The organism is Spirosoma foliorum, assembly GCF_014117325.1.
In the GTDB taxonomy this organism is placed as follows: Bacteria; Bacteroidota; Bacteroidia; order Cytophagales; family Spirosomataceae; genus Spirosoma; species Spirosoma foliorum.
This window is the reverse complement of sequence record NZ_CP059732.1, coordinates 8,406,544-8,637,229: the sequence shown is the minus strand read 5'-3', so window position 1 is coordinate 8,637,229 and position 230,686 is coordinate 8,406,544. Positions and strand designations below refer to the sequence as shown.

At 47.6% G+C, this 230,686-nt stretch carries 161 protein-coding genes, 4 pseudogenes and 1 riboswitch (2 of these 166 running past the window's edge); of the genes and pseudogenes, 99 read left to right on the top strand and 66 right to left on the bottom strand.

Annotation, left to right across the window (positions count from 1 at the left end; genetic code table 11):
• The 9 genes from H3H32_RS36205 to metE form a co-directional block, all read right to left on the bottom strand.
• On the bottom strand, nucleotides 1–422 hold the 5' portion of the coding sequence (locus H3H32_RS36205; protein ID WP_182460537.1) for an exo-alpha-sialidase. The gene continues 793 nt to the left of window position 1, outside the view; the window shows 422 of its 1,215 coding nt (coding positions 1–422); it begins with the start codon at nucleotides 420–422; its stop codon lies beyond the left edge, outside the window.
• Between the two features lie 110 nt (nucleotides 423–532).
• On the bottom strand, nucleotides 533–2,833 hold the full coding sequence (locus H3H32_RS36200; RefSeq protein WP_182464591.1) for a TonB-dependent receptor: 2,301 nt from the start codon (nucleotides 2,831–2,833) through the stop codon (nucleotides 533–535).
• A 145-nt stretch (nucleotides 2,834–2,978) separates the two neighbouring features.
• On the bottom strand, nucleotides 2,979–3,356 hold the full coding sequence (locus H3H32_RS36195; protein ID WP_182460536.1) for a hypothetical protein: 378 nt from the start codon (nucleotides 3,354–3,356) through the stop codon (nucleotides 2,979–2,981).
• A 366-nt stretch (nucleotides 3,357–3,722) separates the two neighbouring features.
• On the bottom strand, nucleotides 3,723–4,100 hold the full coding sequence (locus tag H3H32_RS36190) for a hypothetical protein (RefSeq protein WP_182460535.1): 378 nt from the start codon (nucleotides 4,098–4,100) through the stop codon (nucleotides 3,723–3,725).
• Between the two features lie 183 nt (nucleotides 4,101–4,283).
• Nucleotides 4,284–4,601: a hypothetical protein gene (locus H3H32_RS36185; protein WP_182460534.1), complete on the bottom strand. Its 318-nt coding sequence runs from the start codon at nucleotides 4,599–4,601 to the stop codon at nucleotides 4,284–4,286.
• 106 nt (nucleotides 4,602–4,707) lie between these two features.
• Nucleotides 4,708–5,109, bottom strand: a complete 402-nt coding sequence (locus H3H32_RS36180; RefSeq protein ID WP_240543596.1) for an acyl-CoA thioesterase — start codon at nucleotides 5,107–5,109, stop codon at nucleotides 4,708–4,710.
• Nucleotides 5,099–5,347 carry a cysteine-rich CWC family protein gene (locus H3H32_RS38375; protein ID WP_182460533.1) on the bottom strand — a complete coding sequence of 83 codons (249 nt, stop codon included), beginning with the start codon at nucleotides 5,345–5,347 and terminating at the stop codon, nucleotides 5,099–5,101. The genes H3H32_RS36180 and H3H32_RS38375 overlap by 11 nt, the downstream gene beginning before the upstream one ends.
• The gene (locus tag H3H32_RS36170; RefSeq protein ID WP_182460532.1) at nucleotides 5,325–5,861 is read right to left on the bottom strand and encodes a PAS domain-containing protein; all 537 of its coding nucleotides are present in this window, start codon (nucleotides 5,859–5,861) and stop codon (nucleotides 5,325–5,327) included. The genes H3H32_RS38375 and H3H32_RS36170 overlap by 23 nt, the downstream gene beginning before the upstream one ends.
• Nucleotides 5,862–5,915: 54 nt before the next feature.
• Nucleotides 5,916–8,258 (bottom strand): 5-methyltetrahydropteroyltriglutamate--homocysteine S-methyltransferase, encoded by a 2,343-nt coding sequence (gene metE / locus H3H32_RS36165; protein ID WP_182460531.1) that lies wholly within the window; start codon nucleotides 8,256–8,258, stop codon nucleotides 5,916–5,918.
• Between the two features lie 159 nt (nucleotides 8,259–8,417).
• A riboswitch (cobalamin riboswitch) is annotated at nucleotides 8,418–8,637 on the bottom strand.
• 105 nt (nucleotides 8,638–8,742) lie between these two features.
• On the opposite strand from metE, the gene H3H32_RS36160 reads away from it, so the two are divergent.
• The 3 genes from H3H32_RS36160 to H3H32_RS36150 all read left to right on the top strand — a co-directional run bounded on the left by H3H32_RS36160 (nucleotide 8,743) and on the right by H3H32_RS36150 (nucleotide 12,390).
• Nucleotides 8,743–9,072 (top strand): DUF6660 family protein, encoded by a 330-nt coding sequence (locus tag H3H32_RS36160; protein ID WP_182460530.1) that lies wholly within the window; start codon nucleotides 8,743–8,745, stop codon nucleotides 9,070–9,072.
• 70 nt (nucleotides 9,073–9,142) lie between these two features.
• Nucleotides 9,143–11,383 carry a TonB-dependent receptor gene (locus tag H3H32_RS36155; RefSeq protein WP_182460529.1) on the top strand — a complete coding sequence of 747 codons (2,241 nt, stop codon included), beginning with the start codon at nucleotides 9,143–9,145 and terminating at the stop codon, nucleotides 11,381–11,383.
• A gap of 83 nt (nucleotides 11,384–11,466) precedes the next feature.
• On the top strand, nucleotides 11,467–12,390 hold the full coding sequence (locus H3H32_RS36150) for a cation diffusion facilitator family transporter (RefSeq protein ID WP_182460528.1): 924 nt from the start codon (nucleotides 11,467–11,469) through the stop codon (nucleotides 12,388–12,390).
• A 70-nt stretch (nucleotides 12,391–12,460) separates the two neighbouring features.
• Here H3H32_RS36150 and H3H32_RS36145 read toward each other — a convergent pair whose 3' ends face one another.
• On the bottom strand, nucleotides 12,461–17,854 hold the full coding sequence (locus H3H32_RS36145; protein ID WP_182460527.1) for a fibronectin type III domain-containing protein: 5,394 nt from the start codon (nucleotides 17,852–17,854) through the stop codon (nucleotides 12,461–12,463).
• 241 nt (nucleotides 17,855–18,095) lie between these two features.
• The gene (locus H3H32_RS36140) at nucleotides 18,096–18,551 is read right to left on the bottom strand and encodes a hypothetical protein (protein WP_182460526.1); all 456 of its coding nucleotides are present in this window, start codon (nucleotides 18,549–18,551) and stop codon (nucleotides 18,096–18,098) included.
• 116 nt (nucleotides 18,552–18,667) lie between these two features.
• Here H3H32_RS36140 and H3H32_RS36135 point away from each other — a divergent pair, with 116 nt between their 5' ends.
• A complete protein-coding gene (locus H3H32_RS36135; RefSeq protein ID WP_182460525.1) occupies nucleotides 18,668–19,177 on the top strand; it encodes a GNAT family N-acetyltransferase in 510 nt (169 codons plus the stop codon).
• A 122-nt stretch (nucleotides 19,178–19,299) separates the two neighbouring features.
• Here the strand turns inward: H3H32_RS36135 and H3H32_RS37710 are convergent, their stop codons facing one another.
• Nucleotides 19,300–19,620, bottom strand: a complete 321-nt coding sequence (locus H3H32_RS37710; RefSeq protein ID WP_240543595.1) for a transposase — start codon at nucleotides 19,618–19,620, stop codon at nucleotides 19,300–19,302.
• A gap of 380 nt (nucleotides 19,621–20,000) precedes the next feature.
• Between H3H32_RS37710 and H3H32_RS36125 the strand changes: the two genes are divergently transcribed.
• Nucleotides 20,001–20,528, top strand: coding sequence for a hypothetical protein (locus H3H32_RS36125; RefSeq protein WP_182460524.1), 528 nt, complete (start codon nucleotides 20,001–20,003; stop codon nucleotides 20,526–20,528).
• Between the two features lie 8 nt (nucleotides 20,529–20,536).
• Here H3H32_RS36125 and H3H32_RS38095 read toward each other — a convergent pair whose 3' ends face one another.
• Together H3H32_RS38095 and H3H32_RS38090 are read right to left on the bottom strand one after the other, a co-directional pair.
• On the bottom strand, nucleotides 20,537–21,940 hold the full coding sequence (locus H3H32_RS38095; protein ID WP_309547129.1) for a carboxypeptidase-like regulatory domain-containing protein: 1,404 nt from the start codon (nucleotides 21,938–21,940) through the stop codon (nucleotides 20,537–20,539).
• Nucleotides 21,927–24,095 (bottom strand): carboxypeptidase-like regulatory domain-containing protein, encoded by a 2,169-nt coding sequence (locus H3H32_RS38090; protein WP_309547128.1) that lies wholly within the window; start codon nucleotides 24,093–24,095, stop codon nucleotides 21,927–21,929. Before H3H32_RS38090 ends, H3H32_RS38095 begins: the two co-directional genes overlap by 14 nt.
• A 212-nt stretch (nucleotides 24,096–24,307) precedes the next feature.
• On the opposite strand from H3H32_RS38090, the gene H3H32_RS36115 reads away from it, so the two are divergent.
• Together H3H32_RS36115 and H3H32_RS36110 are read left to right on the top strand one after the other, a co-directional pair.
• Nucleotides 24,308–24,586 (top strand): hypothetical protein, encoded by a 279-nt coding sequence (locus H3H32_RS36115; protein WP_182460523.1) that lies wholly within the window; start codon nucleotides 24,308–24,310, stop codon nucleotides 24,584–24,586.
• Nucleotides 24,587–24,728: 142 nt separating this feature from the next.
• Nucleotides 24,729–25,064, top strand: a complete 336-nt coding sequence (locus tag H3H32_RS36110; protein ID WP_182460522.1) for a PIN domain-containing protein — start codon at nucleotides 24,729–24,731, stop codon at nucleotides 25,062–25,064.
• Here the strand turns inward: H3H32_RS36110 and H3H32_RS36105 are convergent.
• Entirely contained in the window at nucleotides 25,061–25,354 is a 294-nt protein-coding gene (locus H3H32_RS36105; protein ID WP_182460521.1) for a putative quinol monooxygenase, read from the bottom strand. The genes H3H32_RS36110 and H3H32_RS36105 overlap by 4 nt on opposite strands.
• Nucleotides 25,355–25,693: 339 nt before the next feature.
• On the opposite strand from H3H32_RS36105, the gene H3H32_RS36100 reads away from it, so the two are divergent.
• The 4 genes from H3H32_RS36100 to H3H32_RS36085 all read left to right on the top strand — a co-directional run bounded on the left by H3H32_RS36100 (nucleotide 25,694) and on the right by H3H32_RS36085 (nucleotide 30,971).
• Nucleotides 25,694–26,665, top strand: a complete 972-nt coding sequence (locus H3H32_RS36100; protein ID WP_182460520.1) for an aldo/keto reductase — start codon at nucleotides 25,694–25,696, stop codon at nucleotides 26,663–26,665.
• An 86-nt stretch (nucleotides 26,666–26,751) separates the two neighbouring features.
• Entirely contained in the window at nucleotides 26,752–27,435 is a 684-nt protein-coding gene (locus H3H32_RS36095; protein ID WP_182460519.1) for a response regulator transcription factor, read from the top strand.
• Complete coding sequence (locus H3H32_RS36090; protein WP_182460518.1) at nucleotides 27,432–28,709, top strand: sensor histidine kinase; 1,278 nt, start codon at nucleotides 27,432–27,434, stop codon at nucleotides 28,707–28,709. Before H3H32_RS36095 ends, H3H32_RS36090 begins: the two co-directional genes overlap by 4 nt.
• Nucleotides 28,710–28,775: 66 nt before the next feature.
• A complete protein-coding gene (locus H3H32_RS36085) occupies nucleotides 28,776–30,971 on the top strand; it encodes a TonB-dependent receptor (RefSeq protein WP_182460517.1) in 2,196 nt (731 codons plus the stop codon).
• A gap of 74 nt (nucleotides 30,972–31,045) precedes the next feature.
• On the opposite strand, the gene H3H32_RS36080 is transcribed toward H3H32_RS36085, so the two are convergent.
• Together H3H32_RS36080 and H3H32_RS36075 are read right to left on the bottom strand one after the other, a co-directional pair.
• Nucleotides 31,046–33,070 (bottom strand): alpha-amylase family protein, encoded by a 2,025-nt coding sequence (locus H3H32_RS36080; RefSeq protein ID WP_182460516.1) that lies wholly within the window; start codon nucleotides 33,068–33,070, stop codon nucleotides 31,046–31,048.
• 165 nt (nucleotides 33,071–33,235) lie between these two features.
• On the bottom strand, nucleotides 33,236–33,958 hold the full coding sequence (locus H3H32_RS36075) for an SDR family oxidoreductase (protein WP_182460515.1): 723 nt from the start codon (nucleotides 33,956–33,958) through the stop codon (nucleotides 33,236–33,238).
• Between the two features lie 264 nt (nucleotides 33,959–34,222).
• On the opposite strand from H3H32_RS36075, the gene H3H32_RS36070 reads away from it, so the two are divergent.
• Both H3H32_RS36070 and H3H32_RS36065 read left to right on the top strand, forming a co-directional pair.
• Nucleotides 34,223–34,591 (top strand): DUF8478 family putative metalloprotein, encoded by a 369-nt coding sequence (locus tag H3H32_RS36070; protein ID WP_182460514.1) that lies wholly within the window; start codon nucleotides 34,223–34,225, stop codon nucleotides 34,589–34,591.
• Between the two features lie 139 nt (nucleotides 34,592–34,730).
• The gene (locus H3H32_RS36065; protein WP_182460513.1) at nucleotides 34,731–37,214 is read left to right on the top strand and encodes a TonB-dependent receptor; all 2,484 of its coding nucleotides are present in this window, start codon (nucleotides 34,731–34,733) and stop codon (nucleotides 37,212–37,214) included.
• 117 nt (nucleotides 37,215–37,331) lie between these two features.
• Here the strand turns inward: H3H32_RS36065 and H3H32_RS36060 are convergent, their stop codons facing one another.
• The gene (locus H3H32_RS36060) at nucleotides 37,332–37,859 is read right to left on the bottom strand and encodes a YdeI/OmpD-associated family protein (protein ID WP_182460512.1); all 528 of its coding nucleotides are present in this window, start codon (nucleotides 37,857–37,859) and stop codon (nucleotides 37,332–37,334) included.
• Between the two features lie 187 nt (nucleotides 37,860–38,046).
• Complete coding sequence (locus H3H32_RS36055; protein ID WP_182460511.1) at nucleotides 38,047–39,117, bottom strand: helix-turn-helix transcriptional regulator; 1,071 nt, start codon at nucleotides 39,115–39,117, stop codon at nucleotides 38,047–38,049.
• Between the two features lie 160 nt (nucleotides 39,118–39,277).
• Between H3H32_RS36055 and H3H32_RS36050 the strand changes: the two genes are divergently transcribed.
• The 6 genes from H3H32_RS36050 (at nucleotide 39,278) to H3H32_RS36025 (ending at nucleotide 45,066) form a co-directional block, all read left to right on the top strand.
• A complete protein-coding gene (locus tag H3H32_RS36050) occupies nucleotides 39,278–39,673 on the top strand; it encodes a pPIWI_RE_Z domain-containing protein (protein ID WP_182460510.1) in 396 nt (131 codons plus the stop codon).
• Nucleotides 39,674–39,817: 144 nt separating this feature from the next.
• On the top strand, nucleotides 39,818–41,176 hold the full coding sequence (locus tag H3H32_RS36045; protein ID WP_182460509.1) for an ADP-ribose polymerase: 1,359 nt from the start codon (nucleotides 39,818–39,820) through the stop codon (nucleotides 41,174–41,176).
• Between the two features lies 1 nt (nucleotide 41,177).
• Complete coding sequence (locus tag H3H32_RS36040) at nucleotides 41,178–41,435, top strand: hypothetical protein (RefSeq protein ID WP_182460508.1); 258 nt, start codon at nucleotides 41,178–41,180, stop codon at nucleotides 41,433–41,435.
• Nucleotides 41,436–41,879: 444 nt separating this feature from the next.
• Nucleotides 41,880–42,332 carry a pPIWI_RE_Z domain-containing protein gene (locus H3H32_RS36035; RefSeq protein WP_182460507.1) on the top strand — a complete coding sequence of 151 codons (453 nt, stop codon included), beginning with the start codon at nucleotides 41,880–41,882 and terminating at the stop codon, nucleotides 42,330–42,332.
• A gap of 466 nt (nucleotides 42,333–42,798) precedes the next feature.
• Nucleotides 42,799–44,580 carry an SWIM zinc finger family protein gene (locus H3H32_RS36030; protein ID WP_182460506.1) on the top strand — a complete coding sequence of 594 codons (1,782 nt, stop codon included), beginning with the start codon at nucleotides 42,799–42,801 and terminating at the stop codon, nucleotides 44,578–44,580.
• A 30-nt stretch (nucleotides 44,581–44,610) separates the two neighbouring features.
• A complete protein-coding gene (locus H3H32_RS36025; RefSeq protein ID WP_182460505.1) occupies nucleotides 44,611–45,066 on the top strand; it encodes a hypothetical protein in 456 nt (151 codons plus the stop codon).
• A gap of 206 nt (nucleotides 45,067–45,272) precedes the next feature.
• Here the strand turns inward: H3H32_RS36025 and H3H32_RS36020 are convergent, their stop codons facing one another.
• Nucleotides 45,273–45,653, bottom strand: coding sequence for a hypothetical protein (locus tag H3H32_RS36020; RefSeq protein ID WP_182460504.1), 381 nt, complete (start codon nucleotides 45,651–45,653; stop codon nucleotides 45,273–45,275).
• Between the two features lie 10 nt (nucleotides 45,654–45,663).
• A complete protein-coding gene (locus H3H32_RS36015) occupies nucleotides 45,664–46,077 on the bottom strand; it encodes a hypothetical protein (RefSeq protein WP_182460503.1) in 414 nt (137 codons plus the stop codon).
• A 275-nt stretch (nucleotides 46,078–46,352) separates the two neighbouring features.
• Between H3H32_RS36015 and H3H32_RS36010 the strand changes: the two genes are divergently transcribed.
• On the top strand, nucleotides 46,353–47,381 hold the full coding sequence (locus H3H32_RS36010; RefSeq protein WP_182460502.1) for an AAA family ATPase: 1,029 nt from the start codon (nucleotides 46,353–46,355) through the stop codon (nucleotides 47,379–47,381).
• On the opposite strand, the gene H3H32_RS36005 is transcribed toward H3H32_RS36010, so the two are convergent.
• On the bottom strand, nucleotides 47,382–49,826 hold the full coding sequence (locus H3H32_RS36005; RefSeq protein WP_182460501.1) for a S8 family peptidase: 2,445 nt from the start codon (nucleotides 49,824–49,826) through the stop codon (nucleotides 47,382–47,384).
• A 141-nt stretch (nucleotides 49,827–49,967) separates the two neighbouring features.
• On the opposite strand from H3H32_RS36005, the gene H3H32_RS36000 reads away from it, so the two are divergent.
• Nucleotides 49,968–50,822, top strand: a complete 855-nt coding sequence (locus H3H32_RS36000; protein WP_182460500.1) for a DUF3037 domain-containing protein — start codon at nucleotides 49,968–49,970, stop codon at nucleotides 50,820–50,822.
• A 17-nt stretch (nucleotides 50,823–50,839) separates the two neighbouring features.
• On the opposite strand, the gene H3H32_RS35995 is transcribed toward H3H32_RS36000, so the two are convergent.
• Nucleotides 50,840–52,213 carry a neutral/alkaline non-lysosomal ceramidase N-terminal domain-containing protein gene (locus H3H32_RS35995; RefSeq protein ID WP_182460499.1) on the bottom strand — a complete coding sequence of 458 codons (1,374 nt, stop codon included), beginning with the start codon at nucleotides 52,211–52,213 and terminating at the stop codon, nucleotides 50,840–50,842.
• A gap of 84 nt (nucleotides 52,214–52,297) precedes the next feature.
• Here H3H32_RS35995 and H3H32_RS35990 point away from each other — a divergent pair, with 84 nt between their 5' ends.
• The 6 genes from H3H32_RS35990 (at nucleotide 52,298) to H3H32_RS35965 (ending at nucleotide 61,138) form a co-directional block, all read left to right on the top strand.
• On the top strand, nucleotides 52,298–54,181 hold the full coding sequence (locus H3H32_RS35990) for a tetratricopeptide repeat protein (protein ID WP_182460498.1): 1,884 nt from the start codon (nucleotides 52,298–52,300) through the stop codon (nucleotides 54,179–54,181).
• Nucleotides 54,182–54,248: 67 nt separating this feature from the next.
• Nucleotides 54,249–54,689, top strand: coding sequence for a hypothetical protein (locus tag H3H32_RS35985; RefSeq protein ID WP_182460497.1), 441 nt, complete (start codon nucleotides 54,249–54,251; stop codon nucleotides 54,687–54,689).
• Between the two features lie 300 nt (nucleotides 54,690–54,989).
• Nucleotides 54,990–56,342, top strand: coding sequence for a hypothetical protein (locus H3H32_RS35980; RefSeq protein ID WP_182460496.1), 1,353 nt, complete (start codon nucleotides 54,990–54,992; stop codon nucleotides 56,340–56,342).
• Nucleotides 56,267–56,905 (top strand): condensin complex protein MksE, encoded by a 639-nt coding sequence (locus tag H3H32_RS35975; protein ID WP_182460495.1) that lies wholly within the window; start codon nucleotides 56,267–56,269, stop codon nucleotides 56,903–56,905. Before H3H32_RS35980 ends, H3H32_RS35975 begins: the two co-directional genes overlap by 76 nt.
• Nucleotides 56,902–60,183, top strand: coding sequence for a hypothetical protein (locus H3H32_RS35970; RefSeq protein WP_182460494.1), 3,282 nt, complete (start codon nucleotides 56,902–56,904; stop codon nucleotides 60,181–60,183). Before H3H32_RS35975 ends, H3H32_RS35970 begins: the two co-directional genes overlap by 4 nt.
• Nucleotides 60,170–61,138 (top strand): hypothetical protein, encoded by a 969-nt coding sequence (locus H3H32_RS35965; protein WP_182460493.1) that lies wholly within the window; start codon nucleotides 60,170–60,172, stop codon nucleotides 61,136–61,138. The genes H3H32_RS35970 and H3H32_RS35965 overlap by 14 nt, the downstream gene beginning before the upstream one ends.
• Nucleotides 61,139–61,157: 19 nt before the next feature.
• Here the strand turns inward: H3H32_RS35965 and H3H32_RS35960 are convergent, their stop codons facing one another.
• From H3H32_RS35960 to H3H32_RS35930, 7 genes are all read right to left on the bottom strand, one after another.
• Entirely contained in the window at nucleotides 61,158–61,853 is a 696-nt protein-coding gene (locus H3H32_RS35960) for a DUF2220 domain-containing protein (RefSeq protein WP_182460492.1), read from the bottom strand.
• Nucleotides 61,789–62,268 (bottom strand): DUF3375 family protein, encoded by a 480-nt coding sequence (locus H3H32_RS35955; protein WP_182460491.1) that lies wholly within the window; start codon nucleotides 62,266–62,268, stop codon nucleotides 61,789–61,791. The genes H3H32_RS35960 and H3H32_RS35955 overlap by 65 nt, the downstream gene beginning before the upstream one ends.
• 374 nt (nucleotides 62,269–62,642) lie before the next feature.
• On the bottom strand, nucleotides 62,643–62,966 hold the full coding sequence (locus tag H3H32_RS35950) for a nucleotidyltransferase family protein (RefSeq protein ID WP_182460490.1): 324 nt from the start codon (nucleotides 62,964–62,966) through the stop codon (nucleotides 62,643–62,645).
• 1 nt (nucleotide 62,967) lies between these two features.
• Nucleotides 62,968–65,643, bottom strand: coding sequence for a DUF4132 domain-containing protein (locus H3H32_RS35945; protein WP_182460489.1), 2,676 nt, complete (start codon nucleotides 65,641–65,643; stop codon nucleotides 62,968–62,970).
• Nucleotides 65,644–66,098: 455 nt separating this feature from the next.
• Nucleotides 66,099–66,491: a hypothetical protein gene (locus tag H3H32_RS35940; protein ID WP_182460488.1), complete on the bottom strand. Its 393-nt coding sequence runs from the start codon at nucleotides 66,489–66,491 to the stop codon at nucleotides 66,099–66,101.
• Nucleotides 66,492–66,807: 316 nt separating this feature from the next.
• Complete coding sequence (locus H3H32_RS35935; RefSeq protein ID WP_182460487.1) at nucleotides 66,808–68,169, bottom strand: sensor histidine kinase; 1,362 nt, start codon at nucleotides 68,167–68,169, stop codon at nucleotides 66,808–66,810.
• Between the two features lies 1 nt (nucleotide 68,170).
• Nucleotides 68,171–69,148 carry an acyl-ACP desaturase gene (locus tag H3H32_RS35930; protein ID WP_182460486.1) on the bottom strand — a complete coding sequence of 326 codons (978 nt, stop codon included), beginning with the start codon at nucleotides 69,146–69,148 and terminating at the stop codon, nucleotides 68,171–68,173.
• Nucleotides 69,149–69,308: 160 nt separating this feature from the next.
• On the opposite strand from H3H32_RS35930, the gene H3H32_RS35925 reads away from it, so the two are divergent.
• Together H3H32_RS35925 and H3H32_RS35920 are read left to right on the top strand one after the other, a co-directional pair.
• Nucleotides 69,309–70,052 (top strand): lysophospholipid acyltransferase family protein, encoded by a 744-nt coding sequence (locus tag H3H32_RS35925; protein ID WP_182460485.1) that lies wholly within the window; start codon nucleotides 69,309–69,311, stop codon nucleotides 70,050–70,052.
• Nucleotides 70,053–70,123: 71 nt separating this feature from the next.
• On the top strand, nucleotides 70,124–70,687 hold the full coding sequence (locus H3H32_RS35920) for a tol-pal system YbgF family protein (RefSeq protein WP_182460484.1): 564 nt from the start codon (nucleotides 70,124–70,126) through the stop codon (nucleotides 70,685–70,687).
• Nucleotides 70,688–70,711: 24 nt separating this feature from the next.
• On the opposite strand, the gene H3H32_RS35915 is transcribed toward H3H32_RS35920, so the two are convergent.
• The gene (locus tag H3H32_RS35915; protein WP_182460483.1) at nucleotides 70,712–72,100 is read right to left on the bottom strand and encodes a sigma-54-dependent transcriptional regulator; all 1,389 of its coding nucleotides are present in this window, start codon (nucleotides 72,098–72,100) and stop codon (nucleotides 70,712–70,714) included.
• A gap of 189 nt (nucleotides 72,101–72,289) precedes the next feature.
• Between H3H32_RS35915 and H3H32_RS35910 the strand changes: the two genes are divergently transcribed.
• Complete coding sequence (locus H3H32_RS35910; protein ID WP_182460482.1) at nucleotides 72,290–74,071, top strand: ArnT family glycosyltransferase; 1,782 nt, start codon at nucleotides 72,290–72,292, stop codon at nucleotides 74,069–74,071.
• Nucleotides 74,072–74,294: 223 nt separating this feature from the next.
• Nucleotides 74,295–75,542 (top strand): efflux RND transporter periplasmic adaptor subunit, encoded by a 1,248-nt coding sequence (locus H3H32_RS35905; RefSeq protein WP_182460481.1) that lies wholly within the window; start codon nucleotides 74,295–74,297, stop codon nucleotides 75,540–75,542.
• 108 nt (nucleotides 75,543–75,650) lie between these two features.
• Here H3H32_RS35905 and H3H32_RS35900 read toward each other — a convergent pair whose 3' ends face one another.
• Nucleotides 75,651–76,013 (bottom strand): four helix bundle protein, encoded by a 363-nt coding sequence (locus H3H32_RS35900; RefSeq protein WP_182460480.1) that lies wholly within the window; start codon nucleotides 76,011–76,013, stop codon nucleotides 75,651–75,653.
• A gap of 94 nt (nucleotides 76,014–76,107) precedes the next feature.
• On the opposite strand from H3H32_RS35900, the gene H3H32_RS35895 reads away from it, so the two are divergent.
• From H3H32_RS35895 to H3H32_RS35885, 3 genes are all read left to right on the top strand, one after another.
• A complete protein-coding gene (locus tag H3H32_RS35895) occupies nucleotides 76,108–76,785 on the top strand; it encodes an ABC transporter ATP-binding protein (protein WP_182460479.1) in 678 nt (225 codons plus the stop codon).
• A gap of 121 nt (nucleotides 76,786–76,906) precedes the next feature.
• The gene (locus H3H32_RS35890; RefSeq protein WP_182460478.1) at nucleotides 76,907–79,291 is read left to right on the top strand and encodes an ABC transporter permease; all 2,385 of its coding nucleotides are present in this window, start codon (nucleotides 76,907–76,909) and stop codon (nucleotides 79,289–79,291) included.
• A gap of 102 nt (nucleotides 79,292–79,393) precedes the next feature.
• Nucleotides 79,394–81,769, top strand: coding sequence for an ABC transporter permease (locus H3H32_RS35885; protein ID WP_182460477.1), 2,376 nt, complete (start codon nucleotides 79,394–79,396; stop codon nucleotides 81,767–81,769).
• Between the two features lie 103 nt (nucleotides 81,770–81,872).
• Here H3H32_RS35885 and H3H32_RS35880 read toward each other — a convergent pair whose 3' ends face one another.
• Nucleotides 81,873–82,319, bottom strand: coding sequence for a hypothetical protein (locus tag H3H32_RS35880; protein ID WP_182460476.1), 447 nt, complete (start codon nucleotides 82,317–82,319; stop codon nucleotides 81,873–81,875).
• A gap of 36 nt (nucleotides 82,320–82,355) precedes the next feature.
• Here H3H32_RS35880 and H3H32_RS35875 point away from each other — a divergent pair, with 36 nt between their 5' ends.
• From H3H32_RS35875 to H3H32_RS35860, 4 genes are all read left to right on the top strand, one after another.
• Nucleotides 82,356–84,773 (top strand): ABC transporter permease, encoded by a 2,418-nt coding sequence (locus tag H3H32_RS35875; RefSeq protein WP_182460475.1) that lies wholly within the window; start codon nucleotides 82,356–82,358, stop codon nucleotides 84,771–84,773.
• A gap of 131 nt (nucleotides 84,774–84,904) precedes the next feature.
• The gene (locus tag H3H32_RS35870; RefSeq protein WP_182460474.1) at nucleotides 84,905–87,343 is read left to right on the top strand and encodes an ABC transporter permease; all 2,439 of its coding nucleotides are present in this window, start codon (nucleotides 84,905–84,907) and stop codon (nucleotides 87,341–87,343) included.
• Nucleotides 87,344–87,421: 78 nt separating this feature from the next.
• Nucleotides 87,422–89,827: an ABC transporter permease gene (locus H3H32_RS35865; protein ID WP_182460473.1), complete on the top strand. Its 2,406-nt coding sequence runs from the start codon at nucleotides 87,422–87,424 to the stop codon at nucleotides 89,825–89,827.
• Nucleotides 89,828–89,844: 17 nt separating this feature from the next.
• Nucleotides 89,845–92,214 carry an ABC transporter permease gene (locus tag H3H32_RS35860; protein ID WP_182460472.1) on the top strand — a complete coding sequence of 790 codons (2,370 nt, stop codon included), beginning with the start codon at nucleotides 89,845–89,847 and terminating at the stop codon, nucleotides 92,212–92,214.
• A gap of 172 nt (nucleotides 92,215–92,386) precedes the next feature.
• Here the strand turns inward: H3H32_RS35860 and H3H32_RS35855 are convergent, their stop codons facing one another.
• On the bottom strand, nucleotides 92,387–93,409 hold the full coding sequence (locus tag H3H32_RS35855; protein WP_220472582.1) for a glycoside hydrolase family 43 protein: 1,023 nt from the start codon (nucleotides 93,407–93,409) through the stop codon (nucleotides 92,387–92,389).
• Nucleotides 93,410–93,819: 410 nt separating this feature from the next.
• Here H3H32_RS35855 and H3H32_RS35850 point away from each other — a divergent pair, with 410 nt between their 5' ends.
• The 9 genes from H3H32_RS35850 (at nucleotide 93,820) to H3H32_RS35810 (ending at nucleotide 109,353) form a co-directional block, all read left to right on the top strand.
• On the top strand, nucleotides 93,820–94,698 hold the full coding sequence (locus H3H32_RS35850) for a helix-turn-helix domain-containing protein (protein ID WP_182460470.1): 879 nt from the start codon (nucleotides 93,820–93,822) through the stop codon (nucleotides 94,696–94,698).
• Between the two features lie 72 nt (nucleotides 94,699–94,770).
• Complete coding sequence (locus H3H32_RS35845) at nucleotides 94,771–95,508, top strand: SDR family oxidoreductase (RefSeq protein WP_182460469.1); 738 nt, start codon at nucleotides 94,771–94,773, stop codon at nucleotides 95,506–95,508.
• Between the two features lie 386 nt (nucleotides 95,509–95,894).
• On the top strand, nucleotides 95,895–98,321 hold the full coding sequence (locus H3H32_RS35840; protein WP_182460468.1) for an ABC transporter permease: 2,427 nt from the start codon (nucleotides 95,895–95,897) through the stop codon (nucleotides 98,319–98,321).
• A gap of 133 nt (nucleotides 98,322–98,454) precedes the next feature.
• The gene (locus H3H32_RS35835) at nucleotides 98,455–100,887 is read left to right on the top strand and encodes an ABC transporter permease (RefSeq protein ID WP_182460467.1); all 2,433 of its coding nucleotides are present in this window, start codon (nucleotides 98,455–98,457) and stop codon (nucleotides 100,885–100,887) included.
• 94 nt (nucleotides 100,888–100,981) lie between these two features.
• Nucleotides 100,982–103,405, top strand: coding sequence for an ABC transporter permease (locus H3H32_RS35830; RefSeq protein ID WP_182460466.1), 2,424 nt, complete (start codon nucleotides 100,982–100,984; stop codon nucleotides 103,403–103,405).
• A gap of 122 nt (nucleotides 103,406–103,527) precedes the next feature.
• Complete coding sequence (locus H3H32_RS35825; RefSeq protein ID WP_182460465.1) at nucleotides 103,528–105,321, top strand: purple acid phosphatase family protein; 1,794 nt, start codon at nucleotides 103,528–103,530, stop codon at nucleotides 105,319–105,321.
• Nucleotides 105,322–105,585: 264 nt separating this feature from the next.
• On the top strand, nucleotides 105,586–107,940 hold the full coding sequence (locus H3H32_RS35820; protein WP_182460464.1) for an ABC transporter permease: 2,355 nt from the start codon (nucleotides 105,586–105,588) through the stop codon (nucleotides 107,938–107,940).
• 71 nt (nucleotides 107,941–108,011) lie between these two features.
• Nucleotides 108,012–108,722, top strand: coding sequence for a DoxX family protein (locus tag H3H32_RS35815; RefSeq protein ID WP_182460463.1), 711 nt, complete (start codon nucleotides 108,012–108,014; stop codon nucleotides 108,720–108,722).
• Nucleotides 108,723–109,017: 295 nt separating this feature from the next.
• Complete coding sequence (locus H3H32_RS35810) at nucleotides 109,018–109,353, top strand: DUF3800 domain-containing protein (protein ID WP_182460462.1); 336 nt, start codon at nucleotides 109,018–109,020, stop codon at nucleotides 109,351–109,353.
• On the opposite strand, the pseudogene H3H32_RS35805 reads toward H3H32_RS35810, so the two are convergent.
• Nucleotides 109,354–109,998 (bottom strand): annotated as a pseudogene (locus H3H32_RS35805) (IS630 family transposase); the annotation flags it as partial. It lies immediately after the preceding gene.
• Nucleotides 109,953–110,411: a helix-turn-helix domain-containing protein gene (locus H3H32_RS35800; RefSeq protein WP_182458126.1), complete on the bottom strand. Its 459-nt coding sequence runs from the start codon at nucleotides 110,409–110,411 to the stop codon at nucleotides 109,953–109,955. The pseudogene H3H32_RS35805 and the gene H3H32_RS35800, both read right to left, overlap by 46 nt.
• 64 nt (nucleotides 110,412–110,475) lie before the next feature.
• Here H3H32_RS35800 and H3H32_RS35795 point away from each other — a divergent pair, with 64 nt between their 5' ends.
• On the top strand, nucleotides 110,476–111,177 hold the full coding sequence (locus tag H3H32_RS35795; RefSeq protein ID WP_182460461.1) for a DUF3800 domain-containing protein: 702 nt from the start codon (nucleotides 110,476–110,478) through the stop codon (nucleotides 111,175–111,177).
• 320 nt (nucleotides 111,178–111,497) lie between these two features.
• Nucleotides 111,498–111,956: an SRPBCC family protein gene (locus tag H3H32_RS35790; protein ID WP_182460460.1), complete on the top strand. Its 459-nt coding sequence runs from the start codon at nucleotides 111,498–111,500 to the stop codon at nucleotides 111,954–111,956.
• 452 nt (nucleotides 111,957–112,408) lie between these two features.
• Here H3H32_RS35790 and H3H32_RS35785 read toward each other — a convergent pair whose 3' ends face one another.
• Complete coding sequence (locus H3H32_RS35785) at nucleotides 112,409–114,439, bottom strand: PAS domain-containing sensor histidine kinase (RefSeq protein WP_182460459.1); 2,031 nt, start codon at nucleotides 114,437–114,439, stop codon at nucleotides 112,409–112,411.
• 343 nt (nucleotides 114,440–114,782) lie between these two features.
• Here H3H32_RS35785 and H3H32_RS35780 point away from each other — a divergent pair, with 343 nt between their 5' ends.
• Nucleotides 114,783–115,049: a hypothetical protein gene (locus H3H32_RS35780; RefSeq protein WP_182460458.1), complete on the top strand. Its 267-nt coding sequence runs from the start codon at nucleotides 114,783–114,785 to the stop codon at nucleotides 115,047–115,049.
• Nucleotides 115,050–115,238: 189 nt separating this feature from the next.
• Here H3H32_RS35780 and H3H32_RS35775 read toward each other — a convergent pair whose 3' ends face one another.
• Nucleotides 115,239–115,799: a DoxX family protein gene (locus tag H3H32_RS35775; RefSeq protein WP_182460457.1), complete on the bottom strand. Its 561-nt coding sequence runs from the start codon at nucleotides 115,797–115,799 to the stop codon at nucleotides 115,239–115,241.
• A 174-nt stretch (nucleotides 115,800–115,973) separates the two neighbouring features.
• Here H3H32_RS35775 and H3H32_RS35770 point away from each other — a divergent pair, with 174 nt between their 5' ends.
• Nucleotides 115,974–116,528: an RNA polymerase sigma factor gene (locus tag H3H32_RS35770; RefSeq protein WP_182460456.1), complete on the top strand. Its 555-nt coding sequence runs from the start codon at nucleotides 115,974–115,976 to the stop codon at nucleotides 116,526–116,528.
• A gap of 611 nt (nucleotides 116,529–117,139) precedes the next feature.
• On the top strand, nucleotides 117,140–117,592 hold the full coding sequence (locus H3H32_RS35765; RefSeq protein ID WP_182460455.1) for a response regulator: 453 nt from the start codon (nucleotides 117,140–117,142) through the stop codon (nucleotides 117,590–117,592).
• Here H3H32_RS35765 and H3H32_RS35760 read toward each other — a convergent pair.
• Nucleotides 117,558–117,962, bottom strand: coding sequence for a hypothetical protein (locus H3H32_RS35760; RefSeq protein WP_182460454.1), 405 nt, complete (start codon nucleotides 117,960–117,962; stop codon nucleotides 117,558–117,560). The genes H3H32_RS35765 and H3H32_RS35760 overlap by 35 nt on opposite strands.
• 366 nt (nucleotides 117,963–118,328) lie before the next feature.
• Between H3H32_RS35760 and H3H32_RS35755 the strand changes: the two genes are divergently transcribed.
• Together H3H32_RS35755 and H3H32_RS35750 are read left to right on the top strand one after the other, a co-directional pair.
• Nucleotides 118,329–118,922, top strand: coding sequence for a hypothetical protein (locus tag H3H32_RS35755; RefSeq protein WP_182460453.1), 594 nt, complete (start codon nucleotides 118,329–118,331; stop codon nucleotides 118,920–118,922).
• A 557-nt stretch (nucleotides 118,923–119,479) separates the two neighbouring features.
• On the top strand, nucleotides 119,480–119,797 hold the full coding sequence (locus H3H32_RS35750; RefSeq protein ID WP_182460452.1) for a hypothetical protein: 318 nt from the start codon (nucleotides 119,480–119,482) through the stop codon (nucleotides 119,795–119,797).
• Nucleotides 119,798–119,923: 126 nt separating this feature from the next.
• Here the strand turns inward: H3H32_RS35750 and H3H32_RS35745 are convergent, their stop codons facing one another.
• The 23 genes and pseudogenes from H3H32_RS35745 to H3H32_RS35635 form a co-directional block, all read right to left on the bottom strand.
• A complete protein-coding gene (locus H3H32_RS35745; protein WP_182460451.1) occupies nucleotides 119,924–121,855 on the bottom strand; it encodes a CHASE3 domain-containing sensor histidine kinase in 1,932 nt (643 codons plus the stop codon).
• A 330-nt stretch (nucleotides 121,856–122,185) separates the two neighbouring features.
• On the bottom strand, nucleotides 122,186–122,278 hold the full coding sequence (locus tag H3H32_RS38370; RefSeq protein WP_182460450.1) for a DUF2933 domain-containing protein: 93 nt from the start codon (nucleotides 122,276–122,278) through the stop codon (nucleotides 122,186–122,188).
• A 460-nt stretch (nucleotides 122,279–122,738) separates the two neighbouring features.
• Nucleotides 122,739–123,800: an endo-1,4-beta-xylanase gene (locus H3H32_RS35735; protein ID WP_374191802.1), complete on the bottom strand. Its 1,062-nt coding sequence runs from the start codon at nucleotides 123,798–123,800 to the stop codon at nucleotides 122,739–122,741.
• A gap of 217 nt (nucleotides 123,801–124,017) precedes the next feature.
• Nucleotides 124,018–125,055 carry a glycoside hydrolase family 43 protein gene (locus H3H32_RS35730; protein WP_182460449.1) on the bottom strand — a complete coding sequence of 346 codons (1,038 nt, stop codon included), beginning with the start codon at nucleotides 125,053–125,055 and terminating at the stop codon, nucleotides 124,018–124,020.
• Between the two features lie 84 nt (nucleotides 125,056–125,139).
• Nucleotides 125,140–126,258: an endo-1,4-beta-xylanase gene (locus H3H32_RS35725; protein ID WP_182460448.1), complete on the bottom strand. Its 1,119-nt coding sequence runs from the start codon at nucleotides 126,256–126,258 to the stop codon at nucleotides 125,140–125,142.
• Nucleotides 126,259–126,302: 44 nt separating this feature from the next.
• Nucleotides 126,303–128,229: pseudogene (locus H3H32_RS35720) on the bottom strand (alpha/beta hydrolase-fold protein).
• A gap of 128 nt (nucleotides 128,230–128,357) precedes the next feature.
• A complete protein-coding gene (locus H3H32_RS35715; protein ID WP_182460447.1) occupies nucleotides 128,358–129,479 on the bottom strand; it encodes an alpha/beta hydrolase-fold protein in 1,122 nt (373 codons plus the stop codon).
• A 36-nt stretch (nucleotides 129,480–129,515) separates the two neighbouring features.
• Nucleotides 129,516–130,595 (bottom strand): esterase, encoded by a 1,080-nt coding sequence (locus H3H32_RS35710; protein WP_182460446.1) that lies wholly within the window; start codon nucleotides 130,593–130,595, stop codon nucleotides 129,516–129,518.
• 207 nt (nucleotides 130,596–130,802) lie between these two features.
• Nucleotides 130,803–131,963 carry an esterase gene (locus tag H3H32_RS35705; RefSeq protein ID WP_182460445.1) on the bottom strand — a complete coding sequence of 387 codons (1,161 nt, stop codon included), beginning with the start codon at nucleotides 131,961–131,963 and terminating at the stop codon, nucleotides 130,803–130,805.
• A gap of 130 nt (nucleotides 131,964–132,093) precedes the next feature.
• Nucleotides 132,094–134,184, bottom strand: coding sequence for a discoidin domain-containing protein (locus H3H32_RS35700; protein ID WP_240543594.1), 2,091 nt, complete (start codon nucleotides 134,182–134,184; stop codon nucleotides 132,094–132,096).
• An 80-nt stretch (nucleotides 134,185–134,264) separates the two neighbouring features.
• Nucleotides 134,265–135,185 carry an alpha/beta hydrolase gene (locus H3H32_RS35695; protein ID WP_182460444.1) on the bottom strand — a complete coding sequence of 307 codons (921 nt, stop codon included), beginning with the start codon at nucleotides 135,183–135,185 and terminating at the stop codon, nucleotides 134,265–134,267.
• A 60-nt stretch (nucleotides 135,186–135,245) separates the two neighbouring features.
• A complete protein-coding gene (locus H3H32_RS35690; RefSeq protein ID WP_182460443.1) occupies nucleotides 135,246–136,100 on the bottom strand; it encodes a sialate O-acetylesterase in 855 nt (284 codons plus the stop codon).
• 244 nt (nucleotides 136,101–136,344) lie between these two features.
• A pseudogene (locus tag H3H32_RS35685) lies at nucleotides 136,345–137,920 on the bottom strand (glycoside hydrolase family 43 protein).
• 78 nt (nucleotides 137,921–137,998) lie between these two features.
• Nucleotides 137,999–138,520: a VOC family protein gene (locus H3H32_RS35680; RefSeq protein ID WP_240543593.1), complete on the bottom strand. Its 522-nt coding sequence runs from the start codon at nucleotides 138,518–138,520 to the stop codon at nucleotides 137,999–138,001.
• Between the two features lie 86 nt (nucleotides 138,521–138,606).
• A complete protein-coding gene (locus tag H3H32_RS35675; RefSeq protein WP_182464586.1) occupies nucleotides 138,607–140,829 on the bottom strand; it encodes a glycoside hydrolase family 127 protein in 2,223 nt (740 codons plus the stop codon).
• A 241-nt stretch (nucleotides 140,830–141,070) separates the two neighbouring features.
• Nucleotides 141,071–141,373 (bottom strand): annotated as a pseudogene (locus H3H32_RS35670) (GIY-YIG nuclease family protein).
• Nucleotides 141,374–141,586: 213 nt separating this feature from the next.
• Nucleotides 141,587–143,269, bottom strand: coding sequence for a glycoside hydrolase family 43 protein (locus H3H32_RS35665; protein ID WP_374191801.1), 1,683 nt, complete (start codon nucleotides 143,267–143,269; stop codon nucleotides 141,587–141,589).
• A 191-nt stretch (nucleotides 143,270–143,460) separates the two neighbouring features.
• The gene (locus H3H32_RS35660; protein ID WP_182460442.1) at nucleotides 143,461–145,917 is read right to left on the bottom strand and encodes a glycoside hydrolase family 95 protein; all 2,457 of its coding nucleotides are present in this window, start codon (nucleotides 145,915–145,917) and stop codon (nucleotides 143,461–143,463) included.
• 97 nt (nucleotides 145,918–146,014) lie between these two features.
• Nucleotides 146,015–147,829, bottom strand: coding sequence for a RagB/SusD family nutrient uptake outer membrane protein (locus H3H32_RS35655; protein ID WP_182460441.1), 1,815 nt, complete (start codon nucleotides 147,827–147,829; stop codon nucleotides 146,015–146,017).
• 12 nt (nucleotides 147,830–147,841) lie between these two features.
• Complete coding sequence (locus H3H32_RS35650; protein ID WP_182460440.1) at nucleotides 147,842–151,342, bottom strand: TonB-dependent receptor; 3,501 nt, start codon at nucleotides 151,340–151,342, stop codon at nucleotides 147,842–147,844.
• 193 nt (nucleotides 151,343–151,535) lie between these two features.
• Nucleotides 151,536–152,609, bottom strand: a complete 1,074-nt coding sequence (locus tag H3H32_RS35645; protein WP_182460439.1) for a FecR family protein — start codon at nucleotides 152,607–152,609, stop codon at nucleotides 151,536–151,538.
• A 58-nt stretch (nucleotides 152,610–152,667) separates the two neighbouring features.
• Nucleotides 152,668–153,258 carry an RNA polymerase sigma factor gene (locus H3H32_RS35640; RefSeq protein WP_182460438.1) on the bottom strand — a complete coding sequence of 197 codons (591 nt, stop codon included), beginning with the start codon at nucleotides 153,256–153,258 and terminating at the stop codon, nucleotides 152,668–152,670.
• A 50-nt stretch (nucleotides 153,259–153,308) separates the two neighbouring features.
• Complete coding sequence (locus tag H3H32_RS35635; protein ID WP_240543592.1) at nucleotides 153,309–157,292, bottom strand: two-component regulator propeller domain-containing protein; 3,984 nt, start codon at nucleotides 157,290–157,292, stop codon at nucleotides 153,309–153,311.
• Between the two features lie 573 nt (nucleotides 157,293–157,865).
• Here H3H32_RS35635 and H3H32_RS35630 point away from each other — a divergent pair.
• The 16 genes from H3H32_RS35630 (at nucleotide 157,866) to ppsA (ending at nucleotide 177,088) form a co-directional block, all read left to right on the top strand.
• On the top strand, nucleotides 157,866–159,125 hold the full coding sequence (locus tag H3H32_RS35630) for an arsenic transporter (RefSeq protein WP_182460436.1): 1,260 nt from the start codon (nucleotides 157,866–157,868) through the stop codon (nucleotides 159,123–159,125).
• 273 nt (nucleotides 159,126–159,398) lie between these two features.
• Nucleotides 159,399–159,587, top strand: a complete 189-nt coding sequence (locus tag H3H32_RS35625; RefSeq protein ID WP_182460435.1) for a helix-turn-helix transcriptional regulator — start codon at nucleotides 159,399–159,401, stop codon at nucleotides 159,585–159,587.
• On the top strand, nucleotides 159,584–162,586 hold the full coding sequence (locus H3H32_RS35620) for a type I restriction endonuclease subunit R (protein WP_182460434.1): 3,003 nt from the start codon (nucleotides 159,584–159,586) through the stop codon (nucleotides 162,584–162,586). The genes H3H32_RS35625 and H3H32_RS35620 overlap by 4 nt, the downstream gene beginning before the upstream one ends.
• Before the next feature lie 10 nt (nucleotides 162,587–162,596).
• A complete protein-coding gene (locus tag H3H32_RS35615; protein ID WP_240543591.1) occupies nucleotides 162,597–163,679 on the top strand; it encodes a PDDEXK nuclease domain-containing protein in 1,083 nt (360 codons plus the stop codon).
• 126 nt (nucleotides 163,680–163,805) lie between these two features.
• The gene (locus tag H3H32_RS35610; RefSeq protein ID WP_182460433.1) at nucleotides 163,806–165,062 is read left to right on the top strand and encodes a restriction endonuclease subunit S; all 1,257 of its coding nucleotides are present in this window, start codon (nucleotides 163,806–163,808) and stop codon (nucleotides 165,060–165,062) included.
• 3 nt (nucleotides 165,063–165,065) lie between these two features.
• Complete coding sequence (locus H3H32_RS35605; protein WP_182460432.1) at nucleotides 165,066–166,208, top strand: AAA family ATPase; 1,143 nt, start codon at nucleotides 165,066–165,068, stop codon at nucleotides 166,206–166,208.
• Nucleotides 166,205–167,830, top strand: coding sequence for a type I restriction-modification system subunit M (locus H3H32_RS35600; RefSeq protein ID WP_182460431.1), 1,626 nt, complete (start codon nucleotides 166,205–166,207; stop codon nucleotides 167,828–167,830). The genes H3H32_RS35605 and H3H32_RS35600 overlap by 4 nt, the downstream gene beginning before the upstream one ends.
• Before the next feature lie 570 nt (nucleotides 167,831–168,400).
• On the top strand, nucleotides 168,401–169,642 hold the full coding sequence (locus H3H32_RS35595; protein ID WP_182460430.1) for an MFS transporter: 1,242 nt from the start codon (nucleotides 168,401–168,403) through the stop codon (nucleotides 169,640–169,642).
• Between the two features lie 48 nt (nucleotides 169,643–169,690).
• Nucleotides 169,691–170,689 carry a hypothetical protein gene (locus H3H32_RS35590; protein ID WP_182460429.1) on the top strand — a complete coding sequence of 333 codons (999 nt, stop codon included), beginning with the start codon at nucleotides 169,691–169,693 and terminating at the stop codon, nucleotides 170,687–170,689.
• A gap of 167 nt (nucleotides 170,690–170,856) precedes the next feature.
• Nucleotides 170,857–171,666, top strand: a complete 810-nt coding sequence (locus tag H3H32_RS35585; RefSeq protein ID WP_182460428.1) for an SDR family oxidoreductase — start codon at nucleotides 170,857–170,859, stop codon at nucleotides 171,664–171,666.
• Nucleotides 171,663–171,761 (top strand): DUF2147 domain-containing protein, encoded by a 99-nt coding sequence (locus H3H32_RS38365; RefSeq protein ID WP_182460427.1) that lies wholly within the window; start codon nucleotides 171,663–171,665, stop codon nucleotides 171,759–171,761. Before H3H32_RS35585 ends, H3H32_RS38365 begins: the two co-directional genes overlap by 4 nt.
• A gap of 20 nt (nucleotides 171,762–171,781) precedes the next feature.
• On the top strand, nucleotides 171,782–172,126 hold the full coding sequence (locus H3H32_RS35575) for a hypothetical protein (RefSeq protein ID WP_182460426.1): 345 nt from the start codon (nucleotides 171,782–171,784) through the stop codon (nucleotides 172,124–172,126).
• 14 nt (nucleotides 172,127–172,140) lie between these two features.
• Nucleotides 172,141–173,049, top strand: coding sequence for a helix-turn-helix domain-containing protein (locus H3H32_RS35570; RefSeq protein WP_182460425.1), 909 nt, complete (start codon nucleotides 172,141–172,143; stop codon nucleotides 173,047–173,049).
• A gap of 263 nt (nucleotides 173,050–173,312) precedes the next feature.
• Nucleotides 173,313–173,906: a dihydrofolate reductase family protein gene (locus tag H3H32_RS35565; protein ID WP_240543590.1), complete on the top strand. Its 594-nt coding sequence runs from the start codon at nucleotides 173,313–173,315 to the stop codon at nucleotides 173,904–173,906.
• A gap of 93 nt (nucleotides 173,907–173,999) precedes the next feature.
• Nucleotides 174,000–174,446: a MarR family winged helix-turn-helix transcriptional regulator gene (locus tag H3H32_RS35560; protein ID WP_182460424.1), complete on the top strand. Its 447-nt coding sequence runs from the start codon at nucleotides 174,000–174,002 to the stop codon at nucleotides 174,444–174,446.
• 2 nt (nucleotides 174,447–174,448) lie between these two features.
• Nucleotides 174,449–177,088, top strand: a complete 2,640-nt coding sequence (gene ppsA, locus H3H32_RS35555) for a phosphoenolpyruvate synthase (RefSeq protein WP_182460423.1) — start codon at nucleotides 174,449–174,451, stop codon at nucleotides 177,086–177,088.
• Between the two features lie 385 nt (nucleotides 177,089–177,473).
• Here the strand turns inward: ppsA and H3H32_RS35550 are convergent, their stop codons facing one another.
• On the bottom strand, nucleotides 177,474–178,646 hold the full coding sequence (locus H3H32_RS35550) for a hypothetical protein (protein ID WP_182460422.1): 1,173 nt from the start codon (nucleotides 178,644–178,646) through the stop codon (nucleotides 177,474–177,476).
• A 155-nt stretch (nucleotides 178,647–178,801) separates the two neighbouring features.
• Here H3H32_RS35550 and H3H32_RS35545 point away from each other — a divergent pair, with 155 nt between their 5' ends.
• From H3H32_RS35545 to H3H32_RS35500, 10 genes are all read left to right on the top strand, one after another.
• Nucleotides 178,802–179,518 (top strand): DUF5020 family protein, encoded by a 717-nt coding sequence (locus H3H32_RS35545; RefSeq protein WP_182460421.1) that lies wholly within the window; start codon nucleotides 178,802–178,804, stop codon nucleotides 179,516–179,518.
• 200 nt (nucleotides 179,519–179,718) lie between these two features.
• On the top strand, nucleotides 179,719–182,145 hold the full coding sequence (locus tag H3H32_RS35540) for an ABC transporter permease (RefSeq protein ID WP_182460420.1): 2,427 nt from the start codon (nucleotides 179,719–179,721) through the stop codon (nucleotides 182,143–182,145).
• 106 nt (nucleotides 182,146–182,251) lie between these two features.
• The gene (locus H3H32_RS35535) at nucleotides 182,252–184,654 is read left to right on the top strand and encodes an ABC transporter permease (RefSeq protein WP_182460419.1); all 2,403 of its coding nucleotides are present in this window, start codon (nucleotides 182,252–182,254) and stop codon (nucleotides 184,652–184,654) included.
• A gap of 269 nt (nucleotides 184,655–184,923) precedes the next feature.
• The gene (locus H3H32_RS35530; protein ID WP_182460418.1) at nucleotides 184,924–187,329 is read left to right on the top strand and encodes an ABC transporter permease; all 2,406 of its coding nucleotides are present in this window, start codon (nucleotides 184,924–184,926) and stop codon (nucleotides 187,327–187,329) included.
• 104 nt (nucleotides 187,330–187,433) lie between these two features.
• Nucleotides 187,434–189,812 carry an ABC transporter permease gene (locus tag H3H32_RS35525; RefSeq protein ID WP_182460417.1) on the top strand — a complete coding sequence of 793 codons (2,379 nt, stop codon included), beginning with the start codon at nucleotides 187,434–187,436 and terminating at the stop codon, nucleotides 189,810–189,812.
• 270 nt (nucleotides 189,813–190,082) lie between these two features.
• Nucleotides 190,083–192,503, top strand: a complete 2,421-nt coding sequence (locus H3H32_RS35520; protein ID WP_182460416.1) for an ABC transporter permease — start codon at nucleotides 190,083–190,085, stop codon at nucleotides 192,501–192,503.
• 123 nt (nucleotides 192,504–192,626) lie between these two features.
• Nucleotides 192,627–195,053, top strand: coding sequence for an ABC transporter permease (locus tag H3H32_RS35515; protein WP_182460415.1), 2,427 nt, complete (start codon nucleotides 192,627–192,629; stop codon nucleotides 195,051–195,053).
• A gap of 50 nt (nucleotides 195,054–195,103) precedes the next feature.
• Entirely contained in the window at nucleotides 195,104–197,566 is a 2,463-nt protein-coding gene (locus H3H32_RS35510) for an ABC transporter permease (protein ID WP_182460414.1), read from the top strand.
• 90 nt (nucleotides 197,567–197,656) lie between these two features.
• On the top strand, nucleotides 197,657–200,104 hold the full coding sequence (locus tag H3H32_RS35505; protein WP_182460413.1) for an FtsX-like permease family protein: 2,448 nt from the start codon (nucleotides 197,657–197,659) through the stop codon (nucleotides 200,102–200,104).
• 203 nt (nucleotides 200,105–200,307) lie between these two features.
• Nucleotides 200,308–200,913 carry a hypothetical protein gene (locus H3H32_RS35500; RefSeq protein WP_182460412.1) on the top strand — a complete coding sequence of 202 codons (606 nt, stop codon included), beginning with the start codon at nucleotides 200,308–200,310 and terminating at the stop codon, nucleotides 200,911–200,913.
• Between the two features lie 43 nt (nucleotides 200,914–200,956).
• Here the strand turns inward: H3H32_RS35500 and H3H32_RS35495 are convergent, their stop codons facing one another.
• A complete protein-coding gene (locus H3H32_RS35495; RefSeq protein ID WP_182460411.1) occupies nucleotides 200,957–201,406 on the bottom strand; it encodes a hypothetical protein in 450 nt (149 codons plus the stop codon).
• A gap of 357 nt (nucleotides 201,407–201,763) precedes the next feature.
• Here H3H32_RS35495 and H3H32_RS35490 point away from each other — a divergent pair, with 357 nt between their 5' ends.
• From H3H32_RS35490 to H3H32_RS35405, 18 genes are all read left to right on the top strand, one after another.
• Complete coding sequence (locus tag H3H32_RS35490; RefSeq protein WP_182460410.1) at nucleotides 201,764–204,148, top strand: ABC transporter permease; 2,385 nt, start codon at nucleotides 201,764–201,766, stop codon at nucleotides 204,146–204,148.
• Nucleotides 204,149–204,357: 209 nt separating this feature from the next.
• Nucleotides 204,358–205,110 carry a GIN domain-containing protein gene (locus tag H3H32_RS35485; protein WP_182460409.1) on the top strand — a complete coding sequence of 251 codons (753 nt, stop codon included), beginning with the start codon at nucleotides 204,358–204,360 and terminating at the stop codon, nucleotides 205,108–205,110.
• A gap of 14 nt (nucleotides 205,111–205,124) precedes the next feature.
• Nucleotides 205,125–207,494: an ABC transporter permease gene (locus H3H32_RS35480; protein ID WP_182460408.1), complete on the top strand. Its 2,370-nt coding sequence runs from the start codon at nucleotides 205,125–205,127 to the stop codon at nucleotides 207,492–207,494.
• 272 nt (nucleotides 207,495–207,766) lie between these two features.
• Nucleotides 207,767–208,348, top strand: coding sequence for a hypothetical protein (locus H3H32_RS35475; protein ID WP_182460407.1), 582 nt, complete (start codon nucleotides 207,767–207,769; stop codon nucleotides 208,346–208,348).
• A gap of 163 nt (nucleotides 208,349–208,511) precedes the next feature.
• Nucleotides 208,512–210,938: an ABC transporter permease gene (locus H3H32_RS35470; RefSeq protein WP_182460406.1), complete on the top strand. Its 2,427-nt coding sequence runs from the start codon at nucleotides 208,512–208,514 to the stop codon at nucleotides 210,936–210,938.
• Between the two features lie 266 nt (nucleotides 210,939–211,204).
• Nucleotides 211,205–211,750 carry an RNA polymerase sigma factor gene (locus H3H32_RS35465; protein WP_182464582.1) on the top strand — a complete coding sequence of 182 codons (546 nt, stop codon included), beginning with the start codon at nucleotides 211,205–211,207 and terminating at the stop codon, nucleotides 211,748–211,750.
• Nucleotides 211,725–212,561 carry a HEAT repeat domain-containing protein gene (locus tag H3H32_RS35460; protein WP_182460405.1) on the top strand — a complete coding sequence of 279 codons (837 nt, stop codon included), beginning with the start codon at nucleotides 211,725–211,727 and terminating at the stop codon, nucleotides 212,559–212,561. Before H3H32_RS35465 ends, H3H32_RS35460 begins: the two co-directional genes overlap by 26 nt.
• A 117-nt stretch (nucleotides 212,562–212,678) precedes the next feature.
• Nucleotides 212,679–213,551: a DUF4097 family beta strand repeat-containing protein gene (locus H3H32_RS35455; RefSeq protein ID WP_182460404.1), complete on the top strand. Its 873-nt coding sequence runs from the start codon at nucleotides 212,679–212,681 to the stop codon at nucleotides 213,549–213,551.
• A gap of 53 nt (nucleotides 213,552–213,604) precedes the next feature.
• Nucleotides 213,605–214,465 carry a DUF4097 family beta strand repeat-containing protein gene (locus H3H32_RS35450; RefSeq protein WP_182460403.1) on the top strand — a complete coding sequence of 287 codons (861 nt, stop codon included), beginning with the start codon at nucleotides 213,605–213,607 and terminating at the stop codon, nucleotides 214,463–214,465.
• A 56-nt stretch (nucleotides 214,466–214,521) separates the two neighbouring features.
• Nucleotides 214,522–216,003: a serine hydrolase gene (locus H3H32_RS35445; RefSeq protein ID WP_182460402.1), complete on the top strand. Its 1,482-nt coding sequence runs from the start codon at nucleotides 214,522–214,524 to the stop codon at nucleotides 216,001–216,003.
• A 165-nt stretch (nucleotides 216,004–216,168) separates the two neighbouring features.
• Nucleotides 216,169–217,341 carry a serine hydrolase domain-containing protein gene (locus H3H32_RS35440; protein WP_182460401.1) on the top strand — a complete coding sequence of 391 codons (1,173 nt, stop codon included), beginning with the start codon at nucleotides 216,169–216,171 and terminating at the stop codon, nucleotides 217,339–217,341.
• A 110-nt stretch (nucleotides 217,342–217,451) separates the two neighbouring features.
• The gene (locus H3H32_RS35435; RefSeq protein WP_182460400.1) at nucleotides 217,452–218,297 is read left to right on the top strand and encodes a helix-turn-helix domain-containing protein; all 846 of its coding nucleotides are present in this window, start codon (nucleotides 217,452–217,454) and stop codon (nucleotides 218,295–218,297) included.
• Between the two features lie 114 nt (nucleotides 218,298–218,411).
• Complete coding sequence (locus H3H32_RS35430; RefSeq protein WP_182460399.1) at nucleotides 218,412–219,164, top strand: SDR family NAD(P)-dependent oxidoreductase; 753 nt, start codon at nucleotides 218,412–218,414, stop codon at nucleotides 219,162–219,164.
• Between the two features lie 371 nt (nucleotides 219,165–219,535).
• Entirely contained in the window at nucleotides 219,536–220,264 is a 729-nt protein-coding gene (locus tag H3H32_RS35425) for a LamG domain-containing protein (RefSeq protein ID WP_182460398.1), read from the top strand.
• Nucleotides 220,265–220,779: 515 nt separating this feature from the next.
• Nucleotides 220,780–221,451 carry a YceI family protein gene (locus H3H32_RS35420; RefSeq protein ID WP_182460397.1) on the top strand — a complete coding sequence of 224 codons (672 nt, stop codon included), beginning with the start codon at nucleotides 220,780–220,782 and terminating at the stop codon, nucleotides 221,449–221,451.
• A 68-nt stretch (nucleotides 221,452–221,519) separates the two neighbouring features.
• A complete protein-coding gene (locus H3H32_RS35415) occupies nucleotides 221,520–222,413 on the top strand; it encodes a dienelactone hydrolase family protein (protein WP_182460396.1) in 894 nt (297 codons plus the stop codon).
• Between the two features lie 229 nt (nucleotides 222,414–222,642).
• A complete protein-coding gene (locus H3H32_RS35410) occupies nucleotides 222,643–222,936 on the top strand; it encodes a hypothetical protein (RefSeq protein ID WP_157587750.1) in 294 nt (97 codons plus the stop codon).
• A gap of 92 nt (nucleotides 222,937–223,028) precedes the next feature.
• Complete coding sequence (locus H3H32_RS35405; protein WP_182460395.1) at nucleotides 223,029–224,147, top strand: PA14 domain-containing protein; 1,119 nt, start codon at nucleotides 223,029–223,031, stop codon at nucleotides 224,145–224,147.
• A gap of 182 nt (nucleotides 224,148–224,329) precedes the next feature.
• Here the strand turns inward: H3H32_RS35405 and H3H32_RS35400 are convergent, their stop codons facing one another.
• Together H3H32_RS35400 and H3H32_RS35395 are read right to left on the bottom strand one after the other, a co-directional pair.
• A complete protein-coding gene (locus H3H32_RS35400) occupies nucleotides 224,330–225,766 on the bottom strand; it encodes a SusD/RagB family nutrient-binding outer membrane lipoprotein (protein ID WP_182460394.1) in 1,437 nt (478 codons plus the stop codon).
• A gap of 126 nt (nucleotides 225,767–225,892) precedes the next feature.
• Nucleotides 225,893–229,138: a SusC/RagA family TonB-linked outer membrane protein gene (locus tag H3H32_RS35395; protein ID WP_182460393.1), complete on the bottom strand. Its 3,246-nt coding sequence runs from the start codon at nucleotides 229,136–229,138 to the stop codon at nucleotides 225,893–225,895.
• A 500-nt stretch (nucleotides 229,139–229,638) separates the two neighbouring features.
• Between H3H32_RS35395 and H3H32_RS35390 the strand changes: the two genes are divergently transcribed.
• A protein-coding gene (locus H3H32_RS35390) for a S41 family peptidase (RefSeq protein ID WP_182460392.1) crosses the window boundary here: on the top strand, nucleotides 229,639–230,686 show its 5' portion. It continues 707 nt past the right edge of the window; 1,048 of the gene's 1,755 nt are visible here — the first part of the coding sequence; it begins with the start codon at nucleotides 229,639–229,641; the stop codon falls past the right edge of the window.

Sequence of the window (230,686 nt, the reverse complement as noted above, 5' to 3'; positions counted from 1 at the left end):
TCCTGATGAACTGGCGTTGGTTCAGTCCAGGTTTGCCCTTTATCGGAAGACATCGTATAGAGTAAATCTCCAGCAAAACGTGAAGCCGTCGTAGGATTGGGCACTTCAAAAACCGCCAGTAATGTACCATCGGCTTTCTCGGCAATCTTCGGCATCCCTTCGGCATGAGCCGACAGCGTAGCGGGTGCTTTCACACGTATTTTCTCGCCAAAGGTTTGCCCGCCATCTTTCGAAACAGCGAAATAAAAAATACTTCCTTTATCCCCTTCTTTTTCTACCCAGCTAAGGAGCGGGTTACCCGAAGCATCGGTTGTTAAACGAGGGACGGCTCCAACGAATTGCGGGTTCGAAACGGCGGTTTCATTGACTGGTTTTTCAGCAAGCAGGCTGAAAAGGAGGAGCGTGATGAGTAGGCTTTTCATGGTTTGTCTAGTTTAACACGGAGAAACGGAGGGTTACACGGAGTGCACGGAATTAAATGAAACTTCTCTGTGTACTCCGTGCGATCCTCCGTTTCTCCGTGTTTAGAAATTTATTTTCCTGAAATACTATACTGAACGCCAAACACAAAGGTGCGTGGTGCGGCTGGGGTGTAGGTGGTGCGATCGGTGGCGTTGTTTCCGCGGGTAGCGTTGGTGGCGAAAAGCGCGTTGGTTACGTTCAGGATATTAGAGAATACCTCAATGCCTTTCCACTGATACCCAACCCGGACGTTGGCAAAATCGTACCCACCATAACTAACCGTGTTGGTCTGATTCTGGTACCAACTCGCCACATGCTGCCACTCGACCGATGTACGGAAGTGTTGAAGCCAGGATGGATAATACGAGATTTCGGTATTCCAGAGCGTGCGTGGGGCTGATGGCATATCCTTCCCATTTACGTTCTGTATGGCATCGGAAGTCCGTTGACTAAGCGTAAATTCAACAAATTGATGCACCGCGTGCGTGCCCCCAAATCGGAAGAATACCTGCTTCGAAGGTCGGTAGGTAACCCCCAACTCAACGCCCCGGTGCAGTGTCCGACCCGCCGATTGGTAATCGGTAGAGTTATCAGGCTGACGAATGCTGAGTAGTTCATTTGTGCCGTTCATTTGGTAAAGTGCCGCATCGACATACACCTTATTATTCAGCAAGGAAGCCCAACCACCAATTTCCATGTTGTCGAATTTGGCGGGCTGAAGGTTGTAGTAAAACTGATCGCCGGAAGCCGTTGGGGTGGTTCGTTTCAGGAAAATCGACGTGAGCGCAGGGGGCGAAAAGCCTTTAGCGTAGTTGGCATACAGCCCTTTCCCGTTGCCTAAATCGTAAGTTGCCCCAATTTTCGGAGTGGCCTGGCTATAGTCCTTACTGCCCGAACTTTTATCCAGTGCATTGGTATAATCGAAGGCCATTCGGTCGTAGCGCAAGCCTGCCGATACGCGCAATTTGGGCAAGGGCTCGAAATCATATTGTACATAAGCCGCTACGTTATGAATATCGGCCTGGTAGTTAGCCAACTGAATATCAGGACGTTCTTGCAACTGCGTGTATTTGATCACCGATTTTTTATCAGCTCTTAACTCGGCAGACAGATCGGTCTGGTACGCATAATACGTGTTGGGTGACAGATCGAGTGTAGCGCCAACAATGAGCTTGCTATTCAGGAAATTCAACCGTTGCGTGTGCTGCGCAATGAAGCCGTAGCTCTTGAAATCGTTACTGTTAATCTGGCCCGTTGCGGTTGCCGCACCCGTTGTCCACCGAATGGAATAAGCCGGATTCTGCCCCACGCTGTTGTTTCGAACAAAAGCCGTGATGAACGATTGCGAACCGTTCTGCCAGTCATGTTCTAGGGTCAGACGGCTGCGTAAGGAGAAGGTTTTTCGGTACGTAAAATCGGTAGTGCTCACATACTGACGGGCAAAAAATGCCGAACTATCAACACTCCCGCTCGTCTGCGAATTATAATCGTTGTACGACAAGGTACCCGCCAGGCGAGTTCTAGGCGTAAAGGCGTATTCGAGCCGGGCGAAGTACGACGATTTATCGTAATCGGAGCTGGCTAACCATGAATTCCGTTGCCGTGATATGAAGCCTCCGAGGTAAATCCCAAACTTACCCTGTCTCGCTCCAGCCCCAACCTGAAGTCGCTGGTAGCCCCACTGATCAAACTGAATACCTACACGGGCCGTTGGCACAGCCGTTGGGCGCTGCGTAATGAAATTCACCGCACCGCCTACCGCTTCTGGCCCATAAATCGACGACACAGGGCCTTTGACTACCTCTATCGAGCTGACCGTGAACTGATTCATTTCGAGCAGTGCATTGTGATTAAACACACCCATCGGCCGAATTGGAACACCATCTTCCATGTAAAGAAAATATGCGTTGGTCGTCATCGGTTGCCTAATGGCCATCATGTGTTGCTCATTATTAAGGTTCACCATGAGCACTCCCGGCGTTTTATTGATCACTTCATAGATGCTCGTCGGCTTCGTTTCGTTGATCAGTTTGGCCGAGAGCTTGGAAATCGCGATGGGGGTTTCGGTACGGAGCGCAGCTTCCCGATTTCCGGTTACAACCACCGTCTGGAGGTCTTCGGCAGCGGGTTCCAGCGCAATCCGTATAGGTTGACCGGGTGTCAATGTAATCTCCTGTCGACGATAACCGACGGCCGATACAATGACTTTTGCAGTATTATTAATTAACGAGAAATGGCCGTTTGCATCGGTAACAGTGCCCGATTTACCATCAGCCCAGGCAAGGGTCACGCCGGGCAAAGGTTCATTGGTTTGGGCGTCAAAGACAAGCCCTTGTTTTACGTTCTGAGCGGAAGCAGAATAGACAATCATAGCCCATAACCAGGCGGTTATGAGTAACTTATAAATTTTCACAATATGATTAGTTTAAGTCGAGAATTTGAATTTTCAGACCTGTAAGGCTTGTTAGACTGTTCTTTTTCAACAGTCCGCCTTAGCGGTCTTTAGCGAAAACGACTTAAACTCGGGGTGGTTGAAACAGGCTCGCTAACGGAGCAATGTAAGCTGGAAAGTAATACGCTGTAAACCCAGCACGCAGGATTAATTGCCAGGCGGGAAGAAACTCAAAGGAAAAGCTTACCTGACAAAACAGTTGCATAACTGGCGAATTCTGTACCCGCTCAGTTGTCTCCTTATCCTGCTTTTCCTGCTGTGTCTTTAATTGTTTGGCCAGATAACACTGCCCATCGCAATGCAGTTGTGGCTTGTCCCGATTTTCGCAAAGGACACGGGCAATGTACTCTTTATTGAGCTGATAATGCGCAATGATTCCCCATGGACTAACCATCGGTAGCAGCGTTGCAAACAGCAGTATATAGAGTACAAATGTCCTCACGAGTTTTTAATAGCAAAAAGTAGATCAGAGGAAGATATTCACAATCGATTACTAATCAATACCTTAATACAACAAATCATTGAATGGCTCATAACGTAAATTCAGGATTAGATTGCATTTGTTATGGCCCATTAGGGCCTTCACAGCGCAGCGTCGGTAGAAAAAATCGGTTTCAAAGATAAAATGTGCCGTCAGGTACATAATTATTGTGTACCTGACGGCACACGTTATCTACACATGGGGATTTTCTACCGACGCTACGCTGTGAAGGCCCTACGGGCCATAACCTAGCTCGTTATGGACACACAATGGACTAGCCTTTGGTACGAAAGAATCGCCAAAGGGCACGAAGCAAGATGTGAAAGATTAAATCTGGGGAGGCTGAAAAACGGCACTTAAAGGCGCACGATATGCGGATGCTACGTAGAGCGGCAATTGAGTGGTAACCAACCGAATGGTTTGTGGCACGATCAGAAACGTACTGAGGTCGGAGCAAAACAGGGTAATGACTGGCACGTTTTCCAGACGAGTAGCCGTCTCTTTGTCCTGTCGATCCTCCTGCGCCTTCAGTTTTTTAGCCAGATAGCATTTACCGTCGCAATGCATTTCGGGCTTATCGCGATTTTCGCAAAGAACACGAGCGATGTAGTCCTTATTGGCGTGATAATAAGCAATAGTCCCCCACTGGCTGACAGTTGGCAGCAATGTTGCGATCAGGAGAATATAGACCAGTGCGATTTTCATCGAGGCAAAGGTAAGGCACGATAGAGTGTAGGGCAAGTTCTTTTTTTGACAGGATTAACAGGATTTATTCTGCTGATATTTCCGATCAATAAATCCTGTTAATCCTGTCAAAAAAACGCTTTTCTGCTTCTTTGTAGTCTGGCCAGATGCTCCAACGACCAGACTACAAAGAAGCATTAACCTTTAGTTCTGATCAATCTCTCGAATTAACTGTTGAACCGAAATCTGCTGCTCAGTGGGTAGCGATTCGATGGTTCCCAGCAACGATTGCTTTAGTTGTTGCCATTGATGCGATTTCAGCAACGTCAGTTCCGCCGTGAACTCAACTGTTTCCGGGTTTGTGTAGGCTGACTTATCGGTTCGGGCAACGGGCAGACGGGGGCTAACCAACTTGATTAATTGCTGCACCAATTCACCTCGAATGTATTGATCTAATGTATAAGCCGGAATTCGGCCTTCGGTATCTGTTTTTTTAAGTGTTGTTGTCAGTTTATAATGCATGATGTCCGGTTACCGGATATGCTTTTTTTCTGACAGGATTTACAAGATTTTGACAAGCGAAACCGCATCTTGTTAATCTTGTAAATCCTGTCAGAAAAACGCTTTTCTAGATAATTCGTATTGGCTTTTTATCCTCGTCGAGCGCCACGAACGTGAACGTTCCATGAATAGCCTTATGGCGCTCCATCGAGTACATTTCTTCGACGTAAATTTCTACCGCAATCCGAATACTGGTATTCCCCACATGCTCGACCCGACCAACCAACTCGATAATCGTACCCGCCGGAATCGACTTGGTAAAATTGATCTTGTCAGAAGAAACCGTAACCATGCGCTTCCGGGAAAACCGAGTGGCGGCAATAAACGCCACTTCATCCATCAGTTGCAGGGCGGTACCTCCAAAAAGCGTATCGTAATGATTGGTTGTGCTGGGAAAAACAGCTTTGAAGATTCGGGTTTCGGCCGCTGCGATTCGGGCCTGTATTTCTGGCGTTTCGTTAATGTCCACGTAATAAATCGGCTACTAGTTTCTGGTGAGCCAGGTGATTGAATTCTGATCGGACGGCTAATAAACAGTCAGCGCACAAACAGCCCTGATAGGTCGAACTGACGTACTGCCGCTGAGCATCCGTCAATTGAACTACCTGGCACTGGCACAAATTGATACTCCCAACGCGGCACTCGAATGTGCGATGGCAGCGGGGGCAAGCGGTGTGTTCGTGTTTACCGGACGATAGGTGTTCCATTCGATTCGACCTCCTGTTCCAAGGCAATGAAATTGACTACTTGTTTCTGCCGATTTACGATGGGCCGAATCACGATCTGACACAGATAAGCGGTTTGGTCTTTTCGGTAATTCAACAATTGTCCACGTACCAACTTCTGCCGTTCAATACCTTGCCTGAGATGCCGTCGTGCTCGCAGAGACGTACCTTCTCCCTGCAAAAAAGCGGGTCTGCGTCCTAGGGTCTCCTGGCTGGAATAACCCGTCATTGTTTCAAATGGAGTATTCACATACTGGATAAGCTGGTCAAGATCCGTAATTACAATGACCATTGTATTGCTTAGCAACTCACGTCGAATTGATGCGGGTAACTTCCAGTCCTGTGCTTTGGCCAACGACATCCACCCTGCGGTTTCTACTCCTTCAGCAACCGGGGTTGTTTTCTGTCTGAACTCCCAACCGGCTAGTAATGGGGCACGCAGGAACTCCTGATTATGCTCAGCAAGGTATTTGTCGTAAGGTCCGCAGAAATCCATATTGCAAAGGTAAGCCTTCTGCCAACTAGTTGGCAGAAGACCACTTATTTATGATTATACAGACTCAGTAACTAATTCGCGCGCTGTTTGGGCGGCCTGCACCATATTTTTTAGGGATTCAGTCGTTTCTGGCCACCGGCGCGTCTTCAATCCACAGTCCGGATTTACCCATAAGTTCCGAACAGGCAGCACGTTAGTCGCTTTTTGAAGCAGATCGACCATTTCCTCAATTGTTGGTACACGCGGGCTATGAATGTCGTACACGCCAGGACCGATTTCGTACGGATAGTTAAAATTGACAAACGCATCCAACAATTCCATTTGCGACCGCGACGTTTCGATCGTGATCACATCGGCATCCATGTTCGCGATGGCTTCGATCATGTCGTTGAACTCCGAATAACACATATGGGTGTGAATTTGCGTGTCGTTCTGAACGCCCGAAGCTGAAATCCGAAACGCCCGTACAGCCCAGTCCAGGTAGGTCTTCCAATTGTCTTTCCGCAGCGGCAAACCTTCCCGAATGGCCGGTTCGTCAATCTGAATAACCCGAATGCCAGCCGCTTCCAGATCGACTACTTCGTCGTGAATAGCCAGTGCAATCTGCAAACAGGTATCCCGACGCGGCTGATCATCCCGCACAAAAGACCACTGCAAAATGGTTACCGGGCCGGTCAGCATTCCTTTAACGGGTTTGTTGGTCAACGACTGGGCAAATTGCGCCCAACGCACGGTCATGGGTTCAGGGCGGTAAACATCACCGTAAATAATGGGCGGTTTCACGCAACGAGAGCCATAACTCTGCACCCAACCGTTTTCGCTGAAGGCAAACCCGTCGAGCAGTTCGCCGAAGTATTCGACCATGTCGTTCCGTTCAAACTCACCATGCACCAGCACGTCCAGCCCAATCGCTTCCTGCCAGCGAATAGCCTGTTCAGTTTCGGCGCGAATAAAATCTTCGTACTGGTCGAGGGTGATTTCGCCTTTTTTAAACTTCGCTCGATTGGCGCGCACGGTTTCTGTTTGCGGGAACGAGCCAATCGTGGTTGTTGGAAATAAAGGCAATTGCAGACGCGCCTGTTGTAGCGGTTGGCGCACAGCAAACTCGCTCTGACGTTGGTCATCTTTCTCTGTCAACTGATTCAGGCGTGCCTGAACAGCAGAGCGATTAATCAATGTCGATTCCCGACGGGCCACTAACGAAGCCTGATTGGCGGCTAATGTTGCCGTTGCCTGGGCGTTCTCGGGTTGCCGGAATAACGTTATGAGCGTGACGACTTCGTCCAGTTTTTGCCGGGCAAAGGCCAGCCATTGCTTAATTTCGGGGGTTAATCCCTGTTCGTTGGTTTCCGAGTTCAGATCGACAGGGACGTGTACTAACGAACACGACGGTGCAACCAGAATTCGGTGCTGGCCAAGTTTCTCAACGGCCCGCTGAATGGTTGCCTGCGATTTTTCCAGATCATTGATCCAGATGTTTCGGCCGTCAACCACACCCAACGACAACTTCGTTGATTTGTGCACGAAATCGGTTTGCAAAATATCGTCTAACTGACTTGGGCACCGAACCATATCCAGATGCAGGGCATCAACCGGCAATTGAATGGCCAGATTTAGGTTAGACCCGTAGCACTCGAAATACGACGCAAGCAGTAAATTAAGTTTTGGAAATTGTACGCGCAGCCGATTGTAGGTTTTCGCAAAAGCGGCTTGTTGGCCATTCGTCAAATCCAGTGAGAGCGTCGGCTCGTCGAGTTGAATCCAGTCGGCTCCCTGCGCTTGCAGACGCGTCAGAATCGCTTCATAAACGGGCAATAGGCGATCCAGCAAATCCAATCGATCAAATCCAGCTTCTTTCTCTTTGCCGAGTAACAAATACGAAACTGGCCCGAGTAATACAGGTTTGGGTGTAGTTCCCAGCGTTTGTCTGGCCTCTTCGAACTCGTCAAAAACTTTCTCCGAGAGAAGCGTAAACGTCTGATCGGCAGTAAACTCCGGCACGATGTAGTGGTAGTTGGTATCGAACCACTTGGTCATTTCCATCGCTTTCAGATCCAGGCTATCCTGCTGATAGCCCCGCGCCATAGCGAAATAGAGCGTTAGCTGGTCAGCGTTTTGATGGGCCGCGTCAGGCTGGTCGAGCAGCGGGCGAAACCGCTTCGGTATCGCGCCTACGGTCAGGGACATGTCGAGCACCTGATCGTAGAACGAAAAGTCGTTGCAGGGAACCAGCGTAATGCCAGCCTGCTGTTGGGTCAGCCAGTTGCCTTGTCGGATAGTTCGACCGGCGTCCTGAAGCTGCTGACGGGTGATTTTGTTGGCCCAGAATTGCTCAGAGGCCCGTTTGAGTTCGCGGTGGCTACCGATTCGTGGATAGCCGAGATTGTGTGCGATCATGTTGTTAAATGATAAAATGGTTGATCGCGTTCGATGCCGAACTCCATACGGCTACACGTTATCAACACTTTATCAACACGACACACCTAACCAAGCCCCAAAACGAAGCAGGAAAAAGATAGGATGGTCAAGTTTGATGAAGCCCAATCGCGTGTAGGCGTAATCAGCAAAGCTAAGGCAAGTCTCCTGGCTTGTGACGGTATCTGCCGTCCTTCTCATCCCGCCCGTTTCGGCGAACCGATGGGGTAAGACAATGGACATCGAGGGCAAACCCTTTTCTAAATGGTCACTGACAGTAGCAACGTCTGCTCGTGAATTTCACACGATTCCTTTTTCATTTCCTGAACCTCTCAGGAAAACCATTAGCTAATTTGACGGAAAACAAAGAACGTTAACACAAACTAACCGTATTGCGCCGGCAAAAGCAAGAGTCCACCCCTTTTTGACTACCTGTTGCATTACTTAGCCCACTACCTTTGCGGGCATGAAAGCGGTCATGTGTCTTTTTTCGTTGTGGATTCTGCTGTTGACGGGCCTCCCTTGCCCCGATGCAGACTGTCATGCGCAAGAAGATAGACTGACCAATACTTCATCGGCATCGCATTCAACTGATGATCCCGACCACGGGCACAAGGCACCCTGCAGCCCGTTTTGCCACTGCACAACCTGCCTTGGCTTTTCAATTCCCCGGCCGCTTGGCTATACAATCTCTGAACTACAAAGTGTACTGATCTCTACGAATCAGGTCTTTGCTTACCAATCTCCCAATCAGTCAGACGTAGCGCTCGCCATCTGGCAACCGCCAAAATTATAAGTGTTTTTCATGGATTTTCTTCCGACTGGTCATCAATCAGTCGCTATGTTCCATTGTATCTCCATACAGGATGAAAAACCTTATTTTATTTCTACTTTTTTCCCAGACCGTTTGGGGCAATACAGTATTCCCGAGTTCGGTCTCTTCTAATAAACCTCTTCTTCAGGATACCCTGCGCGTTTCTGTTCGGCATGCACTCACCAAGCAATCAATTCCCGGTGCAACGATTCTAGTAGTGGGTACCACAACTGGTGCTGCGACTGATACTGCCGGTTTTACGCGAATGATCCTGCCGCCAACTGGCCCTTACCGGCTACGCATTTCGGCTGTAGGTTTCGAATCCGTTCTGCACACGCTTATCGCACCGAGTAGCGATACACTGCAAATTTCACTCAAACCGTCGGAGGAATCACTGGACGAAATCACCGTTTCCTCTACCCGAAGTGGCCGTAGTGTTGCCGATGAACCAACACGGGTTGAAGTCATTGACGCCGAAGAACTCGACGAAAAAGCGAACATGCAACCAGCCAATATCGCGGTTATTCTGCGCGAAAGTCCAGGGATTCAGGTGCAGCAAACGTCGGTCATGTCGGCCAATGCGACGTTCCGAATTCAGGGGCTTGATGGGCGTTATACTCAGTTGTTGCAGGATGGGCTTCCGCTGTATAGTGGCTTTTCGAGCGGATTGAGTCTGATGCAGGTTCCTCCGCTGAATTTGAAACAGGTGGAAGTTGTGAAAGGCTGTCAATCAACCTTGTACGGAAGTGGAGCCATTGCCGGACTCGTCAATCTAGTAACGAAAGAGCCAACGCGTGAACGAGAATTATCCTTTCTGCTTAACGGTACGTCGGCGCTCGGGCTTGATCTTAATGCGTATTATGCCCAACGCAATGAAAAAGTCGGGATGACGTTCTACGCCACTCGCAATCTGCAACGAGCGTACGACGCCAACAACGACCAATTTTCAGATCTGCCACAAACGGCCCGCACAACCATTCAGCCAAAATTTTTCTGGTACCCTAACCCAACGACCACGGTTTCGGCAGGGGTGATCTGGGTCAATGAACACCGAACAGGAGGCTATATTCCAACGATTCGGAGCGAAACGTCGACGGGCTATACCGAAGCGAATGACTCCCGACGATTAGCCACGCAGTTTCGGCTGGAAAAGCGGTTTACCAATGATGCGGTGTTGACCGTCAAAAACAGTTATAGTCGCTTCCAACGATCGATAGCGCTGCCCAATTATAGTTTCGATGGGTTGCAGCAATCCTCTTTTTCGGAGGTGAGTTATTTCAAACACCAGGCAAAAGCCGACTGGATTGCCGGTGTAAATCTGTGGACGGATGCTTTCCGGCTGGAAAACTCCCTCAACACAGTCAGTACAGGCGACATTTACCACCAATCCATTGTCGGTGCTTTTGTTCAGAACACATTAACGCTCTCAGAACGATTCAGTCTGGAGACAGGCTTACGGGCCGATGCTGTGACAACGACCGTCAATACGCCATCCAATTCCTCTAGTCCGAAACTGTTTTTGCTCCCTCGGTTCTCGTTACTGTACCGGGCAGCCGACCATTGGACAAGCCGACTGGGTGGCGGACTTGGCTATAAAGCGCCAACTATTTTCACGGAAGATGCCGAACGGATGTCCTTCCAGAATGTTAATCTATTATCGATGAATGGCAACCAAACCGAATCGTCGATGGGCTTGAACTGGGACATTAATTACCGTACTGAGTTAGGCGATCAAACCACACTGACGATTAATCAGTTATTTTTTTATACGCAATTGAATCGCCTGACGGTGTTGTCGACAAGTGGTCTGGCGGCCTTTCGTACAGCCAACGGAAATTTATCAACCCGCGGCTTTGAAACAAACGTACGGCTGGCTTATCACGATCTGCATAGCTTTCTGGGGTATTCGTTTATTGACACCAAACGCAATTACGACAACCTGACGGGCATGATTCCGCTGACGGCCAAACACCGACTCTATTTTACCACACTCTACGAAACGGATCGGTTAAAAACCGGTTTTGAGGCTTTTTATTCAGGCACGCAACAACGAATGAATGGCACTAATACACCCGCTTACTGGACACTGGGCTACATGATTGAACGGAAATGGTCGTTTGGAAAAACGATAAAAGGAAGCATTTTCATTAACTTCGAGAATTTCCTCGATGTGCGACAGTCACGCTTCGAATCACTGGTGAGTGGCACGACTACGCAACCTGTTTTTGTTACAGATATCTACGCCCCAACCGATGGTCGAATCATCAATGGAGGTATTAAACTAAAATTGTAAATGTAGCGTGGACAACTTGTCCGCATAGCTGATTTAGCATACACTTATGCGATGCGGACAAGATGTCCGCGCTACTAAAAAATATGGCGCACGATCATCATGACCACGCGGGACACAGCCACGGCCCTACTGTTTTAACATCTATCAACCGAGCGTTAATTATTGGCGCGATCCTGAATGCGGGCTACGTGGCGGTTGAATTTGCTTTGGGTTTTTATTATAACTCACTGGCACTCATTGCCGATGCGGGTCATAATCTCAGCGATGTAGCGAGCTTATTGTTATCGCTGCTGGCGTTTCGGTTGGCGCGTGTTCGGCAAACGCCAAGTTTTACATACGGTTACCGAAAAAGTACGGTGCTCGCTTCATTGACGAACGCGGTTATTTTATTAATAACCATCGGGGCTATTTTCTGGGAAAGTCTCCAGCGGTTTCGCCACCCTGAACCTGTAGCGGGCGGTGCTGTGGCCTGGGTTGCTGCGGTCGGCATTGTTGTCAACACGGTGTCGGCTCTGCTGTTTTTCCGAAATAAAGAGCATGATCTGAACGCCAAAGGGGCTTACCTACACCTGGCCGTCGACGCGTTGGTTTCGCTGGGCGTAGTGATAGCTGGTGTCCTGATCACCTACACGGGCTGGACCTGGCTCGACCCGGTTATCGGTATTCTCGTTGCCATTATTATCATGGGCTCCACCTGGCGCTTACTCACCGATAGTCTGCGATTATCGATGGATGGTATCCCTACCGACATAGACCTCACGGCTGTGCTGGCCGATCTGCGAGCCGTAACGGGCGTAAAAGATGTACATCACGTCCATATCTGGGCCATGAGCACAACCGAAAACGCCCTCACGGCCCACCTTGTTCTGCAACCGGGTCTGTCAGATTCTCAAATCGTTACGCTCAAACACGACGCCCGCCATCGACTTGAACACCAGAAAATTAGCCACGCGACACTTGAGACTGAGTTCGTGGCTGAAGAGGATTGTGAAACGGAGGTTTGTTAATTTTTCGACAGGATTAACAAGATTTACAAGATTTCTCCATTCTACTAATCTTGTTAATCCTGTCGAAAATTCAGTTTCCCATTTTTATGCTTGATCCTATTCCAAAGGTGAGTTTGGCTCCCGTTTCGTAGCGTATGGTCAATGCTTTTGCCACATAGGCGTTTGGAATGACGAGTGCGTGATTCAGTTTCACCTGATCGGTCAATGTGGGAATGCGATTGCAGGACCATACCGTTGGGTCATCCCAGGAACCTGCCCGAACGGTATAGATATTAAGTGAACAATCATCACCCAGTTTAAAAGAAGTGGTTAACTGAAACGGCGAAACACCTAAGCATTGGCTGCGCACTTGCCATTCATAAGTAGCAGTAGGCCCTAACCCAGTTAGTACATAATTTGTAGTTGTAATTCCCGAAACGCTAGTCCAGGCCGATTCGCCAAGGACACGCCACTGTAACTCATACGCTACTTCTTCGCCCGATCTGGTCCAGTGCAGATTCACAGATGTGGCAGTCAATGGTTCCGCCCCAAAGCCCCCCGGCATAGCACAGGCTGTTTGAAAAACCTGAGATGCAGCATAATACATAGGCTCGCAGTCTGTGTGAAGCTGCCATTCGTAACTTGTATTATTCGTTAAACCAGTCAATGTGTATGGCGATGTAACGGAGCCGGGGACGTTTGTCCAGGAATTAGTACCCATAATCCGCCACCGCAAACGATAAGCTAATAATGAGTTGGCCTGCCAGTTTAGTCGAGCAGTACCAGAGGTTATGTTTGTCGTACTTTTATAATCATTGTAATAGTACGAGTCCTGACATTGAGGAGTAAATGGACGTATTAACACAAATTCACCATTGTTGGCAACAGCACAGGCAGACCGAATCCGAGCTTCATACGTTGTCCCCGTTGTTAAGCCTGTTAGTGTATAAGGAGACGTTACGGTAGGAATATCCGTCCATGTTGTGGCTCCTACAACCCGCCATTGTAACTGGTAGGAAAGATCTGTTCCATACCATCCTAACTGTGCCCGATCGGGGGCTAATGGATTTATCAACTGTATCAGAGGAGGCTCACTGCACTGTGGTATAAACTGTACGGGAATAGCATACAAGGTACTATTCCCCTCACAACTAGCAGACACAGACCATTCGTAAAGTGTATTCGCTGTCAATCCAGTCAGGGTATAACTAGTCGATGTAACCCCTGTTACGGTAGTCCAGGTAGGTACCCCTACAACACGGTATTGTACAGAGTATTGCGCGGAAGTCCCCTCCCACCTCAATTGAACCGATTGAGGTGTCATATTGAGGGTAAACATCCCATTGGGCACCTGGCAGTTTGTTCGGAATGAGCTGGGGTAAGTCACATTTGTTACATTGGCAGAGCATATTGTTTGTAGTCGCCACTCATAAATCACGTTATTGGTTAAGCCAGTCAGTGAATAGGCCCCGCCAGTCACTCCTGCTATGGTGTTCCACTGAGTTGTTCCTGCCACACGCCATTGCACCGATACAGGGGCATCGACAGACGTCCAGGTTAATTGAGCCGATGTACTTGCAACAGCGGATACGCGCGCATTCAAGATTGAAGGACAGGACGGTTTCGCAGATAAAGTGGCTTCGTACGTTACAGCATTATCGCCAACATAACTAACCCGGATATCATAGATTGTACCTGTAGTTAAACCTGTCAATAGGTATCTTTTAGTTGAGAGCGGCCCTGTTGTAGTCCAGCTTCCACCGCTTACCCGCCACTGCAAGATGTAGTTTGTACGATCGGGACCTGTCCAATTCAGGCGTATGGCCTGATACGATGAACTATCCGTATAGATCGAAAGTGCCGTCGAACTAACAGGCAGCGTCATAAAAGGGAAGACGTTCGGCGAGGCCAGATCATTAGTCGAACAGGCTCCCTGAAGTTTATATTCGTAAGTCGTACCGGGTGTCAGCCCGGTTAACGAATAAGCATAACCGGTCAGTCCATTTACAACGTTCCATGGCGTACTTGCACTGGCTTCCCGCCATTGTAAATTAACGTAGACATTGTCTGGATTAGGCCTCCAGACAGTGGAAACAGACTGAGTTGTAGCGGCATCCGGATGAGAATTCCATGGACTATAACATATGGTTGCGAATGTATTAATTGACGAAACGGTAGACGTTGAGCCGAACTCACAGTTGGCTCGAATACGCCATTCATAGGTTGTATTATTGGTTAAACCGGTCAGTGATGTCGACGGACTCGTCAGGCCATTTACCTCCGACCAGATGACGGCACCGCTAATTCGGTACTGAACGCTGTAGGTTAATCCTGGAACCTGACTAGCTCCACTCCAGCTCAGTTGAGCACTAGTAGTGCCCACATTACTTGCGCTCAAAGATGTATAGCCAAGGTTAGGGCAACTTGTTTGAAACGATTGAAGGGTTGAAAAATCAGATAAATAGCCATTACAATCAGTGGCAACCTGCCATTCGTAGGTTGTATTATTCGTCAGGCCCGTCAATGAATAGGTTGATGTTGCCACCGACAAAGTCGACCAAACTGTTGTGCCCACTATTCGCCACCGTAACGAATAGGGTTTACTGGATGGTAAGGCCGGATTACTCCAGACTAATTGGGCCGTCGTTGGGCTCGTTTCCGCAGTATATACATAATCAAAAGTTGCCTGGCAGACTAATCCAAACGTTGACGTCGCGGAAAAATCAGATACGACAGTTGGCGAACAGGTTGCCCGCACCCGCCATTCATAACTAGATCCAGTTGTCAGTCCGGTTAACGAATACGCTGTACCAACGATACCAGTTACCGATGTCCAGTCTGATGTTCCAGCAATCCGGTATTGCAGCTCATGGACAATAATAGCCGCATCACTCTCATAGATAGCAGGGTACCTCCAGGTCAATTGTGCTGACGAAGCCGATACTACGCTTGCCTTGTTGACAATAGGTGGAGTTATACATTGTACAACTATCGTTGCCACATTCGAATAGTCGCTTACAATACCCGACCAACATACCCGCTGGACTCGGTACTCATAAACAGTACCCGGACTAAGGTTTGTTAACAGGTAAGTGCTACTCTGCACGCCATTAACTGTATTCCATGCACTAGCGCCCACGGCTCTCCATTGAACGTCGTAACCTGATGCTGCAGTAGAGTACTCCCAGGAAACGGACACCGATGTGTTCGTTCGCTGATAACTATCTATACGCGGAGGAGTTGGACAGGCCGTTATAAATGTTGGCCCATCCACGAAATCTGAATAAACTGAAGGTGAGCAAATTACCCGAACTCGCCATGCGTACGTTTTGCCAAACGTTAAGCCATAAAGTCTATACTCTTTAGGCATCATGAATGGGAAGATACCAAAATTACGGTCAGTTTCAGTTCCTTCGGGCCGTAGTCCAACCCAATCGCCACCAGCTATATCACGATATTGTATCTCATAAAGACTAAAACTAGTAGCATTATCCCAGGTTAATTTTACCGAACTGATATCGATATCTCCCACGGCAAGGCCAGATAATGAAGCCCCACACTGTGTATGAAAGGTTTGTATCCCCGAGAAATCGGCTGCTCCACCTATCGAACAACCCGACCTGACTCGCCATTCATAGGTTGTGTTATTACTAAGCCCTTTAAGAGCATAATAGGGCGTTGCCAAATCGGATAATAGTGTCCAGTCAGCCGCTCCAACTACGCGATACTGAACCTCGTAAGGAGGATAGGTCGATGATCCACCCCAACCTATAACAGCAGATGAAATACCAATGCTGTTCGTATAAAAATAGGTTGGTGATGAACACGTTAACGTAAACGTTTGATTGGCGGTAAAGGCAGAGGCAACCTGATCTGAGCAGAGTTTACGCACCCGCCATTCATAAGAAACATTTGCCTGTAAACCCGTTAGGGAATAACCCGTAGAAGTAATACCCGATACCGTTGTCCAGTTTGTTGTATTGGTAACCCGCCATTGCAATTCATATTGGGCACTGGTTTCGCCTGCATTCCAGGACAGGTCGATGGTTGTGCTTGTGGCATTCGCACTCTGGGTGTATGTTGGTGCATTACAACTCGTTTGAACAGGTTGAGCTGTAGCAAAATCGGAATAATCCGTAGGGGAACATACTTTACGCACCCGCCATTCATACACTGCTGCGGGCGTTAAACCCGTAAGCGTATAGCCCGTGTAAGAAATACCAGCTACTGAAGACCAATTAGTTGCCCCCGTGGTACGCCATTGTACTTCAAATGGCCCACCATCGGTAGAATCCCAGGATAGTTCTAGTCCGCCCGTTGCATTTGGCGAGCTCCTGGCACCTGTAGGAGCCAGACATTGGGTAGAAACCAGTTGCAAAGGTGAATAATCTGACATCGCCGAAGCCGAACAGACCGTTCTTACACGCCATTCATAGGTCTTATTATTCGTTAATCCCGTCAGGCTGTAAGGCGATTTGGCTAACGACACCGTATTCCAGGTAGTTGTTCCAGACGATCTCCATTGAAGCTCACTCGCCGAGGCCCGCCATTGCAAGACAGCCGAATTATTGGTTACTGAACCGGAAGACAGAAAACTGGGTAATGGACAACTGGTCTGAAATTGCTGTATATCGGTGAAGGCAGATTTTGATGTAGCCGAACATGCCGTTCGTACTCGCCACTCGTAAGTAGCTCCATTAGTCAGGCTAGTCAAAACGTATTCAGAAAGCGAAATACCTTCTACCAATATCCAGTCTGATGCTCCGGTTAGACGCCATTGTAAGTCAAAATGAGCGTTGGTCTGAGGGCTGTCCCATTTGAGTTCTACAGCATCGGGATTAGTCAGCGTTAGTCGAGGATTGGTAGGAGGCTTACAATGCGTTTGGAAAATCGGCCCTGTCACAAAATCAGACGTTGCAGCTGCCGAGCAGGTCGTCCGAACCTTCCATTCGTAGGGGGTTTCATCAGTCAAACCTGAGAGCGTAAAGGAATTACCAGCCAGACCACCTATTACTGTCCAGGTCGTTGCACCTGTTGGTCTCCACTGTATTTCATACGTAAACCCGCTAAGCGTTGTATACCAATTGAGCTGTGCCGATTGATGCGTCACATTGGCTATGGCCGGATTACTGGGCGGATCACATTTCGTCTGAAAGGTAGATACATTACCGTAAACCGATGTATCACCTGCTGCACATATAGACCGCACATGCCATTCATACGCAGTATTATTCGCAAGTCCTGTTAGCGTGGTATATGTAGTTGTCTGTACCGGAGGATTAGTCGTCCAGGTTGTACTCCCCGATATACGCCATTGTATCTGATATATTGGCGAACTACTACCAAAGTAGAACCAACTTAAGTCAGCCGATTGATGAGTAATACTATACGTATAAGCGTATTGGGGCGCCTGGCAATCGGCATAAACGAATGTGCAGGATAAGGTATAGCTTATCAGCAAAAAGATCAGGTAACGAATGTTCATGGATAGAGTAAGAACTTGGTATGGAGCTCTATTGCCTAAAGCAACAATTTAACCAAATCTCTAACTCGTTATTTATAAAATTCCACAAATAGTCTCTATCTGATACATTAGTATGACGAGGGTTTAAAAGGAGATAAATTCTTCAGATAGCTCTCTAGCAATTACAATAGGACGCTCTGCTTCAGAGCTACGGGTCGCTACTAGAAGCAGATGATTGGTATCGGTGTGCAACCGAATAAATTTACTTACGCTTCAAAAATCGATAAGCGGCAGCCGTTGCCAGTCCACCAATCAAATACCAACCAATAGTCATGGCAACCGTGGCTGGCGTGCGGCTACTAGGTGCTGTCCCCAGACCCAACGGGCCAGGTAAGCCTACTGCACCCACTCCTGCCACAACGCCTAAAGCAACGCCAGCGGCCAGCGCATGTTTAGGTTTTGCTAGGCCTATCAGGCTGTAGTAAAGCGTATTCGATACGAGATCACCTCCGAGTGCCCAGTCGTGAAGTTCGTCATCAGAAGGTACCTTGGCATCGGCTTTTTTGAGAACCTTCTTCATCGCCCGCATACCCAGTATATCAGCTCTCGGAGCCTCGTCAATGAATTGGCGAGCCGTTTCATGCAAGATCGTTAGTGCACAGGCACCAATCAGGCCGCTGCCCAGCGACGGTAGGATTGTTTTGTTTAAGTCAGTCATATTGGCTTAACTTGTAAGCTATTCCGAATGTTATCGAGCCTCAGAGGCTTGTTAGCCAGAGGCTCCTAAAACCCTGCTTTTGCCTAGTTTTTCAATAGACAACCTGCTTCTTTTTTATGAAATTTTCGTTCCGAAACGACCGGACAGACGTAGCATTTGATGTATTGCGTGAGGTTGGTCAATGGCTCGTTGACAATGGCCAGGAGCTCTGGCAAATCGATACACTCACCCCAGAAAATCTACTGGATGAGAACACAACGGGCAACTTGTATGTGATGTATGTGGACCGTGAAGATGGTACCGAACCAGAGCCCGCTGCCGTATTCATTCTGCAGTGGAAAGATCCGCTCTATTGGCCCGACGTTCCTGACAACACATCTAGTTTCATTCATAAGTTAGCCATTCGTCGGGCTTTTGCCGGGCAAAATCTATTTGCGGCTATCATTGATTTCTGGAAGAGCGAATGCATGTTACGAGGTATACGAACTCTTGAACTAGAGACCGATGCAAGCCGCCCCAAACTCATGCAGTTTTACGAACGCTACGGCTTCAAACCGACCCATCAACGTCAGATCCATGAATTTGGACAAACATTTCTTTGCCAGTATTATGTAATGGTATTTTAGTTCTGGCGCTGCGGGCACTGGCGCGAGTATTCACTCGTGCCTTTTCATAAAGCAAGCATTCGCTTGCGTCAGTAAATACTGACCACATAAAAGGCACGAGTGAATACTCGCGCCAGTGCCATTTACAACACAATCACATCAATCAATCCCTTTCGTCCAGCATAATTGCGGGCGCTACTATACAAGTAATCTTCTGGCTCATCTACAAATCCGGCCTCAACAGGATTATTATGAATGTAAGCTAGCTTCTGCTCAAGCATATTGTTTGTAGATAATTCGATCGGGTGAAACCCCTGTTGCCATAATTGATGGACATTATTCGCTGGGTTCTGCTGGCCAGCTCGCTTGAAAATCCAGCACATCCAATTCCGGCGACTTTCTTCACTATCCTGCTCAATGATAGGAAATAGCAGAGTAGACGTATGCCGCTTCATATCCCGCATAATGTATTCGATTGGATTTTTGTTGGTCCCCAACAATCATATGTAAGTGATTCGTCATCAGGCAGTAGGCATATAGCTCCAAACCTTTTTCGGCTATACAATAACGTATACTATCGAGCACAATGTCTTTGTAGTGACGACGAGTGAATACATCAATCCATTGAACAACGGTACAGGTTATGAAGTAAACTTTTGACTGATCTCTGACTTTATATTTTCTACTCATTATATATACTTTTCTATCTTAAAAGTATATATAATTTCATTATGGCGCGAGTATTTACTTGTGCCTTTTATTTAGCAAGCATTCGCTTGCGTCAGTGAATACTGACTTTATCAAAAAGCACGAGTAAATACTCGCGCCAGGTGCTTATAGTCCCATGCGTTCGCTCGTCATTTTATTTATTTTCCTGAGCATAGCGAGTTGCCAGTCTAGTTCGCAACCGGAGCCGGTGCAGTACAGTGTGCCTACGGAAGTTGAACCGTACCTGAAATCATTTCGGGATGAGGCTAGCAAGCGTAATAAATCCGTTTCAACGGACAATCTGATTGTTACATTTGGATCGGCTCAAAGCGAAGATGTTTGTGGCCAGTGTATCCTCGAGACGGGTAAAACGCCCCAAATTACGCTGAGTTCTGATGATTTTTGCTGGAAAACCGCCAGTGTGAATGAGCGGGAATGCCTGGTTTTTCATGAGTTGGGGCATTGCCTGCTGAACCGGGCGCACAAAACAGAGAAATTTCCAAACGGTGCCTATGTCAGCCTGATGAATCCTGATAATGTAGCCGTTTATGCCACCTGCCGCTATCCGATCGGGGGTGATGAATGCGATAAACGCGACCGCCGGGACTATTACATCGATGAGTTATTCGATGCCACTACCCCAACGCCAGTCTGGGGAAACTAGTCTGTTGATTACTGCACCCGAATTAGTTCGGTCACGACAATGGGGCGACCATTTTCGGTAATCCCCTGTAACGTTATACGCAGCGTTCGTACAACATCTGACATCGGGAAAACTAACTGGCTATGCCCCTCACTATCGGTCTGTATCAGTGGCTTCCAGTAGAGCACATCACGGCGGTCAATACGATCAGGTACCGCAGGCGTTTGGGTTTCAATGGTGTATTTTGGCATATAGAACTCCCGCTGAACCGAGGCATAACCAATAAGTTGCAAGGGTTTCATACCGCCCTTTTCTGGGCTTTTCTGTTGATCGGGCCGGAATCGTTTCGTGTAAAAGGCAATAACGCCATTGCCCCCCCGAACGCCATAAATACCTGCCGTTCCGCCATTTTTCAGGACTTCGATACGCTCTATATCACCCGGATTAAAGGTTAATAAAGCCGTCCCGTCATTATCCTGAATGGTCATTCCATCAACTAAATACAGCGGCTGTGTACCACTTTTCAGCGTACCTACCCCCCGAACTATCACATGGTAATTCTGTGTAAGCGGATCTTGTGTAACACTTACACCCGCCACCTTTCCCCGCATCATTTCGTAGAGATTGGCAAATCGGGGAGATTTTTCATCGAAGACAAGCGTAGCATCAGCTTCACCATGCAGGCTCGATCGCTGAACATCCAACGGGCGTTCGTCCAGTTTCCGGGCTCGAACAGTAACAGTTTGCAAAAGTTTGACTGTTTTATCCCGGTACAGATCGGCGTCATTCTCCTGGCGAGTCCGGGCAGCGGCTAATTGAGCGTGCAGGCTGGTCCAGTTAGCGGGAATGTTCGTCGTATCAGGTTTCCAGAACGTCCAGGGGCCATCCAATACCAGATGAGCGTCTTTATCGGCAAAGTTTTTCAACTGGTGATCGGTAAGCTGAGTCATCAATTGCACCGTATCCGCAATTTCCAGACCCGCCAATCGAAATCGCCCCCGATCGTTTGTTCCAGCCGACCGTACAAAGGAATGCTCCGGAACCGTAGAAGCCACCATCACCTGTGCACCTGATATGGGCTGATTTTTCGCATTCAGCACTTTCCCCATCAGCGACACTCCACCCAGAAGTTCAGTTGATGAGGTGCCACTTACCCGTCGCCAGCCCTGTGTTAACAGCAGATCATCAACAGCCCGGCGTGTTTCCAGTGAATTATCTTTCAGGTAAACATTAGGGCTCTCGACTCGTCCACTTAATTCGCCCGTCAGCAATAAATGGGTTTGGATCGTTGCCGAAGCCGTATCGTCAGGAACTTGACCCGCATCGGTAATCGAGGCCGACAAAACAGCCATCGTTGGTAGCCCTTCATCACTCATATTGATACTCAAAATAGCCTGCTCCCGAGGCTGATAGCGAGGTTTATTTAAGCCCAACAGCACCCGTAGAGGGGGGGGAATGATCCGGAATAAATACGAGTCGCTCGGCCTGAGGACGGGCGGCCGCGTTATAGAGTGTAATCTGATTCAGCCCCGCAGGAAGCCCTTCCACGGGCAAACTCACCCGAGCGATTCCATTCTGTAACAGAATTTTCCGCTGATCGACCAGGCGACCCCGCTGTTGGATAAGGACGTACACCGAATCCAGTGAAGGTAAATTCGTCCCCGTAATTGTTAAGGCCAATCGATTTGTATCGCTCACAACATCAGCCGAGAAGTTATAGCCCTCTTTTTCGGCCGGGGGGAGCGGCACCAGCTGATGCTGACCATTATGGACAACATCAGCATAGTATTTTTTATCCACTTCGGGCGTCATCACAAAGCTTCCCATCCCGAACGCATTGACCGTTACGGGGCAAACCTCTTTGCCTTCGTTCGTAACAACCCGTCCCGATGCCATGACGCCTTTTCCATCTGGATCAACCAGTTTAACACCCAAACGGGCTGGTAAGCCAATGATCCAGCGCCCCCCTTCGGGCAAAACCTGCACATCCAACGGTTTGAGTTCTGCATCGGTCGGCTTCAGTAATGAGATCTGACCTAAGTTATTCACGGCAATTGACCGCTCAAAAGCAGGGCGAATTTGTCCATCATCTTCATCCGTATAAGCGCGCAACCGATACGTGCCCGACGCCAGAGAATCTGAGAATCTGAAGCTTCCCACTGCCCGCCCATCCGTTACCCGTAGCCATTGGTGCTGTACGAGTTTACCCGCTGGCGTTAATACATCTACATGCATGGCCGTTTCGCCAAAAGGTCGGCGGTTTGTAGCGGCATCAAGCAAATAGGCACTCAACCACATCCGGTCGCCAGTAGCATAGAATGGTTTATCGGTGTGCACGAATATCGACGGAGCCAACACCCGAAAGCGCTCGTTAAACGCATCCGCAATCCGCTTCTGGCGGGCATCGGGCAACAGAAACCGTCCCTGGGCAACAATGGGCGCATTAGTCACCGGATCAATATCTCCTCTTGTTGGCTGCCAGTCGGCGGGAAGCATGGTCGACAAACGGTCGTCGGACAACGACCCAGAAATCAACATCCCATTCGGTATTGTGATTGTTCCGTCCGTCGTCAATTGTAGTTGTTGGGCGGGCAATTTGATTTCTGAGTAAGCGTAACGGGCATCCATATACGGCGAGTACAGGGATACGGCATTCGTATAAAACACAATCAATGTCTTGTCTGATACCAATTGTCGTTCGAACGGTAGGCGACCCGGCCGCATTAACTCCTTCAATTTCAAGGGTAACAAATGCCCTTTGGTCGTATCTGTCCCAATTGACCCGGCCAGAACTATCCGGTTGGCTATAGATTTCATCGGCAGTACCGCAGGGTCTTCCTGATAAACCAGAAAGCCCTCCTTTTCATAGTTCCCTTCGACCAGGCTAGCCATCAAGTGCCGAGTGGAGCCTTTGTAGGCAATCATCCGATTTCGTCGGAATCGCTTCGCCTGTCGCTCATCAGCGGGTTTCATTTCTTCGAAATGGATGGTACCGGCATAATACACCTTCTTGAATGATCCATCGAAATAAAGAAGCTCGTATCTCAACTTGTAGCCTAACGCCTGATTTTCAATAACGAGCGGTTCTGATGCTGTTGCTTTTAATTGTCCAGCCTCTTCTTTGAAGCTGAGCACATCGCTGTTCATAATCAGGCATTGACTCCCAAAAGGCTCGCCGAGCAACTGACGTTTAAATTGCCGAAGGTGCCGCTCCCATTTCTTCTGATTACCCCGAACGGTTACCGTCAGCAGTGTTTGGTCGCTAGGTTTAAGGCGAAAATTAGCTTTGTTATTTTGACTGGCATCCAGACGTAACAGCCGTTGCTGCGGGTGATATCCAACGAAAGAGGCCACAATTTCTACTGTACCCAGCGGCACGCCGGAGAGCGAATAATAGCCTTCTTCGTTTGTGACGGTGCCGCGTGTGCTGCCATTGAGGTACACATTGGCAAACGGCATGGCCTTACCTGTTGTGGCATCGGCTACAGTACCGGTTAGGGTAGTTGTTGTTTGTGCAAATGCCCATGAAGAGGCCAGGCAGATTAGCAGACAGACAGTCAGATAAACAACAGAAAGCCAGCGATTCATCAGGAGTTCACAGTTAGTTTCTCATCATGCAGAAGGCAAACTGTAAGTGGTTTTACTCAACTCATCGACGGACTAATTTCTTCTAATTGTTCGCCCGAAAAAGCTACGGCCCGTTCGGCAAATAAGGCCTTGGTAGCGGCCCAGGTTGTACAACTCTATTCTTATTTTGGCTGTTTATTGTGATATTGCATACTCATTAAATGACGCGAATTATGTTATCTGTTCGAGAAGCCGCCAAGAATGCCTTAAATTTTTATAAGGATATTTATCCAAACATTAGTGGAGAACTGGTAGAAGAAGTTGAACTTGATGAAAGCCACAAGTATTGGCTTATAACGCTTAGTTTCCCTGTTGGCGTAGATTCCGTTTCTCCTCTTTCAGCAGTACTTCTCCCTAAAACAGTAAGAAAATATAAATTATTTAAAGTCGATGCTCAAAATGGAAACGTCGAATCGATGAAGATTAGAACCCTGACCAATGACGTTGAATGATATACGGAATGCTAAAGGGCTTCTGATCGACACAAACCTTTTAGTCCTATTGGTGATAGGCAGTTTAGATGTCAATCAAATTCCAACCCATAACCTCACCAATAAATATACCCAAGAAGATTACCACCTACTGGTTTCTTTCATGGAACGTTTTAAGATACTAGCCGTAACACCTAACATTTTAACTGAATCCAGTAATCATCTGGAAAAATATTCCTATAAAGGTCAACAAGCATTGTCAATACTTCAGAACATTGGCCAAGCGATGAGTGAAATTTTCTCAGACAGTATTTTTACAATGAATGCTTACCCAAAAAGCTATCTCAAATTTGGCTTAAGTGATTCTGTTATACACTGTTTGGCTGAGCAGGACTATCTAGTACTTACAGACGACATGAATCTTTGTTATTATCTACAGGGGCATGGGCTGCTTGCTTTCAATTTCAATCATTTGCGAACAGACTCCCTACTACACTAAATTTCTTCTAATTGTTCACCCGAAAAAGCTACGGCCCGTTCGGCAAATAAGGCCTTGGTAGCGGCCCAGGTTGTGCGGAAGAGCTCGCTTTTTCGGTAGGCTTCGAGCGCGTCGGCAGATGTCCACAGGCTATAGGTCATGCGAACATTGGGCTGGTCGGGATCGCGGAGAAGTTCAAGATGACAATTGCCCGGAAACGAGCGAATATGCTGCTTCGAGGCATCAAAAATAGTGTGGAAGTCAGCGAGTTTCCCTTCCTGAAATGTCATACGAACAATCCTGGTAAGCATAGTTTTATTTTTAACCACAGAGACACAGAGAATACTAAGTTTTAAATTAGTCATTCGTTTAACAACTTACTTCCTACTTTTGATGGCATAGGACTCATTCCCTTAGAAATATAAGCTAGTAAAATTCTCTTTTTTTGCCTGAAAATGGGGTTATTTTTTGTCATTCCGACGAAAGGAGGAATCTCGAAGTCGCATATTAGTCAAGCTTGACCGGGCCGCCGGAACGGATTCCTCCTTTCGTCGGAATGACAAAAAATAATCAATTCCAGCTTTGTTAAGAGAGCCAAAAGAGCTTTAAAACTCTATGTTCTCTGTGTTTAAATAATAAACCCTTACTTTATGAATTACCGTACTTTTGGCCGAACGGGCTGGCAAGTGTCTGAAATTGGCTATGGCATGTGGGGATTGGCCGGCTGGACTGGTTCTGATAAAGAAGAAGTGCTGCGGGCCCTTCAACGCTCGGTTGAACTAGGCTGCAATTTTTTCGATACAGCCTGGGCCTATGCCGATGGCGTTAGTGAAGAAATTCTCGCCCAACTGCTAAAAAACAACCCCGACAAGCAGTTATATGCAGCCACCAAAATTCCACCTAAAAATCGCAATTGGCCTTCGAAGCCCGAATTTAAGCTGGAAGACGTTTTCCCTGCCGATTACATTGTTGAATACACCGAAAAAAGCCTGAAAAATCTCGGCGTTGACACCATTGATCTACAGCAATTTCACGTCTGGGAAGACAGTTGGGCCGAGCAGGACGAATGGCAGGAGGCCATCACGAAATTAACCCAACAGGGAAAGGTGCGCGCCTGGGGACTGTCGGTGAACCGTTGGGAGCCGGACAACTGCCTGAACACCATCCGCACTGGGCTCATCGACGCCGTTCAGGTTATTTATAACATCTTCGACCAGAACCCCGAGGATAATCTGTTTCCCCTTTGCCGCGAAATGAACATCGGCGTCATTGCCCGCGTCCCATTCGATGAAGGCACCCTGACGGGCACGTTCACCAAAGAAACTACCTTTCCAGCCAGCGACTGGCGTTCGACTTATTTTGTACCGGAGAATTTGAATAGTAGTGTTGATCATGCCGACGCGCTTCGGCCACTGATTCCATCGGGCATGACCATGCCTGAAATGGCTCTTCGCTTTATTCTGAGCAACCCCGATGTACACACGACCATTCCGGGTATGCGCCAGATTCGGAACGTAGAGGCTAATATTGCGGCAAGCGACGGAGCTGGTCTATCGCCCGAAGTATTGCGTGAATTGAAAGGCCATCGCTGGGATCGCACCCCAACCGAATGGAGTCAGTAACTCAATGATGTATGATATATGATGTAGGATGTGTATTATCGAATTTGCGGACAATCATACATACTACATCATATATCATACAACCTATGAAAATTCTCTTAGTCGAAGACGAACCGGACTTACAGAAGGCGGTTTGCCACTATCTGGAAGGCGAAGGCTATATCGTTACGACTGCCGATACCTATTGGCAGGCCACGGAGAAAGCGCATGATTATGACTACGATTGTGTAATCGTCGACTTAATGCTTCCGGGCGGCAACGGCCTTGACCTGGTCCGTGCGCTCAAAAAGCGGCAATCTACGGCGGGCATCATTGTCATAACGGCGAAAGATGCGCTGGCCGACAAACTGACGGGCCTCGATGCCGGAGCCGATGACTACCTGACGAAGCCCTTTCACTTACCCGAGTTAAATGCCCGATTACGGTCTGTACTCCGCCGACGGCTGTTTGGTGGTCAGGCATACGTACAGGCGGGTGAACTTACCCTCTGGCCCGATCAGCAACGGGTGAGTATTCACGATACGGATATTAAGTTGACAGGAAAAGAATACGAGTTATTACTCTTTCTGGTCACGAATGCCGACCGGCTCCTATCGAAATCCGCCATTGCCGAACACGTTTGGGGTGATGCGATGGATGCCGCCGATTCGCACGAGTTCCTCTACACGCACGTCAAGAATCTACGTCGGAAGCTCATTAACGCGGGTTGTCCTGATTATATCCAGACGCGTTATGGGGCTGGCTATGTTTTCTCCACCCGAGCGTCATGAGTCTACTTGGTCAAACCGCCCGTTATCTACTACTGACGGCCTTGTTCATCGCACTGGTCGGCTCGGTGGGTTTTTATACGCTTATCCACCGAAAAATTCGTCACGAAGTTGATGAGATTCTAACGGCAGAAGTAGAACAAACCGAACTGCGAATTCAACACCAACCACTCAGCAAAGTTTCGGATTGGGACGATAACCCACGCATTGAACCTGCCACCAACTCCTTACGGCCCCATTTTAGTGATATTATTCTGCCGGATTCATTAGCTACAAATGAACCGGTTCAGATTCGCCAACTCCAGAAAACTGTGTCGGCAAACGGCCAGCTATATTTAGTAACGGTTCGATTACCCTACTACGAGTTCAACGAACTGGCTCGTGAGATGTCGGCCGGAGTCATTATTGGTTTTCTGGCGCTAATGGTCTTATCAGTAGCCATTGGTTTGGGGTTAGCCCGTCGGTTATGGGGACCATTCTATGTCACCATCAACCAGCTTGGCAGCTTCCGGCTCGACAGTACAACAGATCAACCCTTCCCGGAAAGTCGCGTTCGGGAGTTTGGTTTGCTTAGTCGCTCCCTGAGTGAACTGACGCAGAAACTGCGTCGGCAATTTTCGTTGCAGAAACAGTTTACCGAAAACGCATCGCACGAACTGCAAACCCCACTGGCGGTGGCTTCGGCAGAATTGGACTTCCTGATGCAATCGGAACGGCTCAATGAAACGGATCACACACACCTGCAACGGGCAACAGACGCACTTAGTCGGCTGAGTCAACTGAACCGTTCGTTACTGCTGCTCACCCAGGTTGAAAATGACCAGTTTTCAGCCGATGAACCGCTGGATTTTAGTGCCCTGTTGACGCAGTACATTGCGGAGTATGAGCCATTTTTCGAGCACAAAAACATGACCATCGAACGGTCGATTTTACCAGCCGTACAGTTGCACATTAATCGACAACTGGCGGTTGTACTGGTCACTAATCTACTAAAAAATGCGGCCCGTCATGGAGGTGCCCGGCTGGGAGAAACTAGCGGTTCTGTCGGAATTACGTTAACGACAAATTCCCTCACGGTTCAAAACACGGGTGCCCCTCTCCCATTCGCCGACAATCTATTATTCAATCGGTTCGTCAAAAATCCTGCCCGCCCAGACTCAACAGGGCTAGGTTTAGCGTTAGTGAAACAGATTGCGGATCGGTACGGCTTGTTGCTAACGTATGAGTACAACAACAAAAGCGGAGTGCATTCATTTCAAATAGGATTACAATCGTAGAAGAAAATCAATTCTTCAAATTCTCTTCATAATTCATTCTTTACTTGCCGACAAAATCTGTATGGAATGAAACTAGTTGTCCTTTTTACGCTACTCGCCCTGGCGATTACACCCGTATTTGGCCAGACCAATCGGGTTATTCGGGTTGAAGATAGTCTCACCCACGAACCTGTCATTGCGGCCACGGTTCAAACTTCCACGAAGCCAGTCATTGGAGCTGTTACAGACGTCAATGGCGTTGCCCGAATTCCCAATTTGCCAGCGGAAGTCAAAACCCTGACGGTTAGTGCTGTGGGTTATGAAACAGAAGCTTTTCCGCTAACAGCAGGAGCCGATACGCTCGTTTTTCGTCTGAAAGCCGCGGTAGAAGCCATTGACGAAGTAACGGTGACCGGCACCCGTACCAACTCGCGCATTGAGGATTTGCCAATAAAAGTTGAAGTTCTCGGTCAGGAAGATATGGACGAAGAAAGTGCCGTAGTGCCCGGCAACGTAAGCAGTATTCTGGGCGATATTTCGATCATTCACGTTCAGCGGACATCGGCGGTTAATGGCAATCAGGCCATTCGGATGCAGGGACTTGATCCGAAATACACGCAGATTCTGCGCGATGGCTTACCCTTGTACGAAGGCTTTTCCGGAAATCTAGGGGTTCTACAGATTCCACCACTCGATCTGAAACAGATTGAAGTATTCAAAGGCTCGGTCTCGACGCTTTATGGTGGAGGAGCTATTGGTGGCATGATCAACATCGTATCCAAATCGCCGACGTCCGAGAAACCGGAGTTCACCGCCTTGCTCAACCGATCGAATCTGAAAGAAACGAACCTCAACGCCTATTATTCACAACGCTACGGCAAAACGGGCCTGACATTGTTTACAGGCTATACCGACCAGAAAGCAGTAGACGTGACGGGCGACGGTTTTACCGATAGTCCGGGGATTAAGCAATTTAATTTCCACCCTAAATTTTTCTACAACCCCTCCGATCGCACTAAACTCAACATTGGTTACGCCTTTACGAATGAACACCGCGAAGGTGGTTATCTCCCTGCTCTGGAAGGTTCGTTGCCCAATGGTTATCAGAACCTAACCGACCTGCAACGACACACGGTTGACTTCGATATCAATCATAACACGTCTGAAACAAATACGCTGACGCTGAAAGGAGCAGTCAGTACATTTCACCGCCAGAATACGGATTACCAAAAACTGTCCGACGGGCGGCAATCGTCCATCTATCTGGAAGGCAACAACTTAGCCCGGCTCGGAAAACATCAACTCATTGTTGGCGCCAACCTGACCGTAGAGGCTTTCCGAAAAAATCCCGACAGCACCCGGCTTGTCGATTATACCTACCAGACCATCGGCGGATTTGTACAGGATGATTGGCAGGTAGGCGAAAAAGTGGCTATACAGGCAGGGCTTCGGCTCGATCATCACAATACATTCGGTAGTTTTCTACTGCCCCGGCTGTCGGTGAAGCTGAAACCCGCTGAGCCCTGGACCATTCGATTGAGCGTTGGAACGGGTTACAAAACCCCGAACCTGTTTGTCAACCAGACGCCCGGTGCTTTAAATGTCAGCTTGATTTTCCCACGGCTGCTGCCTATTGATGTCAATGCCGTAAAAGCGGAACGATCCGTTGGCGGCAACATCGACATTGCGTATTCCAAGTCGTTCGAAAGTGGCATTTCGCTTCAGGTCGATCAGGCGCTTTATTACACCTACGTCAACTCGCCAGTGGTGTCGGCCTTTGCCAGCACGTCGAATAATCTGGGGGCTTATACGCAACTCATTAACGCCCCCTATAATATTCTCAGTCTTGGCACCGATACCTACGTTCGACTGGAATACAAAGCGTATGAACTGTATTTCGGCTACAATCATACTCTCGCCCGTCGCGACGGCCCAACTGATAACACCTATTTACCACTGGCTCCGCAAGACAAATTTTCAACTACGGTAGCCTGGGAAAACGACCATTTCCGGTTTGGTATCGAAACCAGTTATGTTGGCACACAATACCTGTATAACAACCAGAAAGTATCGAATTACTGGTTCTTCGCCGGAGCCGCCGAATACCATTACAATGATCACTGGCGACTGGTGTTGAACGCCGAAAACCTGTTCAACATTAAGCAGGCCAATTATGAAACCGTTGTTCTCGGCTCGAATCCAACGGTTCAACCCACCTTCCGCCCTATCTGGGCACCGCTTGAAGGCAGAATTGTGAACGTAGCGTTGAAGTTCACTTTGTGATGTAGGATGTAGGGTGTATGATATATGGCGTCGTCTGGAAATATATCATACACCCTACATCATATATCCAGCCCTCACTCAACAACCAACACCGAGTGCACACCCAATTCCGGTACCGTCACGCTGGCAATACCACCTTCATAACGAATCGATAATACCTTGTTTTCGGGTTGCTGGACAATGCGTTTGGGCTTTGTAGCCGTGCGGAGTCGAACGGTTAGGTTCGCGAGGGGTGGCACTTCATCGTAGGTAAATACCTGCGGGTCAGCATGGCGACCGCCCGTATTAATCAAGTTAACAGCCAATCGGTTGTGTTGACGATTCAAAACCACATGTACCAAATGTGAACCAGTCACCTCAACCAGAGGCTTAGGCAGTAACGAGCGGGTTAGCGACGAAATAAAATCCCGTAGTTTCGTCGACTGGTGTTTTTCATAATCGCGACTCAGATCAGCATATACGGCCGTTATTTGGCCTTTCCCAAACGAGGTTTCGGTAGCAATAACGCCCTTCACGAGATCACCGGTTTCCGATTTTAGAAATTGATCAAGAGCTTTCGTATTCTTGCCCCCAACACGCACAGGCTGGAATGGCCCCGTGAGTACAACAGAGGCTCCCTTATGCAACACCCATTTGGGCCCTTTCGCCAATGCATCGGTCGTCGCAACGCCCAGTTCTGTAGCAAATGAAGACGTTGTTTGAACACCTATTAACAGCAGATGACCGCCCTGACGGGTATAGTCAAGTAGTTCCTGCCGAAACGCTGGATTTAGGGAATCCTGCTGCGACACCACAATCACCGGATATTGATTTAGTCGTCCCTGAAGATGTTGCTCCGAGAGCACTTCAACAGGCAGCTGTGCATCCAGAAGAGCCGTTAGCACGCCACTGATCCGTTGCGTTTGCCCATTACCAAAAAGCCCTTTGTTGAATGCATTAACGGTCGAATTAGTATACAGTACCGCAATTTGCGGAATGGGCGTGCTTCCTTCGCAGAAAGGTTGGCGGGCCCGTACAAACTCAGCTAATTTTGTCATCACAGGCAATTCACGAAGGCCAATTGAGGCATCACGACGCTGCTGGTAATACGCCTGAAAACCACCGCCAAGTGAGATTATTTCGGCGGCTTCCTGCATCAGATGAACCGCTGTTTTCTGATCGCCCTGCCGCTGAACGGGGTTAAATTCATACCAGAAACTCCACGACATCAGATCCCAGGGTTTGCGGTAAAGTTGACCTTGTGCAGCCATAACCCGTCCTTCCAGAGCCGCCGAGTTGACGCTGTTACTGGGCGTCAGGTCGCCCGACAGAAAGTCGACATTGGTTTTTATGGGTTCCGGCATCATAGACGAATACGCCCAGTTCGACGCGATTCTGAACGTTGGCCGATGTCGATGGACAACATCCGTATAATGCCCAATATACTGAGTAAACGACCGGCGAGCAAAGTCCATAAACTCTCTATAATCAGCATCCTTCTCCGAACGCGGTACGGTTTTAATACCCGTCTCAGCCCGAAATTTCGCCAGTGCCGTTGGTGAGTAATCCAGCACCGTTGCCCAGCACTCACCATCGACCCACACGCCATCCGCACCGTAATTGGCCAATTCGTTCAATTGCGGAATCAACAACGAGTCAGCGTAAGGGCCATAAACGGAGGTTTTCGATTTATCGATAGTGCCATCAGCCTTTTGGACTGCCCAATTGGGATGTCTAGCCAATACTGCATCATCGTACACACCCGAATAATGCAGATACAAATCGACGCCATGTTTACGGGTAACAGCCCGGTAAAATGCCAGCGGGTCTTTAACGATGTGTGGAGCGACGGTTGCCGTAGCTACTTTCGATGGATAGCTCGACACACCGGGATGCCCTTTGCAGTCGATCTGGATAAAATCAGGCTTGACCGCCGTTAGCAATGAATCCAGGCTTTTTTCAGACAGATTTCGCCCAATCAGCGAATCTTCGACTACGGCATGAAAATCGAAATGGAGACCGAAGTACCGCTTTGATGCGGATTTAGCAGGATTTACGTTTGACTGCGCAAGGGCATGAAAACTCGAAAGGGCAAAGAATATTGCGAGAAAAGCCTTCATTATCGGTGGGTTGATTGCAATCAGAAATTCGGTATCTGGCGCGGGTATTCACCCGTGTCTTTTCATAAAGTCAGCATTTGCTGACGCCTATGAACTTAGCCAATATGCCAGTGAATACTGGCTATATGAAAAGGCACGGGTAAATACCCGCGCCAGATATTTCAATCAATACTCCTGCGATAACGGGTGCACCATGAATTCGTCAATGACCACATGCGCCGGGCGGCTGACAATAAACAGCATCGATTCGGCCATGTCTTCGTTCTGGAGCCAACTCGCCCGTTTGTCTGAGCGATCACCTTTGGCGTGGAAATTCGAGTCTACCAGACCAGAATAAACACCCGTCACTTTAATGCCAAACGAACGAACTTCTTTCCGCAGTGCACCCGTGAACGCTTCCTGTGCGTACTTGCTTGCCGTGTATAACGATCCACCCGCGAAGGTGCGCTTGGCTACGTCCGATGCCACCACAATGATATGCCCCGAACCTTGTGCCTTCAGGCTTGGTAACGCAGCTTTGGTCAGGATAAACGTACCTTTTACGTTGGTAGCCATCAGGTCGTCCCACTCGCTGACGGTGAGTTCATCTACGTTTTTGAAAACACCGTAACCCGCGTTGTTGATAACGACATCAATGTGTTTGAATTGGTCAAGGGTAGTTTGCACAACCGATTCCATGTCCGATTCATTGGTAACATCGCCGGGAACGGCTACAATTTTACCCCGAACATGCCCTTCGGTGGCTTCTTTTTCGAGTTGATTGAGTTCATCGGCGTTGCGCGCGGTTACAACAACATTGGCACCGTGTTCGGCTAAGAGCAAAGCTGTTGCCCGGCCAATTCCTCTCGAGGCTCCCGAGATGATGATAGTTTTATTTTCGACGGTCATAGGATTGATTTCTAAACCGCAACGGCGGCCCGGCGCAAAGGTCGCTAAAAGTTTTTGACGGGATTTACAGGATAAACAGGATTTTCCTAGTCAATTAATCCTATTTATCCAGTAAATCCCGTCAGAAAAACAAATTCCCTCGCTCTCCAAGCCACAAAATGGCCATTTAATCAATGAAACATTTTTTTTAGACTCGTCTAAAACCAATTATAGTAAGCCTGCGTATCTTTGGTACAGGTTTGATAGACTGATTCCCACGAATCAATGCTCGGTTTGCTCCACATACATCGGTTGCGCGTAGCCCGTTTGCTGCTTGGCCTCTTTCTGGCGATGTGGCTCAACGGTGTGGTATTTCGCCACGCGCACCGCCTGCCGAGTGGTAAACTGATCGTCCACGCTCACCCTTACTGGCCTTTCGGGAAAGGGCCTATTCTTCCCAATAACCATACAGCGCAGGAAATTCTGCTGCTCGATCTGGCGGCTAACCTGCCCGTGGTTGTTGGTAGTTTCTTTGCGTTTTTATTTCTGCTACGGGAGCGTTTGCAGTCGGTTTTTCTGTTTAAGAATCGCTCCTTTCAGTCCCATTTCCGTTTCCGTTGCTTCTCTCACCGGGGTCCACCCATCGTTTGGTAAGAAATTTTAATGAATAGTGTATAATGGACAATGCATAATGGGGGAATAGCCTAATTATTCATTGTGTATTACTCATTATCCATTCCTTCTCCTTCATGCTGTATTCTCTGGAATACTTCACCAAACGTTAACACCCTGAATGAACAAATTTTTCCTGCTGATTAGCTTGGGACTCTATAGTCTTGGGCTAGGCATGTTGTATGCACAGCCATCTCCTACCCGAATTATTCACGGCTCAGTTACCGATGCCGACAATCATAAACCTATTCCGTTTGGCAACGTAAGCCTGGCCGGACAAAGTAAAGGGGCGATTACTGACGCTCGAGGGCAGTTTTCGCTCTCGATCAAGGCCGATACGTTAGCGCATGAGTTGATTATTTCCTGCGTCGGCTACAAATCCGACACATTACAAATTAGTGCCCAAACGGACCAGTACAATGCTATTTTACTCCCTGTTGTGAATGCGCTCAATGAGGTTGTTGTTACAGGAGTTACGCGCGGAACGCTTCTCCGCCAGAACCCCGTCGCGATTCTGGCCATTTCGTCGCGGGCCATCGAGAGTTCAAGTAGCAGCAATATCATCGACGTACTGGTCAAGAATGCACCGGGTCTGAACGCCGTTAAAACAGGCCCGAATATTTCCAAACCCTTTATCCGCGGCCTGGGCTATAACCGTGTGTTGACCCTTTACGATGGCGTTCGGCAGGAGGGGCAGCAATGGGGTGATGAGCATGGTATTGAGGTCGATAATTACAACATCAGCCGGGCAGAAGTAATCAAAGGACCAGCCAGTTTAATGTACGGCTCCGACGCGTTGGCGGGTGTGGTGAGCATGATGCCAAACTACCCAAAAGATACCGAAGGCAAACTCAAAGTTGGGATTGTAACGGAATATCAATCGAATAACCGGCTGTTGGGCGAATCGCTGAGTCTGGCGTCGGGTGGATCGCGCTGGGCCTGGAATTTGCGTGGTTCCATACGAGCCGCGACCACTTACACCAACAAGATTGACGGGCGGGTTTATAATACCGGCTTTTCGGAGCGAACATTAACGGCCATGTTTGGCTATTCGGGACACCAAGGGTACTCTCGTTTCGGCGCTTCACTTTACGACAATTTGCAGGGGATTCCCGACGGCAGCCGCGATTCATTGACCCGCCAGTTCACCAGACAGGTTGCCGAAGCCGATCTGGACGACATCCGGCATCGCCCAATTGTACCTGCCAGCGAACTGTCATCGTATAAGCTTAGCCCACTCCATCAGCACATTCAGCACTATCGACTCCATACCAATAATCACTATCAGATTGGCAACGGCGAGATCGATTTACTGCTGGCCTTTCAGCAAAACGTACGTCGGGAATACAACCACCCAACCCAACCCGATCAGGCTGGTTTATTCGTTCGGCTAAATACCTTTAATTATGGACTACGGTATAACCTGCCAAACCTCGGGAAGCTGGCAACAACGGTGGGCGTTAACGGAATGTATCAGTCCAACAAAAACAAAAATGGCACAGCTTTCCCCATCCCGGATTACAATCTCTTTGATGTCGGCACGTTCGTTTTCCTGAAATGGCAAGCCGAGAAGCTGACGTTGAGTGGTGGTTTACGCTACGACCGACGACGCTTGACCGGAGATGATTTTTACGTACGTGTCGATCCACGAACGGGTTTCGAACAACACGCAACTTTACCCGATACTACCAGATCAGCCTTGCAGTTTCCCGCTCTCCATCAATCATTTACGGGTATTTCGATGAGTCTGGGCGCAACGTACGAGTTTTCAGACAAGCTAGCACTCAAAGCCAATATTGCTCGTGGCTACCGGGCGCCGAGCATCACCGAAATTGCCTCTAACGGACTCGATCCCGGTGCCCATATTGTCTATATCGGTAACCGAAACTTCAATCCCGAGTTTAGTTTTCAGCAAGATCTTGGTCTGACAGCCACCTTTCCAGACGTCAATTTTGGGGTAAGCGTGTTCAATAACTTCATTCAGAACTACATTTCCCTCACGCAACTGGTCGATGCGCAGGGTGAGCCCGTCGTGATTGTGCCGGGTAACAAAACCTACCAATATCAGCAGTCTTCGGCTCAATTGTACGGCTTCGAAACCCAACTCAGTTTACATCCAACTACCTGGCGGGGCTTCACGTTCGACAATAGTATTGCACTGGTATACGGCTATAATCGGGGGCAGCGGTACACCGATGCGGGTGTTCTGGGCCAATATCTGCCTTTTATTCCTCCCCTACGCATATCGACAGGTGTCAGCCAGCTTCTTCCAACAAAGTCTAAATGGCTCACCGACATCACAATCAAAGCCGACGTGGATTATAACGCCCGGCAAGATCGATATCTGGGTCTGAACGATACCGAAACAGCAACGGCCGCTTACACGCTGGTCAATGCGGGTGCTGATGCGTCGATTCGTGTGAGCCAAAACAAGCCCGCCTGGCATGTGGTGTTTCAGGTCAATAATCTGTTCGACGTTGCTTACCAATCGAACCTGAGTCGGTTAAAGTATTTCGAATATTTCACCCAATCGCCCAACGGCCACCTCGGCATGTACGGCATGGGCCGGAATATCTGTTTGAAACTGATTTTACCGTTTAATTAGTCTGAACCAGGATTTATTTGATTTTACTGACCGACTGTGATTTTTATGATTTTAGCCTTCGGCTTTCTTTGAAAGCTAAATCACCTAATCTATAAAAATCAAGGTCGGTCAGTAAAATCAAATAAATCCTGGTTTAAAATGCCGGATCATCTCACCGAAATTCATTCCCAACGACAAACCTGTGACGGCCTGTGTCAGTCGTTTGGTTTTGGTATCGATGGTTTTAGCGTCTTCAATCCAGTTACTGAAGTAGTTCTGATGGCTAGGGCTCAACTTTCGGAAGTTCGCCAATGCGGTTGGATCGTCTTCTAAGCAATCGAGCAGATCAGCGGACTGCGGCAATGGATCGTTATCGACTTCAAGGGTGACCTTGATTTGTGTTCCTTCCTCTTCCTTCCCGATTCCCCGGCGCATGGTGGCGTTTATGGGCATCATAAAACCGCCATCTGGGTTTATGGATCGCCCCATCGGAAGTAGGGCAACCAGTTTAATGGGGTAATTGTCCAGCGTTCCCTTCACCCGAAACGACTTTTTCTGTCCGGGTTTCAGTTCATCGCTAATGGCAACCGGAATCTCGATGTACGTCCACCGGGTTTTATCTCCTTTTTCACCGAATTTCTGAAGGGTTGTTGTAAATGAGGGCATAGGTAAATGGTTGGGTATAGTCAGGATTTGTCAAGAATGGTCAGGGATTGCTTCGACGTGGAGTCGTGGTGTCGGTTACTAATAACCGACATTTTAGGTTTCTCAAAACCTATGTGTACGCACATATAGGTTTTGAGAAACCTTATGAGTCAGGTTAAAGAACCTGACCTCACGTATTTCGTGTAGTTCAATACTTCGCCAGCGTAGCCTCCAGCGACGTTTTCATCTCTTTCACCAGACTCTCTGGTTGCAGTACAGTGAGGTGTTCGCCGTAGCTGCGCAGGTGCATGAGCAGGTCGCGGTTGGGCGCCAGTCGAAGCCGTACAACGCATTCGGTATCGGTGTCGCTCAGGACTTCCTGCGTCTGGTGAATGGGTTTGGCCTTCACATAACGCCCGAACAAGGGGCTGAAGGATAAGACAATGTCTTCGACGGGGCCGTGGCTATCGGTTATGCCATAAATGTGTTCGAACAATTCGCTCACATTGGTCAATATGGCGCCCGGAACATCGCAGGGATCATCTAGTAACTCAAGCTCGCTCATGCGATCCAGCGCGAAGGTTTTTTCGCCCCCACTGGCCGCATCGTAGCCAATGACGTACCAGCTATCCGCTACTTCCCGCAATAAAATCGGGTGTAAAATTCGCAGTTTAGGTCGATCGAGGGTAACAAGATTGGGGTCAACGGTACGGGCTTTCGCTTTACGCATGGTAAGGCTGCCACTCATCGACACGGCCTCTTCGTGCTTTAGATACCGAAACGCCACTTGCCGATTCTGATTCACGGCCCGAATCAATACAGGCACGTACTGTCGATTGCCACCCAGGATTTTCTCCTCAACATACACAACCCGTCGTGTCGGCGCATCGGTTTTCACTTCCCGAATAATGTCCAGACTCTGCCGCACACGTTGCAAGGCATTATCTAGTTCATCGGCCACCGATGCGCCCTGTGTAGCCGCCAGTACTTCGCGCGCCTGCTCCAGAGCCTCCATGTCGTCGGGGGTTAGCATTAAGTTCAGCAGCCTGAACTGCGGATTGCTGTAATAGTAACCGTTAGCCCGTTTGTCGTATTCAATAGGCGCGTCGTGGTCTTCGCGCATCCGCTGGATATCCTTTTCGAGCGACGAAATGGACCGGATGCCGCATTTGTCCTGACATAGTTCAAAAAGTTTCTGCTTGGAGTATCGGCGGGGGTACCGACTAATGATTTCGTCGATGAGTCGATACCGTTGAAAAGCTGAGCGGGTTATAGGCATACAATATTATATATAATACAAGTGAAATATATTCACCGATATTGTGATTATATTTGGCGAGCACAAAGGAGCAAAATTTTTTTTCAATAAAAAAGAAGACCGTAAATAGATTACGTTTTTGGTAGTATACTTTTGAATCGGACAATCACATAGACTTATCATGACTCATACCTCACGTCCCCGCGCAAACACATCGGCTTACACGCCCCGCCCGTCGCTTTCGACCCGGCAATTAGTTGACCTCGAACTGGGTTTATTTTTACTTCAGCAACTACACCCGGATGCTCCTGCAACGGCGCTCCCTGCTTTACTCCGGCCCGACGATACGGATTGGTCTGGCCTGACCCCAAAACAAAAGAAATACCTGAATCGTGGACGGCTGCTGTTGTCGCACTTTGCCTATAATCTTCAGTGGCAGGAATTATTAGTAGCTTATGCATCGGCTCCCGGCCATCGGCTGGCCTTTGATCTCAGCTCCGATTACAGCCATTTTTCCGAAAAAACGGTTGGCTTCTCCCGCAACCGGCTTGGCGTTTTACGCAAAATGCTGGCCTAAGTAAATGGTCAGGAGTTGTCAGAAATAGTCAGGTTTTGTCAGGAGTAGCTATTAAACAAGCCCTGACCATTTCTGACAACCCTTGACAAAACCTGACCATTCCTGACAATACTTGACTATCCTTCACAACTCCTGACTACGATTATGCTGAACCAGTTGCTCCAACGGGTATGGAACCGCCCTGCCTCAGTCGATACCGATACTACCGTTCGCCCACACCCCAATACTCCGAAGCTTACTCCTGCTGAACAAGTTAGGCCTATGCCATCCGAATCACCCAACTCGACCCTACGGACAGTGAAACTGATTATGGTGACCGCCGAAAACAACAACAAATTCTATGAAATGCGTGAAAATGAAAACGGTACGTTCGATGTCTACTACGGCCGGGTAGGTGGTTTTCGCAATAAAGCTACCCATCCCCTAGCGCAGTGGAACCAGAAACTCCGTGAGAAAACCGCCAAGGGCTATACCGACCAAACCCATCTTTTTGCAGAATCCAGCCCTGCAACAGATGCCAGTACCATTGCCGACCCAACCGTACGTGGCCTGATGAGTCGACTGCTAGACCTAGCAAATCTGTCTATTTTTCAGAATTATACCGTCACAGCTCAGCAGGTTACCCGCAAGCAAGTCGAAACGGCTCAACAAATGCTCGATGAGCTGGCAACGCAACTTCGAGTAGGCATGAACACAAGCGCCTTCAATTCCAGACTCCTCGACCTGTTTAAAGTGATTCCGCGCCGGATGACCCACGTAGGCCAGCACCTGGTAGGCAATGCACCGCTTTCGGATGATGATTTGCAACCCCTCCGCGACAATCTCGCCGATGAACAGGCTACGCTCGATGTAATGCGTGGTCAGGTTGAACTGGCCCCCGTTCCTACCAGTCCCGATCAGGCTCCGCCAACGCTTCTGGAAAGCATGAATCTGACCATCGAACCCGAAACGGACAATCATGTTCTAAAGCTCATCAAGAAAATGATGGGGGAAAATGCCCATAAATTCGACGCGGCTTTCAGCGTACGTCATGCTGCTACCGATGCTGCTTTCAATGCCTACGTAGGTAAACAACAAAATCGTAAAACGCTGGCTCTCTGGCACGGTAGCCGGAGCGAAAACTGGTTATCAATTCTAAAAAATGGCTTAGTGTTGCGCCCGGCGAACGCAGTGATTACAGGCAAAATGTTCGGATACGGAATCTACTTCGCCGACCAATTCAGCAAGTCGCTCAATTATACATCGCTGAACGGTTCGGTCTGGACCAACGGTCGTCAGAATGAAGCGTATCTCGCTATTTATGAAGTACATGTTGGTGAGCAACTGGAACTGACCAAACACGAACCGCAGCATATGCAGTTGGACGGCAACGCGCTAAAGAAACTGGATTCCCGCTATGATTCAGTATTTGCCCGTCAGGGAGTTAGTCTGCAAAAGAACGAATTCATTGTTTACAACCAGGCGCAATGTACGGTTCGGTACATCGTCAGAATCAAATCGTAAGATGGAGGCACAACGTAAAAAATTAGACCCGCTGGTTATTCGATTTGTAGCCACGGCACTCATTCTGGCTAACGGCAGCACCACTACGCTGGACGTAAAAAAGTCGCTACGCCAACGTGGCTACGAAGCCCGTCAGGCCGATATTTCGCAATGGCTTCTGGTCATTTGCTTTTGGGAAAACTGGGCCGTAAAAGACAATGGCAAACATCGAATTTACTCCTTTCAAAAATTCGCTATTACTCAACCAATCAGCAATTAGAGGCTTACTTTAGGCTGTGGGGTACCTTAGGTATATACACATTTTTCAACCTATCCATATAGCACTGTAGGTGCGACCTGTTAATAGAAAACACAGGATTTGCCATAAGTCGAAGCGCCGTAGGTGCGACCTAATTCTGTTTATATAGGTCGCACCTACGGCGCTTCGACTTATGTATTGAGAGCTATTGACAGGTCACCCCTCCGGGGCTGCTCCACCTGCATCAGAAATACCTATCCATTCCAGGCACTCTCACAGCCCAAGGGAAAGAAGAAAACGAAAATAGGTTCTAACAGTCTTGCTATGAGGGTTTTAAGTTTTGTACCCTCGTAGTGCGGCTTTTTTTGCGAAATACCCGAAAATAATGTCAAAAATAAAGAACAACGTAAAAAGATTACGTTCTCATGGTGTGATATTTGTATAGAACAATAAACAAACATACAAATGAACACGCTCCTCACCACCGCCCCTGTTGCTCGCCCGGCTCTTGCTAGCTTGTTACGCTGGCAGGAACCGCTGGCTAGTCGAATTCGGTTTCGGCACGCACTGCCGGGCATGGTGGCGAATCGCTTGCTTAACGTTGAATTAGGGTTGTATCTGCTGGCCGAGTTGGTTCCAATGGCACCGCCACAAGCGCTGCCCGACCTGCTGAACGGTCAGGGATACATTTACCGGCAGCGGCCTATTTGGTCGCCCCGGCAACACCGTGCGCTAAACCAGGCTCGTATTCTGTTAGCGCCTTACCTGGATCGGAGCGCCTGGTTCAAGGCACTGGACAAATACGCCAACCTGTCGCCGGAATTGCGGGCCTTTACCCTCAACGGTAACCTCCGCACCGACATCAGCAGCTATTTGCTCCGTGAGCGGGTGGGTCTGTTCTCTCGGGCGCTGGCCTAAGCCAAACGCGATCTGCGTACGTACTAAGCTAGTGGGTGTATTTACGCCCGCTAGCTTTCGCTCTTTATACTCTTCCTCGAAACCTCCCTTATTGCCTATATGCCACTTATACAACCTGCCTCGTTCGATAACTCCCTGAATCAATCCGAAAGCCCGAATTCACGAAACTCATGATGAATTGCGGAGCACTCATGAGTCAGATACGATTCCTACAACCGGGCCTTAAAATTGGTCGCCACCTTTACTGGCTCCACCTAACGCTAGTCAGCTTGTTCATTTGCCAATACTGCTCCGTTTGCTGGACTTATCAACCAATGGCGCGATCGGTCGTCTGTAAATTTATGAGACAGGTGCTACGGTTTCGGTAAAGGTTTTTTCGACAGGATTTACAAGATTTACAGAATTAATTTTGTCAGTAAACAATCCTGTTCATTCTGTAAATCCTGTCGAAAAGCATCAGCCGATTATGCTTAGCCGAGCCCAACTTCAGCAACTTGCCAATGCCACCAGCTTTAGCCGGGGTGAAGACTATTTCTACAACAACGCCGTTCGACGTATCAAGCGCGCGGGTAATACCTTCACTGGGAAAGTTGAAGGCTCGGAGTTATATGAGGTTTCTCTAACGCTGAGTCATCTTAATTCGGAGTTCGACTGTAGCTGTCCATACTATTACGAGGGCATCTGCAAACATTGCGTAGCATTCGGCCTGGCAGTTATCGATCAGTTTGGGCCTGTTGTTCAGCTAGTCGATAGCCCTACAATTCCTGATCAACCGTTGGTAAGTCTGGAGGAAGTCTGGCACCAAACCAGCACCGACCAGAAAATAAATTTCCTGCGGCAACTCTTAGAAAAACAACCTGAGCTTCAGGTACAATTCGCTCAGTTTATAGGAACGGAACAGCCAGCCCTCAAACCTGTTTTCTTTACCAAGGCCGATAATGAGGAAACTACAAGTATCGACACCATCAGTACAGAGGTCTTTGAAGCACTTTCTGAACTGCGGTTCGATGATGAAGGGCTGGAAATGGACGAGGATGACTATTACTCCGAAGAATCGCCTGACCCCGACCCACTCATTGAATCGATTCTTTCCGAGTACGCCGAACGCGTTGCGAAAGCCCTGCGCGAAGGGCGGCTGACCGACACCATGACCATTTACCTGGGTGTTTACGAAGGCGCCCTGGCCGCATATGAACCTGACGACGATAACTATGGAATTATCGACGATTACCCCAGTCAAACATGGGCTGTCTGGCAAAACCTATTAGCCGAGACCTATGCCCAGATGGCCGGGCGGGTTTTACATCCTGATCAAATCAGTCAGGCGCTCAATCAGTTGGGCGAGCGCGTTCGATACTTCGATGAATTAGAAAACAATCCTGACGAAATCTACTACGACATAAAAGCGTTTGAACCGTTGCTGCTAGCGTTGGTCACCGACACGCCTTCTGCCAGAATCGTTCAACAGGCTATTACCCAATATGGCTGGCAATCATTAGGCACAGAATATGTCCAGTTACGAATCGCCGATGTCCTTCACGATCAGGACTTATGGTTGAAAACCGCCGAGACCTTTGCGGATCACGACAAGGCTATTGGTTTGCAACTACTCCAGCGTCGACAGCAGTCGGGGAATTTACCGATATTGCTTCAAACCCTTCACCGGCTCACGAAACACTTTCCAGGCACTTTCGATGCATTTATTCTCGAACACCTCACGACAACATCGCTCGCGCCCGGCCCTGACCTGAGCCTTTATTTGAACGCCCTTGAAAATCGCTGTCGAAGCATTGGTCATTTCGATGATTATCTGACGTTACGTGAATTCTGGACAGACACGCAACGTCGTCAATTTGCCGACAGCTTTCTTAGCGCCTATGCCTCCCACCCCCTGTTCCTGGCGCAGGTACTCCATGCCGAGAACCGTACTAACGACCTGTTTGACTGGCTAAAATCGCTAAACTGGCTCTATATACGTCAACTGCCCGATGTACTGAAACTGGTAGCCCAATCGCACCCCAGCGAGTGCATGGATTTAGTGATGGATCGAACGAAAACATCCCTCGAAAGCGGACAGCGGGGCCGCGACTTGTACCAGCGTATAGCAAGCTGGCTAGCCGCGTTGGCTACGTTTCAATCGCTCAAACCACAGGTAGCTATTTTCGCCCAGCACCTGTACAACACCTATAGTCGTCTGAGTGCCTTGCGGGAAGAATTGAGAATGAACCGTTTAGCGCGACCAAAATAGCTTAGTTTACCATAAGAACTAATAAAAACTATGCAGGTAGAAGCCTTATCGCCCCAGACAATCGACCGGATCAAGCACACCCGCTGGGATCGGATTATTGAGAAACACGAAGGCCCCGAAACGTGGGAATGGAAGTTTAAAACGTACCAACCGGACGATATGGTCTTCAAGTGGGATCCCGACTTCGACCCGGTTGCCGCTCGCCCACAGTTCATGTCGATAGGCGATTATTGGATACTTTTACCCATCAGCCGAAGCCGCCATCCGAACATCACCATCCTACATCATTTTCTGAGCGAAGACCACACCAAATTGGTCATCTATCTCAAAGACACGACCTATGACGACAGTCTATTCGGGGCCGGATATGTCGCCATCGGCGATTACCAACCCGAAGGCTTTTACTTGACGACACTCTACCATGAGTGGTTCATCATTGATTATGACGCTGAAGCCAAGGTGTTATTTGGCAAAAAGGAGTTATAAAGTACAACGATAGTTTACTCATCGTCGCCATACTGCTTCAAAGAGTTTTCTACTTTTTCGACCATCTAAGCCTAGTTCGTGACCTTATCGGGCCGCTGGTCAGTAGCAGATCAGTTTTGTTTCAGGTAACTGACAAACGTATCGAAACTGCCGATAAGGAGATAGAACGAAAAACCGTAGGGAGTGGGCAGGAGAAATTGATAAAGTTATTTCAAGATCACAGTCGCCGTCCGCGCCAGTAAAGCGGGCTTAATATCATCTTCCTCATCCATACCCCAGATGTAAGCATGGGCTGGGTTATCGAAGCCGTGTTCTTCAACCGTACAGGGATCATGAAATGTCGATAGCTCAATAGCTTTTACATCGCTATTGGCAAGAGAAGCAAGCGCAAATTTGCTAAGATCCCGAACCGAATGTTCTGGGGTAGTCAGGCTAGCTGCATCGACCGATAGCTTTCCTTCGTCTTTGGGTCTAAGTTTGAAATTTCGTGATGTAGGCCGACCATCGGGATCAACGTATTTATGCCAGGGCGTGCGGTAGATACTTCGGTATAATTGTTCTTCGTCTGCTACGGGGGTACTATTCATCAATCCTAAATTATCGGTTAAGCCATTGTAAAGTTTCCCGTAACGATTCCGGCGTCAGTAGGCCTTGTTGGGGAGTCTCGTCAGAGCCAATGCGAACAAATTTATTCCGACCACTGGGATAGGCAAGCAGTTCTACCGACTTATCACCATTGCGGAGGTTAATCATAATTTCACCAACCGGGCCGGGCGATGTGTGATAAATCAGTTGCCCCGTTACGGTAAGCAATAAGGCTATATCGAGGGCCGCTAGAACCGTTTGATGTGTAGGAGCAATGGCACCATCTTCGACCCAATTATCAATGAGATGTTGATAGGCAACGATAGCAGTTAAATGTTGATGGTTTGAAGACGGCAGCCCCAAAGCCTCAGAGAGCCTGCCTTTCTGCGACAAAATATCCTGTGCAAAGGCAAGTGTATCAAACATAAGCTAACCAAATTTTACTTTTCTCAATCATAAGTATAAGTGTTCCAAAGTAAGTTTATTGATTTAGAGGGCGTTTTCCAAATTGGACTAGATGCGGATTTTACCTTAGCATCAATACCTGCGCCTATATGATGCGCAAGCGGCTGAGTTTATTCAGGGTATAGGCACATGAAATCAAAACTGATAATGCCTATTTAAAATAAGTCTTTGGGTTTATAGTTATAGCATTAAAATTCGTTAGATATTATCCCTTATTTTGTGTAATTTAAAGAGCGATGCAACAGATAGATTACATTAAGGAAATAGCGAAGTATGGCTTGGAGAACGACCAAGAGAAGCTTCTTTTTACCCTTAATGAGCTGATTGAGCACTCGAAGCAAACGAAGAAAGTCAACTTTGCCCTCCAGCTTCAGTCAATTTTAAAGGACGCTATTCGTCAACAGCAAACGAATGGAATCGTTAAAATAGGGTCTCCTAAACACATATTAAGGGAAGAAGATCGTGAAGTAAGCGATTTTATACTTGAAAAGCTCACGTCCGATTATCGGTTCCCTAACTTGGTCTGCTCAGAAGCCGTCCATGCAGAGTTAGCCTATTTTATTGAGGAACATCGCTCTATCGAACTGCTCCGTCAATACGATCTACCTGTATCAAATAAGGTATTATTCTACGGCCCATCGGGCTGTGGTAAGACTTTGGCGGCCTATGTATTGGCCGGAGAGCTGGAGAAAATGATGATTGTCATCAACTTGGGAGCTATTGTCTCTTCTAAGTTGGGCGAAACCAGCAAAAATTTAGCTAAAATATTTCGGCGAGCCGCTACCGAAGATTGTATCGTATTTATGGATGAGTTCGATACACTGGGTAAAATCAGAGATTATAGTCAGGATCACGGGGAGATGAAGCGAGTTGTTAATACAATCCTGCAACTCTTTGATTATCTGCCTCAAAGCAGTATTGTTATTGCTGCAACTAATCAGAAAGATATGATTGATGACGCATTATTGCGTCGTTTTGACCTGTCTGTGAAATTAGAATTACCTGACGAAGCCCATATTAACGAACTCATTAATAAAACACTTGCTAGTTCGACTTTTACCTTTGACAATGAAACGAAAGCACAGAAGGTAATCAAAGATTCTTTAGGATTATCTTATTATACTATTCAAAAAACGCTATTGACTGCTATAAAGCGAAGTTTATTTTCAAAATATGATGGGCAACACAAATCCCAGAAAATACAGACAGCCGTCTGGGCTGATCTTATAAACCAAGAACGTAGGACTTTATTGGAAGCCTCTTAATTATTCAGCGGTAGCCTCTGCTTCCAAGTCTGCATCCAGCTCAATCAATGTACTCAGATTATTGACCAATCGGATTCCTTCATAAAGCGAATCAATATATTCTCCCTTGGCTGGTCGCTCATGTACCCGAATGGCTATTGTAAATTCGTTTTCTTGTGCGTATTCTGCTTTCTGCGTTTCAGTCAGTAATTTACTAAACTGGGATGATAGTACTATAACGAATGTATTTTGCTCATCAATCAACTCTTTTTTACCAACTATGAACGAGGTTTTCTGTGTGTTGCAGAGCAATTTACCACGATAATAAGGGTCTTGCGACCAACCGGTCCTTAGCCGATGGCCTTTGCTGGTTCTCTCGTTAGTTTCTTTGTCATATTGATCATCAAGTTTCCCTGAAGCAATCTGACTCAATTCGGCATTTCTAAAAACGCCAAATCCAATATGAATGGGACAGTATGTGCTCTGACTGTGCTGAATAGGCTTAAATTTGAAGCATAGAGTTAGTTGAAACTCAAGTAAGCCCGTCGCTTTTTTTGAAATCAATAAATAGTCGGGTAATTTCAAGGAATATGTTTGAATCTGGCCCGGCAGAATACCATCTTCCAGAATAATTGTTGCTTCATGATCGGTGGATTTAAGGCAAATCGGTTCAGATGGAATACCTTTCCCTAAAACGTTATTCAAAACAGATTTTGAAACAGGAGTAAAGGTTTCATCCAGCTTTGGTACAGTTGCTGAATTGACTATTATAGCCTTGACCGTCTGCATAGACAGGCGCGGATACTCTCCCAAAATTCGCGCAGCCAAATTAGCTACGAATGGCGCAGCATAGCTAGTTCCAGTTTCTCTAACGAAGTATTGACCTATTTTAGGTGTCAGCACACTAATGCCTGTTCTACTTTTATCGCCCGTAATCTCATGATCTCCCCCGTAATATAGTATATCAGGTTTGACCAACTGTTTGTTAGCTTGATTTTGGGTCAATGTAGCAGAGTCAAGATTAATATGAAACTTAGAAGAGTAGATGGCAGGAGCCGTTTTGTCATTAGCAATTCCTGCGACAAATAGGTTAGCCTCCAAATTATCTGCTATTGCCCCTACAGTTAGATTGTTCATACTCTCAGCTGGACTATGAATATTATTTTCTGCATCTGAGAAATGCTTGGGATAAGGCAACATTTGCCCTAAGGCATCGATCATATTTCTGCGCATGTTGCCCGAAGCAATGCATATTAAAATGTTCAATTCGTAGGCAAGCAAATCTAATTCATACGCTAGGGCTGAAATAGGCTCATTATCGTCCTTGATATTTTCGGATATTGTCAGTACAAAAATCCGTACATCTAACTCCTTATTTGCCCTACGAATAGCCTCACTAATGGCATTATCCGAAACACGGGGATTACGAGGGCTTAAAGCTTTTATTGATAGTAAACGAGCATCTGCTTGTACTTGTCCACTGACTCGTGAATGCAATTTATGGCCAAAAGCAGCTATACCTGCAACACCGGTTCCGTGCCCCCACGTATTATCCCAATTATCGATTCGGGCGTTTGTTCGAGTCAAATCATACGGATCATTTTCTCTTGGATTCATAATCAATTCAGCCAAAGGCGTTTGATCACTGATCCCTGTGTCTATGATGCCAATTATGGGAATCTCATTATCTGGCAAGACGGGTTGAAATCCAAAACTGCGCGATGCGATACCATAACGATCTGGTGAAATAACTCCAAACGCATTAGGCCGAACAGACGTGATAACATCAAAATTGTTTACTACTTCTGTTAACTCAGCGGATGTCACATCCCACAGTTGAATGGTACTATTGCCATCTACAAACTCATAACGAATCTCATTTGATTCCAGATAACTGGCTAAAGCACCATTAATTGACTCCCGAATCGAAGTAATATCTAGGTGGCTATCAACCAGATTCAGTATAACATCAGAAGGTATGTCAATTGAGGGAAGAATATCAGGAGAAGTTAATAGCTCAAATCCCTTAATAAATAACAAGTCGCTGTTATATTGCCGTTGGTCTTTCTCATGCTGATCTGCATTGATAAAGTTCAAAATTTCATTTAGGAAATTCTGGAAGCGATCGTCGTTTGCAATGGCAAATAATATTCGCTGATTGAATTCATCAGATAGGACTGGAACCAATCCAAAATTTGATCGGTAGCGTGATTCAAATTTAGCATTATCGAAAACGCTAAAGAACCGAATCCGAATGTAATCTATATGAGCAGGTACGGGTAATGTACGGCCTTCTGCCCGGCGGGCACGATCAAGGTTAAACTTCGCCAAAGACGCACTAAAGTCCTGTTGCATTGGGGCATAGTTCGGTTGATCAGTATCTTTTGGCTTTTCACCAGGAACACGGTTGGGCTGACTGAATTTATCAACTTGAGGAGGGTTTGTATAAATTAGATGTGGATACATGGCTTTTACTAGTGCTTGAAGTCGTGGCAATTAACAAAAAAATAATCCTTTATTTACATTTGCCGATTCGACAAGCACCCACTGTAAACCAAAGTATGTATAGTCCGTAATATCCTGTAATTTTTTAACAATACTAATCGCGTGAACTCAGTCTTCTACTATAGCGTCCTGCAATACCGGTACGCCCAATCGCTGGGTGAGGTGCTGAACGTTGGCGTGTTGTTACTGTTCCCGGAGCAACGCCAGGCTGTTTTTCTCCACCCCGAGCGGTTAGGGCGCATTCGAAAACTATACCCTAAGTTTGCCGAAAAGGTAATACGTTCCTACTTCAAGGGCATTGCCGCTCGAACAAAGCAATTAACGAAACAGCCTGAAATCTTCGCTGATTACGAAGCGCACCCACGGCAACTGATTGACAACGAAATTCTGACTCGCGACAGTAGTGCCTTGCAGTTTGGTGAAGTAAAAGCATCGGTTTTATACACAGAGGATTTATCGGCAATCGGTGAACAGTTCTATAGACTGTACCTCTCGTTCTACGATGAAGACGAGTATCGGCCACGCCATGACGGAACCTATCTGCTGAAAGAATACAAACAACTTCTTCGCCAGCGTCTTGATGGTCTGCTGTCTCGTGAAGCTTTCGAACGTCCGATTACGGTTAAGCCAGAAGGAACAAGCTTTGCCTATCAGTTCCCCTTTGCCTGGCAAAATGGGAGTTTTAACTTAGTGAAGCCCGTTAGTTTTGATCTGAAATTAGAGCAGTCCATCAACGAAAAAGCAACGCTTAACGTAGGCCAGTTCACTGTGCTTAATGACTACGCAGAACGGCGTAATGCCCGCTTCGATGTACTCGTCGCCCGGCCGAAAGATCGAAAATTGTACAAACCCTATGAGCAGGCCGTTCAGCTATTAGCGAATCAGCCTCATGTGCATATTGTTGAGGAAGACAGTTTAGACGACTACTCACAAAAGACAGCCGATGCCCTCAGATAGGTATCCATTCCACCCCATTACGGCTTTAGCTGAAGGCTGGCGTACATCATATCGAGCAGGCCATTGACAATTGCAGTTTCGGCAAAACCCGGTTTGAGTCGCGACGAAACCACTTCGAAGGTGTAGGTGCCAAAAGCGGCATCGTGGGGAATATAACCCGAGCGGGCATAGCCGTTGGTTAGCGTAGTCATCAGGGTGTTGGCAAACGGCGATTCTTTTTTCAAACGGGTGGAAATGGGGTTGAACACTTCGCCATTGACCGCCGTAAAGGCAATGTCGCCCAGACGGATCAACCCCAGCCGGATAGGAATCGAATCGGCATCTTCATACGTACCGGCGTAGCCCGCCCGACCCTCATCCAGCCGTTTGCGGCCGGGACAGGTAATTATGCGTTGATCGGCCTGAAGAACAGGATTGCTTACCTTCCGTTTGGTGCCCCGCATCACGTGGAGTACCTCCTCGCCCAGCAGTTGCCCCATCGACAGCAGCATCTGCTTTTGCTGCTCCATCAGCTTGATCACCTTCGGGTCTTTCCGATCCAGTCCTTCGCCACCGGGAGGCATTTTATTACTGATGTCGATGCCTCGTTTGGCGTACTCTTTAACGCGAATTTCGCGCAAATCGTAGGTCTGCTGATAATAGATTGGGTTCTGATCACCACAGGCACCAGTCGACCAGAGGGCCACGGCTTCGTCGTCGAAGTTGTTTTCCAGATAGCGCGAAGCCGCTCCCGGCACATCCCCGCTCACCTGATCGAACATACCGGAAATAACGCCGTGCATGGCATAGTTGTAATAGATGGCAATGGGTTTACCGGCCAGCGATTCGAAGGTGACCACAGCCACGGTTTTGTCGGATGGGCCATCGTAATTCGGGCCTTCCCACCACCGGCGGGTGTCGGGGTCGATGATGTTGCGGTTAACGTTGATATAGGATACCCCTTCGCCATAACCGACACGGGCGGGCTGTAGCTTGTCTTTCGCCTGTTTTACGGCGCTGGCAATTTTCGACTCAAAGGCCTCTCCACTAATCCCGAACGGCACACTATGCGTATGCGTGGCCGTTATCAGGATGTTTCGGGTAGGAATGCCCGATAAAGCCGTAACTTTAGCGAGGATACGGTCGGCCATTTCGTCGTTGATTCCGCCAATATCCACCGAAACGAGGGCTACGGTCGTATTGCCATTGTTGATGACGACAGCTCGGGAGTAGATGTTGTCGTTGATACCGAAATACGGTTTTTTCAGGTCGTTCAGGGCAGGGGTTATATCTACTTTGGCCGCACCAACGGAAAGGGAAGCCGGTGGAGTTGACTGCGCCATTAATAGGTTTACGGTGTTGATTAGCCCGGTCAGTAACAGGCTTATCGTACAGTTTAGCAGCTTTTTCATAGGTTTAGTCGTTTAGGCTGGTTAGCCATCAAAGGTAGCTTAACCCTAAAGATACCCAATAATGAGCCCTGTGTATGGTCTCCATTGGGCAATCGCTCCCTCACCCACTCCTCCCCAACCGCTCCTGCTCAATCCCCCAACCCCAATCTCCCGTATCTTTACGCCCTCAACACAAGCTTTCCGCACATGGCGTTACCCGATAAACTCGCCGACTTATTTGGCCAGAGCAACTCACCTAAACTCCCAGCCGTCAAGGGGTTACAACAACTTAGCTACAAAATCAGTTGGGACCCGCTCGACGATGGAACAGCACCGCCGGAGCTTAAGTCGCAACTGGCAGGTTTGTATGAGGCTGTGCGAAACCGATCCAACCGGCGGCAGGTAGAGCAGTTGCAGAATCTGGTTCAGCAGTATCCCAACGTACCTATATTGAAAAACTACCTGATGCTGGCTTATGAACTGACGGGGCAGAAAAGCCGCGCCCGCGAGTTGCTGGACCAGACCGTGAAGCAGCATCCGCGCTACCTGATGGGACTAACCAATAAAACCCATCAATATTTACAACAAGACGATACCGAGGGCGTAGAGGCACTATTCGGCGGTCCACCTACCGACATTTCGCTGTTTTATCCCGACCGGTCGGAGTTTCACGTATCGGAGGTAGCTAACTTTACGCACGTAGCGTTTGCCTACGATCTGGCGAAAAACAGGCCCGATGCGGCCGAAACCCGGTTGCGGCTGCTGACCGAGCTGGGCTATCATTCTAAAGAGCAATTGCGGTCGCTGAAGCAAGAGTTAGATTTTGCTCGGATGCGCTACAACCTCGATCAGTTGCAGGAAGGTTTAGCCAATGCCATCAACATCGAAGGTTCGTTTCGGGCGGGCGACAAACAGACTAACGAGCCGCCTATTTTCCAACACCCCGAAATTCAGTGGCTTTATCAGTACGGCTATACTATTCCGGCCGATAAAATTGCTACGCTGCTGGCCCTACCACGTCCGTCGCTCACGGCTGATTTGTCGAAGGTATTGCTCGATACCATCTATCGGTACGAGCATTTTCAGGAGGACGATTGGGATGAGAAACGGCACAACTTTGCCAGCCATGCCCTGCTGCTGGCTACCGAGTTGCAGGCCGACGAGTGTCTGGAGGCCGTGCTGGAAACGCTTCGGCAAGGTGGTGATTTTCGGGATTTCTGGTGGGGCGATTATACCGATGATTTTTATGTACCGTATTTCCGGCGATTGCTGCCTCAGCAGGCCGGTGTCCTCCAGGCGTTCATGCAGGAGCCAGATGTGAACACCTATTCAAAAAGCACCATCTCGAACGCCTGGGAACAGGCCGTGCAGGACTATCCCGAATGGAAATCCCTGGCACAGACCTGGTACGCCGATGTGTTTGCCTATTTTCTCAACCACGCCGACGATGAAGACCTGCTCGACGCCGACCTGATTGCGTTCATGATCAGCGACGTAACGACGTTACACCTCACCGAACTGATGCCACTGATTCGGACGGCCTATGCCCGCAATCTGGTTACGCTGAACATTCAGGGCGATCTGGCTGACGTAGAGCGCGAAATGATCAAACGGTCGCTGCCGCCCAACCACCGACCGCTACGCTCCATACGGGAGCAGTACGACTATCTGCGCGATCCGTCGGCCTGGCACAAAGCCCATCCTGACCCGGAACTGGAAGTCTGGCGCGAAGCCCGTAAAGAGAATTTGCTCAACAACCCGAACGAAAGCAAATGGGATTTTCTGGACGATGAGGACGATGATACACCCCCGAATGGCGCGCTGTTCCCCTCGCAACGGAGTAGCTATCCTATGCCGCGTCAGGTACAACCTACGCCCGGACGTAACGACAAAGTATCGGTTCGCTACATGGATGGGAAAGTCGTGAAGGACGTGAAATACAAGAAAGTCGAAGCTGATATTCAGGCTGGAAAATGTGTATTGGTGTGATCGATTATCTAGCCCTGAAGCATTTACGTAAACATCGGTTTAGGACACGAAGAAATAGTAAAAAATTATGCGTGTAGAAGATTTATCGCCCGAGACACTCGACCGAATAAAGGGCAGTCGTTGGGATCGGATTATTGAGAAACACGAAGGCCCTGAAACGTGGGCGTGGAAGTTTAAAACGTACTCGCCAGACGATATGATTTTCCGCTGGGAACCCAACTTCGACCCGGTTGCCGCTCGTCCACAGTTCATGTCGATAGGCGCTTATTGGATACTTTTACCCATCAGCCGAAGCCACCATCCGAATATCACCTTTCTGCATCACTTTCGGAGCGAAGACCACGCCAAGTTGGTTGTCTACCTCAAAGACACTACCTACGACGATAGTCTGTTCGGAGCCGGATTTATCGCCATTGGTGACCTCCAACCAGAAGGCTTTTACCTGACCACGCTATACCATGAGTGGTTTATTATTGATTACGATGCCGAAGCAAAGGCGCCCGATTAGGAATAGCCACACTCCGTCCCTGCAAGCGCCCTAAGGCCTTTTTCGCATAGCCTAACTGTTCGAAAACAGCAACTTTACGATACAATCGGGGGGATTAGCAGGTCTGACAACCCATTCCAGGGTACGTTTCTATCTGGATTGATCTGATAGAGCGATGCAGTAGCCATTAAAATCAGCCTTCCCTCCAACTATAAAGGCATAAAAGCTATGGCTTACAAGAAATTTTTATTTATTCTTTAAAATATTCAACTTGCTAAACTGATGTATGATATGATTCATTACTATCCAACCAGTTATTAAATGGAACCAAAATTTGTTTTTTGGGATGAGATTAATAAGCCGAATCGGTATGATGAAGTAATTCCTGACCGTAAGTTAGGCATGGTTGTACTGGGACTATACGATCGTATAAAAAACAACACACTAGGCACTTTCTTCAAACACACTGACATTGAAGCTATATATTGGGAAATTAATCCAGTTAAAGAACGGAAACCCCATGAACATGCTCAGAACGATATTGAATGGCTAAAGCACTATTTTTTGTCCTATGATTCAGTAAATCAAGAATATCATCTCCGCGACTTTGCTCATAAATTCGGTAATCTGGTTTATACACTGCTTGAAGGCCGGTTTAAACCAACCCAAGTAGAGCAACTATGCACCACCTTGCTGAAGAGTTTAAAGACTAGCATCGTCGACAAAACTTTTAAAAGTTGGTATACCGATATTTTTGAAGTCAATCATTCCAAACTTCGACGGCAGCTTGACTTACTTGATGAGAAAATTAGTGAACTAGTCAAAGATTTGGGACTTCAGCGTCTCGACGACGAAGAGGTGTTACAAATGCTACGTTCTGTATCAGAAAGGCTAGATCAATTGATTTTTGAATATGGTCAACTTAACGCAGCTTATCGTGATACTAGGTTTATCCGTGGTTTACTGACTGACTATCAATTTGAAGCACCTGATGAAGACCTGCCTGAGCTGGAACGAGCCATTACCTTTTTCGTTGAGCTTCGCCGTTTACTTGATGCCATCAGAGAACGTTTAGACCGAATTCAGCCAAAAATACAACAGCTTTTTGGCGTTTTCCAGCAAGCCAACTTCCGAGCGAGAACCGAGCAGTTTATCCGCTATATGTTGGACAACAGTGTAGTTACTAATAATAAAGTGGTATTGCCTACCCAAATCTCATCATTCACTTGGCGCATTCATAAGCCCCAGATATGGTACTTTGACGTGAATCGGGAATTGTTTCCTGCACCACCTCAGCCACGCATTCGTAGGATGATCGATGAGACTGCAAGACAGGAAGCATTTCAAGTAGCCACTGAATCTGCTCGGCGGCAGGATAAAGCTCAAATGTGGCTTGACCAATTTCATGCGGAATTAGAAAAGAGGGGGGCCTTGGCACTAAGCGATTATTTTCCTCGTGTTTTTAACAACGATCCACAACGGTTCGACATCGCACTACGGTTTTGTTATCTTGTATTACGTCAATACAGTGGTCATACTGATTGGCAATTGGACATTCAACCACCATCTCAGCAACTCTCCTATCCCGACCTTCTTTTATGGAACATGCAAGTTTACCGAAAGAACTCCGATTTACCCTCGACGATGACGCCGAATATCTCTTCGCCAAGTTAGACTACGCCTTGCGCGATGGTGTCCATATTCAACGTCGTACAGACCCTGATCTTTTCCGGTTTTTGTCAAATGATGAAAACGAAGATTCGTTGCGGGCTTACTACGAAAAGTATTTGCGAGTAAAACTTCAACGACGCACTCAAGGTGGCGAGAGCTATTATTTTCTTGATTTCATGGCTGACCATCGTGGCAATCTGGGCGACCATTACGAACGGCTGGAGAATCACCTGTTACTAATCGGTTTTCTACTACACAAAGTTATGGTACTTGATAGAAATATTGAACTCCGATCTATCACAGAGTTTAAACGGATTCTTCGAGAAAACTACCCTGACTTACGCATCCATTTGAATCGGTTAATCGCCCGCTCTCCACGTCAAACCGATAATCCAGAAGATAACAGCACTGTTGATAGTGCTGTCAAATCGGCGTTTGAACGATTCAGGCAATTAAAATGGGTAGATTACGATGGCGATACATTCGAAACATTACCTGCATTCAGTCGCCTAACGGATGCTTACGCACCTCACATTCAAAACATAGACAATTATTTAAAACCATGAAGAATTTCCCTCGTATCTACAGTCTCTGCACAGTGGGACTAATTCATCACGGTGAATACGAATATTTATTTCATCCATTCCGAACAGACTTTATTGGTGATAGTGCAGCAGGTAAAAGCATGATTGCCGATCTGCTTCAACTAATTTTAGTGGGTTCTGATAAGTTCGAATCAGCTACTGAAGTAACAGGAACTGATAAGCGAACTCCAGACGGCATGGTGCTAGCAACAACTGATAAAAGCGGTATTGGGTACGCATTTTTGAATATAGAGATTGCTCCTACGCAGTATATTGTTGTGGGTACAGCTCTACAGACTGGCAACCAACGTACTCGAGCATTCGTTGCACAAGCGGGTGATGTATTTTCAGGAAATTCATTAAATCCGCTTGCCTCTCCACTTAGTTCAAGCCAACTAATACGGCTAGATGATAATGCTATACTGCCTTTAGAACATCTAAGTATGCATTTATTTGAGCAAGGCGTGACGCTACGTCCTTATGAGCACTTCACAGAATTTCATGAACTACTTATAGCTAACCATTTATTACCGCTCAAGCCAACCGCCGGTCAGCAAGCACTGAAAGACTACGCCACTATTATCCGCTCATTTGCACGTGGTCATAAAATCGAAGCGCATAAATCAACTGCACTTCAACAATTCCTATTTGGTCGTAATGAACGTGACAGGTTGCTTAGTCAGTTAGAAACTGTCCAGCGCAATATTGAGAAGAACATTCAATCACACGGACATAATCTGAAGGCTATCGAAGATTTTAAGCAACAGCAAGCAGATTTCAAAGCCCTATTACAAAAAGACAATGAACAGAAGCAAGCCAAAGCTGTCTGGGGAAAGGCGAACTATCACTTTGCCTGCCAACTATTGGCTCAATGCCAACAGTGCGTCACCGATATGTGTCAACGCCTGAGCACAGATTTTGCTCGTTTAGCGGTAATACGCCCACTAGTGAATTCTTTTCAGGAGACGTTACCAGATGCGGCAGCAAAGGCTAAAGCGGTTTATGATGCTGCAATCCTAAGACAAAATGATCTAAAGAAAACTAAGCAAGCAACAGACACCGTTCAAAAGTGGCTAGATGCTATTAGTCTTACTGCGACACTCGACCAACTTACTGATAAATTCAATACTGACCAGAAAAGACAGGCGCAACGCCAAAGCATTACTGAGCTACTGAATATACTTTCGGAAGCCAATCTAACGAAAGATTTTCAAGATTCCGCTTGGGCTAAAGGATACGAAACAGGCTTAATAGAGTATCAACAGATATTGGAAGAACTGAATGCTCAAATCAAAGAAAAGGAGCAATTAATACTTCTTACTAATTTGGATGATCCAACTTCTCTTGGCTACTGGGCATCTCATTTAGATCGTTCACTAACTTTAGAAGAAGAAAGTGCACTACGGCACTTTCAACAACTGCCAACTAAGAAGCCTGCTTCTGGAACCGACAATCGCTTTGTTCCCTCTGCGGAAGCTTTATTTGGTAAGTTATCGATGACCGGTGATGAAGATTTACCTAAAACGTATTGGGCCAACTTGTCAGGGGTTTGGGAACAAATTCGACAGATACAAGATCCATTATTTAATACTGAAGATAAGCATATCTTACGAGAGAAGCTCCAACGTTGGAGTGGTAATTTAAAAAATGAGATAAAAAAGATTATAGAAAAACGTGAAAATCATATATCACTTCGAACGTTTTTAGAAAATGTATCTAATCTGAACAGTCTGCTAACAGCGTATACAGAGCGTACTCAAGTTGAGCAATTTAAGTTCAATTCTGAATGGGAGATTACGTCGGGAGATTTTCAGAAATTAATAAATCATTATCGTACATCTGCTAAAACAATCAAGACCGATATAGAGAAGACAGATAATGAAGTTAAAATCTCTTACGAAGCATTTACAGAAACGAGTAATCAGGCTGCTTGGCTAGAGTCAATCTATCTTTTACTGAACAAATGGTCGCCATCGGAAGACTACATTAATACACTCAACCAATTGCTACCTAACCGGCCTGAATTTACCCTTTATACCGATCAACTCCTTGCAAAGCCTGATGTTGATTCAAACCTCAAAGCCTTACTTGAGGATCTAACAGTAAAAAATAAGAATCAAATTAGGATTGATATTTGGTCTCAAAGCCTAGCTTCATTAGTACAAGCCGAACAACAGCAAAGGAAAGCAGAAATAGCCTACTTAGCTATCTATGACAAACTCCCGGCCGATTTGAGACAATTCACTCAACAACAATTGGATGAATTTTGCAGGACAGCCGACACCGCTTGGGCACTTTACAAGGATGAGTACGACCGATTAGCTAAATACTATCTGCGAGAACAGAAATACCTCGTTGACGATCCAGAATACAAATTTATGACGTTAGCTTATGAAGTTTTGCCGCCTTCGTTGCGGCAAACGGTTCAGTCAGCCGATGAAGTAATAACAGCTATTGGTACTGAGCTCACTCGAATTAATAATCAAGCCAGGCAGATTGCTGATTCTATCATTCGGAGAGCCGGAGAAGTAGTTGCTCAATTAGGTCAAATTATTGGAACTCATCAGCGAGTACAAAGTGATATTCAAAAGTTTTTCAGAAACCAAAATATACCTATCACAAATAACTGTAACGTAAGGCTCGACTGGCGACGAGGTGAACTTACCGTAGATTGGATTACGGCATTTGCCGACCTAATTGATCATCTTGACACGCCTTTATTTCGACGTAGCGATTCTATTGACGTTGACACGTTGCGCGACAAAATGGATGTAAGAGAGCTCATTAGGACGGCATTCAGACAGGCAAATAATGATAAGAACCTTGATATTAAAATGATTCTTGACCCATTCGCTTACTATGAACTATCGTTTGGTATGTATTATGAAAGCGGTCTACCCAACAAAGGCAGTACAGGTCAAACCTACGCGGCATTAGCGTTGCTCAATATAGCCCGATTATCAATCATAGAAGCAGGCTCTCCTGATAGTCCTGCTCCAGGTCTACGTATCATGCCAATCGACGAAGCTGAAGGGCTTGGCTCCAACTTTACTATGTTGGCAGATATTGCTCGCCGTTATGATTATCAATTAATCTCGATGTCGATCGGACCAATTGGTCGCTACCAAGAAATCGACCAACACGTTTACATGCTTCATAAGGACCGTAGCACCGACGAAGCAATTAATTATCCGCCATTCGGAGTCTTAAGCGCTAAAGATGCTCATTTATTAACATATCGCTACAATGCGAAAAATTAACTGGGGGAGCCTTAAACGGTTGCACGATCTTTATGAGGGCCGAAAATCAACTGCTGCACTTCATCGCGACCCTTTCATTAATACTAACTTTATTGAACATAATCGAATGATTCGACGGAAGTTAGGAGGGCAGAAAACGCCTGTCTGGCTGCCAACCGATAAGTTTGATACCTATTATGAGCGTTGGTACGCAGACAAGTATCGTGATTTTAAAGATTTTTTTGACCTAAGTCTGCTTCCACATACAGCCTTACAAGACTATGAGGAGGATGACATTGCTACACTAATTTTTGTCTATAATAACCGCGCCGAAATCCTAAAGGGCCTCACCACTGAACGCACTTTTCTGAAGGAAGTTTTTAAGAAGGCGATTAATGAAGAAAGAGAATCAAAATATTTTGTCACACATCCATCACTAAAAAAAGCAGTGCTGCAATTACTTGGCCGCGAAAAAGAAGGATTCCCCGACGATGACCCTAAGGATAACCAATGGCGATTCGTTGTTGATTGTCCAACAGCCAAGTACGTTGTTTTATGCGAGAACTTGAATATGCTCAAGCTTCCACGCAAAGCCCTTGAAAATGATATTGAACTATGGTACGTAGGTGGTGGCAATACAAAACCACTAGAACGACTTGGAACACGGCAGCTAAATCTCCCCCTCTTTTACTCCTGCGATTGGGATCACCACGGGTTGCATTTTTACTCGCGAATTAAGAAGATTCTGGGCGGCTATAAGATTCATCTATTACTGCCCCGCCCCGATGCTCAACGATACAATACAAAGACAGAACATCATAGCAGTCAGTGGGATTTTAACAAACCACTATCGGGTTTGCCTCCTTTAGATTTCTCCCCAGAAGCCCAATCATTAATAAATCAGCTCATTCAAACTGACAAGTGGATTGAAGAAGAAGGAAATGATATTGTCGAGATGATCTCTAATAGAAAATAGACCTTCTAATTGAACATCCCTACTTAATCAGAGAAATATTTCTGCTATTTTTTTGCACCCACCCTTCCCCCAACCTCTCCTGCTCCACACGCCAGCCGTTTTGGTTAAGTAGCTGAAACAGGGATTGTTCTTCCTCCGTCAGATACGGCAACTCCATTACGGGTGTTGTTTCACCTGTGGTAATGAGATGCTTATGTGCATCGAACGTAGCTCGGTCCATAAGCAGAGATTGGGTGTTGGGGAATAGTTTGCGGCACTGGTCCAGTATCTGAAAACCGTGGGCGTCCAGGTCTCCCCAATAGTAGAGTTGTTTGTCGTGAAGCCAGTCGGTGCCGCCCAGCAATGTAACGGCGAAACCACCACCCCAGATGGCGATGCTGTCGGGGAAGGTCGGGAAGGTCAGAAAGGTGGTCAGGTTTTCGACGATGAATACGCGGCTTCCACCCAGATGCAACGTGCGAAATTCGCTCAACCACACGCTGATGTGCGATAACGTAGGGTGTACACGTAACGATGCATCCAGAAACCGAATTTTAACCATCGGCTCCTCTACGTACAGGTGAAAGCGTTTGTAGAAATCCGTTTCGTCGGCGTTCAGATGCTCCGGTATCAGGTAGTCTAGCAACGTGCGCAGAATAGGTCGGTTGCTTTCAATGAACTTGGTGGGCAGGGCAATCGGCTGTATTCGGTACCAGTTCGCGCAGTTTCTGGACAATATCTAAAAAGCGGGATTCAGTACCGACGAAACTTCTTTTTTGCATAAGCGATGCTACCCAGCCGAGCACCGTTTCCATATCGGGCGTGAGCGAGTGCAGGTCGTCGCCCTGATCGTTGGTGTAGAGCGTCAGGTAGCCTTCACGTACCCAATCCTTGATAAGTTTGGTGGCTTTTTCATCGTAACTCATCATCACGCTGATCAGGCTATCGTCATCAGCGTCACCCCATATTTCCAGAAAATCGGCCAGATTACCCACCAGTCGTTCGTTGGTCAGTGCGGGTGAATAGTTATCCGCTTTGAAGGCTTCCTGCAAAAAACACAGCACCAAAGCCGGGTTCCGACTCCGAAGCACTTTAATTGGAATGGGTGTCCAGTCGGCGTTGAAGAAGGACTGGTAGCGTGGGTAATTCACATGGATAGGCAGTTGGGTAGCAAACGATTTTAAAGATAAGAAAGCCCGTACACTTTGTGAAGTCCAAGCGGAGTTATTCGCGTTGTCGAATCCTATTTATGCGAATACCTCTAATCGCGTCCAGAATATCTACTAGCCATTTACGAACATCATCATTCATAAATTACCGTTTTTGTCTGCTCCAGTACCGTTATGAAATAAGGATTTTTGAGGGAGCGCTCGGTTGCTAAATCAACAGAGCGGTTCAATACTGACTCTAACGAGTGGGCAATTGTAAAATAGTTTTCTCCGGAGCTTATCGGATCTAAACTTTCGCCAAAATCAATAAGCAACTCAACAACACTCGTCTCCGTAAATCGATCTGGTATAGTATCTTAACGTGCAACTTCATAATCGAATACCAAAACTTTATATAATTTGAGATATTTCTGAAAATATTTACCTCTTATACATTTACTGGTTAGTAAGTCTACATCGCAGTTTAGAATACGTTGAAGATCAATCCATAATAGTAGCAAGGTTCTAGCTTTTATTTCAGGCGAGTTTGTGCGTAATTCCACAAATAGATCAATATCACTCTTACCTTCTATAAAACGGCCATCGACAATAGAGCCAAACGCATAGAGTTTATTTACTCCATGTGCCTGACAAACGGCTCGAATGGCAGGCAGTCGAGCCGAAAAATAAGGATGAAGCATATCAGGATCTAATCTGACGAAGAATGGTTGAATCCGTTATTTTCTCATCGTTGGCCAGAAGCATTGCTTTACTTACAATCATTGAAAGCATTTGGTCGCCCTCAAATGGCAAATAGAGTTTCTCAGCGGGTCTGAGTTTGGTGCCATCTGGCACAATGCATAAGTACTGGTCATTGGGCTCCATTAAAATATTACCACTACCCATGTGGATTTTATAAGTTCTAACTTGACCAGACACCACTAAAAAATTACCACTGAAACTACATTTCGACGCTATTTTCAGTCTGGAAATCAAGTTTTTCAATACCTGCCTCCGAATCCCTGAGGATTCAGACAAATCCCCGAATGCAGCGTTGTTCCAATACGTCCTGACAGAGCCATCGCCACGGTCCTGCCAGTTAGGATCGTTGGCAATACTCGTTACGCCCACAAACAGATCAACATCCCGCATCAACTCAGAAAAAACAACGGCTGGCACACTATCCAGATTGATAGGTTGTTTACAACGATAAAAACGAACCTGATCGGTTGTGAGATGGGCCGAGCCGTGAAAATTACTACGCTGTCCTAGCCAGGCTTCATCTACCAGATACTCTACCATGAGTTCCCAGGCAGGCACTCGCTTTGTGGGCTGGTTAGTAGCCATTGCATTGGGTGTCCAATTTCTGGCTTTACACAACGCCCCAAAGTGATCTCGATTTAGAATGTGGCCTGCAAACCGATTCGAATAACTATAGGTTGCCAATTCTGCATCGGTAATGATATACACCTCCCGAAAGGCTTGTTTGAAAGGTTGCACAATCTGGTTGGCGATCATATAGGTGCGCCAGTTGAGTATGTATTCGGCATTAAAACCAATTGGGTGCCAAAGCTGCACGTTTGTCTTTTCGTCAAGCCAGGTCAAGGGCTGTCGGTGTACGTCAACAAACTGATTATTATTCCAAATACCCTGGCCTTTTTGCAAACCATTATCAAAATGCCAGATCAATTCTTTACCCAGAACACCAACTAACGGATGAGTAATATAGAGATCAAACCAGGTCTGATAGGCCCAGGTACGATTTTTCAGGTAAAACCCTTCAATCCGGTCTTTTTGGGCAGCTAGTAAACCCGCTATTTCTTTAGTAGTTGCTTTAAATCGTTTTAGATCATTAGCGAATTCACCCTTCAAGGTTGCCGGAACCGATGCCTGTATTCTCTCATTGGGTCCGACCCAGATTAATGCCGTTTTTTTATAGGTTTCTATGGAAAATTTCGCGGTAAAATCGCCTATTTCCTGCATCAATTCATGGTTCTGGTTGAGACCATAATCGGACACACACATTTCCTCAACCTGATCTGGGGTCAGGTTGAGTTTCTCCCCAATTTTCTTCAAGGCCGTTTCCAGCCTGCTCTGAATATTCTTGTTTTTAATTTTTGAACGTAACCGAGTTAATTTAGGAATTCCGATTTGGGTAGGCAGTTGTGTATAGATATGAATGACATCCACACACTCTGTAGGATTTTTTATCCCAAACTCATCTACCAGTTTAATTAACTGTTTATCCTGAACCACAACAGCCGAGTGAAGAATGCCTCTCAGAATTCTACCTCCCAACGTATAATAAAAATAGTAGCCATTTTGAGTCGCAATGTTTGCCTTGTTGCGGTAGTTTGCCCCGTACACGTTTCGTACCCATTCTGGACTGGATGCGTCCTTAAGGTTCTCGGCTATGGGGCCTGCCAGAAGGGACCCATATTCTTTTAAACGCTTCTCTTTCCAGGGGTTATTTTGGAGACTTTCTGCTGCTTTTTCAAGGAGTTTCCTGATCCAGGCAATTGATAGATTGGTATAGGTTTCTTCACCAATCCGATCAATCAATTCACGCAACGATTTATACCATTTAGAACCAGGCATGGTTTTGTGGCTATCTAATGTGAGGAATAGCGTAAATAAATCCTCCCATTCCGTGCCATTAGGAATTTCAATACCCAAAAGCTTCTTTCTAGCATTATTGCTTATGCCTGCTGATAGATCTTCCTGATTTTCACACAGTAGATATACATCCAAGCGCGAGAAATTAGCGGCTGGTATTTCTTTTATTTCATGGAGTAATTCGAAAATTTGAGTTCCAATGGAAATGTCACAAACAAAGTAATTTTGAGCTTCTTCTTTTGGCCGGTAGTCGTAACAGCAAGCATAAATACGTTTTGTTGAACCATATTCAGCTAACAATGAATTTAGTATTTTAACAACCCCAACAGTATTGTTTTTTTTATAATCTCCTTCATTTATATAGGTTGGAATCAAGACCTGACGGCTGTCGAAATTGATTTCTATAGCATCTTCCTTTTTAGCAATACTAGTCGCTTTCCCTGCCAAGTGAGCAGCTAATAGTTCACCTATAAACTGATAATTCTTCTCATCGTCATGCCACAAATAAAAATGGTCGATATGCTGTTTTTTTAGAAACTGCCCAAAATCTGCCAAATCCGATGCGGAGCATTCAACAAAGTCAACGTTGGGCGTATCCTTAGGAAGAACAGGAGAAAACTGATAGCCAAGTCGTTCCGTTTCCTGTTGTGAGTAAGTTTCGTTTGAAATTCGCAGGTAGCTATTTACAAAATAAGGTCTACCACTTTTTAATAACTCATTAGGCAAATCAAGTGATTCTAATTGTTGCACTACCTGCTTCATCAGACATAACTCAGCCCAGATAAATTGTATTAAAAATTCATATTTGCTTCCATCATCGCCCCAGAAAGTATTGTTTGTGCAAAAAAAACGGTTAGGATGTGAATATACCTCAAGAACCTGGTTGACTAAAGCGATTAGTATAAAGTGTGCGAATTGGCCAAATTTATTTTCATTATACTCGATTGGTTGCGATTCCCAAATTTGATCCAAACAATGAATCGTAACTGTCATACTGGAACTATATGAGTAGCCCGCTTGCTCAAGCTTTTGGGTTTCAATTTTTTCAAAAGGAACTTTAGCCAGTGTCAGTAATTCTTGGGCAATATCTTTAATGTAATTTTCATCAAAACTTTGCTTTTCGCTTTCGGAATTTGTGAAATTTCCCATCCAAAACCGTTTATCGTTTAGCAGTTTTTCAAAAAATGGGGTAGTGACTAAATTTATATCAATAATACTCATCCTCCTATCAGCGGAATTAGTTTAATAAATGAAACGGTTGAAGACGGCGCTAGCTCAAGTTGTTCTTCCAATTCTGTAAATTGGTGGTGGTCAACCAACAAAAAGAAACCATTGGTTTTAAAAGCTTCTAAGGCGAGATAGTATTGTTTTTCAGCATCAACTAATTTTCGTTCAGCCAGTTTATGACCGTTCAAAATCGTTTCTGCTTCAGTAGGTTGAACTAGTCCCTTAAAATAGTCTGGTCTTTTCCGATTGTGCTCTGCAACTTCATAATAAATTCGTAATCGGATTAGCTCCTGGACAGTAATGTTCGGACTACCTGTTTCCAACAAAAATTCATTGGAAACTTTACCCATCATACTCTCATCTCGTATCGTTATCTGTATCATGCTTTCAGCTTTACGCTTGCAACTGCTCATGCTCAATCGATCAGCTAAAACTACATACACAAGAACGTAATCTTTTTCCGTTTATCTACTTTTAACAAAAAAAAACTACAAATTAACTAGACAAAATATCCAGATAAGGCCAATTAAAATGCCGCATTGAAAGCTGAATCGATTCAGCTTTCAATGCGGCATTTTAGCAAACACAACATAATCAATTGAAAAACAGAATGTTATGCAGACTTATTTTCACCTCTTGGTTAGTACATAGTCGTTTAACCCCAATTTGGAACCTGAACGCAGTCAGAGGTTAAAACGATCAAAACGTCAGGTTAAACGTACTCCCTGCGCCAGAGCGGGAATCGGCGGTGAGTTGGCCGTTGTGGAGCTGCATGATCTGGCGGGACAAGCTCAAACCAATACCGGAGCCGGTTTTCTTGGTGGTGTAGAACGGAATAAAGATCTGCTCCAGTGCTTCAGGTTCAATACCCGGCCCATTGTCCGTCACGCGAATGACTACGTGCGGCCCTAACGATTCCGCACTGATGTTGATAATGGGGATAATACCTTTCTCAACGCTCTCTACGGCATTTTTTACCAGATTCAGGAGCACCATTTCAATTTGGGAAGCATCGGCCCGAATCGCCAGATTGGGTGATCCAACCGTAAACGCAATCTGACACTGAGGAGCATTAGCCTGGGTCAACTGCACAACCGTTCGTAAGAGCGGCTCAACAGGCACATCGGCAAAAATGGGTTGTGGAATGGTGGTAAAATTCCGATAGGCGTCCACAAATTGCATGATACCCGCCCCCCGTTGCTCAATGGTTGTCAGTGCATCGCGCAGGTCATTGATTGACTCGCCAACCACCGAGGGGATCGCATTGAACTCGTTATCGCTTGGTAAAGCAAACGGCAACAAATCGGTCTCGACAATGTCGCGCATAGTGCCCGCCAACGATACAATTGGGGTGATGGAGTTCATGATCTCGTGCCGCAACACCTTGGTCAGGTTCTGCCAGGCATCGAGTTCACGTTGTTGTAATTCCGAACGGATGTTTTGCAACGAGACCACCGTAACCAGTCGTCCCCGCAACCGCACTGCCGTACAACGCACCGACAATTCGCCATCGGCACCCGTCTGATACGAAACCGGTGTAGGCGACGCTTTCGCCGAGAGCAGCAATTCACTTAGTTCGGGATGAGTCGCGTTCAGGTCGTTGAGGGTCCGTAATCGATAAATACCCAATAACCGAAGGGCAGCCTGATTAACCAGCTCCACTTGTCCGCTAACATCAAAAGTCAGCAGGCCAACGCTAACGTGCTGAACAATCGTGTTGACATAGTGGAGGTTGGCTTCTTTTTCGGCCCGTGCCTGTCTGAATGCATCCAGCACTTCGTTGAACTGATCGTTCAGTTCGTAAAAGGAAGGTCCCAGGTTGTTATCGGCCCGAAACGAAACGGCAAAATCGGAATAGCGCACCGATTCCAGAAACCGGGTCAGTTTACGGTTAAGGCTGGTCACATAACGGTACAGATTGACCGTTATCACGACGTGAAGTATGGCTAATGGAAACAACATCAGACCATTAACCTCCTGCAACCAGAAGTACGTTATGGCACTGGTCAGGATAATAATGCCAAGAATACGCCAGCCTATGCCGATAACGAACTGGTTCATGCTATCCCGCAATCCAGCTAAATGGGTACTCGAGGGTAGGCACCTTGGTCCGATCGGCAATCCGACGCAGACGAGCGGGCAGAGCCATTACATAATCGCGCGCGCGCTGACCGGCATCGTTAAGGTCAGTAATCGTATCGATTTTCCAATCAACCAGTAACGATTCAGCAATCTCAATATAGTCGTAGGTTGTGTAAACGCCCAGTCTCTGTGCGGCATCCGAAAAATGGCTGAACGTCTGCCCAATTTTAACCCCTGATTCACGCAGGAAGTGAGCGGGCATCACAATTTTCTTCCGCATCATATCCTCAAACGCCAGCATCATTTCAGAAGGATCGACTTCAAAAATCTGCCGTACAAAATCTTTATAGGCTTTGGCGTGGCGCATCTCATCGGAAGCAATCACCCCGCAAATTTTCGATAACTGATTACAACCGGCCTGTTTGGCTAACGTAGCCGTCCGGCGGTGCGATACGTTGGTTGCCAGCTCCTGAAACGAGGTGTAAACGAAATTGCGATACGGATCTTTACCCGTTCCAATGTCGAAACCATCGGCAATCAGGTATTGGGTAGATACTTCCATCGCCCGCATGTTGACCCGGCCCGATAGATACAGGAATTTATTAAGTAAGTCGCCGTGCCGATTTTCTTCGGCAGTCCAGCTACGAATCCAGCGCGTCCAGCCACCGGGTTCGCCCTGTTGTATGCCTTCCATATCCATCAGCCACGACTCATAGGTAGGCAGCGCTTCTTCGGTAATGGTGTCGCCAACAAGTACGGCTACGTAATCGTACGAAAGTTCGCGGGTGCTTTCCCGCAGTAATTTCACATCGTCCAGAAATGATTCCTTGGTCGAATCGGGCAGTAGATCAGACGGTTGCCAATTGGTTTCAACAGGCTTAAGAAATTCATCAACAGAAGCGTCGATCTTTTCGCCGACGAATCGCATAACATCCAAACGTGTGCCAGATAAAATCATATAACAAGTAACAACGAAACGGTTCAATTTACCTTAGTGACTACAAAGTTCGGCTAAAAGAGTCGATGTTTTAGGTTCGCTTTCGTTTTTCTTCCGACTATAAGCGACTCATGCTTAATTTTGGGATAAACTAGTTGCCCTGCCGACACTTGTCGCCTGTATGAAAAAACTTCTTGATTACCTCTTAAGCTGCGTTTACCTGATTTATTTTGGGTTAGTACTATGTATTTTCCATGTGGCTCAAGCCGTTGCCTTTAATTTATTTGGTCGCCCTGCCCACAAAAAAACGGTCGATTGGATGAACGCCTGTATCGCGTACGGTTGGTACCTCACCGGCAGCACCATTGGCTTTAAACAGCAAACCAGCATACCCACCGACCGGCCCATTATTTTCATAGCCAACCACCAGAGTATGTTCGACATTTCGCCCATTATCTGGTTTATGCGTCGACACACACCCACCTTTGTATCCAAAGTCGAACTGGCACATGGCATACCGGGTGTGTCGTACAACCTGCGCAAAAGCGGGGCTGCCCTTATTGATCGCAAAGACCCCAAGCAGGCGATTGTTGAGATTGCTCGATTGGGAAAGCTTATTCAACAGAACAATTTATCGGCCGTTATTTTTCCCGAAGGCACCCGAACCCGATCTGCAACCGGCGAAATGCGTCCATTTGTAACCGGCGGGGTAGCTACTTTGTTAAAACGGGCGCCTAACGCGCTCGTCGTCCCTATTGCCATTCGGGGAACGGGGCATTTCAACCCAAAAGGATTATTCCCGCTTACCTCATTTTCAAAAATGTCGTGGACGGTGCTCTCGCCCATAGAGCCTGCCGGACGAACACCTGATGACGTCGTACAGCAATCCAGAGCAGACATTGCTAATGAGTTGGGACACGCTTAAATTAGAGAAAAACTCACCCTTGTAGTTATTAATGAAAATTTCGTTTATTTACAAGAAATTTATACCACCGCATGACTCCTGATAAACCGGAACGCCGGACCGGTTTAGATCAAATCGAACCTGTATTAGCTGATGTAGCACAGAAAACTGACCGTCTGATCGAATCAAATGGACAGATTCTTGTCATAGCCACTCGGGCTGATGCCAATGCAGAAATCGCTGCCCGAGGAGTCGCTGATTTGACGATTGAAATGCGTCAGCGATTTGAAAATGTTGATCTCCGCTTTACCCAAGTTAATGAACGATTTGACCAGGTCGACCATCGATTTGTACGAGTGGGCGAACGTTTCGATCAAGTCGATCATCGATTTGTACTGGTGGATGAACGGTTTGATCAAGTAGACCAGCGATTTGTGCGAGTTGATGAACGATTCGACCAACAACAGGCTCAGATGGATCAGCGATTCGACCAACAACAAGTTCAGATTGATCATCGATTTGAGCAACAGCAAAACCAAATCGATGAGCTACGAACAGAAATGCGAGAAGGTTTTGTGCAGGTCAATCAAAAGTTTGAGCAAGTATCACAAACTCAGCAACAAATACTAACCCTGCTCCTGGATCGACTTAAGTAATTACTCGCTCAGAGTAACTACTGCTTACAACCCAAACTTCTCTAATCTCCGATACAACGCCTGTCTTGATAGGCCCAACTCTCTGGCTACGTCGGTAATACTGCCCCGATGCTTTTGCATGGCCTGTTGAATTAGTTGACGTTCCATGTCCTCCAATTGCAGCGTTTCGTTCACAGGCGACACGGATGCCGAACCATTTTTGAAGATAAAATTCGTCGGCTCCAGCAAAGTCCCCTGAGTAGCCCCTGGCACATCAGGCTTAGCCAAAATAACGGCCCGCTCTACAGCATGTTGCAACTCCCGAACATTACCTGGCCAACGATATTGCTTCATTTCCGCTAACAATGCCGGACTCAGACCCGAAATTGAGCGATTATATTGTTTCGCGTATTTTTTCAGGAAATGTTCTGCTAATGGTCCAATGTCGGACGGACGTTCACGAAGGGCAGGTAGATGAAGCTCAATAGTATTGATCCTATAGAGCAAATCTTGTCGGAAAGCCCGCTCGGCAACCCGCTCATTTAAATCGGCGTTGGTAGCGCAAATGAGCCGCACATCAATGGGTCGGGCTTTATTCGATCCAACACGTGTTACTTGTCGCTGTTGCAAAACCGTCAGTAAACGAGCCTGCTGGGCAGGGCTCAGATTACCAATTTCATCCAGAAAAATCGTGCCGCCATTGGCTTCTTCAAACCGACCAGCACGGTCGTCACGCGCGTCGGTAAAAGCTCCTTTTACGTGACCAAACACTTCACTCTCAAACAAGCTTTCAGTCAGAGCACCTACGTCAACGCTGACAAAGGGCTTATCACGCCGATGCGACTGGTCATGAATAGCACGCGCAACCAAGTCTTTACCGGTACCATTCTCGCCCAAAATCAATACGTTGGCATCCGTCGGGGCTACCTGTTCAACGGTATCCAGCACAGGCCGCATGGCCGACCCGATAATGTTCGTTTGTTTGGTTGCTTTTTTGGCTGGCGAAGCTGGACCATCCGCCTTATTCGTATCGTCTGATTGCTGGCTACCGCCGGCTTTACTGATGGCTCCACGAATGGTTTCCAGGAATTTGTCGTTCTGCCAGGGCTTCAGTACAAAGTCAACAGCACCTGCTTTAATAGCCCGTACCGCCATCTCGACGTCGCCGTAGGCAGTAAATAATATGACTCGCGCTTTGGGGTCGATGTCTAAAATACGGTCGAGCCAGGCAAACCCCTCACGACCGCTACTCACATCGCGCTGAAAATTCATATCAAGCACAATGGCATCGTAGCGATTGTTGTTGAGCAGAAACGGCAGTTTTTCAGGATTCTTTTCGATATCTACCGAAGCGACGTGGCGCTTAAGCAGCAACCGGGCTGCCAGCAGTACGTCGGGATCATCGTCGACGAGTAAGAGTTTAGCATCTTGCATACACTAAAGATAACGAGTTAGACGATTTGTTGCACGCTACTCTCGATTCAACAACGAATTACGGTTTTCTTGCGTACTTTGACCCATAAAATTGTCATGAATGGTCTTCCGTAAGGAGGAGTGGTCAAAAGGGGCAACAACCAATTTCTGACTACATACAACCAGTTGCTGGCACTCTATTTTCGTTTAATGGCTGACAATTCTTCTCCTTTTACTGACCGCTGGTTTTATGCCCTTGTGGCCGTTGGCGTATTTCTGAATGCAACGGGCCTGTTCCCACCTGTTATGGAACTCGACGGTGCGCTGTATGCCTGCATTGCCAAACAAATGGCGCAAACTGGCGATTTCATCAACCTCTACGCCGTCGGTACCGACTGGCTCGACAAGCCTCATTTCCCATTCTGGGTCATCGCCCTAAGTTACCGAATTTTCGGTATCAATACATTTTCGTACAAGTTTCCGGCCCTGTTGTTTTTTTTAGGTAGCGTTGTGTACACTTATCAGTTCACTCGGCTAACCTATTCAAAAGTAACGGCCCAAGTGGCTTCGCTGGTGCTTCTGACAGCTTTTCATGGTGTTCTGTCCAATAGTGACGTACGCGCTGAGCCCTATCTGATGCCGCTTATTATCGGACCTGTTTATCATTTTTACCGAGTATTTTTAGGTGACAGAGATGCCATTTCTTTAAGAAATGGCATCTCTAAAAATTGGAGGCACCTTCTGCTAGGCTCCTTCCTAACGGGTTGTGCCCTAATGACCAAAGGCGTTTTTGTACTGATTCCGATTGGGGCCGGTTTAGTATTACATTGGGTGCTGACCGGCCATTGGCGGGAGTTACTCAAAATCCGCTGGTATCTAGCGATTGCGCTCTCATTTGCCTTTACAATCCCCGAAATTTATTGCCTGTATCAACAGTTCGATTTACATCCGGAGAAAGTCATTTTTGGCCAAAAGGGCGTATCAGGTATTCGATTTTTCTTCTGGGATAGTCAGTTTGGCCGCTTCTTCAATACGGGCCCCATTAAAGGGGAAGGCGACAAGTTTTTCTTTGTTCATACACTGTTGTGGGCATTTATTCCCTGGTCGTTACCACTGTATATGAGCCTCGGGCAACGACTCGTCGATTTGGCCAAACGTCGCATCGGACCAACTTTTCAACCTGAATACATTTCGCTGGGATCTGGAATGGCTACGTTCGTTTTGTTTTCGTTATCCGGATTTCAGCTACCACACTACCTGAACATCGTTTTCCCGTTCTATGCAGTACTAACGGCTCAGTTCTTAGTAGGACTTCAAATCTCCAATCTTCGCAAATGGACGATTGCCCAAACCGTTATCGGCATCCTCCTGGTTGTGGTAATGGGGGCGCTTTTGTGGTTAGTTCAACCTGCCGGGCTAAATACAGCTCTTGCCTGGGCATTAACCCTTACAATTCTGCTATTTGTGCTCTTTCGGCAAAACGACCTCCTGTCGCTAATGGGCCGTATGGTGGGGGTAATGTTCGTTGTGGCAGGATCGCTGAATTTATTTTTATACCCGACTTTCCTGCGCTATCAGGCGGGTATGGCAACAGCAGACTATGTCAATACCCAACCGACGCTGGCCAATCGGCCAACTACCTTGTATGAACCAGGTACGGGCGTGGGGGGAGGGAGTTTTTGGTCGTATGAGTTTTATGCCAAAGGACCAACTATGTACGCGCGAACCGATTCGGCTTTACGGGTTCAGGTTCAAACGGGTCCCAAATCTGTTTTTACAACCGCCGAATATGCCGATTCGCTTGCCACGCGCGGCTTCGATGTCCGACAATTGGCCATCTTCCCCTATTATCACGTCAGTCAGTTGACGTACGATTTTCTCAATCCTTCGACCCGCTCAAAAACGTTACTGCCTTATGTGCTGGCAGAAGTGAATATAAAGAGCGCATCGGAACGCCGAACCGGAGTGAAGACCGGGCCGCTGGAGCGGTGAAAGTGCGTTTGATATAAGTGATCTAACACACTTAGTGACGTTGCGACAAAAGCGGACAAATTCCGTCCGAAAGCGGACAGCGCACTAATGCTGCCACAAATTAAATACCTGATAATCAACAGTAGGCTTCAACTGGCATGACATTGGCACAGGTAATTACAACGAATGAGGTCTGAGCTAGTATCTGCTCTTTCACACTTTCCCTCATTCACTTTTAACTTAAATGGATCGCGTCTTACCTAAACGATTTTGGACCACACAACGCCTGGCAATTTTTGGGGGCGGTACATTGGTTCTGGGCTTACTAGCTTACACCGTATTCTTTGCCGATCGACGGTCGAAACTGAACGTTGAAAAAGATAAAATCACCGTATCAAGCGTAACTACTGGGCCTTTTGAAGATTTTATTGCCGTAACGGGCGTTGTACAACCGCTGAAAACTATCCGACTCGATGCTATTGAAGGTGGTTATGTGACTCAGAAGTTGATCGAAGGTGGTAACATGGTTAAGAAAGGAGAAGTACTCCTGAAACTGGAAAATCAAAGCCTTAAACTCAGTTTCTTACAGTCAGAAACAGAAGCCAACCGACTCGTCAACGACCTACAAACAACTCGTCAACGCCTGCAGGTTGAGCGCTTTACACTTCGCAAAACATTGGCAGATCTCGATGCACAAATCGATCAGGCAAAAGACTCCTACGATCGCCAGGCCAAGTTATTTAAAGATAAAGTCGTTTCGGAAGAAGATTATCTGAAAGCCAAACGCGCTTACGAACGACTAACGGGTCAGCGTAGCATTGAGATTGAAACGCAGAAGTACCAGGAAGAAAATGCGAAGTTCCAGATCAAACAATTGGAAGGTACTTTGCAACGTACACAGAAAAATGTTGCTCTTTGGCAACAGACACTGGATAATCTGGTGGTTAAGGCTCCCGTTTCTGGGCAGTTATCCAGTATTGATGTAGAAGTCGGTTCGAACATCAACCGGGGCCAGAACATCGGCCAGATTGATGACCTGAATGGATTCAAAATGCGGGTTGGTATCGATGAGCACTACATCAGTCGGGTATTTTCGGGACTGAAAGGCTCATTCGAATTCAACGGAAAAATGCACGATCTGGAAATCAGTCGCGTATATCCTGAAGTAAAAAGCGGTCGGTTCGAAGTAGACATGATATTCCCGAAAGGAACGCCAGAAGGCATCAAACGGGGTCAGTCGTCGCCAATTCAATTGGAGTTAGGTAAAGCAGCCAAAGCGACACTGCTTCCTGTAGGCGGCTTCTTCTCCGACACCGGTGGCAACTGGGTGTATGTGGTGGATAAATCAGGCAAACGCGCGGTGAAACGTCCGATCACGCTTGGCCGCAAAAACCCTGAGTTCTATGAAGTCTTAACTGGCTTAGAACCTGGCGAGCAAGTCATTACGAGTTCTTACGAAAATTTTGGCGATAACGAAGTGTTGGAATTTTAGAGGGGGAAAAGGGAGGAGAGGGAAGAAAGGGACGAGTGGGATTAAAAAATACAATGTATACTTTTATTCCCTTTCCTCCCCTCGCCCCTTTCTTCCCTCTCCTCCCTTTTACATAAACTTTTCTTCTCTTGTCTTAATCAAGTTTTGCAACATTGAAGAAATAATTCGACTCTTTGCAAGCAGATCGTCACCTGTTACTGATGAAATAATTCCGATTCCTATTGCCAGATGAATTTGTGTTCTTAACTCCCCATTTGAACCTTTTGCAATGCGTAGAAACCGAATGAACTCTTTATTAGTGTGTCGCTCAAAGCCCTCGGCAACATTTGACGGAACAGAAACCGATGATCGCTGCATTTGGTCACGCAGACCATAGTCTTTACAATCTGCCAGTAATTTGTATAAATCAATTGCTTGAGTTAACCCTTTTTGCCAAACTAAGAGATCTTCAAACTTTTCAACTTTTGCCATGACTATAGGAGTTTAGGTGAAGTACGGCGTAAATGTAGGGCTTTCTGTCCCCTTCTTCCCTTTCTTCCCACTCCTCCCTTTACTCCCCAAAAATATGATCCAAACAATTGACCTTCAGAAACTCTTCGCAACCGAAGAAGTAGAAACCACTGCTCTTAATGGCATCAACATGGATGTAAAAGACGGTGAATTTGTAGCCATCATGGGTCCATCGGGCTGTGGTAAATCGACACTGCTCAACATCCTGGGCCTGCTCGATAACCCCAGCGACGGGCAGTATAATTTCTACGGCACCGAAGTCGCCAAAATGACTGAGCGGCAACGGGCGCAACTTCGTAAAGGCTCTATCGGCTTCGTGTTTCAGAGCTTTAACCTGATCGACGAACTGACCGTTTATGAAAACGTCGAACTGCCACTGTTATACCTCAAAACTCCTCCTGACGAGCGGAAGAAGCGGGTTGAAGAAACCCTGGAGCGGATGAGCATCATGCACCGACGGAATCACTTCCCTCAGCAGCTATCAGGCGGTCAACAACAACGGACAGCCATTGCCCGTGCAGTAGTTGCCAAACCCAAGCTGATCCTGGCCGATGAGCCGACGGGTAACCTCGATTCGAAAAACGGCGAGGAAGTTATGAAACTCCTCGGCGAACTGAACGACGAAGGCACCACCATCATCATGGTAACGCACTCACCCTACGATGCTGGTTTCGCTCACCGCATTGTGAACCTGTTCGATGGTAAAGTGGTAACCGAGAATTTCCACGTGTAAATAACAAAGGGGGAGGAAAGGGACGAAGGAGGAGAGGGAGAAAAGAAAGGTAATGCTTTTGTTGTTTCCCTCTCCTCCCCTTTGTCCCTTTCCTCCATCGTCCCTTTTTCCCTCCTCAAACATGTTCAGCAACTACATCAAAATAGCCTGGCGAAACATCCGATCTGGAGGAGGCTATTCCGTTTTAAACATCGGCGGTCTGGCTGTTGTGCTGGCAGTTAGTGTACTGCTGTTGTGGTGGGTAAAAGACGAATTAAGCTTCGACCGATTCCATGCCGATTCTAATCGAATTTATCGCGTCAATGCTCATTTTGGGAAAGGTGATGATGAACGTTTCTGGTCGGGAACACCTGCGCCAATTGCAGTAGCAGCTGCCAATAAGGTTCCTGGTGTTGAACAGGTCGTTCGCGTTGGTACCGTGTACGACTTCCGTACCTTTCGGGTCAACGACGGTAAAGGCCCCAAAACGTTTACAGAGCAGTACGATGACCTGGCTTTCGTAGACGAAAATTTCCTGAATCTCTTCACAGGATTTGCCGTGCGCAATGGCAATCCAACGAATCCGTTCCCATCGCCCAACTCGGTAGTTATGACCGAGGAAATGGCCAACAAATTCTTTGGTACATCCGAAGCTGTCGGCAAAACGCTAACTGTTCTGGATAGTAACCGGGTCTTCACGGTCAGCGCCATATTGGCCAACATGCCCGACAATTCATCGCTTCAGTACAAGGTGTTTTTTCCCATGAGTCTGCGGAAGAGAACTTTTGGCGGCAATGGCGATTGGAAGCGCCTGGACGATGATTGGGGCAATTACTATTTCCGGACATTTCTGAAACTAAGCCCTACGCTTGATCCCGCAGCGATTGGCAAAAAGCTAACCGAGCTTCAGGCCATAGCCCGCAATACGAAACCCGGAGACCCTTCATCCGACTACCAGCTTCAGGCCCTTACGCAATCCCATTTGTACGAGGCCGACGGGAAAGATACAGGCATGCAACAAGTTCGGATGCTGGGCCTGATCGCTTTATTACTATTGAGTATCGGCTGTATCAATTACATTAACCTAACTACCGCCCGAGCCACCCGACGCGCCCGTGAAGTGGGCGTTCGGAAAGTGATTGGGGCCGAATCGCGCCAATTGTTGATTCAATTGATGGTTGAGTCTCTATTGACGATGGGCATTGCGCTACTGGTCGCCGTTGTGCTGATTCAGTTGCTGATGCCTTATTACCACGACCTTACCAATAAAAAACTCGGCTTCTCCCTGCTCAATCCTGAAGTGTGGGCGTTGCTGATTGGTGCATTAGTCTTGACCATCGGATTGGCAGGTTTGTATCCGGCCATCATGATGTCGTCCTTGAATCCAATTCGTTCATTACGAGGTCGCGGAGCGCAATCGGGTCAGGCAGGCTTGCGGAAGGTACTGGTTGTTACGCAGTTTGCGCTGGCAACTGGTCTCATCATAGGTACACTGGTTATCGGAGAACAGCTACGCTATATCCGTGAACGCGATCTGGGTTTCGACAAAGAACATACGTTCGTTTTCTACGCAGGCGAAAAAGCCCAGCAATACAAACGCGAGCTGGAGAAAGAGAGTAGCATCCGGGCAGTGGTTACCGCAACTGGCGGACTTGTTGGCGGTGGTGGTAGCACTGGCGATACGGATTGGGATGGTAAAGCTCCCGAGCGATCATTTATTGTTGATCAGCTCGGTATCAGCCATGATTTCATTCCGGCTTACGGCATGAAAATGAGTCTGGGCAAAAATTTCACGGGTACTAAAGCCGATTCAACCAGTTTTATTCTGAATGAAACGGCGATCAAGCAGTCCGGAATCACTAATCCCATCGGCAAACGGTTTAAGTTTCACCAGACAGAAGGCCACATTATTGGCGTCGTAAAAGACATCTCTACGGCCTCAATTCGCTCCGAAATTCAACCGATGGTGCTCTATAGCATTCCAGGCGATAATGGTATTATGCACGTTAAAACGACGGGTCAACAGGCATCCCAGGCAATCGCAGCTGCCGAACGACTCTGGAAACGCGATAAGCCTGAGCAGGCATTTGAATACACCTTTCTGGATGAAACCTACAACCGAATGTACCGAACCGAACAACGTACGGGTCAGTTGTTCAGTCTGTTTGCCGGAGTAGCTATTCTCGTTTGCTGCCTGGGTTTGTTTGGTCTGGCCGCCTTTACCGCCGAGCAGCGGACCAAAGAAATTGGCGTCCGTAAAGTACTGGGCGCATCGGTCACGGGCATTGTCTCCCTGTTATCCAAAGATTTCCTGAAACTGGTGCTAATCGGCATTTTGGTGGCAACACCTGTAGCCTGGTACATCATGAGCCAGTGGTTGCAGGATTTTGCCTATAAGATTGACATGCAATGGTGGATGTTCGTACTGGCCGGATTGCTTGCCGTGGGCATCGCCTTACTAACCGTCAGTTATCAGAGTGTCAAAGCAGCTCTGATGAATCCTGTTAAATCGTTAAAAACGGAGTAAAAGGGAGAAGAGAGACGAAGGGGAGGAAAGGGAAAACGACAAAAGCATTATTTCCCCCTTTCTTCCCCTTCGTCTCTCTCCTCCCTTTACTCCTCTTCTCCTATGTTTAAAAACTATTTCAAAATCGCGATTCGGAGTTTACTAAAGAATAAACTCTATTCAGGCATTAATGTAGTAGGGCTAGCGCTCGGTATGGCGTGTAGTCTGCTCATTGGCCTTTGGGTAAAGGATGAACTCAGCTTCGACCGTTTTCTGCCCGACGCCGACAAGATCATGTACGTGCGGGTCAACTTTCCCTACAATGGCGAAATCGTCACGAACGATGTCACGCCCGGCCCTTTGCAGGAAGCCATTGCCAAAGATGTACCGGAAGTAGCTGCTGTTACCAAAATCAACTATGGCCCTGAGTTGCTGATTAAACCCGTTGGCAACCAGACGACAGGCGAAAAAGCAGCTAAAGAACGCGGTCATTATGCTACTGAGGACTTTTTTGGCGTATTCGATCTGCCCGCTATTTACGGTAATCCGAAAGCGGCCCTGGCGCAAACCAATCAGATTGTCATTACGCGAAAAATAGCTGAGAAATACTTTCCGGCTGGCCTGGCAATTGGGAAAACGATCCAACTCGACAACAACAAGCTGTACGTAGTTGGAGCCGTTATCGAAGACTTACCAAAAAACTCCACGCTGCAATTCGAGTGGCTGGTTAACTGGAAAGTACAGGAGGAAGACTGGATGACCAAATGGGGGAACAACTCCTTCAACACCTACGTCCGGCTAAAACCGAACACAACAATAGCGCAGGCCGAGGCCGCCATGAACGATATTTATCCACGTTTTGCGGGTAAGAATTTCGAGACAGGTCAACCTACTCTGCAACCCATCACCGACTTGCATCTATACTCCGCCTACAAAAACGGCAAAAGCGTCGGTGGGCGAATCCAATATGTGCGTATCTTCTCCATGGTTGCCCTGTTTATCCTGCTGATTGCCTGCATCAATTTCATGAACCTGGCTACAGCCCGGTCGGCAACCCGCGCCAAGGAAGTAGGGGTGCGGAAAGTAGTTGGCGCAGGTCGTTCCTCGTTGATTGGGCAGTTTCTGAGCGAATCTATGATGACGAGCCTACTGGCTGTTGTACTGGCTCTCGTTCTAGTCTGGTATGTGCTGCCTACCTTCAACGAAGTATTTGGAAAGCAATTAGCACTCAATCTCGCCGAGCCAGCGCTTTGGTTAATTATTTTAGGTTTGGTGCTGATCACCGGCTTTTTGTCGGGGAGTTACCCGGCCCTGTTTCTATCCTCACTTCAACCGATCAAAATCCTGAAAGGGCGTTTACAATTCGGTTCAGGTCCAGCGCTGTTCCGACGTACGTTGGTTGTGTTTCAGTTTTCGCTCTCGATTTTTCTGATTGTGGGTATGCTGGCCGTGGGTAAGCAAATGAACTACCTCCGTACTAAAAACCTTGGCCTCGACCGCGAGAATGTGGTGTATGTGTCGCTGGAGGGCGAAATAGCGCAGCCCAAAAAGGTAGACGTATTTCGACGGGAAGTGATGCGAAAGCCATCCATTGCATCAGCTACAACAACCATGTCGCTACCCGTCAATATTCAAAGCTCATCGGGCGATTTGAAATGGCCGGGTAAAGATCCGAACCAGGGTACCAATGTGTCGGTAATGGCTGTCGGCGAAGGGTTTACCCAAACTATGAATATCAAGCTGCTGGCCGGACGCGATTTCCGGGCAGATAGTCCCGCTGATTCAGCTCGGTACATTATTAATGAAGCCACGGCCAAACTGATGGGCATGAAAGACCCCGTTGGCAAGGAAGTCGAATTCTGGATGGGTAAAGGGCAGATTATTGGGTTGATGAAAGACTTCCACATCAACTCTCTTCATCAGGCCATCAATCCATTGATCCTGCTTTTCAACTCAGCGAATACGAGTTATTTGCTCGTAAAAACGCGGCCCGGTCAAACGCAGCAGGCCATTGCCGATCTGGAACAGCTATCGAAGGAATTCAATCCAAATTATCCCTTCAATTACCATTTCATGGATGAAGAATACGAGAAACTGTATCGCAGCGAGCAGCAAGTCAATACGCTCGTCAACTACTTCGGTGTGCTCGCTATTCTGATTTCGTGTCTGGGATTATTCGCATTAGCTGCGTTCACGGCAGAGCAGCGGACCAAAGAAATTGGAGTGCGTAAAGTACTGGGTGCTAGTATCGGCAACATCGTCGGTATGCTCTCCACCGACTTTCTGAAACTGGTTTTTGTCGCTCTCGTTCTGGCCTCTCCCCTAGCCTGGTGGGCGGTTAGCGAGTGGCTGGGTACGTTCGCTTACCAGACCACATTACCCTGGTGGATTTTTGCAACAGCCGGTTTACTAGCCATTGCCATCGCCTTTTTAACAGTCAGTTACCAAAGCATCAAAGCGGCAACGGTGAACCCGGTAACGAGTTTGAAGAGTGAGTAATCCGAACCGGGATTTATATGATTTAACTGACTGACTTTGATTCTCTTTCAGAGAAAGCCCAGCGAAAATCAAAGTCAGTCAGTTAAATCACATAAATCCCGGTTCAGACGAGATATTGATTCAAATCCAGTTGAAGGATTTCGGAGAAGGACGATTCGGTGGTGAGACCGCCGTCACCAAAGCGATAGCGATACCATTGTTGAGTTTTGTAGTTGTAAACAAAGCCTTCGCGAATACCGTACCAATCGCTATCGATTAACTGAATGACCTTTTCGGTATCCATTTTTAAGCCATTTGTATGACATACTTCGATGATAATAGGTGTCAGGTCTGTTCGACTGTCGCGTAACGATACGTCGGGAACCTGACTAGCTTTTCCCTCATCGAGCATTGTTTCTGGCAAAGGTTCAAGCTGAATACTCTTTTCACGATAAAAGAGAATACCTAAGCCAGTAGTTAGTTTGGCAATAACGCGCTGATGATCGGCAGGCGCCCAGACACCCTGGTCTTCGCCAACAACGAAAGGATCATTTACAACAGGGAAGTACATATTAATCGGGTTTCAACAAACTTACCATAAAAGTTCATGCTTCGCAATTACCTAAAAGTCGCCTTCCGAACGCTCTGGAAAAACCGTACGCACACCTTAATCAACATCGTTGGCCTGTCGGTTGCGTTTGGAACCTGCGTGCTCTTATTCCTGACAGCTACCTTCGAATTGTCGTACGATAGCTTCCATACAGACGCTAACCGCATCTTCCGACTGAACTTCCTGTCGACTAACCGCGATGGTTCTCCGAATCAGGGATCCACGATGCCGTACCCAATTTCACCCGCCCTCAAAGCCGACTTTCCAGAGATCGAAGGGGTAACGCGTTGGTTTGATCGGAGTGCGAGCGTTCGACATAACGACCAGACATATAACAAAGATGTGCGCATGGCAGACGCCGATTTCCTGCACATGTTCACGTTTCCGCTGGTAAAGGGCAATGTCAAAACGGCCATGAACAGCCTGAGCGACATTGTCATCAGCGAGAACATGGCCAAGGATATTTTCGGTCAGGAAGATCCAATTGGCAAACCGCTTCAGTTGCGCATGAATAATTCCTGGCAGGCTTTTACGGTTACGGGTGTCATTGGCAATGCTCCAAAGAACTCGACACTCGAGTACGACGCCCTGATTCGTAGCGAAAACGCGGGCGATTATCAGGAGTTCAAAAGCCGCTGGGATCATGGCAACCACGATGTGTATGTGAAAGTAAAAGCCGGAACCGATCCGAAAACCTTACAACGGCGGTCGCAGGCGTTTATGGACAAGTACTTTGCGCAGGAAATCAAGGATCAGAAAGAACAGGGATATCCGAAGAACGAACTGGGGTTTCAGAAAAGTCTGCTTTTGCAACCCATGCGCGAGGTGCATTTTGATACCGTAACCACGCATGGTAGTGGAATCAGTCGGGCCTATGTGTACACACTCTTGCTCATCGGACTGTTTATTCTGGCCATCGCCTGTATCAATTTTATCAACCTTACTATTGCGCAATCGCTCTCGCGGGCGCGGGAAGTGGGCGTTCGGAAGTCGCTGGGCGCGCAACGGGGCCAATTGTTCGGTCAAATCTGGGGAGAAACACTACTATTATGTTTCGGTGCCCTGCTGATTGGCCTTTCGCTGGCTTATGTAAGCTTACCGACCTTTAATCGCCTGTTCCGAAGTTCGCTCACATTGGCCAATTTCCTGCAACCAGAGGTATTGCTCATAACGGGGCTAGGTTTTCTGTTCATCACCTTAATTGCTGGCGGCTATCCCTCCTGGTTCGTAACCCGTTTTAATGCCGTAGAGGTGCTGAAAGGTAAAGTTAAAGTGAGCCGTCCGGGATTGCTTCGCAATTCACTTATCGTCACCCAGTTTACCATTGCCTGTTTGCTCATCGTTTGTACGGTGATTGTGCGTCAGCAGATCAGTTATCTGCAACAAAAACCGATGGGATTGGATAAAGAGCAGGTAATCAGTATTCCGGTAGGCAACGAACTAAACGGAAAAGATGCCCTAAAATCCATGCGCGACCGACTAGCGAATCAACCCAATATTGCATCTGTATCAGGTTCGGGTGTTAACATTGGCGCGGGACTAGACGGTAGTTCATCGCGGATGATGTTCGGCTTCCAGTACGGCAAACGTGACGTTACCTGCGACTGGCTGCGGATCGACACGGACTACCTCAAAACAATGGGTATTAAGCTCCTGCAAGGTCGCGACTTTAGCACGGCGTTTAGTACCGATTCGAGTTCGTCCGTGCTGATTACGCAAAGCATGGCTAAGGCATTGGGCGAGGCCAATCCTGTAGGCAAGTTTATTAAACCTGATAATAAAGAATATCAGATTGTTGGTGTTGTATCGGATTTCAATCTATATTCATTACATCAGGAAGCCAAACCGATTACCCTGCAAATGCAGTCAAATTGGCCGATAAGTTATATTCTGGTTCGGGTCAATCCGCAGAACCTGACGGGCGCGATGGAATCCATCAAAGCCGCCTGGAAAACAATTGCCCCCAAACAGGAATTCATTGGGTCGTTCCTGGACGAAAACACCGAACGCTGGTACCGAAAGGAACAGCGACTGGCGACCATTTTCTCGTCGGCGGCTGGTATTGCCATTTTGCTATCGTGCATGGGTCTGTTTTCGATTGCCCTTGTTTCCATTCAGCAGCGAACCAAAGAAATTGGAGTGCGTAAAGTACTGGGTGCGTCGGTATTCAGCATTGTCGGGCTGCTCTCCAAAGACTTTTTGAAATTGGTTGTAGCAGCTATTGTCATAGCCTCGCCAATTGCCTGGTACGCTATGGACAAATGGCTATCCGACTTCGCTTACAAAATCGATATCGAATGGTGGGTCTTTGCATTGGCAGGCGTTCTGGCAATCATCATTGCGTTGGCAACCGTGAGTTTCCAAAGTGTGCGAGCCGCGTTGATGAATCCGGTGAAAAGTTTACGATCTGAGTAGAGACGCAACCCTTTGCGTCTCATACCCCGGATGGCTTTGTTCGTCTCTTTGACTGGGTGACTTTATCGACGTTAAAATTGCTGACGCCTAAAGAGACGCAAAGGGTTGCGTCTCTACAAAAACTACCTCCCATGCTACGAAACTATCTCAAAATCGCACTGCGTAATCTGGCGAAACACAAGGTTAACACGGGCATCAACATTGCCGGTTTAGCTATTGGTATGGCGTGCTGCCTGCTCATTGTGATGTACGTTTCCGATGAGTTGAGTTATGATCAGCACTGGCCAAACGGGGAGCGGGTTTATCGGATGGCACTTGAACGGAAATACCCCGGTCGTAGCACCAAGTATGCGCTCATTCCACCTTCGTATGCCCAATCGGTTAAGAAAGAAATACCCGAGATTGAGCAGGTAACGCGTGTTTTTTCAGCAGGCACCAATGCGCCAGTCCTTGTCAAACTAGGAGATCGAACGATTGAAGAGAAGAACTTCATGGTAGTCGATTCGACTTTTTTTCAGGTATTTCAGACGCCCCTTCTGCATGGCCAGCCGAATCAGGTACTGAGTCGCCCGAATACGGTTGTCCTGACCGAAAGCACTGCCAAACGGTTGTTTGGTCAGACGAATCCTATTGGGAAGATGCTGGAAATTGTGCAGGGGCCGAAGCTGGAAGTAACGGGCATCTGCGCCGATCCATCGCACAATTCGCACGTTGCGTTTAATTTCCTGTCGTCTACGCGCGGTTTCCCGCAAGCCGAGCAGGTCAATCATATTGGTTTTTCAGCCTATACCTATCTGCTTTTACGGCCTAATACACAGCCCGACGTTGTGGAAGCCAAACTACCGAAGGTGGTAGAAAAATACGCGTCAGGGGAAGTGGAGCGCACATTCGGCGTGTCCTATCGCGATTACATCAAGGCCGGAAATGGGTATTTCTATTTCCTCCAGCCCCTTCCCAGCATTCACCTCGACTCGCATCTCGAAGCTGAACTTCAGCCCAACGGAAGCCGGTCGCTGGTATCTATTTTTTCCATTATCGCGGCTTTTGTATTGCTGATTGCCTGCATCAACTTCATGAATCTAGCTACCGCCCGTTCGTCGGAGCGGGCGCGGGAAGTGGGTATTCGAAAATCACTCGGCTCAACAACGCAGCAACTGGCTGCCCAATTCCTGACCGAATCGGTCCTGCTAAGCCTGTTTAGTTTAGTGGTTGCTACACTATTGGTGGCCAGTTTACTCACGCCCTTCAACACAATTGCCAGCAAATCGCTTACGTTAACCTCACTGGTACGCTGGGAAACGTTACCGTTGTTGCTGGGCGGAGCTGTTGTTGTCGGGTTGCTGGCAGGCAGTTATCCGGCAGGAGTGCTATCGGCCTTCGAACCGATTAAAGTGCTGAAAGGCAAGTTCAGTTCAACCCGTCAGGGGCATTTGCTACGCAACGGCCTGGTCGTGTTTCAGTTTGCGATTTCGGTTCTCCTGATTGTTAGTACCATTGTTGTATTCAGCCAGTTGAATTTCATCCAGCGGAAAGAACTTGGGTTTACGAAAGAATCTGTCATAAAACTCAAAGGTGCATTTTCGCTCGCCAACCATACCGAAGCCTTCAAAGAGGAAGTGGCTAAATTATCGGGTGTTACGGGCGTAGGAGGAACGACCAATACTCCTGGCGAAGAAGGTTTTTTCGGCATAACGTTCCGCAAGAATGGGGAGAACGAAAGCGTTACAGGCAAAGGCTGCGTCGTTGATGAGCAGTATTTGCAAACGATGCAAATGAGTATGCTGGCCGGGCGTCCGTTTAGTCGCCAGTTCGATGATTCACTGTCCGTCATTTTAAACGAAGAAGCCGCCCGGCAGATTGGCCTGACGGACCCCATCGGCAAGCAAATTACCAGCCCCGACAACTTTGTTCAGCCCAACGGTCAACCCGTTACGTACACCGTGGTGGGCATCGTTCGTAATTTCCACTTCGGCTCGTTGCATCAGCATATTGGCCCATTGTTTGTTCTGAATGACCGACTGTTCAAAAAAGTGGATAATCAGCTCGTGGTGCGCGTACGCACCGATGAACCGGAGGCCCTGGTTAGTCAGATTGAACGCATCTGGAAACGCTACCTACCCGACCAACCTTTCCATTATTCCTACCTCGCCACCGACTGGAGTGATTTATACAAATCGGAGCAGGTAGCTCAGCGGATTTTTGGCCTGTTTGCCATGCTGGCCATTTTCATCGCCTGTATGGGGTTATTGGGATTGGCTATGTATGTGATCCGGCTGCGAACCAAAGAAATCGGCGTCCGGAAAGTGCTGGGCGCATCGATTCCAAGTCTGGTTGCGCTGCTTTCCAAAGACTTCCTGAAACTGGTCTTCATCGCGATTGTCATTGCCGCACCCATAGCCTGGTACATCATGAGACAATGGCTACAGGATTTTGCCTACAAGATTGACATGGAATGGTGGATGTTCGCCGTAGCGGGTTTGTTGGCGGTAGGGATTGCCCTATTGACGGTCAGTTTCCAAAGTATCAAAGCCGCGTTGATGAATCCGGTTAAATCACTTCGTTCGGAGTAAAGGAAGAGGGGGACAAAGGGAGGATAACAGATCCAGCTCTTTCCTCTTGTCCCTTTCCTCCCCTTATTTTTTATCCCTATGCTCACAAACTACCTCAAAATTGCCTGGCGGGGGCTTCTTAAAAACCGCCTGTTTACATCCCTGAATTTGGTCGGTCTGGCAACGGGACTGGCCGTGGCGCTACTCCTGATCCTGTACGTGAAGGATGAACTTCAGTTCGATAAATACCACGCTCACGCGGATCGAATTTATCGGATTGCGGTAACGGTTTCCTTCGATGGGAAAACCATGAAATGGGCAAACTCACCCAATGCGGTTGGTCCGGCGCTCAAAGCCGATATTCCCAATGTGGAGCAACAGGTGCGGCTGCTTCGGCACAATTTTGGGCAGACGGCCTTCGTCAATTCGGGTGACAGAAAGTTTGCTGAAAAGAATTTTTATTGGGCCGACGGTAGCCTGTTCAACATTTTTGACATTGCCCTCCTGAAAGGAAATCCGAAAACAGCACTCGATGGCCCCCGTAAGGTTGTGCTTAGTCAGGCAACTGCCGATCGGTACTTCGGGACCGAAAATCCGATTGGTAAAATCCTGAATGTAGATAATCGGGATACGTTGGAAGTAACGGGCGTGTATGCAAATTTTCCGGGAACCTCGACGCTGGATGCCGACATGATTGGCTCGTTCAGCAGCGTGCGTTGGGCTCAACAGCCAACCTGGAGCAATGCCAGTTTTGAGACTTACCTCCTACTGACTCCACAAGCCAACCCAGCTCAGATTGAGCAGCAAATGGTGGCCGTCCTGAATAAAAACGTACCAAAGTCTGATCAATATTTTACGCTCGGATTACAACCGCTTACCGACATTCACCTGCATTCGGCCGATATTACCAACGCCAATACCACGCGTATCGGCGATTTTCAGCAGGTCAAAATTCTCCTGATTCTGGCGATTGTCATCCTGCTCATTGCCTCGATCAACTACATGAATTTAGCCACGGCTAAGGCGCAAATCCGGTTCCGCGAAGTAGGTGTTATCAAAACAGTCGGTGCGTCGATGCGGCATCTGGTTACGCGCTTCTACCTCGAAACCGCGCTGATGATGTCGCTGGCACTTATACTAGCCATTGGACTGGTGGCGTTAAGTTTGCCTATATTCAATCAACTAACCGGGAAGCAGCTTCCATTTCAGGCGTTATTATCGCCCGAGGTAGCTGGTGGGCTGTTGCTCATTGGGCTAATCATTACATTGATTGCGGGCTCTTATCCAGCCTTTTATCTCTCGTCGTTCTCACCCAAATACCTGCTCAGTACCACCTTCCGAAACCAGTCGGGGGCGGGTTTATTCCGGCGGTCACTGGTGGTTATTCAGTTTACGGCCTCAGTGGTGCTGATGGTCAGTACGTTTATTTTCTATCAGCAATTGCAGTTTATTCAATCGCAAAAACTTGGCTACGAACCCACCCAGGTGTTGGCTGTCATGACGTCGGCAGCAAAAGATAGAACCCAAATCGACGCCCTGATGAACGACTATCGTAGCCTGAGCAATGTGGTCGATGTATGTCGGGCACAGACGTTCCCCGGCGATGGCGGCAGCGGACGAACCCTCACGAAATCGGACAACCCGAACGGCAACAATGCCAGCGACGGCATGGCCATTCAGACGAATCGGGTGGGCAACGAGTTTATCAACGTACTGGGTTTAAAACTTCTCGCAGGTCGCACATTACCAGCCGTGAAAGACCCCAAAGACACAACCGTGCAGGTCGTACTGAATAAAACGGCGGTTGAGTATTTAGGGTACACGCCCGAAAAAGCGCTGGGCCGGAAAGCCTACAATCTGTTCGGTTGGGATCGGGCTGAGATCGTGGGCGTTGTCGAAGATTTTCATTTCGAATCACTCCATAAACCTATTGGTGCCTACGCCTTTCATAATGCTGATACGGAAGGACGGCCCTATTTGCTGATTAAAACCAAGACGGCTCATTTACCCGAAACGATGCAGCAGTTGGAACGTATTTTCCAGAAAGACATGCCTGATTCGGCCTTTGAGTTTACCTTCCTCGATGACTTCCTGAACACCTTATACCGCTCTGAACAGCGTACGGCGCAAGTTGTGCTGGTGTTCTCGGCACTAGCCATTTTGATTGCCTGTCTGGGTTTGTTTGGGCTAGCTGCGTTCACCGCCGAACAGCGAACCAAGGAAATTGGGGTTCGAAAAGTATTGGGCGCATCGGTATTCAGCATTGTCGGATTACTCTCCAAAGACTTCTTAAAACTGGTTATCGTCGCAATCCTGATTGCCTCTCCCCTAGCCTGGTATACCATGAATCAATGGCTACAGGATTTTGCTTACAAGATCAATATCGAGTGGTGGATGTTTGCCGTGGCCGGACTTTTGGCCATAGGTGTTGCCTTGCTAACAGTAAGTTTCCAAAGCATCAAAGCCGCATTGATGAACCCGGTGAAATCATTAAGATCGGAATAACGTAGAGACGCAACCGCATGCTAAAAAACTACGTCATTCTCGCCTATCGAAATCTGGTTACTAACCGGGTAACGTCATTTATCAACATTGTTGGGTTGTCTATTGCCGTTGCGTGCAGCATTGCCGTTTTTCTGATTCTGAAAAACTTCTGGACGCTGGATAACTTCCACGTTAATGGCGATCGGATTTTCATGGTGGAATACACGATGGAAGTCAACAAGGAAACGCAGGTGTATGGCAATGCGCCAGCACCTATGGCAGCCGCCCTGGCAACCGATTTTCCGCAGGTGAAACGCGCGGTTCGTGTTCAACGGGAAGGCGTTCAAGTCATTCGGAAGGAAAACCTGTTCGACGAAATCATCAGCTATGCTGATACCAACTTTTTTCAGGTATTCACTTTCCCACTCAAATACGGAAACCCAACTGCACTGGTAGATCCGAATGCCATTATCCTAAGCAGCGAAATGGCGGAGAAGTACTTCCCAAATCAGATTCCAATCGGGCAACCGTTGTCCATCGTTACGGGCGAGCGGGAAAACAAACAGTTTATCGTTCAGGGAGTTGCCGAGAAATTCCCGAACAACACGGGCTTTGCCTTCGACTTGCTGACTGGCTATCACCCTGTTCATGCGTCGCTTAAGAAGCAGGATTGGGCCTCACATATCTATGGCGTTTTCATCGAGCTTCAGGACAAAGCTGATATCAAATCGCTAGCCGGGCAAATGGGTCGGTATGTGGCGTTGTATAATTCCAAAAACAGTGAGAATCCCATCAAATCGTTTGCCTTCGATAACCTCCGCAATCCGGCTCCTGATGCCTACAATGTAAACCGACGTCCAGCCGAAGCCAATCATCCTATTACGACGATTCTGTTTTCGGCTATTGCCCTGATCATGATGGGTTTGTCGTGTTTCAATTATGTCAATATCTCGCTGGGGGCCGCCACGCAGCGATTAAAAGAAATTGGCGTACGTAAGGTGATGGGTGGTACGCGTCAACAGTTGATTGCTCAGTTCATGACCGAAAACCTATTGCTTTGCTTTGTAGCGCTGTTGTTAGCATTATTCATCACTGCGGTTTTTCTGGTTCCTCTATTTAATGACCTAATGGTTATGAGCATATCGCTCTCCTTTGATCAAAATATGCCATTGTGGGGTTTCTTAGCTGGATTGTTAGCGTTTACGGCCATTGCTTCGGGAGCTTATCCCGCTTTATATGTCTCAGCTTTCAGGCCCATTGCCGTTCTGGCCGGAAAACTGAAGTTCGGCACCAAAAATACCTTGAGTCGGGTGCTTTTGGTTGCGCAGTTTGTACTGGCCTTTATGTCAGTTATTCTGGGTGTTGTGCTGACGAGTGCGGGCGTGCAATGGGAAAATCTCGACTGGGGCTATAATCCAGATCAAACGCTGGTCCTTCGCCTAACCGATAGTACTCAATTTAGCATCGTTAGGAATGAGTTAGCCAGAAACCCGTCGGTTAGAACGATTGCCGGTGCCGAAAACCACGTTGGCGAATCAGTGGGCAGATTAACAATTCAACTGGGCGACGTGCAGGAAAACGTGCTTCGTTACAACGTTGGCCCTGGTTATTTTGATGCGGTGGGTCTGGAACTGGCATCTGGGCGATTTTTCGACCGCAACCGTACTGCTGAAAATGCGGAATCGGTCATTGTTAATGAATCGTTTGTGCAGAAGCATCACTGGAAAGATGCCGCCATTGGCAAGTCGATTCGGGTAGATAAAAAACTCGTTACCATTGCCGGAGTCGTTAAAGACTTCAAATTAATGGGTTCGGGAGCGACACGGCCGGTCATTTTTTTCGCGGCCGAACAGCCTATGTTTAGCTACTTGATTGCCCGATTCGATCCAGGAAGCGGCCCCAAAGTAGTCGCCAATCTGGAACAAATCTGGCAGACTAAATTCCCTAATACAACGGCTTCTCATTTCTACCAGAAAGACGTGTTCGATGGCTTTAACACTACGTTTCAAAACCTTTCCAATGGATTCGGCTATCTGGCCGGACTGGCGTTGCTGATTGCCTGTATGGGTCTGTACGGATTGGCCGCTCAGCACTTTTCCCGACGAATAAAAGAAGTGGGCATACGGAAAATGCTGGGCGCAACCATTGCCCAGATCGTTTTGCTGGTCAACCGTGAATTCCTGCTTTTGTTATCAATCGCCGGGCTCGTCGCTAACCTGATCTGCTTTTTAGGTATCAAGTTACTGCTTCAGAACACCCAGGAATTTACCGGTTCATTCCAGCCGGGTATCGGGTGGTTCTTGCTCGCAAATGCGGTTGTTTTCATCACGGCAGCCATCGCCGTTGGCACGCAGAGCTGGAAAATGGCCAATGTTCAGTTGTCGAACGTCCTTAAAAATAACGATTAAAAGGCAGGGAGCGCGGGGCTGGCGCGGGTATTTACCGCACGGGCGGCCCCGCCGTGCCTTTTCATGTAGGCCAGCATTCGCTGGTGCCTGAGATGCGTCAGTAAATACTGACTAAATTAAAGACACGGCGGGGCCGCCCGTGCGGTAAATACCCGCGCCAGATTATGCACTTCTACGGTCTTTCATTCTGCCACTGTATAGTCACCTTCCCGGCTTTAATCTCCATTGGCAACCACACATAGCGCGAATCGGGCAGGTTTGTTTTATTCCATCGGTCGGCCATAAACAGGAACTTGTCGCGCTTCGGATCAATAGGAACAATGTAGGTACTTTGCGATTGGAACGTCGTTGCAGCGTTCGGGCCTACGCACGGATTCGCTTGTGTTGTCCATGTCCCCAATGGCGAATCGGCAACAGCAACTGATGCCGGATTAGGGCTCCAGCCTGTACAGTCGGAGGTGATTAAATAATATTTCCCAGCCTGTTTAACGAGCGCAGGCGCTTCACGCCGTTTACCCTCCAGAATACGGATATACTGACGGGTTGGCTTCAGGTAATCGTCCGATAAGAGGTTGATATGCATCGTATTGTTGTTTTCGGAGGAATGCACCAGATAGGCTTTTCCATCATCATCCTGAAAGAGCGTCATATCCCGCGAATCGTGGCCATTGGGTTTCAGGCTACCCAGATAGCGATAGGGCCCGGTTGGTTTGTCGCTCACGGCTACGCCCGCGTGTGCATAGCTATAGTCTTTGTGATCGATGTGCATCCATAGCACAAACTGGCCTGTTTTCTGATTATAAATCACCTTCGGGCGCTCAATGACGTTGCTGGTATCCAGATCACTCCGGCGATTATTCGTTGTTGCCGACAACACAACCCCTTCATATTTCCAGGCTTTCAGGTCTTTCGATGAATAGCAGGAAATACCGCCCGCTGGCACGCGATAGCACTCCCAGCTCTGATCGGGCACGAGCCACGTTTTCCCCTTTTTGATTTCGCCAAACCAGTAATACATCCCTTTGTGAAACAGCATGCCACCTCCGTGTGCATTGATAAAATGGCCATCGGTGTCTTTCCATGCACCAGCCTGCTCTACCGAGTTTTTGGCAGGAAGATTTTTCATCTGCGAGAAAGCAAAAGGCATCCCAACAAATTGGACCCAAATGACTGCGGCACATAACCAGAATTTCATGGAAGCGGCTGTTAGTTAACGTGAATTATGGATAAAATCCGGATTTACTAACTGATTGTTAGCTATTTATAGTATTATTTTTTGTCATCCCGACGTCAGGAGGAATCTTCGTCAACTGGTTATTTACCGAAGATCCCTCCTGACGTCGGGATGATAAAAAATTAGTATCATGCTATTCGTAAATGGCAATAATTCATGTTAGTGAAACTTATTTATGCACGGAGAAGCGTATTGGCAACAAAACTACCCATACAAGTAATGAAGAGCTATGACACGGTTTATTTGAGCGTCATAAAAGAACCGTGGCATGGCTCTTCATTACGTGCGGCCAAAGGTATTTTATCGTTTTCTTTTCTACCCAAGCACAAGAAGCCATTCTTTTCTGTTTACACCCAAACAAAATATCAGACGTGCAGGAAACAACAGGATTGCTCGATAGGCTTAAGCACCACGAAAAATTGACGATCACAGTGAATGAAAACTGCCTGATCGAGCTACCTGAAGAGGCTTTGCAGAAGCTGCTTCAGCCCCATAAGCTATCTTATTACTATTTTGTGTTTATGGATCAGGGCACCGAAACCGTTCAGACAGACCTGCAAGACATAGCCATCTCAGATAGTCAATTGGTTTTTGGATTACCCAACCAAATCTTCGCGCACGAAACGTCAAAAAAGAAAAACCAGCACTATAAGATTGGGTTCGATGAAAACACGTTGAAGTTGCTTCCGCATTCTTACCCCTTTTTAGTTAATCCCCTCAATTCAAACGTAATCACGTTTGATCCGGAAGCTAAAGAGCGGGTCAAAGCCATTCTTTCTATCTTGTTTCAACTGCTTCATTCGTCCAGAAAACCAATAAAAGCGGACATTATTCTGGCGCACTTAAACACATTGCTCACGGAGTTCAACAGCGCTTACTTCGAGAAAGGGCACTATGAGGCCTGGGTTAACCCAAAGATTGAAAAGTATATCGAATTTAAGCTTGCCGTCGAAACGGAACTGACGGAGCAGCAAACGGTAGACTTTATCGCCAAAAAACTGGGAATGACCACGAGTAGTCTTTACGCTGTGGTGAAGGAATATTCCGGCGTTTCGCCTAAAGAATGGATTACCAATCGATTGATACAGGAAGCACAACGTCAACTTCAATATACTTCCGTTTCAGTGAAGGAACTGGCTTATGCACTGGGCTTTAATGACCCGAGTTATTTTTCACGGCTATTCAAAAAGAGGACAGGCAAAAGCGTTACTGAATTTGTGACAGGCTTACGCGATTTGTCCTCAAATTGAGGTGATTTGTACATTTCAGCCGTTTTTCGACTGTCTACTTTTGCTCGCTCATTTAAAAGACAGTTGACAAACATGAAAGTAGCCTTAGTAACAGGAGCGACGCGGGGCATTGGCCTCGACGTAACCAAACAACTCGCCCGGAACGGATTCTACGTTTACCTCGGCAGCCGATCCTTGGATCGAGGCATAGCCGTAGTTAAAGAACTCAATGATTTGGGCATTAGCAATGTTGAAGCCGTTCAATTAGATGTCACCGATAATCAATCGGTTAAATCTGCCCGCGAAGTGATTGGCGCCAAAACACCAATCCTGGATGTTTTAATCAATAACGCAGGTATTTCGGGCGAGCTGGCCCAATCGGCACTTGGGTCAACCATCGATCAATTTAAGGTAGTGTTCGATACCAATTTATGGGGTGTGGTCCGGGTTACCCAGGCATTCTTCGATTTACTAAACCAATCGCCAGAGCCCCGTATTGTGAATGTAAGCACAGCAATGGCTTCGCTACAGCTAGCCGCCGACCTTGGCAATAGTGACTATCCTAACAGGTATGTTATTTATCAGTCATCGAAAGCATCCCTGAATATGTACACGATCAATCTCGCTTATGAACTCCGCGAAACGTCATTCAAAGTCAATGCAGTGTGTCCTGGCTATACCCAAACTGATTTTACGGGTCATCAAGGCACAAGCACTGTGGAGCAGGCAGGAGAACGTATTACCAAGTATGCACTGATTGGTCAGGACGGGCCTACGGGGAAATTTTTCAGCGAAGAATACTTTCCAGAACCGGCAACCTGTCCCTGGTAAACAGGCTATTCTTGTAGGGGTTTTGCTCCCCTCTCCCGTTTTGGGAGAGGGGACGGGGGTGAGGAAAAAACAGCAAATCTTTAGTTGAGCGTAGTATGAACTACGCCGAACATTCAGGGGTTAGTTGCCCCAAACTGCTCGTGGGTAAGCAGCGGCAACTATTCCTCTGTTTTGTCCGTGGCTGTCCGCCAGCTGTCCAGATTCGGACATTTTCGAGTCAAACTTTTAAACTAATACCCTGTCTGTAAGTAGATTACCATTTCGGTACAACATTTGGGGTAATGAGTTATCTGTTGGTAGTTTCCAAATGCCGACCCGGTGGCTCATACGCAGTACGGTTTTATGTGTTTCTTGCACGTTCGTCCTGCGTCAAAACCCAGCCTTTTATGTTTCTTAACTATCTCAAAATCGCCTGGCGTACACTCCGCAAACAACAGGGCTTTACGTTTATCAATATCTTCGGATTGGCCGTTGGGCTGGCCTGTTGCATGCTCATTATGCTTTACGTGCTGGATGAGTTGAGTTTCGACCGATACAACGCCAAAGCCGACCGCATCTACCGTATTCAATCCGACATTAAGTTTGGTGGAAACGACATGCACTTTGCCGTTTCACCCGACCCGATGGGTGAAACACTCAAGAAAGATTATCCGCAAGTTGAGCAGTTTGTGCGACTTCATCAACGCGGAACCTGGTCGGTAAAACGAGCGGGCGAGACCACCAATCTTCGGGAAGACAACATCACCTTTGCCGATTCGACCCTCTTCGATGTGTTTACCCTTCCACTCGTTTCGGGCGATCCTAAACGGGCACTAGCCGAGCCGAATACCGTGGTGATCAGTGAATCGGCGGCAAAGCGATACTTTGGCAATCAGAATCCGATGGGCCAAGCACTGGTATTCGATAATAACAGGACGTTCAAGGTATCGGGAGTGATGCGTGACATGCCCCAGAATTCGCATTTCCACAGCGACTTTTTCCTGAGCATGCTCAACGATGATTACCAATGGGGACAGTGGCTTAGCCACAATCATCACACCTACCTTTTACTAAAACCGGGAACCAATCCGACAGCTTTTGCCCGGAATTTCGACACCGTTGTTAAGAAATACATTGGTCCGAAGGTGATGCAATTCACGGGTTCTTCGCTGGAGAAGTTTAGCAAAGCGGGTAATCAGTTGAGCTACTGGCTCATTCCTCTGACCGATATTCACCTGCACTCAAAACAACAAATTGAGCTTGCGCCAAATAGCGATAGCCAATATATCTACATTTTCTCGGCGGTAGCGCTCTTTATTTTGCTTATTGCCTGCATCAATTTCATGAATCTGTCTACCGCCCGCTCGGCCAATCGGGCAAAAGAAGTGGGCGTTCGAAAGGTGATGGGCTCCGAACGGCAGCAACTCATTGGTCAGTTCATGACTGAGTCAATTCTGACAACTGTACTAGCTATGCTGCTGGCGCTGGTTATTGTAGCCATTGCCTTGCCGGGTTTCAACAAGATCTCGGCCAAGTCGCTCAGTAGCGCTCAGTTGGTCTCTTCTCATTATTTACCCTTCCTCATTGCCTTACCTATTCTTGTTGGTTTGCTGGCGGGGAGTTATCCAGCCATCTTGCTCTCGTCGTTCAAGCCAATTTCGGTACTTAAAGGCCGAATAAATGTGAGCTTCAAAAGTGCTGGGTTACGGAGTGGACTTGTGGTCTTTCAGTTCGCCATGTCGGTGGTACTCATCGTCGGCACCATCATTGTCTATCGGCAAATCACGTATATTCAAACGAAGAACCTCGGCTTTAGCAGAGAGCAATTATTAACGATCAACAATACGTACTCAATTGGCAATCAGGCCGAAACCTTCAAACAAGAGATATTGCGTTTGCCCGGCGTGGTCAGTGGCAGCACATCTGGTTTTCTGCCAACACCCTCAGAGCGCACAGACTGTGCCTTCTTCGCCGAAGGACAGTCAGACGGAAACAAGAGCGTTCATATGCAAGCCTGGAGCATCGATTACGATTATGTAAAAACGATGGGCATGCAGATTGTGCAGGGACGAAATCTGTCAAAAGCTTTTGGCTCTGATTCGTCGGGAATTATTCTGAACGAAACAGCCGCCCGTACACTAGGCTACAGTAATCCGATCGGCAAGCGAATCTGGCGCTTTGAAGACGCTCAATTGCAAGTTCGGAAGCTGTATACAATCGTCGGTATTGTGAAGAATTTCCACTTTGAATCCCTCCGTCGTAACATCGGAGCGTTATCAATGATCCTTCAGCCAAATTCAGGAGCTATCACCTTCCGGCTCAGTAGCGCTCATATTACGGATCTGGTCCCTCAAATCGAAGCAAAATGGAAACAGATGGCACCCGGCCAGCCGTTCAGCTATCAGTTTATGGACGACAGCTTCGATGAAATGTACCGGGCCGAACAGCGCGTGGGTACCATTGCATTAACCTTTGCTGCTCTCGCCATCCTGATCGCCTGCCTGGGTCTGTTCGGGCTAGCCGCCTTCATGGCGGAGCAACGAACCAAAGAAATCGGGGTTCGGAAAGTACTAGGAGCCAGTGTCCCCAGCATTATTGGCTTACTGTCGAAAGACTTTTTGAAGCTGGTGCTTATTGCTATCCTCATAGCCTCACCGATTGCGTGGTACGCCATGAGTCGATGGTTAAACGACTTCGCCTACAAGATTGACATTGAATGGTGGATGTTTGCCCTGGCGGGTTTATTGGCCGTAGGCATTGCGCTGTTAACAGTGAGTTTCCAAAGCGTGAAAGCCGCGTTGATGAATCCGGTGAAATCATTACGAAGCGAGTAGAGACGCAACCCTTTGCGTCTCATACCCCGGATGGCTTTTTCGTCTCCTTGACTGAATGGCTTTGCTGACGTTAAAATTGCTGACGCATACGGAGACGCAAGGGATTGCGTCTCTACAAAATCCCTTCTATCTCATGCTAACAAACTATCTCAAAATCGCCCTCAGAACGCTGAACAAGAACCGGGTGTATACGCTGCTCAATATTGGCGGATTAGCGACCGGTTTGACCTGCTTTGCCCTGATTACCCTTTGGATTAGCAGCGAGTGGAGTTACGACCGCTTCAATGAAAAAGCGGATCGGATTTATCGGGTAGCCTTAACGATTATCAATGAAACCGAAACGTTCGATCAGGCTGTATCGTCGGTACCAATAGGGCCTAACCTGAAAAACGATTACCCTGAGATTGAAAACTACGTTCGGTTCGATCAGAACGACGCGATTGTAAAAAACGGAACGCAGCAATTTTTCGAAGAAGGTATTCTGCTGACTGACCCTTCCTTCTTTGATGTGTTTAGTTATCATCTCACGCAGGGCAATCCGAAAACGGCCTTACGCGATCCGTACAGCCTTGTCCTGACTGAAAGTATGGCCAAGAAGTACTTCGGCAACCAGAACCCAATTGGGCAGTCGCTTACCATTTTACTCCACGATAGCACCGGTCGAGGATTGCCTTATAAAATCACGGGGGTGATGCCCGATGCGCCTAAAAATGCCCATTTTACGTTCAACTTTCTAGCTTCGTTCGAAACCCTGATTGCCTCCGACCGACGTCAATTTATGTCGTCCGATGCCTGGGGCGACAATAGCTATTATACCTATGTTCTGCTGAAACCCGGCGTCGACGCTAAAGCTTTAGAAGGGAAACTGCCTCAATTCTACGAGAAGCATATTGCACCGATCATGCGAAAATACAACGTTAGCGGTCGCACGGATTACACGCTGCAACCCCTAACGGACATCTATCTTAGCTCGCATCGGCGGTATGAAATCAACCCAACCAGTAGCCTGAATAACCTGTATATTTTCGGCACAGTGGGGCTATTGATTTTACTACTGGCTGGAATAAACTACATGAATCTGGCAACAGCCCGGTCGGTTCAACGCGCCAAAGAGGTGGGCGTCAAGAAAGTGATTGGTGCCCTGAAAAGTCAGCTAGTCAGCCAATACTTGATCGAAGCCTTTGTGCTGGTTATCATTTCGTTCTTGCTGGCGTTAGGGTTCTGTCAACTCATTCAGCCTATTTTTCAACTCCTGACAGGCAAAGCCATTTCCGTTACGGATTCACCGGGTTTAGTGGGCTTTATGCTGGGCATATCGCTGCTACTTGGGCTACTGTCAGGACTTTACCCAGCCTTCGTCATCTCGTCCTACAAACCGACGACGGTTCTGAAAGGCTCCTTTTCAACCTCGGCCAAAGGTAACTGGCTACGACAATCGCTGGTGGTTTTACAGTTCACCATCACGGTTATTTTGCTGATCGGCATTCTGGTGATTAACAATCAAATGTCGTTCATGCAGCACAAAGATTTAGGCTACACAAAAGACGCCCTACTCACGCTGAATATCAACGGCGACCGACAGGTTGAATCCAACATCGAAGCCTTTAAAAACGATGTGTTGGCAACTGGATTGGTCAAGGGAATGACGACCTCAAATAGTATTCTGGTTGGTGGTCTGGGCAATAATGGTATCAACACCATTGATCATCAGGGCAAGAAAGTTTCCACCAGCATGTACCGGCTGGCGATTGATTACGACTACCTGAACGTGATGGGCATAAAGCTGCTTGCCGGTCGGAATTTGTCCCGTGAATTCCCAACCGACGCCCGAACCGACACTACCCAGAATTATCTGCTGAACGAATCGGCAGTAAAGGCTCTGGGCTGGAAAAGTCCCGATCAGGCCATCGGAAAACCCTTCGCGATGAGCGGCCGACAGGGAACGGTTGTTGGGGTAGTCAATGATTTTCATTTCAATTCACTACAGCATAAAGTCGAACCGTTGGCGATGCTTGTTCGGGGTGGCAGTTTTGCCCGGATTATTCTGAAACTCGATATGCAACATCCGCAGGAGTCCATTGCCTGGGTCGAAAGCCAGTGGAAAAAGCATTTTCCGACGTCTTATCTGGAATATAACTTCCTGGATAAAAAGCTCAACGAGCAATACCAGGCCGAATCTCAATTCGCTACGCTGTTCTTTTACTTCTCGCTGTTATCGGTACTGATCGCCTGCCTGGGCTTGTACGGCCTGACTGCTTTCGCAACCCAGCAACGCACAAAAGAAATTGGCGTGCGGAAAGTATTGGGGGCTTCGGTTGGCAGTATTGTGGCTTTACTCTCGCAGGATTTCCTAAAATTGGTTCTAATCGCTACCTTCATTGCCTCGCCTATTGCCTGGTATGCTATGAGTCAGTGGCTGAGCGGCTTCGCCTACAAAATTGATATCGAGTGGTGGATGTTCGCGCTGGCGGGTATCCTGGCCATCGGCGTGGCTTTATTGACAGTTAGTTTCCAAAGTATCAAAGCCGCGTTGATGAACCCGGTGAAATCATTAAGATCGGAATAACGTAGAGACGCAACCCTTTGCGTCTCCTTATGCGTCAGCAATTTTAGCGTTAGTAAAGTCTGAGACGCAAAGGGTTGCGTCTCTACATAAAACCATGCTATCAAACTATTTCAAAATTGCCTGGCGATCGATTCGTCAACAGCGGTTATATAGCCTCCTCAACATTACGGGTTTGGCGCTCAGCCTGGCTACCTGCGGCCTGTTGATTCAGTACGTTCGATTTGAACAGAGTTACGATCAGGGCGCAGTGACCGATGGCAAACCCATTTATCGGGTAGAGACGCTGTTTTATGGAGGAGGGCACAAATCAGAGCATTGGGCGACGAGTACGAACGGCTTTGCTCCGGCCATGAAAGCGAACTTTCCGGAGGTGGAAAGCTTCACGCGCATCGTCTGGCGAAATTCCGAGCGAGTTGTTCGTTACGAAAACCAGAAGTTTCGCGAACCGCATGTTTGTCTGGCCGATTCAAACTTCTTTACCTTTTTCGATTATCCCATAGTGCAGGGTGACCGACGAACGTTTCTAAACGAACCTAATTCCGTCGTCCTGTCAGAGTCGGCGGCTCACAAGTATTTTGGCAAACAGAATCCACTGGGAAAAACCCTCGAAATCAGTACCCGGTCGCAGCAGTTGACTTGTCAGGTTACGGGCGTTTTTGCGGATTTGCCGGTCAATTCGACCATGCAGTTCGACATGCTGATTTCTGGCCGAACCGCCCCTCCCCGCGCCTGGCATTTCTGGTATCAGCATGCCAGCTACACGTTCGTGCAACTCAAACCGCATACTGATCCCGGCAAGGTAGAAGCCAAATTTCCGGCACTGGCTGAGCACTACAAAACCGAGCCGACCATGCGGGATGTTACGTGGGGCATCCAGTTGGTTCCTCTTCAGGACCTACACCTTAACCCAGCAACTCCGAACGAAATTGAAGTAAAAGGCAACCGAACCGCCGTTAATTTCCTATCGGTGATCGCGCTCGTCATTTTGCTGATTAGCTGGGTCAATTACAGCAATCTGACCACCGCACGGGTGATGCACCGGGCCAAAGAAGCGGGCGTTCGGCGGATGATCGGCTCTACCAGACGGATGCTATTGTTCCAGTTCGTCATCGAATCGCTACTGGTACACACCATTGCACTAGTTCTAGCCATACCGATGGTGATCATTGCCGCGCAGTTACTTCCTGACTCATTACATCTGCATTCCGCGCAAAGCGTGTGGGGCGACCCACTGGTGATTCTCGGCTTTCTGGCGTTGTGGTTGATGGGTATTGTGTTGACAGGCCTTTATCCGGCAACGGTCTTGCTCCGGTCCTCACCGGCTTCCGTACTGAAAGGGCGTTTTCGTTTTTCGGGCAGAGAGCGGTCGTTTAGGCAATCGCTGGTTGTTGTGCAGTTTGCCATTTCGGTCATTTTGTTGGTGAGTACACTGGTCGTTTATCGGCAAACGGCTTACATGATGAACCAGCGCCCTGGTGTGCTTACGGATCAAACCGTCGTTCTTAAATCGCCGGTCAACACGCCTGATTATGCGGGTAAAATTGAACTCCTCAAAAAACGAATCAACGCGCTGGCCGGTGTCTCGAATGTAACAGGCTCAGGTTCTGTTCCCGGCAAAGAGGTAGGGCAGTTTCTGGCCAATCGCCGGTTCGAAGCCAGTGCCGCCGACAATAAACTCGTCGAAATGCTGAAAGTCGATTTCGACTTCATGCCGACCTATGGATTGCGCTTACTGGCCGGACGCGGTTTCGACAAAACCCGCCCCGCCGATTCAACGGCTTTGGTGCTCAACGAGTCGGCTGTTAAACTATTCGGATTTACATCCAACGAACAGGCCATCGGGCAAAAAATAGCGTTGGAAACCACACCGAAGCAAGCCAGCGAAATTATTGGTGTGGTGAAAGATTACCACCAGCAGTCGCTGCATCAACCGTTTACGCCCATCATTCTGTTTATGGACCCAGCCTTTAGCTGGATTCCGACGGATTATTACTCGATCAAATTTCGAACCGACAATCCGCAGAATTTGCTAGGACAGGTAGAAACGATCTGGGGATCGTTGTTCCCAGAATCGTCGCTTGATTATTTCTTTCTGGACGAATTTTACGGACAGCAATATCAGTCGGATAAGCAATACGGCCTCCTGTTCAGCATCTTTTCAGCCCTCGCCATTTTCATTGCCTGTCTGGGTTTATTCGGTTTGGCAACCTTCTCCGCCGAACAGCGAACCCAAGAAATCGGTGTACGTAAAGTTCTCGGTGCGAGCGTTGCCAGCATCGTGGCTCTACTCTCCAAAGACTTTCTGAAACTGGTGTTTGTTGCCATTGTACTAGCTTCTCCCCTCGCCTGGTGGGTCATGACCAAATGGCTTTCCGATTTCGCCTACAAAATCGACATCGAATGGTGGGTATTCGCCCTGGCGGGTTTGCTGGCTGTGGGCATTGCGCTTTTAACAGTGAGTTTCCAAAGTATCAAAGCCGCGCTAATGAACCCGGTAAAGAGTTTGCGGAGTGAGTGAATGATGGCGCAAGGCTCCAGCCTTGTGCCATCATTCACAAAAAATTAACAGTCAGCAAATAGCCTTTGCCGAGAAGCCAGACGTACTATTGGTAGACGATGTCTCTCCAACTAGCTGGCTACATGAAACTTCCCGGATCGTTTCTACTTCCGTTTCTACTTCCGTTTTTGCTTCTATTTTCTGCTGTTACGGCTCGTGACACACCCCAACCCAAGGCCAGCGTGAAAGCTGTGATGGATGGCGTTGTTACTCGGTTGTATAAAACTTACCAGCCTCAACAACTCGATACGATTCAGCAGAATTTCGTGCTTTCATTTTTGACTCCGCAGGAAAAAAAGGTGCTGGCTACGCAGTACTGGGTGTTTCGGGCCAATGTTCCGGTTGTAGTTTCGCTCATGCGTGACAAAGCACAGAAAGTTCTTCCATTCTGGCTCAAAGACAGTGGCTTTCGTAAGACGGAACTGATTGTCAAGAACGAAGAGTATACCTACGAAGTCTGGCAAAAGACCTTTGAAGCGGGCGTGGTCTCGCTAGGAATCAATGGATTCGATAAACATCGGCCCGTCTATTTCATTAGCGCAAAGGCACTACACCCGAACGATTCGCTGCGTATCACGCCCATTTTTCCGGCCCAGCAAACGTTCACTACGTTTCAAAAGGGAGCCTTTACTTACCACGACTGGAGCGACTTGACGTTGAACGAAGTACCCGAGTCACTACACGGCCAAACCTTGTTTCAGACGATTCGGGGAAGAGCGAGAGAAGCTCATCTAGTAGGCGCTTTCCGACGAACCAAATTTCCGTCCAACGCTCGGCCCGATCACATCCTACTTAGCTGGAGCGGCTCCCCTACCACGACCCAGGACATTCAATGGCGGGCAGCTGCATCGGTACCGAGTGGGGTTACCAAATACTGGCTCAAGGGAAGCCATGACACCCTTACCAAAGCCGCCGTTCGCTATACAATGGAAGATAGGCTCTTGCAGAATGATCGATACGTACATCGGTTTACGACGCAGTTAACCGGCTTACAACCGGGCAAAACGTATGCCTATCAGGTAGGTTCGTCCAAAGGCGGCTGGTCGTCAGTGGCTTCTTTTCAGACGCAATCCACTACGAATGAGGGCTTCTCGTTTATCTGGTTCGGGGATACGCACAAATCGCCTGTTTTTGGGGAAATGGCTCAGCAAACGCTTATCCGACACCCCAACATCGCCTTTTATTCGATAGCTGGCGATTTAGTCAGCACGGGTTTGCATCGGGATGAGTGGGACGAATTGTGGCAGTATGCGGGAAATGTTTTCCAGTCCAAACCACTATTGCCGATTCCCGGTAATCACGACAGTCAGGATGGGCTGGGCGCGTGGATGTATCAGCAGATGTTCAGTTTGCCGCACAATGGCCCGAAACACCCTGAAGTACCCGACGAGCAGACCTATGCATTTACTTACAAAAACGCGCTGTTTTTGATGATCGATGCGACGGCTCCCATCGAGGCTCAAACGGCCTGGACCAAGCAGCAACTTTCCCAATCAAAAGCTGACTGGAAGTTTATGTTCCTCCATTTTCCGCCCTACACATTTGAAGAAGATTACGCCGACATTCGGAAAGCCTGGGGACCACTCATCGACCAATATCACGTGGACATGGTCATGAGCGGACACGTGCATTATTACATGCGCTCAAAACCCACGCATAACGGCAAAGACGTAGCAACTCCCGACCAGGGAACGATTTACACTATCTCTATCGGCATTCCCAGCGAGCACGAAATCTGGCCCGATGAACCCTATGCAGCCCTTCGGTACAAAAACGGCCCTTTTTATCAATTAATGGACATCCAGGGCAAAAAGCTGACGTATACGGTCTATGATAAAGACGGAAAGGTTAAGGATGAGTTGGTGATAGCGAAGTAATAAGTGCTATCTGGCGCGAGTATTTACTCGTGCCCTTTCATAAAGCCAGCATTCGCTGGCGCAGACTAAACTGTACAAAGCGTCAGTAAATACTGACGAAATGAAAAGGCACGGGTAAACACCCGCGCCAGCCTCTGCAAGCAGCCTTAACTATTTTTAACAGACTGAAAACCAACCGTTCTGCACCTTATTGCGGTCTATTGATGTACTGTCAGAAGAAATCTGGCATTCTATCAATAGACCGCATTCCATTTATCCTGCCCCATGCTCAGAAACTACCTCAAAATCGCTCGTCGCCATCTTTGGATTAACAAACTTTACACTGGCCTGAATGTCGGGGGATTGGCCGTTGGGCTAACCACTTGCCTGCTCATGGTGATGTACGTGAAGCATGAATTCACCTACGACCGTTTTCATGCTAATGCTGACCGAATTGTTCGGGTAACAACGAATCTAACCACACCCGATGCCCCCATATCAGTAGCCTCCTGCTCAATCTTACTGGCCAGCGCGCTGAAACGGGATTACCCGGACGTGGAGACCGCTGCCCGCTTCGAACCCGTGTCGGCGACGATTCGGTACGGGACTGACTTGCGCCATGAACCCGATGTGTACTATGCTGAGCAGGACGTTTTCTCGGTCTTTACGTACCCGTTCGTTGAGGGCAACGCTACAAAAGCACTGAGTGAACCCAACACAGCGGTTGTTACTGAACGTTTTGCCCGGAAATACGCTGGTTGTACAAATGTGTTGGGCGAGACGTTTCTTTGTAACAAAAAACTGTATCGAATTACGGGCGTCATGGCCGATTTGCCTTCCAACGCCGACATGAAAATCAGCGCATTGCTGGCCAAAGATTATTCGACCTATACCGACTGGCTAGTCGATGATTTTCCGGTGTATACGTTCGTTTTGTTCCGACAAACCCCCAATCTAAACGCCTTTGACAAGAAGCTGGCCTTACTCAGCAAAACCTATATTCAGCCAGAGCTTAAGAAAGTGGGCGCCACTGGCTATGCCGTTGTGTTTCAGACTGAACTCCTAAAAGACGTCCACTTTAGTCAGGGTAAACTGGCCGATATGCCGAAGGGCAATAAACAGTATGGCTATTTATTTTTGTTTCTGGCGGGTTTTGTGTTGGTCATCGCCTTGCTCAACTACATCAATCTGTTAACGGCCAGAGCTACCGGACGAGCGAAGGAAGTGGGCATCCGAAAAGCCAGCGGTGCGTTACGGCGACAGTTGGTGGGTCAGTTTCTATTCGAGTCGTTTCTGTTGAGTTTCCTGTCTGTCGTTCTGGCGATTATCCTGCTGGAAATCAGCATTCCCTTTTTCAACGAGCTATTGCAAATCCAGCTTGATATACCCTGGCGCGACGGTTTGCTGATGGCGGGCATTGCGTTGCTGAGTACGTCCTTTCTGGGTGGACTCTACCCGGCCTTTGTCTTGTCTGGCTTTAATACGGCGATGGTATTACGGAAACAAACGGGAGGACTGGGACGAGGTTTCGGGCTTCGGCAGGCAATTACAGTGTTTCAGTTTGTGCTGGCGGTGGGCATGATTGTCGGGGTGTTGGTGGCTCATACGCAGATGAAGTACATGCAGCGCGTTGATCTGGGTTTCACGAAAGAGCAGGTACTCACCGTTCACCTCCCCGACGATTCGCTGGCCCGAATGTCGGCCTATGCCCTGACCGATGACTTACGACAACGAACCGAAATCAAGGATGCATCGCTTGGGTCGGGCATTAAGCCCGATGCCATTCTGGTCAAAGCAACGACTATTTTTCAATCGGTGGGTAAAAAACGGGAAGTCATGGGCAATTATCTATCTATTGATGAGCGTTTTCTGCCTCTCATGAATATGAAACTAGTGAGTGGTCGGAATGTATTGGCGGGTTCCGAAGCCGATAAGAATGGGGCCTTTCTGGTTAACGAAGCCTTTGTGAAACAGGCGGGTTGGAAGCAGGCCATTGGCCAGCCGATGGAAGGATTCATGCACAAAGGCAAGGTGGTTGGCGTGGTCAGAAATTTTAATTACCGCTCGCTACACACCGCTATTGAGCCGGTCATACTGGTTTTCAACGCATCGCCACCCGCCAACCTGACGCTGAAAATGAAGCCGGAACAGTTGCCCTTGGTACAAGCCGCCTTGCAGAAACACTACCCAAACTTCCCCTTCGAATACACGTTTCTGGACGCGGCCTTTGATGCTCAATACCGAAAAGATAACCTCATGATTACCCTCTTCAACGGATTTTCGCTGCTCACCATGCTGGTTTCCTGTCTGGGCTTATTCGGCTTAGCGACCTTCTCCGCCGAGCAACGAACGAAAGAAATTGGTGTACGCAAAGTACTCGGTGCCAGCGTCATCAGCATCGTGACGCTCCTCTCGAAAGATGTCTTGAAACTGGTTCTGATCGCTATCATCATTGCCGCTCCCCTCGCCTGGTACGCCATGAACCAATGGCTCGCCGACTTCGCCTACAAAATTGATATGGCGTGGTGGATGTTCGCCCTGGCGGGTTTTGTAGCGGTGAGTATTGCCCTGCTGACGGTAAGTTTCCAGAGTGTAAAAGCCGCCTTGATGAATCCAGTGAGGAGTTTGCGGAGTGAGTAGTCTTTGTTTTTGGGGGCCATGAGCGGCAAGTAAAAAGATGCCTCGATCCTAAAAAACAGACGTCATTCATCATGTCGAATAAACTTGAACACTATTATTATGAGGCAAAGGGAAACAAATGGTATCACTACTTCGCTGTTTTTTGTCGTCTGGCTTTGGCTGTTGCCTGGACAATTTCAGGCTATGTGAAAATTTCAGGGGAGCGATTTGCCGCTGGCTTATCCCATAATCACCCATTGGGACAATATTTTGATGCGTTACTGAATACCGGCTACTACTATACATTTATTGGGGTTGGGCAAATAATCGTTGCCATCCTATTACTCATTCCAGGAACTGCCCTTATTGGTGCGATTAGCAGCTTCCCGATTATCCTGAATGTTTGTGTGCTCACTTATTCCGTTCGGTTTGAAGGCACTCGGGCGGCAACATTTATGCTGTTGGCCAATTTATTTTTATTATGTTGGGACTATGATCGGCTAAAACCGATTCTACCCTTCCAGGCTAACATAGCGAACGAAAAGCCCTCAACTGGCAAATTTCCATTCCTGTTTTTTGGCGGTGTCGTGGCAACGCTGGCAGCGGTTATCGTTTTAAACAATGTCATGTACGACATCAGACCTGGTAATGCCCCGGAGGAATGCTGGAATGGTTGTCCTGGCAATAGTGATCCAAAAGCTTGTGAAGAATTTTGCGATTGTATTCACAACAAGGGCAAACCGCTTGGCACATGTTTAGAAGCGTACGAAAAGGCAAAAGAAAAAGATAAGAAGGCTAGTTAGGGGGCGATACTCGGAAAATAAATTGCCGTTAGCATCGTATTGGCGGTCGTGAATCTGGCATCGGCTTATTCGGTTTGGTAACCTTCTCTGCCGAGCAACGGACGAACGAAATTGGTGTCCGCAAAGTACTGGTAGCCAGTGTCGTCGGCATTGTGACGCTTCTCTCAAAAGGGCGTTTTTATGAATTGGCAGAAACATTCGCAAATACACCCTATGTTTCGCGATATTGCGAAATACGACTCGTACAGTTTCGCATATTTAGGAGTTATTCATCAGCCCAAAATACACTACGATAATGAAAATATTTTGTGACGAATCTGGATATACAGGTGCGGACCTACTTGAAAGGGCACAACCGTATTTCGTTTATTCAGGCATAAAACTTGACGACAAAGCAACAGGAGAAATAAAAAATTACATTTACAGCAATTACAATATTCAAAATTCCGAAATAAAGGGAAAACTAATAGTAAATAATCAAAAGGGGCGAGAAGTAATAAGTCATATTTTTAAAAGGTATGGAAAATTTGCCAGAATAGTATTTCATGACAAAAAATATGCGCTCGCTGCAAAAATTATAGAATATGGAATTGAACCATATTTAACTTCAAGCGAAATCTTTTATAAGTAATCAGGCAGAATTAAATGGAATTATATTTTTGACTTGTAGCTCGGTAAAATCAATGTGGTAATCTTGGCCGAAGGCTTTGATGATGGCAAAGATGGCCTTTTTCAAGTGCCCCCATGATAGGTAGTTCACTTTCGTCAGCCAGCGGTACTTCATCATCCGCCATAGAATTTCGATGGGGTTCAGATGCGGACTGTAGGCCGGTAGAAAGAATAGATAAACGTCTTGCTCTTCCCACTCCGCTAGGTGGTCGTAAACCAATTGGCAGCGATGGATTGGGCCGTTATCAAGAACGATGACGATGGGTTTGGGCCGTGGCTGACTCACAAAATGAGTGAGTGACTCGACCACGAAAGCACCCGTTAAAGGCTTTTCGCTGTGATAAATTGTTAGGTGGTTATCTAATCGTAACAACCCCAGCAGGTTGAGCCGTTTGGTTGTTGTGCGGGCTGGTAGTAACCGGGGTTGGTGTTTTTTCTGCCATCCATAAGGCACATAGGGTTGCTGAGCGAAACCGGTTTCATCGGCAAAGTAGAGGTCAATCAGACCACAGACCCACAGGGTGAGTAAAATTTGCCAGCGAGCCAGCCCGTCGGCATAGCTTACCGGGTTCTGGTTGGCTTTGGTGCTTCGGCGTAAGCGATGGTAGGTGTAGTCGTTTTTTTTAGAAAACGTTTGACCGTATCGCGGCTCATAGGCTGGCCCAAGGCGGTCTGTAGGTGGGCTTGAATGCGGCCAGCATCCTGATAATGGGCGTCAACAGCCTTACTCAGTGCCTGTTGGTGGACGGTGTTGGTAATGGAGAGAATGGGTTTGCGGCCTTGTCCTTTCTGACGCATGAGCCCCACCAATCCGTCTTGCTCAAAAGCGGTCACCCAGTTGCTGACGCTTTGGGGGCAGACTTCCAATGCGACAGCAATGGTCTTGAGGACCCAACCCTTGTGGTTCCATAGCAGGGCTTGGCAGCCGCGCCGAAACTCATGCTTGGGATGGTTCTTAAGCCCTTCTTGTAAGGTGAGTTGCTCTAAATCAGTAAGTTGGATATGGCGTTTGCGTCCCATACCACCAAGTTAAAAAACTTAATCTAATTTTGCTTAATTACTTAAGTCTAAATTAAATGATTTTTTGGCAGCAGGACTTTACTCATCGTTTATTACAAAAGACGAATCCGCAGAAAAGATTTTTGAAGACTTCTTGCTTGTAATGCGTGGCAAAAAAACATTCCAAGAAAGTAGCTTTCATTCACTATCAAAGGAAAATCCGTTTATAGAGTGGCTTATAGATATAATAACGCATAATCCATCAATAATTCTTGACGAAATTCAAACTAAAGAAAAACAACCTCAAAAATGGATTTTAGACCTGACGATGACCTCGCTTTTAGGGATATTGACAGATTGGTCTAAAAATGGAGAGAAATTAGAAGTAATCTGTGATAACTCAAAGGTGTTCATTGAAAACCCTATTGTAGAGACCTTTAATAAAATGGGTCTTATTGGTTCAAGGATAGAATTCTTAGGAACAACGCTTGGGTTTAATCTTGAAGGAGAAATAGTTAACGCAGACTCGAAAGAAAATATTGAATTACAAATTGCTGATCTTTTCTCCTCAACAGTTTTTTATTGTCTAAAAAATCAAAACACTCAATTCAGCAAAGATATAATGAAAATTGTGCTAAAAAATATCCTTTGTACTCCAGAAACTTTTTGTGTAATGCCCAAAATAAAGTCGCACAAGAAAGAATTTGAGCAGAATAAGTATTTTTATTATTCACTTATGTATTTAATTTATAAAGACATAAAAGTAAATAAAGGCAAAGAAGACTGAACATGTAACAGGCGTTTGGCAAGAAGTTGATTTAGTGCTTAAATGAAGCTTTGTGCTTCAAAATCTCCTACAACATCAAGTAAAAAATCGTTTTCTGCAAGCTCATACCCTCGCAGTCTTTCTATTGAAATTACAAAGCAGAATATCCCCATTTATGCCATTTGAATACAACCTCGCCATTTAGATACTTTCAGCTAGTTACTGGTTCTTACTTTTATGTCAGAAAATTAACCAGAATAGGCAATATCTGAAACAATCATACTAAGAGCTTCGGTTGTTATTAGTAAAACACTTGCTTACAAAGTCGACAACGGAATTAAATGGAAGCATATATCACCAAAACCGTCACTATTAACGCACAGGCCTCCACGGTTTGGCGTCATTTGACGGTGCCCGACTTGATGAAGCAATGGATGCTGGACACTGATATGGCGATTGACATCATCACCGATTGGGAAGCGGGAAGCCCGATCAGGATGAAGGGAACCATGCACGGCATTGACTTCGAAAATACAGGAACCGTTTTAACCAACGTCCCCGACAAAACGCTCCAATACACGCATCTAAGCTCGCTGTCGCACCTACCCAATACGCCCGAAAATCAGTGCGTGCTGACCTTTACCCTAACGCCCGTTGAGCGCCTAACCCAATTAACCCTAACCATCACCAACTTCCCCACAGACGCTATTTTCCGGCACCTTGATTTCTACTGGCGAACGGCAATTGACCTGTTGAAAGAAGCCGCCGAGAAAGACTCGTTTATCATAAACGCTGACTAGGTGGCGACGTAAGGAATGCCCACACGCTACCAGAAGGGAAACTTTCGTAAACAAACCTTATGTTTCGCCATCGTGCGAGAAGAACCCCGTGGAGTTTCGAGCCCGTAGGACATCTCTTTATGATTTTGAGCGAGTATTGGCCTAACTGATCGAGACAGTTTAGAAATGCTTCCCGTCCAGATAGTCAGCAATGCGCTTGGAGCGTCAATAGACAGTCGCAACAAACGCCGAATAGGCATTCTCATTATATCATGTGGCAGGAGCCTTTTATGAGAATCATATTAATACAACTAGTACTCTTCCAATTTAGATTCTCGGGTTCGCCCGCGCGGTTGGTTCTAATTGATAGTTTACCTACTAATAATCAGTAGAATCCGATAGAATCAACAGAATTTACTTGGCTAAAGCACTAGTTTGCCCGTAACATTACCTTGCAGATTGATGACTAACATCTATGCGGGAAAATATACGTAGAAAGTAGCTCCCTGCCCCGGTTTACTGCTCGCGGTGATGCCACCGCCATGATTCTCCATTACCCGTTGGCAGATGGCCAGCCCGACACCGGTGCCAGGAAATTCACTTTTGCTATGCAATCGTTGAAACACCTGGAAAATTCGATCCAGATACTTGGTGTCAAAGCCGATACCCTGATCGATTACGCTAATCTGATGATAGAAAGGTGCCGACCGGTTGGGCCGTACTTCGGCAGGTAATTCGGCCAGATGCCGATGGACATATTCCACCCGTATTTGGGGGCGTTGGGAGGCTGGCGTATACTTGAGCGCATTGCTCAGCAGGTTTTGAAACAACTGACTCAACTGGGAATCATCGCCATTCACAATGGGCAGTTCATCGACCTCAATCTGAGCCTGCCGTAGCTCGACCTCTACTGAGAGCGTCTCCAGCACGCCAGTTACGACAGCGTTAAGCGAAATGGGTCCAAAGGGTTGCTGACGAGTCGTAATGCGGGAATAGCTCAGTAAATCCCGAATCAAGGTAGACATGCGAGCCCCAGATCTGGTGATGCGTTCCAGGTAATCGATCGCCGTGGCGTCGAGCCCCTCGCCCAGGTACTGGCTCAGCAGCGTGCTAAACTGTTGAATTTTGCGCAGGGGCTCCTGTAAATCGTGACTGGCTACATAAGCAAATTGCTGAAGGCTATCATTGGATCGGTGCAGATCTTGGTTGAGTAGTTCTAGTTCGTGCGTTCGTGTTTGCACTCGGGTTTCCAACTCCTGGGCGAGTTGCCTATAGCGGGCTTCACTTTGTCGAAGCGCTTCCTCCGACTGGCGAAATTCGGTGACATCGGTGTTGATAGCCACGGCCGCCACCACCTGACCATTGATGGCTACCGGCGAGGCTGCACAGCGTACTACCCGGTCCTGTCCACTCAGGCGGTGGCGCACCAGCACGTCCTGAATCACGTATTCTCCGGCTAAGGCACGGGCAAATGCCTGCTCCTCCACCGGAATAAACGCGCCGGTTTGCCAGTCGCGCGTTTGGATTTCGTTGGCTAGGGTAGCGATGTTGCGGTTGAGTTCCTGGGCAGACATATAGCCTAATTGGTCAAGGGCGGCCTGATTAACCAGGGTAATGCCTTCCTGCCTACCAATGTACACCCCATCGACCAGGCTGTCCAGCACAGCCCGCAGTCGACCTTCACTTTGACGAAGGGCCTCTTCGGCTTGCTTCCGATCGTCAATGTCAATGCTCATCCCAACCCATTTGGTGATTTGACCGGTTTTGGTATCCCGATAGGGCTCGCCAATATTGAGAAACCAGTGGTACTCCCCCGAGGCAGAGCGGTTCCGTTGTTCAATGGCAAAGCCCTTGCCTTGCTGAATGGCCTGCTGAAACGTAGCCACCAGCCTAGGTGCATCTTCGGGGTGCAGACTGTCGGCGGCCACTTGCCAGGCCGTTGTGGGTTCGAACGCAACGCCACTGTAATTAGCCCACCATTTGTTCAGAAATTCGACATTTCCCGTCGGATCAGTAACCCAGATGGCTTGGGGTAAGGCATCGGCCAACAGGCGGAACCGTTGTTCGCTCTCCTGGATGGCCTGCTGGTCTTCCATTTGCCGAGTGACATCCTGGGCCACCCCAGCGAACTTGTAGACCTGACCGTTTTGGTGAAAATAACTTTTGCCGATAAAGCGAACCCAGCGTAACTGATTGTCATCTGCCCCGATGGTGCGATAGGTGACATCATAGCGCCCTCCTGACTGCGGATTCAAAGCCCAGTTAACGGCGCTGTCCACCCGATTTAGATCGTCGGGATGGATAAAGGCGATGGCTTCCTGGTAGGAAAGATGCCTTCCTTTCGTCAGGCCAAAAAGACGCTGACAGCGCTCGTCCCATTTGAGCTGACGGGTTGTCAGGTCCAGTTCCCAAACGCCTAAACCGGCGGCCTCCAGGGCAAAATCAACGTCAAGTCGCTGGTTAAGAGAGTCTGCGGAAGGCAGCGTTTGCGTATTGTCAGGCATAATAGGCTTTTTCGGTTTAAACTACTAGGTAACACACTAAGTTTACCGAACGTTTTAGCTTTCCCGCGCCGAGAGTCTATCTATTGGTTCAATCGTTATTTCTGTCTCAATAGGTTCATTTCGCACTGCACTTCCTAAACCACGAACCGATGACAGTATATTTCTATAAAAGTTCCGATTAAAATCGACATGTCGGTTGATGATATCATCGCATTAACTTGGCCGACAATGAACTGATTGTTAATTCGATACAACCAGTTAATGCCATAACAGGCAAGATAAGGTGTTTAAGGAGCAGATTATACTAATTATCTTAGCGGTGTTCTACGGCTAGGCGGTACGAATGAAAATAGGATTTATGGCGAACGGTATTATCGATCGCACAGTTAAAAAAGTTCGATTTTGGCTGATTTGGCTTCTTATTTTCCCTTTTATAATTGACTATCTGCGGATTAAGGCCATATTTACCGGGGAATGGGATCTGATTGTTCCTCAAATGGATCTTATTTACATGTGCCTTTACCTGAAACTTGTATTGAAGAAGTCTGATCAACTGGAAAAAGAGTTACTCTGGCTACGGGTTAAAATCCTAGCCAGTAGCCACCGTTAACTGTCTTTTACGGCCTATCCATCTCTCTGGCTAATCGAGAAAATCATGGCAATACGACCAGTGGGCCACTGATAAATAGTAATTCCCCGCTCGTCCGTCAAAGTCTTTGCCAAAAAGCAATAAGGTAGGTGACTGCTATTAAAGCCTGTTTTGAGTTGTCCTCTCTGTCGTACGGTGCTACTAACTTTTCTAGTTCGAAGCCAATGTTGTGCGTTGATTCCGAACAACGCCTGCCACCCGTGAACGTAATGTACTACGAAAACTCCGGGGCTTAGCTACGATCCGAGCACCTGTCCAGGTTGAGGCAATCACCATTCCAGCCGCAATCAAGATAATATCCTTTAGGATATACTGTGCTGCCAGGGTAGGTGCATGCAGGGGGCCGGGAAACAATTCACCCGGAAACAGAAGTAAAGGCGACATCGCCCCAATCAGTTGAATAGCCATTAGCCAAACTCCAACTCGCAGGAATCGGCCACTTAGAAAGCACAAGCCGATAATACACTCCAGGCCAGCTACAAAGTCCATTGCCCGAGGGCCGGAAAAGATACGCATTGTCAGTACGGTTGTTGTTCGGGTGGCTAAATCTTCAATGGGGCTTATGCCGGGAAAGAACTTCAGGAATCCGAATATCAGAAAGACTAGGCCCATACAAATACGTAGTAGTAAAATACTGTTGGCCACAAGCCACTTATTTATGCTGGTATCCAGGTGATCAAATTGGTCGAAAAGGTTTGCTAAGGTTTTCATCGTTGTTGAGAGTTATACCGCATGTACGGATTGATCCCTCATATACGCGCCTAGGCAAGCTTACAGATTGGTGTGTAGGCTCTTAATGATCAGAAGACATTAATTAAGGGAAGTGATAACAATCTTGAAAGGGCTGAGTTACGTAACTATAGTTCGATCTTACCACGCTTCTTAATGACTATTGCTGCCCAAACAGAGACAAATCTTGTCCGGGATCTTCAGGCTAAACTCCCAGGTGCTTATAACTCTTTATATGATGCCTATAGTCCAGCCCTGTTTGGCGTGCTTTTACGGATGGTAAAAGACCATGACCGTGCCGAAGATTTACTTCAGGATACCTTTATTCGGGTGTGGTCAACTATTGACCGGTATGATGCCAGCCAGGGGCGGCTATTTACATGGCTACTGACTATTACGAAGAATATAGCCTTAGATGATTTGCGGGCGCAGAAAACGAAGGCAATGGCAGCAAAATATATTAGTGAGCGGTCTGATGGGATGATAAGTCCCACCTTTACAGGCGGCATGTTATATCAAACGCTTACGGCTAATTTAGCGCCTAAATATCGTCAAGTGATTGACCTACTTTATTTTCGGGATTATAAACTGCAAGAGGTAGCCGATGAGTTAAAGATTCCGCTGGGTACCGTTAAGACCCGTTATCGGATGGCCTTGCAGCAGTTAAAAAAAACCTATAAGCAGGACATTTATCACTATCATGTAAATTAAACGTTTATTCATAAGAGTTAAGCTCCTAATCATGTGATTTGAGGAACAGGCCAGCTTGGGGAATCTGTTGGTCCGCACTCAGCCGGGTCATACTGAGCAGGGCCTGGTGGGCAACGCTCTTCCAGCAGCTCAATCTGGGAACTCCGTTTAGTTATTCGTTCGCTGATGAGCAGTATCAGCGCATGTACCAATAGGAACAATTGGTTGGCCAACTGATGAATTACTTCGCGGTGCTGTCACTTTTCATCGCGGGTTTAGGCCTGTTTGGGTTAGCTTAGCTTCGGGGCTTTTCTCAAACTGGCCCTGATTGCCATTGCAAGCCTCTTGGCCTGGTACATCCTGATCAAATAAATGCAACGGCATACGCTTACAAAGATTGGACCAATTACAAGCTATAACTAAGCCGTTTCTTAACTACTAAAATTTGAAGAGCGTTAGCAACTATATATGTTCAGGGGCTTTTCGGGTCTTCCCTTTTAAACGATTGTTATAAGGGAGACATGCAACGAACTAACCCTAAAACCATCTATATGATACTACCGCCATTTTTAAGCTTATAGAAACATTTTTGCGCTTTTCGATGTATAAATAAGCTAACTACATTCTTTCTTATGCCAGCTACATTTACCCCAATGGGTAGTCCTACTCATAACCAACTAGTGTACTTGGTAGACGATGACGAAGATGACGTATTTTTATTTGAACAAGCGCTTCTTTCTGTTTTCCCCAATTGTAAGCTCCGTCATTTTGGCAATGGTCTGGTCATGCTTGAGCTGATGAGCGTAGCTGGCAATATACCCCAGTTGATTTTTCTGGATTTATACATGCCCTATCCCGATGGTCTGGAAATTCTGATGAACTTGAAAATCAATAAAAACTGGTCGCATATTCCAGTCATTATTTTAACGGGGGTTGATGATCCATATAGGGCCCGATTAGCTTACCAGATGGGGGCGCAGACGGTGATTCAGAAACCTGACCATTATGAACAATTACTGGAACTACTCCAGGTCGTTCGCCAATACTGGTTTACGCTGGCTTATCTTCCTTCAGGTCAGTCTTAAGGGTTTGCAAGTTCACAACACTATCAAGTGTTTGTTGGTAATCGAGTAATTCTTGTTCTGACGGAAATAATATGGGTTCCTTGATCGGTAAGGTCATTCGTAGCGGCATTCTTACCAGATCGGAATAGTTTCCTACGGGTTTCAATTCGTAGATGACATTCTTGACTTCCAATTCGTAGGAGTCGAGCGGTTCCGCAATGACCGATAACTCCTCCAACCGACCATCAAAAAAAATCCGAGCGATTTCCGCTTCAAAGTATGGATAGATGGGGCCTGTTTTGTCGGGCAAATGGCTGCCATGTTCTTTATTGACAAAAACGGTATCACCAACCTTGAACGGTAAGTTAATTGTGTTGAAGAAAATTTGCATTTGGTGTGCGTACTAATTTAGGTTCGATGCTGTAAATCTACTGAACATCGATCTAAGTTCGTTCATCTTTTAAATGTCTACCGATCAATGCGGTAAAGGTGTGGCTTACCAGGCAGAGCCTGTGTTCAGGGTCAGCACGAGATCAAAAGGATATCCTGCCAATGCACCATAAAAGAATCGCCGTTGTCGTAAACGGCTTCAAAGCACATATTCCTTTTTCTTGCCCCATTTAATAAACCGTAAGTCTCCTGAAAAGCTGGTTTTCTGATCACTTTCTTTGTTTACTAACCAGGGGTAACCTCTTCCATATCGCATTGATTTGCCGAGCGACTGAGCCCGTCTATGGGCCAGGTTACAATCTTCGTTATGGTTAAAACATTACTTCTGTCTGTACGCCTTTATGGCTCTTTCCTCGGCTTTATTACCCTGTATTGCATTTCCTGTATAGCCACTGCCCAATCCTCTCAAATCATCACAAAACTGGCCGGAACGTTTTACTGGGGAGATGGTGGATCAGCCACCGATGCCAATATTCAAAGTCCTCGTGTGATAGCACTTTTTTACCTTACAGATGCTACCCTTAGTACAATAGCCACTATTGCCAGCCTGTCAACGGCCGGCCCACAAACATTTACGGTTGTCATTAGCTTGGGGAGTTGCAGTCAAAGCCAGCTGGTAAGTGTAACAGCTACCAATGTCCCTGACCTATCGCCCATAATTACCCTGCCCGATGCGAACTTCCCGACCAATAGTAGTAAAGATTCTTTGGTCAGAATATTCGAAGTAGGCTGGGTAGCTACTCCCCCCAATAGTGTTACCATTACTGTAACGGCCCCAATTGGCTATTCACTGGTTTTTAACGAGGCCCTTACCAGTATCAACGAAACCGGAGGCAATCAGAATTCGGTAACAGTCAACAACGCAGACTGGTCGGTAATCAACGACCTAGCAGGCAGTTAAGTTTCTGGATGAAACCTAGTAGCTGGATTGAGGGGGAGGTCAATCGGTACTCGGCTTAACCCTTAGGCGTATCAGTGCCAACTCGGGCAGTGTATCCAATATAACCGTGAACGTAACCAACGACACAGGGAAAACCTACGACATCAACACGAACAATAACGTCTATTCCCGTATTCTCAACGGATTATAAGTTAATGTGAATAATGGAAGGAGCTTCGGTAAATAACCCGTTGCCAAAGATCCCTCCTGACATCGGGATGACAAAAAATAAGACTATAACTAACAGACAATCAGCTGACAATTTCAGGTTCTATCCACAATTCACTGTTAATGTACTGGCAGTGGTCTGGTTCGATGCGGATTTTCGTCGCAAGGACAGCACAGCTGATCTGTCCGTATGAGTCAGGTCATGATATTGATGTAAGTCTGCCTCCACAAATCCATCCTTTTGGACAAGGCACTATGGGTCAAAAATTACCGGATCGACCCAAACGGGTTGCCCTATACGTTCGAGTGACCTATCCGAAATTGATCCGTCCTGAAACGCATTGACCGTTTTGTTGTTAATCCCTATTGCTTGGGGGCCAATCTATCACACCCTAAGTGAGGCTATTTGTAGTTATGAAAAAGATAGCTTGCTCAATCACCACTCGGGATTGGCCGAGTGGTACGCTGATTACTCGTTCTTACTAATCCCGCACGGTCGGCCCCGCATCGAACTGCTAGTGTTAGAGTACTTTAATGGATCATCCATTTCGTCCATTCTGATCTGGACAGCAAATGAGTTTAATGAACTGGGAGTATCGGAGCCATCAATCAGATGGTTCATCTGGCGGACTGCCCCAGAACGGTTTTTTGAACTAGTGCTTTATTAAGGTAGGTTCTAGAGATTCTTTTGATTCTAATTCATAGTTTAGGCCTGATTACCAGCAGAATACCACCAGTAGAATCCGATGAAATCAACCGCGCGGGCGAACCCGAGAATCTACTCTGGGAAAGAACTAGTAGGGTAACGAACGACTGTGGTCTAAACTTAGCCAGTTAATGTCAGGCTGATTAATTACTGGCAGATAGACACGGAAGGCAGCCCCTTCGTCGGGTTTACTCGCTACCAGCAGCATACCTTTATGATTCATTACAATTTGCTTGCAGATGGCTAACCCAATTCCACTACCCGGATATGAGTTTTTGCCATGTAGCCGCTCGAACAGTTTAAAGATGCGGTCTATATACTGCTCCTCGAAACCAATACCGTTATCAATCACACTGAGTTCGTAGTACGATTGATGGTTTCTGGAAACGGGAAATAGGGAATCAGGGAGCTTGTTCACTGCCACGACCTGACAACGTATAAATACCTTCGGCTTTCTTCCCGGCTTAGTAAACTTGAGCGCATTGGACACTAAATTACTAAAGAGCTGCTGCAACTGGACAGGGTCGCCCCAAACCTGAGGCAGTTGATCGACTTCGAGAATGGCCTGCTTTTCAATAATATCTAATTCCAGGTCATCCAGAATACCGTCAATGAGTTCGCTTAAATCTACCCGTTGGTGTGGACTTTGGGAGCCGCCTATGCGAGAATAATTCAGTAAACCACGGATAAGATGACTCATTCGTTCGCTGGTTTGGAGCATCCTGTTTACTAAATGGACTCCCGAATCCGGTAAGATAGACCCATGTTGTTGCAAGAGGATGTCCCCAAAGCTTTGAATCTTGCGCAATGGGGCTTGCAGGTCATGACTTGCCACAAACGCAAACTGTGCTAAATTTTCATTCGACTCCTGCAATTGACGAAGCGTTCGTTCCGCTTTTTCTTTGTCCTGCTGGTGGTCGGTCACGTTGATGAAGGTCACCACCACCCGGTCATCGTTTTGTTTGACAGCCGATACCTCAAACCAGCCTGCCAGCCCCTGATCGTCTTGATAATATTGCATCGAGTGTTCGGCCTCTCCCGTATTGACAACACGTTTATACAGATCTAGAAAACCATTTTCGGCGTTGCCTGGAAAGACGTCTAATAGGGTACGACCTAAAATCTCATCTACATCCCGACCTGTCATTCGTTTCACCGTTGTGTTGGCCGTGTCCATTCGGAAATTAATAATTTCGCCCTGCTCATTTCGCAGCGCCGACATCGAAAGAATTCCGTTAAGGGAGGCATCTAACGTGGTTCGCAATTGATCGGTTTGTCGGATCAGAACTGCTTCTAATTCCTGTTGTTGAGCCAGTTTCCCTACCAGCTTTTCCTGAAGTTGGTGGAGTTGCCGTTGTTGGCGAACACTCTTTCGGAGCACTTGAGCCAGCGAAGCCGCCGTTAACACCATTAACAGACAAATCCCGACTAGCCAGCGCCCCCACCATTTTCCCCGGCGAGTAGCCTCTCCAAGGCTTGCCTGACGACTAGCAAGCCGTTGCTTTTCCAAGTCGGTCATTTGGCTTATCTGATGGCGAATCTTGTCCATAAGAACTTTTCCTTCATTCATTTCTCGCTGGGCAAACTCTGGGTTTTTCCCCATTTGGCGAAGTTGGATTAAGGTCTGACTAAGCAGTAATCGTTGACGTATCAGTTTCTGAAGAATCGTAAAGGGTAGCTTCTGCTCAGGATCATTATCGATAAGTGTACGCAGCGCATTTAATTGAATAGGGAGTTGTTCTAATGCAGTTTTGTAGGGGGCTAAAGCACTTTCATGTCCACTTAGTAAGTAGCCTCTAGTACCCGTTTCAGCCTCTACAGCTAAGGTGTTTAGATATCCCAACATCGAGATGACCGTACCCGTTTGTAGTAGCCAATCCTCATTATGCTGACGTTGTTGCTGGCTTTGGTAAAGCGAATAAATGATGACTGATAAGCAGGTGAGGGTAAATAAAAATGGGGCCAGCGTAGTGGCGCTGGCCAACTTTCGCATCAATGCTGGAGGAAGAAGTATACTCATTACGGTTATTTACTCACAAAGAGGATGACTGGTCTCCGGTTAGTTAAGTGACTAGTCCTAAATTATTGTCCCGAATTGCTCTTGGTGCTGTTTGAGACTACGAGCATGTAACCTTCTGTTCCTAATAAAGTTTACCTGATTGATTAACTTTCTAATTTTCTGGGCATTGATTATCATCTACGAGACGAATAACTCTAAAAGTCAGTTTATCTGGGTATTTATGATTACGCCACACTCCCTGTACGTTTTAGGTAAACGTACAGGGAGTGTGGCGTAATCATAAATATCATTCAGGCATTGTAAGTAGCCTATAGGTAGCTGAAGAAAAACTCACTCAATTGAGCATTCGAGAGCCTGTAGAAATACTAATAAGCCAATTAAATGGTCTTGGCTCCGAGCTAATAGAAAGTAGCGGGCCACCATCAGCTTACCTTCGGGGCGTAATTAGGCCCGTAGCGTATCCAGAGTTGGTCGAATTTTGTCGACACCAGTGATCTTATCTTGGGAGATTCCGTTGCCACTAACTTTCTGGTTGCTATCAAGCTGAACTCTAAATTTTGATTGTCGTCTAAACAAGGGCCCAACTAAAAAGTGTGTCCGTAGTGGTTCCCAAAGTCGGTGTACTAAGTCCTTCCTTATTGTAGAACAGGCTTTTTACAGCTTATTTCTAGTTGTATTGCAGCCATCTAAGGTAATGGTATGCCAACCATCCAGCAGCCTGTAAGGCTGCACTCAGCAAAAATACCGCTGATAACTACAAGGATTCGACCTACAATGATTTTGTTGAGGAGCTTACATTAATAGTTCCCTTCGCTACTGGGCTTTCATAATTGGTCACTGCTTAGCCTCCATACGTAAGAAAACAGTTCTTAATTCTTCTTTTTTAAAAATTCACCACACGTTCATACGCTTTCTTTGGCTGGCCATTCTGATCGAACAGTAAAGGGTAATCCTTGCGGCCGGGAACGGGAAAATTATCCAGCCAGGAATATTTGTCGGTCAGGTTCCAGAACGTTACGCCGGTGATCTTGTCGCGATGCTTCCGGAAGATATCGAACACTAGTTTGTACTGAGCCGCCTGTTTATCATTCATCTCCGGCGTAAACTCACTCTTATCGGTATCCCGCCGGGCCCGACCTTCGTGTTCTTTGGGATAGACCGACATATCGACTTCCGTAAACTGGATCTTTAGGCCCAGGCTGGCGAATTTGGAAATGGATTCTTCCAACTCCTGCGCGGAGGGCTCGTAAATGGACCAATGAGCCTGTAAGCCTACTCCATTGATGGGTATCTTCTTATCCTTTAACTTTTTCAATAACTGATAAATACGTTCCCGCTTCGAGGCATTTTCGGTATTGTAATCGTTATAAAACAGTTGGGCTGAGGGGTCGGCTTCATGGGCGTATTGAAACGCCTTCTCAATATAGTCTTCGCCGATGATCTCGTAAAATTTCGATTTGCGGTAGATACCAGTCCCTGTGTCGGGGACGGCTTCGTTCACAACATCCCAGGCGTAGATTTTGCCTTTATAGCGACCCATGACGTCGGTAATATGTTGCTTCAGGCGGGCTAGTAAAACCTTCCGGCTGACGGTTTTACCCGTCGAGTCCGTGAAGAACCAGCGGGGCGTCTGGTTATGCCAGCAGAGGGTGTGTCCCCGTAGTTTGATGTTGTTCTGCTGGGCAAAATCAGCGATGGCGTCGGCGTCTTTCCAGTTATAGCGGTTCTCTTCGGGATGAATTGGCCCCATTTTCATCGCATTTTCGGGTGTCATGCTGTTGAACTGGGCTTTAATCAAGTCAGCATCTGGTCCGGGCTGCACCATGCGCGGGTTTACGGCCACCCCAATCGGGAAATAGGCCTTGTAATAATCTTTTAGCCCTTTTTCGGGTGCTACGAAGGCAACGGATAAGGCAATCAGGATATAAGAAATCCGTTTTCTCACAGGGATAATGGTTTAGTTTTTCTTCGACAGGATTTATCATTGAATTTTGTCATCCCGACGCAGGAGGGATCTTCGGTCGCTGGTTATTTTATTGGCTCATCCGAAGATCCCTCCTGCGTCGGGATGACAAAAATTCACGGTCATGAATTGGTCCATCAGTTAGAAGAATCCTGTCCATCCGAAACGTCGGCCCGGCTGTTAATCCTGTCGAAAACCCTTACTTGTAGGCATCGATTGTTTGGATTGTGCCATCTGGATTGTAGGTTAACTCGGTTACTTTCACATTCCGCAGATGAGTTTTTCCAGAGAGCTGGACATCGTGGTAGAACAGATACCATTTCGACCCTACCTGCACGATGGAATGGTGATTTGTCCAGCCAAGAACGGGTTTGAGCAGAATACCCTGGTACGTAAAGGGACCATACGGATTGTCGCCGATGGCGTAGCAAAGATTGTGCGTATCGCCGGTTGAGTACGAGAAGTAGTACTTGCCGTTGTATTTGTGGAGCCAGGCCGCTTCGAAAAACCGCTTGTCATTGTCTTTCTCCAGGAAGGGTTTGCCAGCCTTATCCAGTAGCTGCACTTCCCGAACTGGCTCGGCGAAAGATTTCATATCGGCGCTTAACCGGGCAACGCGAGGCAGATACGCTACTTCCTCTTTTTTCTTTAAAGCGCCTTTGGGGTCATAGTTGTTACCACTCCAGCGCTGCAACTGACCACCCCAGATGCCGCCAAAATAGAGATAGGCTTTGCCATCGGTGTCCTGAAACACGGTGGGATCGATGCTGTAGCTGCCTTTAATGGGTTCCGATTCTGGCTTGAAGGGCCCCGTCGGGCTTTTGCTGGTCGCTACACCGATGCGAAAAATGTCCTGCTTGTCTTTTACCGGGAAATACAAGTAATACGTACCGTTCTTATAGGTAGCATCGGGTGCCCATAGCTGGCGACCTGCCCAGGGAATATCTTTAATGTCGAGGGCTACCCCATTGTCTTTCACCGGGCCACCAATCTTATCCATTGACAGAACATGGTAGTCACGCATGGCAAAATGCCCGCCTTCGTCATCCTCCTTAACATCCTTGGCATCAATATCATGCGAAGGATAAATGTAGATTTTACCGTTGAAAACATGCGCCGACGGGTCAGCCGTGTAGATGTGCGATACCAGCGGCTGATTTTTGGGCGTCTTGTTGGTTTGCGCGAAAGCGGTCAGCGAACACCCAATAAGGGCAAGTGCCGTGTACGTTCGTTTCATAATAAATTGATTCATTGGTAGTTAAAAGAAAATAATCCACAGCGCCAGTAGCATAACGTGTCTTAACGTGTGGGCAGATTTGATCTAGCCTTTCTTCAATCCGATCACTCTGTAAAAAGCGGGCTTGGGCTGATTATTCCGATCAAACAGCAGCGGGTAACTGGTTCGGCCCCGGATGGGCCAGTTGTTCAGCCAGCTCTGCCCATCGTTGATACCCCAGAATGTGACCCTCGTAACTTTGTCTTTGTGCTTGAGGAATAGTTTGAAAAGGGCTTCGTAATCAGCAGCTAGTTGCTGCTGAACACTATCGGGCAGGGCCGCAGCATAGGGATTCGACTGTTCGTTCGCCGTCATGCGCTGACCGACATCGGCCCCCTGAAAGTTTCGGGGCAGCACTTCAATGTCCAGTTCCGTGAACATGACCTTCATTCCCAGGGCCGCGTATTGATTGATGCTTTCCTCAATGTCGTTCAGGGGTATTTTCCCAACGTGCCAGTGTCCCTGAATACCCACGCCATCAATCCGTACCCCGGCTTCTTTCACCTTCTTGATCAGCGCAAGACAGCCCGCCCGCTTGGCAGGCTGTTCGTTGTTGTAATCGTTGTAGTATAACTCGGTACCGGGCGAGGCTTCCTGCGCCAGCCGGAAGGCCTGCGTAATGTAATCGTCGCCGAGGTATTGCAGAAAAACCGATTTCCGCAACGTACCATCTTCGTTAAGGGCTTCATTTACGACATCCCATGAGAAAACCTTGCCTTTATAGTGTCCGGCAACCGTTTTGATATGGTCCGTAAAAAAGGTTCGGATCGAATCCTGGCTGTGAATTCCCCGAATGAAAGACGGTAACTGGCTGTGCCAGATCAGCGTATGCCCGTTTATTTTGATGTTATGCTTCCTGCCGAAGTCAACCAGTTTGTCCCCCATGGAAAAATCGTACGTGTCCCACTTCGGATGGATCAGCGCCGACTTCATGATGTTTTCGGGCGTCGCCATGTTGAACTGGCGGGCAATAAATTCCGTCATCTGAGGGTCCCGCTCCTCAATCTGGGCGTTGTTGAGCGCCGTTCCGATGCCAAAATCTTTTTTGAACGTGTCTTTCAACGACGGAATGGACTGCGCCAACGCAGTACCCTTCTCTGTGGTGACGTTAGCCAGCAGAAGTACAGCCGCACTTAGGGCAATGATGTGTTTGTTTGGGAGCATAACGAATTACTTTACAGGATGAGCTATGTTCTTTATAGTGCCGTTTACTTAAACAACAACGGCGCAAACAGGAACAGGTCATGCCGCCAGACCGGCCAGGTATGTCCGCCAGCGTACTCGCTGTAATTGTATTTGACGCCCAGCTCATCAAATTTTTTCATCATGATCTGGCAGTTCTGGTAGGCAATGTCTTCCTTGCCACCCATTGAAATCCAGAGGTTTTTCAGGTTGCTGTTGATGGTGCCGGCATTGTCTTTCATGAAGGCATACTGCGGGTCCGACAGCTTGGGATTGTTGGCAAACCAGCCCGAGCTGAACACCCCCAGCGATGAGAACAGACTGGTGTTCTTGATGCCCGCGTAAAGCGTCTGCAAACCACCCATCGACAACCCGGCGAGTGCCCGGTTTTTGGCATCGGTGGCAACCTTGAAATTGCTTTCCACAAACGGAATCGCCCCCAGCTTCAATTCGTTCTCAAAGGAACGGAGTACGTTTTCGTTGAAGCCAGCGAGCCCCCCCCTGCATATTCATGTTTCCATCGAGCATGGCGATCACCATTGGTTTGGCCTTGCCTTCCGCAACCAGGTTGTCGAGGATGAGGCCCGTTTTGCCCTGCGTCGCCCAGCCGCGTTGATCTTCGCCCCCACCATGCAGCAGATACAGCACCGGATATTTGTCGCTCGACTGATCATAGCCCGGTGGCGTGTAGACGTACATTTCGCGCCAGGTATTCGATGCTTTCGACAGGTAGCGTTTGATCCGGATGTCGCCATGGGGAACGTCCTTCATCGCGTAGTAGGCACCGTCTTTGTCCGGGATTTCGATACCACTGGCCATACGGCTCATGCCGTAAAACGTTTCGCTGGCCGGGTCAGCTACGGGCAACCCGTCAATGAGCAGGGAGTAATAGTGAAAGCCCCGGCTGATGGAATCGGTCGTTACAGTCCAGAAGTCGCTCGTGTCTTTCACCATATCGTATTTCTTACCCAGATCGATCTGTACTTTCTGCGCATCCGGCGATTTCACCCGAAACACAACCCGGTTGTCGGGTAAAATCTGCGGGTATTTGGCGTTGCGTATGTTGGTAGATGCTGGTGAACCCAAGAGCGTGTATTTGGTAAATGTAGATGTATCGACCGGCTTGAATAGAAACTGGGAGAACATGTACAGCCCATTTTTCCAGACTTTGAAATCATGGACGCCCGGCTCAACGTAATAAATATGGGGCACATCATGCTCGTAGAGATAGTCGTGGGTTCGTTTGCTGAAGCTGATCAGGCCGTCATTATCGCCACACGAAATCCAGAGCAGTTTCAGCTTCTTTTTAGCGTCTTCCGGATTCGGCACCAACTCTTCGGGCTTTTTGGTATTCGGAGCCGACGAAAACCCACCAACCCAAGCAAACTTGTCCAGATTGCCCAGTCCAAAATTCAGCGACTGACCGCCCCCCATTGATAGCCCCGCAATAGCCCGATGTTCCCGATCGGTCAGCGTCGAATAGGTCTTCTCGATGAACGGAATCAGATCGTTGAGCAGGTCTTTTTCAAAGGTCGCGAAAGCTTCGACTTTGTCTTTATCGAATATATTGCCAACAGCCCGGTCGTCTTTCATGGCCCGACCGTTGGGCATGACCACGATCATGGGTTCGAGTTTTTTCTCGGCATACAGATTGTCCAGAATGACCTGAGGACTGCCGCCCCGAAGCCATTCTTTTTCATCCCCACCGATGCCGTGCAGCAGATACAGAACGGGGTACTTTTTCTTTTTGGAATAACCCGGTGGCGTATAGACCAACGCTTTACGGGTAGTCCCCACAGTTTTCGAGCTATACTGTACCGAATCCAGTTTACCCGTAGCAATACCCGTACGAACCTGATCGAAGCCCTTGGGCGCTTCTTTCTCGATGGCTTGCGCGTAACAGCTTCCTTTTAGAAAGCAGAAGCTTAAGATTAAGTAATAGATTGTCTTCATTGTAAAATGTTTTGTCATAGGTGGCGGTTTTGTCATGCTGACAAAGGAAGCATCTTCGGATGAGAACGGTACACATCCCATTCCTAAAGATGCTTCCTTCGTCAGCATGACAAAAAATGGTAAACGAGCTACTTGTTGAAAAGCAAGGGAGCCAACTCATGCAGGCTGCGACGCCAGGTCAGGAATTCGTGAGCCGTTTTGTCGGAGACATACGAAACGGCATTGTAGCCAGCGGCTTTCAGGTCGGTGGCTGCTTTGGTCACCCCATCAGGTCGTTCTTTGCTACCACAGCTAATGAAAACGAGCTTTGGCTTTGCTTTGCCGTTGAGGTCTTCGGGCGCGTAGACGCCACCGCTAAGCAAGCCGTAATACCCAAACGTTTCCGGCTTATTGAGGGTAATCATTTTGGTTTCCATGCCACCCATCGACAGGCCCGCCATCGCCCGGTTGTCGCGGTTGGTCAGTGTGCGAAAATTGGCATCTACATACGGAATCAATTCATCGACCAGTACCGTTTGAAATGGATCGATTTTAAACTCTCTGATCTTTCCAAATTTCACTTCGTTGGTCATGCCGTAGGTCATTACGATGATAAAAGGCTTGATTTTGCCTTCAGCGATCAGGTTGTCCATGATCAGGTTCGCGTGCCCCTGGTTGCTCCAGGCCGTTTCGTCCTCGCCCCAGCCGTGTTGCAGGTACAGCACCGGGTATTTTTTCGATTTGTCTTTCTCGTAGCTCGGTGGGGTGTACACAAAAGCCCGGCGTGCCGTATTGGTGCTTTTGGAAGGGAACAGAATCTGTTGCACATTGCCGTGGGGTACTTCCTTCAGGGCGTAGAAGTCCTGATCGTGCGCCGGAATCTCAATGCCACTCTCCCACCGAACGGAACCGTAATAATTCAGGGCACCGGGGTCGTTGAACTTTCCGCCGTCAATCGTTACGTTGTAATAATGGAAGCCTTCGTCCATCGGCCCTGCTGTCGTGCCGGTCCAGAAACCGTCTTCCCCTTTGGTGAGGATGGTACCTCCTCGTCCGCCTAGTCCCAGGCTCACCCGCACACTATCGGCTTTGGGGGCCTTGATCTTGAATCGGGCGTACCCCTGGGAGTTCACCTGGGGGTATTCCTGCCCCGGCTGGTTCAACGAGGATGGTTTAAAATCCTCCACGACCGCCGGTTGGCTGGCCTGCGAAAAACAGGTTGTACTTGTTAATGCGGCTGCGAATAGTACAGCTAACAATTTAGTAGTCATCAGTTTATTGGGTTTGAGTGAGAATAAAGGCACGGATTATTTAAATAGCTCCTGGAGGGTGGTGGCCAGGTATTGTTTGCAGTTCATCCAGGTATGACCGCCGGGAACGATGTAGCTTTTCAGTTTAATCTTTTTGTCCTCGAACATCGCAATATTCTTTTTCACGGGTTCATATAGAAAATCCTCCGTGCCCACACTGATCGTGAATAATTTTAACTGGCTGTTGAGTTTAGCCGCATCGGGCGACCAGTTGGTGAAGTTCTTCTGAAACTCCTCGGTAGCCGTGTACGGTGCATACGAACAGATATAGGCGAAGGTGGAGGGATTGGTCAGGCCGATGTTCAGCGTCTGCCCACCACCTACCGAAAAACCAGCCACGGCCCGGCTTTTGCTGTCCTTGCTGACCGGATAGTTGGCTTCGATGAACGGCACAATATCGGCTACCATGTCTTTGGTAAAGTCGGGCATGGGCGCGGGCCGAACGTTGCCGTAAGGCATCACAATGAGCATGGGTTTAGCTTTACCCTGCGCGATCAGGTTGTCGGCAATCAGGTTGGCACGGCCTACTTTAGTCCAGGTTTCTTCTGTGTCGGAGCCGCCATGAATCAGGTACAGTACCGGGTAGTTTGTCTTGCCGTTCGGGTTGAAACCCGGTGGGGTGTACACCAGCAACTGACGGGTCGTTCCCAGCGTACCCGACTTGTAGTACCGATAGCTGACTTTGCCATGCGGTACGTTCTGGAGCGAATGCACCAGCGGCTGATCGCCGGGTACATCGACAATGCTACGTTTGAAGCGCTCATTGGCAAAAATGTAGGTGTTGCTAGGGTCGGCCAGTTGAACACTATCGACGGTAAAGCTATAGGGGTAAATGTCGGGTTTTACGGGCGGCACGGTCACGCTCCAGATGCCCGAGGTGTCTTTGATCATGGCGACCGGAGCTTTCAGAAACTCACCGAAAACCATCACTTTTTTCGCGTTTCGGGAAAAATACCGGAACGTGATGCTGTGGTCGGGATGCACATCAGGCGAACTGATGGCGGGCGGTCGCTGCTGGGCCAATGCCGTACTGGCCGAAAGAAGCAAAGCGTATAAGAAATAGTTAATACGTTTCATTGCAAGGGCTTAGTCTATTAAATGCTAAATTTTGAAAGGTCATTAAGTCAAGCTACTCATAGTCAGATTAGTAAATTTTAGTTTTGTCATCCCGACCGGTCCGCCGGCGCGGCAGGAGGGATCTTCGGATGAGTCAATAAAATAGTCGGCTACCGAAGATCCCTCCTGCCGCGCCGGCGGACCGGTCGGGATGACAAAACATGCACATCAGTGAAACAGAAGTGGCGTAGTGGCGGCAACGTAGGTTTTTACATTCATCCAGGTATGGCCTCCGTCAGTAATCAGGTTTTTGAAATTCACCTTCTTCGCTTTCAGGTAGTCCATAAATTCCACCGTGCCTTTGTACAGAAAATCATCGCTTCCCACGCTCACCCACAGCAGTTTAAGCTGTTTGTTCGTCTGGTCGGGTTTGGCCACGATCTGACTGAAATTGCCGTCCATCTCCTGGGGCGACAGGTATGAACTGTAGGCGCACACCCACGCAAATTTGTCCATGTTGTTAAAGGCCGTCCGCAGGGTTTGCCCACCCCCGCGCGAGAAACCACCGATGGCCCGGTTCTCCCGGTTGGCAATGGCCCGATAGTTTTTCTCGACGTACGGAATAACGTTGCTGACCAGATCGGTCGCGAAATCATTGGCGCGTTTAACCGCATCGACCCCGTCGCGCACGGTCGGGTCGGCGGGTTTTGCTCCCCCTTTCTGTTCGGCTACGCGGGCTGCTATGTTTCCATAGGGCATGACGATGATCATTGGCTTAACCTTTCCTTCCGCCAGCAGATTATCCAGAATCAGATTGGTTTTGCCGACCTTGAAGAAGGTTTCTTCGGTATCGGTGGTGCCACTGATGAGGTAATAAACGGGGTATTTTTTCGATGGCGACTGATCGTAGCCCGGTGGCGTATAAACGACCAGCGAACCCGTTGTTCCCTCCGCCGACGGGTAATACTCGTACGTAACATTGCCGTGGGGTACGTCCCGCATGGCGTGGATCAGGGGCGTATCGCCGGGCACATCGACCAGGCTGGCTTTGAACCGCTCATTCGGGAAGAATGCTACGTTAGCCGGGTCCATGACCGTTACGCCATCCACCCGAAAGCTGTAGGGGTAAATATCCGGCTTGACCGGACTGGTTGTTATGCTCCAGATGCCCTGCGCGTCTTTGGTCATGGGAACAGGGCCTTTTTCAAACTGCGCACTCAGTTCTACCGCTTTCGCCTGCGGAGCCAGATACCGGAACGTAACGGATTTGTCGGCGTTTACCTGGGGCGATACGACTAAAGGACCACGTGGTGGCTGGGCAATTGCCCCGGTGTACAGGCAGAATACGACCCAGACGAGCCCTATTCGGTAGATTAGTTGCTGATTCATAGTTAATTAAGGTTTAGAAATCATTGGTTTGTCATTTTTTTGTCATCCCGACGATAGGAGGGATCTTCCGTAAAAGGCTAGTAGCGTGTCTTCCGAAGATCCCTCGTTCCTCGGGATGACAAACGCGCATTCACTGAGTAATGATGTCAACTTCCGCGTAGCCCGATGCCGAACCATCCTGCGTATTTTTCAAGGCACGGAGCTTAACGTATCGGGCTTTGATGGGTTCAAACGTTTTGATTTGCCAGACCGGGCTGTTTTTGATGTTGGAAAACTCCCCTTTGCTGACCCGCTTCCAGCTTACGTTATCGGCCGAAACCTCAAACTGGTAGTGGGTGATAATACTGGCCTCTTCCCACCAGTTCTGGGCAGGCAAATACCGGAAACCCGTTAGATTTTCTTCCTTGCCCAAATCAATGATTAATTCCGCAGGCATCGTTTGGCTTTTGGGTTGATGCCAGGAAGTACCAGGGTTACCATCTAAAACCTGATAGGCCGATTTGGCGTCGGTACTCAGGATTTTCCAGGCCGTGCGGGCGATGTCAAATTTCTCCTCACTGGCGATGCTGGTTTGTTTCGTGAATGGGTTGTAGGCTACCGCCTTAATGTCAACTTTGCCCGTACCGGTTTTTACAGGAGCCGTGTATTTGGTGGCGCTGGCGGTTGGTGCCCTCCCGTCGAGCGTGTAGTACACGTCCGATTCGGTATCGCCGGGTTTGATGTGAATCTCACCCGCCTGGTCGCGGGTGATGATGGGGGGCGTCAGAATCAGGGGCGCTTTGTATACGTCCAGATTCGAAATCAAGGGGGCACCTTTAGCATCCAGAATGTTCAGCCGTAGTTGCGTGGCTTCGACGGTCGGGAACCGCAGAATGCGTTTATACCCAATCGTCGTTTCTTTGGCAATTTCTTTCCAGTTGCCGTCAACAAAAGCTTCTACCGTAAAGGCTTTGACCCGCTGCCCCAATCGGATGGGTTCCTGCACCAGAAACCGGTTGAAAGCTGTAGGCTTTTTAAAATCAATCGTCAATGATGCCGTTCGTACGGCATCGTCCGTAGCCCAATAACTTTCCTTATCGGCATCAATGGCTTTGCTGGCAGCATAAGCCGGGCTTTTTCCCCGTACCTGCGAGGCCGTGGCGCGGGCATTGCTGGCCAGATTCACGGCAAAAGCTTCTTTGGTGGCTTTGGCAAAAGCCTGTACCGCTTTTTCGTCCTTTTCGTGAATTAGCCCGTTGGGCATGATCGGGAAATTGAGCAGCAGCGTCGCATTTCGACCAATGGAATGGTAATAAATATCCATCAGTTGAGGCAGGGTTTTTACCTTTCGGTCTTCCCGCTCGTGGTAAAACCATTCCGGCCGAATGGAGGTGTTTACTTCGCCCGGTACCCAGGTATCGCCATTCTCGACGCCGTAGCGCAGCATTCTCTCGGGTACATCGCCCGTCGCGTTCAATAAACTCCAGTTGGTTTCACCCACATACCCGGCTTCGGTACCCACCCAGCGAAGGTCAGCCCGGTCGCCCCCGTCATTCCAGATGACAATTTTGGGCTGGAGCTTCCGCACGAGTTTGTATGTATTGGGCCAGTCGTAATACGTTTTGGCGTCGATCTTACGGGTTTCGTTGGCCCCGCCATAATAGCCCGACCCGCCATTGGCCCCATCGAACCAGACTTCAAAAATGTCACCGTAGTTGGTCAGCAACTCTGTCAACTGGTTGCGGAAGTAGGTGATGTATTCAGGCTTGCCGTAGTCGGCATGGTTCCGGTCCCAGGGCGACAGGTATACGCCGAACTTCAGACCATATTCCTTGCAGGCATCGGCCATTTCGCGCACGATATCGGCTTTGCCGTTTCGCCAGGGAATATTTTTTACGGAGTATTCGGTATACTTCGAAGGCCAGAGGCAAAACCCACTGTGGTGTTTGGCCGTAAAGATGATGCCTTTCATACCAGCCTCTTTACAAATCCGGGCCCATTGCCGGCAATCCAGGTTGGTCGGATTAAATAGTTTGGGATCTTCATTGCCGAGGCCCCAGGCCATGTCGGTATACGTATTTATCGAAAAATGGACGAAGGCATAGTATTCCATTTTTTGCCAACGCAACTGGTTTTCGCTCGGAAGCGGGCCAACGGGCTGTGGTGGTGTTGGTTGAGCCAATCCGATGTTGTAGGAAATCAGATATAGGATTAACCCCAGACTAAAAAGTTGTTGCCTCATTCTACTAATTTGGTTAAGCTGGGAGTTGGTTAAACTATCCCGAACCGAGTCATAATGGCTGTTTTTATGCAGTCAACCCGCTATTCTTTGGTCCAGTTATTCTGTTTCATCCACGCAAACAGGGGCTCCATCCAACCGGGATGACGGAAAATGAATCCGTGATCGCCTTTGGGATAGATGTGCATTTCGACCGGCACTTTCTGATGCCTTAATTTTTCAAAATAGACAATGCTGTTGTCGACATCGACCAGTTTGTCATCGGCTGCGTGGGTCAGGTAGGTAGGTGGCGTATTGGCCCGAACCTGCAACTCGTTGGAGAATAGCTCAACGTCCTGCTGCGACGGATTTTTTCCCAGCAGGTTATCGTGAGAACCTCCGTGTGTCAGGCTGTCCAGCATACTAATGACCGGATAGACCAGAATCTGAAAATCGGGGCGCAGGCTGGTATTCTGACTGTTTTCGATATACGACTTTTCAAAATGCGTAGCCGCCGTCGACGCCAGATGCCCGCCCGCCGAAAAACCGATTACACCGATTTTAGCTTTATCGACACCCCACTTTTCAGCATTTTCGCGAACCTGCTTTATTGCTTGCTGGGCATCCTGCAACGGGCCAATTTTCTTGTCGGGCATGATGGCATCGCTGGGCAAGCGGTATTTCAGGATGAAAGCTGCCACACCTTTCTCGGCAAAAGCCCTGGCGATAGTTATGCCTTCCCCCTGATACACCACGACGCCATACCCTCCGCCGGGAATGATAACGACCGCCGTGCCCGACGCTTTGGCGGGATTGGGTTTGTAATACTCAAGTGTCGGGTTAGTAATTCCCTTCAAGACACCCGTTGCCGCCCCTGACTCCTGTATATCAGAGACTTTCGAATTTGGAATCTCGGCAAGGTACAGTGGTATAACCTCCTGAGCGTTTGCGGCAAAGGGGGCTGCCAGCAACCAGATGGCTGGTGCGGCCCAAATGACTTTATTTATTGAATTTAAACGCTTCATATAAAGAAATCCAATTTGTTCTAACGCGGCTTCGTCAGCATGACAAAACGCACGGTCATCTTATTTTCCTGAGTTCGGTTTATAGCCCAGCAAGGTCAGCATTTGCGTAGCATAACGTTTCCCTAACTCCCGATATCCGGCAGCGTTAAAGTGCAGGTTATCAGCCGAATCGGTGCAGCCCGCCGATGAAATGACGTGGGCGTTTTTGATCGTTTGGGGGAGCGTAGCAATGATCTTGTTCATGCTGGCACAAATACCACCCTGATCGGCATTCACCGTTTCGCCCGCCAGCAGCGGTACTTTTCTGGGTTTCAGCTTTAGGTCGTGCATCAGGTTATCATACACGACTTTCACCTTTTTCGTCCACAGGGTATCGTTGGTGTTCGATTCGCCCTGATGCAGCAGAATCCCTTTGATGACGCCATCTTTCTGCGCCAGTTTCGCCATCTCGACCAGTCGACCGTATGGATTGCCATCGTATTCGTTAATGAAATTTTTCATCCAGCCCGGCACCGTCGTGACATACGACTCGTATTGATCTTTGTCGAACAGTTCTATTTTGCAGCCGCCTACAGCTACGTTGATTACGCCTACGCGCGCTTTTTCGGGAAGATTTGCCAGCAGTTCCCGGCCAAAATAATCGGCGGGGGTAAGCCCGGTCCGGCAGCGACACAGGGGCGGGACGGCGGTATACCAGTTGCCTTTTGTTCGGTTGAGCGTTGGGCAATCAACCGCTTCCATTACCTGAAAGCGGCTGTCTACATGAACCGTATCCTGGGGTTCAATTTTGGCATTTCCCTCCATGTTGGATTGCCCGAAACAGAGGAAGATGTAAAAGTTTTTGTCCTGTGCGAATCCGTTCAGGCTTAGCAGGCTAAAACCGACAACGAAGCCAATTATTTTCTTGATTTTCATACCTGTAAGCTGTTTGAACTACATTTCTTCGTTGCCTTAGAACATGTTTAAACTTTTGTCTCATCAGTATTTTTTTGTCATCCCGACGCCAGGAGGGATCTTCGGTAGAGACCCCAACTACACGTTTACCGAAGATCCCTCCTGGCGTCGGGATGACAAAAACAACGCAGCGTATTTTCGATAATCCACTTGTAACCAGAAATTCATATAGCTTAACAAGAAATATTTACCTTACTCTCCTTCCTTATTTCTCGGCAGCCTGATCGGTAATTCGGAAATAATCGAAGTCGGCAAAACCGCCTGTTTGCTGGGTGGCGTAATTGAACAGACCAAACCGGTAGCCCATAAAGTGTGGAATGGTGTAAGGCATCTTCAGCGGCTCGCCGATACGTGTCCAGGTTTTACCATCCAGGCTGTAAAAGAAATTCGCCGTGTCTTTACGGTCGTTGAAGTCGCACTCAGCTTTCAGATAAACCGTCTTCTGGCTCAACGGCACCCGTTGTACCTCAACAGGTTTGCCCGAACGTGCGCTGACCATGACGATTGACTTGCTGCCTGATTCGGCTTTCACACCCACCAGACCATAATTCTTCTGCAACAGGCTCAACCCCGCAAAATCACCGTCTTTCAGATTCGATACGTCCAGTGCGGTAGCCCCCGATGATTCCGGGCCAATAGTACGCTGGGTAAGGGTATTCCGGGCCATTACAAACGACGTATCGATTCGTCCCGTTTTCAGCCGTAAATAGCCTTTTCGATCACTGACCGACCAAAGTTTGTTGTCGGGATTATGATTCCATTGCCATACTAATGGTAACGCGGGGTCGCCTTTTTTGCGGGTGAATTCGTCAGAAGCGACAATACCGGGGATCAGGCCTTTGCTGGCGGGCAGGTCGAGGGTTTCCGGAACTTTGCCACCAACGCCCAACACCGGCCAACCGTCTTCCCAGGTCACCGGCACCAGATACGGAATACGCCCAACTCCCCCGAAATCACGAAAGAGATAGGCGTACCATTTTCCATCAGGTGTATCGATCAGCCCCCCCCTGTGCTACGCCCAAATCCTGAAGTCCGATTCGGCCCTCCCAGGGACCAGTAAGTTTATCGGCACGGTGAATCACCACCGTTCGCATTCCGCCTTTGGGCCAGGTGATGTTGAACAGGTAATACTTGCCCTTTACCTTGAACAATTGTGATCCTTCTGCGGGTAAGCCCCCACCCGTACCGGATGGCGTGCTGGCGTTTTCGATCAGAACCTGCTCGGTCGTACCGGGCTTTACGCCTGACGCATCGGCATTGAGTTCGAGGATGTTGAGTTTACCCGCGCCGTAGATCAGATACGTTCGGCCGTCGTCATCAAAAAACAGGCTGTGATCGTGGTACGATGGTTTAAAAGAGACTTCTTTCCAGGGGCCTTTTTCGATATTTTTGGTGGTATAGATGTAAGTTTTTCCGGTAGTTTGGGCAAACGTGGTCGCATAATACGTGCCGTTGTGGTAGCGCAGACTACTGGCCCAGGAGCCCCGACCGTAGGTGCTTTTGCCGTTGGTCAGGTTCAGGGCATCGACACTGGCCAGTGTATCGTAGGCGTAGCCGACCAGCTCCCAGTTGACCAGGTCTTTCGATTTCATGATTGGCAAGCCCGGACTTAGGTGCATGGTCGTGCTGCTCATGTAATAGGTATTGCCCACCCGAATCATGGCCATGTCGGGTACATCAGCGAAAATGATCGGGTTCCGGGCGGTTTGTGCGTTTGCCGAAAACTGCGTCAGCAGAAGCCAAACCACCAGCAAACCAGAACGAAAAAGGGGTATTTTCATGCAAGTACCTTATTAGTAACTACTTCTGTCATCTTTTTTTTGTCATTCCAAGGACAGAAAAACGTGATAAAAATTCGCTTAGTCGAGCGGTCCAATCAGTTCAATGAAATTGCCGTCGGGGTCCTGCACGAATACAAAGTGCGCTTTCGCGTTCAACGGCGTCGGTGTGCTTCCCAGAAACGGCACCTTCAGTTGGGTCAATCGGTCAATAATGGGCTTCAGCGCTTTTACCTGAATGGTGATGTACTGCATTCCCGTATCATCCTGAATGTGTTTGGGTTTTGGATGCGAAGGTTTACTGCCAAAACTCATCAACTTCCAGTCGGTGGCTTCGGGGCTGTTTTCAAGTTTCAGAATGGTCACGTTTGTAGCTGTGCCATTGGTCAGGCCGGAGCGTTTGCCAAAATCTTCGTTGATGGTGAAGCTGCCCGTTTTGACCATACCGATGCCATTGACGTAGAAGTCCAGCGAGCGGTCGAGATCAGCGACAACGACGCCTACGCCAATGACTTTGCTGGTGAAGTTTGATTGGGCATACGTAGTCAAACTCATTAGGAGCCCTAACGTCAATAGACGTACGTTGAAAATTACTGAGCACATAGGTGTTATTGGTAATAGTGTTAATTTGACACTTTTTAAATTAGCAAAAATTATCCTCTCTTTCTAACCGTACTGGAATGAATCATCTAGTCGTGATTTAAAAGTCTGATTTGAGAAAACCTGGGTGTGTTTATACCGTCCTGAGCAACGATTTTTAGCGTAACCACTTCATCATCAACCGCTTTTAATCGAATGGTCTTATCCTCACTGGAAATTATTTCAGCAGGCTTACCATTAAGAAGGAAACGGACATTATCTGTCTTTATAGCATCTAAAGCACTGATAGCAAGAAATTTACCCGCCCGATTTCGGTTCTGTAACTCATACGAAATGAAGGAACGGGTACGTCTCCAGAACCGCTCATCATCATAACCCGATTCACTTTTTTCGCCTTTGTAGGCGTGATCGACTTCGGGCTGCTGTTCACCACAATTGACCTTATCGACTGTTTTTGCTTCAATCGCCAACGCTTCTGCTTCCTGCTGCTTTAGCCGGGCTTTCTGTTCGTTGTATGCCGCCGGTGTAAACGTCTGAAAATACATCTGATAGCGGGCATCGTGTAGTTCATAAAACGGTTGCAGCGTCAATGAATCCAGGCGAAATGTCAGCCCGTCGACAGGCTTGATTTTTGACCGATACGTATCCGCATTGCCAATGAGCGCGTAGGCGTTGTCGAGGGGATAAAGTTTTCCCTTCGTTTCATGCCCCATCCGGCTATCGTCGGCAAAAAGTCCGGTCAGATCATCGGTCGATGTTTTAGCGGCCAGAACAATGGGGCCGTGCACGAAAGCGGCCCAGTTGGAGCCATCGGGCAAATACTCCAGCTGAGTAGACGTTGTGAAACGAACGGTCAGTTTATCGCCGGTTTTCCATGTTCGGTTGATGGTTGCGTAGGCAGACGGCTCGCCCACTACGTTTTGCGGCTTCCCATTGACCAGAACGGTAAAATTCCCGGCCCATTTCGGATAGCGAATGTGAACCGAAAAGACCTGCGGCTTTTTTAACGTCAGGGCCAGTTCCGTTTCATTTTTGTAGGGGAAGCCGGTAGTTTGGCTGAGTTGAATCCCCTTTTCTTTCCAGTCCAGCGTGGAGGGGATAAACAGATTGACAAACAGGTCGTTGGCCGAATGGCTATAAATCAGTTCACCGTATTTAGTGTGATTTTCCAGCCCCGATCCCACACAGCACCACATGCTGGTTTCGGGCTGCGAATACACCCGGTAATGATTGGGACGAATAGGCGTAAAATAAACGAACCCGCCTTTTTCAGGGTGCTGCGTCGATAGAATATGGTTGTACAGCGTCCGTTCATAAAAGTCCAGGTAGCCCGGATCGGCCTTATCCAGAAACAGGGCTTTACTCAGCCGAAGCATGTTAAATGAATTGCAGGTTTCAGGTCCCTGATTCGACCTGAGCATCCGGCTGAAATCGTTGGTCGGATTAAAATGCTCCCGCACGCTGTTGCCACCAAACGCTACACTCCGTTTCTGCGAGACATTCTGCCAGAAATACTGAGCCGCATCAGACCAGTCCGTATTGCCCGTGAGCATGGCTATTTTTTCGTAGCCAATCACTTTCGGAATCTGCGTATTAGCGTGAAGTCCCGTCAGCTTATCCTGTTTTTCCAGTAGCGGATTCAGCAACGCACGGTGCGACAGCCGCTGCGCGGTTTCGAGGTATTTTTTGTCCTTCGTCAGGATGTATAAATCGGCAAAGGTTTCGTTGATGCCACCATGCTCGGTACGCAGCACCTGCTGAATCTGATCGTCGGAGAGGGGCTTGATGAGGTCGATAAACCAGTCGCCCAGGCCAGTCAGTACGTGTTTGGCCTGTTGATTTCCGGCGTATTCGTAGGCATCCCGTAACCCCGCAAAAAGCTTGTGGATATTGTACAGCGGTACCCACGTATTATTTAGCCCGAAACTGCTTCCGTCGATATCACCTTTGTGAATACGCTCCCAAAAGAGCTTTCCCTGTGGAATGCCCCCTACATAGCCGTTTCCGTTTTTGACCTGACAACGAGCCAGTTCCGAAATCATGTAGTCCAGACGCCTTTTGAGTTCGGCATTACCCGTTGAGGCATACATCATGGCCAATGCCGACAGATAATGCCCGCCGATGTGCCCATCCAGGCCCGAACTCTCCCAGTTCCCATAACGCTCGACTTTCAGGGGCAAGCCCGCATCGATCAGGTAGGGTGCCAGCAGCTTATCGGGGTTTAGGGCCAGGATATACTTAAGGTCAACATCCTGCGCGTTTTTGAATGCCCCCTTCGTCAGTCTGACTTCCTGCAAGGGAAATGACTGCATCTGCGCCAGCGCCGAAATGCTGAGCAGCAGTAAGGTTACGATATAGAATGTGCTTGTTTTCAATGAGAAACCTGGTTAAACTCTTGAGTATTTTTTTGCCATTCCGTCTTTTGTCATCCCGACGATAGGAGGGATCTTCGGTACTGACGAATTTTATTGACTCACCCGAAGATCCCTCCTATCGTCGGGATGACAAAAACGATGGAGGACAAAAAACGGATGATAAAGAATAGTCATCGTTTCATGACTGAATTTCATCGTTTAGAAAGCGCCATTCGGGATTTATTGAATTGATTAATTCCATTTTCTTTTCTCTCCGCCAACCTTTGATCTCCTTTTCACACATGATCGCGTTACGAACGTACCGGTGGTGCTCTCAATAAATTAGCCGGTGACAGTAGTACTTACCCGCAAACTTTTCCGGTTGCCCGCGTGACTCATAATGCTCCTCTAGCCGCCTGATCAGATCGTTCGTCATGCCCGTATATAGCACCGTTTTTTCAGGGTTGGTAACGATGTAGACATAGAAAGCATAGTCGCTCATGTAATACATTCTTCGGGTTTTTAGTCTCGTTTTTTGTCATCCTGACGTTAGGAAGGAGCTTCGGTAACAGGTGCTTTATTAACGTGAATTATGGAGGATTTACGAATAGAATTAGACTAGCTTTTTGTCATCCCGATGATAGGAGGGATCTTCGGTAAATAACCAGTTGCCGAAGATCCCTCCTATCGTCGGGATGACAAAAAAAACAACTACCTACTTCCTCAACATCGGATCATCACCCGCGTACTTGAGGTACTGGAACGACGCCGAATTCGTACTCGCTTCTCCCGACGAGGTGGCGTACAACCCGTACACACAACCGATGAAGCCCCCCGACACTTTGGTACTCAGGAATTTACCATCTACTTTGTCTTTCAGAAGGCTCCAGTTTTTTGCATCAGTTGATGTATAAAAGCTATAGGTATCCCCCTGCGATACGATACGTAACCCCACTTTGCCCGCTTTAGTAGTAAGGGGCACTACGGCTAGCAATTCCATTGTCTTCTCTTTAGGAATGCTCTTATACAGTTGCAGTACCTCTTTATCCTGTGCCTTCGATTTACACAGGAAATAGAAATGGCCTTCGTCCTGTAAAATCACCAAACCCGCTTTTTCCTTGTCCGATTTTGGTGTAAACGTCAGTTCCGTTTCGGCGGTGCTGTTGAGGTGCTGCTGGCGTTTTCCGATGAAGGCCGGATTGCCCATTTCCATAATCGTTTCGGGCTTCAGTTTCAGCGTCAGTCCTTCCTTCTTCGAGAGTGAATATGAATTTTTATCATGAGTCCTCAGGAACAAAAGCGACGGGTCAAGTTCGTTGTCGAAGGTCATCGTATAAGCGAAATTGCCCGATTGCGGAAACGCCCCCTTTTGTTTAATTTCCTTGTAGTTAACAGGGTAGCTATACGCAATGGCCTTCTCGCCATGCTCGATCATCGGCCAGTCGTCTTTCCAGGTCAAGGGTGCAATAAAGGTTTCGCGACCTGTATTGTAATAATCGCCCTCGTAGGGTCTGACGGCCAGAAAAATAGAATACCAGTTGCCATCGGGGCCTTCCACGAATTGCGCATGCCCGGCTGAGGTGATGGCGTCTTTCCGGTCGGCAGGCAGCTCACGCTGTGTCAGGATCGGATTTCCTTCAAACGGTACGTAAGGACCCCAGACGTCTTTGCTTCGTAGCACCACTTCGGAGTGATTGACCGACGTACCCCCCTCAGCCGCGTAGAGGTAATACCAGCCGTTCCGTTTCAGAATGTGCGGCCCTTCAATCCAGACGGGCTTTTTCGACAGATCCACTCCCCCGTTGACGAGCTGTTTTTCGTCGCCAATAACGGTCAGCTTCACCGGGTCAAATTCATACATACGGATCGTCCGGTGGCCGGAATAGAGCGGCTTGCGGTCAGGGGCGTCGCTATTGTAGATGATGTACGCTTTGTCGGTACTTTCATCAAAATAGATGGATGGGTCAATCCCTTTAACCTGCGGAATTTTAACGGGATTGCTCCAGGGGCCAGCGGGATTTTTAGCCGTAACAACAAAATTACCGTCGTGGTCGATGTCGGTGCAGGTAACGTAGAACGTTCCCTTGGAATAACTAATACCCGGTGCAAATAACCCGCGGGTTAGCCGTTCGCCCATGAAATCCATTTGTTCGGGACGGTCGATCACATTGCCGATTTGCTTCCAGTTTTTCAGGTCTTTGCTATGCATGATCGGAAGACCGGGGAAATAGGAGAAGGTCGAATTGACCAGGTAGTAATCCGGGCCAACCTTCACGATACTGGGGTCGGGGTAAAAACCGGTCAGAATTGGATTGACCAGCGTAGTCTGAGCGGAAACAGAAAGATTCATTACCAGGCTCAGGGTAGCAAAAAGTGCCGTAAAAAGGCGATTTTTCATAAAGGTTTGTGTTAACTACTTCGTATTCAGTTTTTATCGTCTGTTTTTTGTCCTCTCGTTTGTCATCGCGGTTTTGTCATCCCGACGATAGGAGGGATCTTCGGAAGCAGGCCTTGTTAGCATTTAGCGAAGATCCCTCCTATCGTCGGGATGACAAACAGTAGGACAAACGGGATCACCAAAAAGACACGCTACTCCATCACCAGCGTATATACCTTCCCGCGTTGCGTCGGCAAATCATACACCCGCGTTTCTTTCAGCGTTGGTGTCGTTACGTTCGCCTGGGCAGATTTGATAGCCGCTGGTATTTCTTCCACTATGTAGAACGGATTCGGGTTCTGACCTGAGGCTGGTTTCAACGCCCCGCCGTTGACGTTCAGGGCGTTCGGTACCCGTACCCGAAGGTTGCCGCCCAGGTTCGACTTAACGGCCACTTTCGTGAGTTTACCGTCTTTCCAATCCATACTCACGACCTCAAATCCACCACGCGCCCGTAAGCCGCTGATGCTACCCGTTGGCCAGACATCGGGCAGGGCTGGCAGCAGCTGAAGGCTACCATCACTGCTTTGCATGAGCATTTCGGTAATGCCCGACGTGCAGCCAAAATTTCCATCGATCTGGAACGGCGGGTGTGCATCGAACAGGTTATTATACGTCCCCCCACCACCCTGGACGACGCCCAGCGGGGTCAGTTGATTCTGAATCAGCTTGTAGGCATGATTACCATCCTGAAGTTTGGCCCACCAGTTCACTTTCCAGCCCATGCTCCAGCCGGTCGATACGTCGCCCCGATGCGTTAGTGTCGTTCTGGCGGCACTGAACAAGTCAGGCGTGCGGTAGGCCGAGATTTGATTGGATGGAAACAAACCATACAAATGCGACACGTGCCGGTGTTTGTCCTCGGGGTCGTCGACATCGTCGAGCCATTCCTGCAACTGACCATATTGGCCGATGTGCATGGGCGGCAGCTTGCCCCGTTTCTGTTTCAGCATCGCCACGAAATCAGTATCTTTTTTCAGAAGCTCGGCGGCCCGGATTGCCGTACTGAATACGTCGAACACAATTTGGTTGTCCATCGTCGTACCCGCGTCGAGCGATGAGCCGCCGTGCGCTTTGGGCGCGTTTTCGGGCGAGGTGCCGGGATTCACCACCAGCCAATGATATTTTGGATGTTCGACCAGGAAATCGGCGTAGAACTGGGCAGCCCCTTTCAGGATCGGATAAATCGATGCCAGATACGCCTGATCGCCGTTGTAGAGGTAATGCTCCCACAAATGCTGACTGGTCCACCCACCACCGGCTACCCACATACCCCAGAAAGCCCCATCCACCGGGCCGTTGATGCGCCAGATGTCCGTGTTGTGATGCGCCATCCACCCACCGGCTCCGTACATGACTTTAGCCGTTTCCTGCCCCGTTTCCGACAACTCCCGGACCATTCGTAAAAACGGTTCATGCAGTTCGGCGAGGTTGGTCTTCTCAGCTGGCCAGTAATTCATCTGGGCATTGATGTTGATCGTGTATTTACTGTCCCAGGGGGGACGCATTTTGTTGTTCCAGATCCCTTGCAAATTGGCGGGTTGACTTCCCGGCTGCGAGGACGAAATCAGCAGATACCGACCATACTGATAATATAGGGTAACGAGCTGCGGATCATTGACGGACCGAAAATTGCTCAGCCGTTCGTCGGTGGGCAGTTTGGCAGCTTCGGTCGTACCCAAGTCGAGTTTAACCCGGTTGAAGAACTTCTGGTAGGCAGCTACATGCGGATTCAGTATGGCCGCGAAGGAGGTGGGATAAGCCTTATTCAGAAATGCCGCAGCCCGCACGTTTTCATCACCGCTCAGGTCTTTGTAGTTGTTGAAATTGGTGGCGATGGCTACGTAGATGGTGACCGAACTGGCGTCTTTCACCGTGAGCGAGGTATCAGTAGCGGTCAGTGTACCGCCCGATGGTTTGATCCGGGCAATGGTTTTGAACTTCACCATGCCTTTTACACCCTCATGATCCGACGTAGTGCCGGAAAGCGTGAGTTCGTTGGCTGGTGTGGTTTTACTTTCGAATACTTTGTGTTGGGTGGAAAATGAAGCGGAAAACGACAGCTTGCCCGGTTTGCTGGCCGTTAGTTGCATCACAATAACATTGTCGGGGAACGAGGCCAGTACTTCCCGGGTGTAGGTTACGTCGCCGATGGTGTAGGACGTTTTCGCGACGGCCCTTTCAATATCCAATTCCCGGTAATAGTTGGTAACATTTTCAGGTCCGTCAAAAGTAAGGAGTAGATTGCCCACGGGCTGAAACATCTGCCCATGCGATTTTTTAGTGATGATGGATTTGTTGGCAAGTTGCTCAGCCTCTTTCTGTTTACCATCGAAGATCAACTGCCGGATTTCGGGCAAAGCAGCCAGTGCATCGGGGTTGTCGTTCCGGTTGGGACTACCGCTCCAGACGGTATGTTCATTTAACTGAATAGTTTCCTTCGCTACGTTTCCATAGACCATTGCGCCGAGTCGGCCATTGCCAATGGGTAAGGCATTTTCCCAGGTTTGCCCGGCGGGTTTGGTGTACCAGAGTTTTAACTCAGGCTTGTTTTGCGAAAAGCTGACCGTGGTTAGGGTTAGTAAAAACAAACAGAGAAATCGTATCATCTTTGTACTTAGGTACTTTTAGAGCCCCTACTTCACATCAAAGAGGTATAAGGACCTTTACTCCTTATACCTCTTTGAACATATTTCATTTTCCCAGTTAATAGCCCGGATTTTGCGGGAACTTAGGTCCGTCCGTAACCCGGTCAATTTGCGATTGCGGAATTGGTCGCAGCATATGGAAATCCTGAATGTAAGGAGCTGCCTCCGGATTCCAGGTTTTCACACGACGAACCAGCGAACGAGTACGGACCAGATCATGCCACCGTTGCCATTCACCAAAGAGTTCGCGGCTACGCTCATCCAGAATAAAGTCCACCGTTACGTCATCTGCGGTGATCGCCATGGCTGCTGCAGCCGCTGCGTTTTGAGTGGCTGTGTTCGTTTTACGATACGCAGCCCGTTGCCGTACTACGTTAAGCAGAGACGCAGCTTTAGTAGCATCGCCCGCTTTAAGGTATGCTTCGGCACCGGTCAGATACACATCCGAAAACCGGTATAATACACAAGGGCGGGTCGATGGGTCGTTGAAGTTAGCACCCCGGCTTGGGTCCATATACTTCTTCAGCGCCGGGAAAATGCCATTATCCCATAAGCTGGGCGGTACAACAAGCCCTTTAAAAGGTCTTGTTCCAACAAACTGTGGCGCACCCTCTACCTCATAGTCAGGTAACCAAACGGCGGTATCCGCCCCTACTACAGTCGTATAACCGATACCCCGTTTATTATTGGCAGCCGTAGGTGTATTGGTAACAGACGTATTGGAGATATAAACCGTATAGAATGAATTTATAAATCGTGAATCGACATCCCGTTTGGTAAATGCCTGATCCAGAAAGTAATTCTTACCAGAATTTGCTCCTGAAGGCCATTTGTAGCTATTCGGGCGCATACGGGTATAAGGCCGCCCGTACTGCGAATCCCGGATCATCAGCGAAGTACCATTGTTTACATAAGTCCCCGCAGCACTTTTGTAGGAGTTAATACCAGTGTTATTGGGGTAGTTCCAGTTAGTGAACCAGGGCGACAGATTTTGGGCCGCACCACCACCGGCCGCAGCTCCCACCGTGTAGTAACCAAATTTTGGATCGAGCACGTGATCGCTGACAAACATGGTCTCCTTCCCGTAGTCATTAGCCGGAACAAAGGCATCGCCATAATCCTGCCATAGATCGAGACCGTACGATGACTTATTGGCGATAATGTCGGCACAAATAGAGGCTGCCTGCGTAAAATCAGCGGCCGTATTATTCAACCAGCCACGAGTCAGATAGGCTTTGGCTAACAGAAACTGAGCTACAGGTTTGGTAGCGGCTTTTCCCAGAAACGGAGCAGTTGGCGTATTGGGCAGATCGGCAGCAGCTTCGGTTAGGTCTTTGATAATTTGCTCGTAAACCTGAGCTACTGGCTGACGGGAAGCCGCTTGCGAGGGGACCGTAATAAAGGTCGTATTAAGCGGCACATCGCCCCAGGTCTGCACCAGATAAAAGTACCAGAACCCCCGTAAAAACTTAGCCTGGGCCAGGTATTGTTTCCGGGTGGCATCCGGTAAATCAACCGTTTGGCCATATTGTAATACCCCATTCAGCGTATTGATATCCTGAAAAGCAATGCCCCAGGCCGAGCCAAAGTTACTTCCGTTCAGGCCATTATAGTCATACGATGTCGAGCTACCTGCGCTGGCTCCCCGGAGAAACTCATCCGTACCCACCTGCATCTCAACGGTGAAACCTTCCGTACCCCATTGGGAACGGATATCGTTGTATACACCGGCAATACCGCCCAACACCCCGGATGCGCTGTTGAAATAAGACGGAACAATCTGAGATTGCGGATTTTCATCTAGTATTTTTTCGCAGCCGGTACTAAAAAGAGCGAGACACGCGATTACCAGCGATATATTCAATTTTTTCATCTTCTCTACGAATTAGAATTTAAGATTGACACCGAACGTGAATTGCCGAACGGGCGGGTTGTTGAGGTTTATGGCAATCTGACGCGCCTGCGTTGCCGTATCTGCCCCCTGAGCACTTACAGTCGAACTGGCATAGCCATTCCCTTCTGGATCAACGGCCAGTTTATCACGTACCAATGGCGAATACAGAATAAGCGGATTGGTGACGTTCAGATAGAGCCGGGCTGAATTCATACCCACTTTTTTGAGAAACTGCCCTGAAACCGTGTAGCCTAGATTAATACTCCTGATTTTAATGAACGAGCCGTCATAGTAGCCCAGAGTAGAGGCAAAATACTGGACAGCATTACCTGCATCGGGTGCCGGGAACGCGTTGGTTGGATTGGTTTCCGTCCAGTAATCAACTTTTACCTGATTGGAGCGAGCCTGGTTGAAGAAGGCAAACCCACCACCGCCACCCGAATTACCGGTGAGGTATGGCACAACCACTTTCATGCCCATACGAGCAAACGTAACAATCGATAGATCAAAGTTTTTGAAGTTGAACCGGTTGGTCAGGCCCGCTTCAAAGTTGGGTTGGAAATTACCCAGAATCTGCCGATCAGAAGGGTCGATCTTGCCATCGCCGTTGACATCCTCCACCCGAATTTGACCCGGCTGCTGAGCAGGCGATGTTTGCTTGGCCAGCGTACCATTTTCTTTGTCGGAAGTTTGCCAGATACCAATCTTTTTGTAATCGTAGATCACCGAAAGGGGCTGCCCTACGAACCAGCCCGCTCCCACATTAGACAGTTCGGTGGGCGTAGTGAGCTGCGTAATTTTTTCGCGGTTGAAATAGTAAACAGCATCTACGCTCCAGTTAAAGCCCTTTGGATTTCTAAAAATATCAACGGTCAGGGTTGTTTCCAGACCCTTGCCTTCGGTTGCTCCCAGGTTTTTCAGCGTCGAACCGGCTCCGTTACTGGCTGGCAAGGGAACAGACAACAGAATGTCCTTCGTCTTCTGGTGATAGTAATCCACCGAACCCGTAATGCGATTATTGAACAAGCCAAAGTCAAGGCCGATATCCACCTGCGCCGTCGACTGCCAGCCTAAATTGGCAGCGGGAAGGCTGGTCACGGTATAGGCTAGTTGTTGCCCGGCGGTACCGGTTCCGAAATTATAGTAACCCGCCGTTAAGGCTCCCAGCGTTGAATAGGCTCCTACGTTTCGGTTACCCGACAAACCCCAGCTACCCCGTAGTTTCAGGTTCGAAATAGCCGGAACATTTTTCATAAAGGGCTCCTCAATGATATTCCAGCCCGCGCCAATGGCCGGATAGTTAAAGTACCGATTGGCGGGCGAGAGAGTCGACGATCCATCCCGGCGAAGGGTTAAGGTCAGCAGGTAGCGATCGTTGTAGCTATAATTGACCCGGCCCATATAGGAAAGCAAACCGGTTTCCGCAAACGAGTTCCCATAGTCAGAGGCAGCTACTGGTGTACCAGACGCCAGCGAGAAGTTTGACGTTTTAATGTAATCGGCTGGAACCCCTGTTATCGTGAACCGGCTACCCAGCGAGTGGTTTTTGGTGTACTCGTACAGCGCAGTTGCTCCCAGTTTATGTTTGCCAAACGTTTTGTCGTAATACAATAAATGCTGAAGGTTTACATCCCAATATTCCGTATTACTGATTTCGGCGTTGGACGACGACTGCACCGTAGCACTGTTGAAATAGGTCAATGGGCCATTGTAGCCATTGAAATTCGACTGGCTAAAATTCAAACCGGCATTGAATCGGTAGCGCAAACCGGGCAGGATGTTCACCTCAGCATAAAGACTGTTGAACGTCCGTATCGAACGCGTGCGGTTGAAGTATGAATCTTTTTTGGTAAGGATGGTCAGGGGGCTGATCCGGGCCGCATCAATCGAACCGACGGCGGGAAACAGGTTTACCGAACCATCGGTATTATAAGGCGATGCCAATGGGGTTAAGCTCACCAGACCTCCCGGAATGCCATCACCGCCTGGTGTATTGGTATACGTTAGGGTGTTGAGCGTGTTAAGCCCCACCTTAATCCGACTGCCAATGCGCTGGTCGATGGTTGCCCGGATGTTAACCCGGGTAAAATTCTGTCCGGGAATAATGCCTGTCTCGTTGAAATAGCCCAGCCCTAGCGAATATTGCGTATTCTCGACACCACCCGTCATCCCCAACTGGTGGTTGGTCATGAAACCGGATTTGTAAATCAAATCCTGCCAGTCGGTTGAAACCCCGGCCGCCAGCGCATCCTGTTCGGCCTGAGTGAGCGGATAAGCTGTTGTGCCGGGGGCTGCCCGGTTGTACTTGGCGGCATCGGCTTTAAACTGAGCATACTCCGGCCCATTAAAGACGTTGTATTTGCCCATCATGTTGGTTACACCATAATAGCCGTCGTAGCTGAATACAGGTTTGCCCACTTTTCCCCGCTTGGTGGTGACCAGAATAACCCCACCTGAACCCCTCGACCCGTAGATAGCCGTTGCTGACGCATCTTTCAGAATCTCCATATTAACGATGTCGTCGGGGTTAATGTCGTTCAGCCCACCATACGGAATCCCATCGACAACAACCAGCGGACCATCCAGACCATCGCCTGTACTCGGATTGGTGCTGCTGGTCAGGGTTCGGTTTCCCCGAATACGAATTTGCCCCTGCGAACCCGGTGTTGAACCGTTACTGACAATAGATACCCCGGCAGCCCGGCCTTTTAGCTGATTGACTATGTTAGCAGCAGGTACTTCTTTTAACGCAGTCTCATTAACTGAAACTACCGATCCCGTAATATCACGTTTGCGTTGTACGCCATACCCCACCACGACCACTTCATTCAGTGTTTTGTCGTCGGTTGCTAACGTAACATTGACGGTCGATTGCGATCCAACGACTACTTCTTTGCTAACGTAGCCAATGAAGGAGAAAACCAGAATGGCGTTTCGGTCTGGTACATTGATCCGGTACGTACCATTGCCATCTGTTGTGGTTCCGCGCTGTGTAGATTTTATCTGGATGTTTACCCCTGGCAAACCTTCGCCATTTTCAGCCACAACCCGACCAGTTACCTGAATATCCTGTGATTGCTCCAGGTTAATCTCGCCGGAGGTCTTATCCTGCGGGATACTCGCAGGCAGTCCTTCCCTTCTAATAACAATCTGCTGGCCCACCACTTCGTAACTTAAATTAAGTGGAGCCAGAATTTGCGTCAGCACCTGCGAAAGCTGTTCATTCTTAGCCTGAAAATTCACTTTTCGCTTCGACTGAATAATCTCCCGACTAAACAGAAATTGAACATTCGTCAGCTTTTCAATTCGTCGGATCGTTACTTCCACGTCTTCATTTTGGGCGGAGATACTAACGCGTCGATTTAAAAGTTCCTGCGCTTTGCCATCAAGGGCAAGGCAAACATGGGTTAAAGTAAGGGCAAGCAAAATTTGCAGGCTTGAAATGCTCAAAATCCTGCTCCAACCATTGCGATTGATGTAACGATACTGCATACATTTATGCGTTTTTGTTGTTTTTGGTAGAAATGACAAAAAACCGTCCCTTCTCTTCCTGAAGAGGTAATGTGTATAGCTGACACATTTAGGGACATTCGAGCGATAGTGTTGGTAGCACTATCGCTTTTCTGTTAAAAAGGATAGTTTTTATACCATAGATAAACGACTGGTTTAAAGGTTAAGGGGACAATTAATTACATCCACGACTGTGTATAATAACCTGGTTATCAATAATTTCGAATGTAGACTCGATTGTTAGACAGATTAACCTGATTTTTTCTATAAAAGGAGCATCGTTGAGATGCCCTGTAAAGGTGCAGTTAGTAAGCAAGTGTCGATCATAGCGAATGGGCATATTATAGCTGGCTTCTAACTGAGTAAACACTTCAGGTACGGGGGTAAACGCAAACGTAAATGGCTGATTGACAATAGATGATAAATTTTCTTTCGATGGTACAACAGTACGTCTAACTAGTTTATCGGTTTTGGTTTCCAGGCTAAGTTGTTCGTTCATTGCTAGCAGAATCGGCTTGTCAGGCGAATCGACCGGGGTAACAGAAACTTTACCTGTCTTTACTTTCACATACGCTGCCGTTTCTTTGTCGAAAGAACGGACCTGAAAACTGGTTCCTAGTACTTTCGTTGTCAGATTGGCGGTGTAAACGATGAATGGTTTAGCCGGATTTTTACTCACTTCAAAAAAGCCCTCTCCCTGCAAATACACTTCCCGAACCTTAGGCGCGCTTTGTTTATGAAATCGCAACTGGCTTCCTGATGACAGCACTACCGAAGAGTTATCCGGCAACAGCACAACTACGGGCTGTCCTGTTTCATTCTTTACCAGTTTCCAGCCCATATCCCCTGTAGGCTGCACTTCCTGCTTACTAGCTACGGCCAATAACCTGGGAAGTGGGCCACCTAATTGCCAGTATATAGTCAGACCAACTACCGCAGCGACGGCTGCCCACCTCCCCCATTGCCAGCTACCTAGCGGCTTTACAACCGTTGGGGTGTCGGGAAGCTGATTTAATAGGTCTTCTATTTTACCTTTTACCTGTTGATCTGAAATCGAATACTGTTTGCCCTGAAGCACCAGAAATGTGGCAACAGCCTGCTCATAGAGTTCCCTTTTTTCGGGATGCTGCGTTAGCCATTGTTGCCAGAATACCTGATCTTCCGACCGCCGTTCTGTGACCCAGATCCGAAAAGCGTCGTTTTCTAAAAAATCCTCAACCGTGGAAAAATTCTCGAAAGAACGGGACATTGGTACTTTTCTTCGATTTTCATTGATAGTATGAAGAATAGCCCCGACGATACCCTACTTAAAGGAAATTTTTTTGAAAAAAAATGCAACTAATTAGAAACGTATGGACAAGCCACTGATTACGAAGCTTATTGAGGGCTTTCTGCAGAAAGTTAGAAACCGACTGCCGGTTAACATTCATCATTTCGGCAATCTCCGGAATGGATAAGTCTTCGTAAAAGCGTAGGTAGAGAGCCTCCCGCTCACGACTTGGTAAAGTGGCTAATTGAGTCTGTATGGTATTAACAAGCAGCGTAAGAGATTCCCGTTGAATCAATAGCGTTTCCGAATCCGTTTCATCAGCTATTGAATTATCCCAATCCAGATCTTCCTGATTCAGCCGTTTCAGACTTCGTAAATACTGCATTACATGATGCCTGAGTGCTTTTAACAAGTAATGCTTAACCGACTCTGTTTCATTAATCTGCAAGCGATTTTGCCAGAGTTGTAAAAACAATTCCTGAATACAGTCTTCAACTACGTCTTCATCCACCATAAACTTTAGACCATAGTGTTTCAGCGTACGGTAGTAGCGTTCAGCCAGTCGACCCAGGGCCTTCTTATTGCCCTCACGGTATAATTGCCATAACAAATGATCGTCGGAAGTCATGAAGTTTAGGGATAAACACTTAATTCAGAATAGAAAAAAACATACACACGTCAACCGATAACCTTAGTTCTTTTATAGGTATCACGTTGCGCTGCGTAGCCGGTTGGTGCTACGCCATATTGCTCTTTAAACGCGACGGAAAAATTGTTTACGTTCGAATAGCCTACAGCAAACGAAACTTCTGAAACACTTAGTCCTTTAACATGAAGTAGTTCCGCTGCCTGTTTTAGCCGAATCGTTCGTATGAGATCTCTGGTCGTTAAATTGGTCAGTTCTTTCAGTTTACGATGCAGATGCACCCGACTGATGCCTATTTCACTGGCAATCATTTCAACACTCAACTCAGGATTGGCCAGATTCTGATTGATGATCAGATGGACTTTTTCCAGCAACTTTTCCTCAGAGGCCTTAATACTGATCTTTGAAATGAACTCTTCCTGATAGTGCTGTTCCTGTTCGTTGTTCTTCAGAATCTGTCTGTTTCTGATCAGGCCATTAATCGTTTTCAGCAAGATGTCCATGTTGAACGGTTTGGTGATGTAGGCATCCGCGCCCAGCTCAAGTCCCTGAACATTAGTCGATTCCTCAGTTTTGGCCGTTAACAGTACAATCGGTATATGATTGATCAAGGGATTGGCTCTCATCTTACGGCAAAGCGTCATGCCATCCATCACGGGCATCATAACATCACTGACAACCAGGTCTGGTTTTTCTTTCAATATTCCCTTATAGGCCTCTTCACCATTGGCATAGGAGAATACGGTATACTCACCAGATAACTCGTCAATTAGGTAATTACATATCTCGCTGTCATCGTCGGCAATGACCACACGTTTCAATTTCCCTTTCAGCCTGGCTTCCAATGGCACTTCCATTTTGGGTTCAGGTAAGTGCTGATTGCCGTCCAAGGTCGCCATACCAGGGGCTTGGACAGCAACGATTTCTTCGACAGGCAGTGTTATAGAAAAGCAGCAGCCAATGGGCTCTTTATTTTCGACCCGAATAGTACCCCCATGCAGTTGTACCAGTTGTTTTACCAGATGAAGGCCAATGCCTGTGCCAGATTGATTGTAATCGCGGTGGTCAGCTGATTGGTAGAAGCAGTCGAATATCCGTTCCGTCTCGGCCTCATTAATGCATTGACCCGAATCTTCGATCGCAATAACCAGATCCTGTTGATTTGGGCTTGGTTTTACGGTCAAGGCTACCCGAATTGTCCCATCGACAGGGGTAAATTTGAACGCATTCGACAGGATATTAATGAGCACTTTATCAAAATTCAGGGGGTCAATACGGGCAAAAACCTGATCCGTTGGCAAATCCATGCCAAAGTGAATCTGTTTGGCCTGGATTTGCTCTTCGAATAACTGACAGATTTCGCTTGTAAAATGAACCATATCAACGCGGTCCAACTGTAAGGCCATTTGCCCTTTTTCAATCTTGCGGATATCCATTAACTGGTTCACCAAATCCAGTATACGTTTTGTATTCCGCCCCATAATGTCGTACAGGTGCCTCCGCTCCTTATCCTGATCCTGGTTAATTAGTCTTTGCAACGGACTGACAACCAGCGTCAACGGAGTTCGTATCTCATGGGCAATATTGATAAAAAACTGGAGCTTGGCTTCGTTAACTTCTTCCAGTCGTTGATGAGCCAACATTTCCTCCTTGATCCGTCGCCGGTTGCGAATCGTTCGATACACTAGCCCTGATAGGCTCAGGATCAGTAAGCCATAGACAACCTTCGCCCAAATTGATAAATACCAGGCCGGGTGAATAAGGATGGTTACCTGATGAATATCGGAAATGGCTTTATTGGCTTTGGCCTTTAACCGAAACACGTAGGTTCCAGGAGCTAAGTTATCGAATGTCAATCGGTTAGAGCCTGGACGTAGTTCTATCCAGTCGTTGTCATTGATGGAATACAAGTAGGCAACCCGTTCGGCATCAATAAAATCCATCGTCGAAAACTCCAGCGTGAATGAGTTATCCAGATGCGACAAGTGAAATTCGCTGGCATTATTGACAGTTGTATCAATAACTTGATACCCACCTGACGTTGTACCTTTTCGGACCGGTTTATCGTGGATGTAGAGATCAACAATCTGTACAGAAAGCCGTTTATTGGCAACGCGAATCTCATCAGGTTTAAACTGGGTAATTCCATTGACCCCGCCGAAATAAAGTTCCTCATTCTCAGCTTCTATAGATGCTCCCTGACTAAATTGATTGCCCTGCAGGCCGTCGGCCGAGTAGAAATTGATAAACGTATTGGTTGCCAGATCCATCCTCGACAAACCCCGATTGGTACTAAGCCATAAATGGCCATCATTATCACCCTGAATGGCGGAGATCAGACTGCTGGGTAAGCCATTATCTATGTCAAATGAGGTAATCTCCTTGGTTGAACGATTGAGCCTTTTCAATCCGTGAGATGTGCCCAGCCACAAGTTGCCTTTCGTATCATCAAACAGGGAATAGATGACGACTCCTCTCAAGAGACCATTACTGCCAAAGGTGGAAACAAAACTTTCTGTATCCAGATCCAGGCAGGCCAGCCCATCGAACGTCCCAATAAACAGCTTATTGTCTTTAGAAACGAGCAGACAATTGATCCAGTTACTCGGAATCTGATTCTTGGTAGATTGGGGCAGTTTACTGGGTATCGCGTCAAAGTTTTTGACGTTTCCGGAGGAAAGATTCAGGCAGAATAAACCAGAACCCATCGTAGCTATCCAAAGTTGCTGCCTGGAATCTTCCTTGATACTAAAGACCCGCTGGACGTTGTCGCCATTTTTATCAACAAGCTTACTGATATAGCTGCTCTTTTTTGTTTTCCGGTCAAATTTTGCCAGCCCACTTAAATAGGAACCAAGCCAGAGATTGTTCCTTGAATCCTCATAAATGGCCATAATATTGGCGGGTACAGGACCACCGTCCGTATCGGGTTGGTAGTGTACACTCGTGGCAGAGCCAGGAGAAAGTGCATATAGACCATCATTGTCGGTACCTACCCAAATTGTTTTTTGAGTATCCTGAAATAAAGCCATGACGGTACTTGAGCCGATCGTATTACTGCTGACCGATTTGTAACCAATGTAACCGAACCGATTAGGGTTGCCTGAAAGCAGTAATAGTCCCTTCTGAAAAATTCCGATCCATACATTACCAGATCTATCTTCCAGAATGGAATGCACCTTGGATTTAGAGAAATCAAAGCTGATCACATTCGTGTTCACATCCAGAATCTGGTTGGTAGCCGGATCAAAATACTTCAATCCTTTCCCGCTGGTAGCCATAAGAATTTGATTGTTCCGATTGACCACTAACTCCTCGATTGAAAGATCTGTACGCCCATGATAAGGGATGACAATAAATGTCTGACTGGCAGAGTCATACTGATAAAGCCCACTACTCATGTTACCGACGAACAGGCGTCCATATCGATCCTGACAGATGCTCTTTACCACATTATTCTGCACTTTTTTGGATTCAAAAAAGGATCTGACCGAACGCCCATCAAATCGGCACAGCCCTTTGTCTTCAGTAGATATCCACAAGTTCTGATCAGTATCTTCAAAAACTTTGATTAGCAGATCGGTATGGATATTCAGTTGCATTTTTTGCCCCAATAACTGACCTTCCTTCCAGGTCAATTTAAAGAGGCCACGACCAGAGGTTCCGACCAGAATATCGCCATTTTTTCGTTCGCAGATGCTCACGACACGGGTACTTACGGAAGTCCCATCAGCCAGCTTGAGGGGGATTTTATGAAAGGTATCCCTTGCAGGGTCGTAATACTGTAAGCCATCGATTGAACCAACATACATTCTACCAGCCTTATCCTCGTATAAAGTCTGAAGTTGGTTATTTAAAATTCCGGTGTCGTTTTTTTTATCGTGCCTGTATACTGTGAATGTTAGCCCGTCAAACCGGTTTAAGCCGTCTTCGGTAGCAATCCACAAGAAACCGCTTCGATCCTGATGGATATCTCTAACCACACTACCCGATAGACCGTTTTCGACCGTAAACATCTTACCGGACTGGGCTAGCGCGGTTAATGGACACCACAGCCAAAAAATATAAACTACGATCCTGAGAGGCATGTATTATACTTTTTATTTTGCCACCAAAACATCTGCATCAACTTAAAGTCTTAGCGCCTACGATAGCTTTAGTAAATTTACCATTGCATCCTCCCGGATAAGCTCAGCTTAGGCATAAAACACTCCAAAGATCAACTCATCTTACTTTCGTTTGCCAAAGGTTTTCTGTAACATTTTGTCATCGGTAGAAACATTCACGATACGAAGGGTCATATAATAACAATTGAGGACAAAAGTATATTGACATAATCCAAAACATACAAAAAGCATGTTACATGTTCAATTGCCCATGTTACATTTTACAAATTAATTGGGTTGAAGAACTACGTTTGGGAGTTTAGGGTATTCTGGGCGATGTTTTGTAGTGACCCCTTTTCAAGATTACGGATGATTACAGCTTTGCGCTTAAGCATGGTGAAACCATTACTGGCTCCGTTGGTTAATCTGCTCTACACGGCCATGCCTGAAGTGACCTGCATCATTTGATTACTTACCATTCATATGCCTCATAGTATTATCTGGATAATTACCATTTTGTCGATTGGTGGAATCATCATTCGCCCTTTAAAAATACCTGAATTCATTTGGGCAGTTACTGGGGCAACCCTCTTGCTCATTCTTGGCCTGATTACCCCTGCTGAAGGTCTGTCGGGTATTGCCAAAGGAACGGATGTGTACCTGTTCCTGATCGGCATGATGCTGCTCGCCGAAACAGCTCGGGAAGAGGGGCTTTTCGATTGGCTGGCAGCCCATGCAACCAGGCAGGCTAATGGATCGGCCATCCGGCTTTTCGGGTTAATTTATTTGGTAGGTATCGTGGTTACGACTTTTTTGTCCAATGATGCTACAGCCGTTGTGCTTACTCCAGCCGTAGCGGCCGCCGTTAAAACGGCGAAGGTTAAGAATCCACTGCCCTATTTGTTTATCTGTGCCTTCATCGCCAATGCCGCTTCGTTTGTACTGCCGATCTCTAACCCAGCCAATCTGGTTATTTACGGCACGCACATGCCTCCTTTAGTAGTCTGGTTAGGCTATTATACATTGCCCTCCGTTGTATCGGTTGCCACTACCTACACAATCCTGCGCTTCACCCAGCGCGATGAGTTACGAGAGTCTATTGCGCAGGATATTTTCATTCCGACCCTGTCGCCGGGTGGGCGTTTAGCCATTATCGGTCTTACCATAACCGCGCTTATTCTGCTGGGGGCGTCGGCGCTTGATGAACCGCTGGGTCTACCCACAGCTATAACCGGTTGTCTCACCTCCGCGCTGGTGCTGATCAGGGCCAGAAAAAATCCCTGGGTCGTTATCAAAGACGTGTCCTGGGCTGTGCTGCCGCTGGTAGCAGGGCTGTTTGTGCTGGTGGAAGCCCTGGCTAAGACCGGTGTTATTGAGGAGCTAACTACGCTGTTACGGACCAATACAGCCCAGTCAGTATCGGAAACAACCTGGTTGAGTGGCGTCGGTGTAGCAATTGCCTGTAACCTGGTTAATAACCTACCTGCCGGGTTGATTGCAGGCACAGTCGTGCAGGCTGGTCAGGTTCCTGAGGTGATCAAAAGTGCGATTCTGATCGGCGTTGATTTGGGCCCCAATTTGTCAGTTACAGGTTCGCTGGCTACGATATTATGGCTGGTTGCGCTGCGCCGGGAAGGCCAGTCGGTCAGCGCATGGGAATTTCTCAAACTGGGTGCCCTGGTCATGACGATACCATTACTTTGTACGCTGGGTGCAATCTGGCTTTATTACCGATACGTTTAAAGCAGGAATCTACCGAAGTAGTACTCTTGGGGTTTAGCTGAGTCCACTCAACGGATAAATAGTCGCTCATTGCAAAACAGAACGTTTTAGTTAATAAAACCCCGAGCCAGAAAAGACATCATTGATTTGGTATTATTCACATACGCCTTCTCCAGGCAAGAAAAGTCTAACACTGAAAATACACAATAATATAGTGTAAATAGTCACTGTATTGTTGTGTATTTGTGCTACATTTGACTTCTATTTGACCTCTATAGACACAACCAGGCTCCAATGAACCGGATTAGAGAAGTTCTGAACGAGAAAGGTATCTCACAAACCTGGCTTGCGAAAAAGCTAGATAAAAGCTACAATACTATAAATGAGTATGCTCGCAATGTGAGACAGCCCAGCATCGAAGACTTGTTTCGAATCGCCAAAATTCTTGACGTTACTGCTAAAGATTTACTGAAAGAGGAATGAATAAAGAAACCCAGATAGAAGGTAAACTAATTGAGCAGTTAAAAGGGCTCAAATATATCTATCGTCCTGATATTACTGATCGGAAATCATTAGAAACTAACTTCCGTCAAAAATTTGACGCATTAAATCGGGTTCGATTAACAGACAGTGAATATTTTCGGCTACGTGAAGAAATCATCAATCCCGATGTCTTTATTGCTTCTAAACTTTTGCGTGAACGGCAGTATTTTCAACGGGAGGACGGCACGCCCCTTCATTACACATTGGTAAATATTAAAGATTGGTGCAGAAATGACTTTGAGGTAATCAGTCAGTTACGGATCAATACAGAAAATAGTCATCAACGCTACGATATTATTTTGCTGATTAATGGCTTGCCTGTGGTGCAGGTCGAATTAAAAAAACTAGACGTTTCACCACGTAAAGCCATTCAGCAAATTGTGGATTACAAAAACGAGCCAGGAAACGGTTACGGGAACTCGCTGCTTTGTTTTATGCAGTTGTTTATCGTGAGCAACGGAAGTAAAACGCTCTATTTTGCGAATAACAAGAATCAACATTTTACCTTCAACGCTGACGAGCAGTTTCTGCCAGTCTATGAATTGGCCGACATTAACAACAAAAAAATCAACAACTTACACGATTTTACCGATACGTTCTTAACCAAGTGTACCCTTGGTGAGATGATCAGCAAGTATATGGTACTGGTGGAAAGTGAGCAGAAATTGCTCGTGATGCGACCCTATCAGATTTATGCCGTAAAAGCCATTGTCGATTGTATTAAGGACAATAGAGGTAACGGGTATATCTGGCACACTACGGGTAGCGGAAAAACACTGACATCGTTTAAGGCCTCTACCCTGTTAAAAAATAATCCCGACATCGAGAAATGTTTGTTTGTCGTCGATCGAAAAGACCTGGACCGACAGACACGCGAGGAATTCAATAAATTTCAGGAAGGTAGCGTAGAAGAAAATACAAATACCGAAACGTTGGTAAGGCGTTTGCTCTCAACCGACTATGCGGATAAAGTCATTGTCACGACCATTCAAAAATTAGGGTTAGCGCTCGACGGCACCTATAAGAAAAACTACAAAGAACGTCTGGAGCCGTTGCGTAACAAACGTATCGCATTCATCTTCGATGAGTGCCACCGTTCGCAATTTGGCGACAACCACAAAGCCATTAAGGAATTCTTTCCAAAGGCTCAGCTATTTGGGTTTACAGGCACGCCTATTTTTGATGAAAATGCTACGTATAACATCCGTGAAGGTGAATACGCTTCGTATAAAACCACTAAGGATATTTTTGAAAAGCAATTACATGCCTATACGATTACCCATGCTATAGAAGACAAAAATGTATTGCGTTTTCACATTGATTATTTCAAAGGGAAAGGTGATCAGCAGGCCAAACCGGGCGAAGCGGTTGCGCAACAAGCGGTGGTAGACGCCATTCTGGCAAAACACAATGCCGCTACTAACCAGCGTAAATTCAATGCCATACTGGCAACGGCTTCGATCAACAACGCGATTGATTATTACCGACTTTTCAAAGAAACTCAGAAAAAGAAACGAAACGAAACTCCGGACTATATTCCGCTGACTATTGCCTGTGTGTTTTCTCCGCCTGCTCAACTGATTGCCAAAGAGGGCGATCAGCAAAGCCAGAAAAACGCTGCTGATATCAAACAGCTTCAGGAAGATTTAACGCAGGAAAAAGAAGACAACCAGCAAAATCCGGAAGAGAAAAAGAAAGCGCTAACGGAAATTATTGCGGATTACAACAAGCAGTTTGGTACCAATCATAGCATCAATGAATTCGATTTGTATTATCAAGATGTTCAACGGCGTATCAAAGACCAGAAATACAGCAATAAAGACTACGCGCACAAAAACAAGATCGACATTACCATTGTGGTGGATATGTTGCTGACGGGCTTTGATTCCAAATACCTGAACGTTTTGTATGTCGATAAAAACCTGAAATACCACGGGCTAATCCAGGCCTTTTCCCGAACCAATCGGGTATTGAACGATACCAAACCGTACGGCAATATTCTGGATTTCCGTTCGCAGCAGGAGGCCGTTAACCAGGCCATTGCCCTATTTTCGGGTGAGGAGTACGCACGTGCGAAAGAAATATGGATGGTTGATCCTGCCCCAGTGGTGATCCATCAATTTAAAGAAGCCGTGGAGAAGTTAGGTATTTTTATGGAAGCCCATAATCTGCTCAACGAACCCGAAGAAGTATACAACCTGAAAGGCGATGCGGCCCGGATTGCGTTTGTAAAAAACTTCAAGGAAGTGCAACGGCTCAAAACGCAGCTTGATCAGTACACCGACCTGGACGAGACCCAAAAGGCAACCATAGAAGCCATTCTGCCCAAAGAAACCTTGCAGGAGTTTCGTAGCTCCTACCTGGAAACGGCCAAACAACTGCGGGAAATTCAGCAGAAGGAAGGCGATCAGGCACCGCCCCAGATTCAGCAACTGGATTTTGAATTTGTCCTGTTTGCGTCTGCCGTAATTGATTACGACTACATCATGAACCTGATTGCCGACAGTACGCAAAAGAAACCCAATAAGCAAAAAATGACTAAAACACAGGTCATCAGCTTACTGAGTTCTAACGCCAACCTGATGGACGAACAGGAAGATCTAACGGAATACATCAATAGTCTGGACTGGAACAGCGGGCAAGATGTGGACAGCTTACGCAAAGGGTACGAGACGTTTAAGGACAACAAGTACGACAACGAACTCGCTACCATTGCTCACAAACACGGATTACAAACAGCAGCCTTGAAAGCCTTTGTGGACAACATCCTGAACCGGATGATTTTTGACGGTGAAAAACTGACTGATCTTTTAGAACCGTTAGCCTTAAGCTGGAAAGCCCGTAGAGTCAAAGAGCTGGCCCTGATGGAGGACTTGGTACCGCAGTTGAAAAAAGTAGCGCAGGGACGTGAAATTTCAGGATTGGCAGCATATGAGTAGATCCAGACGAATGAAAAATCACACAATGAACGATGATAACAGTACGCCAGCAGCTATAAACGAAGCAGCGTATAGCGAAATACTGCAACAAGCTGTCGCCGAAATCCGCGTTGCCCGGACGTTGCTGGCCAGGCAGGTAAACAGTACGGCCAATTCGGTGTATTGGAAGTTGGGCAAATTGTTGTTTGACAAGCAATTGGCGGAAGGATATGGCAGTAGCGTGGTGAAGCAGTTATCCGTTGACCTCAAAAACGAATTCCCGGACATGGGCCTGTCACCTCGGAATCTGTGGAATATGAAACGCTTTTACGAGCGTTACTACCAGGAAGACACAAAACTGCTACAGGCCGTGGCAGTTTTGCCGTGGGGACATAACCTCCTGTTGCTGGATAAGATACAATCACCAGATGAGGCCAGATTTTATGCCAACGAGGTACTGACAAAAGGATGGTCTAGGGATTTGCTGCTCAACGCCATTAAGATGGACAGTTATAGCCGTGCTGAACAGCAACTAAAATTCCACAATTTCAGTAGTACGTTGCCGGAAGCCAGTGCCGACTATGCCAATGAAGTTTTTAAAAGTTCGTACAATCTGGGGTTTCTGGGCATTACCGAACCCGTAAAAGAGCTGGAACTGGAAAACAGGTTGATCGCCAAAATCAGGGCGTTTATATTGGAGTTGGGCAAAGGGTTTTCGTTCATTGGCAACCAATACCGACTGGAATACAACGGCAAAGAATATTTTGTAGATATGCTTTTCTTTCACCGGGGCCTGCGGTCGTTGGTAGCCATTGAACTCAAAATAGGCAGTTTCAAAGCCGAGTATGTGGGCAAAATGAACCTGTATCTTTCCCTGCTCGATAAATTGGAAAAGAGCGAAACCGAGAACCAGTCGATTGGGATTATTCTCTGCGCCGACAAAGACCATCTGGACGTAGAAATAGCCTTACAAGACATCAACAAACCCATTGGCGTAGCCGAATACCAGCTTTTGCTGCCGAAAGAGGAGCTGCAGACCCTGGTGTTGAACGAAATGAAATCAGAATTAGGATTAAACGGATTGAATGATGATAGGATTAGTAGAGCCGAATAGTAAAAAATCCTACAATCCTCAAATCCTCAAATCCTAAAAATCCTAATCAAGATTAAAGGATGACAGGATTTCATCCGAGGAAAAATCCTAAAATCATCCAATCCTAAAAATCCAAATTCAGAACAAATGAGTGAAGAAAATAAAGTAATACCCGAATTGCGCTTTCCTGAGTTTAAGGATGAGGGGGAATGGGAGGAAAAGACATTAGACGAAGTTGCAACGTTTTTAAAAGGGAAAGGAATTTCAAAGTCTGATATAGTTGAAAAGGGAATATTACCATGTATTAGATATGGGCAGCTATACACTCATTATAAAGAAACAATCAATGAAGTAATTTCATACACAAATGCTCCCGCAGAAGATTTGATTTTAAGTCAAATAAATGATGTAATTATCCCTTCCTCAGGTGAAACAAAAGAGGACATTGCTACAGCTTCATGTGTAATGAAAGCCGGGATCGCATTAGGTGGCGATTTAAATATAATTCGTTCAAATACTGATGGAATTTTCCTTTCTTATTATTTGAGCAATGCAAAAAAGAAAGAAATATCAAAAATGGCACAAGGAATATCAGTTGTGCATCTATATTCAAGCCAATTAAAAAATCTAAAAATTCAGATACCCTCAAAAGCAGAACAACAAAAAATCGCTTCCTGCCTTTCTTCTTTAGATGTAATAATTACAGCACACAGCCAGAAATTAGAGTTACTCAAAGAGCACAAAAAAAGCTTGATGCAAAACCTTTTTCCGCAAGAAGGAGAAACTGTTCCTCAGTATCGTTTTCCAGAGTTTGTGAATGATGGGGATTGGAAGGAGAAGAAGTTAGGAGAACTTTCGGAAATTGGAAGAGGAAAATCAAAGCACAGGCCGAGAGACGCAACATTTTTATATGGTGGTAAATACCCATTTGTGCAAACAGGTGATATAAAAAAGGCAGCTTTGTACTTAACTGAATATAATCAAACTTATTCAGAGGAAGGCCTGAAGCAAAGTAAATTATGGAATGAAGGAACACTATGTATAACTATTGCTGCAAACATAGCAGAAACTGCAATTTTAAAAATTAAAGCGTGTTTTCCTGACAGTATAATTGGATTAGTTCCCAATAATGACGTAGCGGACGGGCTTTTTATTAAGTACTTATTTGATGAATATAAAAGTCAAATACAAAATCTTTCTCAAGGAGTAGCTCAAGATAATTTAAATCAAGAGAAATTATTGCAAATAAAATTTCTCTTCCCTACGCTTTCCGAGCAAAAAAAAATCGCTTCCTGCCTTTCTTCATTAGACGAACTCATTGCAGCACAAGCAGATAAAATAGATCAGTTGAAACTACATAAAAAAGGGTTAATGCAGGCGTTGTTTCCTAAAATGGATGAGTAACGAATGAGTACGGTCACTAATTTCGCCACCTTAGCCGAGATAGCTCAGGACTTTCGCAAAGATTTAACGGGCAATAATCGCAGAGAAAAAGACCTTATCTTATTCTTTGCGCATAATGGCACGGGTAAAACCCGGCTTTCGATGGAGTTTAAACAAGCCGGAAAAGCCTTCGATGCCGATGGTAACGTAACAAGTCGGGATACCTTGTACTTCAATGCGTTTACGGAAGATTTGTTTTCCTGGAATAACGACCTGGAAAATGACACCAACCGGACACTCAAACTCAATGCAGACTCTGCCTTTTTTAATGGGCTACGTGAATTAGAGTTAGATGTCAAAATTGAATCGTTCCTAACTAATTATGTCGATTTAAAATTTGATATTGACTACGATACGTCGACAGTAACGTTTTCAAGAAGTATCCTTGTTGACGGCAACGAGCAAACCGTAGAAAACATTAAAATCTCCAGAGGGGAAGAAACCTTATTTATCTGGTGCTTTTTTCTGGCTATCTGTCAATTAGCCATCGACAAAGACCCTGCCTACAGTTGGGTAAAGTATATCTACATAGACGATCCCATATCATCGCTTGACGAAAACAACGCCATTGCCGTAGCCTGCGATCTGTGCAATTTACTCACAACCGATGGTAACGAGATAAAAACAGTGATTTCAACTCACCACAGCCTGTTTTTCAACGTACTCTACAACGAGTTTGGTCGAAAGGTGAAGAACAAACGCTATTTTCTGCACAACAAAGGAGCCAACGGTTATGCCTTGCAGGACACCAACGACACGCCTTTTTTTCATCATATAGCTATCCTGAGCGAACTGAAGAAAGTTGCCGAATCGAATAAAATCTACACGTATCATTTCAATTCGTTGCGGAGTATTCTGGAAAAAACCGCCACGTTTTTTGGTTATGACCGGATTGATGATTGTATAGGAAGCCTACGGCAGGAAGATGAAGTACTTTTTGAGCGGGCCTTACAATTATTCAGTCACGGCAAATATTCCATATTCGATCCCGTAGAGATGGGTGATGACAACAAAGACCTTTTCAAACGAATTCTGGAAGGCTTTCTAACAAAGTATTCGTTTCGCTTTCCCGAAATATTTAACGAAGAAATTCAAGTAACAGAATGACACAACAGCAGCAACAATTAGGTAAAACCCTCTGGAAAATAGCAGATGATTTACGAGGAGCCATGAATGCGGATGATTTCCGTGATTATATGCTTTCGTTTCTCTTTCTTCGGTATTTGTCTTACAATTATGAAGAAGCGGCAAAAAAGGAATTAGGCTCAGATTATCCCGAAACCCCCACATTTCTCATTTCAGAATTTGGCGTAACCACACCATTGCAACTGTGGTACGAGAACAATCCTGATGATATTGACGAATTTGAAAAGCAAATGCGGAGAAAGGTCCACTACGTGATTAAGCCACAGTATTTGTGGAGTAACATCACAGAAATGGCAAGAACGCAGGATGACGAATTGTTAGCCACTCTGGATAAAGGCTTTAAATACATTCAGGATGAATCGTTTGACAGCGCCTTTCAGGGATTATTTTCTGAAATCAATTTAAACTCAGACAAACTCGGAAAAACGGCCCCAGATCGAAACAAAAAGCTGTGCACGATCATTCAGAAAATTGCGGAAGGCATTGCCGATTTTTCGACTGATTCAGATACCCTGGGCGATGCTTACGAGTATTTAATTGGCCAGTTTGCAGCAGGTTCCGGCAAAAAGGCGGGGGAATTTTATACACCGCAACAAATCTCTACCATCCTTTCAGAAATTGTAGCCCTGGACAGCCAGGATCCCTCGGCAGGTCCTAAAAAGAAGTTCGACAAAATTCTCGACTTTGCCTGTGGTTCGGGCTCTTTGTTGCTCAATGTCAGACATCGGGTAAAAGACAATGGAGGGTTTATTGGCAAACTATACGGTCAGGAAAAGAACATCACGACCTACAACCTTGCCCGAATGAATATGCTCTTACACGGTATGAAAGATACTGAGTTCGAGATTTTTCACGGCGATACGTTACTCAATCAATGGGATTTGTTAGATGAACCGAATCCATCGAAAAAAACAGAATTTGATGCTATCGTTGCCAATCCACCGTTTAGTTTGCGTTGGGAGCCAAACGATACGCTGGCCGAAGACTTTCGGTTCAAAAGTTACGGCTTAGCCCCAAAATCAGCCGCCGACTTTGCGTTTTTGCTTCATGGGTTTCATTTCTTAAAAGAAGAAGGCACCATGGCCATCATCTTGCCCCACGGCGTGTTGTTTCGGGGTGGTGCCGAAGAACGAATCCGCACCAAACTACTGAAAGACAACCACATCGATACCGTTATTGGCTTGCCTTCCAACCTGTTTTATTCAACAGGTATTCCCGTTTGTATTTTGGTTTTGAAAAAATGTAAAAGACAGGATGATGTATTATTTATCAGTGCCAGTGAGCATTACGTAAAAGGCAAACGACAAAACGCTTTAGACGAGGGACACATTAAAAAAATCGTAGAGACGTATCAGTTCAGACCGGAACATATTGAACGCTATGCCCGAAGAGTCTCCATAGAAGAAATTGAACAGAATAATTACAATCTGAATATTTCCCGATACGTCAGCACGTCAATCGATGAAGTAAAAATTGACCTAAACGATGTTAGTCAGAAACTGGCTTCGATTAATGAAACTATAAAAATCAATACCGACAAACACAATGAATTTTTGAAAGAGTTAGGACTCAATTTAATTTGATAATCCGTAAATCAATCTGTAAACAAGTTTTGAATCTACTCTCTGACAAAGTTTTAGCTAAACTTTGTCAGAGCTAGGGATACAGCTCCTTAATCTGGAGCTTAAGATAAATTAATTCGTTCCTCATACTGTCTTTAGACAGTGGCTGTAGGTTTGCCTTCATAAATAATCAAGTCACAATTATGATACGCAGCCATAAGCGCTTATATGCACCCTTTGGCAAAGGGCAGGTTTTAGAAACAGACCATCGTAGAAGCCTCTCCGATCCCCGCAAGTAGTCAATCGTCTTCTGTTTAGGCCACGTAATCTTTTGATTGTATGCTCACGATTATGATGGCACACGCATCATGCCAGAATACTCACAGAAACATGGGCATAACAGGAAACATTATTAGGTATTTTTCTCTACAACACGACTGAGTAATTACCAGAAGACCGATGAAGCTATTTCTTGAAAATCAAGAGGTAGCCCATAATTAAACCCATTGGTATAGGCTGGTACGAAATTTACGCAACCTGAGTGAGGAGTCTCACCATTCATTTTACTCAACGCAAGTGCTCCATTAAAAAATGGTTAACGTATCGCCTGAACCAACTACCCGGCAACCCAGCAAAACCAGCCTGCGGGCACTGGACACCGCCAATTTCTTTTTAGCCGATGTTCGGGATGGGCTTGGTCCCTATCTGGCTATTTATTTATTAACGACGCTACATTGGCAGGCTCAGGATATCGGTATTGCCATGTCGGTAATGGGAATTGCCACTGTAATTGCTCAGACACCAGCGGGCGCCCTGGTCGACCGAACCAGACGGAAGCGCGTCTACTCGATCATTGCCTCACTTCTGATTGCCCTGGCCGCTGTCATCACGATTACTGTGCCAACCTACCCGGTAATCATGGGAGGGCAAGCCATTATGGGTGTAGCAGCCGCCTGGTTTGCCCCCGCAGTAGCCGCCATTACACTGGGATTGGTTGGGCCTAAAGCATTGGACAGACGAGTTGGCCGCAACGAAACGTTCAATCATGCCGGTAACGTATTTGCAGCCCTGCTGGCCGGATTGCTGGGTTATTATGTCAGTACAAAGGGAATTTTCCTGCTGTTGGCCGCCATGTCTATTCTGAGTAGCCTTTCAGTCTGGCGCATTCAGGAAAAAGACATTGATCATCAACTGGCCCGAGGTTGTACAGAGGAAGAGGAGCAGGCTAATGACGATAAACCTTCCGGCTGGCGAGCTGTGCTCGGCAATCGGTCCATCCTGTTTTTTGCCCTGGCCTGTATACTTTTTCATTTTGCCAATGCTGCAATGCTGCCTCTGCTTGGTCAGCGACTGGCTCAGGGGATCAATGCGGGCGCGTCGTCGGCCTATATGTCAGCCTGTATCATTGTGGCGCAGCTCGTCATGATTCCCGTTAGTTATCTGACTGGCAAATTAGCGCCAAAGGGGCGTAAGCGTCTACTGCTCATTGGCTTTGCTGTATTACCCATTCGGGGACTACTCTATACGCTGACCAGTGATCCAATATTATTGGTTGCCATTCAGATTCTGGACGGCGTTGGTGCAGGGATTTTTGGAGTTTTGTCTATCCTGATTGTTTCGGATCTGACGCGCGGCTCCGGACTGTTCAACACCACACAGGGGGCCATTTCCACGGCGGTTGGCTTGGGGGCTTCGCTTAGCAATGCATTTGCCGGGGCCCTGCTGCAACGTACGAGCTACCACTTCGCTTTCCTAACCCTAGCCGCGCTGGCTGTTGTCGCCCTGGGTGTCTTATGGTTTTTTGTTCCAGAAACGAGTGCACAGAAAACCTAACTTCTACCAGGCAACAGGTAATATTCTTTCTACAACTGAATTGACTACATGAAAAATCATCGACTTTATCCTATAGTCTGTTTCCTGATAAGTTTACTTTTTGCGACCACGCTTACCGGCTGTCTAACTTCCCGACAAACAGCGTCTACCTTGGCAAAAGTGGCTAGTGATAATTGTGTCATCGATTCCAGCGGTACGTCGGGCTACGTCTTTCACCCCATTGACCTACAAATGGGTTCACCGGACGATTCGCTGCTCAGGCATCGCTACGGTGAGCGCGGCCTTCGAATGGCGCAGGCCGTAGGGCTCACGCCATTGCTGATACGTATCACGCGGCTGGAACAACAGCAAAATCCCGATCAGCCAGCCTCAAACGAGTACCTGGCAATTCGGCAGAAAATAACCGACCAGCTTCAACTGGCCAGCTTCGATATTGCTACGGCAGTTGCCCTGGTCGACTGTGATAGTAAACGGGCTGCATTGACGGCGACGTTACTAACCCGTCAGGAGAACAGCCGGGAAAAGCGCATGACCATTAGCGCCATTACCACGGGTGCATTAACCGCCCTGATGGTTGGGTTTCTTAAACTGGGCGATCACGATGATGCCGGCGAGTGGACTGGCATTGGTGGTGGGCTGGCCGAAGCCAGTTTAGGCATCACATCGTTGTTACAAAAACCACCCAAAGCCGACTATCGTCACCTGCGCAATCCACTACGGGATATCTGGATGCCCCCAACTACGTCGACCGTTTTTCCGCCATTGGTCTGGTATTACCTCAACAAGCCTAAATCGGCGGGTACCCCCTCCGTGATTAAGGGGCTACGGAGCCGATGGGATATTCTGGTCTCGCTCAACGCAGATGCCAAGCGAACCCGGAAGTCCAGTCGTAAAGAGGTTGATTATTTTGGGGATGGTGATCTCTATACAGCCGAAGATTTAACCGTCCGTTCGACAATGCTGGGGCAATTGGCCACTGAGCTTCAGTTGATGAACAATGACCTGACCATTCTGCTCAACGAGATTGTCCGCCCATCCAGAAAGTAGTAGCCTAACTACAGTTAGTTTTTAAGGGTAAACGTCGTTTGGGATTTTGCAGAGAGCTAACTAACCTCTCGCTATAGGACCTTCCCTTTCAACTACAACATTTCGACTTTCGACTACATCTGTTTTCGGGCTGCTATTGAAATTTGCAGCGTCAGAATACAGAAACGATGAAACTAGAAAATAACACCATTCTTATTACGGGCGGAACAGGTGGTTTCGGCTATGAGTTCGCTTCCAGGCTTAGTGCACTGGGAAACACCGTGATTATCACCGGTAGAAATGCGGAAAAACTTCAGGAAGTAAAGCGTAAACTACCGGCTGTGCATACTATACAGAGTGATGTAAGTAAGGCCGACGATATTGTCAGTTTATACGACAAGGTCATCCGGGAATTTCCTGACCTGAATATCCTCATCAACAATGCGGGAGAGATGCGGAAGATTAGTCTCCATCAGGCCCACGACTTGTTTGACATTACCCGTGAGATAGACATTAATTTGATCGGTCCTATCCGGATGGTTCAACAGTTCCTGGCGCATCTCAAAACAAAAAAAACGGCTGCTATCCTCAATGTTACGTCGGGTATTGCGCTAATGGCGTTTCCAATATCCCCCATTTATAGTGCAAGCAAATCGGGGCTTCGCTCCTATACACAAGCGTTACGGGTACAACTAAAAAATACCAACATCAGCGTGATTGAGCTTGTGGCTCCCGGTTCTTCCACCGCCCTGAACGACAAATTTCGAAACGAAGACGGCTTTAGTGAGAGTGCGTTGATGGCTCCTGAAAAGATAGTCGATGCAGCCATCAAAGGAATGCAAACTGATAAAGAGGAGATTTATCCTGGTCTTGCCAAATTAATGCGGATTCTGAGCCGAGTGGCACCCAGATTTATCATTTCACAATCAGGTAAAATGGGAGCTTCATTTATGTATGGTCAGCAAGAACCTGAGATGATGGGCGAACCTACAGTTTGAAAGCAAAATTAAAAAGCATCAACCAATTAGAATTTCGCGGCTATGTAGGCATTTCTCTTCTGGGACAGACAATGAAATTCAAACGAGTTCAATAAACCGTAAAACCAGTTAACCAATGAAAATTATAAGCATACTCCTTATTTTAGTTTCAGCATTCCTGAGCATCAAACACGGTTGGGATGCCTTCCAGCCCGCCAACGCTGAACAAACCAAAATGATGGCTGATTTAGGTATCAGTAAAGCCATTATGCCGTTTTTTGGCGCGTTATCTATCGTTATCGGACTGATGTTGCTTTTTCCGCAAACCTTTTTCATCAGTAATCTACTAAATGCAGTAACCATTGTCCTGATTATGGCTTTGTCGCTGCGAGCGGGCAATACAACAATGGCGTTGGTCGAAATTCCGTTTCTCGCCATGCCGCTGGTTTTGATTTGGTTAAAGTATCCGTTTAAATTTTGAAACCGCTTTGTACCATGGCAACGCCGAAACCGTATCGAATCGAATCCATAACACAAATACATCGGTTGATGGGCCTCCCCCAACCTCATCATCCTTTGATCGGCATGATCGATCTGAAAGACCTTAAAGCGGACCCAGCTATCAATGCCGTTATTTTTGATCTGTATGTGGTTTCGCTGAAACGAGGTTGCGATAAACTCCTGTATGGGCAGCAGAAATACGATTTTGATGAGGGCTTGATGGCGTTCATGGCTCCTGGCCAGATTCTGCGGGGTGAGGAAGGTGGTGTGCCGCATCAGCTCGAAGGCTGGATGCTGTTTATTCATCCCGACTTTTTGTGGAATACGTCCCTATCCAGAAAGATAAAACAGTACGAATACTTTGGTTATTCTGCCCATGAGGCTCTGTTTCTGTCCGACAAGGAAGAAACCCTCATCAACGGTATTATCGATACCATCAAACAGGAGTACAATGCCAATATCGATAAATTCAGTCAGGATGTCCTCGTTGCTCATCTGGAGGTGCTGTTCACCTATGCACAGCGTTTTTACGAGCGTCAGTTTATCACTCGTAAAATAACCAACAGTAAGCTATTAGAACGGCTAGACGATATGCTGACGAATTACTTCAATGGGGAGGACTTGATTTCCAACGGGCTACCCACGGTTCAGCAGATTGCCAAAACGCTGAATGTTTCTACCAAATATTTGAGCAGTTTACTCAAACAACTCACCGGACAAACGACACAGCAACTCATCCACGAAAAGCTGATCCAAAAAGCCAAAGAGCGCCTGTCAACCACGGAATTGTCTGTCAGCGAGATTGCGTTTGAATTAGGTTTCGAGCACTCGCAGTCCTTCAATAAATTATTCAAAGCCAAGACCAACCAGAGTCCGCTGGAGTTCAGAGCTTCGTTTAACTGAATAATCTTAAAGGGTTTGCTTGAATGCAGTACACAGGTTTGCCCTGTTTATTGCTGTTTAGATTGGTGTAGCTTTCTAATTACTAAACAGCTTTAAGATGTTCCTATCTCTGTAGCCGTCAACGGCAATGTTAATAGGAAGTTTGGTTGATATACGAGTATGGCGAATGACAGCGATATCTTTGAGTTTTGGGAATCTGCCTTTATCGAAAAACAGGCGATGTGGGACTTTGAGCCATTAGTCAACCAAAACCGTTGTAGCCAATGTTAGATGACAGTTCAGGTACGCCAGCCCCATTTACGGTTACCATACACATGGTATCAAGCCTTGACGGATTTGTTGCGAAAAAAGACAACAGCGTTTCCTGGTTTGAGACGCCCGACTACTACGAAAAAGGCGTTGAACTGACCGAACAGGCAACCCAGGAGTTTCTCAAAACAATCGATTGCTATGTAATGGGATCGCGCACCTACGAGCACGCGCTGGATCTGTCAAAAGCATACGGGTGGGCCTATGGCGACGTACCGACCATTGTAGTCACCCAGCGAGACCTGCCAATCGACAGACCAACCGTTGAAACGTATTCGGGCGATCTGTACAACCTGGTAAATCAACGTCTGAAACCAAACTACAAGACGGTTTGGGTGGTGGGTGGCCCCGCGCTTGCAACGGCGTTTATCCAGTTAAAACTGGTGGACGAACTAAGACTATCCATTTTGCCCATTACGCTAGGCGACGGAATCCGTTTTTTCGAGCAGATGCCTCAAGAACAACCCTTTCACCTTAAAGACGTAACAGCCTACAAAAGCGGTATGGTAGAGCTACGTTACGAATTGACTCCCAATAGCCCTCTCTGACCATTCCTGTGCTAGTTTTTTCCAAAACGATTTGGATAGATTATCTAGCTAACATTATCTTTGCCACTAAGATATTTAGCAACAAAGATAATTATGGATCATGACGCGGTAAGAAAGCTCAGTCAACAGTATGCTTACACCTCTATTCAGATGCACGAAGCTGTTGCCCGAAAGGCAGGACTTCCGGGGACTGATCATAAATACCTGGGATTTCTCTTACAAAAAGGACAGATGACAGCGGGCGAACTAGCCAGTTTAACCGGCCTGACAACAGGTGCCGTTACTGGCTTGATCGACCGGTTTGAGAAGAAAAACCTCGTGCAACGGCAATTCGCGGAAGACGACCGACGTAAGGTCATCATTGTGCCAAACACGGAGAACATAATGGCACTTATCGCACCGCTTTATAAGGAATTCCGGAGCAAGTCAGGAGAATTGCTCGCTTCATTCTCCGACGAGGAAATCAACGTCATCGCCACCTACTTTTCAAAGGCCATCGACATAATGACCGCAACTACAAATACCCTCAACGAAAAATAGACATGAAAAACACAAGCCCTTACCTAGTTGACTTTCAAGATATTGACAAAACAAAATTTACCCTGGTCGGCGGAAAAGGTGCGAATCTGGGGGAGCTTTCCAGAATCGAAGGAATCCTTGTACCGGCTGGCTTTTGCATTTCTACCGAAGCATTTAAACGGGTCATTGGGGAAACGTCGTCGATTAAAGAACTGCTGGATCAGTTGTCGCTCCTGATGGTGGAAGATCGGGATAAAATCGGTGCATTGAGTGGTGAGATTCGTAGAGTTATCGAAGGGATCGCCATTCCTCATGACATTACTGACGAAATCACTAGTCACCTGTCTCGGCTTGGCGAAGAAAATGCCTACGCCGTACGATCCAGTGCAACAGCGGAGGATTTACCGACGGCCTCGTTTGCAGGCCAACAGGATACATACCTGAACATTATCGGGAAAGAGGCAATTCTGGCGCATATCAGCAAGTGCTGGGCATCGTTGTTTACCGAGCGAGCGGTCATTTACCGTCTTCAAAACAACTTCGATCATCGTAAAGTCCAGCTGGCGGTAGTGGTGCAGAAGATGGTTTTCCCGCAAACGGCAGGTATTCTATTTACGGCCGACCCCGTCACGTCTAACCGGAAAGTAATATCCATTGATGCCAGCTTCGGATTGGGCGAAGCATTGGTTTCTGGACTTGTCAATGCGGATACCTATAAAGTGCGCAACGGTCAGGTTACCGATAAGCGAATAGCCACCAAGAAACTGGCTATTTATGCTTTAAACGAGGGCGGCACGAACCAGCAGGCGCTTTCACCTGAGCAACAAAACAAGCCAGCGCTGACGGATGACCAGATTATACAGCTTGCCGCTATGGGCAGAACAATCGAAGCTCATTTCGGCAGCCCTCAGGACATCGAATGGTGTTTGGCCGATGACACGTTTTATAGTGTCCAGAGTCGGCCCATCACTACGCTATTCCCGATTCCTGCGGCAGGCGATCCTGAAGCGAATAATACCGAACCGCGTGTCTATGTATCGGTCGGTCATCAGCAAATGATGACCGACGCCATGAAACCATTGGGCTTATCGTTATGGCAGCTGACCGCTGCCCGTCCTATGTATATAGCTGGCGGGCGGTTGTTTGTTGATGTCACGCAAATGGTAACGTCCGCTGAGGGCCGGGAAATTTTGTTTAATGTTCTGGGCAAATCCGATCCGCTCGTAAAAGATGCCCTTATGACCCTTTTGGAGCGGGGAGATATGTTCCCTTCCTTACCACCGGATCAGCCGAAACAGAGTTCCGGCAAACCCAATACCGATAAGTCGTCTGCCGATTTTAAAACCCTAACGGAATACGATCCGGCCATCGTTTCTGAGCTGATTACGCACAGTCAAACATCGATAAACGAGTTAAAACAGGCCATCCAAACAAAATCGGGGCCGGATGTAATTGACTTTATTCTGGACGACAAGGATCAATTAAGGCAGAGCCTGGCTGATTCACAAAGTTTTGGCGTGATTATGACAGCGATGAATGCCGCATCCTGGATCAATGCCAATATGGAGGAGTGGCTGGGCGAAAAAAATGCAGCGGATACGCTTTCTCAATCGGTGCCAAACAATATTACGTCAGAGATGGGCCTCGCGCTCTTGGATGTCGCCGATGTGATCCGCCCTTACCCGGCAGTCATTGAGTATCTGCAAACGGTAAAGGAGAATAACTCGCTGGATGAACTGGTTACGTTTACTGGTGGCAAGGAAGCCAAGAATGCGATCGATACTTTCCTCAGCAAATACGGAATGCGATGTGCCGGAGAAATTGATATTACGCGAACACGCTGGAGCGAAAAACCAACGACCTTTATCCCACTGATTCTTAGCAACATCAAAAATTTTCCACCAAATGCCGCTACCCAAAAGTTTGAGCAGGGAAAACAGGAAGCGTTAAAAAAAGAACAGGAGTTATTGGCTCGATTGGCCCAACTACCGGATGGCGAACAAAAAACAGAAGAAACCAAACGAAAGATCGATTTGGTTCGGAATTTTGCTGGTTATCGCGAATACCCGAAATACGCCATGGTGAATCGCTATTTCATTTACAAACAGGCGTTACTGAAAGAAGCCGAACAGCTCGTACAGGCCGGTATGATTCAGTCAACAGACGATATTTATTACCTCACGCTTGAGGAACTTCGCGAGGTTGTGCTCACTCACACACTGGATTACCAGATTATCGACCAACGTAAAGACGAGTTCAAATCCTACGAAAAACTAACTCCTCCCCGCGTGGTTACGTCAGACGGAGAAGTCCTTTCAGGTGCCTATAAACGAGAAAATCTCCCAGCCAATGCCATTGCCGGTCTGGCTGTTTCGTCCGGCATTATTGAGGGGCGAGCCCGCGTCATCCTAACCATGGAGGCTGCCAATCTGGAAGACGGCGATATATTAGTCACCACCTTTACCGACCCAAGCTGGACGCCTTTATTTGTCTCCATAAAAGGCCTGATCACCGAGGTGGGTGGCCTGATGACCCATGGCGCTGTTATCGCCCGTGAATATGGCATACCCGCCGTTGTCAGTGTAGAAAATGCAACCAAACTGATCAAAGACGGGCAACGTATTCGCGTGAATGGAACGGAAGGGTATGTAGAGATTTTGTAAGGGTCTGCCATTTGAACATACCCATCCGCCATTTGGATACGTTCCACTCGTTACGGGTTCTGAACTTTGTGTTAGAAAAGTAACCAGCATAAACCATGAACGTAACACTCATCAGAACAACTCGCCACCACAACCTTATCTGTCAGCGAAATCGCCTAGGCACTGGGCTTCGACTACCCCCAATCATTCAACAAACTTTTCAAGAACAAAACGAACACCTCCCCGCTGGAATATCGGCAATCGTTTAAGTAGGGTATGGGATGTGGCGTCAGATGCTTACATCTGACGCTCGTCAGGTTTCTCAAAACCTAACGGTACGAACAGTAGGTTTTGAGAAACCTACCAGTGTCGGTTAAAAGTAACCGACACCACAAATACCAGCATTCTACTCACACCGCTGCCCATCCAGCCGAAAATACCGGACAGAAACGGGCATCGCGGCTGTAGAATCGACAAAGCCTTTCAGGGCAAACAAGCCGATGTATTTTGGAGACATTTCGAATTCATAGCTGGTTATTTCCTTGAACGAGAAATTATCGACGGGGCTAACCGAGTATAATAGTCGGAATTTCGCAGCCTGCTTTTCGATCCGAAACGCAAGGTTTTTCAGGTTGGTGGTAGCGATCCGTCGATCATTGGCGTTAGCTAGTGGGAATAAGGGCTGATGAACGAACTCTTCCAGATTTTTATCGCCTTTACCGTAGGAAGCAATGGCCTGAATAAGGATTTCGCCGGGTTTGTTGTAGCCGCCAAAATAATCGTTGTAAGAGAGCGATAGCCGAATACTTTTGCCAGTAAACAGTGTGTCTTCCAGCAACAGAAGCCCCGCTTGCTGCCAGTTTCCAGTAGGTACAAAATCCGAAAAGTGAACTTCCGTTCGGAAACAATCCGTCTGGATTTCACGCAATAGCAAATTTTGCACCCGTGGTGTTTCACCCGTTTTGGGCCAGTTATCCCCTTTGAGCGTGAATAACGTCAGGCGACCCGGCTGCTCCGCCTTTCGATTCCAATACTGATTGTTTTTATCCTGAACAAACCAGCCGTTTTTAGATAGAGAGGCATCATCTATCACCTGAAAATCATCCTGAATCTGCTTAACGGATGATTGCCGAAAAAACAGAAACCCACCAATTACTACCACTAAAAAACTGCCCGCAACGATAGCGAGCCAATGTCTCTTTTGGGGAACACTGACGGCTACTTCAGGTCTGGGTCGCTGAATCACCTGTTCGCGATAACGGAACCAGTACGGAAAATGCTCTTCCAGCTTTTTTCGCTCGGCTTCTGTTGTAACCGGCGCGTTGAGCACGTAACGCGCCAATGTATCGAGCGTAGCCATCGACGGATTTTCCTGCTTATCGGGCGAGGGGTTAAGTACGAAAGCGACATAGTTTTTCACGCTCCGCCAACCGATCACTAAGCCGGTACGTTCTTCTATTTCGGTACTCAAGTGCTTGCTCTCTGGCTCCGAAAGTGGGTTGTCCAGTGAATGTCCAAAGCATTTCATGACTACCGCATTGACTAAATCAGCAAACGCTCTACGGTCAAATTCATCCATAAATGTACCTATGGGCTTGAGCCCGTATTTTATTCCAGTTCATACACGGGCTAAAGCTCGTGGGTACAGCAGAATTCACAATTCCGTGACGTTTCCGCCTGAATTCCGCTCATTTTTCACGCAACGACGAAGATTTACCGAAAAATTCATCGTCCATGAAAACCGCTTTGTTTGTTATTTTCTGTGCGCTAACGTTGGCTGGTCAAGCGCAACAACTCCAACTCCATTACGACTTCCGGCATTCGCTCAACCCCGAATTGAATCGAACCAACTTCGCATCACTCACCTTCGAATACTTCAAGGGAAACGATTCAACGGGTTCTTTCCTATTCAAGATGCAAACCGACTTATCCGGTGAAAATAACAATGTCGGACAAGTTTTCCTGCAGGTCTCCAAGAATATCCGCTACTGGAAGCCTAAAGTTGAGTTGGCGCTGACGTACAGTGGCGGCCTAGGTGTTGCTCCTCCAGCGTATGGGTTTTATATCACCAACACGTTTGGCATTGGAGCGGCTTATCCGTTTACCTGGAAAGGTGCCTGGTTCACAACGAGTCTGGTTTGCCGGACAAGTTTTTTCCCAAAACCAAGTCATGACCCCCAATTCACATTCTACTTCGGGCGGGGCTTTTTTAAGTACCGGATTATAGTCGCCGGAAGTCTGGTTGCGTGGAGTGAAAATCGGAATCAGGGCAACGATTTCACGAAAGACCAGAGCGGCAAAAAAGTTGCCTTTTTCGGTGATCCCCAATGTTGGGTAAAGCTCACAAAGTCGATTTCTGTCGGCTCCCGAATCAATCTGTTTTACCACACGCTGACGAACGAAAATCAATTACAAGTATATCCTACGCTGGCGCTGAAGAATCAGTTTTAATGTAGAGACGCATCTTTGCGTCTCCTCTCGCGTCAGCCATTAGTGTCCATATACAGAAAACCATCTGGACGAAAAGCCGTCCGGTCAGGGAGACGCAAAGATGCGTCTCTACGCAAAAACCTTAACATTTTTTAACGATCTGTCAATCAGAACAGTGAATACCTTCGCAGCAACAAACTGACTGCTAAATCCTTCACGTTATGCTGCAGAACTACCTCAAAATTGCCCTTCGCAACCTCCTCCGCCGACGGTTCTATGCGCTTGTAACGCTGCTCGGCCTGACGGTTGGCATCACGTTTTTGCTGCTCATTGGCAACTACATTCAGGGCGAGCTGGCGGTCAATAAAACCCTTCGACATTCAGGCCAGCAATACTTGGTGCAGAGCCACTGGAAAGAAGCAGCCATGGGAATGGATATTACGACGCTGGCTCCCATTGGTCCGACGCTCAAGCAGTTGTATCCGAATCTGGTTGCCAACTACTACCGATTCTATGGCGTAACCGCTATCATCTCTAAAGACGAAAAGCACTTTCGGGAAAGTATTCAGGTGAGCGACTCAACCATGCTGCCCATGTTTGGTTTTCCAATGGCGTATGGTGATCCCCAAACAGCCCTCCTTGAACCGAACTCCATTGTCATCACAGCGGCTGTTGCGCAGAAATTTTTCGGTAAAACCGATGTACTTCGACAACAACTGACGGTACAAACGCCTGCCAGTGGCAAACAGGTTTTTACTGTTACAGGTGTATTGCAGGACCTGCAAAAAAATAGCGTTACGGATCTGGTGCCCGTACCAAATCAGGTCTTTATCCCAATGCGCAACATTGGTTATTTCACACCCGAAGCCAGCATGCGTTCGTGGCAGAACCAGTATATTCCAACCTATCTGGAACTACAACCCGGCGTCACTGCCGATCAACTGACTCAACCCATTGCCCAGGTTTTAGCCACCAATGCGCCACCGGGTTTCAAGGAAAATCTGCAAGTTTCGCTTAGCCCCTTGACAACGTTTTACCTGAAAGGCAGCAATGGTCTGGTCGAAAAAATGGTGCTCACGCTGACGCTAATTGCCGTTTTTATCCTGCTGATGGCCATAGTCAACTTTGTGAATATCACCATTGGTATATCGGCCACGCGTTTGCGCGAGATTGGCGTCAGGAAGGCACTTGGGGGCTTAAAACGACAACTGATTGGGCAATTTCTGGCCGAAGCCCTGCTACTAACAACTGGCGCTACAGTACTGGCCTTAGGCTGTCATGAGTTGTTCCGGTCTACCTTCGCCGACTTGCTGGAGCGGCCAATTCCATCGCTGATTACCTGGTCGCCAATGGCGTATATCGTGTTAGTTGGTTGCGTGCTCCTGATCGGCTTTCTGGCAGGCGGCTATCCGGCATTTGTACTCTCGGCGCTGCCTTCGGTTGAGTCCTTAAAAGGGAAACTGACGGAGTCGGTGCAGAAAGGAATTGGCCTGCGTCGGGCATTGATTGTCTTCCAGTTCACGGTCGCCATTTTCGTATTTGTAGGGGCTATGGTGATCAGTCGGCAGGTAGCTTATTTTTTCAGCAAGAACCTGGGCTACCAGAAAGAACAGATCCTGACGGTGGCCTCTGTCCCGCGCGATTGGTCGAAGGATGGCGTGCAACGGATGGAAGGCGTTCGAAATCAGCTTGCGCGCATTCCCGGCGTGAGCAACGTAAGTTTTTCGTTTATTATTCCCGATGGTAAAAGCAGTGGGAGCGGTCAGGTGTTCAGACACGGACGCGATAGTACGGCGTCTGCTACGGTTGAGGTGCTAACCACTGACGAGCACTTTGCCAAAACGTATGGACTTCAATTACAGGCTGGTCAGTTTTTCCACGAAAACGGCGGAGGGTATGACTCAACGCGCGTGGTGTTAAATGAATCAGCGATCAAAGCGCTGGGTTGGCATGAGCCAGCCGAAGCAATTGGTCAACTTGTGCGGTTTCCGGGGGGCAATATTCCGCTTCGAGTAGATGGCGTTCTAAAGGATTTTCATTTTGGCTCGTTGCATCAAACCATCAGTCCACTCATTTTTATTCATGTCCGCGCCAACCCTATTTATCGTTATTTCTCTTTTAAGCTTGCTCCCGGCAGCGCCGAGCATTTGCAGGAAACGATAGCTTCGATTAACAAGGAGTGGACGCGATTATTCCCCGATGCGCCATTCGAGTATTCGTTCATGGACGATACGCTCCAGAAACTTTACCAAACCGAAAAACAACTCCAAAAAGCCTCCCGACTGGCGACCACGTTAGCCCTGATTATTGTGCTGTTGGGAGTTTTAGGATTGGTTTCGCTGAACGTAACCCGACGTACCAAAGAGATCGGAATTCGTAAAGTATTGGGCTCTTCGACAATCAGCATTGTCAATCTGTTCATGAAAGAATTTGTACTGATCCTGGTCATCGCTAATATTATCGCCTGGCCGTTGGCCTACTATCTGCTAAGCGATTGGCTCACGCACTTTGCCTATCGGACGGATTTATCGTGGTCACCCTTTGTACTGGTGGCGTTTATTCTGGCGCTATTAACGGGACTGGTTGTAAGTGTTCAGGCCATCCGGGCAGCAAGAGTGAACCCGGTGAAGAGTTTGCGTAGTGAGTGATGTTTGTAGAGACGCAATCCCTTGCGTCTCCTTATGCGTCAGCAATTTTCCAGCAAAAAACCATCCGGATAAGGAGACGCAAGGGATTGCGTCTCTACAAAAAATCATGCTACGCTCATACCTTAAAATAGCCCTCCGGAACCTGCGTTCACAACGTGGATATACGGCTTTAAACGTAATTGGCCTAACCATTGGCATGGCGGGCGGATTGCTCATTTTTCTGTTTATCCGGCATCACCTCAGCACCGATCGGTACCACACTAAATTCGACCGTATTTACCGGATTGTGGTCGATTTACACCTTGATGATGGCTCCGTTGAACAGTATCCCGAAGCCCCCTTACCAATGGCCAAAACCCTGCGAACCGACTACCCACAGGTTGAGCAAGCGGCTTTTTTAAATGTCAATCGGTCGCTGACCGTTAGTGTGCCTCAACCCGGACAGGCTGCTCCTGTACGCTTTCTGGAACACGACGAGACGGCTCTTGTTGAAGGGGAGTTCTTCCAGATTTTCGACTATCAATGGCTAAGTGGCAATCCGAAAACGGCGCTCCAGGCACCCAACACCGTTGTCATAACCGAGTCGTGGGCCAAGCGGTATTTTGGTGCCAGCAACCCCATAGGCCGAGTCATTGAGTTGGAACACAAAGTCAATGCGACCATAACGGGCCTAATTGCCGACCCGACGAAACCGACCGATACAAACATAGGGTTGTTTATTTCCATGCCCACCATTCGGCAACTCGACCCGGAGTTTAATGTCAATGAATGGGGGCAATTGAACAGCAATTATCGACTGTATTGTACGCTCAAAGACAACTCACCGACCACTGCTCAACAACTTGACGCCACCTTCCCGGCTCTCTCGAAAAAACACTTTGGCGATGTCGCGAATGTCTTTCATTTCCATACCCAACCTCTGGCCGACGTCCATTTTGATGTGGATCGAGTGGGTGGTGTTATTCGGAAATCGTTGCTGTGGTCGCTGGGGTTAATTGGCTTGTTCCTGATCTTGACGGCCTGTATCAACTTCGTCAATCTGGCTACGGCGCAGGCCTTTCGACGGAGTAAAGAAGTGGGCGTTCGTAAAACGCTGGGGAGCTCTCGTACACAACTCGCCTGGCAATTTCTGCTTGAAACCAGTCTGATTGTGGTAATGGCTACCTTATTTTCTATGCTGGTGGCATTTGTAAGCCTACCCTTGTTTAATAACTGGGTCCATATTCAACTTACATTCACGCCCGATGGCCCAATGCTGTTGTTCATCGGGCTATTAATGGGCATCGTCATTTTGCTGGCAGGTGGCTATCCGGCTTTTGTGTTGTCAGGATTCAGCCCTTGGGCCAGTTTGCGGGGAAAACTCACGGCCACGTCGGTGGGTGGTTATTCATTGCGGCAAGGACTAGTCGTTTTGCAGTTTATCGTTTGCCAGGCACTGCTCGTTGGAGCGCTGGTTGTCATGCGGCAAATGCAGTTTATTCATAAAACCGATCTGGGGTTTCAGCAGGATAATGTATTGATTGTTAACCTTCCCTATTCCGAGAAGCAATCCTGGCAGGCGTTTAAAACCGAATTAAGCCAGTATCCCGACATCAAGGCGGTAACCTTACAATACCGCCCGCCATCCGCCAAGGTCATGAACGGCGGTTCGTTCAAATTTGGTTCTAAAAACGACTGGCTTCCCTTCCCCGTCCGCGAGCGGCTCGCCGACGCCGACTACTTAAAAACCTACAACTTACAATTAGTAGCAGGTCGAAACATCGTTGAAGGCGATTCGATTCGGGAGTATGTGATTAACGAAACGTTACTCCATAAACTTGGCTTTCGCAATCCACAGGATATTCTTGGTAAGCGGATGGAGTACTACCTGTCGTCGGTGCCTCTGCCCATCGTGGGCGTCGTGAAGGATTTCCACCAGCGATCGTTGCACGAAGTTATCGGGCCTTGTTTTATTGCTTCGTTCCCCAACATGTATCGGCAGGTGGGCATCCGAATTACAGGCGCATCGTCCACACAAACGCTGGCCCATATCCGGAGCGTCTGGCAGCGATTATACCCAAACGATGTGTTCGAATATGAATTCCTGAACGATCAACTCGCGAAGTTTTACGAAACAGAAACCACCATTTCGCAACTCGTCAACGTGTTCGCTCTAATGGCAATGGTCATTTGCGGGCTTGGTCTTTATGGCCTCGTAGCGTTTACGGTTGGACAGCGAACGAAAGAGATCGGCATACGAAAAGTGCTGGGCGCTTCAGTCGCCAGCATCGTTGGGCTTCTCTCGAAAGATTTTCTAAAGTTGGTCATGCTGGCCATCACGCTGGCTTCTCCCCTCGCCTGGTGGGCCATGACGACCTGGTTGGCGGGTTTTGCCTACAAGATCGACATTGTGTGGTGGATGTTCGTGCTGGCTGGACTGTTCGCTATCGGCATAGCCTTGTTGACGGTCAGTTTCCAGAGCGTGAAGGCTGCCTTGATGAACCCGGTGAAGAGTTTGCGGAATGAGTGAGAACCGGGATTTTTATGATTTAACTGACTGGCTATGATTTTAAATAATTCGGCTTTCTCTGAAAGCTTAATCAGAACAATTCACAAAATCACAGTCAGTCAGTTAAATCAAATAAATCCCGGTTCAGACATTGTCCGCAACTGTACGGAAACCGTCCGTTTGCGGACAACGCTCTTAGCAACGGCAAATTTTCGCCCTGATAATCAATCACTTAAATTTCTGGTACAGCATTTGGGCAGTCTATTCCGACGTCAAATGCTGTACTGATTATGCTACGCAATTATCTGCTGATCGCTTTTCGCAATTTGCGAAAACACAAGACATTCAGTTTTATCAACATTACGGGAGTGGCCGTAGGGTTAGCCTGTTTTCTGCTAATCGCGCTCTACGTTAAGGACGAACTCAGTTACGACCGCTACAATACGAATGCGGATCGTATCTACCGCGTTGCGCGAACCTTTCTTTCTTCAGACGGCGTACCTTCTCTGAAATTAGCGCAGGCAGCCCCTCCATTCGGGCCGCTGATTAAACAGGATTTTCCGGAAGCCGAGCAGGTTGTACGAACCATCGACAACGGTGGACTGGTGAAATACGGCGAACACTCGTTCAACGAGGATGATATGTTTTTTGCCGAAGCCAACCTGTTTAAGGTATTTGATTTTAAACTACTGAGTGGCAATCCAGATCAGGCGCTGGTCAATCCGTTTTCGATTATGTTCTCCCGGCCAATGGCCGAGAAGTATTTCGGAAACGAAAACCCAATCGGGAAAACCGTTCGATTGAACAACCAATTCGACCTGACCGTTACGGGTGTTTATGAGCCATTACCTGCTCAGTCGCACTTCCACCCCAAATTCCTGATGTCGTTTTCCACGTTTAACGACAACCGTGTTTATGGAGCCGAAGGATTACGCACGAACTGGGGCAACAACTCTTTTAATACCTATGTACTGTTGAAGCCTGGTGCCAACCCCAACCGAATGGAAGCGGCTTTCCCGGCTTTTCAGGATACGCATGTACCATCAGGCGAGGGGCGTAAAGCATCGACCTGGTCGGTACTGAATCTGCAAAAACTCACGGACATTCACCTGTATTCGCATACGGATTCAGAGATTGAGCCGACGGGTGATATCAGTTATATCTATTTGTTTTCGGCTATTGGATTATTCATTCTGTTGATCGCCTGCATCAACTACATGAATCTGGCAACAGCTCGTTCGGCAGGGCGAGCCAAAGAGGTTGGGATGCGCAAGGTTGTAGGGGCTTTGCGCGCCCAGCTCATTGGGCAGTTTTTAAGCGAATCCATTGTTCTGGTAACGCTCGCGCTGGGCATCGCCATTTTCTTAGTCGTTCTCGCTTTACCTGCTCTGAACGACTTCACAAAAAAACAACTCGCGTTTCAGCAACTGGTCGATCCTGTTTTCCTCAGTATTCTAATCGGCATTACATTATTGACAGGTCTGGTTGCGGGGAGCTATCCGGCTTTCTTCCTGACTTCTTTTCGGCCACTGGGTGTTTTGAAAGGTCAGATTGCCTCCACTATGCGAACCGGCAAACTACGGCAGGCATTAGTAATTACGCAGTTCGCCATTGCCATTACACTGATTATCAGTACAGCGGTAGTGTATAATCAAATGAAGTACATTCAGGATTATCGATTAGGCTATGCCAAAGATCAAGTCCTACTGTTACCCGATGTGGGTGATTCAACTACGAATTACGAGACACTGAAACAGCAGCTTATCCAAACAGGGGCTGTCAACGGAATGGCTCGTTCGTCCAGAATACCATCGGGTCGGTTGTTAGATTCCGACAATGCTATGGCACCCAAAGGCGATACAATGGCGCCGGTCAAAGTAAATCTGCGGTCGTTGCGGGTGGACTACGATTTTATTTCGGCTTATCAAATTCCGATGGCGGCTGGTCGCAACTTCGACCGCTCTCACTCGACGGATACCTCCATGATTGTCCTAAACGAAACAGCCGTGCGCGAGTTGGGCTGGACGCCCGAACAAGCCATCGGAAAGCCTTTTCAGTACGGTCGAGCCAAAGGTCAGATTATCGGTGTAACGAAAGATTTTCACTTCGAATCGCTACACCAGCAAATGGCCGCTATGGCGATGATCATGGGCACCCAAAATTTCAGATGGGTATCTGTTCCACTTAAAGGGAATATCCCAGCGGCATTGCAACAGGTCGAAACGGTCTGGAAGCGGTTCTTCCCAGAACGTCCGTTCGACTATCAATTCCTGGACGAACGCTTTGACCGGCTTTACAACCGCGAGCAAACGCAGCAAACGCTGTTTAGCATTTTTGCCGGCGTTGCCATTCTGATTTCCTGCCTGGGTTTATTTGGTTTGTCGATGTTTATGGCCGAGCAACGCACCAAGGAAATTGGTATTCGGAAAGTTCTGGGAGCATCGGAGGTGAGTCTGGTGGCCATGTTCTCCAAAGACTTTATGAAATTAGTGGTCGTCGCGCTGATCATTGCCTCGCCCGTCGCCTGGTACGCCATGCACACCTGGCTGGCCGATTTCGCCTATCGCACCGACATTCACTGGTGGGTTTTCCTACTGGCTGGCGGCCTGACCGTATTGATTGCGCTACTAACCGTGAGTTTCCAAAGCGTGAAAGCTGCTTTAACAAATCCGGTGAAGAGTTTACGAAGTGAATAATGTAGAGACGCATCTTTGCGTCTCCTATCGCGTCAGCAATTAGTATCCAGATACAGAAAACCATCCGGGATAGAAGACGCAAAGATGCGTCTCTACACAAAATCATGCTAACTAACTACATTAAAATCGCCTGGCGGAATCTCTGGAAACATAAGCTTTTTTCGGTCATCAATGTCTTTGGCCTTGCTTCCGGCTTAGTCGTTTGCTTTCTGGCCATTGCACATATTAAGGGGTCGTTCGATTACGACAATTTCCACCCCAATCGCGACCGAACGTACCGGATTCTTACGGATGTAGTTGGGAAAGATAACGATGTAACTCCGTTCGCCACATCGCCCATGCCGCTGGCCGAGGTGCTGAAGCGAGAGTACCCGTTTGTGGAAGAAGCCACTCGTGTGAGTAAAACCTATGCCGAGTTTTCGAGCAACCAGAAGCGGTTCATGACCATGTCATACGCGGTCGACCCGAGTTTCTTTCGCATTTTCGGCTATAAGCTCGCCAAAGGTCAGCCCGCTACGGAACCGAATACGGTTGTCCTGACTCGCGAAACTGCCGAAAAGTTTTTTGGTACGGCGAATCCGGTTGGACGGGTTTTACAAAACACCGATTTAGGCCCAATCACGGTCACAGGTGTGTTGGCTGATATGCCCGCTAAGTCGCACCTGGTGTTCGATATGCTGATCTCGCTGCAAACAGCCTGGACTCCGCAACAGCGCGCTTCTTTTGCCGATTGGCGAAACTATCGGACCGGCCTCACTTACGTCTTGCTCAAACCAGGAACTCCTGCCGATGCGCTGGAAAAAGTTTTGCCATCAGTTGTTCATCGGGCAACGCATACATTGCATTTCAAGGACGAAAAGGGGTATAGTCTACGTGTTCAGCCGTTTACGAAACTGTCCCCCGCCCGTCAGGAGCTTATGCACATTACTCATGAGCCTCAGATCGGTGGCCTTTTGTTAGAAGCCAGCGTTGGCTTGCTGACCCTGTTATTAGCGGTCTTCAATTACATTAACCTAACGCTGGCCCGATCGCTGAGTCGCGCCCGCGAGGTGGGGATCCGGAAAGTGGCCGGGGCTGTTCGCTGGCAACTGGTTGGGCAGTTTATGGCGGAGTCGGTTATTCTATCGCTGTTGTCGCTGGGGCTTGCCAATGTCATGCTCGAGTTTATTAAACCCATGCCTTTTGTACAGAAATGGCTTATTAATGGCGTAGAATGGAACTGGCAACTCACGGCGATTTGTGTGGTCTTCAGCGTAGTGGCCGGTTTGTTGGCGGGCATTGCGCCAGCCCGAGTTCTGTCAGGTTTTCAGCCTTCGCAGGTTTTGCGCAGTCAGACAGGCTTACGGATTATCCGGGGGATTTCACTTCGCAAATCGCTGATTGTGGCTCAGTTTGCCATCTCCATGATTGCCATGATTGGCCTGCTATCCATGACTCGACAGATGAACTACATGGCAACAGCCGATTACGGATTCCGGCGCGACCGAGTATTAACCATTCCACTCAACACGATTCCAGCCCAACGACTAGCTAATGAAGTAAACCGGTTGGCGGGTGTTGAACATGTGTCGGGTACGTCGGAATTATTTGGTTCGTTTGGCTATGGTCATTTCGTAAAGCAGAAGCGCAATGCGTTGGATTCGTCAATGGCTTTTGTTTGGGCAACCGATCCTCAATTTATCGCTACAATGGATTTGACATTGCTGGCCGGTCAGAACCTCCCCCCAGCCACGGCCGATTCGGTAGCATCGGGTGGTTCGCGCCTGGTGCTGATCAACGAAGAAGCGGTTAAAACCTTCCGGCTGGGCAATTCTCAGGAAGCAGTTGGTCAATCGTTGTGGCTCAATGATAGTGCTGAGGTCCAGATTGCCGGTGTATTGAAGGATTTCCGCTATACGTCGTTTGCCTGGTCAATCAAACCACTAATTATTCAGAACAACCCAGGCCAATTTCGCTACCTGACCGTTAGTGTAGCGGCTGGTGCCGAAGACGCCGTTCTGGCCGACACCAAACGTATCTGGAAGCGGCTTAGTCCGTATGAACCGTTTGCGGGACAATGGTATTCGGATTTTCTAGAGCAGCGCCATACGCATCCAGAAGACAGAGATTTCATGACGTTACTCCTCTTTTTATCCTTTTCCATTGCCTGTTTGGGCCTGTTGGGTATGGTCACCTACAACACCCAAACCCGTGTGAAGGAAGTAGGCGTACGCAAAGTAATGGGTGCTCAGGTGAGTCAGATAGTCTGGTTGTTATCACGAGATTTTGTGCGATTGCTACTCATTGCGGCTGCGATTGCCCTGCCGATTGGCTATCTGGCAGGCTATGCGTTCCTGAGCAACTTCGCTTACCACGTCCCCCTCGGATTCGAAACCTTCGCCCTTTGCTTTGGCAGTTTACTTTTGCTGGGCGGTCTAACCATCGGCATACGTACTTATCGGGCCGCCCTTGATAATCCGACAGAAAGTTTACGGTCGGAGTAATCTGAACCAGGATTTTTGTGATTTTACTGACCGACTGTGATTTTGTTATTCGGCTTTGCCGAGGAATATGACGAAATCATAGTTGGTCAGTAAAATCATAAAAATCCCGGTTCGGATTGTCCGGCACTGTCCGACCGACGTCCGTTTGCGGACACAATTTCGTCACCCAAAAATCATAAATCATTAGTATTCAGTCACTTGAAATCATGGTACGTCATTTGGTACTGTATTTACAGGCTCTTAGCTTAGCTTGTAAAACATCGAGTACCCATGCTGCAAAACTATATCAAAATCGCCTGGCGGAATCTGGTTCGCAATAAGGCGTTCTCAGCCATCAACATTACAGGACTAGCACTTGGATTAGCCACCTGTATGCTCATCAGCCTGTTTATACTTGATGAACTCAGCTACGACCGTTTCAACGAAAAGGCCGATCAAATTGTACGCGTCATTTTCAAAGGCTCGATGCAGGGTGGCCAGATGAACGAAGCGCACGTAATGCCACCCGTTGCCAAAACCCTCAAAGCCGATTATCCAGAAGTACTGGAATCCACCCGATTACGTATAGGTGGAGCGCCACTCATTACAGTTGGCGACAAAACCTTCAAGGATAACGCCATTGCCTACGTAGATTCTAATTTTTTCCAGGTATTCACACTCCCTCTTCTTCAGGGCGACGCCAAAACTGCCCTGATTCGCCCCAATACGGCAATTATTACCCAGGCAATGGCTCAGAAGTATTTCGGGAACGAGAACCCCATTGGCAAAGTAGTATCCCTCAAAGACTGGAACACAACCTATCAAATTACCGGTGTCATGGACAAGGTGCCCACCAACGCACACTTCCATTTCGACCTGTTTGTCTCGATGGCCAGTCACCCGGATGCCAATTCGAATTCTTGGATGACGTCCGAATTCCATACCTACTTAGTCTTGCCAAAGGGGTACGATTACCGGCAGCTGGAAGCCAAAATGCCACAGGTGGTGGAGAAATATATGGCCCCTCCGTTACAACAGGCGATGGGCATGACCTTGGCCCAATTCCGTCAAAAAGGCAATGACATTGGTCTGTTTCTGGAACCGCTGACCGACATCCACCTTCGTTCGAAGATGACGATGAATCTGGAAGCGGGGAGCGACATTCGCTATGTTTATATTTTTGGCGCTGTAGCTCTGTTTATGCTGCTGATTGCCTGCATTAATTTCATGAACCTGTCCACAGCAGGGGCCTCTAAACGGGCCAAAGAGGTGGGGATTCGGAAAGTGCTGGGTTCGGTTAAAATGGCACTCGCCAATCAATTTCTGGTTGAATCGCTCCTGTTGACGGCGATTGCGTTGCTCCTTGCCATTGGCTTGGTTTATATGGCATTGCCGCTTTTCAACCAACTGGCAGGCAAGGAATTAACGTTAAACTTCACAACGAATGCCTGGTTATTGCCAGGTTTGCTGATACTCGGCTTGCTGGTAGGTGTTCTGGCCGGAAGCTATCCAGCCTTTTTCCTGTCGTCGTTCAAGCCGATTGCGGTGTTGAAAGGTAAGTTCACATCGAGCCGAAACAGTATCGGGTTACGCAGCGGTTTGGTCGTTTTTCAATTCTTCATTTCGATCTCACTGATGGTCGGCGCTACGGTAGTCTATCGCCAACTCAGCTACATTCAGAACAAGAAATTAGGCTACGACAAAGATCAGGTGCTGGTATTACCCGAGACCTGGTTACTAGGCAAAAAGGAAGATGTCTTCCGAAATCAGATCATGCAGGACCCTCGCGTCGTGAACGTTAGTACATCCGGTTACCTGCCTGCTGGCCCAAGTAATAACAACAACTTCACGGTTTATCCCGAAACCAATTCAACGCAACTAGTAAAAACCCTCCGATACGATGTCGATTACAACTACATCCCAACACTGGGCATGAAACTGGCAACTGGCCGGAATTTCTCCCAGCAATACGGTACCGATTCGTTGGGTGTAATTCTGAATGAGACAGCCGCTAAAACGTTTGGCTGGAGCGATAAGGCCTTAGGCCACACCATTACCAACGCTACCAACGAAGGAAAAAAATTCACCTATCACGTGATTGGCGTCGTAAAAGATTTCCACTTTAAGTCGATGCATGAACAAATTGCGCCTTTAGTCATGGTGCTGGGTCGTAATTCGGGAACGGTGATTGTGAAGGTAAAAACGAAAGACATTTCGGGACTTTTGACCAGTTTGAAACAGCAATGGAGCCAGCTCATGCCCGACGCCCCTTTTGCCTATTCGTTTCTGGACGAACGCTTTATGGCTACGTATCGGGCAGAACAGAAAATTGGCAGAATTCTCGGCATCTTTGCCGGGCTAACCATTTTCGTCGCCTGCCTGGGCTTGTTCGGACTAGCTACATTCACAGCTGAACAGCGAACCAAAGAAATCGGCGTACGAAAAGTACTTGGTGCTTCGGTCGCCAGCATTGTGGCTTTACTCTCGAAAGACTTTTTGAAGCTGGTAGCGATTGCCATCGTCATTGCTGTACCGGTAGCCTGGTATGCTATGAGTCGGTGGCTGGAAGACTTCGCCTATAAAATTGACATTTCGTGGTGGATGTTCGCCGTGGCGGCCGTGCTATCGGTAGGTATTGCGCTACTAACGGTGAGTTTCCAGAGCATCAAAGCCGCACTGATGAATCCGGTGAAGAGTTTGCGATCTGAGTAGAGCCGCAACCCTTTGCGGCTCATACCCCGGATGGCTTTAGCTGAGACTAAAAATGCTGACGCACAGGAGACGCAAGGGATTGCCGCACCGGCGGACCGGTCTCTACAAATTTCCTCAAACCATATGCTAGCAAACTACCTCAAAATAGCCCTGCGAATTATCAGGAAAGATACCACGTTCAGCCTCATTAATGTGGTGGGACTGGCCAGTGGGTTGGCAGTGGCACTGCTCATTATTCAGTATGTGCGCTTCGAACTGAGTTACGAACAGTCGAACCCACGGGCTAATCAACTGGTGCGACTCACCATCGATTATATGAACGGTGGTACAGTAGACGCACAGGATGCCGAAAATTATCCTCCAATTGGCCCAAAAGCCAAGCAGGAAATGAGTGAGGTAATCGACTATACACGCGTCTATGATGTTGTCAAACCTAATCCAACCATTCAGATTGGCACTAATTATTTCTTGCTGGATAAAATCTACGCCGTCGATCCTTCCTTTTTCTCGCTATTTAATTACCCGCTGCTTCAGGGAAATCGGAACGGTCTTTTTACGAAGCCTCGTCAGGCTGTGCTGACAGAAAAAACAGCGTTGACCTACTTCAAGAAGCTCGATGTAGTGGGTAAAACCCTGAAAATTCCCAAGTCAAACGGGAGCATTCTGGTAGACATAGTCGGCGTTGTACCCAATAGCCCGGCGAATACCCATCTAAAATTCGATATGCTGCTCTCCTACCCGACCATGCTGTCGGACTTTGGCGAATGGGAAGACAACTGGAATAATAATAACACGTACACCTATGTACAATTAGCTCCAAATACCAAATATGAAGGGTTTACCAAATCGCTGGCGGCTTTCAGCGACCGATTGATCAGGGACAAAAAGATAGTAAACGATCGAGTAATCGGTCAGAAGGTCGGCGACATACACCTGCACTCTCACAAAACATTTGAGCCGGAGCCAAATGGCGAAGCGCGGTCGGTGTACTTTCTGCTGGGCGTAGCCTTTCTGGTGCTTCTGAGCGCCTTTGTTAATTACGTAAATCTGACCACCTCTAAGGCCCTTGACCGAGCACGGGAAATTGGTATGAGAAAGGTGATTGGTTCCACCCAGAGACAGATAAAAGCGCAGATTTTCACAGAAACCGTTCTGATCAATATCGTTGCCGGAATATTGGCGGTAGGGCTGGTCATGACCCTACAGCCCCTGTTTGTTGAAGTGTCGGGGTTGCCTGAAGGCTTTACGGTATTCGGCGATATATTTTTCTGGGAAAGCCTTGGTGCGTTTCTGTTGCTGAGTACGCTGTTGTCAGGATTTTATCCGGCTTTCGTGCTGTCCTCCTTCGATCCGGTTACGGTACTCAAGGGCAGTTTCTCACGATCTACCAAAGGGCTATTGCTACGAAAATCGCTCGTGGTTTTTCAGTTTACGATTACCTTAATTCTGCTGGTGCAAACATTCGCGGTGTATTGGCAGGTGAATTTTCTGCGAGATCAAAACTTAGGGATAAACATTGACCATACCCTGGTGGTGAAAGCTCCGGTAGGAATCGATAGTCAACAGGATTATAGTAGGTTCCGACAGATGCTGCTCAACCAGTCGCAGGTAAAGGCGGTATCACTTTCGAGTACAGTACCAGGCTTGGCATCTTCACAAATGGGTACGACGACGGGGATTAATTTGTCGGATGCTGCCAAGAAAACCTCCTATAATTATTACCTGACCCGGATCGACACGTCGTTTATCGACCTGATGGGTCTTAAACTATTGGCGGGCAAAAACTTCGATCTAACAACCCGACCCGGTTTTTCGGACACAACGAACCGACAACTTATTGTCAATGAGGAAACAATCCGGCTTTGGGGCATTCCTACGCCTGAAGAGGCTATTGGCAAACGGGTAGACCTTTGGGGGAATAAGGCAACGATTCGGGGAGTTGTCAACAATTACCACTACGAATCACCGAAGGCGGCCTACATCCCAATCATACACATGTATTCGCCCAAATTCGATTCGTTTGCCAGCGTAAAGTTTGCGGGCGGCAATGCCAGCGAACAACTCGCCACGCTGAAAAATGTGTACAAGGCTAACTTCCCTTATTCACCGTTTAGCTACTTCTTCATGGACAGTGAGTACGACAAACAGTATAAAGCCGATGAGCGCTTTCAGCAGGTATTTGGTGCCCTGACGGGTTTTGCCATCCTGATTTCCTGTTTAGGTCTGTTCGGTCTGGCTACGTTTACCGTTTCCAAGCGAACGAAGGAGATCGGTATTCGCAAGGTGATCGGAGCCAGTACCACGAACCTAATGATTTTACTGTCCAAAGATTTTATAAAGACCGTGCTGGTCTCCATAGCCATCGGCCTTCCCATTACGTACTTTTTAGTTAAAAACTGGCTGGCGAATTACGCGGCTCGTATCGAACTAAGCTGGTGGCTTTTTGCGGTGCCTGCCCTATTAGTCTTGTGTCTGGTTTTAGTTTCCATTGGTAGCAAAACGATTGCCACCGCCCTGATGAATCCTGTTAAAAGTTTAAAAACGGAATAGAAACGCCGACGTAGAGACAACGCATGCGTTGTCTCTAACCCCACAAAATCATGCTTAAAAGTTATCTAACTACTGCCCTCCGCGCCCTGAAGCGCAACTGGAGTTATTCGGTCATCAATGTGCTGGGACTAACCCTCAGCCTGGCCTGTTGTCTACTACTGTTTCTGGCTATTCGCTACGAATTAAGCTTTGATAAACACAATGCGCAGGCCAACCAAACGTACCGACTTGTTTCCTACAACAAGAAATCAAATGACGACCGACGGCAGGCGGGCATTCCGTTGCCTGCCCTGGCTGCCCTTCGAAACGATTACCCGAATTTAAAACATGACGTCACGATGGTTAACCGCATTACGAATGTGGTGGTAACCGTGGGGGAAAAATCGGGAGTGCCCGCCAAAAAGTTTCAGGAGGGCGATGGAGTGGTGGCCTTCGCAGAGCCCGAATATTTCCGATTGTTCGATTTCAATTGGGAAAGCGGCAGCTCGCAAACGGCGCTCAACAACCCTAACACGGTTGTCCTGAGCGATCGGATGGCTCAGAAGTATTTTGGTACGACGAATCCAATGGGCAAAACCCTTCGCGTTGAGAACAAAATGGATTTTGTGGTAACGGGCGTTGTTCAGGCTCCACCCGCCACAACCAGTATGCCATTTGAAGTATTGTTGTCGTTTGCCTCGCTGAAACAGTTTGGTGCCAGTACAAATTGGGACGACTGGCAGTCGACGTATGGTGGCGCTCAGATTTACCTGAAGCTGCCAGGCACATCGGAGGATCAACCGCTTGAATTGGCGAAGATGGATAAGCAGTTAGTCGCTTTCGTCAACAAATACCAAAAGCCTGAAGATGCCCGAGATCTGGTCTATGCCCTACAACCACTGACCAGCATCCATACCGATACCCGCACCGACAACTACGCCAAACGGACTGTCAGCATGGAAATGATCTGGGCAATGGGTCTGATTGGTCTGTTCATTCTGGTAACGGCTTGTGTTAACTTCATCAATCTGGCTACAGCGCAGGCAATTCGTCGGGCTAAAGAAGTGGGCGTTCGGAAAGTGCTGGGAAGCTCGCGCGGTCAATTAGTACGGCAGTTCCTGGGCGAAACAGGCGTATTAACAGGCCTCGCCATGGTGTTGGCTTTTGTTCTCGCACAGGTATCGTTGCCCTATGTAAGCGAATTACTCAATATCAAACCAGGAGCAACCACCTTGCTTGATCCTGTCGTGATCGTTTTTCTCGTTACCCTGGGCGTAATCACTACCGCACTGGCAGGCTTTTATCCGGCGCTGGTGCTATCGGGCTACCAACCTATTCTGGCTCTAAAAGGGAAGATGCGGGCATCGCAGGCTGGGTCATCGGGCATTAATCAACTAACGCTTCGCCGGGGGCTGATTGTCGGGCAGTTTGCCATTTCACAATTGCTCATCATCGGAACGATCATTGCCTACAACCAGATGAAGTACTTCCGGTCGGCCGATTTAGGGTACAGCCGGGATGCTGTTCTGAACGTCTACATTCCCGACAATAAGGCTGGTACATTAGAAGGTCTGAAAGCCAAATTAACGGGTCTACCCGGCATACAGTCGATGAGTTTTGGGATGACAACCCCTTCATCGACCAGCAACTGGACAACGGGTTTCCGTTTTGAAAACGACGAAAAAGAACCTGATTACGGCGTCCTGATGCGCCCCGCCGACACTGCCTATGTGCATACGTACGGGCTGAAGATTATTGCTGGCCGGATGTTCCAACCTGCCGATTCGATGCGTGAGTTTGTCATCAATGAGGCTTTCATGAAACGCTTAGGTTTCCAAAAGCCCGAGCAAGTCATCGGCAAGTTCATGAAAGTGAACGGCGAAGAGTTGAAAAAGCCTATTGTTGGAGTCGTGAAAGACTTTAACGCCTTTTCACTACATCAAAAAATTGAGCCAAGTGTATTGACTTCCTACCGCGATCAATACCGAACGCTGGGCATCAAACTCGCACAAGGCCAAACGAGTCCGGAAGCGATTAGCAGTCTGTTAGCCCAAGTTGAAACCGCCTGGAATGCTACCTACCCCGACTTTGTGTTTAAATACACCTTCCTCAACGAGACGCTCGCTAATTTTTACAAAAGCGAAGAGCGGATGTATTCGTTGTTCCGGTTGCTGGCGTTGATTGCCATTTTCATCGGTTGCCTGGGCCTCTACGGTGTCGTTTCATTCATGGCCGAAACCCGAACCAAAGAAGTGGGCATTCGGAAGGCATTGGGGGCGTCAACAGCCAACATCTTTGGCTTATTCTCCATTGATTTCGTCAAACTCGTATTGGCCGCTCTGGTGCTCAGTTCGCCGTTGGCCTGGTACGTGATGAATCAATGGCTCCAGAAATTCGCCTTCAAAATAGACATCGAATGGTGGATGTTCGCCCTGGCAGGTTTACTGGCAGTAAGCGTTGCGCTGCTGACGGTGAGTTTCCAAAGCATTAAAGCCGCCATGATGAATCCGGTGAAGAGTTTACGAAGTGAGTAGCATCATTAATGTAAAATGTACAATGGATAATGAGTAAACAATCCTAGTTATTCATTTTACATTATCCATTGTACATTACCCCACTGCCCCATGCTAAAAAGTTACCTCAACATCGCAATTCGCAACCTTAGCCGGAATCGGCTGACTACGGCGCTCAACGTTGTAGGCTTATCGATTGGTGTAGCGGCCTGTCTGGTCATTTATCTGATCGTTCAGTTTGAGTTTAATTTTGATCAGCATGTGCCCAACAGTGGGCAGGTGTATCGGCTGGTGTCGAAGTTTAAATTTGGCGACGATTTTTACCATAATCCCGGTTTGTCGGCCCCAATTCCGGCCGCCGTGCGTACCGAACTGACCGGCACAAAAACAGTAGCCGCTTTTCATACGGGTAGCTTTGAAGTTGTTGAGGTGCCTCGTCCGGGAGCTGAACCTATTCGTGTTCGTACCCCGGACAATGAACATGACTGGCTGGCTATTACCGATGCCGCCTTCTTTGAGATTATGCCCCGTCAGTGGATAGCGGGTTCCCCTAAGGCATCTCTATCAAAACCGGGGCAAATTGTGCTAACGGAGCGTCAGTCTCGCCTGTATTTCGGCGATGCCAGTCCTGCCGTTATTGGCCGTCGGCTCATTGGGCAGCAATATCGGGATACATTGGCATTGACGGTTTCGGGCTTACTGAAAGACCTCGACGCACCCAGTGATTTTGATTTCAAGTCGTTCGTTTCCCTCGCTACCGTAAGCACCAGCAAGAAGCGTCGTGACAATTTGAGCTTTGCGGAATGGAACAACACCAACTCATCTTCGCAATGTTTGCTCACGCTAACGCCCGGTACCGATCCGAAGCGCTTTGGGGAGCGCGTTATCAAGATGGTAGAAAGCCACATGCCTGCCAGTGAAGAGAAAGGGAATCGCTGGTTTATTCTCCAGCCGCTGGCCGATGTACATTTCAATGTCGATTACGGTAGTGGTGGTCACGTAGCACACCGCCCAACCTTGCTGGTACTTGGGCTGGTTGGCATTTTTTTATTGCTGCTGGCCTGCATCAATTTTATCAACATGGCTACGGCCCAATCGACACAGCGGGCTAAGGAAATCGGGGTACGGAAATCGTTGGGGAGTGCGCAGAAACAGTTGATATTCCAGTTTTTAGGCGAAACTTTCGTGCTTACCCTACTGGCAACAGGCATTGCAATAGTGCTGGCGCAAGGGGCTTTAGCCTATCTCAGCGATATTGTACCGACAGGGGTTGCACTTGATTTTTCGCAGCCACAACTGTATATTTTTCTGCTCCTCGTTGCCCTTGTAACGGCTCTTCTGGCAGGAATTTATCCCGGCCTACTTATTTCAAAGCTTTCTCCTGTTTTAGCGCTTCGCAACCAGACCACTCAGGCGGCAGGTAGCGCGAGCCTGCGCAAAGTCCTGATTGTAGGGCAGTTTGTTGTAGCACAAGTATTCATAGTTGGTGCGTTGCTGGTTGGTCAGCAGCTTCGATTCCTGATCAACTCCGATCTGGGTTTTCAACGCGAAGCTATCGTAACATTCAGTACACCAACCAGCAGTTTTTTCAACGGCGATCGTCATGATGTCCGGTTTACACTGGCCGATCAAATCCGTAAGCTAACCGGCGTTGAACGCGTAAGTATGGCGAATCAGACGCCTATTGCTGGTGGCTGGTCTACCTCAACGCTGGAATTTGCCGGTAAAAAGGGGAAGATAAAAGTAAATGTGTACCGCAAAGAGGCCGATACCGCCTACCTTGGATTGTATGGCATGAAACTATTGGCGGGCCGCAATCTGCTCCCAAGTGATACTGCCCGAGAGTACATTGTCAACGAAACGCTGGCGAAACGAATTGGCTTCCTGAATCCGGCCGATGCGGTTGGGAAGGTATTAGACAAATTTCCCATCATTGGTGTGGTGCGCGATTTTCACCACCGTTCGTTGCACAACGCTATTCAGCCTACCGCGCTAATGAGCCACAAAGGCAATTTGCACGTTTTCAATATCCAGTTCCGACGGGGTGGTGCCGATTCGTTCGACAAAACGCTGGCCCAAATCAAAACACTTTGGGGAAACACCTATCCCGACGAAGCCTTTACTCCTAAATTCTTCGACGAGTCGGTAGCCGAGCTCTACGGCAAGGAACGAAATCTGGGCAAATTGATCACGCTGGCTACGGGTATCGCCGTACTGATCAGTTGCCTGGGTTTGTTTGGGCTGGTAACGTTTACCGCCGAACGCCGGATGAAGGAAATCGGCGTGCGGAAAGTGCTGGGTGCATCCATCGCGAGCATCGTTACCTTACTGGCCAAAGACTTCCTGATTCTTATACTGATTGCGGTATTCATCGCATCGCCAGTGGCCTGGTGGGGTGTCGATCGCTGGTTGCAGGACTTCGCGTACAAAATCGACATTGGGTGGTGGCTGTTCATTCTGGCAGCCCTGTTGGCAGTAGGCATTGCGCTCCTGACCATCAGTTTCCAAAGCATTAAAGCGGCCCTGATGAATCCGGTGAAGAGTTTACGAGCGGAATAATGTATGTAGAGACGCAATCCTTTGCGTCTCCTGTCCCGGATGGTTTTCTCTATTTGGGTACTAATTGCTGACGCATAAAGAGACGCAAAGGACGGGCCGCCGGTGCGGTTGCGTCTCTACTTTTTATCCCCAAAAGCAACGTGCGACGAAAACTGGTGTCATTGGGTTAATGAATTCGTAAAAACCGACTAACAACAATTCGCATGAAAACGCTTCTAACGACCGTATTGGCGCTAGCCACCTCCTTAGTCTTTGCTCAACACCACAACTCAATCAGCCGTAGCATCAATGACGATGGCAAAACTTTATCGATTCGGGTTAAGGGAACTGTTGATGGAAACCCAATTGATTATGACCGCACGTTCGACGTATCTAACTTAAATCGGGATGAGCGCGACGCCCTTCGTGAGCACATTCTGGATTCACTCAATGTTAGCACGCCCGAACCAATTAAACCACTGAAACCCCTCAAAGCCCCTCGTGCTGCACTGGCACCACACGCTCCAATTGCACCCAAGGCATCCAAAAGTCCAGAATCAGTAGCCATTATCAGCAGCGATCAGGAGACGGTGTCGGTTACTAACGGCGATAACCAGACGATGGCGGTGGGCGGCAAACACCCGTTTGTCAAAGTGGTCAACTACAATTCTGACTCTGGTCAATTGTATCTCCGTTATAAATTTCAAAAAGATGGGGATGATGTCACCTACGAACGTACCCTCGACGTACAGAATAAATCGCAACAGGAACGGCAACAGTTGATCGACGATATCGAAAAATCAATAGGGCTACCGAAGGCCGGGAAGTAGCCATGCATGGAGCAGGGTTGAGAAGTCGTTTTCGCGCTCCATGCTATAAAAATTCGTTCAGATCTATATCAAGGACCTGTGAAAATGAAGGTGCTTCTGTTATCCAGCCATTATTTTTCCGATACTGATACCAGTCTTTCATTTTGTAGTTGTAAACGAATCCTTCTAAAATACCATAGTTGTCTTCTTCGATGAGTTGAGCAACTTTTTTAAGATCTTTCCTCAAACCTTCCTGATTACAAATTTCAAAAATGATACGACTTTCAGCGGTTTCATTATCATATAGCAACAGGTCAGGTACAGGACTAGCCTTTGCTTCATCAAGCATCGTTTCTGGAAACGGTTCGAGTTCGATGACTTTGTCTACGTAATAGAGCATACCTAATCGAGTGTTGAGCTTACTAATAACTCGCTGATGGTCTTTTGGACCATAAACACTCATATCATCTTCGTGAACCATCGAATAATCGAAAGGTTGTTTGTTGCTGTACATACGGATCTGTTTTTGACTAATCAAATATATCTAAAAACGAACGTTCATCGTCAATAACGATACACATAGTCCATTTCTGTCGACTATCAGATAAGGTTCTTCAGATAGAAGGCAAGTCTCTAGACGCTGTCACTCATTGCATGCGGACCCATGACTCACTCTGGCTGACCGTTTGTGGACAGCGAAATCGTCCGTTTGTGGACATTAGCCTCAGAAGTCCAACAGATAAATATTTGAAAATCAATACATTATTTATTTGGTACAGCATTTGGGTGTTGATTAGAAAAGGCAGGAGATATATACTATATACATTCTCCCTAATTTGACATCTCTTCTTAACTTCAACGTGTCACGGTCATGCTAGGTAATTACGTAAAGATTTCGGTTCGGACATTCTGGAAAAACAAACTGTTCAGTGGGCTCAATGTCGTTGGTCTGGGCATTGGCATGGCGGCTGTCTGGCTGATGGTACTCTATGTAGCCGATGAATGGAGCTACGACCGATTCCATACCAACGCCGACCGTATTGTTCGGGTGGTTCATTACGCACAATGGCCGGGTGGAAACCTCAAACTCGCTCCTACCTCAGCGCCTTTTGCCGCAGCCTTGAAAAATGATTACCCGGAAGTTGAAAAAACGGTTCGATTCAATACCGAAGGCGGTGGCCAGATTACGTTCAACGACAAAAAGATGGACGTCAACAACATCTTCTTTACCGACCCATCGGTGTTTGATGTGTTTACATTTCCGTTTCTGTACGGCGATCCGGCTTCGGCCTTGACTAAACCACAAAGCATTGTACTCACCAAAAGTATTGCTGAAAATCTGTTTGGCGATGCCAGCAAAGCCGTCGGTAAAGTTGTTGAGTTCAGCAACCATTTCCCAAATACGGTCACGGGTGTTATTGAAGATGTTCCGACCAATTCGCATTTGCAGTTCGGTGCTCTTCGCTCACTACCTGACAATTACACTAATGGTTGGCAGAACTTCGAACTCTATACCTATCTACTCCTAACTGAAGGCAGCAATTATAAAACACTGGAAGCCAAGCTCCCCGGCTTTTATCAGAAGTATCTAAAAAAAGAAATGGGTGAAATCGACTACCGAATGGAGCTTCAGCCGCTCACTTCCATTCATCTGAACTCACAGCTAGACTACGAAATAAGTGCGAATGGTAATGCTCGTACAGTCTCCATTTTTGCTGCCGTGGCTGCCCTGATTTTACTGATTGCCTGTATCAACTACGTGAATTTATACACGGCCCGCTCCCTCAAACGCACCCGCGAAGTGGGCGTTCGGAAGGCGATTGGCTCGTTTAAATGGCAGCTCATTGGGCAGTTCCTGACAGAGTCGATACTCATGACCTTGCTGGCGGGTATCGTTAGCGTGAGTCTGGTTGCTGTAGCCTTACCGTACTTTAATCAAATGGCCGATAAAACGCTATCGCTTGGTAATCCGCTCAGTACGCTGCTGGTTGTAACCGTGCTCTCGGTATGTCTGGGTACGCTAAGTGGGCTTTACCCAGCCTTGCGTCTATCAGGGTTCCGACCCGTTGCAGCTCTGCGTGGGCAGGTCGGCAATCAATCGGGAAGTATTCTGTTCAAGCAGTCGCTGGTGATTTTTCAGTTCGTGGCCACAGTGGCGCTGATCGCCTGTTCGTTCATTGTGTACCGGCAAATGCGGTTTGTGATGCACAGCGATCTGGGCTTCAATAAAGAGCAGGTGCTTACTTTTCATGTTGATAATGCAGACGTTCGCCAGCGTATCGACGCCCTCAAAGAAGCCCTGCAACGAAGCCCGTTAGTCGAAGGAGCAGCAGCAGCCAGCAACCCAATTGGCAACAATAATATAGGGGCGAACGGAATGTTCTTCGAGCAAAATGGCACGATACCGCCCGGTACGCAGGTTGTCCAGAAATTTCAGATTGACTCAGACTACCTTAAGACCCTGCAAATCAAACTCCTCAGTGGCCGAAATTTCTCGGAATCGTTTAAAAGTGACCAGATGGGTGCCGTACTCGTCAACGAAACTCTGGCCAAACAATTTGGCTGGAAAGAGCCTATTGGCAAACGTGTTCGTTATTACATAGACGATCAAAAGCATTCTGCCGAAGCCCGTGTCATTGGTGTGGTGAAGGATTTCCATACCTACTCACTCCAGCACAAAATTGAGCCGCTGGTACTGCAGATGCCCGCTCCAATGGATAAAGACAACATATACGTCCGCATTCAGGCGGGGAAAGTAGCTGAAGCACTGGCCTATATTCAGTCGGTATACCACACCTTCGATCCGAGTGCTACACTGGATTTTCATTTTCTGGATGAGAACTTCTCAAAGCAATACAAAACCGAACAGAAACAGGGCGAAATCTTACTAACCTTCACGTTGCTGGCTGTATTGATTGCGTGTCTGGGACTGTTTGGGCTGGCCGCTTTTGCCGCCGAACAACGCACTAAGGAAATTGGCGTTCGGAAAGTGCTGGGCGCATCCGTTTTCAGTATTGTCACCATGCTTTCTAAAGATTTTGTCAAACTGGTACTGATTGCCATTGTCATTGCCTCGCCCCTCGCATGGTATGCCATGAGTCAGTGGTTACAGGGATTTGCGTACAAGGCCGACCTTAGCTGGTGGTTATTCGCGTTGGCAGGTCTGCTGGCGATTGTTATTGCCCTAATTACGGTCAGTTTCCAAAGTATCAAAGCTGCCCTGATGAACCCAGTCAATAGTTTGCGAAGCGAATAAATTGAGTTTAAACACAGAGTGGTGCGCCGTTGCGACACGGAGAACACAGAGATTAAGATATTTACCAATTGTAGCTAAAACTGAATCGTTTTTTTGTCATTCCGACGTCAGGAGGAATCTCAAAGTTCCTCGTAAGTCAAGCTTGACCGGGCCGCCGAAGCGGATTCCTCCTAACGTCGGAATGACAAAAAAAACAAAACTCATTAACTATGAATAACTTAACCAAACCCGGAGCAACGACTTTTTTCTTCCTGCTAGTCGCCTTTTTCGTACGCGCGCAAACCCCGGCGAACGTTTTGCCATCGTTCGATAAGGTCATTACCAGTCCACACGTCAGTATCGTACTAGTTGCGGGCGAACAGGAAAATATTCAGCTGCAATACCAGAATATCGACCCCGAAAAGGTGAATTATTCTGTTCAGAATAAGACGTTGAGCATTTATCTCGATGACGCCCGCATTACAGTCAAAAATCGCAAATGGAAAGATGGCGATATGGAATTTACCCGACCGATTTATGACAAGAGCGTAAAAGTGACGGCTTACGTAACCTACAAAAGCCTAAAAAGTCTGCAAATCCGGGGCGAAGAAGAAGCCACTTGTCAGAGCGATTTGACTAGTGATTCGTTCAAACTGAAGGTCTACGGACAAGCCACGGTTAACCTGACAGGATTAACGGCCAATAAACTCAAAGTAAGTTTGTATGGCGAGAACAAAGTGGCAATCCATTCGGGTAAAGTAGCCAGACAACAATACCGCATTTATGGCGAGAATACGCTTGATACCGAGAAGCTGATTGGTGAGCTGGTTTCAGTTCATTCGTATGGCGACAGCCAGTTGAACGTGTACGCATCGAATCGAATTGGTGTTATGGCATTCGGCGAATCCGACATCAAGTATGCTGGCGATGGCAACCTGCGTAAACTGGTCATCGGCGAAGTAAAAATTCATCGAGCTGAATAAATGCCCTTACCCCTATGCTTCGCTCCTATTTCACCATCGCCTATCGGAATCTGATCCGAAACAGAACGTTCTCCGCTATTAATATTGTGGGGCTGGCGCTGGGTATGGCGTCCAGCCTGCTTATTTCCCTCTGGATTCAGGATGAGTTGAGCATTGGGACACAGTATGCCAATGGCAGCAATCTCTACAGGATCATGGAGAATGAAATTGCCGACGGGCGGATTGTCACGGATGAGGATATGTCAGGAATTTTGTCGGACGAACTCAAAAGGCAGTTTCCGGAGGTTGTTCACGCAGCAGGATTTTCATCAAAAGAAGGGCATATACTCAGCGTTGGGACTAAAATAGCCCGACAAACCGGGCATTTTGCAGGAGCAGACTGGTTCAAGATATACAACATTCCGTTGCTGGCTGGCACAGCGGCTACAGCCCTCAATGCGCCGAATAAGCTAGCTATTTCCCGAAAACTAGCTGAAGTTTATTTCGGTAGTCCTCAGGCAGCGCTGGGTAAATCGGTTCGATTCGACAACAAGGCCGATTTTCAGGTAACGGCGGTATTCGAGAATTTACCCGCCACCTCGCTCGATCAATACGATTATTTACAGAACTGGGAGCTTTTTCTAAAGCATAACCCCTGGCTCACAGGTTGGGAAAACAGCGGGCCTGGCGTTCGCATCGAACTCCGCCCAGATGCCGACCCAGCGAAAGTAAATGCGAAGCTTAAAGCATTCCTGAGAGGGCGAAATAAAGACATCAATGCTACGTTCGACATTCAGCTTTTTTTACAGCCAGAAACCGAAGCCTATCTCTATTCCAATTTCAAAAACGGCGTTCGCGCCGGGGGACGCATCGAATACGTACGGCTGTTTGCCATTGTGGCTGTATTTCTGCTGCTGATTGCTGGAATCAATTTTATGAATCTGGCCACGGCTCGCTCCACAAAACGAGCGCGGGAAGTGGGCGTCCGAAAAGTGATCGGGGCCGAGCGGTCATCACTGATTGGGCAGTTTATGGGCGAAGCCCTACTCCTAACAACTCTAGCGCTTGTGCTGGCTGTTACACTCGTAAGCCTACTCCTACCGGCATTCAATCTACTGACCGACAAACAGTTGACTCTTCCAACACAACACCCCTATTTCTGGGTGTTATTGGCCGGATTACTCCTGGTTACAGGCAGTTTGGCTGGTAGTTACCCCGCCCTGTTTCTGTCTTCACTCAACCCAGTTCGCGTACTGAAGGGAACCTTACGTTTTGGATCGGGCGTGCAGTTGTTCCGGCGAGGTTTGGTTGTTTTTCAGTTCGTCCTGTCCATGCTGATGATTGTGGGCACGGTGGTCATTTATCGGCAGCTTCAGTACATTCAAACAAAGAATTTAGGCTACGACCGTGAGAACTTAATTAGTATTCCTGGCCAGGGTGAGCTAGCCCATAACTACTCCATGTTTAAGCAGGAGCTACTCGGCATGGCTGGTATTCAGGCCGTTACTCATTCTCATACAAATCTGCTACAGAACGGAAATACGACCGATGGTGTGCAATGGACAGGAAAAAACCCAACCCTCGCCATTCAGTTCAACAATACGGTAGTTGGTTATGATTACGCCAAAACCCTGAAATTGAAGTTAATTCGGGGCCGCGACTTCTCTCCGGCTTTTGGTACCGATTCAAGCAATTACCTCATCAATCAGGCAGCCGCCAAACGGATTGGCTATAAAGATCCTGTTGGACAACCGCTTAAATTCGGCGATCGGCCCGGAAAGATTGTCGGGCTTATTGAAGACTTCCATTTTAACTCATTACACGTACCCATTCGCCCCCTCATCATTCGCCTGGGCGAGACTTGGGGAGCCAATAACATTTTGATACGTACCCAGCCCGGCCAGACAAAACAGGCCTTGGCCAGTATCGAGGCCATCTGTCGGAAAATCAATCCGAAACTTCCGTTTACCTATTCCTTTGTTGACGATGAATTTCAAAAAATCTACAAAAGCGAAACCGTTGTAGGTACGCTGGCCACATTGTTTGCCTGTATGGCCATTTTCATCGCTTGCCTGGGTCTGTTTGGACTGGCCGCTTTCACCGCCGAACAACGCACAAAAGAGATTGGCGTCCGTAAGGTGCTCGGTGCCTCGGTGGCCAGTATCGTGGGGTTACTTTCTGTAGACTTTGTCAAACTGGTGCTGATCGCCATCGTTATTGCCTCCCCCCTCGCCTGGTACGTCATGCAGCAATGGCTACAGGGGTTCGCCTATAAAATCGACGTATCGTGGTGGATTTTTGCCCTGGCGGGTATAGTAGCCCTGGGTATTGCCCTGATAACGATAAGCTTCCAAAGTATCAAAGCCGCCTTGATGAATCCGGTGAAGAGTTTGCGAAGTGAATAAGAACCGGGATTTTTGTGATTTAACTGACTGCACTGATTTTGCCTTACGCTTCTTCGAAGCGAATCAATAAACAAAATCATAGTCGGTCAGTAAAATCAAAAAAATCCCGGTTCAGACATCTGTCCGCACGCGTACGAAAAAGTGTCCGATAATGGACATCCGATTTCTTCATATATCGAGAAGATATTGATAAACAACAAGATACGCACTTGGCACGATGATAGAGGGAGTAATTATACCTATCTCAAATTCTACGCAATTTCTGCCGTTTTATGAAAACGCTCTTTACTCTGTTCCTGCTCTCGATTGGTTTCGGTGCAGTAGCCCAACGGTCGTCCAGCAAAAACGTTACGACCGATGGTCGGGAGCTTCGTATTCGTGTTGATATTGAACAACAAGGTCGTTCAGTACATTATAACCGCACATTCAACATCGAAGATATGGACAAAAGCGACGTAAAAGCGCTGGAAACCCATATCATCGATTCGCTGGATCGATTTGTCGATAACCAGGCCAACGATATTCGCCTTGACCGTAAACACGAAGCGCGCGTAAGCAAGAGAACTTCTGAAGTACGGGTGACCTCCTATTCTCATTCCGATGAGTCATCGTCGGATCGGATGGAAGCTAATTCCAGCTCGTCACTGTCTCCCAGCGAGGTAGCGCCAACCTCCGTGTTGGTGAAAGAAGATAAAGAAAACGGTCGGCTCTGGATGCAGTATACGTTTGAGAAAGATGGTGAAGAGCTCATTATCGAACGTACTGCTAACGTACTAGGCAAATCGGAGCGCGAAAAGCAAGCCATCATCAAAGAAACCGAACGCAGTTTCGGTATCAAAACAGGAAATCAATAGCAAACGCTAGGGCGAACATTCAGGACTGGCGCGGGCATTTTACCCGTGCCTTTTTTATATCGCCAGTATTCACTGGCGTACATGCCAATGCGTCAGCGAATGCTGACTATATAAAAAGGCACAGGTAAATGCCCACGCCAGTTACTCTTACATCTTAACTTTTATGCTTCTCAACTACCTGAAAATCGCGTTTCGTAATCTGAGCAAAAACCGCGTGTTTTCGCTCATCAACATTGCGGGTCTGGCCCTCGGTATTGCGGCTTTCGTTCTGATTCTGGAATACATCAGTTTCGAAAAAAGCTACAATCAGTTTCATCAGAATCTGGCCAATACCTACCGCATTCTGTTACAACATCCAGATGGCAAATCCGATGATTACGTGCCATCGGCCATAGCAACAGCGCTGAAAAAGCAATTTAGCGAAGTGAAGGCCGCTTGCCGGATTGCCTCTGTTCAACAGGGTGTGGTTACGGTGCCCGAAACAGGAAGCGCACAGGCAGTACGGTCTTTCCGGGAGACGAACTCACTAAGTGCCGATGGCGATTTCTTCCGTATTTTCTCCTTTCCTCTGGTGGCGGGTTCGTCCTCGCTATACCAGCCAAACACAGTCGCTATTTCCCAGACCAAGGCCAAAGCCTATTTTGGTGCCGAAAATCCAATTGGCAAAATACTGACGCTGAATAGTCAGTTTGGCAAATTACCCTATACGATTGTGGGTGTTTTTGCCGACGTTCCGGCCAATTCCGATTTGCAGTTCGACATCGTCTATTCGCTCAGCACACTCGACAATGAAGCCAATCGAAACGGGAACGACTGGGTCCGATTAGACCGCTGGGAAGGCTCTTTTTCCCAAACAATGATCCTGCTCGACCCACAAGCCGACCCGGTTGCGTTCGAAGCCAAAGCGAATCAATTGATTTCGAAGGCGCGACCTAAAACGGCAGAAATCACGCAGTTACAACCCCTCACCTACATACACCTGGGAGATGGCCTGAGCGACGCCCGCCCAACCAGCGGTAAAGTTGGTTTTGTGTATATGCTTGGCGGTATTGCCTTTCTGATTCTGGTTATTGCCTGGCTTAACTACATCAACCTGTCGACAGCCGGGGCGCTAAAACGGGCTAAAGAAGTAGGTGTGCGTAAAGTAGTTGGCGCTAATCGGGGCCAAATCATCGGGCAATTTCTTGGCGAATCGTTACTACTGAATGTACTGGGTCTGGGATTGGCTATCCTGTTAATTGCCTTATTCCAAAGTCCATTCAACGAGTTAATTGACAAAAATTTATCACTGACCTCAATCAGTCAGAGTCCATTATGGATCGTTGGAGCGGGGGCCGTTCTGTTAGGTGCTATTGCCTCGGGTAGCTATGCGGCTTTCGCCCTATCCCGTTTTCCGGTTATCAGCATTGTGAAGAATGCATTTGTTCGGTCGGGACAGGGTGTTCGGGTACGGCAGACCCTCGTTGTTTTTCAATTCTCCATCTCCATAGTGCTGATGGTGGCCACGGTTGTTCTTTATCGGCAACTAGCCTTTATGCAGTCTCAAGATTTAGGCATCAACGTCAAGCAGTTGCTGGTTATTAAAGGTGCTGATGTAGGAGCCGATTCTGCCCGAAGAGCCGGAAAAACAACATTCCGCAATGAACTGGCCAGTCTGCCTTATGTTAATGAGTATTGTAATTCGGGAAGTGTACCGGGCGGCTGGTATAATTTTAATTCTGATGGCGTTACGCGATTAAATCCGGTGCCCGGTGATGAAAAGAAAGAGTATGCATTCACGTACAGCGATGATCGTTTTCTGCCAACCTACGGCATCAAACTGGTTGCCGGACAGAATTTCACACCTGACATGTGCGCCAAAGGAACGGATGCCAATCGGGTACTGATTAATGAAAAGGCTGTCAAATCACTTGGTTTCGCATCGGCCCAGGAGGCCGTAGGGCAGAAAATAAAATTTGGTAGCGAACTGGAAGTAATCGGCGTTATTCATGACTACCATCACCAGTCACTTCAACAAGCCATTCAGCCTCTGATTATTTACCCTGGCTACCCCGGCTCGAACTACACCATCCGATTGGCCACGGACAACATGCAGGCGAAGATTGGCGACCTGGAGAAACTTTATAAGCAACTCTTTCCCGGAAATCCGTTCGAGTATTATTTCGTCGACGAGCACTACAATAAACAGTATCAGACCGAACAGCAATACAGTTCTATTTTCAGTTTGGCTTCGGGTCTGGCTATTCTGATCGCCTGTCTGGGTTTGTTTGGTCTGGCCGCGTACGCAACAGAGCAACGCACCAAAGAGATCGGCGTTCGTAAAGTATTGGGCGCATCGGTCGGCAGTATCATTACGCTACTGTCCGGCGATTTTCTGAAACTAGTTGCGGTCGCTATCCTCATCGCATCGCCCATAGCCGGGTACGCTATGAACAATTGGCTCCAGGCATTCGCTTACAAAATCGACATCGAATGGTGGATGTTTGCCCTCGCCGGTTTGCTGGCTGTCGGCATTGCCTTATTGACGGTGAGCCTGCAGAGCATAAAAGCCGCGTTGATGAATCCGGTGAAATCATTACGAAGCGAGTAGAGACCGGTCCGCCGGTGCGGCAATCCTTTGCGTCTCTTTAGGCGTCAGCAATTTTAGGGCTAACAAATCCATCCGTATAAGGAGACGCAAAGGATTGCGTCTCTACATAATCTCATGGGCTGATAAAGAACAAACAGCCCTCTACTTGCGCCATCAGAAAAAAAATTACTTTTTTCTGTAACCTTCCCAACTTCCCACAGTTTCCAGTCCAAATAACACTAAACCCGACGTCAATTCGGTTGAATTCTCTAACAGACAACGCGCTGATGCTGCAGGTAAAGGCAGGCAATATGGACACGATGGGGCTGCTCTTCGAGCGGTACAATCGTCCCTTACTCGGCTTCCTTTTCCACATGACCAATCAGCGCGAAGCCAGCGAGGATATGGTACAAACGGTGTTCTACCGAATGCTCAAGTACCGACACACGTTCACCGGCGATGGCGAGTTTAGAAGTTGGATGTATCATCTGGCCCGAAACGTACTGGCCGATTATAGTAAACAGAACAAGCGTTCGAACCATAGCTACGATCTGGCTGATGTAGCCGAAAAGATTGGCGGTGGACCAACCGCCGATGAGTCGGTGCAGAAAGAGCAGGAACTGGATATGCTGCATCGGGCGATGGCGAAGTTAAGTGCCGAGAATCGGGAAGTATTGGTACTGAGCCGGTTTCAGGAATTGAAGTACGAGGAAATTGCACGGGTACTGAATACGACAGAGGGAGCGATAAAAGTACGGGTACACCGGGCAATGAACGAGTTAAAGAAAATTTATCTGACGATTGAGAATGGAAAAACTGCCTATAAACTGTGAACAGACGACAAACCAGCTAACCGACTGGCTCAGCAACCAATTGCCGGACGCTGAGCGGGTAAGCCTGGAAGCACATCTGGCGCAGTGCCCAGCCTGCCAGGCCGAGGCCGATTCGACCCGGCAGCTTTGGCAACTTATGGGGAATTTGCCTACACCAGAACCGAGTCCAATGGCACGGGTTCGGTTTCAGGCCATGCTGGATACGTATAAGGAAACCGTTACAACAGAACAGGAAAACCCATTTAACCAGTTACTAACGAAACTGCGACAGCTTTGGGCTCCTCAATACACGTTGCGTTTGGCTTATAGTTTGGTTCTGTTAAGTGTTGGGCTGGCAGGTGGTTACTGGTTAAATCACGCCAACTCGCCAACCGTAGCGTATAAGCAACAGATTGATACGCTATCGACGCAGGTGCAGGAAATGCGCCAGATGATGATGCTCTCGTTGCTGGAAAATCCGTCGGCTTCTGAGCGACTTCGGGCGGTGAGCTATACGGAAGACATCAATCAGGTGGATGGAAAAGTTGTGGAGGCCTTATTGACAACCCTCAACAACGACGATAATGTGAATGTGCGCTTGGTGACGCTGGAAGCCCTCGCCAAACTGGCCAATAATGCCAGAGTGCGGGAAGGTCTGGTACAATCGATCACCCAACAGGAATCACCCTTAGTTCAGTCAGCGCTGGCCGATGTGATGGTGAAATTACAGGAGAAACGATCCGTGAAGCCCCTCCGACAACTGCTTCGGGACGACAACCTAAATCACTTAGTAAAAGGTAAAATTGAACAAAGTATCCGGGATTTATCCTAAAGCAAAGAGCGAAAGAGATAAAGAGTGAAAGAGTGTTGCCTTGTACATTTCAAGTTCCCTTTCACCTGTTCGCTCTTTCACTCTTTATCTCTTTCACTCTTTTCACTTTATATCTACATGAAACTATTTATGATCCCCGTACTGGCGGGGTTGGTGCTCTCTTGTGCCCAATCGCCAGCAACTGCTCAGGAATTTAAAGAGCACGTTAGCAAAGAATTCACAGTCTCGAAGGCACCAACAGCGGCACTGGCCATCTACAACATCAATGGCTTTATTAAAGTTGAAGGTTATTCGGGCGACAAAGTTGTGATTGAGGTCGATAAATCTATCACGGCGAAAACCGACGCAGAACTGGAGATCGGCAAAAAAGAATTTCAGCTTCAGTTTGGTCAACAGGGCGACAGCATTGTTGCTTACATCGCAGAACCGTTCGATTCACGCCCTCGACGTAGCCGAAACCGGAACAATTGGAACAACAACGACCGAGATATTGAGTATGATTTCAACCTCAACTTTACCGTAAAAGTCCCGAATCACCTGAATCTGGTTGTGTCGACCGTTAACCACGGGAATGTGACGGTCAAAGATGTAAGTGGAACGCTCAAAGCGCGTAACGTAAATGGGGCCATCACCCTCACGAACGTAAAAGGCACAACAGACGCCCACACGATCAACGGAAACCTCGATGTCGACTATGTGGCGAATCCACCCGAAAACTCGTCTTATTATACCCTCAACGGAAATATCAATGTGAGTTATCCAGCCAACTTATCGGCAGACTTACAATACAAGACTTTCCAGGGCAAGTTCTACACCGATTTCCCCAACACCGAAGTTTTGCCCGTGCAAGCGATTAAAACAACCCAGCAAAGCGACGGCGGAACGGTCTACAAACTCAACAAAAACATTGCCATTCGTATTGGCAGTGGCGGCAAGACCTTCAAGTTTGAAACATTTAACGGCAACATTTACATTAAAAAACAATCCTGATGAAAACGATGACACGATTAAATAAATGGACAATGAATAATGAACAATGTAAAATGCGTGACACTTTCAGCCCATTATCCATTATCCATTATTCATTATTTATTCTCCTTCTAAGCCTGGCTCGTCCCGTAGCCGCTCAGAGTGAGGTAAAAGAGCAGTTAGTTGTCCCCTTAAGCGACCCATCTAAACCCGGCAATTTGCGTGTAGGACTCATTAACGGTTCCATTCACGTAATCGGCTACAGTGGCAAAGATGTTGTGATCGACATTGTGGCTAGCCCGAAACGAGGCCGACGAGACGACGATGATAATGACCGCTCCGACCGGACAGCCAACGGCATGAAACGGATTGCGACAGGCTTACCCCTCGATGTGAGCGCTGAAGAGAAGAACAACACGATCAAGGTAAACGCCAACACGACACGGCAAACCATTGATCTGACGATCAAAGTACCACAGCGCTTCTCGATGAAAGTGAGCACCATCAACAATGGTACGATTGAGATTGAAAATGTGAGTGGCAATCTGGAAGTCAATAACGTAAATGGCTATATCCACATGACCAACGTCTCGGGTTCAGCGGTAGCCAACACGGTAAACGGCAACGTAATTGCCACCTTCAAGGCCATCGATTCAGACACCCCGATGGCGTTTTCTACCCTGAACGGCAATGTCGATGTTACCTTCCCAGGCAATGTAAAAGCCAACAGCAAACTCAAATCTGACCGGGGCGATATTTACAGCGATTTCGATATCGACGTTGATAAAAGCCAGCCCAAAGTGAACCGTACCAATCAGTCGGGTATGTACCAGGTAAAAATTGAGGATTGGGTATACGGCAAAATCAACGGCGGTGGCCCCGAAGTCATGATGAAAAACATGAACGGGAGTATTTATATCCGCAAAGCGAAGTAAGCATCCTCTAAACCTATAAGGTCTCAAAGACCTTATAGGTTTTCAATCAGACTATCATGCGTATCCTGCAATTCAGTTTCCTCCTCTGTTTTTTTTCGCTACTCACCGAGCTGACATTTGGCCAGACTCAGCAATCCAAAGCCACTCCAGAAACGGCCATTCAGCAATTGGGAACGGCGTTTGTTCAGGAGAAAACACACGTAGGCTTATCGATCGGAATTATTCGAAACGGGAAGACGTCGTTCTACAATTTCGGGACTACGGAGAAAGGGAAAAATCTAGTCCCGACGCAACATACGATTTACGAGATTGGCTCAATCACCAAAACATTCGGAAGTCTGTTGCTGGCGAAAGCTGTACTCGAAAAGCGTGTGAAACTTGATGATGACATTCGCCAATACCTCGACGGAGACTATCCGAATCTGGCCTACGAAGGCAAACCGATTCGATTAGTCAATCTGACCAACTGGACATCCGAACTGCCCGATAACTTCCCCGATCAGCCAGATCGTTTCAAACAGGTTGACCCGGATTCGGTTCCGTTTCGGATTGTGAACGAGTTAAGCCACTATACAAAGCAGGATTTCTTTAACGATCTGCACGCAGTAAAGCTCAAGGCAGCTCCCGGCCAGAATCCACGTCATTGCAATGTGGCGGCTCAACTGGTGGGGTATATTCTGGAAAAAATCTACCAGATGCCCTACGAGGAGCTAATCCGAAAACAAGTGGAAGAGCCTCTCCAGATGCATACTACGTTTGGACCGACTCCTTCCGACCTGTTTGCTAAAGGCTACGATGGAAAAGGAAGCCCAATGCCTGCCTTCACCATGAAAGCGATGCAAGCCGCTGGTGGCCTTCGCTACAGCGCCACTGATCTGCTGAAATACGCAGCCTATCAACTGGACGAACGTAACAAAACGGTGCAGCTAACCCACCGAGTAACCTGGGGTGATCCTGGCAGTCAGGCTTTTGGGCTAAACTGGTTTCTTCATAAAACCATCGATAGCAAGCGGCAAGTTGAGCACTCAGGCGGTACGTTCGGATTTGCGAGTTATTGCGACCTCTATCCTGATCAAAAAGTAGGGCTCGTGCTGCTCGCCAATGACGCCGATCAGTCAACTCAGTACCAACTCGGCGAATTGTCTAAGAAAATTATGGAAGCCTTTTATGGCAAACCAGTTGCCCTGACGATGCTAAATGCTGAGCTAAAAAAGCGAGGCTATGCACAGATTATCAGCGTGGTCAAGGATGTCCAGAAAAAACATCCAGAGCTTTATCTCAACGAAAATTATGTCAATAACTGGGGGTATTCGCTGGCGGGTCAGAACAAACTACCGGAAGCTCTTGAGATTTTCAAACTGAACGTCAGCCTCTATCCCAAAGGCTGGAATACCTACGACAGTCTGGCCGAAACCTACGACCGAATCGGCAACCGCAAGCTGGCCATCGAGAATTATAAGCACTCCCTGGCTTTGAATCCGCAGAACACGAATGCCATCGACTATCTCAAAAAAGTTGGTGAGCCTACCGGGAAGTAACAAAGGCACAAACAGTCTCCGGCCACCTCGGCGATCCGACGTTTGTTTGACCATCAAGCGATAAAAATTCAAACAACCTGAGATTGTTTGTGCCCTCCACGCAACCCACCTGCGAGAAACTGCATCTTTACTGCAAACAGCAAGCCTCTAAAACCAGACGCCCCCATGAATGCCTGGCTCATCTCTGCTCTTCTACTCTTTCCATCGGAGCTTATTTACCCGAAGCGTTACACCGCACTGGTCACGCTTCCGATAAAGGCGTCGACAGATAACCCGCTGAAAAATTCGGTCGATACTATTGTTGAGCAAGCTGCTCAGCAATTCATGACAGCGCCCGAAGCCGTTGGTCTCTCCGTGGGTATTTTGAAGGATGGCAAAACGTATGTGTACAATTATGGTACGGTTGATAAAGGCAAACAGCAGCTTCCAACCGCCCAAACGATTTACCCAATTGCCTCCATTAGCAAGACGTTTACGGGTGCCTTATTAGCCCAGGCCGTTGTGGAAAAACGGGTAAAACTGGGGGATGATATCCGTAAATATCTGACAGGAAGTTATCCTAATCTGGAATATAACGGCCAGCCCATCCGGCTCTTTCATTTGCTGAATCACCGATCGGGTTTGCCGTTTCTGCTGCCCGATGTTCCCGATGCGTTTGCCAATACCGCCATACCCTCCTCCGCTATTGCCACCGAACTTCTCCAGCATTATACCCGAGCCGACTTCTACGACGATCTGCATAAGGTGAAGCTAGATGCTATGCCGGGCAATATGTTTAAATATTCGAATGCAGGGGCTCAGTTGCTGGGCTATATTTTAGAGCGCGTTTATAACCAATCGTTCGAAGAACTTGTGCGTCTGAAACTAACTCAGCCACTGGGCATGAGCGATACCAAAATTGAGCTGACGCCAGCCGAAGAAGCTGATTTTGCGAAAGGATACAATTGTGATGGGCTTCAGATGCCACCCGTTCCGGATCAACTCCAGGGTGCCGGTTCACTGAAATCGACCGTAGCCGATATGCTGAACTACATCCAATGGAATGTGGCCGAAGAGACAGAAGCGGCTAAGTTAACCCACCGACCAACCTGGGGAGATGTCGACCGATATTCGTCTGGGTTGAACTGGCAAATGCTGAAAGCGTCCGGTTATCGGGCTATCTGGCAGGACGGCAACATTCCCGGTTATAGCAGCCTATGCGTCAATTATCCTGAACTGAAGATGGGCGTTGTAATTCTCTCGAACGAGTGTGATCGCAAGACCGCTTCCCGCATTACGACCCTGGTTAATCAGATTACCAAAGCGATGGACGAGCGGGCGGTTATGTTGCCTAATTGATTGGCTTCGGTTTAGCCCGTCAATAGTCCTATGAGCTAAAACTAACTAATGTTTTTTTGTCATCCCGACAAAGGAGGGATGACAAAAAAAAGCCATAATCTGTTAACTTGGTGGCATCAATTTCCCGCTCCAAGTTGAAAGTTTCCGCTGATATACCGGTTCATCATCTGCCCCAAACGGACTTTTATGCGTCCTATACCGATGGCATTAAGCTGGGCGAATTTGGCATCAGTCACCGGATCGATTTTTTTGCCATAATCTGGTTTCTGGAAGATGCAGGACTACATTATATCGACTTTGAGCCATACCCGATCAAAAAAGATATGGTGTATTTGATTGCCCGAAATCAGGTCCACTCACTTCCGGGAGACGCACCGAACGCCCGTTCGATTATCTTTTCGAAACGGTTTTTTGATAGCATTGAAGACGATGATCTTCGTTTTTTATTTGCCCCGTTTACGAACGCAGGGATTAGCCTAACCAACGAACAGATTGAACCACTGGCGTATCTGTTTGAGCTAATGCAACTGGAGAGCAAACTGCAACAGGGAAACCGACTGCTTCACCTATACACAAACGCTTTTCTGGCCCACATTCAACGGCTGAGTCATACGTCCGAAACAACGGCGGCCTATCAGGACGAGCGCGTTCGTAAATTATTTGAACTCATCGGTAGCCATTATAAAACGCAGAAGTTCGTCAGCTTCTATGCCGACCAGATTGGCCTGACCGCCAAGCGACTCAACCAAATAGTGAAAGAAAAGCTGGACCTCTCCGTTAGCCAGCTTATTTACAATTACACCCTTATTGAGGCCAAACGCGAGATTAGCCATAGTGTTAAATCACTCAAAGAAATCGCTATAGAGCTTGGATTCCGGGAACAATCCTATTTCAGCCGCTTTTTCAAAAAACAGACCGGCTACTCTCCCGAGCGTTTTCGGCAGGAAAACCCTTGAGCAACTTCTTCCTTCATTTCCAGATAGTGCTACTACTGGTGCCAATAGTAACACTACTTCCAGAAGCCATTTTATCGTTTTAGGCGTTCTACTACCAACTAAACAGTAGTAATCATGTCTCTCTTAAATGGTAAAGTTGCCCTGGTAACTGGAGCTGGTTCCGGCATAGGCAAACAAGTAGCGTTAAAATATGCGGCCGAAGGTGCCAACGTTGTTGTTAGTGATATTGTCGAAAAAGGTGGCAACGAAACAGTTGCAGAAATCATTTCGGCGGGCGGTGAAGCCTTTTTTGTGAAGGCGGATACCAGCAGCCCAGCGGAAAACGAATCGTTGGTACAACAAACCCTTGATAAATATGGCGCCTTACATATTGCCTGCAACAACGCTGGCGTTGGCGGGCCAACCGTTCCAACAGGCGAATACCCACTGGATGGTTGGGACAGAGTTATTCAGATAAACCTTTCGGGTGTGTTTTACGGTATGCGGCACCAACTACCGGCCATTCTCCAATCGGGCGGTGGTACTATCGTTAATATGGCCTCTATATTGGGCAAAGTTGGTTTTGCCAATTCATCAGCGTATGTGGCCGCCAAACACGGTGTTATTGGGTTAACCGAAGCGGCAGCCGTTGAATACGCTGCCAAAGGCGTTCGTATCAATGCCGTTGGTCCAGGCTTTATAAAAACCCCACTGGTCGAAAGCTCAATGGATCAGGCTTCAAGAGATGCGCTGATCGCTTTACACCCAATCGGCCGTTTAGGAGAGTCCGCCGAAGTTGCCGAACTGGTTCTATGGCTAAGTTCCGACAAGGCTTCATTTGTTACAGGTTCTTATTACAACATCGACGGCGGTTATTTGGCCCGCTAACAACGCAACCCAGTAAGCACTTGCTACGCAGTTAACGGCAAGGGTGCATCAACGAAATAGGCTTGATCGGAAAATCAAGCCTATTTCGTGTGTTAGAGATTGTATTTAGCAGATGGCAAATTAGTCAAGCTAGAAAATCTATTAGTTGTCTCCAGTTCATGTATATAGCTGATTTTGAATAAAATCCCTTAATTAATAGAATCTAAAATGAGTTGATCTAGTCAGGCACGAACTCATTTATTTCAGTTCTTACTCCCAAGGATCATTAGAAATAGGGTTAGCTATGTATTTTCGCTTTTAAAAATCACGCAGTTCTTAAGAGTGTATATTAAAGCTTAACCAGCGCATTAACTGTTTTTTCAATTCTATCCATGCAGACATTTTTACGCCTACTTTACCTGTCAGGAATACTAATTTTTATATCCCTCAATGCGATTGCTCAAGCACCTGGTATTGGTTTGGTTGCCTACTATCCTTTTAATGGCAACGCCATTGATGAAAGTGGAAATGGTCATTGGGGCTACGTCTCTGGACCAAGCCTGACTACGGACCGGTTTGGAAATGCCGCAAGGGCTTTTAGCTTTGATGGCATCAACGATCTAATCGAAATCCAAGATCAATCTGACTTAAATACCCTTGATTTCACCTACTCAATGTGGATCAATATCAGTGAGTATGGCACTAGTTCACTAGATGGTCCTCGAATCGCCAGCATTTCAATGGCCAAATACGGTAATACACAGGGGTTTATAATCTACAATAACCCACAAGGGCAATACGTGATTCGCACGCACCCACCCAATATACCTGCAACGTCCAACGATTACTTTACTGCTCTGCCCATACCAGTAAACGCCTGGAAGCACGTGGTTTTCACTAAAGTTGGCCAGAAAATGTGCGTTTATGTAGATGGGAGCTTATCCAGTACAGGGAGTTATCTGGGCAACTATACGACCTCACCAGGCAATCTGCTGATAGGGTGTGGTCCCTGGAGACTGGATGAGTTTTTTAAAGGCAAACTCGATGATATCCGAATTTACAATCGGGGATTATCTGAAACCGAAGTCGCTCAACTCTACGATAGTGAAAAACTGCCCTAATGAGGCTTATGAGCCCCGATTTTATCAACTTATAAACAGACCAATAGCTGACTGGGCTGAACAATTAAGTTGAAATCAGGAAAAATCAAGGGGAATTTCACTAGTCCACAAAACGATTCTGTTCAAAGTTCCTTGAGAAGTGAAGCTGCATCTTCACCAATGTACGGCCGCCCCGAACGGATTGATTTATTATAGACAGACTGCTTTGTAAGCTGTACCATCAGTTTGTATCAACCCCTGCCAGTAAGCCCTCTAATCTTGCTTATAAGCCTATGAGTTGTGGAACCAGTAGATTGTGATTGTAAGGCGTTAAAAGGTTCAGAACCGTTCGAACATCTATCATTCAACAGGAGAAATGGGCGATCTGGACGTAAAAATCAGGCATTCAGGTATATTTTTTTTCGTATTGAACGTGATCAATAGAAATTAACCATCTTTGGCAACTAACGAATCTAAAACTGATAATCAATCAGTTGCACAAACCAAAATCCCTTACTTTAATCGTTTATACATCCATGCAAAATAGCCTATTGATCAGTGCTACGCTTATTCCCCTATTTCTGACCGGCAGTCTGTTACTCGACAATCATACTACCGAAGTTCCTCCAAAATCTGCCATTCAGCACACTCTGGCCAAAGCCACTACCTACACGGTTGATCCCGCCCAAAGCACAATCAGTTGGAACTCAAAAAAAGTTACCGGAGAGCATAATGGTCTGGTAAAAATAGCCAAGGGTCAATTCCTTGTGGACGGCACTAAACTTACTGGTGGCACCTTCGTGGCCGATATGACTACCATGCGCGACATTGATAAGGGGGAAGCCAATCCGTTTAATGAAAGACTGGTCAATCACCTGCGGTCGGATGATTTTTTTGCTGTGGAAAAATTCCCTACCTCGACCTTTAAAATTACCAGTGTGAAACCGATTGACGGGGCCAAAGCTGGCGAACCCAATTATACCATTAATGGCGAACTAACCATTAAAAATACGACCAAGCCACAGACGTTTCCGGCAACCGTAACCCTCACCGGAAATGTAGCGCAGGCAACGGCTAAACTGACGGTCAATCGGATTGACTACGATATTAAGTACCGGGCTGCCATCATTGGCACAGCAGCTGACAAAATCATTGATGATACTTTTTTGCTGGATTTAAAGTTAGTAGCCACTAAATCGCCCTTGTGATAAAGTGGCCCGGACCATATCTATGAAGATACCGGGAAAACAAATTTCTTAACGTCAACTACATACGTATGGCAACCAACAATATCCATAAAGAAGACATCAAACAAGAGGTATTTGACCTCTATGATGATTATGCCCACAACCGCATTGATCGGCGCGACTTTGTACAAAAACTGTCAATCTATGCGGTGGGTGGTATTACTGTAGCCTCGCTGATGAGTTTCCTGATGCCTGATTACCAGGGAGCGATCCAAATAAAAGCCGACGATCCTCGTCTGGAATCCGACTATATCAATTATTCGTCGCCCAAAGGTGGCGGTACGATCAAAGCTTTATTATCGAAGCCGAAGGGTACGACCAAGAAACTCGGCGGCATCATCGTCGTTCATGAAAATCGGGGCTTAAATCCGCACATTGCCGATGTGGCCCGGAGAGCTGCTCTGGCAGGATTCGTTTCCATTGCCCCCGACGCATTAACCCCGCTAGGTGGTTATCCGGGTACTGATGATGAAGGGCGCGCCCTCCAGAGCAAACGGGACAGAAATGAAATGTTAGAGGATTTTATTGCTGCCTTCGACTATCTGAAAAAGGATAAAGATTGCAATGGAAAAATTGGCGTTGTTGGTTTTTGCTTCGGTGGGTGGATTGCCAATATGATGGCTGTACGCATTCCGGATTTAGCAGCCGCTGTGCCATTTTATGGCGGTCAGCCAGCAGCCGAGGATGTTCCTAAAATAAAATCTCCCCTACTGTTACAGTATGGTGAACTGGATAAAGGCGTCAACGCAGGTTGGCCAGCCTACGAAGAGGCTCTAAAAAAGAACAATAAAGAATACACGGCTTACATTTACCCGAATGCCAATCACGGCTTTCATAACGATACAACGCCCCGTTATGATAAAGCCGCGGCCGAATTGGCCTGGCAGCGTACAATTGATTTTTTCAAGGCGAAGCTGACGTAACGGCTGGAAGCCATTGGGGCACCTCTCTACTCAAAACGTCCATTTTTCTATACGAATTTTCCTGTCCGCTACTGAACGCATAATGTCCGAAATCGGACATTGTGCGTTCTTTTTATTTACATAACAAATTACTTATCAGACACTTACTCTTACTGGTATAACATTTGGGCGATTATGGGAGTATGAGTTAAAATCAATACTGTCAATCACTTATTCTTGTCCTAAAACTATGTCATACATCGCCATTCCCATCTCTTCGCTGCCTGGCAAACAGGACATCGAAATCGACGTGACCATCAACGGTCAGAAGCAGGCGCTGCACTACCGGGTCGAACTATTTTACTGGGGTGATTGCCGGGTTCCAACCTTCGACCGGGTGGAATGCATTCGCCAATTACTGGCCGACTATGACCAGGACTGGACGCTTTATTATATTGGCTCCCCAACCGATGAGTTTGTGCCCATCACATTCGTAAAGCGAGAAGATTTAGTCAAACAACGAACGCTGCTAAGGGCCCGATAAATGCTAAAAATTTACTAACCAACGGGAATACTCCCACTTACTTTTGCGCTTACCGATATCACCAGAGTCGCGAGCTATTTTTAGGTTAATTTATGAAAGCGATCCTAGTGATTTTGGGCGTATTTCTTTGGCTTCGAACGCTACCGACACAGGCTCAGCAAGGTTTGAAAGGGGAGTATTACACCGGAACGAATTTCGAACATAAAGTTTTCACCCGAATTGATCCCGCCATTAGTTTCGACTGGCCAAAGCGCAATTTCAGTTGGTTACAAAGCACTCCGGGACCGGGTATGCCCAAATCCTATTACTCCATTCGCTGGACGGGTAAACTACTGGCGCCCATGTCGGGAGCTTATACGTTCAATGCGAAAGTAGATGACGGGATTCGGGTATGGGTTGGGAATAAAAAGGTAATCGATTCCTGGCAGTTGAACGATTCGAAGCATTTTAGTGGCCGGGTTATTCTGGAAGCGGGTAAGTTCTACGATTTGCGAGTCGATTATTTTAACGATATGCTCGGCGGGTCAATCGACCTGTTATGGCTATTACCTAATGCACCAAAACTCATTTTCAACGGTGTTAGTAACCCCGGCGAGTCCATAACCGCCCAATATTTCTTTCAAAAAGCGGCACCCGAACGAGTCACCGTAATCAACAAATCAGCCAAGCCTGTTCTGCCTATACCCAAACCGGCTCTGATTGCTAAAGTTACGCCCAAACGCCCTAAATCGAATACTTCTAAACCCGCACCTAGCTTACCCTTGCCGCTGGACCGACAGTCAGTGGCAAGGACTAAGCCCGCAGTCAATACAGTTGCTCAACCAACTCCTCCAGTAGCGCCAACACCAAACCCGTTCGATGGTCATAAGTCGGGCGAGACGTTTGCGTTGCGTCAGGTTCAGTTTGCACAAAGCAGTTATGTATTGTTGCCAGAATCATCGGCAGAGCTAGATCAGCTTGTGGCCGCTCTAAAAGCAAATCCACATTGGCGCATCAACGTAGCGGGACATACAGATAACGTCGGCGATCCAAGGCTGAATCTGGCATTATCTGAAAATCGAGCCAAAGTTGTTATGACTTACATAATGCGGCATGGAGTTGCCGAAGATCGCCTTACTGCTACCGGATATGGCGGCATACGCCCCCTTACCAACAATACCACAGAAGGCGAACGAAGTAAAAACCGGCGGGTAGAGATTACGATTCGGTAGTATTAGGTAAGTATACCCAGAATTTCGTAAGCCTGTAAAACCAAATAGTTTTTTGTCATTCCGACGGCAGGAGGAATCTCAAGCTTGACTAATATGCAACTTTGAGATTCCTCCTGCCGTCGGAATGACAAAACAGCCTAGAATTTCCTATTGAAGAAAAAGTTGAACAACATTAAAAAATGCTATTTATAAACAGCCGGTGCTTCGAAGGTAGCGGGTACTGGCTTCGGTGCATTCGCGTTGGAGTTCAATTCATTTTGTGGATAAATGAACCGCCAGGGAAGCTGCGTACCGTTGTTCGGCGTTAGTTTGATACCATACGCTTCGGCACGGGTCCGGCGCTCATCATCCCAACCAATGTGCTGACCATAGAACGATACATAACGCTCTTCCAGAATTTCCCGCAGCAGCGCATTATCAGCCGTGATACCATCGGCGTTTTCGATGCCACCAGCGGCAAAATCAGCGGCTACGTAAGGCTCATATTTGTAAGCACCAGCCGTTAGGTAAGCGGCATTGATATTGCCACCGGTATTCATCCAGGCCCGATACATGTTCAAATAGCCCAGCGCCGTTGCAAAACCTTTGCCCGAACGTAAGGCTGATTCGGCCAGTGTCAGAATATTCTCCTGGTACGTAACCAGTGGGAAGCTAGCCGTTTGTGCGAAGAAACCAGTTGTACCCGTTGTGTTTGGCTCAATTTTACCGGGGCTGTTGACACCAACTTCCAGATAATAAAACTTGAACCGGGCCGTCTCGATCGTTTTCGCGTTTCCTCTGTATTTAGCGCTTGTTGGATTTAGGATCGTCGTGTTATACGCACCGACTGCGTTTATGTCGCCCGTTCGCGAACTAGCCAGGAAGGAGAAATACGCATTCTGGTTCACGTTGGCAGTATTGCCATGTGGCGCATAAAGTGAATTGGCATACGCACTAACACCCGTCTGAGCCGTTGTATAGGCAGCATCGTACTGTTTCAGGTCGGTTTGTAACCGGGCTTTCAGGGTATAAGCAACCTGCGTCCATTTCGTGGCATCGCCACCAAAGTGAATATCTTCCGATGTAACAGTACCAACACCTGATTTTAGGTCGGCAATGGCGTCGTCCAGCAGGGCCAAAAGTTTTGTATACACCGTTGCCTGAGGCTCAAACGCCGGACTGGGGTATTTAATAATATCACCTGCCTGATCGAATGGAATATCACCCCAGAGTTGTGTTCCCGTAGCTAAAGCATTGGCCCGTAGAATTTTAGCAATGGCGGCCATTTTACGGTTTCCGAGGGCGTTTGCTTTCTCAATCGTAAGCAGCGCATTGGCGTTCGTTGCCTGGTAAACCAGGTTCCAGTCGGCATCATAGACCCCGGCGGTCACGTTGTAATTGTAATAATCCAGCCATTGGCGGTCAGCACCGGACGCATAGCCGTCCCAGATGGTTGTCAGACGACTGGCCATACCTTCTTGCGTGGCCATGTTGGCAATCTCGGTACCGGTAAGCAGCAGGCTACCCGTTGAGGCAGTCGGGTTGTTGGGGTCAACGTTCAGATTCTCGACAATAGACGAACAGGAGAAGAACTGGAGACCAACCAAAAGAGCAAAAACTGATCTATATGTACGTTTCATAAAGATTTTAATGGAGAATGGACAATGAATAATGGATAATGCACAATGGATAATAGGATGGCTGTTATTGAGTAGACTGTTACTCGTTATCCATTATTCATTTTACATTGTCCATTATTAATTTAGTTAATAGTTGATTTTTATGCTGAATAGCAACGACTTTGTGTTCGGGCTGTTGAAGTAGTCCTGTCCGCGTGAGTTGCTGGCCCCGTTAAGCGCGGTTTCTGGGTCAATACCAACCATTTTGGTCCACAGAACCGGGTTACGACCTGTTACCGTTACATCGATCGATTGTAACTTGGTTTTCTGACGGAACTTTGGCGAGCTGATTGAGTAGCCTACCGAAATCTCGCGGATACGGGTCCAGCTGGCATCAGTAATAAACTGCTCTACCAACGTACTGAAACCACCACCGATTGAGGTATAGTACGACTGATCGAGTAATACCGGACCAGCGCCAAAGTCCTGAATGTTACCCCGAACGGTACTTCCAGCGGCTATGGTTTTACCCGCATAGTTCTTCAGGTCTTTTGTCAGGGTTACTTCGTTACCCACGTCGGCATGCGTACCGAAGTTATAGAGAACCCCACGGGTACCGTTGTAGAAATCACCCCCCTGGAAGGTTTCAAACAGAACGTTCAGCGAAAGCTTTTTGTACGATAAATTCGTACCGAAACCACCCCGATAATCTGGGTTCGGATCGCCGATAACGCCGAACTGAGAAGCCACTTGTGGGAAACCATTGGCGTTCAGATTGAGCGCGCCCGATTCAGTGCGCAGGTAGGTACCACCGTAGAGCGACGACATGGCATAACCTACTTTTGCTACGGTACTGGCCGTGCTGCTGAAACCACCCAAGGTAATGATATCCGTACCGGCCAGGTTGGTTACCCGGTTGATGTTCCGGCTCAGGTTACCGAAAACATTCCAGTTAAAGCCTTTCTTATTCAGAATATTATAATGCAATTCCAATTCCCAGCCCTTGTTGGTCATCGAACCTGCGTTGGTGTATTTCGACGTATAACCCGTAGAGCCCGATGTCGCTACGTTCAGCAAGAGGTTGGTAATTTCGTTGGAGTAATAGGTGAAACCTGCCGTTAATCGGTTGTTCAGGAAGCGCAGATCGGTACCCAATTCATATTCCGTTTTCCGTTCAGGTTGCAAAAATGGGTCGCCCTGGGTAGCATTTCGAACATAAGCCCCGTTCCCATACCCCGAGCCGCTAAGCGTATTGGCCCAGCTGCTAAACGACGCATTTATGTAGGTCGTTGTGTTTCTATACGCATCTGGCTGGACCCCTACTGTACCATAGGAAGCACGCAGTTTACCAAATGACAGCACTGGATTATCGCGTAGAACAGGCAATTGCGTAAACTGCCAGGCCACGTCGGCCGATGGATAGTAGAACGTCGATTTCGTTTGGCTTCCGAAGGTAGAACCCGACTCACCCGCTACCGATGCATTCAGGAATAGCTGATTGTAAAGACCTACGTTCAAGGTCGAATACATACGAGCCATCCGGCGATGCGTGGTTGTGCGGTAAGGTGCATCGTTGGATGTCAGCGAGTTACCAAAGTTAGCGGGCGCATCCGGAATGATGAATGTATTCATCGTACCACCGATATTGAGGTATTTCCGGTCGTTAATATTGAAGCCTACAATTAAGGTGCTCGTGATATTCTTCCCAAAATCCTTGAAGACACGACCAATAATATCGCCGTTCATCTCCGACTCTTTGTAGATGTTCTCTTCGTAGCTTCCCAACCCGCTGTTGACCGCCGAGTTGACCGGATAATTCGTAATCCGGTGGTCAGTATTGGCGTCGATACCTCCACGAGCCGTAATATCGAACCAGCTAGCCGGCGTAATGAGTAACTCAGAACTCATAATGAAGCGATCTACTTCCGAGAAGTTGGTCAGCTGATTGATAGCCCACAACGGATCGTTATAGATTGGGTTGGCCAACGCGCCTAGGTAGTTCCGATACGAACGTTGCCGATTGGGAATGGCACTAGCCGTGGGCGATGAGAAGTAGTTACCGATATAATCGCGGCTATCGAAATCAGGGGCAGAACGCAGATAACCAATGTAAAGACCGTTTACACTGTTACTACGCTGAATCCGGTTCGAGGTTGTCCGGGCGTAAGTCGCATTGGTAGACGCCTTGATAATATCATTAAAACGACGCTCCGAGTTGAATCGGAGGGTAGTCCGATTGTAATCGCTTTGGCCGTTGATAATACCCTTCTGGCGCAGATCACCAATGCTCAGGTAAAAATTCCCTTTGTCATTACCACCACTGACAGACAGGTTATTATCAATGTAGGTACCTGTCCGGAAGACGGCATCCTTACGGGCGTCGTTATAGGTTTCCTTCGAATTTTTTGTAAGAATTGGGTAATATGTCTTGCCGCTATAAGACTCAAAGCGAGCGCCATTCAGGTTAACGACATCATCGCCACCAGCACGGCTGGAAATTTTATCGCCCCACGAATTGGCAACCGTTGGATTATACACACCATCCGACCCCTGACCATAATTGCTCTGTAAAGGGTGAAGCAGATTCGGCGTGTCGAACGAAACCGTGGTGCTGTACGAAATATTGACCTTATCGCTATTCGCGCCTTTTTTAGTCGTAATAACGATTACACCATTGGCCGCCCGCGATCCCCACAAAGCCGCTGCCGACGCTCCTTTCAGGATTTGCATCGACGCAATGTCTTCGGGGTTAATGTCGTTCAGACGAGATTGTTGCGTAACCCCGGCTGCACCATCGCCCAGCGTCGAGTTACTGATGGGGATACCATCCACAATAACCAGCGGTTGTGTTGTACCTGTAATGGTATTCTGCCCCCGAATCTGGATGTAGGAACCCGCCCCAGGATCGCCCGCCGATTTGGTAATCTGAACGCCAGCCGCCTTCCCCGACATACCATTGATTACACCCGTTTCGCCGGAGCGAACGATGTCTTTCGCTTCAATTTTCGAGGCTGTTGCCCCGCGTTTATCGGCGTTCTCTTTGAAGCCTAACGCACTGACAATCACTTCATCTAGCGAAGTTTCATCGTGCTGTAACTTAATCGTAATGGTACTCTGATTGCCAATGGGTACTTCGGCGGTTTTCATACCGATGAAGGAATAAACCAGAACCCCATTTTTTACCAGATTTTCGGGAATATTAATGGAGTAAGCTCCTTCTGCGTTTGTTGATGCCCCAATATTTGTGCCCTTAATAACGACGTTTACGCCGGGAACTCCGCCGTTGTCGTCGCCTGATGTAACAATCCCTTTAATGACCCTGCTCTGGGCGAAGAGCTGTAAGGGGGCATACAGGGCAAAAAACAACATGAGTAGTAAACTTCTGTTTCGCATCTCACTTAACGATTAGGTTTATAAAAAGGAAAAATTACAGGTGAATACAGCAGCTAATCAGCCATTGCAGCAACGGGTACGTACTTTATATAAGCGATATAAAAACTCGGGGTAGGCTTGCAGCGAGACTATTGCCGCAGGTATTAATCAGACCAATCAAGACTTGGCCGTCATTAAAAAAACACGCCCTGAGCAGGCATATTTTTAATCCAAATATAATTCCACAAAATCGATAATCACAATACTATATTCTTATAATTTTTATATTTTACCAATTATATTCTATTAATAATATTTATATTCAAATTTAATTTTATATTCTTTAAAATATTCAAAATTAAATTAACATATCAATATAGAATTATACTTACTTTGATAATGCAGTAATTACCTAAAATTAGTGCGGTGTTCACAATACAGATTAAAAAGTCTACATATAACTTATCCTATTGCCATTCCCATATCGTTGATGCATCTTTAGGTATCCTAAATCAATTACTATGAATTACGTTGTAAGGGTATTGCTGGCGATCATTGTCGGTATCAGTGCTTCATATGCCCAGTCTACGCTAACCAGTACCCAGGCTTACGAGTATTTACAAAATGAACGAGGCCGCGCCCGAATGGCGCAAAAAGGTGCCGACAAGCCGCCTATCGACAGTTTGAAAAAGGCAGAACAGATATTACTGGATGCCCTCGCCTATTACCATCGCCCCGATGTGCAGGAACTGGCGAAGAAAGACGAATCGCTGTTTTATCGAAAAAGTGATATTTCGTTTGATCTGGCTCGTATCCAGGCGAAACTCGGAAATAACGAAACGGCTGCTCAAACACTGCTCTATCCATTGACGGGGAAATTTGCCCCAGCCTATGCAGGCTATATGAAGGAGCTTGCCGAGTTCACGACTGTCCGCCAGAATCCTATTCTGGTTCCTTTGATAGCAAAAGCGCAGGCAGCCGAACGTTTATTTAATTCAACTGCACTCAAAACACCCTATAAACCCAATATCAGCGAGGATGAAAAAGTGGCCGGCCTCTCAAAGTTGTGGTCGGAAGCGAAATACAACTTTGCTTACTTTGATCACATTGCTGATGTAGATTGGGATAAACTGTATCTGGAGTATCTCCCAAAAATTCGGGCTACCCGCTCTACGGTCGAGTACATGCGAGTGCTCCAGTCGTTCTGTGCGCAGCTCCACGACGGTCATACCGATGTTTGGGCCAGCGATCCAACCTTACAGGATTCAACATCCCGGCAACCGCCTATCTGGCCAGTGTTGGTAGATGGTAAGGTGCTGGTTCAGGAAGTTCGTTTAGATAGTTTGGAGAAAACAGGCATTAGACCCATGCTCGAAATCGTTAGCATCGACGGTCTGCCCGTTACTGAATACGCCGACCGGTTTGTACGCCCCTACCAGAGTGGATCGACTCCGCAAAATATCGACGTAGCTACTTATACGTATCGGCTGCTTCGGGGACCAAAAGATAAACCGGTTTCGATTACCTTTCGGGAGCCGTCGGGGAAAACGTTTAATCGGCTATTACCGC

Excerpts from the sequence above, each read along its gene's own strand:
- H3H32_RS36060 (WP_182460512.1), bottom strand. The coding sequence starts at position 37,859 with ATGCCCTCATTTACAACAACCCTTCAGAAATTCGGTGAAAAAGGAGAT.
- H3H32_RS35470 (WP_182460406.1), top strand. The coding sequence starts at position 208,512 with ATGCTTCTCAACTACCTGAAAATCGCGTTTCGTAATCTGAGCAAAAAC.
- H3H32_RS35970 (WP_182460494.1), top strand. The coding sequence starts at position 56,902 with ATGAAGAATTTCCCTCGTATCTACAGTCTCTGCACAGTGGGACTAATT.
- H3H32_RS35480 (WP_182460408.1), top strand. The coding sequence starts at position 205,125 with ATGCTTCGCTCCTATTTCACCATCGCCTATCGGAATCTGATCCGAAAC.
- H3H32_RS36040 (WP_182460508.1), top strand. The coding sequence starts at position 41,178 with ATGGAGGCACAACGTAAAAAATTAGACCCGCTGGTTATTCGATTTGTA.
- H3H32_RS35930 (WP_182460486.1), bottom strand. The coding sequence starts at position 69,148 with ATGATTTTATCTGGCACACGTTTGGATGTTATGCGATTCGTCGGCGAA.
- H3H32_RS37710 (WP_240543595.1), bottom strand. The coding sequence starts at position 19,620 with ATGCGGGATATGAAGCGGCATACGTCTACTCTGCTATTTCCTATCATT.
- H3H32_RS36170 (WP_182460532.1), bottom strand. The coding sequence starts at position 5,861 with ATGGATTTCTGCGGACCTTACGACAAATACCTTGCTGAGCATAATCAG.
- H3H32_RS35665 (WP_374191801.1), bottom strand. The coding sequence starts at position 143,269 with ATGAAAAATCGCCTTTTTACGGCACTTTTTGCTACCCTGAGCCTGGTA.
- H3H32_RS35870 (WP_182460474.1), top strand. The coding sequence starts at position 84,905 with ATGCTACGAAACTATCTCAAAATCGCACTGCGTAATCTGGCGAAACAC.
- H3H32_RS35910 (WP_182460482.1), top strand. The coding sequence starts at position 72,290 with ATGGCTGACAATTCTTCTCCTTTTACTGACCGCTGGTTTTATGCCCTT.
- H3H32_RS35980 (WP_182460496.1), top strand. The coding sequence starts at position 54,990 with ATGGAACCAAAATTTGTTTTTTGGGATGAGATTAATAAGCCGAATCGG.
- H3H32_RS35825 (WP_182460465.1), top strand. The coding sequence starts at position 103,528 with ATGAAACTTCCCGGATCGTTTCTACTTCCGTTTCTACTTCCGTTTTTG.
- H3H32_RS35995 (WP_182460499.1), bottom strand. The coding sequence starts at position 52,213 with ATGAAAAAGCTGCTAAACTGTACGATAAGCCTGTTACTGACCGGGCTA.
- H3H32_RS35895 (WP_182460479.1), top strand. The coding sequence starts at position 76,108 with ATGATCCAAACAATTGACCTTCAGAAACTCTTCGCAACCGAAGAAGTA.
- H3H32_RS35730 (WP_182460449.1), bottom strand. The coding sequence starts at position 125,055 with ATGAAACGAACGTACACGGCACTTGCCCTTATTGGGTGTTCGCTGACC.
- H3H32_RS35875 (WP_182460475.1), top strand. The coding sequence starts at position 82,356 with ATGCTTCGCAATTACCTAAAAGTCGCCTTCCGAACGCTCTGGAAAAAC.
- H3H32_RS35510 (WP_182460414.1), top strand. The coding sequence starts at position 195,104 with ATGCTTAAAAGTTATCTAACTACTGCCCTCCGCGCCCTGAAGCGCAAC.
- H3H32_RS36055 (WP_182460511.1), bottom strand. The coding sequence starts at position 39,117 with ATGCCTATAACCCGCTCAGCTTTTCAACGGTATCGACTCATCGACGAA.
- H3H32_RS35765 (WP_182460455.1), top strand. The coding sequence starts at position 117,140 with ATGCCAGCTACATTTACCCCAATGGGTAGTCCTACTCATAACCAACTA.
- H3H32_RS35445 (WP_182460402.1), top strand. The coding sequence starts at position 214,522 with ATGCGTATCCTGCAATTCAGTTTCCTCCTCTGTTTTTTTTCGCTACTC.
- H3H32_RS38090 (WP_309547128.1), bottom strand. The coding sequence starts at position 24,095 with ATGAATCGCTGGCTTTCTGTTGTTTATCTGACTGTCTGTCTGCTAATC.
- ppsA (WP_182460423.1), top strand. The coding sequence starts at position 174,449 with ATGAAAAACACAAGCCCTTACCTAGTTGACTTTCAAGATATTGACAAA.
- H3H32_RS35835 (WP_182460467.1), top strand. The coding sequence starts at position 98,455 with ATGCTAACAAACTATCTCAAAATCGCCCTCAGAACGCTGAACAAGAAC.
- H3H32_RS35605 (WP_182460432.1), top strand. The coding sequence starts at position 165,066 with ATGAGTACGGTCACTAATTTCGCCACCTTAGCCGAGATAGCTCAGGAC.
- H3H32_RS35515 (WP_182460415.1), top strand. The coding sequence starts at position 192,627 with ATGCTAGCAAACTACCTCAAAATAGCCCTGCGAATTATCAGGAAAGAT.
- H3H32_RS35985 (WP_182460497.1), top strand. The coding sequence starts at position 54,249 with ATGCGTGTAGAAGATTTATCGCCCGAGACACTCGACCGAATAAAGGGC.
- H3H32_RS36075 (WP_182460515.1), bottom strand. The coding sequence starts at position 33,958 with ATGACCGTCGAAAATAAAACTATCATCATCTCGGGAGCCTCGAGAGGA.
- H3H32_RS35590 (WP_182460429.1), top strand. The coding sequence starts at position 169,691 with ATGAAAAATCATCGACTTTATCCTATAGTCTGTTTCCTGATAAGTTTA.
- H3H32_RS36095 (WP_182460519.1), top strand. The coding sequence starts at position 26,752 with ATGAAAATTCTCTTAGTCGAAGACGAACCGGACTTACAGAAGGCGGTT.
- H3H32_RS35535 (WP_182460419.1), top strand. The coding sequence starts at position 182,252 with ATGCTACGCTCATACCTTAAAATAGCCCTCCGGAACCTGCGTTCACAA.
- H3H32_RS35785 (WP_182460459.1), bottom strand. The coding sequence starts at position 114,439 with ATGCCTGACAATACGCAAACGCTGCCTTCCGCAGACTCTCTTAACCAG.
- H3H32_RS35845 (WP_182460469.1), top strand. The coding sequence starts at position 94,771 with ATGAAAGTAGCCTTAGTAACAGGAGCGACGCGGGGCATTGGCCTCGAC.
- H3H32_RS36005 (WP_182460501.1), bottom strand. The coding sequence starts at position 49,826 with ATGTATCCACATCTAATTTATACAAACCCTCCTCAAGTTGATAAATTC.
- H3H32_RS36145 (WP_182460527.1), bottom strand. The coding sequence starts at position 17,854 with ATGAACATTCGTTACCTGATCTTTTTGCTGATAAGCTATACCTTATCC.
- H3H32_RS35650 (WP_182460440.1), bottom strand. The coding sequence starts at position 151,342 with ATGCAGTATCGTTACATCAATCGCAATGGTTGGAGCAGGATTTTGAGC.
- H3H32_RS35520 (WP_182460416.1), top strand. The coding sequence starts at position 190,083 with ATGCTGCAAAACTATATCAAAATCGCCTGGCGGAATCTGGTTCGCAAT.
- H3H32_RS38375 (WP_182460533.1), bottom strand. The coding sequence starts at position 5,347 with ATGGAACACCTATCGTCCGGTAAACACGAACACACCGCTTGCCCCCGC.
- H3H32_RS36045 (WP_182460509.1), top strand. The coding sequence starts at position 39,818 with ATGCTGAACCAGTTGCTCCAACGGGTATGGAACCGCCCTGCCTCAGTC.
- H3H32_RS35925 (WP_182460485.1), top strand. The coding sequence starts at position 69,309 with ATGAAAAAACTTCTTGATTACCTCTTAAGCTGCGTTTACCTGATTTAT.
- H3H32_RS35490 (WP_182460410.1), top strand. The coding sequence starts at position 201,764 with ATGCTAGGTAATTACGTAAAGATTTCGGTTCGGACATTCTGGAAAAAC.
- H3H32_RS35610 (WP_182460433.1), top strand. The coding sequence starts at position 163,806 with ATGAGTGAAGAAAATAAAGTAATACCCGAATTGCGCTTTCCTGAGTTT.
- H3H32_RS35790 (WP_182460460.1), top strand. The coding sequence starts at position 111,498 with ATGGAAGCATATATCACCAAAACCGTCACTATTAACGCACAGGCCTCC.
- H3H32_RS35680 (WP_240543593.1), bottom strand. The coding sequence starts at position 138,520 with ATGTGCTCAGTAATTTTCAACGTACGTCTATTGACGTTAGGGCTCCTA.
- H3H32_RS35495 (WP_182460411.1), bottom strand. The coding sequence starts at position 201,406 with ATGTACAGCAACAAACAACCTTTCGATTATTCGATGGTTCACGAAGAT.
- H3H32_RS35700 (WP_240543594.1), bottom strand. The coding sequence starts at position 134,184 with ATGAGGCAACAACTTTTTAGTCTGGGGTTAATCCTATATCTGATTTCC.
- H3H32_RS36015 (WP_182460503.1), bottom strand. The coding sequence starts at position 46,077 with ATGTTTGATACACTTGCCTTTGCACAGGATATTTTGTCGCAGAAAGGC.
- H3H32_RS35420 (WP_182460397.1), top strand. The coding sequence starts at position 220,780 with ATGCAAAATAGCCTATTGATCAGTGCTACGCTTATTCCCCTATTTCTG.
- H3H32_RS35500 (WP_182460412.1), top strand. The coding sequence starts at position 200,308 with ATGAAAACGCTTCTAACGACCGTATTGGCGCTAGCCACCTCCTTAGTC.
- H3H32_RS35475 (WP_182460407.1), top strand. The coding sequence starts at position 207,767 with ATGAAAACGCTCTTTACTCTGTTCCTGCTCTCGATTGGTTTCGGTGCA.
- H3H32_RS36125 (WP_182460524.1), top strand. The coding sequence starts at position 20,001 with ATGCGTTCGCTCGTCATTTTATTTATTTTCCTGAGCATAGCGAGTTGC.
- H3H32_RS36140 (WP_182460526.1), bottom strand. The coding sequence starts at position 18,551 with ATGACTGACTTAAACAAAACAATCCTACCGTCGCTGGGCAGCGGCCTG.
- H3H32_RS35430 (WP_182460399.1), top strand. The coding sequence starts at position 218,412 with ATGTCTCTCTTAAATGGTAAAGTTGCCCTGGTAACTGGAGCTGGTTCC.
- H3H32_RS35920 (WP_182460484.1), top strand. The coding sequence starts at position 70,124 with ATGACTCCTGATAAACCGGAACGCCGGACCGGTTTAGATCAAATCGAA.
- H3H32_RS35645 (WP_182460439.1), bottom strand. The coding sequence starts at position 152,609 with ATGTCCCGTTCTTTCGAGAATTTTTCCACGGTTGAGGATTTTTTAGAA.
- H3H32_RS35530 (WP_182460418.1), top strand. The coding sequence starts at position 184,924 with ATGCTACGCAATTATCTGCTGATCGCTTTTCGCAATTTGCGAAAACAC.
- H3H32_RS35800 (WP_182458126.1), bottom strand. The coding sequence starts at position 110,411 with ATGGGACGCAAACGCCATATCCAACTTACTGATTTAGAGCAACTCACC.
- H3H32_RS35880 (WP_182460476.1), bottom strand. The coding sequence starts at position 82,319 with ATGTACTTCCCTGTTGTAAATGATCCTTTCGTTGTTGGCGAAGACCAG.
- H3H32_RS35780 (WP_182460458.1), top strand. The coding sequence starts at position 114,783 with ATGAAAATAGGATTTATGGCGAACGGTATTATCGATCGCACAGTTAAA.
- H3H32_RS35975 (WP_182460495.1), top strand. The coding sequence starts at position 56,267 with ATGGAACATGCAAGTTTACCGAAAGAACTCCGATTTACCCTCGACGAT.
- H3H32_RS35690 (WP_182460443.1), bottom strand. The coding sequence starts at position 136,100 with ATGAAAATCAAGAAAATAATTGGCTTCGTTGTCGGTTTTAGCCTGCTA.
- H3H32_RS36050 (WP_182460510.1), top strand. The coding sequence starts at position 39,278 with ATGACTCATACCTCACGTCCCCGCGCAAACACATCGGCTTACACGCCC.
- H3H32_RS35395 (WP_182460393.1), bottom strand. The coding sequence starts at position 229,138 with ATGCGAAACAGAAGTTTACTACTCATGTTGTTTTTTGCCCTGTATGCC.
- H3H32_RS35900 (WP_182460480.1), bottom strand. The coding sequence starts at position 76,013 with ATGGCAAAAGTTGAAAAGTTTGAAGATCTCTTAGTTTGGCAAAAAGGG.
- H3H32_RS35545 (WP_182460421.1), top strand. The coding sequence starts at position 178,802 with ATGAAAACCGCTTTGTTTGTTATTTTCTGTGCGCTAACGTTGGCTGGT.
- H3H32_RS35625 (WP_182460435.1), top strand. The coding sequence starts at position 159,399 with ATGAACCGGATTAGAGAAGTTCTGAACGAGAAAGGTATCTCACAAACC.
- H3H32_RS35815 (WP_182460463.1), top strand. The coding sequence starts at position 108,012 with ATGTCGAATAAACTTGAACACTATTATTATGAGGCAAAGGGAAACAAA.
- H3H32_RS35550 (WP_182460422.1), bottom strand. The coding sequence starts at position 178,646 with ATGGATGAATTTGACCGTAGAGCGTTTGCTGATTTAGTCAATGCGGTA.
- H3H32_RS35570 (WP_182460425.1), top strand. The coding sequence starts at position 172,141 with ATGGCAACGCCGAAACCGTATCGAATCGAATCCATAACACAAATACAT.
- H3H32_RS35615 (WP_240543591.1), top strand. The coding sequence starts at position 162,597 with ATGAAAAATCACACAATGAACGATGATAACAGTACGCCAGCAGCTATA.
- H3H32_RS35630 (WP_182460436.1), top strand. The coding sequence starts at position 157,866 with ATGCCTCATAGTATTATCTGGATAATTACCATTTTGTCGATTGGTGGA.
- H3H32_RS36150 (WP_182460528.1), top strand. The coding sequence starts at position 11,467 with ATGGCGCACGATCATCATGACCACGCGGGACACAGCCACGGCCCTACT.
- H3H32_RS36090 (WP_182460518.1), top strand. The coding sequence starts at position 27,432 with ATGAGTCTACTTGGTCAAACCGCCCGTTATCTACTACTGACGGCCTTG.
- H3H32_RS36080 (WP_182460516.1), bottom strand. The coding sequence starts at position 33,070 with ATGAAGGCTTTTCTCGCAATATTCTTTGCCCTTTCGAGTTTTCATGCC.
- H3H32_RS35415 (WP_182460396.1), top strand. The coding sequence starts at position 221,520 with ATGGCAACCAACAATATCCATAAAGAAGACATCAAACAAGAGGTATTT.
- H3H32_RS35770 (WP_182460456.1), top strand. The coding sequence starts at position 115,974 with ATGACTATTGCTGCCCAAACAGAGACAAATCTTGTCCGGGATCTTCAG.
- H3H32_RS36115 (WP_182460523.1), top strand. The coding sequence starts at position 24,308 with ATGTTATCTGTTCGAGAAGCCGCCAAGAATGCCTTAAATTTTTATAAG.
- H3H32_RS35525 (WP_182460417.1), top strand. The coding sequence starts at position 187,434 with ATGCTAACTAACTACATTAAAATCGCCTGGCGGAATCTCTGGAAACAT.
- H3H32_RS35505 (WP_182460413.1), top strand. The coding sequence starts at position 197,657 with ATGCTAAAAAGTTACCTCAACATCGCAATTCGCAACCTTAGCCGGAAT.
- H3H32_RS35575 (WP_182460426.1), top strand. The coding sequence starts at position 171,782 with ATGAAAATTATAAGCATACTCCTTATTTTAGTTTCAGCATTCCTGAGC.
- H3H32_RS35695 (WP_182460444.1), bottom strand. The coding sequence starts at position 135,185 with ATGAAGCGTTTAAATTCAATAAATAAAGTCATTTGGGCCGCACCAGCC.
- H3H32_RS35620 (WP_182460434.1), top strand. The coding sequence starts at position 159,584 with ATGAATAAAGAAACCCAGATAGAAGGTAAACTAATTGAGCAGTTAAAA.
- H3H32_RS35935 (WP_182460487.1), bottom strand. The coding sequence starts at position 68,169 with ATGAACCAGTTCGTTATCGGCATAGGCTGGCGTATTCTTGGCATTATT.
- H3H32_RS35775 (WP_182460457.1), bottom strand. The coding sequence starts at position 115,799 with ATGAAAACCTTAGCAAACCTTTTCGACCAATTTGATCACCTGGATACC.
- H3H32_RS36030 (WP_182460506.1), top strand. The coding sequence starts at position 42,799 with ATGCTTAGCCGAGCCCAACTTCAGCAACTTGCCAATGCCACCAGCTTT.
- H3H32_RS36020 (WP_182460504.1), bottom strand. The coding sequence starts at position 45,653 with ATGAATAGTACCCCCGTAGCAGACGAAGAACAATTATACCGAAGTATC.
- H3H32_RS35810 (WP_182460462.1), top strand. The coding sequence starts at position 109,018 with ATGAAAATATTTTGTGACGAATCTGGATATACAGGTGCGGACCTACTT.
- H3H32_RS36160 (WP_182460530.1), top strand. The coding sequence starts at position 8,743 with ATGAAAGCGGTCATGTGTCTTTTTTCGTTGTGGATTCTGCTGTTGACG.
- H3H32_RS36135 (WP_182460525.1), top strand. The coding sequence starts at position 18,668 with ATGAAATTTTCGTTCCGAAACGACCGGACAGACGTAGCATTTGATGTA.
- H3H32_RS36010 (WP_182460502.1), top strand. The coding sequence starts at position 46,353 with ATGCAACAGATAGATTACATTAAGGAAATAGCGAAGTATGGCTTGGAG.
- H3H32_RS35710 (WP_182460446.1), bottom strand. The coding sequence starts at position 130,595 with ATGAAACGTATTAACTATTTCTTATACGCTTTGCTTCTTTCGGCCAGT.
- H3H32_RS35820 (WP_182460464.1), top strand. The coding sequence starts at position 105,586 with ATGCTCAGAAACTACCTCAAAATCGCTCGTCGCCATCTTTGGATTAAC.
- H3H32_RS35655 (WP_182460441.1), bottom strand. The coding sequence starts at position 147,829 with ATGAAAAAATTGAATATATCGCTGGTAATCGCGTGTCTCGCTCTTTTT.
- H3H32_RS35675 (WP_182464586.1), bottom strand. The coding sequence starts at position 140,829 with ATGCAGTCATTTCCCTTGCAGGAAGTCAGACTGACGAAGGGGGCATTC.
- H3H32_RS35540 (WP_182460420.1), top strand. The coding sequence starts at position 179,719 with ATGCTGCAGAACTACCTCAAAATTGCCCTTCGCAACCTCCTCCGCCGA.
- H3H32_RS35565 (WP_240543590.1), top strand. The coding sequence starts at position 173,313 with ATGTTAGATGACAGTTCAGGTACGCCAGCCCCATTTACGGTTACCATA.
- H3H32_RS36035 (WP_182460507.1), top strand. The coding sequence starts at position 41,880 with ATGAACACGCTCCTCACCACCGCCCCTGTTGCTCGCCCGGCTCTTGCT.
- H3H32_RS35965 (WP_182460493.1), top strand. The coding sequence starts at position 60,170 with ATGCGAAAAATTAACTGGGGGAGCCTTAAACGGTTGCACGATCTTTAT.
- metE (WP_182460531.1), bottom strand. The coding sequence starts at position 8,258 with ATGATCGCACACAATCTCGGCTATCCACGAATCGGTAGCCACCGCGAA.
- H3H32_RS35640 (WP_182460438.1), bottom strand. The coding sequence starts at position 153,258 with ATGACTTCCGACGATCATTTGTTATGGCAATTATACCGTGAGGGCAAT.
- H3H32_RS35830 (WP_182460466.1), top strand. The coding sequence starts at position 100,982 with ATGCTATCAAACTATTTCAAAATTGCCTGGCGATCGATTCGTCAACAG.
- H3H32_RS35890 (WP_182460478.1), top strand. The coding sequence starts at position 76,907 with ATGTTCAGCAACTACATCAAAATAGCCTGGCGAAACATCCGATCTGGA.
- H3H32_RS35855 (WP_220472582.1), bottom strand. The coding sequence starts at position 93,409 with ATGAAATTCTGGTTATGTGCCGCAGTCATTTGGGTCCAATTTGTTGGG.
- H3H32_RS35460 (WP_182460405.1), top strand. The coding sequence starts at position 211,725 with ATGGAAAAACTGCCTATAAACTGTGAACAGACGACAAACCAGCTAACC.
- H3H32_RS36200 (WP_182464591.1), bottom strand. The coding sequence starts at position 2,833 with ATGATTGTCTATTCTGCTTCCGCTCAGAACGTAAAACAAGGGCTTGTC.
- H3H32_RS35865 (WP_182460473.1), top strand. The coding sequence starts at position 87,422 with ATGCTCACAAACTACCTCAAAATTGCCTGGCGGGGGCTTCTTAAAAAC.
- H3H32_RS35560 (WP_182460424.1), top strand. The coding sequence starts at position 174,000 with ATGGATCATGACGCGGTAAGAAAGCTCAGTCAACAGTATGCTTACACC.
- H3H32_RS36190 (WP_182460535.1), bottom strand. The coding sequence starts at position 4,100 with ATGAAAATCGCACTGGTCTATATTCTCCTGATCGCAACATTGCTGCCA.
- H3H32_RS35755 (WP_182460453.1), top strand. The coding sequence starts at position 118,329 with ATGGTTAAAACATTACTTCTGTCTGTACGCCTTTATGGCTCTTTCCTC.
- H3H32_RS36065 (WP_182460513.1), top strand. The coding sequence starts at position 34,731 with ATGAACAAATTTTTCCTGCTGATTAGCTTGGGACTCTATAGTCTTGGG.
- H3H32_RS35450 (WP_182460403.1), top strand. The coding sequence starts at position 213,605 with ATGCGTGACACTTTCAGCCCATTATCCATTATCCATTATTCATTATTT.
- H3H32_RS36085 (WP_182460517.1), top strand. The coding sequence starts at position 28,776 with ATGAAACTAGTTGTCCTTTTTACGCTACTCGCCCTGGCGATTACACCC.
- H3H32_RS35595 (WP_182460430.1), top strand. The coding sequence starts at position 168,401 with ATGGTTAACGTATCGCCTGAACCAACTACCCGGCAACCCAGCAAAACC.
- H3H32_RS35860 (WP_182460472.1), top strand. The coding sequence starts at position 89,845 with ATGCTAAAAAACTACGTCATTCTCGCCTATCGAAATCTGGTTACTAAC.
- H3H32_RS35725 (WP_182460448.1), bottom strand. The coding sequence starts at position 126,258 with ATGCTCCCAAACAAACACATCATTGCCCTAAGTGCGGCTGTACTTCTG.
- H3H32_RS36155 (WP_182460529.1), top strand. The coding sequence starts at position 9,143 with ATGAAAAACCTTATTTTATTTCTACTTTTTTCCCAGACCGTTTGGGGC.
- H3H32_RS35600 (WP_182460431.1), top strand. The coding sequence starts at position 166,205 with ATGACACAACAGCAGCAACAATTAGGTAAAACCCTCTGGAAAATAGCA.
- H3H32_RS35485 (WP_182460409.1), top strand. The coding sequence starts at position 204,358 with ATGAATAACTTAACCAAACCCGGAGCAACGACTTTTTTCTTCCTGCTA.
- H3H32_RS35425 (WP_182460398.1), top strand. The coding sequence starts at position 219,536 with ATGCAGACATTTTTACGCCTACTTTACCTGTCAGGAATACTAATTTTT.
- H3H32_RS35905 (WP_182460481.1), top strand. The coding sequence starts at position 74,295 with ATGGATCGCGTCTTACCTAAACGATTTTGGACCACACAACGCCTGGCA.
- H3H32_RS35945 (WP_182460489.1), bottom strand. The coding sequence starts at position 65,643 with ATGAAGCAGGTAGTGCAACAATTAGAATCACTTGATTTGCCTAATGAG.
- H3H32_RS35440 (WP_182460401.1), top strand. The coding sequence starts at position 216,169 with ATGAATGCCTGGCTCATCTCTGCTCTTCTACTCTTTCCATCGGAGCTT.
- H3H32_RS35400 (WP_182460394.1), bottom strand. The coding sequence starts at position 225,766 with ATGAAACGTACATATAGATCAGTTTTTGCTCTTTTGGTTGGTCTCCAG.
- H3H32_RS36110 (WP_182460522.1), top strand. The coding sequence starts at position 24,729 with ATGGAACGTTTTAAGATACTAGCCGTAACACCTAACATTTTAACTGAA.
- H3H32_RS35405 (WP_182460395.1), top strand. The coding sequence starts at position 223,029 with ATGAAAGCGATCCTAGTGATTTTGGGCGTATTTCTTTGGCTTCGAACG.
- H3H32_RS35715 (WP_182460447.1), bottom strand. The coding sequence starts at position 129,479 with ATGACTACTAAATTGTTAGCTGTACTATTCGCAGCCGCATTAACAAGT.
- H3H32_RS35745 (WP_182460451.1), bottom strand. The coding sequence starts at position 121,855 with ATGAGTATACTTCTTCCTCCAGCATTGATGCGAAAGTTGGCCAGCGCC.
- H3H32_RS36105 (WP_182460521.1), bottom strand. The coding sequence starts at position 25,354 with ATGCTTACCAGGATTGTTCGTATGACATTTCAGGAAGGGAAACTCGCT.
- H3H32_RS36070 (WP_182460514.1), top strand. The coding sequence starts at position 34,223 with ATGCTCGGTTTGCTCCACATACATCGGTTGCGCGTAGCCCGTTTGCTG.
- H3H32_RS35410 (WP_157587750.1), top strand. The coding sequence starts at position 222,643 with ATGTCATACATCGCCATTCCCATCTCTTCGCTGCCTGGCAAACAGGAC.
- H3H32_RS35950 (WP_182460490.1), bottom strand. The coding sequence starts at position 62,966 with ATGCTTCATCCTTATTTTTCGGCTCGACTGCCTGCCATTCGAGCCGTT.
- H3H32_RS35455 (WP_182460404.1), top strand. The coding sequence starts at position 212,679 with ATGAAACTATTTATGATCCCCGTACTGGCGGGGTTGGTGCTCTCTTGT.
- H3H32_RS35915 (WP_182460483.1), bottom strand. The coding sequence starts at position 72,100 with ATGCAAGATGCTAAACTCTTACTCGTCGACGATGATCCCGACGTACTG.
- H3H32_RS36025 (WP_182460505.1), top strand. The coding sequence starts at position 44,611 with ATGCAGGTAGAAGCCTTATCGCCCCAGACAATCGACCGGATCAAGCAC.
- H3H32_RS35885 (WP_182460477.1), top strand. The coding sequence starts at position 79,394 with ATGTTTAAAAACTATTTCAAAATCGCGATTCGGAGTTTACTAAAGAAT.
- H3H32_RS35760 (WP_182460454.1), bottom strand. The coding sequence starts at position 117,962 with ATGCAAATTTTCTTCAACACAATTAACTTACCGTTCAAGGTTGGTGAT.
- H3H32_RS35940 (WP_182460488.1), bottom strand. The coding sequence starts at position 66,491 with ATGATACAGATAACGATACGAGATGAGAGTATGATGGGTAAAGTTTCC.
- H3H32_RS35635 (WP_240543592.1), bottom strand. The coding sequence starts at position 157,292 with ATGTTTACGGTCGAAAACGGTCTATCGGGTAGTGTGGTTAGAGATATC.
- H3H32_RS36185 (WP_182460534.1), bottom strand. The coding sequence starts at position 4,601 with ATGCATTATAAACTGACAACAACACTTAAAAAAACAGATACCGAAGGC.
- H3H32_RS36100 (WP_182460520.1), top strand. The coding sequence starts at position 25,694 with ATGAATTACCGTACTTTTGGCCGAACGGGCTGGCAAGTGTCTGAAATT.
- H3H32_RS35840 (WP_182460468.1), top strand. The coding sequence starts at position 95,895 with ATGTTTCTTAACTATCTCAAAATCGCCTGGCGTACACTCCGCAAACAA.
- H3H32_RS35465 (WP_182464582.1), top strand. The coding sequence starts at position 211,205 with ATGCTGCAGGTAAAGGCAGGCAATATGGACACGATGGGGCTGCTCTTC.
- H3H32_RS38370 (WP_182460450.1), bottom strand. The coding sequence starts at position 122,278 with ATGGTGGCCCGCTACTTTCTATTAGCTCGGAGCCAAGACCATTTAATT.
- H3H32_RS35705 (WP_182460445.1), bottom strand. The coding sequence starts at position 131,963 with ATGAATCAGCAACTAATCTACCGAATAGGGCTCGTCTGGGTCGTATTC.
- H3H32_RS35660 (WP_182460442.1), bottom strand. The coding sequence starts at position 145,917 with ATGATACGATTTCTCTGTTTGTTTTTACTAACCCTAACCACGGTCAGC.
- H3H32_RS35585 (WP_182460428.1), top strand. The coding sequence starts at position 170,857 with ATGAAACTAGAAAATAACACCATTCTTATTACGGGCGGAACAGGTGGT.